This is a genomic window from Streptantibioticus rubrisoli (assembly GCF_024436055.1).
GTDB lineage: Bacteria > Actinomycetota > Actinomycetes > Streptomycetales > Streptomycetaceae > Streptantibioticus_A > Streptantibioticus_A rubrisoli.
Window position 1 is genome coordinate 167,538 of record NZ_JANFNH010000002.1, and the last position, 188,286, is coordinate 355,823.

The window sequence follows — 188,286 nt, forward strand, 5'->3', positions numbered from 1 at the left end:
TCCAGCCGGGCCAGACCGAGGGCGACGTTCGCCGGACTGCCGCCCGGTCGGGCGCCGCGGCTGCCGTCAGGGCCGCACAGGATGTCGGTGAGCGCCTCCCCGATGACGAGCACGGGCGGTTCTGGCCGGGTCATGGTGTGTTCCTTGGCGTCGGGTGCGGGCTCGGGACAGCTTAGGGGAGCTCACGGCAGCACCTGGATCTTGCGGCCCTTGCCCGCCTGGAAGCGCTCCAGCGCCTTGGCGTAGTCGTCCAGCGGCAGCCGGTCGCTGATGAAGACCTCCGGGTCGAGCACGCCCGCGCTGAACAGTTCGGCGGCCCGCTCGAAACTGTGCAGCACCGCCATGGAACCGGTGATGGTGATCTCCTGGTTGTAGATCCGGTACGGCTCGATGGCGGCCCGCGCCGCGTAGTCGGCGACTCCGAACTGCAGATACGTACCGCCCTTGCCGACCCGGCCGAGCGCGTCCTGGATCGCCTTCTCGTTGCCGGTGGCGTCGATCACCACGTCCCAGCCGCGCGGCCGTTCGATCTCGTCGGCGCAGGTGGCGGCCGCACTGCAGCCCAACCGCTCGGCGGTGGCCAGCCGTTCGCGGTTGACGTCCACCATGTCCACCGAGGCGGCTCCGGTGAGCTTGGCGAGTTGCAGCATCATCAGGCCCATGGTCCCGGAACCGTAGATCAGTACGTGGGCGGCCAACTCGCTGCGCAGGATGTCGTATCCGCGCACCGCGCAGGACAGCGGCTCGATCAGCGCCGCGTCCTCGGTGCGGATGTGGTCCGGCAGCTTCACGCAGTTGGCGGGGGGCGCCACCGCGTACTGCGCCGCGCCGCCCGCGGTGCTGACCCCGATCGCCGCCCAGCGCTCGCACAGGTTGTTGCGGCCGCGACGGCAGTAGTGGCATTCGTGGCAGTACAGCGACGGATCCACCGCGACCCGGTCCCCGTCGCGCACTTCGGTGACCTGCGAGCCGACCGCCACCACCCGCCCGGCGAACTCATGGCCGGGAACCACCGGCAGGGTCGGCGCGAACTCGCCTTGGAGGATGTGCAGATCGGTACCGCACAGCCCGCAGGCGGCGACCTCGACCACCACCTCGCGGGGACCGGGAGTGGGATCGGGAACCTCTGCGACCTCCACCGAACCGACGCCGGTGATGATGGCTGCCTTCATTTGACTGCTCCTAGCGACAGGCCCTGGACGAGCTTGTCCTGGGCGGCGAACCCGGCGATCAGCACGGGCAGGGAGATACAGGTGGCGGCCGCGCAGACCTTCGCCAGGAACAGGCCCTGACTGGTGACGAAGCTGGTCAGGAAGACCGGTGCGGTACCCGCCACCACCCCGGTCAGCACTCGCGCGAACAACAGCTCGTTCCAACTGAAGATGAAGGAGATCAACGCGGTCGCGGCGATCCCGGGCATCGCCACCGGAGCGACGATCCGCAGCAGCGTGGTCGGCAGCCGGGCGCCGTCTATCGCCGACGCCTCCAGGATCTCCACCGGCACTTCGGAGAGGAACGAGCGCATCATCCACACCGCGATCGGCAGGTTCATCGAGGTGTACAGGACGACCAGCAGCCAGACGTTGTCCAGCACCGCGAGGTGCTCGGCGATCAGATAGACCGGCAGCAGTCCCGCGACCGCGGGCAACATCTTGGTGGACAGGAAGAAGAACAGCACGTCGGACCACTTGCGCACCGGCTTGATGGACAGCGCGTACGCCGCCGGTACCGCCAGCGCCAGGACCAGCAGGGTGGACATCACGCTCGCGGTCAGGGAGTTGAGCAGCGGTGGCCAGGGGCTCAGCCCGCCGCCCGCGCCGAAGAACTCGCGGTAGCCCTGCAGGGTCAGCGCGGCCCCGGGACTCGGCGGGTTGGTCGCCGCGTCCTGCTCGCTGTGCAGTGAGGTCAACACCATCCACAGCACGGGCAGCACGAACAGCACACCCGCGGTCCAGGCCAGCATCGTCCACACCGCGCCGCGGCGGGACGCGGTACTCGGCGAAGCACTCATCGTGATGCCTCCTGGCTGAGCAGGGACGAGACGGTACGCAGCGCGAAGGTCGCCACGATGATCGAGCCGATGACCACCACCACGCCCTCGGCGGACGCCTGCCCGTAGTCATGGGCCTGGTAGAAGGTCTGGTAGATGCTGTACGGCAGGTTGGCGGTGCCCAGACCGCCGGAGGTGATGGTGAAGACCGCGTCGAAGTTCTGCACCACGTACACCGAACCGAGCAGCGCGGCCAGTTCCAGGTAGCGCCGTAGATGCGGAAGGGTCAGGTAACGGAATATCTGCCAGCCGCCCGCGCCGTCCACGGTGGCCGCCTCCACCGCGTCCAACTGCCTGCTCTGCAACCCGGCGAGCAGGATCAGCATCATGAACGGGGTCCACTGCCAGATCAGCGACACCTCCACCGCCAGCAGCGGGGTGTGCGAGATCCAGTCCGGCTGCGGTGCGTGGTGGCTGCCGAACAGCCGCCACACCCAGGTCAGCACCCCGTTGACGACACCGTACGAGGCGTTGTAGATCGCGTGCTTCCACAGCAGCGCGGAGGCGACGGGCACGATCAGGAACGGTGTGATCAGCAGGGTGCGTACGACGCCCCGGCCCCGGAAGCGCCGGTCGAGCAGCAGCGCGAGCCCCAGGCCGAGCAGCAGGCTCACCACCACGACGGTCGCGGTCAACGCGATGGTGGTGAGAACCGAGGAACGAAGCATCGGATCCTCGACCACCGTCTGGTAGTTGGTGAACCCGGTGAACCGGCGGTTCTGCGGCGCCAGGGCGTTCCACTGCATGAATGAGATCACCAGCGTTGCCACGAAGGGCAGTTGGGTCACCACGACCGTGAACACCAGCGCCGGAAGCAGCGGGGCGCGGCGCGCCCATGCCCTGGCCCGTTCTCCGGCCGACCGGGCTGTCCCGGCGCGGTCGAGGGGAGCGGTGGGGGTGAGAGGGTAGGTTGCGTTCGTACTCATGCCTGCTGTGCGCTTTCTACGAAGCGGAATGTCGCGGCGGTGTCACTTGGCATAGGTCGCGGCGACCCTCGCGGCGAGTTTCTGGCTGTCCCCCAGCGCCTGTGCGACGCTGGTCTGTCCGGCGATGGCCGAACTGAGGCTCTGTGAGACCCGGGTGCCCAGTGCGGAGAACTCCGGGATGCCGACGAACTGGATCCCGGGGGCCGGTCGAGGCTGTACGCCGGGGTGTTCGGGGTCGGCGCTGTCGATCGCGGCCCTGGTGGCGTTCGCGAACGCGGCGGAGGCGCGCAGGTAGTCGGGGTCGCTGTAGGTGGACGTCCGTTTACCGGCGGGCACTCGGGACCAGCCGAGTTCCTTGCCGACCAGCCGCTCGTACTGCTTGCTGGTGGCCCAGTCGACGAACTTCCAGGCGTCGTCCTGGTGCTTGCTGGCCTTCTGCAGCGCGAACGCCCAGGTGTAGAGCCAGCCGGAGTCACGCGTCAGCTCCACCGGCGCGGGCGCGTACCCGATCTTCCCGGCCACCGGGGAACCGGCGCCGTCCAGCGAACCGGCCGCCGCGGTGGAGTCGTACCACATGGCGACCTTGCCCTGCTGGAGGTCGTTGAGGCACTCGGTGTATCCGGACTGCGCGGCGCCCGCCTCACCGTGTGAACGCAGCAGGCCCACATAGAAGTTCGCCGCGCGGGTGAAGGCGGGGCTTTGCAACTGTGCCTTCCAGTCCTTGGTGAACCAGGTGCCGCCGAAGGTGTTCACCACCGTGGTGAACGGCGCGGCCATCTGCCCCCAACCAGGCTGGCCGCGCAGGCAGATGCCGCGCATTCCGGGCTGGGCGCCGTCCAGCTTGGCGGCGAGGGCGGCCACCTGGGTCCAGGTGGGCCGGGCGGGCATGGTGAGCCCCTTGGCGGCCAGCAGGTCCTTGCGGTACATCAGGAACGACGATTCGCCGTAGAACGGTTCGGCGTAGATCCGGCCGTCACCGGCGGTCAACGAACGCCGTATCGGGGCGAGTACGTCCTGCTGGTCGTACGACGGATCCTGTGCGGCGCGCCGGTCCAGCGGGGAGAGCCAGCCGTTCCTGGCGTAGAACGGCACCTCATAGTTGCTGATGGTGGCCACATCGTATTCCGCGGCCTGGCTGGAGAAGTCCTGGCTGATCTTGTCCCGGACATCGTCCTCGGGCAGCAGGGTGAAATTCACCTTGATACCGGTCTGTTGGGTGAAATGCTCGGCGGTCAGCTTCTGCAGATCCACCATCTGCGGATTGTTGACCATCAGCACGTTGATGGTGTGGCGGTGGGATCCGCCGCCGAGCTCGTCCCCGCCCGCGCCGGCGCAGCCGCTGAGCAGCAGCGTGGCGCAGGCACCCAGTACGCCCAGGCGGCGGGCGGGGGAGCGGGGTTTTTTCGGCATGCGGATGGTCATGGTGAAGTCCTTCGGGGAGGGAAGGGGTTGTCGGGGTCCCGCCCGACGAAGGCGGTGTGGGGCCTGGCCTCGGGCCTTGCGCGGCGGCGGCGTCAAAAGCGGGGTGCGGGGCTTGCCCTCACGAATTCAAACCCTCTGCACTTGGGGGCCGAGCAGCGAGTAGCGGTGCGCTTCGGTGGCGGACAGCCCGGTGTCGGTGACGATCGTCTCGAAGTCCCTGACATCCGCGAAACGGCAGAAGCTGTTGGCCCCGAACTTGCTGTGGAAGCCCAGGAACACCCGCCTGCGCGAGGACCGCACCGCCTGCGACTTGACCGCGGCCACCGCCGGATCGGGAGTGGTCAGGCCGAACTCGCGGGAGATGCCGTTGGCGCCGAGATAGGCCAGGTCGATCACGAAGGTGGAGAGCATGTCGGTGGCCCACGAGCCGACCGAGGCCAGCGTCCTGCCGCGGACCCGGCCACCGAGCAACAGCACGGTGATGTCGTTCGACTCCGCCACGGACGCCGCGGTGGACAGCGAGGCGGTCACGATGGTGAGCTTCCGCCCGGCTGGCAGCATCGAGGTGAGCAACTGCGGGGTGTACCCCTCGTCCACGAACACCGTTTCGGCGTCGCCGAGCAGCCGTACCGCCGCCGCGGCGATACGGCGTTTGTCCGCCACGTTCTGGTTCTCGCGGCGCGCCAGACTGGTTTCGAAGCCCGCGCTTTCCACCGGATAGGCGCCGCCATGGGTCCGGCGAACCAGTCCTCTGTGTTCCAGTTCCCGCAGATCGCGGCGGACGGTCTCCGGCGCCACGCCGAATTCCGCGGCGGCGGTCGTCACCTCGACCCGCCCTTCGTGCCGGGCGAGGGCGAGGATTCGATGTTGCCTTTCCTCGGCCGTCATGACACCACCCGCCTCCTTTCCGCGCGCCGTCCTCGGGACATTGCCTGATCGGGCATGTGCCGCCCGTTTCTGCCCGCCCGAGAGTTATACCAACGGGACACGCGCACGGTTTGGCCCGGAGCTGGGAAAGTTGTGCCCGGTTTTCTGCGCTCGTGATATCGAGTTTACGCAGGTGGAAAGTGGTGTGCCGGGGTGGAGCGAGTGGTTTTCCGCTCCCGGTGGTGTCTGTTCGGTGCCCGGTCCGTTCGGGCATGGCGTCCGTGCGGTTCGGCGGCGCCGGGTCGGTCCGGTCGCTCAGACCCTGGCGGCCGCCAGCCGACCGGGAGTACATCTGGACTCCTGGTACGCCGTCCCCTGATCCCCGTAAAACCAGGCCGGGTTGACCGGAAGCGATCGCCCGTGTTCGGCCAACTACACTGCTCGGCGGTGTTTTTAGGCCAGATCAACAGAGAACGGGGATTTACTGTTGAGTACGCCAACTAACGGGTCGCGATTGTCCGGTGGACCGACCGCCACCGGACATCGGACCTACAGCCGGGATGTCTCACCCCTTGAGTGGACTTTCTTGGGGATCGCACCCGACCGCGCTGTCATCAACCACCTTGTCGAAGGCGACGGCACCCTCAGGGCCGATGACCTGGCCCATGCCGTCGCCGTCGCATCTGAGGCCAACCCGGGCGCCCGGCTGGTGCTGCGGGACAAACGCTGGGTGGACAGCGGGAAGGCGCCCGAAGTCCGCGCGCTCACCGCGGAGTCGTTCGACCGCAAGCGTCTGGACTCGCCCGCACTGCGCATCGGGCTGACCGACCCGACCTGCGAGGTGCTGCTGGTCCTCGGAGATCCGACCACCGTGGTGTTCCGCGCGGCGCACGCCGTGATGGACGGCCGCGGCCTGCTGATGTGGGCGAGCGATGTGTTCCGCGTGCTGCGCGGTGAGCAGCCGCTGGGTGCCGACTCGCCGCTCAACAACGACGATCTGCTGCGGCGCGTCTGTACACCGGACGATCCACCGCCGCGCGCCGAGGACCCGGCGATGGAGTTCCCCTCGCCGCTCGGGCCGCGTCCCCACCCGGCCGCGGGCCCGCTGTGGCGGCGCCGGTCCGTCGACGGCACCCACCCCGCCGCCTCCGCCAAGGTGACCGCGGCGCTCGTGGCGGCGTACGGCCCGGGACGGTACTTCGTACCGGTCGACCTGCGCCGCCACGCCCCGGACGTCCGCTCCACCGCGTCGTTGTCACACCCGCTGCACCTGTCGGTGGGCGCCGACGACGGCTGGGAGGAGGTACAGCACAAGATGCTCACCGCCATGGCCGACCGGGAGGAGCTGGCCAACCGCGCCAACCCGGGCATCATGGACCTGCCGTTGCCCGTACTCCGAGCGGGCATAGCGGAGTTGGACGACAACGCGGCCCGCACCGACACCCACACCGGCCGGGCCTACGTCTCCCATCTGGGCGCCGTCAGCCTCGATGACTTCTCCACCGACGGCTTCCACGCCACGTCCCTCTACACACTGGGCGGGGTGAACCCCGGCAGTCCGCCGGAGATCAACCTGGTGGAGATGGCGGGCCGTACGGAGATCACGGTCGCCTGGTACGACGGCCCCGAAGTCGCCGCGCGTGCCGAGGCGTTGCTGGACGTGGCACAGGAGGCACTCTCCCCCCGGGAGCGTCGTGAGTGGGTGGGCAATCGCACCGAGCGGGCGTTGCCCAGTGCGCATTCGGTGGTGCGCCTCTTCCGCCAACAGGTCGAACGCACGCCGGAGCGAATCGCGCTCAGCGGTCCGGAAGGCGAGGTCAGCTATGCGGAGTTGAGCCGCCGCGCCGACGCCGTGGCGGGTGCGTTGCGCCGTCACGGAGTGGGCCGTGGCGCGGTGGTGGGGTTGTTGGCGGGGCGGTCGGTGGCCGCGGTCGCCGCGGTGTGGGGGGTGCTGCGCGCGGGCGCCTGCTACCTGCCGTTGGACGTGCGCCATCCGGATCTGCGGTTGTCCGAGTTGCTGACGGACGCGGGCAGCACCTTCTGCCTGGTGGAGCGGCCCTACGACGTACGTGACTGCGTCCCCGAGGGATGCCGTGCGCTGCTGTTGGACGACCTTGTCGAGGCCGAGCCCGACGGGGGCGTCGACGCGGAGATCGGTTGCGGCGATCTCGCTTACATCATTTACACCTCCGGGTCCACCGGGCGGCCGAAAGGTGTGCAGGTCGAACATGGCAATCTGGCCAACTATGTCCACTGGGCGACCCGTGTCTTCGAGGTGGACGAGGGGATCCGGCTGCCGCTGCTGACCTCGCCGTCGTTCGATGTGTCGGGCACGTCGGTGTTCCTGCCGCTGCTCGCCGGTGGTCAGGTGATCTTGATGCGCGAGGACCCCAACCACCTGTCCCTGCGGCGGCTGTTGGAGTTCTCCGGCGCCAACGCGCTGAACCTGACGCCTTCTCACCTGGACCTGATCGGCAGGCTCGACATCGCGCCGAAGGGCTTCCGTACGGTGATCGTGATCGGTGAGCAGCTGCGGGTCGAAGTGGCGGCGCGGGCGCAGGAGATGTTCGGGCCCGAGTGCCGGATCGTCAACGAGTACGGCCCGACCGAGGCCACCATCGGCTGCACCGCCCACACCTTCGACCCGGTGGCGGACGGGGACGGCGCGGTGGTGCCGATCGGGGTTCCGGCGGACAACACCACCGTGCACCTGCTCGACGCGCAGGGGAGGTTCGTCGCACCGGGCGAGGTCGGCGAGATGTATCTGGGTGGCGCCCAGCTCGCCCGCGGCTACCTCGGCCGCCCGGACCTCAACCGCGAGCGGTTCCCGGTGCTGGCGGACGGCACCCGGGTGTATCGCACCGGTGATCTGGCCCGTGTCCTGCCGTCGGGCGCGCTGGAGTTCATCGGGCGCGTCGACGACCAGGTCAAGGTCCGCGGCCACCGCGTCGAACCCGCGGAGGTCGCTCAGGTACTGGAGGGCCATCCGGCCGTGGACCGCGCCGTGGTGGTGGCCAAGTCCCGGCCGGGACAGTCCGGCAAGGCGCTGTACGGCTACGTACTGGCCAACAGGGAAGTCGCCGAAGAGGAGTTGGAGCAGCACCTCGCGGAGCGGTTGCCCGGCTACATGGTGCCCGCGGCGACGATGGTGCTGTCCCAGCTGCCGTACACCGTCAGCGGAAAGGTCGACGTCCGGGCCCTGCCCGACCCCCTCGGCGACCAGCCGCGTGCGCAGGCCGACCCGGCCGGGCCCGTGAACGACCCGGTACAGGACGCGGTCGCCCGGATCTGGGCGGAGATCCTCGGGGTGCCGCCGTCCCGGCTGCACGCCCTGGCCGACTTCCACCGCCTCGGCGGTGACTCGGTCTCCCTCCTGGCCATGCTCGCCGCCCTCGGCCGCGAGGTGCTCACCCCGGACGCGGAGGCCGCCTTGATGGCCAGGCTCCCGGAGATCCTGCGAGAGCCCACGCTGGAGCGGGTGACCGCGCTCGTCCGCCAGGCAGGCAGCGAACTGGCCGCCTGACGTCTGCCCCGACCTGCGACGCTCCGGTCGCCGTCGTACGCCCTGCGCTGGGCGGCCGGTGAGGACCACACTGGAGGGGAGCAGGTCGGGCGGGCACGTCGCTCACCTGGGCCGTCGCCAGCGCGCCGGGTCCGCCTTGGTCCTTGGGACCGGATCCGGCGTGCGAGGAGGTTGGACCGTGTACTTCTACGATCGGCTTGACGCGGGACGGCGACTGGCCGAGCGCCTGGCGCACCTGCGCGGAACGGATGTGGCGGTGCTCGGACTGCCCCGGGGCGGTGTGCCGGTCGCCGCCCAGGTCGCGGAGGCGCTGGGCGCACCGCTGGACGTCTGCGTGGTGCGCAAGCTGGGGGCACCGTTCCAGCCGGAGCTGGCCATGGGGGCGATCGGCGAGGGCGGTGTGCGCGTCATCAACGACGAGGTGGTCGGCCTGGAACGGATCTCCCAGGAGGAACTGGCCGAGGTCGAGGAACGCGAGCGCGCGGAGCTGGCCCGGCGCGCCGCGCGGTACCGGGGGGACCGGCCGCGGCTGGACATCACGGGGCGCACCGTGATCGTGATCGACGACGGAATCGCCACCGGCGCCACCGCCCGGGCGGCCTGCCGGATCGCCCGGGCACAGGGCGCGAAGCGGGTGATCCTCGCGGTGCCGGTGGCGCCGCCGGACCGGATCGTGCCGCTGGGACAGGACGTCGATGAACTGGTGTGCCTGGAGACGCCGCATGACTTCTTCGGCGTGGGCCAGTTCTACGCCGACTTCTCGCAGACCTCCGACGCGGAGGTGATGGCGTGCCTGGCCCGGTCCGCGCGGCGCGGTGCCGGTTCCGCCTCCGCGCCGTCCGCTGACCCCGGTCCGTACGACTACGAGGTCGAGGTGCGGGCCGGTTCCGTAAGCCTCGAAGGGCGGCTCACCGCGCCCGAGGGGGCGGCGGGCATGGTGGTGTTCGCCCACGGCAGCGGCAGCAGTCGGCACAGCCCGCGCAACCGTCTGGTAGCGGGGGAACTGAACAGGGCCGGGCTGGCGACGCTGCTGTTCGACCTGCTGACCCGGGACGAGGAGGTGGACCGGGCCAACGTCTTCGACACCGTGCTGCTCGCCCGACGGCTGACGGACACCACCAGGTGGCTGCGGGAGCGGCCGGAGGCACGCGGGCTGCCGGTGGGCTACTTCGGCGCCAGCACCGGGGCCGCCGCGGCGCTGTGGGCGGCGGCCGAGCCGGAGGCGCGGATCTGCGCGGTGGTCTCCCGCGGCGGGCGGCCGGACCTGGCGGGGCCCCGGCTGTCGGCGGTGACCTCGCCGACGTTGCTGATCGTCGGCGGGGCGGACCCCCAGGTGCTGGACCTCAACCGGCAGGCACAGGCCCGGATGCGCTGCGAGAGCCGTCTTGCCGTGGTGCCCGGCGCCACCCACCTGTTCGAGGAGGAAGGCACCCTGGAGCGGGCGGCGGAGCTGGCGAAGGACTGGTTCCTCGGTCACCTCGCCTCCGCCCCAGGCGCGGCGGCCGGTTGACCGGCGCCGCGGTCAGTGGCCGCGCGGCGCGTACATGATCACGGCGACGCCGAGCAGGCAGACGCATGCCCCGATGATGTCCGCCCGGTCCGGCCGGTAGCCGTCCAGGATCACGCCCCACGCCAGCGACCCGGCGACGAACACCCCGCCGTAGGCCGCCAGGATCCGCCCGAACGCCGCGTCCGGCTGGAACGTCGCCACGAAGCCGTAGATCCCCAGCGCCAGCACACCGGCACCCACCCAAGCCCAGCCCCGGTGCTCCCGCACCCCCTGCCACACCAGCCAGGCGCCGCCGATCTCGAAGAGGGCGGCCAGGACGAACAACACGACTGAGCGAAGGACGAGCATCCCGCGAGACTAACCCGAAAGATTTCTGCCGCGCGGTGTCGATTCCGCCGTCGGTCGTTCGACGCACTGATGGAGGCCGGATGTACCGGCCGGGCAAGGAGACGAAGACGATGCGGTTCATGATGATCGTCAAGGCCAGCGCCGACTCCGAGGCGGGCGTGCTGCCGAGCAAGGAGCTGGTCGCGGCCATGGGCAGGTACAACGAGGAACTGGCCAAGGCGGGGGTACTGCTGGCCGCCGACGGGTTGCATGCCAGTTCCAAGGGGGCGCGGGTGGCGTTCTCCGGAGGGAGGCCCACGGTGACCGACGGTCCGTTCGCGGAGACCAAGGAGCTGATCGCCGGTTTCTGGATCATCCAGGCGCAGTCGCTGGACGAGGCCGTCGAGTGGGCCTCGCGGGTGCCGTTCGAGGAGGGCGAGATCGAGGTGCGGCAGGTCTTCGAGCCCACCGACTTCCCGGCCGACGTCCTGCCGCCCGAGGACGCGGCGCGGGAGCAGGCCCTGCGGCAGACTCTGGGACGCTAGGCGGCCTCGGGGATACCGGGTGCGTTCGCGCGTAGTCCGGTGCGGTACTCGACACTCCCGAGTTGCGGAAGGGCGGTGTGCGCTGCTCTGATGGGGCGGCGTGACGGGTTCGGACATCCACGGCGCGATCGACGCGGTCTGGCGGATCGAGTCGGCGAGAGTGATCGCCGGTCTCACCCGTATCGTCCGCGATGTCGGACTCGCCGAGGAACTCGCACAGGACGCGCTGGTCGCCGCGCTCGAACAGTGGCCGGAGTCGGGCATCCCGCGCAACCCGGGCGCCTGGCTCATGGCCACGGCCAAGCACCGGGCGATCGATCTGGTGCGGCGCCAGCAGCGACTGGACGACAAGGTCCAGCAGCTCGGCCGGGAGCTGGAGACCGAACAGCGCATCGCGGAGCAGGACTTCGAGGCGGTGCTGGACACCGACTTCGGCGATGACCTGCTGCGGCTGATGTTCATCTCCTGTCATCCGGTGCTCTCCACCGAGGCCCGGGTCGCGCTGACGCTACGGCTGCTGGGCGGGCTGAGCACCGCGGAGATCGCCCGCGCCTTCCTGGTGACCGAGCCGACCGTCGCCCAGCGGATCGTGCGGGCGAAGCGCACCCTGGCCAAGGAGCACGTCCCCTTCGAGGTGCCCGAAGGCCCGGAACTCGCCGACCGGTTGTCCTCCGTGCTGGAGGTCATCTACCTGGTGTTCAACGAGGGTTACTCGGCGACCGCGGGCGATGACTGGATGCGGCCCGCGCTGTGCGAGGAGGCGCTGCGGCTCGGCCGTGTGCTGGCCGAACTGGTACCGCAGGAGCCGGAGGCGCACGGGCTGGTGGCGCTGATGGAGATCCAGGCGTCCAGATCGGCCGCCCGCACCGGCCCCGACGGTGAGCCCGTGCTACTGCTGGACCAGGACCGCTCCCGCTGGGACCAGTTGCTGATCCACCGCGGGCTGGCGGCCCTCGAGCGTGCCGAGAAGCTGGGCGGCGCCCTCGGGCCGTACGCGCTGCAGGCCGCGATCGCCGCCTGCCACGCCCAGGCCCGTACCGCGCAGGAGACCGACTGGCAGCGGATCGCCGCGCTGTACGAGGCGTTGGCGCACCTGGCGCCGTCGCCCGTCGTGGAGTTGAACCGGGCGGTCGCGCTGGCGATGGCGTACGGCCCGGCCGCAGGGCTGGAACTCGCCGACGAACTGGCCGCGGAACCGTCGCTGCGCGACTACCATCTGCTGCCCAGTGTGCGCGGTGATCTGCTGGCCAGGCTCGGCCGACTCGCCGAAGCGCGCGAGGAGTTCGAGCGCGCGGCGGCGCTCACCAGGAACGAACGTGAGCGCACTCTGCTCTTGGCACGCGCCGCCGAGTGCCGCCGTACTGGAGAGGGTGGCCCCACGCCGTACAGGAACGGGCACTAGCCTGTCCGCCGCGCGTGACCGGTCCGACCGGGCCGGCCGCCACCTAACGAATCGGTACGTACGGAACGAAGTCGGCGAAAGGGACCTGCTCACCATGCCGCTCAAGCGCCCGCACCACCACCGCGAAGCCAGCCCCCACCTCACGGTGAACCCGGTCTTCACCCGGGAGCCCATCAGCGTCCCCCGGTTCGAGCTGCCCGAGGAGGGGATCGACCCCGACACCGCGTACCAGATCGTGCACGACGAGTTGATGCTCGACGGCAACGCCCGGCTGAACCTGGCCACCTTCGTCAGCACCTGGGCCGAACCGCAGGCGCAGCGGTTGATGGCCGAGTGCGCCGAGAAGAACATGATCGACAAGGACGAGTACCCGCAGACCGCCGAGGTGGAGGCGCGCTGCGTCCACATGCTCGCCGACCTGTGGAACGCCCCCGACTCCCATGCGGCGGTGGGCTGTTCGACCACCGGCTCCAGCGAGGCCGCGATGCTGGCGGGCCTGGCCCTCAAGCGGCGCTGGCAGCACCGCCGCCGCGCCGAGGGCAAGCCGACCGAGCGGCCGAACATGGTCATGGGCATCAACGTGCAGGTCTGCTGGGAGAAGTTCGCCGACTACTTCGAGGTCGAACCCCGCTACGTGCCCATGGAGGGCAACCGCTTCACGTTGTCCGCCGACGCGGCCGCCGAGCTGTGCGACGAGAACACCATCGGTGTCGTCGCGGTGCTTGGCTCGACCTTCGACGGCGCGTACGAGCCGGTGGCCGAGATATGCGCGGCCCTCGACGCGCTCCAGGAGCGCACCGGCATCGACGTTCCGGTCCATGTGGACGGCGCCTCCGGTGCCATGATCGCCCCGTTCCTCGACCCCGACCTGGTATGGGACTTCCGGCTGCCGCGGGTAGCCTCCATCAACACCTCCGGGCACAAGTACGGCCTGGTCATGCCGGGTGTGGGCTGGGCGCTGTGGCGGGACGCGGAAGCGCTGCCGAAGGACCTGGTATTCCACGTCAACTACCTCGGCGGCGACATGCCGACCTTCGCGCTCAACTTCTCCCGGCCCGGCGCCCAGGTGATCGCGCAGTACTACAACTTCCTGCGGCTGGGCTTCGACGGCTACCGCCGCGTCCAGCAGCACTGCCGGGACGTGGCGACCCGACTCGCCGGCGGCATCGCCAAGTTGGGACCGTTCACCCTGATCACCGACGGCAGCGAGCTGCCCGTCTTCGCGTTCCGGGTGAACGAGGAGATCACCAACTTCACCGTCTTCGACGTCTCCGCCGCACTGCGCGAGCGCGGCTGGCTGGTCCCGGCGTACACCTTCCCGGCCAACCGCACCGACCTCGCGGCGCTGCGCGTCGTCATCCGCAACGGCTTCGGCCACGACCTGGCGGACCTCTTCCTTGAGGACCTGCGCCGGGTGCTGCCGCGACTCCAGTCGCAGGTCCGGCCCCACCGCGACGAGGAGAACGCGGGCGCCTTCGCACACGGCGCGGAGACCAAGTCCCGGTAGGCGGCCAGTGGTTGGGGTTGGTTCGGCATCGCCGGTTCACAACGGCTGAGCCCAGCGGTGCCGAGCCGACCGCGACCACGGCTCAGAACCGCACGGGCAACTCCCGTACCCCACGCAGCAGGCTGGGCCGCCAGTTGAGCGCGGACGGATCCGCGTCCAGGGCCAGCCGCGGGCACCGCTCGAACAGCGTCCGCAGCGCGATGGCCGCCTCCAGCCGGGCGAGCGGCGCCCCGAGGCAGTGGTGGATGCCGTGCCCGAACCCCAGATGGCCGCCGCGGTCGGCCCCGGCGCGGCGGATGTCGAAGCGGTCGGGGTCCGGGACCAGCCGGGGATCGCGCCCCACCGACGCGAGGACCGGCAGCACCGGCTCCCCGGCCGGAATGACGCTACCGCCGATCTCCACCGGTTCCGAGGTGAACCGGTAGGACGTGGACTGCGCCGGACCGTCGTACCGCAGCACCTCCTCCACCGCGTCGTCGACCAGGCTCAAGTCCGCGCGCAACGCCGCGAGTTGCCCGGGATGCCGGAGCAAGGTGAGTGCGGCCGTGGAGATCAGGTTGACCGTCGTCTCGTGCCCGGCGACGAGCAGCAGGAACGCCATGCCGAGCATCTCCTCGGTAGAGAGCTCCTCGGCCCGTACCAGGGCGCTGAGCAGGTCGCCACCGGGGGACCGGCGCTTGCCTTCGATGAGTTCGGCCAGATACCCGGTCATGGCCTGGGCGGCGGCGGTCGCCGCCTGGGGGCTGCTGGGATGGACCGTTTGCGTCGACCATCCGTGGAAGCTCTCCCGGTCCTCGACGGGTACCCCCATCAGTTCGCAGATGACCGACATCGGCAGTGGCAACGCGAACGACGCCACGAGATCGGCTCGGCCCAACGGCAGCACGGCGTCCAGGAGTTCGTCGGTGATCCGCTGGACGCGGGGTCGTAGCGCCTCGATCCGCCGGGAGGTGAACTCCTTGGCGACCAGCTTGCGTAGTCGGATGTGCCGCGGCGGGTCGGTCTGCAGCATGTTCAGGCCGACGGCATAGCCGCCGTCGTCCTCCCAGGCCGAGGAGTGCCGTACGTCGTTGCACAACCGCGGGTCGGTCAGCGCGGCCCGGACCTCCTCATGGCCGACGACCAGCCACACCCCCGTCCCGTCGGGGGCGGTCACCCGGTGCACCGCACCCGCTCCCGCAGATGCGCGTAGAGCGGGTAGGGGTCGGTGAAGAAGTCCACTCCGGGCGGGGTGAGTTGCTCAAGGGACGGCATGGTCATGGTGGGGACTCCCTTCATCGTTCCATGGCGTTGCGCGCGTCGCGTGACGCGTGCGGGAGGGACCGACACCTGACGCACCTGATGCCCAATCAACCGGGGAGCGCTCCCCGTTTCCCCCGCGTGGGGACCCTAACACCGAACCGGGGAGTGGTCCACGGTTCCCTTGTTAGGGTGCGGACCATGGGAGCGAGTGAGGACGGTACGGCGCCGCTGCGGCGGGACGCGCGACGCAACCGGGAGCTGCTGATCGCGGCTGCCCGGCAGATCTACGCCGAGCAGGGGCTGGACGCGCCGCTGGACGAGATCGCCCGCCGGGCGGGGGTGGGCAACGCCACCTTGTACCGGCGCTTCCCCGACCGGGCGGCGCTCATCGAGGCCGTCTTCCACGACTCGCTGGCCGCGACGCTGCGCGCGGGCGAGGAGGCCCGGTGCAGCGCGGACGCGTGGCGCGGGCTGACCGCCTACCTGGAGCACGTCTTCGCCGGGCTGGCCGCCGACCGGGGCGCCAACGACCTGATGACCACCGGGATTTCCGGGGTGCCGTCACTGGAGGCGCTGCACGAGCACAACCGGGAGACCATCGGCATCCTGATCGACCGCGCGCAGCGGCAGGGCACCATGCGCGGTGACATCGCCACCGAGGACCTGCTGTTCAGCCTGGCCGCACTCGGCAGGGTCGTGCCCGCCTCGGTCGCCGTCAACCCGCAGGCCTGGCGGCGATACCTCGCCCTGCTGCTCGACGGACTGCGTGCGCAGGCGGCGCGCCCGCTTCCGGCGCCGCCGCTCACCCTGGAGGAGCTCGGCGGCGTACTGCGCGAGCTCGGGCCGCACCGGGCGTCCCGTACGACTCAATGATGACAACCAGCCTCCGGTGGTACCGGAGTTTGATGTCACAACCCACGTACAGGTTGATCCGGTGAAGTGCCGTTCGCGCATAGGTTCTTGGTCGTAGACCGGTGTCGGCGACCAGGAAGACAGACACACATGTACAGCAAGGCGTTCGCTCCCGAGTACCAAGGCGTTCTGGGGTCCGCTCTGTCGGTGAACTCCTCGTACGAGGAGGTGCTGGCCAAGGCGACCGAGGAGCAGCGCCGCTCCACGCTGGGGTACGCGCGGGCCGGACTCGCGGTCGCCGAGGCGAACCGGCGTCTGGGCCGGGTGGCCGACGCCGAGCGGGCCTGGCGGGACAGCTACCGCGCCGCGCGGCGGGCCGGGGACAGCGCGGCGATGGCCTGGGCGCTGTGGAGCGGCGGCACGCTGGCCCGGCAGCGCGGGCGGCTCGCGCTGGCCAGGCGCTGGCTGACGGCCGCCGCCGAGTGCGCGCAGCGCGGTGGCGACCGGACCGCCCGCGGCTACGCGCTTGCCGGGCTGGCGGAGACCGGACGCATCCAGGGCGACTACGCGGCGGTCACCGAACTGCACGAGCAACTGCTGGCCGAGGCCCGGGCGCACGGCGAGGCCCGGCACACGGTGTGGGCGCTGGAGGGCATCGCGCAGATGCACCGCAACACCGGTTCGTACGACACCGCGTTGGCGATGTTCGAGGAGGCCGCCGAGATAGCCGCGGGCGCGGAGGACGCCCGTGGGCACGCGTGGGCGCTGCGCGGCATAGCCGATGTGGTCTCGGTACGGGGCGAGACCGAGCGGGCGCTGGAACTGCTCAGCGAGGCGGAGGCGATCTGCCGCGACATGCGGTTGGAGAGCGCGCTGGCGTACAACCACAAGATGCGGGGGAACGTGCTGTTCCGTGCCGGGCGGTACGGGGAGGCGCTCCGGGTGTACTCCGGCGCGCTGGAGGAGTTCCGGGCCATCGGTGAGCCGCGCGGCGAGGCGTTGTCCAGGCTGGGCCTGGTCAAGTCCCTTGCGCGGCTCGGCCGTTCGGTGCAGGAGACGGAGGCGGAGCTGGTGGAACTCGACGAGACGTTCCGCCGTATCGGCCTGGACCACGCCCGCTCGATGCTTCAGCGCTTCCGCGCGGAACTGGGCCCTCAGGCGGCTGCCTGAAGGGTCCCGCCGGGGCGAGCCCTGTCGGGGGCGCTGGTGGGTTCGGCGCCGCGACCCGTCAGTGCCGGTGCACCGCGTCCGGCAGGCTGGGGTCGCCCGGATGCTCGTAGCCGGGGGAGAGGTGGACGAGCGCCGCTCGACGGCTGGCCAGCCAGTCGTCGAAGGCCTGGCCGCGCGCGGCGGAGAGGAGGTCGGCGTGGATGGACTCGCGCACCGCCTCGTAAGGGAGCACCCCGCCCGGCTCGACGCGGTGGAGCACGGCCACGTGCCAGCCGAAGACCGTCCGGACCGGACCGATCCAGGCCCCCGGCGCGGCCGAGAACACCGCGTCCTCGAAGGGACCGGCGAGCTGGCCCCGGCAAAGCGTCTCCGCGGCGCCGAGGTCGTCCAGGCACACGGCCACGGCCGCCGCGGGGGAGGACCGGACCGCCTGGCGTACCGTACGCCGCTCGGGGCGGACCCACAGATCGAGGTTGTCCCGGTAGTACCGGAACAACTCCGCCTCGCTGACCGCGACATCCGCGGTGACCCTTTCGAACAGGGTTCGCGCGGCGTGGTCGAGGGACGGGGCGGACCGCCCCGTCTCGTGCCGCAACAGCGCCTCGGAGGCGAGCAGTTGGGCCACCCAACGCCGCAGCCGCACCCCCGCGGGCGTACCGTCCTTCGGCAGCCGCGGGCCGAGCGGCCCACTGCGCAGGTCCGCCAGCCGCTGGTCCAGCTCGACGGTGGTGATCACGCTCCCGCCCACCCGGGCGACCAGCTGCCCGTCGGCGCTCACGACCACCACCCCGCTGGGTGGTGGCCCTTGTCGCTGTCAACGTCCTGCCGGGGCACGGTAGTCTGCACGGAGGAGCCGATGATGACGGACGCGGTCGGGGTGTAGATCAGCCGCCCGAAGTACATCAGCTTCACCAGCGCCCACCAGTTGCCCGGCCGGGCTTCTCCCGGAGCGTTGATCGCGAAGCCGATCTCGCCCTCGCCGCTCGCCGGAACCCAGAACGGCTGGCTCCATGGTCCGCTGATCGGCCAGATCGCGTAGGGGGTGATCAGTTGCGCCTCGCCGTGGATGGGCGAGCGCGCGGTGTTGCGCAGGGCCACCGTGAGGCGCCCGGTCTGGCCGGGGGAGACCACGATGTCCTGGGCCGCGAGTGTCGCCTCCAACTCCGTTGACGGCGTCCACCGTTCGGTACGCTCCTGGATCACCAGCCGCGCCTTGCGGGTGATCTTGTCGATGGACAGCGCCAGCGCCCGCTCGAAGGCGGACTCATCGACCGGCTCGGTCGGGTCCGAGCCGGGCAGGATGTCGCGCGCCGATGCCCCGGCGGCCCGCGCGGCCGGTACGTGGTCCACGGTGATCACGTCCTCGTGGACCTGTCCGCGCCCGTCGGCGGTGCGCACCGCGACGAAGTACCGCCCGTTGGGCCCGGCTGGCTGGATGCGCACGGTGTAGCGCAGATGCGCGCCGGGAGACAGCGTGTACATCCGGGTCGGCGGACTGGCCGTCCAGCCGTCCGGGACGATCACCTCCACCGTCCCGGCGACCTGCTCGCGGGTGTGCGAGGAGGCGACAGTGACCGTGATCTCGTACGGCCCGTGCCCGGCGACGGCGGTCGGCTCGGCCTCGATGGAGGTCATCCGGTAGCCCATCGACGCCGCGCCCTTGTTGTGCCGCCAGTACCGCGCGAAGACCGGTTGCACGGGCTCCGCCCTCGGCGCCAGCTCCGGCCGTGGGCTACCCGGTACGCCGCGCGGGCGCCCGGCGGGCTCTCGCGGGGTGGCCACCATGGTGCGGATCTCGAACGCGCCGAGTTCGGTGGTGATGCCCTGCTCGGAGGAGGCGATCGAACGGGCCTGCTGCTCAAGGGGGTTGACGTTGGCCGGGAAGTCCAGCGGACGGAAGAACCGGAACCGGGCGGTGGTCGGCCGCCCGGTCGACTCGTAGGCCCGTAGCACCACTCCGGCGGACGGGTCCACATCCGTCCCGGCCATCGACGCCATCGGGTTGCCGTGCGGCTTGAGCGCGGTGACCACCACACCGTCGCCCTCCGCGGCCAGGAACTCGGCGGTGGCGCCCAGTTGGCCGTGGTGCACGCTCTCCTGCCGACTGCTGAACGGGTTGTTGTACGCGTGGCCGCGCCGGGCCAGACCGGCGTCCCGCCAGTCGCCGCGGTGCCCGATCAGCGCATACGAGAAGGTGTGGCTCCAGTGGTTGGTCTCGAAGTTGGCGCCGTCCGGCAGGGTGCGCCGCGGCGGGTCGATCCAGGTGCCCGACGGCCAGCCGGTGGAGGAGCGCAGGATGCCCAGGTAGATGTCGCCGGAGTTGTCGATGGTGAAGCCCGGCAGACCCCGGTTGAGCACGGCGAAGCCGTACGGCTCGACCTGCCCGGTGGTGCCGTCGAGTTCGGCGGGCTGCACCACCTCGATCCGCGGCGAGCGGCGCAGTTCGGCGGCGAGGCCGTGCAGGGCGGTGCGGGTGTCGTCCGGGGTGCGTCCGGCGACCACCAGGACCGGCAGGGTGCGCGGGCCGCGCAGGTCGGCGCGCGGCTGCCACGCTTCGGCCAGCGGCTTGTCGGCCGGTACCCACACCCGTGCGGTACGGCCTCGGGCGAGTTGGCGGTCGAGTTCGGCCCGGTACCCGGGTGGGGCCGCGGCCAGCACCGCGTCGGTGAAGTCGTTCTCCGCCGGTCCGCCGACGCTGATCCGGACATCGGGCAGGTTGGAGTCCACATCCAGGCTGCCGTAGCGGGAGCCGTCATGGGTGGAGGTGGTGGCGGTGACGCCGGTGGACACCAGCGCGGTGACCGCGTCCCGCGCCGCCGGTGCGTACCCGGTGATGTCGGGCACCACCACCTCGGCGACGCTCACCGCCCGTGCCGCCCGCACCGCGTCGCCGCCCTGGGTGTCCACCAGCGCGACCACCAGCGTCGCGCCCAACTCGACCCAGTTGTACGCGGGGTACTCCAGCGTCCACTTCGCGTCCGCGTAGTCGACGTTGGGGAATCCGAAACCGCGCCCCACCACCGCGTCGCCCACCTCGGAGACCGGCATACCGCCCTCGACGGCGGGCTGGAAGCGTACCCGCATGAGCCGGTTGGTGCCGGTGAAGCCGTCGACGCGGGTGGTCAGGTCGATCCGGTCGATGCCGTCCCACAGCATGATCTCCTGTGTGTAGCGGCACAGGTCGAAGTCGGCGGAGACGGTGATCCGCCGCCCGACGGGGGAGTGCTCCACGCTGACGGTCGCCTGGTTGGACGAACTCGCCGCGACCGGCCCGCCCTTGGGCACCGTCACCCACGGCCCGCCGGACGGGGCGCCGGGGCCGTCCTCGTACTCGTCGTACGCCAGCAGCTCGTTGGCGAGGCCACCGGGCCGCAGCATCTGCTTGTCCGCCTTCTTGTCGTACAACGAGCTGATGGCGCCGCCGCGTTCGGAGTCCACCGCCAGCCGGTAGAACTCGTTCTCGATCGCCGAGACGTCCAAGTCCGCCCAGGTCGGCCCGGACAGCGGGGTCTTGGAGTGGACGACGTGGTACGTGGCGTAGCCGGTGGCCGGAACGTCATGGGCGACGAACGCCAGCACCACCGAGGCGAGCGTGCCGTCGGGGTGCCGGGTGAGTTTGTCGACGTGCACGGGCACGCTCTTGCCGGTGGAGTCCAGCAGGGCGATGCCCATCGGGCCGGGCGCGGCGAACTCCACGGTGGCCCGGGCGGCGTCGGTGCGCGGCCAGGCCATCGCGTTGAACACCAGCACCGGCGTGCCGGGCCCGGAGGTGTCCGCGTGCGCGGCGATCAGCGCCTGCGCCCCGCCCAACGCGGTCCTGCCCAGCTCCAGCGCCTCCCGCCAGCCGCCCAGCAGGTCCAGATAGACCTGGTCGCACTCGGAACCGGTGATCGCGTCATGGTGGGCGCCGAAGCACAGCTGGCGCCAGGCCTTGTCCATCGCCTCCATGGGATAGCGGGCGCCGAGCAGTGCGGCGACGGTGGCGAACCGTTCCGCCGCCAGCAGGGTGTTCTCCGCCTGCCGCTGCGCCTGCTTGGTGTCGATAAACGAGATGTCCTTACCGGTGAAGATCGGGTTCATGTCCCGGGTCTGCGGCGACAGCGCCACCTTGTCCCGGGCCAGGTCCCGGCGCACCGCGTCGAAGAACTCGCTGGGCACCGCGGTGACGAACTTCGGCCAGACGTACTTGTTTGCCCAGGAGCGGTGGATGCGGGTCACCCAGCGGTTCGGCGGTGAGTAGTCGGTGCCCACCGGCAGCAGGCAGTTCTTGGTGGCCGCGACCGACTTCAGATCGCGGAACAGCTCGTACGTGGCCGCCTCGGCGGTCGGCAGGTCCTTGGCGGTGTCCATCCACCAACCCGCCGAGTAGTGGTTGGGCATGTAACTGGTGAGCAGCGCCCGGCCGCTGGGGGCGATCCAGTCGAACTCGCTGCGGAACTGCATCCGCCGGTTGTCTCCCACGCAGCTTTTGGGCCCCCACTCGTGGTGCGGGCCGCGCGCCCAGGAACTCGACGTCAGCCCGGCGTCGGCCATGATGCCGGGGAACTGCGGATCGTGCCCGAACACGTCCAACTGCCAGGTGCTGCGCGGCACTCCGCCCAGTACGTCGCGCTGGTACCCCACCCCGTACACCGCGCTGCGGATGGTCAGTTCCACGCTGGTGAGGTTGGTGTTCGGCTCGTTGTAAAGGCCGCCGACGAACTCCAGCCGCCCCTCGCGCAGGAGTTGCCGCACGTAGTCGCGGTCCTCCGGACAGCTGTCCCAGAACGGCTTGAGGTAGTCCAGTTCGGCCAGCACGAACTTGTAGTCCGGATCCCGCCGCGCCATGTCGAGATGTGCCCGCACCAGGGTCAGCCCGGGGCGCTGGAACCCGGAGTTCTCCCAGGACTCGGTGTACGCGCCCTGGGTGTTCCACCAGACCGGGTCGTAGTGGTAGTGCGAGACCATGTACATCGTCCAGCCCGGTTCGGCGGCGGTGATCCGCACCGACTGGGTGTCGCGCACATCCGCGGTACGCGCCTGGACAAGGGCCCGGTGCACCGTGCCCTCGGTCTGCGGGGACGCGTAGACGATGCCGACCTCGACGGCGTCCTGGTGGCCGGGCGGCAGGTCCATGACGGTGGCCGGTTCCGGGACGCTGATGCCGTCGCCGACCAGGGTGACGGTGGCCGGGGAGCGCGAAGTCAGCGGGCGGACGCCGATGTTGGCGACGGTGACGTGCACCAGTTGGCGGGGCGCCTTCTCGGTACCGGTGAACAGTTCGGTGGACGCCACCGAGGTGACCTTCACCGCGGCGGCGTCCACGGCTGGTTGTGCGCTGACCGCGATCAGCTTCAGCGCGGGCGCGTCCGGCAGCGTGAGGCTGACCGCCTGCCGGGCCGGGTCGAGTGGCACCACCTGGAGGAACAGCCGCACCCGTGGCCCGGCGTCGCCCGCGGGCCGGTGCCGGTGCGTGGTCTCCACGGCCACCGCCTCCAGGAACTGCGGCAGATGCGCCCAGTCGGTGAACCGCAGCGGTACCGACTCGCCGCCGTCCTCGTAGCGGACCAGCGCCTGCGTACTGGCCGGGCCGCCGGAGGCCGCGCCGATCAGGTACAGCAGCGAGTGGCGGCCCTCCGGCACGTCGAGCGTCTGCCCCGCGGCGGTCATGAAGCTCTTCTCGCCCGGCGCGTAGGTGGGGAACACGAACGGCACCCCGGCGATCCTGGTATGGCCCGAGGGCAGTTCCTCGGCCGGGAACGCCCAGCCGTGACCGTCGAAGTCGCCGGTCGAGCGGTCGGAGTCGTACGACGCGCCCTCCAGGTCGTAGGGCAGCGACAGCGGCACCGCTTCGGGCACCATCACCCCCGGCCGTGCCGCGGCGGTCCTGCCGCCGTCCACTCCCACCGCGGCCGCTGACGCCACCGCCAGCGACGCCAAGAACCTGCGGCGGCTCACCTTCGCCGCGCGCTCCTCAGGCAGCCCAGACACGGCACCTCTTCCACGGTCGACGTTCGGCCACGGCGGTCGGGACCGCCGGTCTACCGCAGCCAAAGATGCCAGGACAAACCTGTAAGGATCACCACAAACATGGACTTACCGATCAACTATGCAAATACGACTGGGGGCTGACCGTGCGGGGCGGACGCGGGCTCGGCGAATTGGTTTTCATTTTCATGAAGCGCTACGGTGGGGAGCCGGAAGACCTCCACCAGCGAAAGGGAGCCATGTCCGCGCACTGCCAACTCACCGGCCGTAAGCCGGGGTTCGGCCACAACATCTCGCACTCGCACCGGCGCACCAAGCGGCGCTTCGACCCCAACGTGCAGCACAAGCGGTACTGGCTGCCGAGCGAGCGGCGGTACGTGCGGCTGACGCTGAGCGCCAAGGGGATCAAGACCGTGGACGCCATCGGGATCGAGGCCGCGGTGGCCCGGATCCGGGCCACCGGAGGGAGGGTCTGATGGCGAAGAAGAGCAAGATCGCCAAGAACGAGAAGCGACGGGAGATCGTCGCGCGGTACGCGCGGCGGCGGGCCGAGCTGAAGCAGGTCATCGCCAGTGCGCGGTCGACGGACGAGGAACGGCTCGCCGCCCAGCGGGAGTTGCGCCGCCAGCCACGCGACGCGAGCGCCACGCGGGTGAGGAACCGGGACTCGGTCGACGGCCGCCCGCGCGGCCACTTCCGCGCGTTCGGGCTGTCCCGCATCCGGTTGCGGGAGATGGCCCACGCCGGAGAGCTGCCGGGGGTGACCAAGAGCAGTTGGTAGCCGCGCGGGTCGCGGGAGCGGGGCTGGGTTGCGGCTGGTCCGGCACCGCGGGGCCACGCCGCTGTCGTCGCACTCCGGTGCGCCGGGCCGAGGGCTCAACCCCCAACCCGGTACCGTGCACGGCCGGTTGACGGTCGGCATGCCGTGCGGCTCGCGCGGGGGCGGCAAGCGGCCCTCGCGGGCGCTGGTGGTCAGTGCTCCTGGGCCGTCGGGCGCATCATGATCTCGTTGACCGCCGCGTGCGGGGGCTGAGTGATCATGAACGTGATGGCACGGGCGATGTCCTCGGCGCGCAGCCAGGCGTTCTGCGGCAGGTCGCGAGCGGCGGCGCGCCCGGCGCCGGTCGCCATCTCCGTGATGGTCATGCCCGGCTCGACCAGCCCCACCCGGACCCCTCTTGCGGCCACCTCCTGGCGCATCGCCTCGCTGAACGCGCCCACCGCGTGCTTCGTCGCCGAATAGACGGGGTTGTTCCGCCGCACCACCCTGCCGCCGACCGAGCTGACGTTCACGAGGTCGGCGACCCCCCGCGGCCCTTCCGCCGCCGTGCGCAGCAGGTGCGGCAACGCGGTCTGCGACATGTGCAGCACGGCGTTGAGGTTGAGGTCGACCATCCGCTTCCAGTCGGCGGGGTCGCTGTGCTCCACGGTGCCCATCGCGACGTATCCGGCGTTGTTCACCAGCACGTCCAACCGCGCGAAGCGGCCAGCGGCGTCATCGACGGCCTGACGCGCCTGCACCGGGTCCGCCAGGTCGGCGGTGAGTACGGTGCACGAACCACCCTGTCCGCGGATCACCGCGGCCAGCTCCTCCAGCCGTTCGGTGCGCCGGGCGACCACCGCCACCTCGGCGCCCAGCCGGGCGAGCGCCAAGGCGGTGGCTGCCCCGATGCCACTGGACGCACCGGTCACCAGTGCCGCACACCCCGACAACGGCGCCACCGCGCCTGCGGCGGCGCCCCCCGTCGCTCCGGCGTTCGGATCCCTCACGCTCATGATCGCCCCTCACGGACGGTTCCGCCCCACGCGGCCGACGGTGGCGCCGTCACCACCCATGATCGGCGAAGACGCCGCCGACGGCTGGCCGTACGCGGCGGACGGGGCGACCCGCAGGCGCGGGCGAGGCATGCGGACCCGTCAGTGTTCCGCGCGGTGCCGCTCGACGATCGCGTTCGCCTCCTGCGGGTCCTCGGCGCGACGCGTGGTGGCGAACTGCTCGTTCAGTTTCAGCTGTACCTCGCGTGACTGCGACTCCAGCCATCGGCGGTTCTCCTGGGTCAGCAGATCCAGGAACCTGGCAAGGTCCACGTCGCTCATGGCCGGTCTCCTCCTGGTCCTCGTGGTCGGCGGCTTCGTCCACGACTCATCTGACCGCCGGTCACGCCAGCCGCGGCGGCCGTCGGCGTGCGCCGGGGGAGGGACCGGCGCAGGGTGAGGGTATGGAGGGTTCGGGTTCGCTGATCGTCGTGCACCCGCCGCAGGGCGGCGGGCGGCTGGTGACGGTCCTCGGAGAGCCGGTCGGCGTCGTGGAGACGCTCGGCGAGATCGAGCTGCTGCTGCGCCGCGCCGGACTGAACCCCGCCGAGGTTCTGGACGACCCGGATCTGATCGAGTGGTCCGGTGGCGGACCCGATGTGTGGCAGTAGATCCGTGCGCGGGTGCGCAGAACGTTCCATGATCCATTCCCTGATCGAGTGGGAGAGGCCCACCGGGCCCGGGGGCGTGGGGTCCCGGACGACCGCCGACGTGTTCGGCTCCGTCGGGGACGCGTCGCGACGGCGGTCGCGGTCGGCGTGCCGGGCGATCGCGGGGCTGTCCGGCCGTTGACCCGGCCGCACGGTGTCAGGCCCGGCGCAGCACGGATTCCAGTACCTTGATCAGGGTCGTCACCGGGTCGGCAGCGGTCGATGTCGCGCGCCAGGCGACGAAGCCGTCCGGACGCACCAGCACGGCGCCGTCCGGTGAAGTGCCGTGCGCCTGGGCCCAGTCGGCGTCCGGCTCCGGCACCAGGTCGAGGCCGGGGCCGACCCGGTGGCACTCCAGCGGCAGCCCCAGCCGTTCGCCGACCCGCCGCCCCGCCTCGTACCACCTGCCGCCGTGCGCGCCGCTGAGCAGCACCAGCGACCGCTCGTACAGGTCGAGCGAGGACAGCCGCACCCCGTCCCGGCGCAGCCACAGGTGCGGTGCCCGGCTGCCCGGGGCGCCGGTCAGCTCCAACTCGTCGGGTACCACAGCCGAGTCGGGGTCGGTGCCGACGACGGCGCCCCGGTGGTAGCGGTAGCCCAGGGCGGTGGCCAGCACGCCGCGCTGCGGGCCGGTGGTGGGTGCGGCGGCGTAGCCGGGGTGCCGGTGCTCGGAGGAGCGGGCCGAGGCGCGTTCGCTCGTCGCCCGCGCCACCGGCTGCCGCTCCGCGCCGTACGTCTCCAGCAGTGCGGGCCCGGCCCAGCCGCCCAGCACCGCGGCGAGCTTCCAGGCCAGGTTGTGCGCGTCCTGGATGCCGGTGTTCGAGCCGAACGCGCCGGTGGGCGACATCTCGTGCGCGGCGTCACCGGCCAGGAACACCCGCCCGGTGCCGTAGCTGCTCGCCACCCGCTCCGCGGCGTGCCAGGGCGCCTTGCCGGTGATCTCCACCTCCATGTCCGGTACGCCGGTGGCCTTGCGGATGTGCTCGGCGCACCGCTCGTCGGTGAAGCTGGCCAACTCCTCGCCGTGCTCGGGGTGCCACGGGATGTGGAACACCCACTGCTCCCGGTTGTCCACCGGCAGCAGGGTGCCGTCGGCCTCGGGGTTGCGCAGATAGCAGGCGATGAAGCGGCGGTCGCCCACCGCGTCCGCCAGCCGTTTGGCCCGGAACGTCACGCTGACGTTGTGGAACAGGTCGCCGCGCCCCATCTGGGCGATGCCGAGCCGCTCGCGGACCGGGCTACGTGGGCCGTCCGCCGCGATCAGGTACTGGGCGCGCACCGTGCGGCGCTCGTCGGTGCCCCTGCGGCCGATCACGGCGGTCACCCCGTCCGCGTCCTGTTCGAAGGAGCGCAACTCGGTGCCGTAGCGCAGATCGCCGCCCAACTCGCGGGCGCAGTCCAGCAGTACCGGTTCAAGGTCGTTCTGGCTGCACAGGCACCAGCTGGTGGGGCTGAAACGGGACAGCCGACCGCCCGGGTCCACCTCCTTGAACAGCCACTCCTGCTCGGTGCCGGTCAGTGTCTCGGCCTGCAGGATGCCGTGGTTGTCCGCCAGCACCGACGCGGCCACCTGGATGCGCGGCTCGATTCCCGCGGTGCGGAACAGTTCCATCGTGCGCACGTTGTTGCCGCGCCCGCGGGGGTGCCGGGAGGTTCCCGGATGCTTCTCCACAAGCGTGTGCGCGATGCCCAGGCGCCCCAGGAACAGCGAGGCGGACAGACCCACCAGGGAACCGCCCGCGATCAGTACCGGCACCCGCTCGTCGATCTTCGCGTTCATCCATGGCTCCAGCCGTTGCGGGGAGTCGCAGGTGCGGACTCCTGGGATGCGGGAGCGGTTCTGCCGACCACGGCGGCCCGCACCATCGATCCTCGCCCGGGTACCGGTGTTCCGCCCGACGGGTCACCCGAACGGCCTACACGCGTTGCGGCATCCGTGGTAGCCCATCACCATCGATTCACGGGCCTGCTTCCGGAATTGCGGATGGATTTTCCGGAAATGGGGTCCAGAACGGCGAAATGTTTGTTCGCCGATGTCGCGGAGAGAAAAAGCGCGGCCTGTCGGAAAAGCCTATCCGGCCGCCGCCCGCCCGGCATGCCAGTCCGGGCCAGGGCCCGTTGACGCCGAATCCCCTGCCCGCGAAGGAGCGGTGACATGACGGTGCTGTCCACAGCCGAAGCGCCCCGATCCAAAGCCGAATCACTTGCGTTCAGCCCCAGCGAGTCCAAGCTGCGGGTCATACTCGTGTTGCACGTCAAGGACGGCGCCGAAAAGCGCTTCATGGAAGTCTATTCCGCCCTGCGCGAGCAGGTGGCGGAGGTTCCGGGACACCTCAGCGACCAGCTGTGCCAGTCCATCCAGGACCCCACCCAGTGGATCATCACCAGTGAATGGGAGGGCGCGGAGCCCTATTTCGCCTGGGTGAACAGCGCCGAGCACGTGCGCATGGTGGAGCCGATGCACGAGTGCGTGCACAACACCCAGTCGCTGCGCTACGGCGTGGTCCGCGAGACCAAGCCCGCTTCCGCCGCCCCCGTCCCCCGGGCGCAGCGCCAGAGCGACCCGCCGTCCGACGGCGTGGTGCGACACGCCGTCACGTTCACCGTCAAGCCCGGCAGCGAGCAGGCCGCCGCGAAGATCCTCGCCGAGTACGCCTCGCCGTCCCCCGAGGTCGACGCGGTCACCAGGCTGCACCGCACCTCGCTGTTCATGCGGGGCAACCGGGTGGTACGGGCGATCGAGGTGATCGGCGACCTGGGCGCCGCGCTGCGCCATGTCGCCAGCCAACCGGGCGTCCGGGCCGCGGAGGAGGCGCTGAACCCGCATCTGGAAGAGGCTCGCGACCTGGACGACGCCAAGGCCGCGCGGGAGTTCTTCATGCGCGCCGCACTGCCCGCGGTGCACCGGCTGACCGTCGGTGACGTGGACGGCCCCGGTGTGCGGCGACGTGCCCTGAGCTACCCGGCCCGGCGCGGCTGCGGGTCCGCGGTGGCCCTGTTCCTGTCCCGCCAGGACCAACTTGCCGCCGCCCGGCACCCGTCGGCGCTGGTGAGCAGCACCATCTACCAGCGCGGCGACATCGTGGTGCGCGTGGTGGACCTGCGCGGCGAACCGGACCCCAGCGTCGTCCTCGGCGTCGAAGGACACCGCGCCCCCGCCGTGCTCAGCCGACTCGTGGACCTCGGCCCCAACGGTGATCTGAGCGACAGCGCGGGGATCCAACGCTTCGTCGCCGACTGCGCCATGGACCTGGTCACCGACCGCCGGGCCCAACAGACCTGACACCGGCCGGAAGTTGACGACCCAGGCACCGCCCACCCGACGCCTTCGGAGAACACCATGCCCACACAGACCGCACGCATCGTGCACATCGACCAGACCCAGCCCAACCGGCGACGCGGTGGCGACCTGCGCACCCTGCTCACCCCCACCACGGTCGGGGCGACGAGCGGATTCATGGGCATGGCCATCATCCGGCCCGGCGAGCGCATCGGGGAGCACTACCACCCGTACTCCGAGGAGTTCGTCTACGTCGTCCAGGGCCAGGTCGAGGTCGACCTGGACGGCGAGCCGCATTCGCTGGGACCCGACCACGCGTTGCTGATCCCGAAGGACGTGCGGCACCGGTTCCGCAACGTGGGCAACGTCGACGTACGGATGGTCTTCCACCTCGGACCGCTCGCCCCGCGGCCGGAGTTGGGGCACGTGGACACCGAGGAAGGCCCGCCCGAACCAGCGAAGGCGGTGTCCTGATGCGACGTGTGGCCGTCACCGGCGTCGGCGTGGTCGCGCCCGGCGGAGTGGGGGTGCCCGCGTTCTGGGACATGCTCACCGCCGGACGCACCGCGACCCGGGGGATCACGCTGTTCAACCCCGAGGGGTTCCGCTCGCGGATCGCCGCCGAGTGCGACTTCGACCCGTACCGGTGCGGTCTGAACGCCGACGAGTTGGCGCGCGCCGACCGGTACGTGCAGTTCGCGCTGGTGGCCGCCGACGAGGCGGTGCGCGACTCCGGGCTCGACCTGTCGGCCGAGGAGCCGTGGCGGATCGGGGTGTCGCTCGGCTCCGCCGTCGGCGGCACCACCCGGCTGGAGGCCGACTACGTGCGAGTCAGCGGTGCCGGTGAGCGCTGGGACGTGGACCACCGGCAGGCCCGGCCGCATCTGCACCGGGCCTTCTCACCCAGTGCGCTGTCCTCCGAGGTGGCGGAGCGCACCGGCGCGCACGGTCCCGTGCGGACCGTGTCCACCGGCTGCACCTCCGGCCTGGACGCCGTCGGATACGCCTTCCACGCCATCGAGGAGGGCGACGCCGACATCATCATCGCCGGCGCCTCGGACTCGCCTATCTCGCCCATCACGGTGGCGTGCTTCGACGCGATCCGGGCCACGTCCCCCAACAACGACGACCCGCAGCACGCCTCTCGGCCGTTCGACGCCCACCGGGACGGCTTCGTGATGGGCGAGGGCGGTGCGGTGCTGGTACTGGAGGAGGCGGAGCACGCCCGGCGGCGCGGGGCGCGCGTCTACTGCGAGATCGGCGGGTTCGCCACCTTCGGCAACGCCTACCACATGACCGGGCTGACCCGGGAGGGACTGGAGATGTCCCGGGCGATCGACCACGCCCTCGACCACGCGCGCGTCGACCCCCGCGACGTGGACTACGTCAACGCCCATGGCTCCGGCACCAAACAGAACGACCGGCACGAGACGGCGGCGGTGAAGCGGTCGCTGGGCGAGCACGCCTACTCGACGCCGATGAGCTCGATCAAGTCCATGGTGGGGCATTCGCTCGGCGCCATCGGCGCGATAGAGCTGGCCGCGTGCGCCCTCGCCCTGGCCGGCGGTGTCATACCGCCGACCGCCAACTACGAGACCCCCGACCCCGAGTGCGACCTGGACTACGTGCCGCGCACCGCGCGCACGGCGCCGCTGCGCACCGTCCTGTCGGTCGGCAGCGGATTCGGCGGATTCCAGTCCGCTGTCGTCCTCAACCGCAGGGAGAGGCGGACACGATGAGTCAGCGCAACACCCGCCGCGCGGTGGTGACCGGAATCGGGGTGATCGCCCCCAACGGGGTGGGCAAACGGGCGTTCTGGAAGGCCACCAAGGAAGGCGTCAGCGTCCTTGACACCCTCTCTCACGACGGCTGCGGCGACTACCCGCTGCGGATCGCCGGGGAGGTGAGGGGCTTCGACCCCGCGGACGCGATCGAGGGCCAGTACCTGGTGCAGACCGACCGGTTCACGCACTTCGCGATGGCCGCGGCCGACCTGGCGAAGGACGACGCCCGGCTCGACACCACCGGTCTTTCGCCCTACGCGGTGGGCGTCGCCACCGCCTCCGGTTCCGGCGGCGGCGAGTTCGGCCAAAGGGAACTGCAGCAACTGTGGGGCCGGGGGCCGAAGTTCGTCGGCCCATACCAGTCCATCGCCTGGTTCTACGCGGCGAGCACCGGCCAGATCTCGATCCGCGGCGACCACAAGGGGCCGTGCGCGGTGCTGGCCAACGACGAGGCCGGGGGGCTTGACGCGATCGCGCACGCCTGCCGGAACGTCAGACGCGGCGCCGACGTGATGCTCGTCGGATCCGCCGAGGCACCACTGGCGCCGTACTCGATCGTCTGCCAGCTCGGCTACCCGGAACTCAGCCGTGCGGAGGTGCCCGAGCGTGCCTATCTGCCGTTCACCGCTGACGCCTGCGGGTTCGTGCCCGCCGAGGGCGGGGCGATGCTGGTGGTCGAGGACGCCGAGGCGGCCCGGCGGCACGGTGCCACGGCCAGGGCGGAGGTCCGCGGCCACGCCGCCACGTTCACCGGCGCGTCCGCCTGGGAGCGCTCCCGGGAGGGGCTGGCGCACGCCATCCGCAGCGCCCTCGACCAGGCCCGGTGCGCCCCGGAGGAGGTCGACGTGGTGTTCGCCGACGCGCTCGGGGTGCCCGCCGCGGACCGTGCCGAGGCGCTGGCGATCAACGAGGCGCTGGGCGGGCACGCCGCCGACGTGCCGGTGACCGCGCCGAAGACCGGCATCGGCAGGGCGTACTGCGGGGGCCCGGTACTGGACGTGGCCACCGCGGTACTCGCCATGGAGCACGGTGTGGTGCCGCCCACCCCCAACGTGGCCGACGTCATCCATGACATCGACCTCGTCACCGGTCTGGCCCGCCCCGCCGAGGTGCGCACCGCACTGGTGCTCAGCCGCGGACTGATGGGGTGCAACGCCGCGCTCGTCCTGCGACGCGGCGCCGACCAGCCGTGATGGCGGCAGTGCCGCCAGCGGAACCGGAAGGAGAGTAGTGGTGAGTGATCGACTGACCTTCGACGAGCTGGCCTCGTTGATGAAGTCCAGTGCCGGAGTCACCGTGGACGCCGGGGAGTTGGAGAGCCACCCCGACGCGCCGTTCGCCGAGTTCGGTCTGGACTCGCTCGGCCTGCTCGGCATCGCGGAGAAGCTGGAGCACCGCTTCGGACAGCCCGTTGAGGCGGAGACCTGCAAGACCCCCGCCGAGTTGCTCGACCTGGTCAACTCGGCACGGACCACGGGAGCGTGACCATGGCCGGACACACCGAGAACGAGATCACCATCGCGGCCCCGTTCGACCTCGTCTGGGACGCCACCAACGATCTGGAGAACTGGCCGCAACTGTTCAGCGAGTACCGCAGCGTCGAAGTGCTCGGCCGGGAAGGCAACAAGACGACCTTCCGGCTGACCATGCACCCCGACGACAACGGCCAGGTGTGGAGCTGGGTCTCGGAACGCGAGACCCACCGCGCCGCCCGTACCGTACGGGCCCGCCGGGTCGAACCCGGACCGTTCGAGTTCATGGACATCAGATGGGAGTACGCGCCGACCCCGGACGGCGGCACCAGGATGCGCTGGATCCAGGACTTCGCCATGAAGCCCACCGCGCCGGTGGACGACGCCGGGATGACGGAACACCTCAACCGCAACACGCGGATCCAGATGGACCTCATCCGGGAGAAGCTCGAGCGCCGCGCCCGGGTACGCACCGAACACATCGAGTCGGCCGTCCCCAACTAGCCACCGCCTCCTGGCACCTGCCCCGGCCACGGACACCGGCCGGGGCAGGTGCCGGGACCACCGCGCACCCCCAAGCGACGAGCGAGAGGAAACCGCCCATGCACCGCGCCCTGATCGTGGCCCGGATGAAGCCCGGCTCCGCCCCCGGCATCGCCGAGGTCTTCGCCGACTCCGACCGCGGCGAACTGCCGCATCTGATAGGGGTCAGCGGCCGCAGCCTGTTCCAGTTCGGTGATGTGTACCTGCATCTGATCGAGGCCGACGAACCGCCCGGCCCCCGGGTGGCCCGTCTGACCAACCACCCGGAGTTCCGCAGCGTCAGCGAACGGCTCACCGCCTACGTCCAGGCCTACGATCCGGCGACCTGGCGGGAGCCCAAGGACGCCATGGCCCACGAGTTCTACCGCTGGGACCGGGACGGCTGACCTCACACCGGAACGTTCGCCTCGAACGCGTGCAGATACGCGTTGATCGGCTGGATGTCCCGCAGTTCGAGTCCGGCCGCCGTCATCGCGTTGACCAGGCTCTCCTTGGAGTGCTTGGCGCCGCCCACGTTCAGCAGCAAGAGCAGGTCCATGGCGGTGGTGAACCGCATCGAGGGGCTGTCGTCCACCAGGTTCTCCACGACGATCACCCGCGCGCCCGGACGCGCCACGGAGATCACGTTCCGCAGCGTCAGCCGGGTGCTCTCGTCGTCCCACTCCAGGATGTTCTTGATGATGTAGAGGTCCGCCCGCACCGGCACCTCCTGCCGGCAGTCGCCGGGCAGGAGTTGGGCGCGGTCGGCCAGCGCGCCGCCCGGGCGCAGCCGGGGATCGGCGTTGGCCACCACCTTCGGCAGGTCGAGCAGGGTGCCGCGCAGGTTCGGGTCCTTCTCCAGCAGGCTGGCGATCACATGGCCCTGCCCGCCGCCGATGTCCACCACGCTCGACACTCCGGCGAGGTCGACATAGGCGGCGAAGTCCTCGGCGGACTGCCTGCTGGACTGCGTCATGGCCTTGTCGAACACCTCGGCCGACGCGCCCGCGCCGTCGTGCAGGTAGTCGAAGAACTCCTTGCCGAAGACATCGGGGAAGACCTTCCGCCCGGACCGCACGGCCTCGTCAAGACGCGGCCACACCTGCCAGGTCCACGGCTCGGTGCACCACAGCGAGATGTAGCGCAGGCTGTTCGGGCTGTCCTCGCGCAGCAGCCGGGACATCTCGGTGTGCGTCCACCGGCCGTCGCCGGTCTCGGTGAAGATGTCGTAGCAGGACAGGGTGCGCAGCAGTCGGCGCAGCGGCCGCACCTCGGTCCTCAGCGCCGCCGCCAACTCCTCGGTGGTGGCCGGGGTGTCCTGCAGGGCGTCCGCCAGGCGCAGTTGGGCCGCCGCGCGGACGGCCGCGGCGCAGGCGGCACCGAACACCAGCTCCCGAAGCCGCATTCCCGCGTGCGCTGAGGTGGTTTGTGCGGTGGATCGTCCGGTGGGTTGTGCTGTGGACTGTGCGGTGGATTGTGCGGTGGTCATGAAGCCCGCCTTCCGGGTTGTGGAGCCGCCGTCAGCACGAACCGGAGGGCTCGGAGGTCCGGCAGTAGTTCCTGACGAAGGTGTTGTCCGTGCCGACGTCCCGGTTGGCCAGATCCGCCGGAGCGTTGTCGCGCAGCGTGTTGTCCCGGACGGTGATACGGGAGTTGGGCGCTCCGAACCTGCTGCGGAACAGCACGATCCCACCGGACATGGGCGTTCGGCCGCGGTTGCCGCGCACCAGGTTGTGCGCCACCAGCGTCTGCTCCGCGCCGGTGACCAGGATGCCCACGCCCTGTGTCTGCGCCATGTGGGCGCTCTTGGAACAGAACTTGTTGTTCAGCTCCACCCGGTTGTGGCGGATGGACAGGGCTCCGGCGCGCGGTACGTTCTCGTCGCCCACCACGAACACTCCGCCGCAGTTGCCGGTGATGGTGTTGTGCTTGACCACCAGGTTCCTGGCCCGCCGGATCACCACGCCGAAGTGGTTGCCCTGCACGAGGTTGCCGGAGATCACCGCGCCCCGTGTGTCGATGGCCGGGCCTTCCCGGCCGATGACGTTCGCCAGCAGGATGCCCGACTGGCCGTTGTCCCTGAGCACGTTGTTCTTGAACTCGCCCCGGGTGGACAGCTGTTGGCTGATGCCCTGCTGCCCGTTGTCGCGCACGAGCACATCGCGCACGCTCATCCGGTCCGTCCAGGAGGACGAGATGCCGTCATTCGGGAAACCGGAGACGGTCAGCGATCTGAGCCGTACGCCGGTGAGCGGCCGGTTGGCGGTGCCGGTGACGCAGATCCCGTGACCGGCCCGCGCGCAGGCGGTGCCGGATCTGGTGCGGCCGGGGGCGAGCACTGTGCCCGAGCCCATGCCGCGGATGGTCAGGCCGGGGACGGTGACCTCGATGCTCTCCCGGTAGGTGCCGGGGAGCAGCAGCAGGGTCTCGCCGGGGGTGGCGCGGTCGACGGCCTCCTGGATCGACTCACCCGGGCGGACGATGTGCCGATCCGCCGCGTGGGCGGGTGGCGTCGCCGCGAAGCCGACGACGAGGACGGTGGCGAGCGGCGCGAGGTAGCGGGAGCTGCGCTTTGGCATGGGCGGTTGTGCCTTCCTGGATGCCGGACGGCGGAGCACTCGCGGGTGCTCCGCCGTCCGGCGGTGCGGGGACATTGCGGGAAGCAGGACGCGGTGCCTGCCGCCTCGAAGCTATGAGGGCCCGTCAGCTCCCGCCACTCGTGCACCTCCGTCCGGCGCGGCCGATGCTCCGCACGGGGTACCCAGCGGTTCTCGCTGGTTCCCGCTCGTCGGCGGCCGCTACTCGGTGGCGCTGGTGATGACCGCGAAGGCGGCGCCGAACGGGTCGGCGAGGGAGGCCATCCGGCCCACACCCGGCACGGTCTGCGGCGGCACCACGACCGTCCCGCCGTTCTCCCCGGCCGCACCGACCGCGGCGTCGCAGTCGGCCACCTCGAAGTACGGCCGCCAGCGGGTCGTCCAACCACCCTGCCGCATCTCCTCGCTGAGCCCCATGATCCCGCCCTGACCGGCGTCCTCCCCGCCGGTGGCGGGAGAGACCACGGTGTAGGTGAAGTCGCCCATGGGCATGTCCTCGGTCCGCCAGTCGAAGACCGCGCGGTAGAACGCCTTCGCGCGCTCCGGGTCGGTGGTGTGCAACTCCGCCCAACACAGGGTGTTCGGGTCGTTGACCGCGTCCAGACCCCTGGTGTCCCCCGGCTGCCACACCGCGAACTCCGCACCGGTGGGATCGGTGAACCCGGCCAGCCGGCCAGCGGTGAAGACGTCCATGGGCGCCATCCGGACCGTGCCGCCCGCCTGCTCCACCGCCTTGGCGGTGGCGTCCGCGTCGGGAGTGTGGAAGTGCACCGTCCAGGCCGACGAGGCGCCCTGGGCCATCAGCGGACCGGCGGCGGCGACGGTCCTGCCACCGAGCGTGAACATGCCATAGCCGCCCGCCTCCGGCCCCTGGGAGTGGAACTCCCAGCCGAACAGGGCGGCGTAGAAGGCGGCGGAAGCCTTCACATCCGGGCTGCCGAGGTCGACCCAGAGCAGCGACCCGGGCACGTAGGGAGTGGTGATCACGACGGAGACCTCCGCGGTTCAGGCATGGCGGGACTGCCCGTTCGGGCGCTTCCCCTGGACGAGACTCAGCATCGCAGGGGGCACTGACAATCGGCCCGCGCGGCGCTTGGTGGCCCCGCCGTGCGTGAACCGTGCCGCTGGCACATAGTGGGGAGTACCCGGGGCCACGTCCCCCTGCGCCGGTGTGCGTCACCCCGTTCGCCAGGCAACGCCCAGACGTGCTCCCTCAACTACCCTGAAGGCCCGCCTTACTTGAAGGAGCGACAGATGCCTGCCAAAGCGCAGATCGGGGTGTCCGGGCTCGCGGTCATGGGCCGCAACCTCGCCCGTAACTTCGCTCGCAACGGTTACACCGTCGCCGTCCACAACCGCACCCCGGCCAGGACCCGCTCGCTGATCGACGAGTTCGGCCACGAGGGCGACTTCGTGCCCTCGCAGAGCGTCGAGGAGTTCGTGGCCTCGCTGGAGCGGCCACGGCGGCTGTTGGTGATGGTCAAGGCGGGCGAGCCCACGGACGAGGTCATCAAGGAGTTCGCGCCGTTGCTCGAACCGGGCGACATGATCATCGACGGTGGCAACGCCCACTTCGCGGACACCCGCCGCCGAGAGGCCGCGCTGCGCGAACGGGGCATCTACTTCGTGGGCACCGGCGTGTCGGGCGGCGAGGAGGGCGCACTGCACGGCCCGAGCATCATGCCCGGCGGTTCGGTTGAGTCGTACCGCACGCTCGGGCCGATGCTGGAGAAGATCAGCGCCAAGGTGGACGGCGCGCCGTGCTGCACGCACATCGGAGCCGACGGCGCCGGGCACTTCGTGAAGATGGTGCACAACGGCATCGAGTACGCCGACATGCAATTGATCGCCGAGGCGTACGACCTGCTGCGGGGAGTCGCGGGCCTGACACCGCCGCGGATCGCGGAGGTCTTCCGGCGCTGGAACACCGGACGGCTGGACTCGTACCTCATCGAGATCACCGCGGACGTGCTCACCCACACCGACGCCGCCACCGGCAAGCCCTTCGTGGACGTCGTCGCCGACCAGGCCGAGCAGAAGGGCACCGGCCGGTGGACCGTGCAGATCGCCCTTGACCTGGGTGTGCCGGTCCCGGGCATCGCGGAGGCGGTCTTCGCCCGCTCGCTGTCCGGGCACACCGACCTGCGCGCCGCCGCCCGTTCGCTGCCCGGCCCCAAGGGCGGCACGCTGGACGCCAAGAGCGCGGAGCACTTCGCCGACCAGGTCGAACACGCCCTGTACGCCTCGAAGATCGTCTCCTACGCACAGGGCTGGAACATGATCCAGGCCGGTGCCGAGGAGTACGGCTGGGACATCGACCTGGGCGCCGTCGCGTCGATCTGGCGTGGCGGATGCATCATCCGGGCCGCCTTCCTGGACCGCATCCGCGCCGCGTTCGACACCGACAGGACGCTGCCGAGCCTGCTGGCGGACGCCCAGTTCGCCAAGGAGATCGGCGAGGCGCAGGGCGCCTGGCGCACCGTGGTGGCGGCGGCCGGTGAGCACGGCATCCCGGCCCCCGGCTTCTCCGCCGCGCTCGCGTACTACGACGCGCTGCGCGCCCAGCGACTGCCCGCCGCGCTCACCCAGGCACAGCGCGACTACTTCGGCGCGCACACCTACCGTCGCGTCGACCGCGACGGCAGCTTCCACACCCGGTGGGCGCAGGACAAGTCCGAGGCCGGGGCGTAGGGCCGCGTCGCCCTTCCGGCGGTTTGCGGTGGGGTGCCGCGGGGCGCGGTTGTCGCGGAACGCCGGGCCGTGGAGTTGCTCGCCGCTGCGCCGGGATTCATTGGGTCAAGCGCCCAAGTTCCGGCGGCGTTCGGGGTTGGCTGCCGTTGGGGACACGCCGCGTCCTGGGTACGGGCGGCAGCGCCGCTGCGAGCCGCTGGGACTGTTCTTCCGTCAGATCGCCGTGGGACCGGGGCGTGTCGCCGACCGTTCACCAGCGAGTAACCCGATTCCTCCGCCAAGTTCCCGCGCGACGTGGCAACCTATGGCGCGCGCGACCGGGGGTGGCTGTCCGCTGCCTCCGTCCCGTCGTCTACGCGCGTCGCCACAACAGGGGCGACCGTGATCCGCGAAGGAGCAGGATGCGTAACGGAAAGGTGCTGGCCCTGGCGCTGGCAGCCGCACTCGGAGCCGGGGCGGTGGCGGCTTCCCCGGTGGCGGCGGCGCCCACGGGCTCGCGGCACGCTAGCGGCCAGTCGAGATGCTCGCTGAACTCCGGCGACCGCAAGGTCAGCCACGTGATCTACCTGCAGTTCGACAACGTGCACTTCACCCGGGACAACCCGAACGTGCCCTCGGACCTGGAGCAGATGCCCCACCTGCTCAACTTCCTCAGGGGCAACGGGGTGTTGGACACCAACCACCACACCCCGCTGATCGCCCACACCGGTGATGACATCCTCACCTCGATCACCGGCCTGTACGGCTCGCACCACGGCCAGGCGATCTCCAACTCCTACCGGTACTACACGCCTTCCGGTACCACCAGTTCCGCCAACAGCTTCGCGTACTGGACGGACGGAGTGGCCGACTCCTCCACGCCCACGCCAACCGACACCGCGCCGACGATGGTGGGCCAGGACGGGAAGATCGCACCGGCGCCCTGGGCCGCGTACACCAAGGCCGGGTGCGACTTCGGGTCGGTCTCCACGGCCAACACCGTGCTGGAGAACACCGGCGTCGACATCAACAAGGTCTTCGGCGCCAACTCGCCCGAGGCAGCCGAAGCCAAGGCCGACCCCTCGCTCGCCACCACCGACTACCTCGGTATCGGCATCCACTGCGCCAAGCACTCCGCACTGTGCGCCAAGGGCCACACCAACTCCGACCTGCTGCCGGACGAACCCGGTGGCTACCACGGCTACCAGGCCCTGTTCGGCGCCAAGAACGTCGACCCGGTGATCTCGGCCAACGGCAAGATCACCGCCACCGACGGCAGCACCATCACCGACCCCAAGGGCCGTCCCGGCTTCCCCGGCTTCGACGCGATGTCGGCCGCCAACTCCCTTGGCTACGTTGCCAAGATGCAGGAGTCCGGAGTCCCGGTCACCTACGCCTACATCTCCGACGCCCACGACCGGCACGCCGCCCCCTACGGCGCCTTCGGTCCCGGTGAGGCGGGCTACGTCGCCCAACTGAAGTCGTACGACAAGGCGTTCGCCGCGTTCTTCGCCAGGCTGGCCAAGGACGGCATCACCGCGGCCAACACGCAGTTCGTGGTGACCTCCGACGAGAACGACCACTTCGTGGGCGGCAAGCCGACCCCCGCCAACTGCGACGGCGTCACCGTGCCCTGCAGCTACGGCCAGGTCGGCGAGGTCAACGCCAACGCGCGCGGGCTGCTCGCCACCCAGCAAGGGGTCAGCACCCCCTTCCAGGTGCACGCCGACTCCGCGCCCAACTTCTACCTCGACGGCCACCCCGGCCCCGCCTCCGCCACCACGCGGGCGTTCGAACGCGCCTGGTCAAAGGTGACCGCTGTCAACCCGATCAGCGGCAGGACCGACACCATCTCCAAGTACCTCGCCGATCCGGCCGAGATGAAGATCCTGCACATGGTCACCGGCGATCCGCTGCGCACGCCGACCTTCACCTCGTTCGCCAACCCGGACTACTACGTCTACGCCGGCGCCGCGAACTGCGGCTCGCCCTGCGTGGCCCTGGGCCCCGCCTACGCCTGGAACCACGGCGACTTCTCCGCGGACATCGACACCACCTGGCTCGGCCTGGTCGGCCCCGGCGTCCGGCACCTGGGCACCACCCACGCGGTGTGGTCGGACCACACCGACATCCGCCCGACGATGCTCGCCCTGCTCGGCCTGGACGACCCGTACACCCACGACGGCCGGGTACTCAGCGAGTTCCTCGACACCTCGGCGCTGCCCCGCGGGCTGCGCTCCGACCGCGACGCGTACCAGCGGCTCGGCGCGGCGTTCAAGCAACTCAACGCCGGGGTCGGGCAGTTCGCCGCGGACACGCTGACCGCCTCGACCAAGGGCATCGTCTCCCGGACCCCGGGTGACAACCGGTACCTGAAGACCACCGCCGGGCTCAACCGCCTCGGCGCCGCACGCGACCGTCTCGCCGGGCGGATCGCGGTACTCCTCGACAACGCCGCCTTCCACGGCCACCGCCTCGACCAGGGGGCGGCCAACCGCCTCACCCAGCAGGCGCGGTCGCTCCTTCGGCAGGCTCACGACCTGGCCAAGAGCTGAGGCACCCGAGCGTAAGCGGTTGGCGCCCCGCATGGTTCGACCACGCGGGGCGCCGCCGCGCGGTGGATGGCGCGTCGACGGCATGTCGCCGCACTCCCAGCGGAGCGCTTAGTCGGTGTCCGTCGCCGCGAGAACAGCGATGCGGCGGCGGTCGGGAGACAGGGCGGCTATGCCGTAGTCCGAGCAGACCTCGTTGTGGAACCAGTCCGCGTCGGCCTCGAAATGGAACCATGTGCTCTGCCGGGCATGGTGCTCCACCTCCTCCGCGCTCGCGCCCGCGGGGGCGCCGCTCAGCCCCGCCATCGACTTCCATGCCCACAGCCGACCGTAGGCGCCGTGCGCTCCGGAGCTGTACATGCCGCCCTTCGACGCGGTGGTGAACAGCAGGTGCCAGATCTCGTCAACGGGGCGCGCGGCGACCTCGAAGCGATCCGTGGGGCCGAGCCCGTCGACACAGGACATGGGCAAGGTCGGCAGCACAGCGGGCACACGGTCGGCCGTGATGGGCTCGTCCAGCATGAAGACCCAGGCCCCGCAGGCACCCCAGCCGCCCGCCTCCACGGCGGCGACGATGGTCTCGTGCACGTCGGCGGTCGCGACGTCCCGAAGGGCCAACCGGTCGGCCGTACGTGGTGTCGGCGGATCCACCCGGCCCTTGTCCGGCAACACGGTTGACGATCCCGACCCAGCGGCGCCGTTTATCGAGCGGCTTGGGAAGTCGGCGTCGGCCTCAAGGTCGCGGCGGTGGCCCGGGAGCCAGGCCAGGGGATGATAGCCGGGCTGTACGATCAGCCAGTAGCGCAGTGGTGGGAACGCGTCGACATCCACGCCACGGAGCACCAACTCGTGGAACAGGCAGGCGCGTAGCTCGTCCAACCGCTTCCACTCGCCGCGGTCGAAGACGGTGGAGGCCAGATCGTTGACCTTGTGGTGCTCCGCCAGGAGCGAGGCGACGAACCGATCGGTGGCGGCGGCGAACGGGCCCTTTTCGAGAAGTTCGAGCAGTCGCACGAGGCTGTCACGGCCAGGAGTGACGGCGAGCACCCGTACCACATGGGCCAGTTGGTGTTCGTACTCCCGTGCCTGTGCGACAGCGGCCGCATGCCGGTCGGCCAGTCGCATCCCCAGGTCACGTACGTAGCGGACATCTCCACGCGCGGCGTGCTGTTCGGCCTGGTCCCATACGGAACGGCCGAGATCATCCTTGGCTTCTTGCACGTCAGCCACCCTATGCCGGGCGGATTCACGGGCGGAGCGGGGCCGGAGCAGGTATCAGTCCCAGCCCGGGAGGGAGCAACTCCGCCGGGGAGTCAGGTGTGTTCGGTGGCCGGTGTGGTGGCGTAGCGGCTCATCAAGTACCGATTGGCCTGCTCGGTCAGTTCCTGGCCGCTGGTGAGGGCATCCCGAATGTCCCGGAAGTACTGGACGAAGACATCCGGGCTGAAGGTGGTCAGCATGACGACCGGTTCGTCGCCGGGGTTGGCGAAGGTGTGCGGGACGCCCGGCGGTACGACGACCAACGTGCCCCGTGCCGCGTCGTACTCGCGTTCCTCGACGGTGAACCGGGCGGTGCCGGAGATGATGTAGAAGCCCTCGTCGTGCAGGGCGTGACGGTGCAGGGTCGGCCCCTTGCTGCGCGGGGCGAGCGTCACCTCGCCGATGGCCAGACGGTGCCCGGTCGTGCTGCCGTCCTCCAGGATGCGCATCCGGATCGGCCCGAGGTCGATGACCTCGCCATCGTGCGGTGTGACGATCGAGACATCGTGCACGTTCATATCGCTCACTCTAGGGTCCGAGGCGGCGGGCGGAAGTCCGACACGAGGCGCACGTCGTGACGTATCAGGGCGGCCCGGCGACCTGAGTGACGAGGAGTTCGAGCCGCCTCGGTGAGGTCGCGGGCGGCTGTGGTGATCAACCGGCGGCTTTCTGCCCGTTCGCGCTCTCGGCGCCGCTGTACTGCCAGGGGAACGCCAGCGGCTACTTCATCGTGAAGGGGGTGCGTGATGTAGCCGTGGCCTCAACGGTGTTCCTGCTGCTCGCGCTGGGGCAGCGCCGAACCCTCGGTTGAGTGGTGCTCATTGACGCCATCCTTCCGCTGGGCGACGCCACCGCGGTCGTCACCCATGGCGGCACGCTCGCCACCGCGCTTTCCGCCCATGTGTCGGCTGCGGCTATCACCCTCCTCACGGCCATCATGCTGCTGACCGAGGACCGCCGCGCGAAGACCTGATGAGACATTGGCCAAGTGGCCAGGCCCCGGCCAACCGTCAAGCCCCCGGCAGAGCAGGGCGATTGGTCAGGGTGCGGGCGATGTCCAGGGTCAGGCGGTGCCAGGGGCGGCGTGGGTCGCGGGTGGTGAGTCGGGCGATGCGGCGCAGCCGGTAGCGCATCGACTGCGGGTGGAGATGCAGGTCGCGGGCCGCTGCGGTGGCGGAGCCGGTGTCCAGGTAGGCGCAGAGCGCGGTCAGCAGGTGCCGTTGCGCGGGCTCGGTCAGCGGGCCGAGGACGATTCGGGCGATCTGGTCCGCGGTGGCGGTGGCGCGACCGGCGAGCAGGCTCAGTACGTGCGCGTCGGCGTCGGTGAGCAGCCGTCCGGGCTGGTGGGCGTGGCCGGGGGCGGTGTCCAGCGCGTCCGCGGCCAGCCGATAGGCGGCCGCGACGCGGTCGGAAGGCTCCCGGGTGATGGCGCAGCCCCGCCACGCCCGGGCCCGCAGCGCCGCCGCGGCCTCGTCCGCCACCGCCGCGGGCAGCAGCAGGACGACGCGCGGCCCACGCGTGGTGGCCAGCGGCGTCGCGGCGCCCGCGGACGGGGTGAGCGCCCCCAGCAGCTCGGCGGCGGTGGCCTCGGCCGCGAACGGCTCTGGCCCGCCGGGCTCGGCCAGCAACAGGCAGTAGGGATCGGGCAGTTGGACCTCCAGCCGCTGGGCGCGGTCGGCGATCGCACCGGCCGAGGCGTGCCGTCTGGCGATCAGGTCGTCCAGCAGATCGCGCAGCGCCCGCGTGCGGTCGCTGGCCAGGTACTCGGCGGTGGCGGCGTAGGCGGTGGACATCACCTCGGAGAGGGTGTCCAGGGTGGTCAGCAGCAGCCGGGTGAGGGCGAAGATGTCCGCGCCGTCGACCAGCCCGTCGGCGCGGGCCGCGATCAGCTCGGTGATGGTGGTCAGCGCCACCCGGTAGGCCCGCAGCACGGCCTGCACCGGGCGGCCGTCCGCGGCGCGGGCCGCCGCGATGCCGCGCAGCAGCCGCAGGTCGGCGGCCTGCAGCGTGCCGTCGGCGGCCCACAGGTACAGCAGGCGGTTCAGCGCCTTGCCGGTGATGGCCCTGACCTCCGCCATCCGGCCGTCGTCCAGCGCGGCGTAGGCGGGCACCCGCTCGTGCACCGCCGCGATGACCGCCTCGACGGTCCGCGGGTCGCCCAGCAACTCACGCCGGACCCGTTCGCGTTCCTGGTGCGCCACCGGCGGCCCCTCCCGACTTTGTCACAGGGTGATAGTCCTGGCGGTGCCAGGTGCGCACCGCCATGGACTCGCATTGTCACTCTGGCGAGGATCGGACGTGCACCAGACCCCCGACGAGAGGCAGGGCGCATGGCCGAGGAGTGGGCGGCGTTCCAGTACGAGATCTACCTGAACGGCATGACCGGCGCGGTGCCCCGGCTGCCCACCGATCTGACCCGGCTGGAGGAGGTCGCCGAGGCCCGGCTCGGCCCCGGCCCGGTCGGCTATGTGGCGGGCAGCGCGGGCAGCGGCCGTACCGCGCGGGCCAACCGGGACGCCCTGGACCGCTGGCAGATCGTGCCGCGCATGCTGCGCGACGTACAACACCGCGACCTGTCCGTCGAGTTGCTCGGCGCCCGGCTACCGGCGCCGCTGGCCCTCGCGCCGGTGGGCGTGCTGTCGATCCTGCACCCGGACGCCGAGAGCGGTGCCGCGCGGGCCGCCGCGGCGCAGGGCGTACCGTTCACCCTCTCCTCGGCCTCCAGCACGCCGATGGAGCAGGTCGCCGAGGCGATGGGGGAGGCGCAGCGCTGGTTCCAGCTGTACTGGCCGAAGGACCGCGAGGTCACCGAGAGCCTGCTGGCCCGGGCGAAGGCGGCCGGGTACACGGCGCTGATCGTCACGCTGGACACCTGGCTGCTGGCCTGGCGGCCGCGCGACCTGGACCAGGCTTACCTGCCGTTCCTGCACGGCGTGGGCACCGCCAACTACTTCACCGACCCCGCCTTCCAGGCCGGGCTGGCCAAGCCGGTGCACGAGGACCCCAACGCGGCCGTACTGCACTTCGTGAACATGTTCGCCGACCCCACGAAGACCTGGGACGACCTGGACTTCCTGCGTGAGCACTGGGACGGGCCCATCGTGCTCAAGGGCATCCTGCACCCCGACGACGCCCGCCGCGCCGCCGATGCCGGGATGGACGGCATCGTCGTCTCCAACCACGGCGGGCGCCAGGTCAACGGGGCGATCGGCGCCGCCGACGCGCTGCCCGGCGTGGTCCAGGCGGTCGGCGACCGGCTCACCGTGCTGTTCGACAGCGGGATCCGCACCGGCGACGACATCTTCAAGGCCCTCGCGCTGGGCGCCCGCGCCGTACTCCTCGGCCGCCCCTACGCGTACGGGCTCGGCCTGGACGGCCAGCCGGGCGTGGAGCACGTCATCCGCTCGGTGCTGGCCGAGTTCGACCTCACCCTGGCCCTGTCCGGGCACACCTCCCCGACCCAGCTCACCACCGACGCCCTCACCCGAACCAACGCCTAGGAGCCCTGAGTTGTCCAACGAGCGGAACGCACCGCGCAACGTGCTCGCCATCGTCTCCCCGCACGTCGGCGGCCGGGCCGCCGGAACCGCGCTGGCCGCGGTCTTCGCCGACCGCGCCCAGGTCACCGTGGTCGAAGCGGCCGACGAGGACCCGAAGGCGCTGCGCGAGGCCCATGTCATCATCACCGGCCTCGGTCCGGTGACCGAGGAGCACATCGCCGCCGCCCCCCAGCTGCGGCTGATCCAGTGCGCCAGCCACGGCTTCGACTACGTGGACGTGGCCGCCGCCCAGCGGCGCGGCGTTCCGGTGAGCACCATCGGCTCAAGCGGCGCGGAGCAGCAGAACGTCGCCGAGCAGACCTTCGCCCTGATGCTCGCCCTGGCCAAGCAGCTCATCCCCGCGCACAACGCCCTGGTCGAGGCGGACTGGGCGCTGCCGCGGCTGCAGCAGTCCATCACCGAGCTGTCCGGCAAGACCCTGGGCATCATCGGCTTCGGCCGCATCGGCCAGGAGGTGGCCCGCCGCGCCGCCGCCTTCGGGATGCGGGTGATCTACACCGACCGGTCGCGTACCGAGCACCAACTCGACGCGGTGCGGGTGGAGTTGGACGAGCTGCTGCGCGCCGCCGACTACGTCTCCCTGCACGCCCCGCTGACCGAACAGACCCGGCATCTGCTGGGCGCCGAGCGGCTGCGCATGCTCAAGCCCACCGCGTTCGTCATCAACACCGCACGCGGTGCGCTGATCGACCAGGACGCGCTGGCCGACGCCCTGGAGGCGGGCGCGCTCGCCGGTGCGGGACTGGACGTCTTCGACCCCGAGCCGCCCACCGCCGCACTGCGGCTGCTGCGCGCCCCCGGAGTGGTGCTGTCGCCGCACGTCGCCGGGGTGACCCGGGAGACCCTGGTGCGCATCGCGATGGCCGCGGTGCGGAACGTCTCCGACTACCTGGACGGCAAGGAACCGCGGGACGTCGTGGCGTGACGCTGAGCGCTCCGCTGGGAGTGCGGCGATGTGGGTCGATCGTCCGCGGCGCCGCGCCGGTCATACGACGGAGCGCTCCGGCATGGGCACCTCCTCGCCGTCCAACTGCAGCGTGACGCGGGGGATGGCGGAGCCGAACCGGGCCTGGTGCACATGTATGCGGAACGGCAGGGGCGGGTCGTCGGGCAGTTCACCGGTGAGCAGGCTGGTGCCGGAGCCGTGCACACGCTGGCAGAACACCTCCTTGCCGTCGACCAACAGCTCGATCTCGCTGGTCAGCCCGGACCGCACGGTCACCGTGATCGAATGCCCGCCGTGGTCGATGTGGAAGTGGTGCGGACGCCCCATGACGCACCTCCGTCGTGCTCAGGTGCCGTCCATCCAGCTGCCCATCCAGCTTAGGCCCGCTCCGCCGGGTTGTCCGCCGTGCCGGACAGCCACAGGTCCGGGCCGAACACCTCGCAGTGGATGTCCGCCGCGCGCACGCCCAGTTCCAGCAGCTGGGCGCGAACGGCGCGCATGAAGGGCAGCGGGCCGCACAGATAGGCGGTGGTGCCCGCCGGTACGGGGACGGTGCGCAGGTCGACCAGCCCGGTGCGGTCGGCGGGCCAGGGGCCTTCGGGGTCCTCGTACCACACATGCGCGGTGGCGTCGGGCAGCTTGGCCACGAGCTGGTCGAAGTCGTTGCGGAAGGCGTGGGTGCGCGGGCTGCGGTCGGCGTGTACGGCGATCACCTGCCGCTGTGCGCCGGTGTTGGCGAGCTGGCCGAGCATGGCGTTCATCGGCGTACAGCCGATTCCGGCGGAGGCGAGCAGCACGGGGTTGTCGCCCTCGTCCAGGGTGATGTCGCCGAACGGTGCGCTGACCCGCAGCACGTCGCCGTCGTGGACGTGCTGGTGCAGATGCCGGGAGACGGCGCCGTCGGCCTTGACGGTGAACTGCAGGGCCGCGGTGCGCACGCCGGAGAGGCTGTACTGGCGTATCTGCCGTGCCCCGTCCGGGAGTTGGACCTGCGCGGAGACGTACTGGCCCGGCCGGGACGGCGGCAGCGGGGCGTCATCCACGGGCCGCACGAGGAACGTGACGACATCGTCGGTCTCCTGGTACCGCGCCAGCACCCGGTAGTCGCGCCAGACGTCGCCGGATGCGGCGCCGACGCCCGTGTAGAGCCGTTCCTCGATGGCGATCAGGGCGTTGGCCATCAGCCAGTACACCTCGTCCCACGCCGCGGCGACCTCCTCGGTCACCGCGTCGCCGAGCACCTCGGCGATGGCGGCGAACAGATGGGTGTGGACGATCTCGTACTGGTCGCGGGTGATGCCGAGCGAGGCGTGCTTGTGGGCGATACGGGCGAGCATCGTGTCGGGACGTCGGTCGGGATGGCTGACCAGGGCGCTCGCGAAGGCGGCGATGGAGCCCGCCAGTGCCTGCTGCTGGGCGCCGTTGGCCTGGTTGCCGCGGTTGAACAGGTCGCGCTCCAGCTCCGGGTGCGCCGCGAACAGCCGGACGTAGAAGACGCTGGCGATCTCACCGATCGCCGCGCCCACGGCGGGCAGGGTGGCGCGGATGGTGTTGGCGGACTTCGGCGACAACATCAGGTCTCTCCAAAGCGGTATCTAAGATTCGTATTTTTGGGCGTGCGGTACCGGCCTGGCGCGCATCGGGCGCGCGACGGGTATGTGGTGGTTCAGCCGCGCAGCGGCAGCCCTATCAGCACCGGGCCGGTGGGGGAGGCGACCAGGTCCTCGATGGTGATCGGGTCGAGCGCGCCGTAGAAGGCGTCCTGCGCGGCTCGCAGTGCGCTGCGCAGCCGACAGGCGGCCCGCAGCGGACACGGCGGCTCGTCCTCGCAGCCGACCACGTCCCCCACCCCCTCCAGCTCCCGCACCAGGCGGCCCAGTGAGCCGGTGCGCCCAGTGTGGGTGAGGGACAGACCGCCGCCCCGGCCACGGCGAGCCTCGACGACGCCGAGGTGCTGGAGCCGGGTAACGACCTTCGCCGCGTGGGTGTAGGGCACGGCCATCGCGTCGGCCACCTCGCGGGTGGTCGGCGCGATGGCCTCGTCCGCCACCGCGAGACGCATCGCGATGCGCAGCGCCAGGTCGGTACTCTTGGTCAGTCGCACGAACAGCAGACTAACTAATGCGAATCGGGCACTCCTATTTGGGGGGTGCCATAGTGCGCCAACCCGCCCTTGAAAGGCGCCGGGGCGCGGCGAAGCTCCAGGTCATAGGGTTGAGCCTGCCGTTCGCCGGAGCGGCGTGGGAGCGGGTAAGAGGCGGAGGAACGGATGTCGGTCAGGCGCCGGGCGGTACTGGCGGTCATGGCGGGAGGCGTGCTGGCGGGCTGCGGCACGACGCGGAACACGGCCGCGGGCGCGTCACCGACCCCCACCGGCACCCCCTCGGCGAGCCCCACACCCTCGGCGGCGCAGCCGGTCGTCCCCACCCGCGCCGAGGAGGTCGCGCGCTACGGACACCTCGCCCCCACCAGGTGGGGCCTCGACGGCGTGCCCGGCATGGTCTCGCGGCTGCCCGCCGGACAGCAGGGCATCGCGCTGACCTTCGACGCGTGCGGCGGCCGGGGCGGCAGCGGGTACGACGCCGCCCTGATCGAGGTGCTGCGCGCCCACAAGGTGCCCGCCACCTTGTTCATCAACTCCCGCTGGATCGACGAGAATCGGCCAACCTTCGACCGGCTCGCCGCCGACCCGCTGTTCGAGATCGCCAACCACGGCACCAGACACCTGCCGCTGTCGGTGGCCGGACGCTCCGCGTACGGGATCCCCGGCACCCGTAACGCCGCGGAGGTGTACGACGAAGTGGCCGGGAACCGTGCGAAGCTCACCGGACTCCTCGGCCACCCGCCCCGGTACTTCCGCTCGGGCACCGCCTACTGCGACGACGTGGCCGCGCGCATCGTCGGCGACCTCGGCGAGCGGTTCATCAGCTTCGACGTCAACGGCGATGGCGGCGCCACCTTCACCCCCGAGCAGGTCCACCAGGCCGTGCTCACCGCGCGGCACGGCTCCATCGTCATCAGCCACATGAACCACCCCAGGGGCGGCACCGCGCGCGGATACGCCACCGCCCTACCGCGACTGCTGGAATCCGGCCACCACTTCGTACGGCTCTCCGACGCGCTGACATGAGCGATCCTTGGGGCATGCGCGACGATCCGTCCTACCCGGCGCACCGGGCGCCCCGGGCGGCATCGCTGCCGGAGCTGGACGCGGCGGTGCCCACCTGCCGGGCCTGCCCGCGGCTGGTGGAGTGGCGTGAGCACGCCGCGCGGGTCAAGCGCAGGGCCTTCCAGGACTGGGACTACTGGGCCCGGCCGGTGCCCGGCTTCGGGCCGCCGGACGCGGCACTGGCCGTGATCGGGCTGGCGCCCGCCGCGAACGGCGGCAACCGCACCGGCCGGATCTTCACCGGCGACCCGTCCGGTGACGTGCTGTACGCGGCGATGTACGAGGTGGGCCTCGCCTCCCAGCCGACGGCCACCCATCCCGGCGACGGGCTGGAACTGTACGGGGTGCGGATCGCCGTGCCGGTGCACTGCGCGCCGCCGCAGAACCGTCCCACCACGGCCGAGCGGGACACCTGCCGCCCGTGGCTGGCACGGGAGCTGGACCTGCTGCGGCCCACGCTGCGGGCCGCGCTCGCGCTCGGGTCGTTCGCCTGGCAGGCGTCGCTGCCGGTGCTGGCCAGCGCGGGATGGCGGCTGCCCAGGCCGCGCCCGGCCTTCGGGCACGGGGCGCACGTGCTGCTGGCGGACGAGCGCGGCGGCCCGGGACTGCATCTGCTCGGCTGCTACCACCCCAGCCAGCGCAACGTGTTCACCCGCCGCCTCACCCCCGCCATGCTCCGCGACACGCTGCGCGAGGCCGCCGAACTCGCCGGGCTGCCCCGGCCGCCGTCCACCGACCGCCGCTGATCCCCGCCCCCGCCCGACATGCGCGGTGCGCCGACCTGGCGGAAGGTGAGCATATGAACCAGCATCACCACCACCGCTCGCCCGCACGGGCCTTCGACATCGACACCCGCCTGGTCACCGCCGGAGCGATGCTCACGGTGTGCGGCTCGCTGGTGGCGTGCGCCGGTTTGGCACTCGCTGGTTTCGCGCTGGTCAACGCGGGACGGCAGTGGGTACGGCAGATGGAGGTGCCGCCCGGCGAACTGGCGGCGGCCAAGCTGCGCCAGGCCAAGCAGGCGTCGCTGGCGGGCATGCAGGCATGGCAGGCGGCCCAGGGCGACGGGGGCAGGACGAATCCCTGACGGCACCCTCCGGTCGCCCGGCGCGCGGCGGGTGCTTCAATCGCGGCATGGTTGATCATGTTGTGCTGCGCGTTTTCGTCGGCCCCGACGGGCGCGGCGGGAACCCGCTCGGCGTCGTCACCGACGGCGCCCAGGTGCCCGACGCGGACGAACGGCAGCGGCTGGCCGCCCAACTCGGCTACAGCGAGACGCTGTTCGTCGACGACGCCTCGCGTGGCGCGGTCGACATCTACACCCCCAGCGCCCGGTTGCCGTTCGCCGGGCACCCGCTGGTCGGCATCTCCTGGCTGCTGCGGGAGCGCGGCCAGGGAACCGAGGTGCTGCGTCCGCCCGCGGGGGACGTGCGGACGTGGGCGGACGGCGACATCACCTGGATCCGCGGCCGCGCCGAGTGGGCGTCCGGGCGGCGCACCCGTCAGTACGCCTCGGCGGCCGAGGTCGACGCCCTCCCCGCACCGCCGCCGGGCGAGGGCTGGCTGTACGCCTGGGCGTGGCTGGACGAGGCGGCCGGGCGCGTTCGGGCCAGGGCCTTTCCGCGGCGCGGCGACAACATCGTGGAGGACGAGGCGACGGGCGCCGCCGCGGTCATCCTGACCGCGGAACTCGGCCGCCCCCTGGACATCCGCCAGGGGGCGGCCTCGCAACTGCTCACCCGCCCGCACGGCACCGGCTGGATCGAGGTCGGCGGCCGCACGGCCTTCGCGTGACTGCTCGCGGCAGCCGGTGACCGCGACCCGCGCCAGCCCCTAATGCGTCGGGATGTGGTCACCGGGCGGAGTAGACGGCGTCGCAGAACTCGGCGATCTCGTGTTCCGGCAGGTTGCGGACGACATCCGCCTCGCTGATGACGCCGACCAGACGCTTCTTCTCCAGCACCGGAAGCCTGCGGATCCGGTGGTCCTCCATCATGTGCAGTGCCTCGCCGACGTCCGCGTCGGCGTCGATCCAGTGCAGCTCGCTGGCGAAGTCACGGGCCTTGACATTCGCCGGATCCTTTCCTTCCGCACAACACTTGATCACGATGTCGCGGTCGGTGATGATCCCGGTCAACCGGTCGTGGTCACAGATCGGCAGCGAACCCACGCCGAGGTCGCGCATCATCATCGCGGCGTCCTTGAGGCTCTTCTCCGCGTCGACGCACTGGGCGCCCTGGTGCATGATGTCGCGGGCCTTGCCTTGGAGTGCTGTCTTGCGCTTCGCCACTGTGGCTCACCTCCTCGGTGATTCCCGGCCATGCCGGTATTCCTCTGCCAGGGCGAACCCGTGCATACCGAGAAAAGTGCTGGACACCTCCATACTGACCACGCGCCGCGCATCACACCATCGGAGGCGCCCGAACGGGTGAACTTCGCGCGCTAAGCGCTTCGCCGGAAGTGCCGCGATGTGCCGTCGATCGGCTGCGGCACCGTCGTCCCACGGGTCGCTGCCGAACCGCAGCGGACTCCACCCCGACCTGCTTACTGGCCGACGACCCGGGCCCGCAGGTGGACCAGTCCCGCGACCCCGAACTGGAGGGTCAGGGGCAGTGTGCCGTTGGCGACGGCGCCGTTCACCTTGGGGAGTTGGACGTCGGGGCCGTTGTGGCCGCCGAAGGTGACGGTGGTGCCGGGGTCGAGCAGGACGCCCGAGGTGGACAGCGAACCGTTGCCGGTGCTGTTGCCGCGCAGCGCGGCGCGGCCCCCGTTCGGGGTGGCGACCATGGCCAGGTGCTCCGGAACGGTGCCGCCGTTGCGGATGGACATGGTGAGCTGGCCGGTGCTGATGTGCGCCACGGCGTTGTGGACCGCCAGGTTGGTGCCGGGCACCTGGATGGTGAGCTCGCCCGGGGTGGTGGCGGTGTCGCTCGGCGTGGCAGGGCCGGTGGGTCTGGTCTGACCGCCCGAACAAGCCGTTGTCAGAAGGAGGGCGGCGGCCGCCAGCACGGCCGCGCGGCGGGTTCGGGGGATGACGCCGCTGCGTGTCATCCCTGCATTATGCGCCTGCGGGCGGGGCGTCGAGGGCACGGGCCGGGGGCGCCGGGGGCTTGGTCCCCCCGGCACTCCTCCCCGCGCGATGGCGAGCCGCCACAACGGTGCGGCCCGGCGGTGCCGGACCGATCGGGGCCGACGCCCGTCAGCCCCGGAGGGTCAGCGGGCCGGGTAGCTGTACGTGTAGCCCTGGGCGTCCAGCTGGTCCAGCAGTGCCGCGAGGGCCGCGACCGACTGGGAGCGGTCGCCGCCGCCGTCGTGCATCAGGATGATGCCGCCGGGCCGCAGCTCCTGGTTGATGGTCTTCATGATCGCCGGGGCACCGGGCCGCTTCCAGTCGTTGGTGTCGACCGTCCAACCCAGCGGGCGCAGGCCGTGATCGGCCGCGATGTTGCGGATCGCCGGGCTGAAGTCACCGCCGGGCGCACGGTAGTACCACAGCTTCGCCCCGGGACCCGCGGCAGCGGCTATCTCCCGCTGGGCGTCGACTATCTCGTGTGTGTTGTAGTCCAGGGACTTCTTGCTCTGCTGCTCGTCGTGGTGCACCGAGTGGTCGCAGAGCCGGAACCCGTCCTCGGTGATCTGCTTGGTGAGGTAGGGGTAACGCTGGGCGTTCGGACCTATCTCGCAGAAGGTCGCCTTGGCGTGGTGCTGCTTGAGCAGCGCCAGCACCTGCGGCGTCCACCGCGGGTCGGGACCGTCGTCGAAGGTCAGCGCCACCGACTTGCCGCCGTCCTCCGTACCGTGCTGGATCGACGTGCTCACCAGCGGCGTACCGGACGGCGCGCCGGCGGACGGGCTGCCCGGCTGTGCGCCGCCGCTCTGCGCCGGAACCGGGGCGGAGGTCGGGGACGAAGCCTGTCCCGTCGGCGCCGAAGAAGCGGTCGGCGACGGCGAGAAGACGGAACCGGAGGCCGACGCGGCGGCGGAGGGGGCCCCGGAGGCCGACGGGGAACCGGTGGCGGTCCTGCCGGGGGAGGCGGCCGACGCCGAGTCGATCGACCGGGTGTGTGCGTGGACCTGTGGGCCGCACGCGGCCAGGGCGGCGCCGGAGAGCGTCACCATGAGGGCGGCTGTCGTCCTCTTCGCACTGGCGAATGCCACAGCTGTACCTCCAACGGCATCGTTGATGGGATGCCTGAATTGCACCTTCAGTAACTGTTCATGCGCAGGGAGTACGGATCGGATTGCGAGTCGGGATCAGCCGGTGAGGCTGTGGGAATCCGGCGCGACGGGCCGCACTGTATGGCCAACGGCGGCCGACTCGCTCATCTCCGGTTCACTTCATGCAGAGAATCGAATACGGAGAGTCCGATTTGCGCTTTATGTCGTCAACCGTAGGGGAAGGTGGGCGCTCAGCCTAGAGCGTTTGATGTGAGATATGTCCCTTATGCTCTACGGCCCTGGTGTGACGGGAGGGGAAACGGGCTGACGTGGCCCCTCGTTCGGCTGACGGTGGCCGCCTGGCCGTGACGGCGGCGTCCGTATCCCAACCCGCCCAGTATGGCGGGTGGTTGGGGGTTTGGGGACCGTGCCCGACGAAAAACGGCGGCGGACGACGGTCCCGCACCCCTCGATCGGAAAAGGCAGTTAGCTCGCGGACTGGTACCGCTCGATGACATCGCCCGGAATCCGGCCGCGCGGACTGACCTCGATGCCCTGCTCCTTGGCCCAGGCGCGCACCTTCACCGGGTCGGGGCCGGTGGCCGCGGAACCCCCGCTCGCCGACCGCTTGGCCGGGCCGCGGCGTGAACTTCCCGTTTTCCTGCCGTGCCGGATGAAAGGCGCAAGGGCCTCAAGGAGTTTGTCGTAGTTGTCGGCGCCGAGGTCGATCTCGTAGCCGATGCCGTCGACGCTGAAGGTGTGGGTGGCAATGTCGTCACCCTGTTCACCGCTGATGTCGTCGGTGAAAAGGGTGATCACGCGCTGAACCATTGTCTTGGATCCTTTCCAGGCAGGCCAGTGGATGCTACCGGTGTCTGCTCTTGGGACCCAAAGGCACCGGGAAATACCCGCTGTTCCACACCGTTCGGCCCGGCATACCGCTCAACTGGTGCGTGCGCGGCGACATCTGCGTCCTGGGGTCATTGCCGCCAGTGGGGGCGACGCAGAACCGAGCTTCGCGGAGTCGGTGCGCGGGACGCCGTACAACGTGCCGCATTCGCGGGGGCGTTGGCCCGGGGCGGCCCGCGGCGCGGGCGCACGGTTCATGGCGACGGGGGCGACCACTCGCCGATGCGCACCACGGCCAGCGTGATGTTGTCCGGGCCGCCCGCCTCGATCGCCGCCTTCCACAGCTCGAAGGCGGCGCGGCCGTCCTCGTACTCCTGCAGCAGGCCGTTCAACTCCTCGTCGGGCACCGGGTCGGTCAGACCGTCGGTGCACACCAGGAACCGGGCGTCCTCGGTGAGCGGATGGCGCAGTACGTGCGGTCGCACCTCGCTGAACTCGAGCCTGCCACCCAGGGTTTGCGTGACGACGTTGGTGGTGCGCTGTCCGGGCGCCAGCGGCGGGTTGTCGTCCACGCTGAGCTGACGCAGACCGTCCTGGCCGACGTCGAAGACCCGGCTGTCGCCGATGTTGAACGCGAGCGCCGACTCCGGCAGCAAGACGACGCCCGCGACCGTGGTGCCCATGGTCCGCAGATCGGGGTTGGCGTCGGCCGCCGCGTACACGTCGTGGTTGCACGCCTTCAGCGCGTCGCGGAGGTTGGACTCGGTGTCCAGTGCGCGGCCGACCCTGGACAGTCGGCGCACGGTCAGCGCGCTGGCCACCTCACCGCCCGGCTGCCCGCCGAGCCCGTCCGCGACCGCGACGACCAGCGGGGTGCCGAAGGGGAACAGCAGCGTCTGGGGATTGTCCGTCACGGTGCCGCACAGTGTCCACGGCCCGACCGCCAGGCTGTCCTCGTTGTGCTCCCGTACCAGCCCGACGTGGCTCAACGCGCTCACCGCGAGATAGGCCATGACGCCTCCCGTCACGGTCCATGGTAGAGCGCCTGGTCGTCGGCGACCGCTGGACGCGATCGCCCGGAATTCACTCCACGCCGACTCGCTCGGCGCTGTTGTGCCGCTGTGGCGCGCTGGTGCCGCGTGGGTCGATACGAGGCAGGACATAAGGCGCGCCAAGTCCGGGGAGGATGTGCTCCCACAAATCAGTCACGCGTTGCGGGAGATCCGCCCGGCCGTTGAGCGTCTCGGACAGCAGCTGAATACCGGTGAAGCAGCCGATGATGAGTTCGGCCGTTCTCCGCGGATTGATGTGCTTGAGGACGATTCCATCGCTCTGCGCCTTTTCCAGTAAAGAACAGGCGATGTCCGTCCACTCGCGGTAGGGCTGGGTGGCCGGTGCGGTGAAGGAGCCCTCGATGACCAGCCGAACACCGGCCTGCATCATCGGGTTGTTCTGAAGCTCGCGCGCCATGAAATGTGAGGCGTCGATCGCCGCCTGGAGGGGGCAATCGACGGCGTGCGGCGGCAGCAGACGGGTCTGTTCCTCGATCACCGCTTTGGCCAGGTCCTCCTTCGAGGCGAAGTGGAAGTACAGTGCGCCCCTGGTGGTGCCGGATTCCTTCAGGACGTCTTCCACGGCGGAGGCTGCGTAGCCGTTCTTGGCGAACACCACGGCGGCGGCGTTGAGGATGCGTCGGCGAGTTTCCCTGGCTCGCTCTTGCTTCGGTTCTCGCACTTTGAGTTCTCCAGGCGCGCCCGCACGCCATCAGGGTTCGGGTGAGCGTTTCGTCATCTTCGAACGCTAAACCAACTGACTTTCCGGTAGGTATCCTAGCAGCGCAAAAAAGGCAGCCCCCGACGAGGCGGAGTGGTGAACATGTCCATACCCGGGCTGATGGATCCATGGCAGCGCGAGTTCACCGGTACCGCTCCTCGGGAGTATGTGCACCGCCGAGCCATTGCCGAGGTCTTCCTTACCGACGCCTGGCGATGCGTCGGTAAAGACGCCTTCACGTTGATCACGCAGTGGCCGCGTGCTCACCTGCTCTACGCCCCCCTCCATGGCCGCTGGTACGACCCCATGGTTGCCGTGGAAACCATCCGGCAGGCCGGTTTGCTGGTCGCCCATGCCGAATACGGCGTCCCGCTAGGATATCAATTCATAGTGGAATCAATAGAGTTGACGACCCACAAGGCGGTCCCGGTCGGCCCCCTCCCCGCCGAACTCGATCTGCGGGTCGACGCCGACGACTTCAGATGGCGAGGTCAGCGCCTGTCCCACATGCGGTGCACGTTCCACTTCTGGCAGGGGTCCGAGAACGTCATGACCGGCAGCGGGACCTTCACCTGCGTCCCTCCCCGTCTGTACCGGCGGCTGCGCGGCTCCAGGGCCGCAGCCGTCCTGACGCCCCCGCAGCCGCCCGTGCCCGCCGCGGAAACCACCGGCGGACGCCACGAGCAGAACATCCTCCTGGCACCCGGCCGCGGACCGCGCTCATGGCAGCTGAGGGTCGATCCACTCCACCCCGTGCTCTTCGACCACCCCGTCGACCACATGCCGGGCATGGCCTTGCTGGAGGCGGCACGACAGGCCGCCGAAGCCGTCACGGACCCCGGCCTTCTGCCCACCCGGATACGGATCGCCTTCGAACGCTACGTAGAGTTCGGTTCCCCTTGCTGGATCGAGGCCGATCCGGAGCCATCAGGCGACGACGGAACCACCGAGGTGAACGTGATCGCCTGCCAGAGCGGCACTCCAGCATGTAGGGCCACCATCGTCATGAAACCCGGCGCATGAGGGACGGGGGAAGACAGTGCGCGTACTCATCACCGGTGCTTCCGGCTTCATCGGACGGCGGGTCGTCGGGGCCGTGGCGGCGGAAAGCGTCCATCTGCGTCTGCTGCGGCACAACAGCGGTCTCCAGGACACTCCGCGCGATGCGCAGCTCGCGCGCGCGGACCTGACCAACCCGGCATCGCTGCGCGGACTGTGCGACGGGGTGGACGTCCTGGTGCACTGCGCCTCACACATAGGCGATGCCCCCGAACTGTGCGAAGCCGTCAACACCGAGGGCACCAAGGCGCTGGTGGCGGAGGCGCACGGCGCCGGGGTACGGCGCATCGTGTACCTCAGCACCGCGGCCGTCTACGGCGAAGGGCCCTTCACCAACGTCAGGGAAGGGCAGTTCGCCCCCCGACCCGTATCCGTCACCAGCAGCACGCGGCTGGCCGCCGAGAAGGTGGTACTGGCGCACGGCGGAACCGTCCTGCGGCCGCACCTGGTGTACGGGGCGGGGGATCGGTGGGTGATCCCGGCGACCGTCTGGACGGCCTCCACCGTCAAGGCCACCGTCGACGGTGGCCGCGCCCTGCTGTCACTGATCGACGTGGACGACCTGGCCCGCGCCATCGCGGCCTGCGCCCTGAGCCCGAGGCCCCGCCCGGGCGTCTACCACGCCGCTCATCCGCAGCCGGTTCCGCTGAAGGAACTGCTCGATGTCGTCACGTCGCGACTCGGCCTTCCCCGAATCGAGGAAGACCTTCCCTATGACCTGGCCCTGGAGCGCTTCACGGCGCACGGTGGCCGTAAGCGCCATCTCGACATGATGGCGCGGGACCATTGGTTCGACAGCACAAGGCTCTGGTCCGACTTCGACTGCGTCCCCGGCGAGGGGTTCCGCGCACAGTTCGCCCGCCATGCGGACTGGTACCGCGACCACCTGAGGCTCTGAGCACATCAGGTGCCCTCCCGCGTGTGGGCACCTTCTGCGGCGGGCCCCCAGACCAAAGCGGCCTGGGGGCCCGTCAGTCGTTAGGAGCGCGGCTTGGCCAGCAGCAGTTCGGTGTTGTGGTCCGTCGCGGTGCCGAGCTTCTGTGCGGGGGTGGCGTACGGGTCGTTGTACGACAACTCCCGGTACAGCGCGGCCAGTCCGGCGTCGGAGGTGTCGCCGAAGTCCGTGCCGTAGCGGGCGGCCGACTCCACCACGGTGGTGAACAGCGACAGGGTGCCGTCGCCGTTGTCCGCGATCTCGATGATCCGCGCGTGCTGCGGATAGTCGATGTGCGAGGCGGTGTTGATCTCCCAGAACGCCCGCTCGGGCACCGCGTGGCCGTGCGGGATGATCTGGTTGGTGTGGGTGTGGCCGTTGACCCAGGCGACCACGTTCGGATAGCGCTGCAACAGCGCCACCAGGGTGTTGCCGTCGTGCCGGGCCTCGAACGGATGGTACGGATCGGGCAGCAGGTTGCCCATGGAAGCGCTGGTGTGGTGGCTGAAGATGACGACCAACTGGCTGGAGCCGCCGCCGCGCACCAGGTTGCCGTCCGTGTCGTACCAGTGGTCGCTGTGCTGCTTGAGCACCGACTCCAACCAGTCCAGCTGCGCGGTACCGATCGAACCGTCCGCGAAACCCGCCCGGTTGGTGGTGTCCAGGCTGATGCCCAGCACACCGTGCGAGACCGGGAAGGTGTAGTACAGGTGGCCGCTGCTGGCGGCGTCCGAGGTGAAGCCGTGCCCCACCGGTCCCGGGCCGGTGTAGGCCGGGTTGAGGTGGGCCTGGGCGAACTCCTTGGGGCTGAACGGCATTCGGCGCGGATCGGCCGTCACCTGGCGCACCGGCCCGCCGTCGGCCAGCAGCCGGGCCAGCATCGCCACCGCGCTCGCCGGATCGTTGCGCAGCGCGTCGGCCAGTTTGGCCGCGTCGGCGTCGTCGCACCCTTCGAGCTTGCGGTCTCCGGTGTAAAGGGAGTTGAGCAGCCCCAGATCGGGCAGCGAGCCCTCGATGCTGTCGTCGTGGTTGCCGACCGTGGTGTACCAGGGGGTGCGCAGTCCGGGCGCGGTGAACGCACCGCCCGCGGCGGACAGGAAACCGGGCACCTGCGGGAAGCCGTGCGCCTTGTAGTCGTCCTGGAAGGACGACTCCGGGTTCCAGTACAGCGCGCCGCCCGAGTCCTGCACGCCCTCGTAGCGCTTCGGGTCACCGCTGTTGGGGGTGATCCGGCCGCCGCTCATCACCGCCAGGTACCAGTCGAGTTCGATCCTCTCGTGGTTGTCGGTGTTGTCGCCGGTCGCCATGACGAGTGAGAACGGCATGCCCGTGAAGGGGCCGCCGGGCAGCGAGTTGATCCGCTCCACCAGCGAGGAGGCACCGCGCACGGTCAGCGCCTCGTGCGGGCGGTAGGCGCTGTCGAGGTAGCGGGCGAGGTACTCGAACCGCACCGGGGACTCGGTGTCCACCAGGTGCAGATCGGTGAACTGTACGAACGACGCCACGGCGGTGCGCCGGTCATCGCGGGTCGCCGCCGCGGAGGCCAGGTCGGTGCGCACCACCAGCGGCCAACCCGGGCCTGCCTGAAGCCTCTTGTACGCTCCACCGTCGCTCGGCGTCGCCACCTGCTCCAGCGTGGTGCCCGCGGTACGGACGGCCCGGGTGGCGGTGGTGGCCAAGGCGCGGTCGCGCGTCGCGGCGGAGGCGAACCCGCCGCCGACGGCGACGGCCGCGGCGGCTGCCGAGGCTCCGGTGATGAACTGGCGTCTGCTGTATGCGGGCATCCAGCGTTCTCCTGACGGTCGGTGGGGGGACGACTCAAGCGCGTCCGTCGCGGTACGCGCCCGAGGCCCCGACGCCGGGCTACCCGCAGGTAACGCGCCGTCCGCCAGAATGCCCGCAGACATTGGTCCTGCTGTGAACAAATGGCGAAGCAATGGTGAGGAATCGTTGTCGTGTTGGGCCGCCCGGCCGGGTCTCAGGAGATCTCGCCCGGCACCTCGTTCGCCGCGGCCGACGCGGTACCGCGGTCGTTCTGCAGCGACCACAGGTCACGGAACAGGCCCGGCACGGCGACGAGTTCGTCGAACGTGCCCTGTTGGACCACCCGGCCGCCTTGCAGCACCACGATGCGGTCCGCGATCGTCACATTGGTCAGCCGGTGGGTGACCAGCACCACGGCCCGGTCCGTCGCGATGGCCCGTAGCCCGGTGAACACCCGGTGCTCGGCGCGCGGGTCGAGCGCCGCCGTCGGCTCGTCCATCACCAGCAGCCCGGCGGGCCGGTGGAACGCCCGGGCCAGCGCGATGCGTTGCCACTGCCCGCCGGACAACTCCTCACCGCCCAGCCACTCGCGGGCCAGCAGGGTGCGCAGGCCCGAGCGCAGACCGCGCACCACCTCATGGGCGCCGCTCGCCTCGCACGCCTGCCACACCGCGGTGTCGCCCAACGGCACCGGCTGGCCGAGGGTGATGTTCTGCCGGGCGGACAGTGGCCAGCGGGCGTACTCCTGCGGCACCACCGCGACCCGTTGCCAGGCCGCCAGCGGATCCACCTCCCGGGTGTCCACCCCGTCCCAGCGCACCACACCCGAGGTGGGCAGGTAGAGCCGGGTGAGCAGCTTGGACAGGGTCGTCTTCCCCGAGCCGTTCTCCCCGACCAGCGCCAGCACCTCGCCCCGGCGCACCGTCAGCGTCACCCCGTCCACGGCGTTGCGCTCCGCGCCCTCGTACCGGTACACCAGGTTGTCCGCCCGTACCTCCCGTGGCGCCGAGGGCAGCGTGGACCCGCGGCGCAGCCGGTAGCCATCGGCCTCGTCCAGGAACCGCGACCAGTCGTCCAGGTACATCCCGGTACGGAACAACCGGGCGCCGCAGCCCACCAGGCTCTGCACCGACGCCGTGACGGTGCGCAGCGCGAACATCGCGGTACCGGCCGAGGCCACCGACATCCGGCCGGTGCCCAGCAGCAGCATCAGCGCCGCCCACACCAGGCTGGACGCCAGGCCGCCGACCGCCGCGCCGACGAGTGCGGTGCGCGCGCCCCGGCCGACGGCGCGGCGCTCGGCGGCGTTCACCCGGTCGGTAATCGTGCGGTACTTGCCGAGCAGAAAGCGCGCCATGGTGCCGGAGCGGATCTGGTCGGCGGCGTGGGTGTCCGCCATGTGCCAGCGCAGCACCGACAGCATCCGGCGGTGGCCCACCGTCCGCATCGCTGCCAGATGGCTGACCCGGGCCGCCCGCACCTGCGCCACCCCCTGCGGCAGCCCGGCGAGCACCAAGAGCGGTAGCAGCACCGGGTGCAGTGCGGTGAGCACTCCCGCCCCGGCGATCAGCGAGGCGGTCGCGGAGAGCAGGTCCTGGCCCTCCTGGATGAGGTCCTGCGACACCTGCGCGCCGTGCTCCGCGGCCTCCCTGCGGTCGTTGAAGCCAGGGCTGTCGTAGGCGGCCAGTTCCACGTTGATCGCCGCGTCAAGCAGCATCAACTCCGCTTCCTGGGACATCAGCGGAGCCAGCCGGGCCGACAGCCAGTTCACCGCGATGCCCAGCACCGCGCGCAGCCCGGCAGCGGCGGCCAGCACCGTCAGCGACGGCCAGGCCGCCCACAGCCGTTGCCCGACCCGCCCGGAGGAGATCAGCGCCGTGATCGTCCCGGTGGTGGCCAGCAGCCCGAAGGCCTGGGACAGTCCGGACAGCACCTGGCACAACAGCAGCCCGATGACCGACGGTTGGTCCGCGCGCCAGGCCAACGCCGTGGAACGGCACAGCAGTTGCGGCAGTCTGCGCGCCATCTGCCGGGTGGTGATGGACTTTCCGCACTCCCAGCGCGGGTCGTCGTCGAGTGGGACGTCCAGTTCGTCGTCGGACTCCGCCGGCACAGTGGCTTCGACCATGGCGCCCCCACTCGGATCGGGGTCCTCGACCCCACGCGATGGCCGGACGCTATTGGGGGCGAACCCCGCCGTGCCGGGCATTCGCCCGAAGAACGCCCGATCGAGTGGATGCCGCGGCTACAAGGAGCCGCGGCTAGAAGAAGCTGCGTCTACAAGAAGCCGTGGCTAGAAGAAGCCGCCGTCGTCGTCCACCACATCCTCGTAGACGTCGGTCTCCTCGTAGTAGTTGTTCTCGATGATGGTGCGCGGCCGCTCCTCCTCCAGCATCTCGCCGATCAGCGCTCCGCCCACCAGGCCAGCCACGCCCGCGCCCACCACGGCGGCGGTGCTGTGGCCCGGCCGCTGCTGCGGGTAGCCGGGCTGGGCGTACCCGGGCTGCGGGTAGCCCGACTGCTGGGGGTAACCGGCCTGCGGATACCCGGCCTGCGGCTGGTAGAACGGCGGCGACGTGGTCTGCACCCGCTGCGCGCACGGGCCGCAGGCCTGCACGGGGCGGGGCACTCCCCACTGCGGCGACCACATCACGCTCACACTGCCGGGCGCGTGCGCGGAGTCGAAGAAGCAAGTCATGTGTGCCCCCTTGGGGTCACCGGCGGCTTCCCGCCGGACGGACGTTCGGTACCGCACCCTGCCGATCCCGTCCGCGCAGGGTGCGGCCAGCGTACCCGCGCCCGTCACCGGGCCTCGCGTGGGCCGTTCAGGCTCTGCCTGACGGCCTGAACGGGCCTTACCCGGCATACCGGGTACACCCCACGCTGAGAAGCGGTATCAGCCGCATCCCGGGTACCGACGATTCGGAGGACGTCATGACCGACGCGCGGCCAGCCCCGTCCGGTTCCCTCACCGAGGAGGAACTGACCGGACTCGACGCCCACTGGCGGGCCGCCAACTACCTCGCGGCGGGCCAGATCTACCTGATGGCCAACCCCCTGCTCGCCGAGCCGCTGCGCCCGGAGCACATCAAGCCGCGGCTGCTGGGCCACTGGGGCACCTCGCCGGGGCTCGCCTTCGTCTACACGCATCTGAACCGGCTCATCAAGAACCGCGGGCTGGACGCGATGTGCGTCTGGGGGCCTGGACACGGCGGCCCCGCGGTGCTGGCGGGCTCCTGGCTGGACGGCAGTTACGCGCAGAGGTATCCGGACGTGAGCCGGGACGAGGCGGGCATGGCGCTGCTGTTCCGGCAGTTCTCCTTCCCCGGTGGGGTGCCCAGCCATGTCGCGCCGCAGACGCCCGGCTCCATCCACGAGGGCGGTGAACTCGGCTACTCGCTGGCGCACGCGTACGGGGCCGCGCTGGACAACCCCGATCTGCTGGTCGCCTGCGTGATCGGGGACGGTGAGGCGGAGACCGGGCCGCTGGCCGCGGCCTGGCACTCCACCACGTTCCTCGACCCGGTGCACGACGGCGCGGTGCTGCCGATCCTCCATCTGAACGGCTACAAGATCGCCAACCCCACGGTGCTGGCCCGCCTCCCGCAACAGCGACTGGACGCGCTGCTGCGCGGCTACGGACACGAACCGCTCCACGTCACCTGCGCGGACGGAGACGACCCGGGCACGGTCCACCAGGCCATGGCCGCGGCCCTGGACACCGCCGCCGACCGGATCGCCGAGATCCAGCGCGCCGCCCGCGACGACGGCCGCGCCGAGCCCCCGTGCTGGCCGCTCATCGTGCTGCGCACCCCGAAGGGCTGGACCGGCCCCGCCGAGGTCGACGGCCTCCCGGTGGCCGGCACCTGGCGGTCGCACCAGGTACCGCTGCCCTCGGTCCGGGAGAACCCCGAGCACCTGCGCCAACTGGAGTCCTGGCTGCGCTCGTACCGGCCCGAGGAGCTGTTCGACGAGCAGGGACGGCCGCGTCCGCCGGTGCTCGGCGCCGTACCCGACGGCGACCGGAGGCTGGGCGCCACCCCGCACGCCAACGGCGGGGTGCTGGTACGCGAGCTGCCGCTGCCGCCGCTGGAGCGGTTCGCGGTGCCGGTGGACAAGCCCGGCGGCACGCTGCACGAACCCACCCGGGTGCTGGGCGGGCTGCTGGAGGCGCTGATGGCGGCGACCGCGCAGCGCCGTGACTTCCGGGTGGTCGGACCGGACGAGACCGCCTCCAACCGGCTGCAGGACCTGTACCAGGCCACCGGCAAGGCATGGCAGGCCGAGGTACTGCCCACCGACGAGCATCTGAGCAGGCACGGCCGGGTGATGGAGATCCTCTCCGAACACACCTGCCAGGGCTGGCTGGAGGGCTATCTGCTCACCGGGCGGCACGGTCTGTTCTCCTGCTACGAGGCGTTCGCGCACATCGTGGACTCGATGGTCAACCAGCACATCAAGTGGCTGAAGTCGGCATCCGCGCTGCCCTGGCGGGCGCCGGTCGCCTCCCTCAACTACCTTCTGACGTCGCACGTCTGGCGGCAGGACCACAACGGCTTCTCCCATCAGGACCCCGGCTTCGTGGACAACGTGCTCAACAAGTCCCCGCGGACCGTGCGGGTTTACCTGCCGCCGGACACCAACTCCCTTCTGGTGGTGGCCGACCACGTACTGCGCACCCGGGACCGGGTCAACGTGGTGGTCGCGGGCAAGCAGCCGTGCTTCGACTGGCTCACCCTGGACCAGGCCAGGGCGCACTGCGCGCGCGGCGCCGGGATCTGGGAGTGGGCGGGCACCGAGACCGGGCACGGCGAGCAGCCCGATGTCGTACTGGCCTGCGCGGGCGACGTGCCGACCCAGGAGGTGCTGGCGGCGGCCAAGCTGTTGCGCGGTCAGCTGCCCGAGTTGGCGGTGCGGGTGGTGAACGTGGTGGACATGACGCGGCTGATGCCGGAGCGGGAGCATCCGCACGGGATGCCGGACGCGGAGTTCGACGCGCTGTTCCCGCCGGAGCGGCCGGTGATCTTCGCCTACCACGGCTATCCATGGCTGATCCACCGTCTGGCCTACCGCCGCGCGGTCCATCCGCGGTTGCACGTACGCGGCTACAAGGAGGAGGGGACCACCACCACACCGTTCGACATGGTGGTCCGCAACGACCTGGACCGCTACCGGCTGGTCATGGACGTCATCGACCGGGTACCGGGCCTGGCGGTGTCCGCCGCCGGGGTGCGCCAGGCGATGGCGGACGTCCGTACCCGCCACCACCGGTGGATCCGCGAGCACGGCGCCGACCTGCCCGAGGTCGCCGACTGGTCCTGGTCCGGCTGAGCAGCAGATGCCGTCAGGTCCACTGGCGGCCACCCTGGAGGGACGCGGCCGCGATCAGCGAGAGGCGGTGGACGGGCGCGATGCCGGAGGACTGGACGTGGGAGTACGAGGGCTGGCACCCGGCGGAGGAACGGCTGCGTGAATCACTGTGCACGCTCGGCAACGGCTACTTCGCCACCCGGGGCGCCGCCACCGAGGTCTTCGGCGGCCCCGCGCACTACCCCGGCACCTATGTGGCGGGCTGTTACAACCGCCTGGTGTCACATGTCGCCGGACGCCGGGTGGAGAACGAGGACCTGGTCAACCTGCCCAACTGGCTGCCGCTGCGCTACCGCGTCGCCGAGACCGAGGACCGGCCCGCCTCCGCCTGGCTCACCCCGGCCAACCGCAGCCTGCTGGGCTACCGCCAGACCCTCGACCTGCGGCGGGGCACCCTCACACGGCGACTGCGGTTCACCGACCGGCACCGCGCCGACCACCCCCACCTGAGCGTGGAGCAGGTCCGGCTGGTCCACATGGGCTCACCGCACCTGGCCGCGCTGCGCACCACGTTCACCGCCGAGGACTGGTCGGGCAGCCTGGACCTGGAGGCCGCCCTCGACGGCCGCACCACCAACGCCGGGGTGGAGCGCTACCGCCAGCTGAACGGCCACCACCTGGGCAGGGTGCGCACCGGCGCGGAGGGCCCGGACATCCTGCGGCTGAGCTGCGCCACCCGCACATCCGGCGTTCGCATCGCGCTGGCCGCCCGTACCGAGGCATGGCAGACCGCTGGCGACGGCGAGACACCCGTGGCCGTGGCGCCGTGGGCGCGGCTGGGCGAGCGCACCGCGAGCCACCTGCTGACCGTACCGATCGCACCCGGACAGCCGGTCGTGGTCGACAAGATCGTGGCGCTGCACACCTCGCGGGACCCGGCGGTCAGCGACCCGGAGGAGGCGGCGCTGTACGAGGTCTCGCACGCCCCGGCCTTCGCCGAACTGCTCGGTTCGCACGAGGCCGCCTGGGAGCGGATGTGGCGGCGGGCCGAGCTGGACGTCTCCGGGGAGCCGGGCCGCATCCTGCGGCTGCACCTGTTCCACGTGCTGCAGACGCTCTCCCCGCACACCGCGGGACTCGACGTCGGCGTGCCCGCCCGCGGACTGCACGGCGAGGCCTACCGGGGACATGTCTTCTGGGACGAGCTGTTCGTGCTGCAGTACCTCAACCTGCACTTCCCCGAGGTCTCCCGGGCGCTGCTCGACTACCGGTACCGACGGCTGCCGCGCGCCTGCCGGGCCGCCCGGCAGGCCGACCGGGCGGGCGCGATGTACCCGTGGCAGAGCGGCTCCGACGGGCGCGAGGAGGCCCAGACGCTGCACCTGAACCCGCGCTCAGGACGCTGGCTGCCCGACCACTCCCATCTGCAGCACCACGTCGGCTCGGCCATCGCCTACAACATCTGGCGGTACGGACAGGCCACCGCGGACACCGAGTTCATGTACACCAGGGGCGCCGAGATGATGCTGCAGATCGCCCGCTTCTGGGCCAGCGCCGCCGAGTACGACCCCGCGATGCGCCGGTACCGGTTCCGCGGCGTGGTCGGGCCCGACGAGTACCACGACGCGTATCCGGGCGCGCCGGAGCCGGGGGTGGACGACAACGCGTACACCAACGTGACGGCCGCCTGGGTGCTGGCCCGGGCGCTGGAGCTGGCCGAGGTGCTGCCCGGGCCGCCCCGGCGGGAGCTGTTCGAGCGGATCGGCCTCGCCGAGGACGAGCTGGCCGGGTGGGAGGACATCTCCCGGCGGGTGCGGGTGCCCTTCCACGCCGGTGTCATCAGCCAGTTCGAGGGGTACGGCGAGCTGGCCGAGCTGGACTGGGACGGCTACCGGGAGCGGTACGGCGACATCCGCCGTCTGGACCGGATCCTGGAGGCGGAGGGCGACACCACCAACCGCTACCAGGCGTCCAAGCAGGCCGACGTGCTGATGCTCGGCTACCTGTTCCCGCCCGCCGAACTCGCGGCCGTCTTCCAGCGGTTGGGATACGCCGTGGACGACGCGCTGTGGCGGGCGACCGTCGACTACTACCTGCGGCGCACCAGCCACGGGTCCACGCTCAGCGGCCTGGTGCACGGCTGGGTACTGGCCAGGGCCAGGCACGCCGACGCGTGGAAGTACTGCCTGGAGGCCCTCACCAGCGACGTGGCCGACCTGCAGGGTGGCACCACCGCCGAGGGCATCCACCTGGGCGCCATGGCCGGAACGCTGGACTTGGTGCAGCGCGGCCTGACCGGACTGGAGACCCGGGACGACACCCTGTGGCTGGATCCGGCACCGCTGCCGGAACTGTCGGAGTTCGACCTCACCCTGCGCTATCGCGGCCAGTGGGGGATCGGGCTGCGGATGAAGCCCGGACAGCTGCTGATCAGCGTCCCCGTCTCGAACGAGGCACCGGTGCGCTTCGCACTCGGCGACCGTGCCTGGAACGTCGCCCCGGGCAGCGAACGGGTGGTCGCGCTGCCGACAGGGGAATGAGTACCGGCCCATGTGCGTCCGGCCGGTGTGGGCGCGACGCTGGATAGCGGGGGAGCCTACGGCAACGGGAAGGGAGTAGGCGATGAACCACGTACTAGAGCGCCTTCACAAGCGGCCGTTCGCGCTGCAGGACGTGTTCGACTGGTTCGAGACGGGCCTGCCCGGACTCCACCCGCCGGGCCTGCACAGCATCCGCATCGAGGAGCGTTCCACCGATGTCGCGTATGTCGTGAGCGCCGAACTGCCGGGCATCGACCCGGCCAAGGACGTGGAGATCACGGTGGACGACGGAACGCTCACACTGCGCGCCGAGCGCGCGGAGCGCACCGAGGACGTACGCCACTCGGAGTTCCGGTACGGGGCGTTCTCGCGGTCCCTGCGGCTGCCGCCGGGGGCGCGCGCCGACGACGCGACGGCCGCCTACAAGGACGGCGTGCTGACCATCACGGTGCCCGTCTCCGAGCGGGAGACGGCCAGCAGGAAGATCACCGTCAGGCACGAGGGGAAGTGATCACCGCACCGCCGCGGGAAGGGGTCGGTACCGATGTCGACGGCGACCACCACGGACCTCTACGAGGTGACGATGGCGCTGTCGTACCTGGCCGAGGGCATGACCGAGCCCGCGACCTTCGACCTCTTCGTACGTGACCTGCCGGACGACCGCGGGTTCCTGGTCGCGGCGGGCCTGGAGCCCGCGCTTGACTATCTGTCCGGGTTCCGGGTCACCCGCGAGGACGTCGAGGCGTTCGCGGCGGTGCTGCACCGGCCCGCCGCGGAGCTCGAACCGCTGCTGGGGCTGGAGTTCACCGGCGAGGTCCGGGCGGTGCCCGAGGGCCGGATCGTGCTGGCGGGCGAGCCGCTGCTGGAGGTGACCGCGCCGCTGCCGCAGGCTCAGCTGGTGGAGACCTACCTGCTGAACCTGGTCAGTCATCAGACGATGATCGCCTCCAAGGCGGCCCGCTGTGTGCTGGCCGCCGACGGCCGACCGGTGGTGGACTTCTCGCTGCGGCGCACCCAGGGAACCCAGGCCGGGATGCAGGCGGCCCGGCTGGGCGCGCTGGTGGGCTTCGCCGGGACGAGCAACGTGGCGGCGGCCGTCGCCTACGGGCTCGCCGCCAGCGGCACCATGGCGCACTCGTACGTGGAGGTGTTCGCCAGCGAGGAGGCGGCCTTCAGGGCCTTCGCGCGCAGCCATCCGGGCCCGGTGACCTTGCTGGTCGACACCTACGACACCGAGCAGGGCCTGGCCACCGCCGCCCGGGTGCTGCGCGAGTTGGGCCTCGGCGAGGGCTGCGCGGTCCGGCTGGACAGCGGCGACCTCGCCGCGCTGGCCCGGCGCGCCCGGCGGATCCTGGACGACGCGGGGCTGCCGATGGTGCGGATCGTGGCCAGCGGCGGGCTGGACGAGTACGCGGTGGACGACCTGGTCGGTGCCCGGGCGCCGATCGACGTCTTCGCGGTCGGCACCCGGGTGGGCGTGTCGGCCGACGCGCCGTACCTGGACTCCGCGTACAAGCTGGTCGCCTACCGCGGCCAGCCGGTGATGAAGCTGTCGTCGGCGAAGGTGACGACCCCCGGCCCCAAACAGGTCTTCCGCCGCCCCGGATACGCCGACGTGATCGCCCTGCGCGACGAGCCGCCACCGCCGGACGGCGAGCCGCTGCTGCTGCCCGCCATGGTCGACGGGCGGCGCGTCGACGGGCCGTCCCCGGTGGCCGACGCCCGTGAGCGGTTCACCGCCGATCTGGCCGGACTGCCGCCCGCCGCCCGGCGGATCCACCACCCGGTGCCGCCGCACGCCGTCTTCTCCGAGGCGCTGACCGCACTGACCGGCAGGGTGCGGCACCACATCGAGGACGATGTCGTCGGCACCCACCGGCGGCCCGCGCCCGGGGAGTTCGTGCCCGGACCCCCGCGCGGTCGGCGGCCGGAAGGCGGCGCACCGTGACCGTGCTGTCCCGCGTGCTCGACCCTCTCTTCGCTCGCCCTCGCGGCCTGGCCGGGCGGCTGGGCGGCGCGCTGATGGCGCGCGGCAACGCCGGGCAGGAGCGGTGGGCCGTCCGGGCGGCCGGACTCCACCCCGAGGAGCACGTCCTGGTGGTGGGGCCGGGCCCCGGCGTCGGGCTCGATCTGGCGGCGGACGCGGTGGGGCCTGACGGGCTGGTCGTCGGGGTGGACCCGTCGGCCACCATGCGCCGCTTGGCCGAGGCACGCTGCGCCGTGGGCATCGCCGCCGGACACGTCCAGGTGCGGGCGGGCCGGGCCGAGCGGACCGGCTGCCAGGACGCGTCGATGGACGCGGTGATCTCGGTGAACAACGTGATGCTGTGGGACCGCCCGGCGGGCTTCCGTGAACTGCTGCGCGTCCTGCGCCCCGGCGGACGGCTGGTGATCACCGTGCACCGCCATGTGCTCGGCGTACCGCCCCAGCAGGTGGTCGGCGACGCCGTGGCGGCTGGTTTCACCGAACCGGAGCTGACCTTCCGCGAGCGCCGCGTCATAGGCGACGCCGTCCAACTGCTGCTGCGCCGCCCCGCCCCGTGACACCGCGCCCGGCCGATGGCCGCCCGCCGGTGCGTGGGGTCTACTTGGCGATGAGGGGACTGCCGTGAGCGCACAGCCGATGCGGGACCGGTGGCCGGTGGCGGCGGAAGGAGCCAGCGGAGCCGGACACGTGGCACGACCGCAACTGGACGAACCGCTCGAGGAGTTGCGGCTCCGGACCGACGCGGCTCGCGGCACCCGGGAGCGGGCGCACAGGCCGCTGGAGGCCGTGCCGTCGGTCAGCCGGGGGCCGGAGCTCCCGCAGGCGCCGCGGCCTGACCAGCCCGGCCGAACCAGCCACCGAGCACGGCGGTGCCCCGCTCCTCGGCGCTCCGGCGCCCGGCGGCACGCGGCTGACCCGGCGGGTACCGCTCAGCGCGGGACGGTGCGGCCACACGGCGGGGCCGAACGGCCCGTGCTCGGCGACGACCGGCCCTTTCCGTCCGTGCCGCAGCCGGAGGGACGCTGGATACAGGGACGTTTCCGTTCACAGACGACCCGGAGGTGCGCGTCATGGTCCGCCCCATCACCGTCGGAATGAACGGTTCCGCGGCGAGTCTCGCGGCCGCGCACTGGGCCGCGGATGAGGCGTACCTGCGCGACCTGCCGCTACGGCTGGTGTACGCCTGGGAGTGGCTGCCGTCCCAGCAGGGCGCGGGCGGACAGCAGACCTGGCCGGACCGGATCCTCAACGAGGCCGCGACGCGGATCCAGTCCCGCCACCCCGGCGTGCCGGTCGCGGTGGACGGGATCGAGAACCTGCCGGTCAAGGCCCTGGTGGCAGCCGCCCTCGAATCAGAGCTGCTGGTCCTCGGCTCCCGTGGGCTCGGTGGCGTGCACGGCTTCCTGACCGGCTCGGTCGCCCAGGGCGTGGTGGCGCGCGCGGAGCGTCCCGTCGTGCTGGTACGCGCCGGGGTGGAGCCGCCCGGCGGGGGAGCGCGCGATGACCGGCGCGCGGTCGTCGCGGGGATCGACCTCGACCACCTCTGTGAGCCGGTGGTCGCCTTCGCCGTCGACGCCGCGGCGGTGCACGCGACCGCGCTGCGGGCCATCCGGGTCTGGCACGCCCCGGCCCTGTACGACTACGCCGCGGGCGGGGTCGACGCCGAGGCCGCCGACACCGCCGAGCAGCAGGAGCGCCAGGAGTTGTCCGCGGTACTGCGGCCCTGGCGGGAGAAGTTCCCACGGCTGACGGTACGCGAGGAGGTCGTCGCCGGGACGCCCGTGGAACACCTGGTGGCCGCGGCCCGAGACGCCGCCCTGCTGGTCGTGGGACGCCGCACCCAGCGGGCGCCCATGGGCACCCGGCTCGGGGCGGTCGGTCACGCGGTACTGCACCACGCGCCCTGCCCGATCGCTGTCGTACCGCACGAATAGCGCGGGGCGGCGGGCGCGAACCGAAAGGAGAGCGGGTGAAGCCCGATGGGTGCCACGGTGAGGCTGTGGAGAGCGCGGCACAATCCGCTGGTGCGGCGGACCGATGTCGCCGAGGCATGGCTCGGTGTGGGCACGGCCGCGCTGATGACCGCGCTGGCCCCCCTGGCCGGAGCGACCCTCGCCGGAAACGTCGGCGCGCAACTGCTCCGTGACCAGCAGGGCTGGCACCGCACCACGGCGGTGCTCACCGAGAACGCGGCATACACCGAGACCGCTGTGGCAGCCGGGGACACCGGGCGGGCCGAGGCCATGGTGCGCTGGACCGCCCCCGACCACTCGGTGCGCACCGCGATGGCCCTGGTCCCCACCGGCACCAGGGCCGGTGCCACGACGGCGGTCTGGACCGATGCCGCCGGTCGGCTGCGGCACCAGCCGATGACCGCGCACCAGGCCGAGGTACTCGGCGACCTGGCGGGCGCGTGCGCGGCGGCCGGGGTGTGCCTGGTGCTGGTCGGTGGGCGCCGGGTCGTGGTGCGGGTGGTGCTGGACCGGTACCGCGCCCGGGCCTGGGAGCGCGCCTGGGCCGAGGTCGAACCCCGGTGGACGCACCGCCACGCGTGACGGCCCGCCGAAGCCTGCCGGTTGAGGCCAGCGGGGCGTTACCGGGGAGACCCAAGCGCTCCGCTGGGAGTGCGGCGATGTGCCGTCGATCGTCCGCGCACCATCGTGGCTGGTCGCGCAGTCGCCCCTTCGGGGCGATACCGAACCGCAGCGGACCTCGCCCGACCTGCTCAGCCCGGCTTCCTCGCCACCAAAGTGGGCTGCCCGGCCTGGATCTCCACCCGCAACTGGTTGAAGATGTCCGGCAGGGTGGACCCGGCGTACCCCGGCGGTACCTCGACCTCGGCCACTTCCTGGCCGACGTCGGTGGCGAGCAGTTGATGGGCGGGCTGGCCTTCCTCCACGGCCGTGCCCGACAGGGCGATGAGATTGCCTTCGGTGTCGTAGAGCACCTGGACCCTCATGCGTCTCCTTTTGTCTTTTTTCTTTTGTCCTTCACGCCGTGCGTGTGAACTTCGGACTTCAAGGCGTCACGACGGTCATGACCGCCTGGAATTCCTGTGCGTTGAAGTGAGCGTTGTGCCAGGTGACAAGGCTGTCGTAGCGTCGGCCGCCGGAGACCACGTCCCAGTCCTGGGCCTCTTTCTCGATTTCGATCGGAATTCCGTCGCTGCGCGGGGTGGGGGTGGCGGACATGCGTTGCCAGGTTTGCCAGTCCGCCACCCCCGGCCAGTAATACGCCACCGTCACGTGGGCGTCCGCGGCCAGCACCGAAAGGGGCAGGATCCCGCAGTGCACGGTTGCCATGGCTCTTGTCTTTCTGCTGTGCGATGGCTCATGACGTCTTTTGCTCGATGGGCCAGACGCGTTACTCCCTATTGTGCTCGGCGTCCAAATGCCCGATACATTCGCCGCCGATTGTTCACTCGGTTGGCCTACTCGAATTACTAATCTCCCGGAATCCGGCACTCCGCCCGGTGGCAGGAGCAGGATGGAAGGTGATGACCGTCAAGCTCGCACTGGCCGGTGACACGATGCTCGGCCGCGGGGTCGCGGAGTGGATCACGCGGTACGGGCCGGGGGCACTGTTCGCGCCCGAGCTGAAGCAGACCGCGGCGGAGGCGGACGCCTTCGTGCTCAACCTGGAGTGCTGCGTCTCCGACCGCGGCCGACCCGCCCCCGTACCGGGCAAGCCGTTCTACTTCCGGGCACCGCCCGCCGCCGTGCGGGCGCTGGCCGAACTGGGCGTGAACGCCGTCTCGCTGGCCAACAACCACGCCCTGGACTTCGGCCCCACCGCGCTCGCCGACACCCTGGAACTGCTGACCGCCGCAGGCATCCAGACCTTCGGCGCGGGCGCCACCGAGGAGCAGGCCCGCGCCCCTGTCGTACTGACCGTGCGCGGCCTGCGCATCGGGCTGATCGGCGTCGTGGACCACGCCGAGGAGTTCGCCGCCGGTCCCGACCGGCCCGGAACCGCCTACGCGGACCTCAGCAGCGCCGTACCGCCCTGGCTCACCGACGCGGTACACCAACTGCGCGAGCGCACCGACATCACCCTGGTCGCCACGCACTGGGGACCGAACATGGTCGGCCAGCCCGTGCGCCACGTCCGCCGGGCCGCGCCCGAGCTGACGGCGGCCGGTGCCACCCTGGTGGTGGGCCACTCGGCCCATGTCTTCCACGGCTTCACCCGTCAAGTCCTGTTCGACCTCGGGGACTTCATCGACGACTACGCCGTCCATCCGCAGCTCCGCAACGACCTGGGCCTGCTGTTCCTGGTGACGCTGGACGCCACCGGTGTACGGCGGGTCGAGGCCGTCCCGCTGACCCTGAAGTACTGTCACACCCGGCTGGCCGCCGGTGCCGACCACGCCTGGATCAGCGACCGGCTGCGCCGGGTGTGCGCCCCCTTCGGCACCGAACTCACCGAGCGGGACGGCCGACTGGCCGCCTCCTGGGTGGACGGTTCATGACCGGGCCGCGCGTGCCGCGGCGCCCGAGGGGTGGCCGTCGCCCGGCCGCTGCTCCTGGCGCAGCACCTCAAGCACCGCCGAGCCGTCCACCGTCTCCCGGGCGACCAGCAGATCGGCCAGCTGGTCCAGGGCCGCCCGGTGGTCCCGCAGCAGGCCGAGCGCGCGTACCTCCGCCTGCCGCAGCAGCCGGGCCACCTCCTGGTCCACCACGCGCTGGGTCTGCTCCGAGTACGGCGGCCGGGCCAACTCCTCGTTGTTCTGGCCGAGGTACTGCGGATTGGACGAGGCGTAGCCGATCGGCCCCAACTCCGGTGACAGGCCGAACTCCCGGACCATCCGGGTGGCGATCTGGGTGGCACCGGCGAGGTCGTTGGCGGCACCGGTGGACCCCTCGCCGAACACCACCAACTCCGCCGCCCGGCCGCCGAGTCGGACCGCCAGCAGATCGGTCAGATACCCCTCGCTGTACAAGTGCCGTTCGGCCTCCGGGAGTTGCTCGGTGACGCCCAGCGCGATCCCGGAGGGCAGGATGGTGACCTTGGCGACCGGGTCGGCGTGCTCGCACAGCGCCGCGACGAGCGCGTGCCCGGACTCATGGACGGCCACCGAGCGCCGCTCGTCCGGCAGCAGGGCGTTGGAGGTCTCCCGGCGGCCGAGCAGCACCCGGTCGCGGGCCGCGTCCAGGTCCTGGGCGATGATGATGGAGCGCTCCGCACGCACCGCGTTGATGGCCGCCTCGTTGACCAGGTTCGCCAGGTCGGCGCCGGAGAACCCCGGGGTGGCCCGGGCCACCGCGTCGAGGTCCACGTCGGGGGCGAGGACCTTGCCGCGGGCGTGCACCGCGAGGATGGCGGCCCGCTCGGACTGGTTGGGCAGCGGTACGGTCACCTGCCGGTCGAACCGGCCCGGGCGCAGCAGCGCGGGGTCCAGCGCCTCGGGCCGGTTGGTGGCGGCCAGCACGACGATGCCGGTGGCCTCGTCGAAGCCGTCCATCTCGGCCAGCAACTGGTTCAGGGTCTGCTCGCGCTCGTCGTTGCCGCCGAGCCGCACCCCGCTGCGCCGACTGCCCACCGCGTCGAGTTCGTCGATGAAGATGATCGACGGTGCCCGCTTGCGCGCGTCGTCGAACAGGTCGCGCACCCGGGAGGCGCCGACCCCGACGAACATCTCCACGAACGCCGAGCCGGTCACGGACAGGAACGGCACGTCCGCCTCCCCGGCCACCGCCCGGGCCAGCAGTGTCTTGCCGGTGCCCGGCGGCCCGACCATGATCACGCCACGGGGTCCCTTGGCGCCCGCCGCCGCGTAGCGGGCGGGGTTGCGCAGGTAGTCGACCACCTCGCTGATCTCCTGCTTGACCCCGCCGTATCCGGCGATGTCGTCGAACCGCGTGGTAGGACGCTCGGCCTCGATGATCTTCGCGCGGGACCGGCCGATGGCGCTCAGGCCGCCGGTCAAAGAGCTGGCCGTGCGCCGCGCGGTCCACAGGAAGAACCCGATGAGCAGCAGGAACGGCAGGAAGCCCAGCAGCACCGACAGCAGCGCGTTGCCGCCGCCGCTCTGGGTTGCGCTGACCTGGACGTGGTGGGACTGCAACTGCTGCTGGAGCTGGCCGGTGCCCAGCGCGGTCGGGATCCGGGTGGTGAACTTGGTGCCGTCCTTCAGCGTGCCGTCCACCGCGCCCTTGTCGTCGATGTCGACCGTCTGCACCTGGCTGGCGCCCACCTTGCTGACGAAGTCGCTGTAGGTCAGCTGGGTGTGCGGCGGCCCGGTCGGCGCACGGGCCAGCAGCACGATGATCGCCAGGGTCGCGAACACCAGCGGCAGCAGCCAGCGCCGCCATGGCGCGGGCGGCGGCTCCTGCGGGCGCTGCGGTGGCTCCTGCGGCGGCCCCGGCTTGGCCGGCGGGGTCAGATGCCGATGGGGCAGACGTACACGTGTGATCACGGGATGCCTCCACGGCCGCGGACATGACCGTCCACGGCCCTCTACCACCAGTGTCGCCCTGTCCGCGGGGGAGCGCGGCCACCGTCACACCGGTACGACCGCCACCGGGCACCGGGCGTGGTGCAGCGCCCGCCGCGTCACCCGCCCCAGCGGCAGCGCGAACCGGCCGCGGTGCCGACGCGCCCCCACCACCAGCAGCGACGTGTCCCACGAGGCGTCCACCAACGCGGCCTCCGGCTCCACGGGCCCCACCTCGATCCGTACCGCCACCGAGGGGAAGGCCTCGCGCACCGGCGCCAGTACCGTCGCCAGCTCCTCGCGCTCGGCACGATCGCGCTCCACGACCTCCGCCGGGGGCACGGTGTGGCCGGGCGGCGTCTGCGGGTCCAGCCAGCCGCGTACCGCCCGCACCGGCACGCCCCTCCGTTCGGCCTCGGCGAAGGCGAACTCCACCGGCTCCCGCCGCTCGTCCGGCGCCACCCCCACGACCACCGGCCCACTGCCGGATGCCGCGGTGCGCACCACGGCCACCGGGCAGGGCGAGTGCGCCGCCAGCGTCTCGCCCACCGAGCCCAGCAGCAGCTCCGGGAACCGGCTCAGTCCGCGCGCCCCCACCACCAGCAGATCGGCGCCTTCCGCCAGGCTCAGCAGGTTGACCGCCGGTTCGCCGGGCAGCAGTTCGGTGGTCAGCTCCAGTTCCGGGTGGCGGTCGCGCACCCGTCGCTCGGCCCGCGCCACCAGTTCCTCCGCGGCCTGGCGGGCGGCCTCCACCAGGCGGCCGCCGTCGGCGTCCGGCAGCTGACGGAGGGCTATCCGCCACGCGTGGCCGACGCGCAGTTGGTCATGGCGAGCGGCGGCGTCGTCGGCCGCCCAGTCCAACGCGGCCTGCGACGCGGCTGATTCGTCGATGCCGACGACGACGTACGGATCGCGGGAAGTGGTCATCGTTCACCCCGGCTGCACGGCGCGGCTGAGCGCGGTGAGGCGGTGTCCGTCGGCGGTGGCGCCATGCGCGGCCAGCGCCTCGTCCAGCCCGCCGTGCACGTCGAACGCCGTGGACAACCCGACGAGGTCGAGCACCCGCAGCACCCGCGGGTCGTGGATGACCAGCGCCAGTCGGCCGCCGCGGACGCGCACCCGGCGCCGCGCCCGGCACAGCACCGCGAGCCCGGCGCAGTCGATGAACGTCACCGGCCGCAGGTCAAGCACCAGCAGCGGGCGCCGCCGTGCGGTCAGCCGGTCCAGGCGGCCCGCCACCGCGGGCCCGGAGGCGAAGTCCACCTCGCCGTGCAGCTCCGCGACGAGGACGCGGCCGACCGACCACTGGCGTACCTGGGCCACTGGCTGGCCGTCGTGCGGCTGGATCTTCGGCATGGCTGCCTCTTGGTGCGTTGGCGGCGGTCCGTCGGCCGCCGGGTGGGACACCTCCAGCAAAGGCCGCGCGGGGCGGTGGCGTAAGTGCGGATGGTCACCGCCCGGTCGGGCCGATGGTCCCGGCCACGGCCCGGTGCCCGGTCACGCGTGGTCGTGCGGTGAGGTGAGGGTGTTCTCGCCGGTGCGCCCGGCCAGGTAGTCCTCGACGTTCCGCACGGTGGTGTCGATGATCTGGGCGACGGCGTCCTGGGTGAAGTACGCCTGGTGGGAGGTGACCAGCACGTTGCGGAAGCTCATCAGCCGGGCCAGGGTGTCATCGGTCATCACCTCCAGGGACCGGTCGAAGAAGAAGACCCCGGCCTCCTCCTCGTACACATCGAGCCCCACACCCTCCAGACCGCCCCGTCGCAGCGTCTCCACCAGCGCGGCCGCGTCGACCAGACCTCCCCGGCTGGTGTTGATCAGGATCGCGTCGCGCTTCATCCGGCCCAACGCCCGCGCGTCCACCAGGTGGTGGGTCTCGGGCGCCAGCGGAACGTGCAGGCTGATCAGGTCGGACTCGGCGAACAGGCGCTCCAGCTCCACGTACCGCATGCCCAGCGCCAGGCACCGCGCGTTCTGCGTGATGTCCCAGCCGAGCAGTCGCATGCCGAAGCCGCCCGCGATCCCGGCGAACGCGGTACCGATCCTGCCGGTGCCCAGGACGCCGGCGGTGCGGCCGTGGAAGTCCCGGCCCATCAGGCCGGTCAGCCGGAAGTCGAACTCCCGGGTCCGCCCGACCGCCCGTACCACCCGGCGGTTCACCGCGAGGGCCAGGGCCCAGGCGAACTCCGCGACGGCGTACGGGGAGTAGTGCGACACCCGGGCGACGGTCAGTCCGACCTTGCGGGCCTGTTCGAGGTCGATGTTGTGGTAGCCGGTGGACCGCTGGGTGACCAGCCGGGTGCCGCCCTGCGCCAGCGCCTTGAGCACGTCCGCGTCCAGCCGGTCGTTCATGCTGGTGATCACCGCCTCGTACCCGGCGGCCGTCGGCGCGGTGTCCCGGTTGAGCACGAAGTCCAGGCAGCGCAGGTCGTGCCGCCCCTGGAAGGCCTGCTCCAGCGCGGAACGCTCGTCCGCCAGCACCCCGTAGGCGATGATGTCCACGGTGCGGGCTGCCGGTCAGCGCTTGTGCTCGACGAGGTCCTTGAACTTTTCGAGATCGTGCTGGACCAGCTCCTGGATCGCGTCGGACTGGGCGAAGCCCTTGGGGCCGCCGAAGGCCTCCCGGGTCTTCTCCGGGTCGTACTCCACACGCACCTGCACCTGGGTGTGCTGGGCGTCGATGGACCGTACGGTGAACGCGCCCTTCAGCTCGGCGCTCTCGCCCTTGGCGGTGTGCCAGAGCATCACGTTGCCCTTCTCGCCGCCCTTGGCGCGGTCGCTGATCTCGGTGTCCACCCCGCTCAGCCGACCGCCGGGTTCCAGGTCCAGATGAGCTCGGCTCTTGCCCTGTGGTCGGGCCTCGCGGACGCCGTCCACGAACCGCGGGTAGCTCTCCACGCTGTGCAGGCAGTCCCAGGCGACCTCGGCGGGGACGTCGACGTCGATCTGCTTCTCGATCGTGCTCATCGCACACCTCCGTGATCATCCGTGCTTACGCGGCCGGACCCCACCTCCACGATGCGCCGTCCGGGGGATGGCCGCACCCTGAAGGTATGAAGGACACCGCGAGCGGGACCGGCCAGGACTACCCGGTCGAAGTGGCCCCGTACAAAAGCGACAGCCGCTACCGGCGTGTGCATCTGAGAGGTCGTGGATGGATGCCGCTGGAGCGGGAGGAGTTCGAACCGCGGGTGCACCAGGCGTTCCCCGGGCTCGATCTGAGCGACCCCAGCAAGGTGCACTGGGACGACCACCCGTGGGAGTGGCCGCCCTGGCACCCCGGAGAGGCATGAGGACCGGACCGTCGACCGGACGGCGCCGCCGCAACGGCCGGGGCACCGCCGAGCGGTGACGGCGGCGCCGTCGGCCAGCAGCGTCAACTGGCCGCCAGGCGCCGCTCGTTGACGGTACGCGCCGTCGGCGAGTGGCCCCGTTGTCCGCCACCCCGAGGGGGACCGCGTACGGGACACTGGTGTCATGACCGCGCCCGGCGCCAAGCGCCTCTACGTCCTGCGGCACGCGAAGTCCGCCTGGCCGCCGGGGGTGCCTGACCCCGACCGCCCGCTGGCCGGGCGCGGCCGACGGGACGCCACCGCCGCCGGGCACTGGCTGCGGGCCGCGGACCGCCCGCCCGAGCTGGTGGTCTGCTCCCCGGCCCGGCGCACCCGGCAGACCTGGGAGCTGGTCCACGCTGAGCTGGCCGCCGACCCGGAGGTCGTCCACGACGACCGGCTCTACGCGGCCGAACCGGCGGAACTGCTCCGCGTGCTACGGCAGACGCCCGAGCGGATGCGCACCGTACTGCTGATCGCCCACCAGCCCGGGACGCGGGCGCTGACGCTCGCGCTCGCCGCAGATGCCGAGGGCGACGCGCTGCGGCGGGTGGCGGAGAAGTTCCCGACCTCCGCGATCGCCGTGCTCGACGTGGACGGCCCCTGGTCGGCGCTGGCCGACGGGTGCGCCGTGCTGGCGGAGTTCGTCGTGCCGCGCGGCAAGAAGCAGCCGGGGTAGCGCGCGGTCGGCGCCGGGCCGACACTGGATGTGGTGCCCGCGCCGTGCGGGGGCGCCAACCGCCCTGCGAGCGGCGCCAGTTGCCGCGGCCCGAGTGGAGGACGACGTGCGCCTCACCGACGCTAGAACCGGGCAACGGGTCGAACTGCGCGTCGCCCGCCGCGGACTGCTGCGGGCGTGCGTTCACCTGTCGGCCGACGACCGCCCCGGGGGCCTGGACGATCTGCGGGCGCTGCTGGTGGCCGACGTGCTGTCCAGGACGGCGGAGGCCGAGGGCGCGCAGGTGCTGCTCGGGTACGCCGCGCCGGGCCTCACCGAGGAGCGGGCCAAGGCATGGGCGCGGCACGCCGGTCCGCTCGGCGTCCACCCGCCCGCCGGGCACACCGACGCGCCCGACCCACGGGCGGTCCTCGGCGGCCCCGTGGACCTCCACCTGGGCGCGGGGCCGCCCACGGTCGACGGCCCGTGGTTCCGCACCGGCCCCGTGCACGCCCCCGGTCTCGTCCGGTGGCCGGACGACCCCGAGCCGCTCGCCGTCCGCCTCGCACTGCTGGGTCAGCCGCACCGTCAGCCCGCCGACCTCGGCCCCGCGGTACTGGCCGACGCCCGGACCCGGCTGGAGGGCTGGCGCGGACTGGTCGCCGCTTGGGCCGACGCGCCCTCCCGGCCCCCGCACACCGAGGCCGTACGGCGGGCCTTCACCGGCTTCCACGACGACCTGGACACCACCACCGCGCTCACCGTGCTGCGCGACCTGGAGTCCGACGCGGATGTCCCGGACGGCGCCAGGTTCGAGAGCTACCTGCGGCTGGACCGGGTCCTCGGCCTGGAGCTTCCCCGTCAGATCGGCCGGCCGCGAATACGGTGAGCGGCCATCAGGTCGTAATTCCACCACGTCACGTGGGAACCCTGGCGCATCGGGGGAACCATGAGCCCAGGTGAACAGTCCCTGACTTCGAAGGCGTACGAACGCAAACCACAGCCCGAGTGTGGGGGGAGCCGAAAATGACACGAAGAGTCGTACAGCAGCGCACGGCGCGCAAGGCACACAAGGCGGCCGCCGGGTCGGCGGTGGCGCTGACCGCTGGGCTGGCCCTGGTGGTGGGAACCGCCGGGACCGGTCAGGCCGCCACCGCGGCCAGCGGTGCGCAGGCGGCGCCGAGCTGCGGCGCCGAGCAGGGGTCGGCGGCCGCGGCCGCAGACTCCGCGGTCCCGTCGCTGGCCGCGGTCGGCACCGCTGGTCAGAAGATCTCCTACGGCCTGGCCACGCAGGCGCCGATCGGGCTGTGGTCGTCCTCCAGCGTCACCCTGCGCACCCCCGTCTCCAAGGGCACGGTGCGGCTGGACGTCAGCAGCCGCGGCTTCAGCACCGACTCGCTTGAGGTGCAGCGGTACGTGCCGCGCAGCCACCGCTGGGTGGACCTCGACTCCACTCCGGGCACCGGCAGTTGGCCACGGCACGGGGTCTTCACCTTCCCGGTCAGCGCGGCCGCGAGCGCCGGTCATCCGTACACCGTGGCGCTGCGGGTGCAGGACCTCGACCGGCCCGGCAGCTTCACCGTCGCCGCCTCGGTCAACGACGGACACGGCCACACCTACCGGGCGGCGGCCCGTACCGCCGCCGCCACCCGTCCCACGGTGACGGTCAGCGGCTGGCAGTCCGGCACCACACTGGTGCGCGGCGGAGCGGCGCGAGACCTCAAGGTCACCGTGAAGAACACCACCGACCGGGCCTACCCCGCGCTGAACGCCAGCTACTACGCGTACGGGCAGGGCAGCAGGCACGCGTTGGTGCCCAAGGACCTGGTGCTCAAGGAGTACCAGCCCGGGCGCGGCTGGATCCGGGTCCCGCTGGTCCCCAACGGCTGCGACCCCGGCATGGCCGTCACCCTCCGCCCGACCGCCAAGGGTCCGCTCGCCCCCGGCGCGACCGCCGTCTACCGGCTGCGGGTGGCGGTCGCGAAGTCGGCGCCCAGCGATGTGGCACACGCCGACGCGGGCCTGTCCGTGGGCAACGGCGAGCTGCCGTTCGCCTCACAGGAACTCCCGTTCACCATCCACGGCTAGGCGGGGAGCGCGGGGTGCCCTTCCGGCGGATCCCGTGATCACGGGGTGCGGTGGCTGTTGACCGCCGGTCCACTTGTACGTGGTTGCTCGCCGTCGCGGCGGAGTCGGTTACCGCGGTCTCGCGGAAAGCTTTCACCGCCGCGGCGGCGGCTTTGGGTGTCGTGGTCTCGAGGAGAGCTTTCGTCGCCGCGGCGGAAACTTCCCACCGCCGCGACGGCGAGCACCTCCACGGTGGAGCCCGGCGGTTACGAACCCACCGCAACGCGCGGAGGCAGCGCACCGCACCGCTCAGCGGTCCAGCAAAGCGCAGCGCACCGCACCGCTCAGCGGTCCGGCGGAGCCGGTCGTATCGTGGCAAAAAGGCGCCAGCCAAAAGAGGCGCGCCAGCCAAAAGAGGCGCGCCAGCCGCGATGCCGCACCGTCGGAGGCCGTGATGGCCGATCCCAGAGCGTTTCTCACTACTCCCCGGCGTACCTGCGCCCGCCGCCCGGTCGAGGAGCGGGTGCGGGACTGGAACGAGGTCTACGACGGCCAGAGCCTGCTACCGATCATCAACGCGCAGGCGGGCCGCTGCATGGACTGCGGGATCCCGTTCTGCCACAGCAGCTGCCCCCTGGGAAACCTCATCCCGGAGTGGAACATGCTGGTCTCCCGGGACGACTGGGACACCGCGAGCCACCGGCTGCACGCCACCAACAACTTCCCCGAGTTCACCGGCCGACTCTGCCCGGCCCCCTGCGAGACGGGCTGTGTGCTGGCGATCAACGCGGACCCGGTGACGATCAAGAACGTCGAGATGGCGATCGCCGATCACGCCTGGGAGCACGGCCTGGTCCAGCCGCTGCCCCCGCAGCGGCTGTCCGGCAAGACGGTCGCGGTGATCGGCTCCGGCCCGGCGGGCCTCGCCGCCGCACAGCAGCTCACCCGCGCCGGGCACACCGTCGTGGTGTACGAGCGCGACGACCGGGTCGGTGGACTACTGCGGTACGGCATCCCCGAGTTCAAGATGGAGAAGCGGCACCTCGACCGCCGGATATCCCAAATGCGGGACGAGGGAACGAAGTTCCGCACCGGGACGGACATCGGCACCGACCTCGACGCCGCCGAGCTGCGGGCCCGCCATGACGCGCTGCTGATCGCGGTCGGTGCGACCGCCTGGCGTGAACTCCCCGTGGACGGGCGGGAGTTGTCGGGCATCCATCAGGCGATGGAGTACCTTCCGCTGGCCAACCGGGTCCAGGAGGGGGACTTCACCGAACCGCCGATCACCGCCGAGGGCAAGCACGTGGTGATCGTCGGCGGCGGTGACACCGGCGCCGACTGCCTCGGCACCGTGCTGCGGCAGCGCGCCGCCTCCGTCGTCCAGTTGGACATCAACCCGCGGCCGGGCGACCACCGCCGCGATGACGAGCCGTGGCCCACGTATCCGCGGGTGCACCGGGTCTCGCCCGCGCACGAGGAGGGGCATGTGCTCGCCCAGCGGTACGGCGAGACGGACACCGGCGGGCTCGCGCTGCCGCGGACCGACGCGGACGTGAGGCTGTTCTCCGCCTCCACCCTGCGCTTCGAGGGCGACGACACCGGGCACGTGACGGCGCTGCACCTGGCCGACACCGAGCCGGGGGAGCGCCGCCCGATCGCCGGTACCGAGCGGTCGATACCGGCCCAACTGGTGCTGCTCGCCCTGGGGTTCAGCGGCCCCGAGCCGGACAGCCGCATCATCGAGCAGCTCGGGCTGCGGCTCGACCCCCGCGGCCGCCTCGCCCGGGACGAGGGCTTCGGCACCGAGGCGCCCGGGGTGTACGTCGCCGGTGACGCGGGCCGTGGCCAGTCGCTGATCGTCTGGGCCATCGCGGAGGGCCGGGCCGCCGCCGCGGCGATCGACCGCTACCTGACCGGCCGCACCGAACTGCCCATGCCGGTACGCGCCACCGACCGCCCGCTGACCGCGTGACGGTTCACCCGTCCGCCATGGACTCCAGGGCGTACGGCTCCGTGGTGGCCAGCAGATAGCCGAGGTGCGTCCGGTTGCGGGCGCCCAGCCGTTTCATGATCTTGGCGATATGGGCGCGGCAGGTGCGTTCGCTGATGCCCAGACGCCGCGCTATGGCGCTGTCCTTGTCCTCGGAGAGCATCAGCCGGGCGATGGAGCGCTGCATGGCGGAGGAGACCGCCCGGTTCGCCCGGTTCTCGTACGCGGAGGTGAACGGCAGCGCCGAATCCCAGGCCCGCTGGAAGGAGTTGACCAGGAAGGCCACCACCGACGGCTGCCGGATGAGCACCGCCTTGGCGTCGTCCTCGGCGTCGGGGATGAACGCCGTCCGGCGGTCGAAGACCAGCAGCCTTCGGAAGAACTCGTCCAGGGTCCGCACCTCGCAGCCGAGGCTGGACACCCGCTCCACATACGCCTGGGTCGGCAGGCTGAACCGGGCACTGTGCTGGTACACGGTCCGCATCCGTACCCCGCGGGAGAGCATCTCGATGTCCCGGGGCAGTGCCTCCTCCAGCACCCGCTCGGAACGCGGGCCGCCCGGTTGCGCGGTGAGCACCTCGTGCTCGCAGGAGCGGGCGGCGGCCTCGATGGCGGAGGTGATCTCCGCGGGATCCTCCAGCGGGACCAGCGACTGGGCGTCGGCACGGGCGTTCCGCACCAGGTCGTGAACGGCCTGCAGCGGCTCCAGTTGGGCGTACAGCTGGCGCAGCCGGTGCTGTAGGGCGCTCACCTCGTCCTGCAGCGGTGCGATGACCCGCGACTCGGCGACCAGCGGACTGGCCGCGGCGAGCACGTCGGGTCTGCCCGGCAGGGGGTGCAGCAGGTGGAGCGCGCGCAACTGGTCCAACGCCGCCGCCCGCGCCCGGGCCGCGGCCGTTCCAGGGGGTCGCAGCAACTCCTCGGTGGACATCGGCCCGTTCAGCAGTACCGCCTTGTAGATGGCCGTCATCGCCTCATGGACCGCGGACAACTCAGGTGGCGCTTCTGTGGTTTGCCCCTCTATGGGGTGTTCCATAGCGTTCTGCTCCCTGTTCAGGATGCTGCACTGCACCATCCTGCCCCATGAAGATCAATGAGCGGCGGCCCGGTCGGCGGCAGACTCGCAAGCGGGCCGGCAGTCGTACGGCGGCAGTCCGCCGACGCTCGGCCCGGTTCACCACCCACCCCACCTGATGGAGACGGGCAACCATGACCAGATCCAAGCTGTGGCTGACGACCCTGCCCCTGCTGGCCGCTGTCGCGGGCGGTTTGACGGCCGCTGGCGGCCCGCTCGCCTCCGGACAGGCCGTGCGGCACGGGTCGTGCAGAACCCTCGCCGACACCGGCTGGGGCAAGGCGGTGCCCGCTGTGGCCTCCCACCAGGTGGCCGCCAAGGACACCGGCTGGGGCTAGTCCCCACAGGGCACCGGTCGGCAACGGAAACCCGTGAGGAGAGCGGAGCAACGCCATGAGCACCACCGTTGACGTACACAACAAGGAACTGGTCGAGCACGGCTACACCCTCCTGGACGGCATCGGCACCGACGAGCAGGCCGCCGAGGCGCTGAGCTGGCTCGGCGAGCTCATCCCGCAGTACGACGGGAACCTGCGCCACCAGGTGAAGGCCGCCCCCGGCTTCGAGGGGCGCAGGTACTCCAAGAGCACCAACACCATCTCGGTGCACACCGAGGCCCCCGGCTGGAACCCACCGCCCCGCTACCTGGCCCTGCACTGCCGGGTACAGGCGAAGTGCGGCAGCGGCCACACCGAACTCGCCGACGCCCGCGCCTTCGTGGCCGGTCTGGACGAGGCCGACCGCCGCCTGATGTACGAGCGCAGCGTCGACTGGGTGGGCCACAACACCGGCGGCACCGGCAGTTCCGGAGTGAGCCGCCCGGCCGTGGAACGCCTCGCGGACGGGCGCGAGATCGTGCGGTTCAGCTACAACCTGCTGACCGCCGGGCACTACGACCCGCCGGTGGACGCCGAAGTGCGCCCGGAGAACCTCCCGTTGGGCGCGCCGGGCATCGAACTCGCCCGCAAGGCGGAGGAGTTCTTCCGCGCGTACAAGGTGTCCGTCCTCATCCCCGAGGACTCCGTCCTGGTCTGGGACAACCAGCGGATGCTGCACGCCCGCTCGTCGTACACCGACGTACGGCGCCATCTCACCCGCTACTGGCTGGCGGACGGCGACTGAAGGCCCGCACCGCCGACCGACCACCCAGCTCCCCGTGAAGGAACGCAATGAACGGTGACCCCGTGACCGCCGACACCCTGTCGGAAGCGACGTACCCCCCCGGCGTGCCGCGCCATGACCCGAGCGACCCGGTAGAGCACGCCGTCATCACACGTCTGGTGGGCAACTGGCACCGCCGCGCCACGGTCAAGCGGGACGAGCCCGACCTGGACGAACTGTTCGACCCGGAGCGCCCCGACTACCCCGAGGGCATCCTGCCCTTCCACGACCACCCCACGTACCAGGCGCTCGACCCCGACAAGCGCTCGGAGCTGCTGAGTTGGGCGTGGATCGCCTACAACCGGCACACCGTGATGGCCGAGCAGAAGGTGGCCAACCCCGCCTTCGCCCTGGTCATGGAGGGCGAGTATCCGGCGCTCACCGGTGAGGCGCTCAACCTGTCCCTGGCGCAGGCCATGGTCGACGAGCAGTACCACACCCTGATGCACCTCAACGCCAGCGCGGTGACCCGCCGCCGACGCGGCCGGGCCATGCCGGACACCGACCTTCCGCTGTCCCACACCGCCCGTGTGCACCAGCGGCTCCGGGACGCGGCGGGGGAGCGCTGGCAACGGTCGCTGACCACCCTGGCGTTCGCGACCGTCTCCGAGATCTCCATCAACGCCTACCTGGACCTGCTCGCGGACGACACCGGGATCCAGTCGATCAACAGCACCACCGCCAAGCTGCACAACCGCGACGAGTACTGCCACGCCTCGATCTCCGCGGTCCTGGCGGAGATGGTCTACGACAAGCTGGACCAGACCCAGCGCAGGTACTTCCTGGACATGCTCATGGAAGGTCTCGACGCCTTCGTGACCAATGACTACACCACCTGGCACCGGATCATGGACCTCGCCGAAGTCACCGGCGGACACGAGATGCTGGCGGACTGCCAGGCCGAGTCGGGCCGCAAGCGGCTGGTCCGCGACTACACCGGCCTGCACCAACTGGTCGAACAGCTGGGTGTGACCGACCAGGTGGACTTCGACTGGTCCAGGTCCCAGGTCTCCGCCTGAGCACCGTCCCCCCACCGCCACGATGTGGCGCCTTCAACGATCTGAGGCGACTTCGGATGAAGACCTTCTCCCACGAACGCCTGGCCGCCCTGGCCCGCGAGCGCGGGATGCCCGACGAGTACCTCCGTGACCTCAGGATCGTGTCGTCCGTACTGCCGTTCAAGGTGAACGAGTACGTCGCCCACCAGCTCATCGACTGGTCGGCGGCGCCCGACGACCCGATCTTCCGACTCACCTTCCCGCACCGCGACATGCTGCCGCCGGAGGTTTTCGAGGGCATCGCCGCCCTGTACGACGGCGATGCCCCGCGCGAGGTGCTGCGCAAGGCCGCGGCCGAGGCCCAGGCCCTGCTCAACCCCCACCCGGGCGACCAGTTGGCGGCCAACGTGCCGACGCTGGACGGCCAGCGCCTCGACGGACTCCAGCACAAGTACGCCGAGACGGTGCTGGTCTTCCCCTCACAGGGACAGACCTGCCACGCCTACTGCGGATACTGCTTCCGCTGGGCGCAGTTCGTCGGCGTCGCCGAACTGCGCCAGGCGCTGCGCGACCCCGCGCTGCTCACCGCCTACCTGGCTGGTCACCGAGAAGTCACCGACGTCCTGTTCACGGGCGGCGATCCGCTGATCATGAAGACCCAGGTGCTGCGCCGCTGGGTCGAACCACTGCTGGACCCCGCCATGGAGTCGGTGCGCACGCTGCGCTTCGGCACCAAGGCGCTGTCCTACTGGCCCGCCCGCTTCACCACCGACCCCGACGCCGACGATCTGCTGCGGCTGTTCGAGCGGTGCGTCGCCGCGGGCCGCCATGTCGCGGTGATGGCGCACTTCTCCCACACCCGCGAGCTGGAAACCCCGCTGGTACGGGAGGCGATCGCCCGTATCCGGGCCACCGGTGCCGTCATCCGCGCGCAGGCGCCGCTCGTCGCCCACGTCAACGACGACGCCACCGTGTGGTCGCGGATGTGGCAACGCATGGTGGAGCTGGGCGTGTTGCCGTACTACATGTTCGTCGAACGCGACACCGGTGCCCGCAGCTACTTCGGCGTCCCGCTCGGCAGGGCGCACCAGATCTACACCGACGCCATACGCGGCGTCTCCGGACTCGCCCGCACCGCCCGCGGCCCGGTGATGTCCGCCGCGCCCGGCAAGGTGCTGGTCGACGGCGTCACCACCATCGCCGGGGAACGCGTCTTCACCTTGCGCATGTTGCAGGCCCGCGACCCGCGCCAGGTCGGACGGCAGTTCTTCGCCGCCTACGACCCGACCGCCGAGTGGTTCGACGACCTGCGGCCCGCGCTCGGCTCCTGGTTCCCCGGGCAACGCGCCGTGCGGGATGCCGAGTTGGCCGCGGCGGGCGCCCGATGAAGGCCACCGTCCACGAGGTCAGCCTCACCCAGCGCCATGTCTGGCGCTCCGCCCGCGAGGCGATACCCGTGCAGCCCGGCGTGGTGGTGGAGCTGGCGCAGGACGGAGCCAGCGGCTTCGGTGAGGCGTCGGCGTTCATGACGCACCGCTACAACTCCGACCTGGACCGCCTCCACGCCGACCTGCGCCGAATCGCCCCCGTACTGGCCGAGTTGGGCCCGGGCGACCCCTGGGCGGTGTGGCAGCTCCTCGCGGCCGAACTACCCGAATCGCCCTTCGTGCTCGCCGCGCTCGACTCCGCCGTGCACGACCTGCGCGCCCGGCTGCTGGGGGTACCGCTATGGCGCTCCCTCGGTCTCGCCGAACCGCGTGGTCTGCGCTCCAGCTACAGCATCGGACTGGACGAGCCCGCCGCGATGGCCCGCAAGCTCGGCGAACGACCGGGCTGGCACGCGTACAAGGTCAAGCTCGCCGACCCGGCGGACCTGACCATCCTCAAGGAACTGCGCCAGCACACCGACGCGCCGTTCTACGTCGACGGCAACTGCGGCTGGGAGCTGGACCGTACGCTGCCCGCGCTGGAGCACATGCGCGAACTCGGCGTCGAACTGGTCGAGCAGCCCTTCCCCCGGGAGGCCTGGGCGGACGCCCGCACCCTCAAGCGGCACAGCCCGCTGCCCGTACTGGCCGACGAGTCCATCACCTCACCCGCCGATCTCGACCCGTGCACCGAGGCCTTCCACGGCATCAACGTCAAGCCGATGAAGGCGGGCGGCATCACCCCCGCCCTGGCGATGCTGCGCACCGCCCGGGAGCGCGGCCTGATCACCATGTTGGGCTGCATGTACGAGTCCGCGGCGGGCGTGACGGCCACCGCGCACCTCGGCGGCCTGGCCGACCACCTCGACGTCGACGTGGTCGACCTGCTCGCGGTGGACACCGGCCGCGGACTGGCCCTCGACGGCGTCGGCCGGGTCAGCCTCCCGGACCGGCCCGGCTCCGGCTATCTGCCCGACCCCTCGGCGCACGGCTGGCGGGTGCGGGCGGTGCCGGTCGAGGAGGTCCGGCCGATCCGCCACCAGGTGCTGCGGCCGGGGCAACCCGCCAGCTCCTGCGCCTACCCGGAGGACGGCGACCCCGGCGTCCGGCACTTCGCGGCGCTGGCCGCGGGCGAGACGGTCGGCGCGGCCTCGCTCTACCCGCAGGACCCGCCCGCCCCGCACACCGTCGCGGGGCTGCCACCCGGCCGCGGCTGGCGGCTGCGCGGTATGGCCACCGTGGAGACGGTGCGCGGCACCGGCGCCGGTTCCGCGCTGCTGCGCACCGCGCTCACCCATGCGGCGCTGGCCGGTGCCGGCGCCGTGTGGTGCAACGCCCGCAGCTCGGCGGCGGATTTCTATCGACGGCACGGCTTCCAGGTCCTGGGCGAGGAGTTCGACATGCCGGGGATCGGGCCGCACTGGTTCATGTACTGGAGCCCGCGATGACCAGCACAACACAAGCCCCGCCCACTCAACTCCCCCTGATCGGCGAGGAGTCGGCGCGTTACCTCGCCCATGCGGCGCTCACCGACGCGGGGGTCCCGGAGGCTGACGCCCGGCAGGTGGCCGACGCTCTGGTGGACACCTCGCTGCGCGGCATCGACACCCACGGCCTGCGGCTGCTCCCGCAGTACCTGGACGAACTCGCCTCCGGCGTGGCCAGGTCCGCGGCCCGGACCACCGTCGTCCGGGACCGCGGCGCCGGTCTGCTGCTGGACGCCGACGGGTCGCTCGGGGTGCTCGCCGGACTGGTCGCCGCCCGGCTCGCCGCCGAGCGCGCCGCCCGGTTCGGTGTGGCAGCCGTGGGCGTACGCAACTCCAACCACTTCGGCGCCGCGTCCGTCTACACCCGTCAGCTGGCCCGACAGGGGCTGGTGGGAATCGCGGTCACCTCGGCGGCCTCCCGGGTCGCCCCGTACGGCGGGATCGAGCCGCTGTTCGGCACCAACCCCATCAGTGTGGCCGCGGGTTCGGACGGCACCGAGTTCGCCCTGGACATGGCCACCAGCCAGGTCTGCTTCGGTGAGATCAAGCAGCGCAGGGCCGACGGCCGCCGACTCGACCCCGGCTGGACCACCGACGCCGACGGCCAACCGACCCAGCAGCCGGACGAGGCGTACGCGCTCTCGCCGCTGGGCGGCTACAAGGGGCAGGGGCTCGCCATGGCGGTCACCCTGCTCGGCGCCGCCCTCACCGGCTCACCGCCGGACTGGCGGCTGACCCAGGTCGGCGCGGGCGAGCCAGGGCGCAGCCGTCAGGTGGGACACCTGGTACTCGCCCTGGACCCCGGCGCGTTCTGCGGCCGGGAGCGATTCGACGCGGGCCTGGCCGACCTGCTGGCCACCGTCCGCTCCGCCGCCCCCGCCGGGGACCGGCCCGTCCTCGCCCCCGGCGACCCCCAGCGGGACCACGAGCGCCAGCGCCGCGCCCGCGGCATCCCGCTCGACGCGCGCACCGCCGACGTGCTGGCGGAACTGGCCCGCCGCGTGGGCACCGAAGGCCCCACGGTCAGGGAGGCACAGGCGTGATCCTGATACTGATCAGCCCGCGCAACGCGGGCCTGCCGTTCGGCAGTTGGCTGGCGGAGAGCGCGGGCCGACTGCTGGCGGTCACCGCGGACGGCGTGGACATCGGAGCGGGCTTCGCCGAGACGGCGACCGTACCCGACTACACCGACGACGACGCGGTGCTGGCCGCCGCCCGGCGGCTCGCCGCGCGCCACCGGCCGACGGCGGTACTGGCACTCGCCGAGGTCGACGTGGAGCGAGCCGCCGTACTGCGCGGCGAGTTGGGGCTGCCCGGCCTGGACACCGCCGCCGCCCTGGCCTACCGCGACAAGGTGCTGATGAAGCGCTACGCCCGCGGTGCCGGGCTGAAGGTGCCGGACTTCGCCCCGGTGCGCGAGGTCGCCGACATCGTGTCCTTCATGGCCGGGCATGCCGGCCGGGTGGTGGTCAAACCGCGTTCGGGATCCGGCTCCACCGGTGTGCACGTGCTGGACCATCCGTCCCAGGCGGCCGGTCTCGCGGACACCATCGCGGCCGACGGCTACGAGGTCGAGGAGTTCGTGGACGGCGCGCTGCACCATGTGGACGCCTTCCGGGTGGACGGCGCCGCGGTGGTCGCGGTGCCGTCCCGCTACACCAGCGACGGATGTCTGGCGCACTGGACCGACACCCCCTTCGGCTCCACCACCCTGGCGCTCACCGATCCGCTGGGCGCCCGACTCGTCGCGGAGACCTGGCGGTTGATCGACGCGCTGCCGTCGCCGCCGACGGTCTGCGCGCACGCCGAGTTCTTCGTCACCGCCAGCGGCGAGATCGTGCTGTGCGAGGTGGCCGCCCGGATCGGCGGCGGCCCCATACCGACGATGCTGCGGCATGTCATCGGCACCGACCCGCGCCGGATGTGGTCCCGGGTGGAATGCGGCCTGCCGGTCGACTTCGCACCGGTACGCGAGCGGGCGGCGACGGCACCGCACGCGGCCTTCTGCGGCATACCGCCCCGGCGGGGCCGGGTGCTGCGGGTCCCCGAGGCACCGGCCGACGTCCATGACTTCACCCTCAACACCCACATCGGGGACGACTGGAGCGGGGAGCGCTACCAGCACCGCAAGTCGGCGGACTTCATGGCCAGTTGGGTGGTCACCGACCCGGATCCGGTGGCGCTGCGGGCGCGGCTGCGGGCCACCGTCGCCGAGGTCGCGGCGGGCTTCGACTGGGAGCTGGAAGCCGTGGCGGGAGGTGTCCGATGAGCTACACGGCACGCGTCCTACCCGCCGACCTGCGCCCGACCGCGCGGGACTTCCGCGGCCTCGGCAACCCCGACACCATCTGGGAGGACGCCCGTTGGTGCCGGTTCACCGAACGCACCGACCTGCACGAGGTGCGCTACCTGCGGATCGAGGAGTACGGCCACACGGTGGCCCTGGCCCCGCTGCTGCTCACCCGTGAGCCGGGCGGCCTGCTGTTCTACGATCCGCCCCGGCTGGCCACAACCGCCGGTGCGATGGCCGAACCCGAACTTCTCGATCCGGCGGACCGGGAACGTTGGACCAAGCTCACCGAGGCACTGGCTACCGACCGGGCGGACCACTACCCCACGGTGGCGCTGGCCACCTTCGGCTCTCACCACGGTGTGGCCCACGCCCCGGACCGCACCCCCGGCCAGCGGCTGGCCGTGATGGCCGCGCTCCCCGGCCTGCTCGCCGACGCGGCCGCCGAACTGGGCTGCCGCAGTAGCGCGTTGCTGTACGTACCGGAACCGGCGGCGGCCGAGGTCGACCGGGCGGCCACCGGCGCCGGATACACCGCCGCACTGCTCGGCGCCGAGGGCGTCGCCCAACTGACCGCGTCCAGTTGGGAGGAGTACCTGGCCGGGCTCAGCAGCCGCCGCCGCACCCGGCTGCGCAAGGAACTGAAGGAGTACGAGCGGTCCGGCTTCCGCACCGTGATCCGCCGCGGGCCGGAGGCGATCGACGACGAGGTGGTCGCACTCCAGGTCGCGCACCGGGCGAAGTACGGACTGCCCGGCGGAGACGAGCGGGTGCGCCGGGACTTCGACGGCATCCGCGCGGAACTCGGCGAAAGCTGCCTGGTGTTGGGCGCCGAGTGGGACGGTGAGCTGCTGGGCTTCGTGCTGTTCCTGCGCACCGACGAGGCACTGTTCGCCCGTACCGCGGGCTTCGCCCCGCAGGCGCAGGGGTGCTATCTGGCACTCACGTACCACGAGGCCGCCCGCTTCGCGGTGGAGGGCGGCATCCGCCGGATCCACTACGGAATGGCCGCCTACGAGGCCAAGTTCGCCCGCGGCTGCGAACTCCAGCCGCGCTGGGGCTGGTTCGCCTTCCACGGCCCGGACGCCGACGCCTACCGCGAGGCGCTGGCCCTGCAGTCACACAGCATCGAGCGCCGACTTGAGCGGGTCGGCGCCCCCGCGACTCCCGTCCCCTCCCGCAGGAGCTGACCGATGAAACTGCAACCCACCGGCACCATCTGGATGGACGGCGAGTTCGTCCCCTGGGACCAGGCACAGGTCCATGTACTGACCCCGAGCCTGCACTACGGATGGGGCGTCTACGAGGGCATCCGCGCCTACCCGACAGCCGAAGGACCCGCGGTCTTCCGGCTGCGCGAACACCTGGAGCGGCTGCACGACTCCGCCCGGGTCTACCTGATGGATCCCGGCTTCACGGTGGACCAACTCACCGAGGCGGCATTGGAGTTGCTGCGCCGCGTCGGCCTGGACTCCGCCTACCTGCGGCCCATCGTCTACCTCGGCTACGGCACCATGGGCGTCGCCCCCCAGCTGGACAGCGCCCGGGTGGCCATCGCCGCCTGGCCCTGGGGCTCGTACCTGGGCGAGAAGGCGGAGCAGGAGGGCTGCCGGCTCACCGTCAGCAGCTGGCAGCGCAACGGCATCCACTCGGTGCCCCCGCTCGCCAAGGCCACCGGCGCCTACGTCAACTCGGCGCTGGCGAAGGTCGCCGCCATCCGCGCGGGCTACGACGACGCGCTGCTGCTCACCCCGACCGGTCACGTGGCGGAGGCCTCCGCCGCGAACGTCTTCGCGGTGCGCGACTCGGTCCTGGTGACCCCGCCGGTCAGCGACAACATCCTGCCCGGGATCACCCGGCAGTCCCTCATCACCCTGGCCCGGGACTTCGGCCTCACCGTCGAGGAGCGCAGCCTGACCCGCGGCGAACTGTACGTCGCCGACGAGGCGTTCTTGACCGGCACCGCCACCGAGGTGGTACCGGTCGCCTCGGTCGACGACCGACCGATGGGCGCCGGAGGCTGCGGACCGGTCACCAAGCAACTGCGCGAGGCCTTCACCGACGTGGTCCACGGACGCAACCCCACCTACCGCCACTGGCTGGAGTACGCGTGAGTTCAGGCATCACCTCCGACACCGGGATCCGGCCCGCCGACGCCCGCGCGGACGGATCCCCCGGCAGCCTCGCGGCCCTGGAGGCCGCGGTCGCCAGGCTGACCGGCGCGGCACTGGCACTGCGCGACGACACCGGCCCCTGGGCGGTCTCGCGTCGGGAGGAAGCCGCCGACCGGGCCGTCGACCTGCTGGCCGCCCGCGCCTGGCGGGCGCTGCCCGCCGCCTCGCACGGCAACGCCGAGGTGGCCGCCCGGCGTTGTGTGTGCTACCTCCTCGCCCGCGACACCGCGCTGGCCGCCGGGTGCCGCGACACGGATCCGGCCAGAGCGCACCGGCTGGCCGCTCACGCGCTGCTGCTGCTCACCCTGGCCGAGCACTTCGACGCCGCCACGTTCAGGACCAGGGAACTCCTCGGCCCGGCCCCCGAGGGCCGGTTGCTGGCGGCCTGGCGCATGGTGGACGAGGCGCTGGAGCGGCTGTCCACCACCCGCCATGAGTGGGTGGGCGCCGAGCCGGGCGTGGTGGCGGCCGCCGGATGGGTACTGGTGGACCGCGTCGGCCGACTGCTCACCGGGGCCGCACTCGTCGCACAGGCCGCCGGGCGCAACCGCACCGCCGAACACCCGGACGCCACAGCCGAGTTGCTGGTCAACGCCGCACGCCGGTACGCCTGGAACCATCTGCGCGGCCCGGCGCCGGAAGCCGCGACACCGACGCATGTCCGCCGTTCGCTGGAGTTGCTGTGCGCGCTGGCACCCGGCGGCAAGGGGGCGCCGTGACCCGGGTGGCGCGGCGGCTCGCCGGACTGCTGCTGCCGGACGGTGCGGCGGGCCGGATGCTGGCCCTGGGCGCCTGCGTCGACTCACTGGGCACCGGCATGTTCTTCGCGTCGGCCACCTTGTACTTCGTCGGCATGGTCGGCATCCCCGCCACCAAGGTGGCGTTCGCGACCACGCTCGCCGGGGCGCTGGCACTGCTGGCCCCGGTGCCGCTGGGACGGCTCGCCGACCGGGCGGGCACCGGCACGTTCTACATGGTTCTGCTCCTGCTGCGCGGACTGGGCTACAGCGCCTACGCGTTCGTCACCGGCTACCCCGCCTATCTGGTACTGACCGTGCTGCTCACCGCGTTGGACCGGTCAAGCACCCCGATCCAGCAGGCCGTGGTGACCGCCGCGATCGGCGGCGGCGACCGCACCCGGACGATGGCCTCCATCCGTGCCGTGCGCAACATCGGCCTGACCGTCGGCTTCCTGCTGGCGGGCGCGGTCTTCGCGTCGAGCAGCAGGGGCGCGTTCACCGTCCTCTTCCTCGCCAACGGCGTCTCCTTCCTGGTCGTGGCGGGCACGGTACGGCTGGCGCTGGCCCGCACCGGGACGACCGTACGGCGCGAACCCGCCCCAGGCGGCGCCGCGCAGCGGCCCGAGGTGGTCCGATCGCCGTTGCGCGACTGGTGGTTCATGGTCTTCACGGTCGGCAACGGCGTACTGTCGCTCTACGACACCGTGCTGGTCGTGCTGCTGCCGGTGTGGGTGATCCAGCACACCTCGATCGCCTCCGCCTGGGTGCCGGTGCTGATGGCCGTCAACACCGTGCTCACCGTGGTGCTCCAGGTCTATGTCGCCCGGTTCGCCGAGACCGCGGCCGCCGCGGTCCGGCTGCTGGTGCTGGCCGGTGCGCTGATGATGGCGTGCTGCGGGTTCTTCGCGCTCGGCCAGGCGCAGTCCACCGGTGTGGCGGTGGCCGCGGCGCTGATGGCGGTGGTGATGCTCTCGGTCGCCGAGAACCTGCACTCGGTCGCCGCCTGGGAACTGTCCTCCGAGTTGGCGCCGCCCGCCGCCCGCGCCCGCTACCTCGGCGCCTTCAGCCTCTCCCTCACCGGGCAGAAGGTGGTCGGACCCACCCTGCTGGTCGTCGTCCTGCTCCCCACCGGGCTGATCGCCTGGCCGGTGCTGGCCGGTGCGTTCGGCTGCGCCGCACTGGTCTGCCGTACCGCGGCCCGCCGCAGCCTCGCCGAGCGGGCCGGGCACATCCAGGCCCTGCCCTCAACCCTCCCAACCACCGAGGTGACCCCATGAGTGAGCATGTTCTCGTCGTAGGCAGCGGCCGCGACCTGCCGACCCGGGTGCGAAGCGCCCTGCCCGGCACGCGCACCTCGGTGATCTGCCGACTGGAATACGTCTCCAAGCTAAGGGAGTTGACCGAGCACACCCGGGTGATCGCGGTACGCCATGACGCACCGGACGAGGAGTGGATCGAACTCGCCTCCGCCGCGCACGCCCGGCATCCGTTCACCCGGATCGCCACCTTCGGCGAGCGCGACCAGGACCGCTGCGCCGCGATCGGCGAGGCGCTCGGCATCCCGACGCATTCCCCGCGGACCGTGGCCCTGGTGCACGACAAGCACGCCATGCGCGCCCGGCTGCGGGAAGCCGGAGTCGACACCACCGCCTCCGCCCTGGTGGCCGACCCGGCCGAACTGCGGGACTTCGTGGCCGAACACGGACTGCCCTGCGTGGTGAAGCCGGTACGCGGCGCGGGCAGCGCCGGTGTCGCGGTGGTACGCGAGGAGGGCGCGCTGGCGGCGGCCTTCGCGCGGGCCAGCGACAGGTTCGACGGGCTGCCCGACGCCGGTGTGCTGGTCGAACAGTTCCATGAGGGACCGCAGTTCAGCGTGGAGGCGTTCTCGGAGGACGGTGAGCACCAGGTCGTCGCGATCACCCGGAAGTTCTCCGATCCGGTCACCTTCGTAGAACTCGGCCATGTCGCACCAGCCGAACTGACGGTCCTTCAGGAAAAGGAAGTGCACACCTACGTGGAGCGGTTGCTCGACACCCTCGGCGTGACGAGCGGCGCCACCCACACCGAGCTCGTACTGGGCGAGGCGGGGCCGAAGGTGATCGAGACCCATGTCCGGATGGGCGGCGACGAGATCCCGGCCCTGGCACTGGACGCCACCGGTGTCGACATCGCCGAGTGCGTGGTGCGGCAGACGGTGGGGGAGCGGGTGCTGCCCGGCATCAGGCAGACGCTCGCCGAGCAGCGGCCCGGCCGCAGCTCCGCGATCTGGTTCGCGGCATCACCCGCCGCCGGTGAACTGACCGAAGTCCACGGGCTTGAGGACGCCCGGCGGACGCACCGGGTCACCGAGGTCGAGCTGCTGGTCCGCCCCGGTGGCAGCTGCGGCACCCTGGAGTCCTCCGAGTCCCGGATCGCCTACGCGCGCGCCCTCGGGGACACGGCCGACGAGGCGGTGGCCGCCGCCCGGCAGGCCGTAGAGCGGCTGGAGTTCCAGCTGCGGCTGCGGGCGGCCGACGGGGAGACGGTGTGACCGGCACCACCGTCGCCAGCACCCCGCAGGCGGCCACCGACCGCCCGCGGGGCGCCGCCCCGCTGAACCTCGCCGACTACCGTGCGGCGGCCCTCAAGATCCTGCCCACGGCGGCCTTCGACTACCTGGAGGGCGGTGCGGCGGACGAGCACACCGTCCGCTGGAACCACGAGGCCTACCAGCGACTGGCCCTGCTGCCCCGGGTGCTGGCGGGCCACGTGGGCGCGCACACCGGCTGCTCGGTGTTCGGCACCGCCCTGGACTCGCCGATCCTGCTGGCCCCGGCCGCCTCGCACCGCCTGTTCCACCCCGGCGCCGAGGCCGCCACCGCCCACGGGGCCGCCGCGGCAGGGGCGTTGATGACCGTGAGCACCTTCTCCTCGCAGACGGTTGAGGAGATCGGCGCCACGGCCACCGGCCCCTGGTGGTTCCAGCTCTATGTGCAACGGGACCGCGCGCTCACCGCGGAACTGGTGCGCAGGGCGGCGGCCGCGGGCGCCCGGGCCTGTGTGGTCACCGTCGACACACCGGTCACCGGAGTGCGCGAGCGGGACCTGCGCAACGGCTTCGCACTGCCCTCCCACGGCACACCGGCCAACCTCGCCCATGTCCAGGGCAGTTCGACGCACGGCGCGATCCACGATCCGCGGATCGATCCCGCGGTGGGCTGGGACGACCTGGAACGGCTGCGCGCGGTCTGTGGACTGCCGGTGCTGGCCAAGGGCATCCTGCGGGCCGAGGACGCGCAGCGCGCGGCCGACGCCGGTTTCGGGGTGTGGGTCTCCAACCACGGTGGCCGCAACCTCGACACCGCCGCGGCCACGCTGTCCGCCCTGCCCGCCATCGCCGAGCGGGTGGCGGGTAGGGTGCCGGTCATCGTCGACGGGGGCATCCGCCGCGGAACCGACGTGGTCAAGGCGCTCGCCCTCGGCGCCGACGCGGTGGCCATCGGCCGTCCGTACGTGTGGGGCCTGGCCGTCGGCGGCGCGGACGGAGTACGGGACGTCGTCCAGACGCTGCGCAGGGAGACCGAGTTGGCGATGGCCCTGGTCGGCGCGGCGACCCTGGACGACCTGACGGCGGACCTGGTGGTGCCCGCCGGGGTTCACCGCCCGTAGAGCTCGGCGACGGCGTCCCGGATCCCGGCGCCGGGCTGGTCGACGACGCAGCGCCCGCCGAGTTCCACCCGGACGCCGTCCACCGGCCGGGTCATGATGACCGCCCGGTGCCTGCCGTGCACCACCCGCAGGGCACGGCCGAGCTTCAGCGTCAGCAGCATGGACGCGCTGCCGCACGCCTCGTCCTCGCCCTTGCCGATCCGCGGCGCCCACAGCCTGGCCCGCACCTGACCGGCCTCCCGGTCCAGCCATGACCACACCTGGGTGAAGTCCTCCCCCTCGGGCAGCCCGGTCAACGCGTCGATCTCCTGCGGGCTGGCCATCTCGTAGTGGCGCCACGGCTTGGACCAGGCGGCGGGCGCCGTCAGCCACACCGTGCCGTCGTCGTCACGTCGACAGGCGACGGCACCGGCCCGCGGCACCAGTTCCGTGACCGGTGTGCCCAGCCGGTGCAGCACTTCCACGGCGGCCAGCAGCGGGTGCCCGCCGAAGCGGATCAGCTGGCCGTACGAACTGTGGATGTCGACCAGACCGCGCTCGGCATCGCGCACGAACACGGTGGCCGGAATGCCGAGCCGGGTGGCCAGGGCCTGCCGCTCCTCGCTGGTGACGGGCGCGTCGGCCGGTTCGACCACGATCAGGGCGGGGTTGCCGTGTGCGCCGTCGGCGTTCACGAACGCCCGGGCGAGCATGCAAGTGATCACCAACTCACGCTACCAGCACACCAGTTGGTCAGACCGTGCGGAGCCCGTCGGCTTCCATCGCGCGCGGCGCCCGGCAGCCCTGTTCGACACCCCGTGGGATCTGGGCGTGGTGTGACGCATGGCGTGTGTGCCCCTCAACGGATCGGTCGTTCGGCTCCGTGGGCGAGGAACGCCAGCAAGGCGGTGTAGCAGGTTTCCAGCGCGTCGCGGCTGACGAACTCGCGTGGGGTGTGGGCGAGTTCGGGGTCCCCCGGGCCGAAGTTGATCGCCGGAATGCCATGGGCGGCGAACCTGCCCACGTCCGACCAGCCCAGCCTCGGCTTGATCTCGCCCCCCGCCGCCGCGCACGCCTGTGCCACCAGCGGATGGGCCAGAGCGGGCGGCGCGGGCGGCGACGAGAGCACCACCCGGACGCGGTCGGCCTCCGGGGCGAGCCCGGTGACGACATCCAGCGCCGCCGCACTGTCCAGGGTGGGCGCGTGCCGGTAGTTGACCCGCACCGAGCAGTGGTCGGGCACCACATCGCCCTGCACACCGCCGTCGACACCGACCACGCAGAGGGCCTGCCGGTAGACCAGTCCGTCGATGTCGACGGGCTCAGGGACGAAACCGCTGATCCTGGCCAGCGCGACCGCCGCACGGTGGATGGCGTTGACGCCCTGCCATGGGCGGGCGGTGTGCGCCCGCACGCCGTCGAAGCCGAGGTCCACCACCAGGTTGCCCTGACATCCGGCCTCGACGCGGCCGTTGGTCGGTTCCAGCAGGATCGCCAGATCGCCGCCCAGCAGATAGGGGTAGTCGGTGAGGAGCAGGTTGGTTTCGCTCCGGCGCGAGCCGATCTCCTCCTTGTCGTAGAACAGGAAGGTCAGGTCGAACCCGCTGTCCTTCGCCCGCTCGGCGAGCGCCAGCATGACGGCCACCCCGCCCTTCATGTCCACGGCGCCGAGGCCGCGGACCGTCTCGGGAGCGCCGTTCGTGGCGCGGCTGCCGGGCGGGAACTCCGGGACGGTGTCGAGGTGCCCGGCGAGAACGATGCGCTGCTGGGCGCCCTTGCCGGTGCGGGCGATGACGTTGTTGCCGATGCGCCGCACGGTCAGGTCGGGCGCGCGGTCCAGCAGGCGGCGTTCCACTAGGTCGGCCAGCTCCCGCTCGTTACCGCTCACGGAGCGGATGGCGACCAGGCCGTCGGTGAGTTCCAGCAGATCCGTGCTGTGCAGTACGCGATGGTGCTCGCGGGTCGTGGTCGCGGTACTGGTCACGAAACGGGGTTCCTCCTTCGGTTTCCTTGGTGCGCAGCGCCATCCGGTGGCCCCTCCAGGCTGGTTGGTCAAGCCACCCGAATGCCCACCGGACCTGATGTCGGTGCGGGCGTGGACTTGTCGCTGTCTCGCCGCATCCTGCCGGGCCGGTCTTCCCGGAGCATCCGGCAGCGGGCGTCAGGATCCTGCAAGAGGCGAACCTGAAGGGGGCCGAAACGCATAGCAAACCGGACATAGAGGCTGCTCGTGATGCGGCTCGTGTCAAGGGCGGGAAAGCCGCTCGGTCACCAGCCGGGCTTTTCACCCGCCCGGCCTTCGTGGTGACGCGATCAGGAACAGCCGAGGAAGACACAAGGACGGCAAGCGGGACGACAAGCTGTCCGCAAGCCGGATCCGGCACACTCCTTGGCGTCGGCTTCACCCGCACCGGCGGCCTGACAAGCCGCCGCCCAGAACCTGTGAAGGCCACCAGCCATGAGCCACCGCGTCCGCACGGAACACGCCACCATCCACGGCCTGTTCGACGAGCAGGCCGCCCGCACGCCCGACCGGACCGCACTGCGCGACGCGCGGGAGTCCCTGACGTACGCCGAGACCCGGCGTCGCGCCGACGCGCTCGCCGCCCGGCTGCACCAGCACTGTCCACGGCCGGGAGCGCGGATCGGGCTGCGGCTGGAGCGCGGTGTGCGGATGGTCGTCGCGATGCTGGCGGTTCTCAAGTGCGGCCACACCTATGTGCCGTTGGACCCGGCGTATCCCGCCGAGAGGCTGCGCCGCATGGCGCTGGACGCCGAACCGGCCCTGATCCTCACCGACCAGGACCTGGCCGACGACGTACCGCCAGCGGCCGAGGCACGGCCGCCGGAAGTGGCGGTCACCCCCGACGCACCCGCCTACGTCCTCTACACCTCGGGTGCGTCCGGCCCGCCCAACGCCGTGCCGGTACCGCACCGCAACGTGCTGGCGCTGGTGCGCGCCTGCGGCGAACGGTACGAACTCGGCGCCGAGGACGTGTGGACCTCGCTCCACTCCTTCGCCTTCCACCTGTCCGTCTGGGAGATCTGGGGCGCCCTGCTGCGCGGCGGAACGCTGGTGGTGGTGCCACGGGAGGTGGCGGCTTCCCCGCGGGCCACCCTCGACCTGCTGGCCCGCGAGCGGGTGACGGTCCTCACCGCGGTGCCCTCGGTCTTCCGCCACCTGGTCCGCGCCACGGCTGCCTGGGTCGGCGAAGTCCCGGTACCGCGCCATGTGTTCCTCGCCAGCGAGCCGATCGACATACGGGACATACGCTGCTGGCGGCGCGCCTTCGGAACGGCCAGCCGGTTCGTCAGCACCTACGCCCTCACCGAGGCGACCTGCTTCGCCGCCCACCGCCCGCTGACCGATGAGGAGTTGGACGGCACCCAACCGCCGGAGCCGCTCGCCGATCTCGGAGAACCGCTGGAGGGGGTGGAGTTGGCCGTGCTGGGGGAGGGCGGTCAGCCGATCCGTCCCGGAGAGATCGGCGAGATCCATCTGTCCGGTGCCGGGTTGGCCACCGGCCGCCCGACCGAGCGGTACCACCGCACCGGGGACCTCGCCCGTATGCGCGGCGACGGCAGGCTGTACTACGCCGGGCGGGTCGAGGACGAGGTGCGGACCAACGGACCGCGCTTCGGACTTGGCGAGGTGGAGACCGTGTTGCGGCAGGCACCGGGAGTGCGGGAACTCGTCGTGGTCACAACCAGCAGCGGCGTGGGCGAACCGATGATGACGGCCTTCTACACGGTGCGCACCTCGGCCCAGGTGGACCTGGGCACCCGGCTGTCCGCGCACGCCCGCGCCGAACTGCCCGTACACATGGCGCCGACCCGCTTCGTGCGGCTTCCGGAGTTGCCGATCAGCCCCTCGGGCAGGACCGATCGCGCGGCGTTGGCGGCCTGGCGGCCGCCTATCCAGACCGTGCTGCCCAGCACCCTCCGGGCGCCCCGCCTCCCGGACGCCTTGCCAGGTCACTCACCCATGAGCTCCTGGAGCAGGCGTGTCGCGGGCAGTTCGGGGCGCAGGTAGACATGCTCCCGGCGGTGTTCGATGACCGCGAGCATCCTGCGCAGGGTGTCCTCGGCCTCCTTGTGCCGCCCGGCGTGGTGCTGGGCCTGGGCGAGCAGGCCCAGATGCAGCGGCAGGCGCAACTTGGAGCGCGACCGGTGCAGTTCGGCCAGCGATGTGCGCATCAGCGCGATGCCGTCCGCCTGCCGCTCGCCGTGGGTGAGCGCCCATCCCTCGGGCACCTGCAGCATCGCCTTCCAGTAGACCAGCCCGTGTTCGCCCGCCACCCGCGCCCCCTCGGCGCTGGAGGTGCGCGCCGTGTGCACATCGCCCTCCCAGGCGGCCAGTACCGCGTCCACGTACAGGGCGAAGGCGCGGTCGGACGGTCTGCTCTCGTACTCGGTGAGGCTGAGCAGCTCACGGCGGCGCTCGGCGGCGGTGTCGTGGTCGCCCAGCAGCCAGTGGGTGAAGGCGTTGTAGGAGCGGCACGAGACCCGGGGATCGTGCTGGAACGTCCGGGCCATCGCGTGGCCTTGCCGGGTGGAACGATCCGCCGTGCGGACGGCCCGCTCGAGTTCGCCGAGCGCTTCGGGGAGTTGACCGCGCACGTGCAGCACGATGCCCTCGCCGTACGCGGCGCCCAACAGCGCCACCGGGTGCCGGGTGCGGTCGGCGATCTCCCGGAGCAGGCCGGAGTGCTCACGCGACTCGTCGTAGCGCCCGGTGACCAGCAGCGCCGCGCACAGCGCCCACAGCACCGACGGGTCCTCGGGCGTGCCGGTGACGGAGTTCAGCGCCCGGCCCCGGTCGAGTGCCGCCTCGGCCTCGGCGTCGCCGTAGCCGCGGACGGTGGCCAGCACCTGGCCGAGCTGGATGTGCAGCCGCTGTTCCAGATGCGCGGCCGAAGCGTCGTCCGGTGGCAGAGCGCCCACTAGTTGCACCGCGCGGCGCAGCCAGGTCTCGACCTGCTCGTACGCCAGGTGCTGCTCGGCGTGCTCCGCGGCGCGCAGCAGCCGGGGCAGCGCCCGACGTGCCGGTAGCGCGCCCTTGGCGTGCCAGCTGTGGTGGGCGACCCGCTCGATCTCCTCCCCGCCCACCTGTCCGCGCCCCCTGGCGTGCAGCGCCTCGGCGACCCGGGCGTGCAGTAGTTCGCGTTCCGCGCGGTCGAGTTCGTCGATCAGCGTCTCTCGCACCAGGGCGTGCGCGAAGTGCAGTCGGCCGGGGTGGTGCGGGTCCTCACCGAGCAGGTCGGCCCGGATCGCCGCCTCCAGGGCCGCGGTGACCGGCGCGTCCTCGGCCGCGGTGCGGTGCAGCAGATCCGTGTCGACCTCGGTGCCGATGACGGCGCACAGGTGGAGCACGTGCAGGACCGGTTCCTCAAGCGCGCTGAACCGCTGGTGTAAAACCTCGCGCACACCCGTGGGTATCCGGTCGAGCAGCACGCTCGCGGCGCCGGGCTCGTGCAGCCGCCGCACGTCACCGAGCAGGGAGAGGAACTGCGTCAGGAAGTACGGATTGCCCTTGCTGCGCTGGTGCAGCGCCTCCACGACCTCCGCCCGCACCCCCGGCCCTGCCTGCGCCTGCACCAGGGTCGCCACGGCGTCCCGGCACAGCCCGCGCAGCCGCAGTGTCTCGGTCCGCGGGCCCCTGAGGATCTCGGTCAGCATCCGGGACTTCGCGGCGTCGGACTCGATCTCGAAGTCCCGGGCGGTCAGTACGACGCTCAGCGGATGACCCTGGCGGCGGGTGCTGAGCACCCTGAGCAGGTCCAGCGAGGCGGTGTCGGCCCAGTGCAGATCCTCCAGGAGCAGTAGCAGCGGGCGCTTCGCGGCGAGCGTGAGCAGCACCTCGCAGACCGCGTAGTGGGTGAGGAACCGGGCCTGCGCCCAGTCGACTTCGGGATCCTGCGCCTCCACGGTTCGGGCCCACCGCTCGGGCAGCAGTGGTGCCAGCAGCGCGTCGAAGGGGGCTGTCGCGGTACGGAAGGCGTCCGGTCGGCTGGCCGAAAGCTGGCGCAGCACCTGGGTCCACAGCCAGTAGGGCGGAACGCCCTCACCGGGGAAGCAGTGGCTCCAGACCACTTCCACGTCCCGCGCCGCGGTCCGCAGCCGGGGAGCCAACTCCATCAGCAACCGGGTCTTGCCGACCCCGGCGGGGCCGAGCACCGCGGCCACATGCCCGTGCCCGGTGATCGCACCGGCCGCCGCGGTCACCAGGCGGTGCAACTCCTGGTCCCGGCCGGTGAACGGGGACCGGGCCGCGGGCTCCAGGGGTGCGGGTGCGGTGCGTTCGGCCGGTGGGGGCGGGGTGTTGTCGGCCCCGGCGGGCTCGGCTGGCGGGTCCTCCGGCTCGTGCTCCTGGCGCAGGATGGCGATGCGCACCCGTTGGAGTTCCGCCGCGGTGTCCACCCCGAACTCCTCGACCAGGTGGGTGCGGGTCCGCTCGTACACCTCCAGCGCTTCGGCCTGGCGCCCCAGGCGGGACAGCGCGGTCATCAGATGGCCGACGAGTCGTTCGCGCGCCGGATGCCGTCGAACCTCCCGGTCGAGGTCGGCCGCCACCTCGTCGGCCGCGCCGAGGGCGAGCCTGGCCTCGGCGTACGACTCCACCGCGGTGAGCCGGAGTTGCTCAAGGCGGGTGCACTCATCCGCCAGCGGTGGGTGGGCGGTGAACTCGGTGTAGGGGGAGCCCCGCCACAACCGCAGCGCCTCGGCGAGCCGTTCGCGTGCGGCGAGCGGCTCCCGTCGGCCGAGCAACTGCCGTCCGGCGTGGACCAGTTGCTCGAAGCGGCAGACGTCGACCTGTTCCGGTTCGAGGTGCAGCAGGTATCCGGGTGCCTGGTAGCGCAGCGGCGAGGGGCTGCCCTGCTCGGCGGCCGGGTCGAGTACCCGGCGCAGTCGGGAGACATGGCTCTGCAGCGTGGCGACGGGATGCCGCGGGGGCTCGTCGCCCCACAGCTCCTCGACCAGCAGCTCGGTGGGTACGACCCGGCCGAGCCGTATCACCAGCAGGGCGAGCAGTGCCCGGCGCCGCGGTGGGCCGAGCGGGAGGTCGTGCCCGTCGTACTGGACGGACATCGGCCCCAGGACGCGCAGCAACGGCCCGGGCCGTTCGGGTCGTCCCGGAGGGGGCGGCGGGATCGGCGTCTGCACGGACATGTCGGTCCCTATCGGTCTGAGGCCTGCGGCGGTGCTGGGACGAGGCCTGAAGCGCCCGGATCGCCCAGAACGTGATCTTGGCATACGGAACGGGACACTCCAAGATCGCTATTCAGCCACTGAGCAGCGTCCGCAAGCCAAATGACGGCGACCCGGCGACGACGGCACGTCTCCGGCAGGCCCGACCGGCACGGCGCCCTCAGGGTGCGCGCCGACCCAGTGGCGCCCGCGCGGCGCACCCACTCCGGGCGCTAAGGGAAAGTCGGTGCGGTTCGGTAGCGCCTTGAAGGGGCGCGGGGCTGTGTTCATGTGCGGCTCCGCCGCGTGGGCGCGACCTGCCAGGACGGCTGCCGACGATCGACGGCATTTCGTGGCAACCCCCAGCGGAGCGCCTAGGCCGTGCGCCGGTCAACCACCCGCCGTATCTTGCCCATTGACCGCTCCAGCGTTCCGGGGTCCACCACCGTGACCTCCACCGTCACACCCACGCCGTCCTTGACGGCCTGGGCGATGGCCGTCGCCGCGGTGGCGCGAAGCAGCGGAGCGGTGTCCGGGCGGGCCTCGACGCGCAGCGTCATGTGGTCCATCCGGCCGCGGCGGCTGAGCTCCACCTGGAAGTGCGGGGCGACACCGGGCGTGGTCAGCACGATCTCCTCGATCTGGCTCGGGAAGACATTGACCCCACGCAGAATGATCATGTCGTCGCAGCGCCCGGTGATCTTCTCGATCCGGCGGAACGCCGGACGCGCCGTGCCCGGCAGCAGCCGGGTCAGGTCCCTGGTGCGGTAGCGGATGACCGGCACCGCCTCCTTGGTGAGCGAGGTGAACACCAGCTCGCCGCTCTGCCCGGCGGGCATCACCTCGTCGGTGATCGGGTCGACCACCTCCGGGTAGAAGTGGTCCTCCCAGACGTGCAGCCCGTCCTTGGTCTCCACACATTCCTGGGCCACCCCGGGACCCATCACCTCGGACAATCCGTAGATGTCGACCGCGTGCAGGTCCAGCCGCTCCTCCAACTCCCGCCGCATCTCCTCCGTCCACGGCTCCGCGCCGAATATCCCGACCCGCAGCGACGTGCCGCACGGGTCGACGCCCTGGCGTTCGAACTCGTCGAGCAGGGTGAGCATGTAGGAGGGGGTGACCATGATGATCTCGGGCTGGAGGTCCGAGATGAGCTGCACCTGACGCGCCGTCATGCCGCCGGAGGCCGGGATGACCGTGCACCCCGCCCGCTCGGCGCCGTAGTGGGCGCCCAGCCCGCCGGTGAACAGGCCGTAGCCGTAGGCGATGTGCACCTTGTGGCCCGGGCGGCCTCCGGCGGCCCGGATCGAGCGGGCGACGACATCGGCCCAGACCGACAGATCGCGCTCGGTGTAGCCGACCACGGTGGGGCGGCCGGTGGTCCCCGACGAGGCGTGGATGCGGCGCACCTCGGCCATCGGGACGGCGAACGTGCCGAACGGGTAGTGCTCACGCAGATCGGCCTTGGTGGTGAACGGGAACCGGGCAAGGTCCGCCAGCGTACGGCAGTCCTCGGGCGTCACCCCGGCCGCGTCGAACTTGCGCCGGTACATCTCGACATGGTCGTAGGCGTGCCGCAACGTGGCCTGGAGCCTGGTGAGTTGCAGACGCGCCAGCTCGTTGCTGCTCAACCGCTCACCGTCGTCCAGCAGTTCCGGCGGCGGCGCCTCGCCCACGCGCCGCCGCGGACCCGCGGCAGCGGTCAGGTCGCTGCTCATCCCTGCCTCCCGCACTTCCGTAGCCACGGCTGCCTACCGAACATTCGGTCAGCTTTGTGCACGGTCATGTAACCCAGCGTGCACATCACCTGTCAAGACCTGTGGACGGGAAACCGGACCACCGTATGGACCGCTGACCGGGTGATCCGCCGGGCGGGGCGGACCGGACGATGGCGGGCGGGGCGTCATGATCGCCATGGCCGGCCAGGATCTAGCGCTACGTCACGCGGCGGGCGCATGGGAGGTTGCGGTGCACATCCTGCTCATCGCGAGCGCGTTCAACAGCCTGACGCAGCGGGTGTTCGGGGAACTCGGCGACCGCGGCCACACGGTCGCGGTGGAACTCGCGCTGGGCGACGAGTCGCTACGGGAGGCGGTGCGGCGGCACACCCCGGACCTGGTGATCGCCCCGCTGCTGAAGTCCGCGATCCCACGCGACATCTGGTCGGCGCACACCTGCCTGGTCGTGCACCCGGGACCGGTCGGCGACCGCGGCCCCTCGTCGCTGGACTGGGCGGTGCACGAGGGCGCCGAAACCTGGGGCGTGACGGTGCTGCGCGCGGACGCGGAGATGGACGCCGGGGACGTCTGGGCCTCGGTGCCCTGCCCGATGCCGCCGGTGGCCAAGAGCGACCTGTACCGCAACGAGATCGGCGACGCGGCGCTGGAAGCGGTGCTGCTGGCCGTGCACCGCTTCGCCTTGGGCACCTACACGCCGCGAGCGCAGCGCGCCGAGGAGGCCCGGGTCCGGCCGTACTTCGACCAGAGCCTGCGCCGCATCGACTGGCAGACCACCCCGACCACCGCCGTCCTGCGCCGACTGCGCGCCGCCGACTCGCAGCCCGGTGTGCTGGACGAACTGCTCGGCGAGGAGTGGTACCTGCACGGCGGCTGCCCGGAGGACACCCTGCGCGGCCGCCCAGGCCAGTTGCTGGCCACCCGGGCGGGCGCGATCTGCCGGGCCACCGTGGACGGCGCGGTGTGGATCCCGCAACTGCGCCCGCGGCGGCGGCCGGGCGGCCCCGCGACCTTCAAACTGCCCGCCACCCTCGCGCTGGGCGACCGGCTGCCCGCCCTGCCCGACATCCCCGCCCCGGTCTGGCTGCCCGAACACCGTGAGACCTGGACCGACCTGCGGTACCACGAGGACGGTCCGGTCGGCTTCCTGCGGTTCTCCTTCCCCGGCGGTGCGATGAGCACGGACCAGTGCCGACGCCTGCTCGCCGCCTACCGCTTCGCCTGCTCCCGGCCGACCTCCGTGGTGGTGCTGGGCGGTCCCCGGGACTTCTTCAGCAACGGCATCCACCTGAACGTCATCGAGGCCGCCGACGACCCGGCCGAGGAGTCGTGGGCCAATATCAACGCGATCGACGACCTGGTGGAGGCGGTGCTGACCACCACCGACCGCCTGGTGGTCGCCGCGCTCGGCGGCAACGCCGGAGCGGGCGGCGCGATGCTGGCGCTGGCGGCCGACCAGGTGTGGTGCCGGCACGGCGTGGTGCTCAACCCGCACTACCGGCTGATGGGCCTGTACGGCTCCGAGTACTGGACGTACACCCTGCCCCGCAGGGTCGGTCAGGCCATGGCCGAGCGGCTGACCCAGCGGGCGCTGCCGGTCACCGCGGCGGCGGCGCACCGCCTGGGCCTGGTGGACCGTGTGCTGCGCAAGGCGCCCGGTGAGTACGCCGCCGAGGTGGCCCGGCTCGCCGCGCAACTGGCCTCGATGCCGCGCACCCAGCGGTACATCGCCGAGAAGAAGGCGGTGCGCGAGCGCGAGGACGACGTCAAGCCGCTGGGCGCCTACCGGGAGGAGGAGCTGAGCCGGATGCGCCGTGACTTCTTCGATCCGGCGTCCCCCTACCACGCCCTGCGGCGGGCCTTCGTCCGCAAGGAGCCACCTGAGGACACCCCGCCGCACCTGCGCGCCGCCGCAGCGCGGGCCATCGGCGGTCGTCCCTGGACCGGTCCCGCTCGGAGCGTGGGACGACCGCCCGTTTGGTAGGCGGAGCGGAGGTCGAATTGCGTTACATGCCTGCTTTCGCGGGTGTTGGTGCCGTTGACTCCCAGGAGGCCATCCAGATGGCTGCGTCGCAGATGAACGAGCAGCACCCACCGGGCTGCGGCTGGACCCGGCTGCCCCACGAGAACACGCACCCCCTTCCGCGCCACCGGACAGAGGCGGTCACGGCATGACCGCGCCCACCCTCACCGCGGGGCGGGACCCCCGCTTCGACCACGCCCGGCGGGTCGCCGACGCCGTGCTGTACGAGGGCTGTGCGCTCTCCCCGTGCCGTGCCTGGCCGGCGCGGGACCAACGGCACTGGCAGTTCGGAGCGCTGGTGCCCCCGGCCTGCGGGACGAGGGGTGCCGAGCACACGTACCAGCGCACCGAGTGCCTTCTCGAGCCGCGCCGTGGCGCCACCCTCTCGCTTGAGCTGCGCTTCCTGCACGCCCAGCGCGGAACCGTCCAACGACTCGCCGCCGACGGGCAGTTCGAGGCCACGGGTTCGCTGGACGCCGGGGACCGGGTGTACGTCCCCTGGGACGAGGGCGTCGAGGAGCGCGTGGAACTGACCCTTCCGGTGGCCGAGTTGGCCGGAGACGGTGTCAGTCTGCCGTTCACCCGGCCCGCGCAGCAGCAGACCGAGACGGTGTCCGTCGAGGGCCGGACCGTCGGCCGCCTGGTGCGCAACCGGGAGCGGGTGGACGGGGTGCTGCGGCTGTCCACCGCCGAACTCGACGGCCCGTACGCCGTGTCGCGGCTGACCGCGGTGGTGGAGAACACCACCGACTGGCCATCGGACGGCACGGCGGCACAACACGCCGACGCACTGCCGCGCTCGCTGGTCTCGGCCCATCTGCTGTTGGGGCTCAGCGGCGGGTCCTTCCTGTCGATGACCGATCCGCCCGAGTGGGCCAGGACCGCCGCGGCGTCCTGCCACAACGAGCACACCTGGCCGGTACTGGCCGGGGAGCACGGACGCGCCGATGTGCTGCTGTCCGCGCCGATCGTCCTGGAGGACCATCCGCGCATCGCGCCCGACAGCCCCGGCACGCCCCACGACGGCACCGGGACCGACGAGACCGCGACCCCACGCGCCGCCGCGCCGAACGACCAGCACCAGCGCGAGGCGCGCGGCACCGACGAGCGGGCCGGGCCGGTACGCGCCCTGCGCGAGGGCACCGGCACCGCGGCCCAACCCGACACGCCCTGGTGGGATCCGGCCGGTGATACCACTGTCGACCCCGACCACGACCGGATCGTGGTGGACGGCCGCGAAGTGGGCGCGGGCAGCCGGGTACGGCTGCGCCCCGGGCGGCGCCGCACCGACGCCCAGGACGTGTTCGTGCTCGGCCGCACCGCACGGGTGGAGGCGGTACTGCACGACGTGGACGGCCTGGTGCACCTGGCGGTCACCGTGGACGGCGACCCCGGCGCGGACCTGCGCCGCGAGGAGGGGCGCTTCTGGTACTTCCAGCCCGACGAGGTCGAACCCCTGGGGGAGCCATGACCGGCCCGGTGAAACGCGTACTGGTCGCGGGGGTCGGCAACGTCTTCCTCGGCGACGACGGTTTTGGCGTCGAGGTGGTGCGGCGGCTGGCCGAGCACCAACTCCCGCCGCACGTCGAGGTGGTGGACAGCGGTGTGCGCGGGGTGCACCTGGCGTACCAGCTCCTGGACGGCTACCGCACCGTGCTGCTGGTCGACGCCGCACCGCGCGGCGCGCCACCCGGAACGGTCCATCTGATCGACGCCACGCGACCGGGGGCGGCGGTGCCGCGCCAGCCCCAACTCGACGGTCACCACATGTCCCCCGACGCTGTGCTGGCGCTGCTGGAGACGTTGCGGCAGAGCATCGGCGGCAGTGCGCCCGAGCGCGTCCTGGTCGTCGGCTGCGAACCGGCCAGTGTGGCCGAGGGCATGGGGCTGAGCGCACCGGTGGCCGCGGCGGTGGACGAGGCGGTGGACCTGGTCCTGCGCCTGGTGCGGGACGAGCAGGAGCGCACGGCGACCATCTCGGACGGCAACCACCCGCAGCGCGACCCCCAGCCGTGAAGAAGACCGCCCTCGGCGCCGCGTCGACGGTCGTGCTCGCCGTGCTCGCGACCCGCGACCTGCCGGACTTCAGACACTGTCCGCGCGTCCGCGCCGGGTGAGCGCCCGGTCCGGGGGGCTGCGGCGAACGGCGTACAGCCTGCCGCCCGGGCGGCGCGTCGGGGCCGCCGCACGAGGGCGGCCGCCTGTAATGGAGCACGCCGGAGGGGCGGCGCAGCCAGGCCGGACGACCCAGATCGAGACGGCGGCGGAAAGGGACCGATGCACGAGATGTCCATCGCCACGGCAGTCGTGGAACAGGTGGCCGCCGCCGCTGCCGACGCCGGTGCCCACTCGGTCCAGCAGGTGCGGCTGGAGGTCGGCGAACTCTCCGGTGTGGTACCGGACGCGCTGGCCTTCTCCTTCGAACTCGCCCGTGCGGAGACCGCGTTGGAGGACGCCGAGCTGGTCGCCGAGACCGTTGCGGGCCGCGCCCGATGCGAGGACTGCGGCGCCGAGTGGCCGACCGGAATGCCGCCGAAACTGTGGTGTCCGTCCTGCTCGGCGTCGTCGGTGCGGTTGCTGTCCGGCCGGGAACTGCGGATCGTCAGCGTGCGCTGGACCGAGGAGCCCGAGCCCGTACGCGTCCTTGAGGAGTGCTGAGGCCATGTGCCGTGTCGTTGATCTCCAGCAGGCGGTGCTCGCCAGGAACGACGAGCACGCGGACCGGTTGCGCGCCGAACTGGCGGCGCGCGGCACCACGGTCGTCAACCTGCTGTCCAGCCCGGGCAGCGGCAAGACCGAACTGCTGGAGCTTGAACTGGCCACGGCCCGGCAGCGCGGCGTGCCGGTGGCGGCGCTCACCGCGGACCTGGCCACCGAGAACGACGCGGTACGGCTGGCCCGCTCCGGGGCGCCGGTCAAACAGGTACTCACCGACGGCCTGTGCCATCTGGAGGCCCGGATGCTCTGCGGCCACCTGGACGGCTGGCTGCCGGAGCCGACCCGGCTGCTGTTCGTGGAGAACGTGGGCAACCTGGTCTGCCCGGCCTCCTACGACCTGGGCGAATCCCTGCGCGTGGTGCTCGCTTCCGTCACCGAGGGCGAGGACAAGCCGCTGAAGTACCCCACCGCGTTCGGCCTCGCCCACCTCGTCGTGGTGACCAAGACCGACATCGCCCGGGCCGTCGACTTCGACGAGGGCGCCTTCCGCGCCAATGTCGCCCAGGTCAACCCCGGTGTCGAGGTGCTGCTCACCTCGGCGCGCACCGGGCAGGGCATCGGCACCCTGCTCGACCGGGCGCTGGCCGCCGGGGACGGCGCGCCGGTCCACCGCCCCGTGATGGCCGCCTCCAGCGCCCACCACCACTCGTGACCCCGCGGCACCAGACGGCACCGAGCGCCGCACCGGTACAGCGCCGCCGGATCATCGTGCGGGGAGTGGTGCAGGGCGTGGGGTTCCGGCCCTTCGTCTACACCCTCGCCAACGAGTTGGGCCTGGCCGGGCACGTGACCAACACCTCCGACGGGGTGCTGGCCGAGGTCCAGGGCGACCCACGACTGCTGTCGGCGTTCTGCGACCGGCTCACCGCGGACGCCCCACCGCTGTCCGTGGTGGAGTCGGTGGCCCACGAGGCCGTACCGCCGACCACCGCCTCGGGCTTCGCCATCCTGCCGTCCAGCACCGGCGGACCAGCGCGCACCCTGGTGTCACCGGACACCGCCACCTGCCGTGACTGCCTCGCCGAGCTGGCCGATCCGGGCGACCGCCGGCACCGCCACCCGTTCATCACCTGCACCCACTGCGGGCCGCGCTTCACCATCGTCACCGGCCTGCCCTACGACCGCGCCAACACCACCATGGCCCGGTTCGCGATGTGCCCGGACTGCGCCCGGGAGTACGCCGACCCCGCCGACCGCCGCTTCCACGCACAACCGGTCGCCTGCCACAGCTGCGGCCCCCGGCTGATGCTGCTGGAGCCCCCGGACAGGCGCCCGGTGAACGGCGCGCGGGCCCTGGAGCGGGCCAGACGGCTGCTGGCCACCGGTGCGATCCTCGCGGTCAAGGGACTCGGCGGATACCACCTGGCCTGCGACGCCGCCGACGAGGAGGCGGTCAGCACGCTGCGCCGCCGCAAGGGGCGCGGCGACAAGCCGTTCGCGCTGATGGCCCGGGACGTCGCCGACGTCGAGCGGCTGACCCATCTGGGGCCGAGGGAACGGGAGTTGCTCACCGGAACCGTCCGGCCCATCGTCCTGCTGCGCCGCCGGCAGGGCGCGGGACGCCCCTGGGACGCCCCGCCGTTGGCCGACTCCGTGGCGCCGGGCAGCCCAGACCTGGGCGTCATGCTGCCGTACACCCCGCTGCACCATCTGCTGCTCGGTCTGCCCGGCGACCCGCACGGCCCCCGGCTGCTCGTGATGACCAGCGGGAACCTGGCGGGCGAGCCCATCGTCACCGACGACCACGAGGCCCGGCAGCGGCTGGCCGCCCTCGCCGACGCCTGGCTGTACCACAACCGCCCGATCCATGTGCCGTGCGACGACTCGGTCGTCCGGGTCTGCGACGGCGAGGAACTGCCGGTACGCCGCTCCCGTGGTTACGCGCCGATGCCGCTGACGCTGCCGGTACCGGTGCGGGCGGCGCTGGCCGTCGGCGGGGACCTGAAGAACACCTTCTGCGTGGCCGAGGGGCGGCACGCCTGGCTGTCGGCGCACATCGGCGACATGGACGACCTGGCCACCCAGACCGCCTTCAGCCGCGCGGTACGGCAGTTGACGGCGATCAGCGGAGTGGCCCCGCGGCAACTGGCCGCCGACCGGCACCCCGGCTACCGCGCCACCCAGTGGGCCCGGCGGCACGCCGACGGCCGACCGGTGGCCCACGTCCAGCACCATCACGCGCATATCGCGTCGGCCATGGCGGACGGCGGGCTGGACGGCACCCGCCGGGTCATCGGGGTCGCCTTCGACGGCACCGGGTACGGCGACGACGGCGCGGTGTGGGGCGGTGAGGTGCTGCTCGCCGACTACACCGGCTTCCACCGCTTCGCCCAGCTCGCCTATGTGCCGCTGCCCGGCGGGGACGCCGCGGTGCGCCGCCCGTACCGGATGGCGCTGGCCCATCTGCGGGCCGCGGGGCTCGACTGGGCGCCCGACCTGCCGTGCGTCGCCGCCTGCCCGCCCGACGAACTGCGGGTGCTGGACGCCCAGTTGGCGCGCGGTATCGGCTGTGTGCCCACCTCCAGCATGGGGCGGCTGTTCGACGCGGTCTCCTCGCTGGCCGGGGTCTGCCACCACTCCCGGTACGAGGCCCAGGCGGCCATCGAACTGGAGGGCGCCGCGCTGGCCGGGGACGTCCTGGCGCCCGGCTACGGCTTCGCGCTGCGCCCCGGCAAGACCGCGGGGGCCGAGCTGGTCGCGGACCCGGCGCCGGTGCTGGCCGCGGTCACGGCGGACCTGCGGGCGGGGGCCAACGCCGGGCTGATCGCGGCGCGCTTCCACCGAGCGGTCACCGATGTGGTGCACCGGCTGTGCGTGCGGGCTCGGGAGCGGTACGAGCTGGAGACGGTGGCCCTCAGCGGTGGGGTGTTCGCCAACACCGTGCTGCTTTCGGCCTGTTGCCGCGTGCTGCGCCGGGACGGCTTCACCGTGCTGCGGCACCGGCGCGTACCGCCGAACGACGGGGGCCTGGCGCTGGGCCAGTTGATGGTGGCCGCGCCCCGTACCACCTGACCACCGACCGTACCAACGAGCGAGGAGAACGCCATGTGCCTGGCGGTACCGGGCAAGGTCCTGGACATCGAGGACCGGGACGGCACCCGGATGGCCACCGTCGACTTCGGCGGTGTGCTCAAGGAGGTGTGCCTCGAATACCTGCCGGACCTGCGGGTCGGCGAGTACGCCATCGTCCATGTGGGGTTCGCCCTGCAACGCCTTGACGAGGAGTCCGCCCAGCGGACCCTGCGTCTGTTCGAGAACCTCGGAATGCTGGAAGAGGAGTTCGGCGATCCGTGGGCAGCGGCCGCCGCGACACCGGAGGTGGGTCGGTGAAGTACATCGAGGAGTTCCAGGACCCGCGGCTGGCCCAGCGCCTGCTCGACGAGATCCACGCCACGGTGACCCGGCCGTGGGCGATGATGGAGGTCTGCGGCGGTCAGACGCACAGCATCATCCGGCACGGCATCGACCAACTCCTTCCGGACCAGGTCGAGTTGATCCACGGGCCGGGCTGCCCGGTGTGCGTGACCCCGCTGGAGGTCATCGACAAGGCGCTGGAGATCGCCTCCCGGCCGGACGTCGTCTTCTGCTCGTTCGGCGACATGCTGCGGGTACCCGGCACCGGACGCGACCTATTCCAGGTCAAGGGCGAGGGCGGTGACGTACGGGTGGTGTACTCACCGCTGGACGCGCTGCGGATCGCCCAGCAGAACCCGGACAAGCAGGTGGTGTTCTTCGGCATCGGCTTCGAGACCACCGCACCGCCCAACGCCATGACGGTGTACCAGGCCCGTAAACTCGGCATCCGCAACTTCAGCCTGCTGGTCTCGCACGTACGGGTACCACCCGCCATCGAGGCGATCATGCGGTCGCCCAGCTGCCGGGTACAGGCGTTCCTGGCCGCGGGACACGTGTGCAGTGTGATGGGCACCGCCGAATACCCCGAGCTGGCCGAGCGGTTCAAGGTGCCGATCGTGGTCACCGGCTTCGAACCGCTGGACATCCTGGAGGGCGTGCGCCGCACCGTAGGCCAACTGGAACGCGGCGAGCACACCGTGGACAACGCCTATCCGCGGGCGGTGCGCCCGGAGGGCAACCCGGCGGCCAAGGCCATGCTTCAGGACGTCTTCGAGGTCACCGACCGCGCCTGGCGCGGCATCGGCACCATCCCGGACAGCGGCTGGCGGCTGTCCGAACGCTACCGGGAGTACGACGCGGAACACCGCTTCGCCGTGGGGTCCATCACCACCGAGGAACCGGCCGCCTGCCGCAGCGGCGAGGTGCTCCAGGGCCTGATCAAACCGCATGAGTGCGAGGCGTTCGGCACCGTGTGCACCCCGCGCAACCCGCTGGGGGCCACCATGGTCTCCAACGAGGGCGCGTGCGCCGCCTACTACCTGTACCGCCGACTCGGCGGCCCCACCGCGCACAAGGAGACGAGCCCCGTTGGCTGAGACCATCCAAGCAGCACCGGACCTGACCGCCTGGACGTGTCCCGCGCCGCTTCGTGACCAGCCCAAGGTGGTGATGGGCCACGGCGGCGGTGGGGTGATGTCGGCGGAACTCGTGCGGGAGGTGTTCGCCCCCGCCTTCGGCGGGCGGATCCTGTCCCAGCTGGGCGACTCGGCGGCGCTGACCCTCGGCGGGGTGCGACTGGCGTTCTCCACCGACTCCTTCGTGGTGCGCCCGCTGTTCTTCCCCGGCGGCAGCATCGGCGACCTGGCGGTCAACGGGACCGTCAACGACCTGGTGATGAGCGGGGCCAAGGCGGCCTATCTGTCCTGCGGGTTCATCCTGGAGGAGGGCGTGGAGACGCGGGTCGTCGCCAAGGTGGCGGACGCGCTGGGCGCCGCGGCCCGGGCGGCGGACGTGGAGGTGGTCACCGGCGACACCAAGGTCGTCGAGGCGGGCCACGGCGACGGCGTCTACCTCAACACCGCCGGAATCGGCCTGATCCCCGAGGGAGTTGACATCGCGCCGCAGCGCGCGGTCCCCGGGGACGTGGTGATCGTCAGCGGGGCGATCGGCGTCCACGGGGTGGCGATCATGAGCGTCCGCGAAGGGCTGGAGTTCGGCGTGGAGATCGTGAGCGACTGCGCGCCGCTCGGCGGCCTGGTCGCCACCATGCTGGAGGCCACCTCGGACCTGCACGTACTGCGCGACCCCACCCGTGGCGGGCTGGCCGCCGCGCTCAACGAGATCGCGGCCGCCGCCGGGGTCGGCGTGGAGATCCAGGAGAGCGCCGTGCCGGTGCCGCCCGAGGTGGACGGCGCCTGCGCGATGCTCGGCCTGGATCCGCTGTACGTGGCCAACGAGGGCAAGCTGGTCGCCTTCGTTCCCCGGCAGCACGCCGACGCGGTGCTCGCCGCGATGCGGTCGCATCCGCTGGGCGCGGGGGCGGCGGTGATCGGCGAGTGCGTCGAGGCCCACCCGGCGATGGTCGTCGCCCGCACCGGGCTTGGCGGCACGCGGGTGGTGGACCTGCCCATCGGGGAGCAACTGCCGCGCATCTGCTGACCTGTTGCATGAGTTCGGCCCCGCCGCTGGGACGCGGCGGGGCCGAACGGCGTGCAGGTCAGTGGTGGTGGGTGCTCTCCTCGAACTCCTTCGTGGTGGGCTTGGCCACCTGGCTGTGCTCGCCGTAGTACGCCGCGGAGAGCCTGGCGCGCAGCTTCTCGCCGAACGTCACCTTGCGCTCGACACCGGCCTCGTCCACCGCGGGCGGCAGTTCCAGCGGTTTGAGCTGGTCGTGTGCGGTCAGCTCGTGCAGCCGCTCCTGCGACAGCCGCTCATGGACCTCGATGAACTCACCGTGCGGCAACCGCTTGATGACCCCGGTCTCCCGGCCGTGCAGCACCTTGTCCCGGTCGCGGCGCTGCAACCCCAGGCACCACCGCTTGACCACGATGAAGACGACCACCGGCAGCACGAAAAAGCCGATCCGCACGAACCAGGTGATGGCGTTGATGGACAGGTTGAAGTGGGTGGCGAACAGGTCGTTGCCGCCACCGAGCAGCAGGACCAGGTACAGGGCCAGCCACGCGGTGGCCAGCGCGGTGCGTACCGGCGCGTTGCGGGGGCGGTCCAGCAGGTGGTGTTCGCGTTTGGCGCCGGTGATCCAGGACTCGATGAACGGGTAGACCGCGATGGCCACCAGCACCAGGATGAAGACCACCAGCGGAATGAAGACCCCCAATTCCAGTGTGTGGCCCAGGAAGTGGATCTCCCACCCGGGCATGATGCGGATCAGACCCTCGGAGAAGCCCATGTACCAGTCGGGTTGGGCGTCGGTGGTCACCTGGTCGGGGCGGTAGGGCCCGTACGCCCAGATGGGGTTGACCTGGGCGAACGCGGAGATCAGCGAAAGGGCGCCGAAGACGAGGAAGAAGAAGCCGCCCGCCTTGGCCATGTAGACCGGCATCAGCGGCATCCCGACGACGTTCCTCTCGCTGCGGCCGGGACCCGCGAACTGGGTGTGCTTGTGGTAGAAGACCAGGATCAGATGGGCCACCACCAGCCCGGCCATGATGCCGGGGATCACCAGGATGTGGATGGTGAACAGCCGCGGGATGAACGCCGTGCCGGGGAACTGCCCGCCGAAGAAGAACAACGTCAGATAGGTGCCGACGATCGGCACCGACAGCACCGCGCCCTCCAGGAACCGGATGCCCGTGCCGGACAGCAGGTCGTCCGGGAGCGAGTAGCCCATGAACCCGTCGAACTGGCCTAGGAACAGCAGCAGGAACCCGAACAGCCAGTTCACTTCCCGGGGCTTGCGGAACGCGCCGGTGTAGAGGATGCGCATCATGTGCACGAACATGGCCGCCACGAACACGATCGCCGACCAGTGGTGGATCTGCCGCATCAACAGACCCGCGCGCACGTCGAAGGTGATGTCCAGCGTCGTCTTGAACGCCTCCGACATCCGGACGCCGGTCATCGGCTTGTACGAGCCGTGGTAGACGACCTCGTTCAGGCTCGGGGTGAAGAACAGCGTCAGATAGACACCGGTCAGGACGATGATGATGAAGGTGTAAAGGCAGATCTCGCCCAGCATGAACGACCAGTGGTCGGGGAAGATCTTGCGCAGGTTGGCCTTGGCCAGGGTGTAGACGCCGAGCCGGCCGTCCGCCCAGTCCGCCAACCGCTCGCCTGCCTTGGGCCGTTGGGGGCGGCTCGTCGAAGGGGTGGTGCTCATGCGCTGCGCTCCCAGTATCCGGGGCCGACGGGCTTGTCGAAGTCACCGAGAGCCGACAGATAGCCCTGGCCGTTCACGGCGATCCGCAGTTGCGGCAGCGGGTGCCCGGCCGGGCCGAAGATGACCCGCCCGCCGTCCGCCAGGTCGAACGTCGACTGGTGGCAGGGGCAGAGCACATGGTGCGTCTGCTGTTCGTACAGGCTGATCGGGCAGCCGACGTGGGTGCAGATCTTGGAGTACGCCAGGATGCCCTGATGGCCCCAGTCCGCCGACTGCTTGTCCTTGATGTTGTTCGGCATGATCCGCACGATCATCAGTGCCGCTTTGGCCATCACCTCCTGGAAGTTCGCGTCGCTCTCCTGTACCCCTTCGGGCTTGGCGAACGTGAGGGACCCCACGGCGATGTCCTCGGGCCGCAGCGGCTGGTCGTTGTTCATGTTGATCAGGCGCTTGCCGTTGGCCCACGCGGTGCTCTCCAGCTTCCTCTCCGGCAGCGGCCCGAGGTCCCGGAACAGCACGATCGCCGAGAGCGGGACGATGGTCAGCGCGCCCAGCATGGCGTTGCGCAGCATCTTGCGGCGGCCGATGCCGCTCTCGTACGCGCCCTGCCGGAAGTCGTCGAACACCTGCTGGCGGACGGCGGGCGGGGCCTCGATCGGATGCCGCTCGGCGGGCAGTTCCACGTCGGACATCAGGGTGCGGGCCCAGTGGATCGCGGCGACGCCGATGCACAGCAGTGCGATGCCCAGCGTTCCGCCCAGCCCGAAGTTCTGCGCCATGACGTGCCCCCAGGGGAAGATGAAGACCACCTTCGACTTGGGGATCAGCACGTAGCACGCGATGAAGGCGAACGCGGCGACCACGGCGAGGAGGAAGAACATCGTGACGACACGTTCGGAGTGCCTCGCGGCCAGTTCGTCGATGTCCTGACGGCGGGGTTCGTGCGCGGGCAGGCCCGGGTCCGCGAAGGGGTCGACGGCCTTGCCGGGCTTGCCGGACTCCGGCAGGTGGTCGGCTGCGTTGCGGTCCTGATGGGTCATTTCTTCCTGGCCTTTGCGGTCCGGGCGGCGATCCAGATGGAGGCGGCGATCAGCACGCCCAGTCCGAAGATCCAGCCGAAGAGCCCCTCGGGAACGGGACCCAGCCATCCCAGGCTCAGGCCGCCGTAGCTGGGGAAGGTGGCGGGGTCCGTGGCGCTTGTGACGTAGGCGATGATGTCGCGCTTCTGCGGCTCGGGCATCGTGGTGTCCGGGAAGGACGGCATGTTCTGCGGCCCGGTCAGCATGGCCTCGTAGATGTGCTTGGGGCTCACGCCGCGCAGTTCGGGTGCGAACTTGCCCTCGCTCAGGGCGCCGCCCGAGCCCGCGAAGTTGTGGCACTGCGCGCAGTTGGTACGGAACAACTGGCCGCCGTTGGCCATGTCGCCGGGCGTGTACTGCGAGGGGTTCGGGATGGCGGGGCCGGGGCCGAGCGAGGCCACGTAGGCGGCGATCTGGTCGATCTGCGGCTGCGGGTAGACGGGCCGCTTCTTCGGCACCTGGGCGCCGGGCTGCTGGGCGGGCATCCGGCCGGTGCCCATCTGGAAGTCCACCGCGGCGGCGCCCACGCCGACCAGGCTCGGCCCGTTGTGGCTGCCCTGCCCTGAGGGGCCGTGGCAGGAGGCGCAGCCGACGTCGTACAGCCGTTTGCCCTGGTCGATCGCGAGCGACTGGGCGGGGTTGGCCTGTGCCCGCTGCGTCGGTGCCAACGCGGCGTACAGCCCGCCGGTGGCCGCGAGCGCGATGAGCAGGGCGACGAGCGCCGCCAGCGGATGGCGGCGTCGTGCGGAGAGGTATTCCACGGACAACCCCGGTGTGCTGAGCGTGATGTGTCGGCTGGGTGGCCGTTCGCTCGACGCACAGGTGCTGGCGACGAAAGCCCCTATTCGTGACAAATCGAGCAGAACGGCCAGCCCCTAGGACATCACACCCGTGTTCGTGATCCGTGGCTCTCGGTGATCGTGTCTCGTTGCCACCGCCGGTTCCCCCTCGCCCGACACGCCGGGTCGGCGGGAGAATCGCACCATGACCGAACGCAAACCGCCCGGTGTCACCTTCGAGTCCTGGGTGGACCGGCAGATCCGCGAAGCGGCGGAGCGCGGGGAGTTCGACAACCTGCCGGGGGCCGGGAAGCCGCTGCCCGACCTGGACCAGCCCTATGACGAGTTGTGGTGGGTCAAGCGGAAAATGCGCCGTGAAGGCGTGAGCTGTCTGCCGCCGGTGCTCGCCCTGCGCAAGGAAGCGGAAGACGCGCTGGCCGCCGCCTCGCGGGCCCGGACGGAGGCGCAGGTGCGGCAGATCGTGGCGGAGCTGAACGAGCGGATCCGCGAGGCGCTCAAGAGCCCCCCGCCGGGGCCGCCGCTGCGGCTCACCCCCTTCGACGTCGAGCGCGTCGTCCGCGACTGGCGTACGCGGCGTTCCGGATAGCCCCGACCACCGCCTCGCCATCGGCTCCTTCGGCGTACAGGATCGGCTCAACCCGCACTATGCGTGGCAGTAGGCCGGTGGTGACATGTACCCACCAACCCGCCCCTGGCGGGTTCCGTTCAGTGACCGAGGGGAAACCATGCTCAAACCGATGCTCGTCGGCGGTGCCGCCGCCGCGCTGCTCGCCATGCCGTTATCGCCGTCGGCGGCGGCTCACGGCTTCGACTCGCCCCCGCCCGGAAAGATCGTCATCGACCTGGTGAACGTCAACGGCTCCGGCTGCCCCGCCGGAACCGCCGCCGTGTCGGTGGCCCCCGACAACACCGCGTTCACCGTCACGTACAGCAGCTACATGGCCCAGGTGGGCGTCGGAGCCAGACCCACTGACTTCCGCAAGAACTGCCAACTCGACCTGGACGTGCACGTTCCGCAGGGCTTCACCTACGCCGTCGCCGAGGCCGACTACCGGGGCTTCGGGCACCTGGAGAACGGCGCGAGCGGCCTGGAGCGGGCCAACTACTACTTCCAGGGCATGCAGCCCACCGCGTACTCCCAGCACCCGTTCGGCGGTCCGATGGACGACGACTGGCAGACCACCGACACCACGGACGTCGGCTCGCTGGTCTTCGCGCCCTGCGGAGAGGAACGCAACTTCAACATCAACACCGAACTGCGGGTCAGCGCCGGTAGCTCCGACCCCACCACGACCACCAGCTTCCTGTCGATGGACTCCACCGACGGCAGCATCAACACCATCTACCACTTCGCCTGGAAGCAGTGCCCCGCACAGTAGGCGAACCGGCGGCCCGGATCGCCCTCCGGGCCGCCGCACACCTACGACACGTGCGCCCCCACCAGGTGGCCGACCAGGAATGTCATACCGGTCGCCAGCGCGCCCGCCACGAACTGCCGCACCCCGCCGACCAGCACCGGACGCCCGGTGAGCCGGGCCACCGCACCGCCGCCGAGGAGCGCCGCGAGCCCCGCGAGCACCAGGGCCAGCACGAAGGACGGCAGGCCGAGGAAGTAGGGCAGCAGCGGAACCAGCGCACCGACCGTGAACGAGGCGAACGACGCCCCCGCCGCCGTCCACGGGGACGGCAGGTCGTCCGGGTCGATGCCCAACTCCTCGCGGACGTGCACCGCGATGGCCTGCTCCGGGTCGGCGGAGATCTGCCGGGCCACCACGTCCGCCAGATGGGGGTCGACACCGCGCTTGACGAACACCTCGGCCAGCTCGCGCTGTTCGGCCTCGGGGTTGCGCGAGTGCTGGAGCTGCTCGACGGCCACCTCGGCCTGGGTCAGCTCGTTCTGCGAACAGATCGAGATGTACTCGCCGGTGGCCATCGAGAAGGCACCGGCTATCAGCCCGGCGAGACCGGTGAGCACGATGGTGCGGTTGGCGGCACCACCACCGCCGACACCGGCGATCAGCGAGGCGTTGGTGACCAGCCCGTCCATCGCCCCGAACACCGCCGGCCGCAGCCAGCCGCCGGAAACGTCACGGTGCCGCAGCGCCCGGTGCCGCCCGCGCGACTGCCGCCGGGGCGGGACGAGCGGCACCACAGGGGGTACGGTCGGCGGCGGGGGAACGGGCATAGTGAACTGCTCGGTGGCGTACGCACCGGCGGGCTGCGGGTCCGTGCCGGGAGGGTACGGCTCGGGGGGCGAACCGGGGGAGCGGAGCCACTGCGTGTTGACCGACACGTCTACCCTCCATCAGCGCGAACACTTCGCTTTGGGTGGGGTAACGGAAGCGTCCGCTCCGAGGTTCACCGGTGGCGGTCCGCCGGTGTGCGCCGCCGTACGATCAGCGGCAGCGCGCCGGGCATCGACATCAGCCGGGTCACCGGACGTGATCCGCCCGGTCCGGGGCGGACGGTGCACCGGCTGAAGATCACGCTCAGGAAGGCGGCCATCTCCGCCCGGGCGAACTGCTCCCCGGCGCATCCGCGCACACCGCTGCCGAACGGGATGTACGCGTCCCGTGGAATCCCCGGAGTCGACTCGGGCAGCCAGCGGTCGGGGTCGAACTGCTCGGGGTGGGCGAAGAGTTCGGGGTCACGCTGGAGCGCGTAGATGGAGAACAGCACGGTGGACCCGGCCGGAATCAGGTAACCGCCCAACTCCACCGGGCTGTTGGGCCGCCGGGTCAGCATCCAGGTGGACGGATACAGCCGCAGCGTCTCGGCGATCACCCGTTGCTGGAAGGCGAGTTCCCGCAGCGTCTCATGGGAGACCTGCCGAACCTCGCGCCGCCCGAGCGCCTCGTCCAGTTCGCGCTGGAACCGCCGCTGGGCGCCGTCGTCACGGCTGAGCAGATAGCAGGCCCAGCTCAGGGCGCTGGCGGTGGTCTCGGTACCGGCGACCAGCATCGCGACCAGCTCGTCGTAGACCTGCTCGTCGGTCAGGGCGGCTCCGGTCTCCTCGTCGCGCCTGGTGAGCAGCGTCGACAGCAGATCACCGTTGCCCAGCCCGTCGGCCCGGTACTCCGCGATGGCCCGGCGCACCGCCTCCTGAAGGGTGCGCAACGCCCGCCGGAAGCGCAGGTTCACCGGGGTGGGCAGCCTGTCCAGCGCCCCGACCGGGGCAAGGGCCCGCCTGCCGAGCTGCTCTATCAGCACCGGTACCGTACCGCGCACGTCCTCGGCGAGGCGCTTTCCGGCCGGGCCGCAGAACAGCACCCGGCTGACCGTCGCCACGGTGAGCGAGAACAGCTCCTGGTCCAGTAGGACCAGCGCGCCGTGCCGCCACGAGTCGACCCTGGCCTCCGCGAGTTCGCACATGGTCGCCGCGTACCGCCGGATCCGGGACGGATGCAGCACGAGCCCGGTGGGCCTGCGCCGTCGGACCGGGGCGGACCCCTCCGCGTCGGCCACCAGCATCTGCCGGATGAGCGCGGGCGAGTTGACCGCGTAGGCCGCCCGTGGGCCGAGCCGGAACCGCACGACATCACCTCGTGCCCGCAGCGCCCGGACGAACTCCAGTGGCTGGCCGCGCAGTTGGGGGAGGTGCCCGAGGAGCGGCAGTGCGCCGGGCAGCGACGGAATCCTCACGCGATGGACGGTGCTGGCACGCATGCGGCTCACACTTTCCCGGGCACTCCACGCGAAACGTCCGGTGGCCATGCCACCGGACGCGAAGGGAGCGCGATGGCGCGTGGGGGTGGCACCGTGCCGCGCCTTATGGGGCGTTGTGCCGACGCGGTCGCAACCGCGTAATCTGTGCCGTCCGGACGGGCCGTCCGGAGGGACCCAAGCGAGGAGGGACGAAAATGCCCCCGCACCGCGCGGCCGCGCGAGAGCACGCGTCCGGGCCGGATCCCGTGGATCCGGCCCGGTTCGCGACGGAGGAGTTCCGTATCCTCGCGCCGATACGGCCGACCATCTCCAAGGTGAGCTGCCCGCACTGCCCGGGCGCCGCGTTCTTCGACGGCACGTCGGGGTGGGTGTGCATGAAGTGCGGGCCGGTGTTCGGGGCGACGCTGCACGGTCGCGATGCGTCCTCGGGTGAGGACGGGGAGTAGCGCGGCGGCTCTTGGGGGGCGCCGATCGGGGGCGTGGAGGTACTTCTGCGATCCCGCTGCCGGTGGCCTGCTAGGCGCTGCGCTGGATTCGCTGGGAGTGCCGCGATGTGCCGTGGATCGGCTGCGGCGCGGTCGTGGCTGGTCGCGCCCACGCGGCGGAGGCGGAGATGAGCACAGCCCCGCGCCCCTTCGGGGGCTGCCGGACGGCCGCGGTCTTCAGTCGCCGCAGGGGTCAGCCCCACGGCGTGGACCGGCGGGTGAGCGGGGCCGGTGTGGGCCGTGGGGCTGGGGGCTGGGAGGCTTACTTGAGGCCGCCTGCCTTGGCGCACTGCCAGGCGCCGGGGCCCTGCATGGCCAGCAGCTTGTTGGCGACGGTGATCTGCTGGTCCTTGGTGGCGTAGTCGGCGCGCGGGGCGTACTTCAGGCCGCCTGCGGCGGCCCAGCTGGACGGCGAGAACTGCAGGCCGCCGTAGTGGCCGTTGCCGCCGGTGTTGTGGTTGGACCAGTTGCCGCTGGACTCGCACTGGGCAACCCGGTCCCAGGTGGCGGAGGAGGCGGCCGAGGCGGTGGTCGATGCGAGGACCGGCAGGCAGATCGCGGTGGTGGCGACACCGGCGAGTGCGGTGAGCCGGGTGGTCTTGGAGGCGCGGCGCAGCTTGAGCATGGGTGGGTTCCTCACCGACGCCTGCGAGGTCAGCTGTCGGGTTCGGGCCAGTGAGTGCCCGGTCGCGGCCGTGAAGGCGCACGACTTCACCCCGAGCCGGTCCCGGTTCCCCTCAGGTGGGGTGCGGATCCGGCAGCGAACCTTGGGTCCCCCGCTCCTGCCTTCGGCGCTGTTCGCGTCGACTGTTCCCGTCGGTCGGCGGCAGGACTCGGCGTTCCAACCGGCGGGGCCCGCGGAAGCGGGCGATGTCGACAGAAACATGCGCTTCCGGAAGACGGCAAGAGCCCATCAATCGAGCAAAACGGACTATTGGCGATCTTGAAGCTCGCATATCCGCAGGTCGGCGGGGGTAAAGTCCTAAAACTGACCGATTCGTCCACTTTTTTGGAGAGAGGTACATCACATCCCGGGCCGTCCCGGTCGCAGACCACCGCCCCGCCGTCCGCCCAGCTCGCAGCGCGTACCATCGCCGCATGCGACCGGCCAAATACCGCGACGAGGACCTGGAACAGCACGCACTGCGCCGCAGGGTGTCCGACGACGGGCAGCGTTCGGGGTTCGAGCACGACGTCGACCGGATCCTCTACTCCATCCAGTGGCGGGCACTGGCGGGCAAGAGCCAGGTCGTGGCGAGCGGCGAACTCGGCGCGTACCACACCCGGTTGACACACTCCATGAAGGTCGCCCAGCTCGGCCGCCGCATGGCCGAACGCCTCGAACGCCGCTACGGCGGCCCCAACCCGGCGCTCGTGGAAGCCGCCTGCATGGCACACGACATCGGCCATCCGCCCTTCGGGCACGCGGGCGAGACGGCGTTGCGCGCCACCATGGACGAGTTGCGGGACGCCGACCGCGCGCTCGACAGCTTCGAGGGCAACGCCCAGACGCTGCGCGTACTGACCTTCCTGGCCGCCCACAAGTACCCGGGCCACCGCGGACTGCACCTCACCCGGGCCTGCCTCGACGCGTCCACCAAGTACCCGTGGGAACGCGCCCCGTTGGCCGTGGACCCGGCCCGGCACGCCAAGTGGGGTGTGTACGTGGCGGATCGGGAGGCGTTCGCCTGGGTGCGGGCGGGCCGGACCGGAACCGAGGTGCCGGTCGAGGAGCAGGTGATGGACTGGGCCGACGACGTCACGTACGCCTGCCACGACGTGGAGGACTTCTACCGCACCGGCCTGATCCCGCTGGCGGCCCTGTTCCCGCCCGACGGACGCGCGGGCGGCGACACCGAGCGCGAGACCGCGCGCTTCCTGGACTACGTGGCGGCCAAGCGGGCCCGCACCCAGCAGCCGTTCGACCGCGCCGAGGCCCGGCAGTTGATGGCGGACATCGGCAAACGGCTCCAGGTCCCGGCGCCCTACAGCGGCAGCCATGAGGACGCCGTCGCGGTCAACCGGCGCACCGCCGACCTGATCGCCTACTTCACCCGGGACATCCACCTCGAAGTCGGCGACGCGGCCGCCATCCGCTACGGCGCGCGCCTGGTCATCCCCCAAGAGCGCCGCGCGGCCTGCGACCTGCTCAAGGAGCTGGTGTGGTGCTACGTGATCGACCGCCCCGCGCTCGCCACACAGCAGCACGGAAAGCGGCGCATCGTCAGCGAGTTGCTGCGGTGGAGCCATCAAGCCCCCGAACTGCTGCCGCCCGAGCGCGCCCAGGAACTGGAGCTGCACGGTGACCCACTGCGGGCCGCGGCCGACCATGTCGCCTCGCTCACCGAGGACCAGGCCATCGCCCTGCACCAGCGCCTGTCCGGCGTCGGCCTCGGCTCCATGAACGACAACATGTGGCTGTGACCGGGAAAGGACCGCCTCGCCGGTCGGCTTTTCTTGATCCCGCCTGTGCGCGGATCCAGGCTGCTGGCGTCCGTGCGGCGAAGGACGCTGACGCGCGACATCGACCCCGGACCCGGCACCGTGCCCAGCGAGTTCCGGTGCAGGTTCGGGGCTGTCGTCGGCCCGCGTGCGGAGTGGGCGAGAGGCGCCCTGGTCGGGGAGAACGGCCCGCACCGCAGCGAGGCCCCGCGCAACGGCCTGCCCGGCGCCGCAGTCGGCCGCACACCGGGCGACCACCTCGCCTTCGGCCACGGTCCGCGCTTCTGCCTCGGCGCCCAACCGGCCCGGTTGCGGATGCGGGAGATGGTCGCCGCCGTCCTGGACCGGCTCGGCGAGGTCCAACTGCCCGGAGAACCACGGCGGTCGCGCTCCGACCTGGAAAACGGCCTCAGGCACCTGCCGATCCGCTGGCGGCCGCTGGGCCGTTGACGGTGCGCGCGCCGCGCAGCAGCAGGGCGGCCAGCGCCAGTGCCGTGCCGCGCGGTGCGGACAGGTCGAGGCCGGTGAGCTCGGCGATCCGGGCCAGCCGGTTGTCCACCGTGTTGGGGTGCAGACCCAGTTGGCGCGCGGTGCCGCGGCGGTCGCGCTGGCTCTCCAGATAGGTGCCCAACGTCGCGAGCAGTTCCGGCCGGTCGGCTATCGGGTCCAGCAGTGCGGCGATCGGCCCGCTGCTCTCGCTGTTCCGGGACAGATGGAACTCCAGCAGCACATCGTCCAACCGGTGCAGCCCCGGCGGCCGTCCACAGGCCCGGGCCACCCGGATCACCTCGGCCGCGGTACGGGCGGCCTCGGCGAAGTCCACCGCAGTCGCGGCGGGCACGGCGGCCAGCCGCACCTCGACCCCGCAGTCCCTGCGCAGCAGTTCCACGAGACCCTCGGGGACCTCCGGCGCCCCCTGGCCGTCCCGCCCCGGCACGACCGCGTGCCCGCCGTCGTCGGTGAGGACGGTGAGCACCTCGCCACCGAAACCGCCCTCCAGCGCCGTGCGCAGCCGGCGTCTGCGCCGCCGCTCGGCCATCACCCGCCCGGTGGCCGACGCCGCCGACTCGACCCGCAGGCACAGCACAAGGCCGCCGTGCTCGACCCCCAGCGCCCGCACCGCCTCGTCGTCCGCCGCCCGGGTGCCGTCGAGCAGTCCGCGCAGCACCGAGCGGCGCCGCTCGTAGCGCTCGGCGTCCAGCGCCGCCCGCTCGTCAAGGTAGGTTTCGGCGACCGCGCCCATGATGCCCTCCTGGGTGCGCAGCAGCAGTCCGGCCAGCTCGCTCAGCGCGGCCTCCTCGCCGGGCCCGGCGCTGTCGTGCAGCGCCTGCCACAGCACGTACACACCGAGGGCGTGGCTGCGCAGCAACTGCCGTAGCGGTACGCCCTGCTCGGCGCGTTGGGCGGCGCGCTCGCGGAACATCCGGTAGTCGTCGGCGCGGCAGACCGGGTCGAGGGGCCGACGGGCGAACAGCCGCAGACCGTATCGGGCGGTGGCGGCGATCTCGGCGTCCTCAGCGTCCTCAGGGGCGTTTGATGCCCGCTCGGCGCGGTCCCGTGAGATCCGCCGGGCCAGCTCGTCTATCCGGGGCTCGCAACGGGCCGCGAGGGCACGGGCGTTGCGGGACACCTCGTACCGGCCCGGCGAACGGGTCGTTCGCGGACGTGCGGTCATCGCGGTCCTCCGAGCACTCGAATGTCGCCTCCCGGGCTGTGACGCATCACAGTATGAACGGCTACCGGCTCCGTAACCTGGTGGGGCCGTCGGCGTTCTCACAGTGGCTGCCTCATGCAATGACCTCGCGGTCGAGGCAGTGGTGCCGCGAGGACCCGCCGGTCGAAAGGCTGCCGCAGTGCTGCGCATCTCAGCCACGCCCCCGATGCCGGTCCGCGTCCTCGACCCCGCGGGCGCGGACTACCACCGTGCCTTGACGACGTTCCTGGCCAGCACCGACCAGGGGCAGGTCGCCGTGGAGCAGTTGGCCGCCGTGATCCGGCGGTTGCCGCACCGCGGGCTGTTCGTGGACGCGGGCGCGGGCGACGGCGCCACCACCAGCCGCCTCGCCCGGCACTTCCAGCGGACGGTCGCCATCGAGCCCCACGCCCTGCTGCGCGAGGCGTGCCCGCAGGCCGAACTGCTGCCCGGCGCCATCGCCGCCGTGCGCCCCGACGAGCCCGCCGACCTGGTGCTGTGCTCGCACGTGCTGTACCAGGTACCGCGCCGTTCCTGGGCGGAAACGGTTCGCCGGATGCTCGGCTGGCTGGCGGAGGAGGGTGAACTCGTCGTGGTGCTGCGGAACCCGGACAGTGACTGCCAGCGTTTGGTGCGCCACTTCACCGGCGTACACCTCGATCTCACCGAGCTGCGCGATGAGTTGGCGCACGACGGCGTCGAGGCGCGCATCGAGACGCTCACCTCCCACGTCCACACCGACACCATGGCGGACGCGGTCACCGTCGCCGAGTTCCTGCTCAACACCGCACCGCTGAAGGAACTGGGCGCGCCCGACCGCAGGGACCTGGAGGTGTACCTGCGACGGGCGTTCGCCGACTACTCGGGAGGTTTCACGTTGACATCCACCCAGGACTTCCTCCACGTCCGGCGGGCACGCTGATGTTCCGCCCTGGAACACCGGCCCGGCTGCTGCTCGTTGGCGTCCTCCCCGGGCTGCTGTGCGGCTGTATGGCGATGCCCTCGCATGCGCGGTCCACCGATGCCGCGCAGCGGTTCGGCCCGTCGGCCACACCGGGGACGCGGCGGTCGCCAAGCGCGTTGCCGTTGGTGACGATCACCGCGCCCGCCGCGCCGTCCGCCGGTCGGCCCGCCCCGGTCCAGCGACCGGACGCTCCCGACGATCCGCCCGTGGCACCCGTCAGGCCCCAGAGCCCCCGGCAGCCCGCGGCGCATCGCGCGCGGCAGAACCGCGCGCCGGTGCGGGCCCGGCCGCCGGTGGACATCGCAGCCGGGCTGTGCGAGCAGGCGGAGTGGTCCGGCCAGCTTCCGTCCGGACTCGGGGCGTCCTGCCGCCAGATGCTCGGCCGCTGAGGACTCACAGCGCGCGCAGCCGGTCGATCACCTCCCGCAGCAGTTCGGGATCCGGCTGGTCCGCGGCGGCGCGGGCCGGGGCGATGGTGACCAGCTCGGCGTCCAGCAGATCACCGAGCAGTACCCGCAGCGCGCCGACCGGCAGATCGGCGTCGGCGGCGAGTTCGGCGACCGGGCGGGCGGCGTCCCCGAGCAGTTCGAGCAGCGCGGCGCGGGCGTGGTCCAGGCCGGTCGGCGGCGGCCCCTCGGACACTGCGGCGACCACCGACATCAGGTCGAAGGCATGCTGACGGACCGGCCGGGTCCGCCCCCGGGTCACAGTGTACGGGCGGACCAGCGGCCCCGACTCGTCCTCGTACCAGTGGCCGTCGGCGTCGTTCATACCGGCCGTCACCCGGCGGCGTCTGATCTCGGCGGGGTGCCGAGATGCCGTCCGGCGCGCTTGACCAACAGCGACATCTCGTAGCCGAGTTGGCCGACATCGGTCCCCGCGTCGCACAGCACGGCCAGACAACTGCCCGCTCCCGCCGGGGTGACGAAGAGGTAGGCGTCCTCCAGCATGACCATGGTCTGCCGCATCCCACCCGCGCGGAACTGCTCACCAACCGCCTTGGCCAGGCTGTTGAAGCCGGAGCACAGCGCCGCCAGATGCTCGATGTCCGCCCGCGCCAGGCCCTGCGACGACGCGGTGGGCAGCCCGTCGGAGGAGAGCAGTACGGCCTGCCGCACCTCGCTGGTGCGGGCCACCAGGTCCTCCAGCAGCCAGTCGAGACCGCGGTTGTGGTCGGTCGCGGTCATCGGGCGTTCCCTTCCTCGGTTTCGGTGGCGTCGGGTGCCGCGCGACCCGGCGGTTCGTCGGTGCCAGCCGCTCGGCCCCTGGCGAGTCCACGCTGGAACGAGCCGAAGATCGCGCCGAGTTGCTCGGGGCTGACCTCATCGCCGGTGTCCACCGCGGCCGTTGGCGGCTGGCCGCTCAACTGCGCGGTGAGGCTGGCCTGGCGGACCCGACGGGGGAGGCCGGAGGAGGACTGCGCGGCGGTGACGGGAGCCTGGGCCGCTGGGGCGGTGGCGGGGACCTGGCGGTCACGGGCGGGCAAGGCCGCCGCGGAGGCGGCCGCTGCGCCGCCGCCCTGCTCAGGCTCGGCGAGAACGGCCGTGGGCAGCAGTACCACGGCCGTGCAGCCGCCGTACGGCGAGCGGCACAGCGTCACCTCGATGCCGTGCCGTCGCGCCAGCCGACTGACCACGAACAGTCCCAGCCGCTCGGTCTGGGCGAGATCGAAGTCCTGCGTTCCGCTCAACGTGCGGTTCGCCTCGGCGAGTTCCTCCGCCTCCATGCCCAGGCCGCAGTCGTCGATCTCCAGCACGAAGCCGTGTGCGGCGTGGCTGGCCCGCATGGTGACCTCGGTGTGCGGGGGCGAGAACGAGGTGGCGTTCTCCACGAGTTCGGCCACCAGGTGGATGACGTCCGCCACCGCCTCGGCGGCGATGCCGACCTTGGCCATCGGCGGCACCACGACCCGCTCGTACTCCTCGACCTCGCCGACCGCCGCGCCGACCACCTCCACCACCGGGACCGGTTTGCGCCACATCCGGCCGGGCGCCGCGCCGGAGAGGATGATCAGGCCCTCCGCGTGGCGCCGCATCCGGGTGGTGAGATGGTCGACGCGGAACAGGTCCGCCAGCTCGTCGGGGTCGGTGGTGCGCCGTTCCATGGCGTCGACCAGCTTCAACTGCCGGTGTACCAGGGCCTGGCTGCGCCGGGCGATGTTCAGGAACACCGCGGAGACCCCGCGGCGCATCCGGGCCTGCTCGACCGCCGCCTCGATCGCCGCCCGGCGCGCCTCGTTGAACGCCCGCCCGACCTGGCCGATCTCGTCCCGGCCGAAGGACAGCTCGGGCGCCTCGGCCATGGCGTCGACCGGCTCACCGGTGCCCAGGCGGCGCACCACGTCCGGCAGTTGGCGGGACGCCAGCCGGTCGGCGGCGTCCCGCAGGCTCACCAGACGGCCGGAGATCCGGCGGCCGGTGCGCACGGAGAACCACACCGAGCCCCCCACGGCCAGCAGCCCGACCCCACCGGCGATCCCGGCCCGTACCAACTGGCTCTCGGCGAAACTCCGGCCGTGGGCCGCCGAGTTACGGGCGGCGTCGGAGCAGGTGAGCATGTAGCCGTGCACCGCGTCGTCCATGGTCGCCCGCCAACCGGCCACGCGTGGCAGCCCGTGCGGGCCACCGCGCAGCACCGCGTCCTCGGCGCCGACCAGCGCGGTGTACGCGCGGCTGCGCGCGAAACCCTCGAACAACGCCTGGGAGTCGGAGGGCAGCGCCGCCACATAGGTCTGGAAGAACACCCGGCGGGCCGCCACGGTGTCCGCGAAGGCACGGTACTGGTCGGCGGTGAAACCGCCTGCGGCGCGGGCCGCCGTGCCCATCGCGTCCTCGCGGGAGACGAACTCGCGGTCCCGTACGAGTTCGATGACCGTCTGCGCCTCCCGGGCCAACTGCCCGGCCTGTAGCGCGGTGAGCGCGGACTCCACCTGGAAGGACGGCTCGACCATCGCGGTGTACGCGTCGATCGCCTGGCTCCAGGACAGTTGGCGGGCGGCGACCCGGCGGCGCAGCGGGTCGAGCTGGTCGGTGGCCCGCAGCATGTCCGCCAGCCGGTCGCGCTGCGCGACGGTGAGGTCGCCCCGTCTGCCGGGATCGGTGATGGCGGTGCGCATGGCGCGTACGGCTTCGTCGGTGGCGTGCTGCTGGGCGGTGAGCGCGGCCAGGGTCCCTCCGGCGCCGCGGGACGCCAGGTACTCGGCGGCGTCCCGGCGCTCGATCTGTATCTGGCCGGTGGCGGTGTCCACCGGGGTGCCGAAGTGGTCGTAGACGCCCTCCAGCCGGATCAGGGCGCGCAGGTCGCTGGTCATGGACAGCATCGCGAAGGACCACAGCCCCATCAGGCTGATGACCGGAACCAGGGCCAGACCGATCATCCTCGTGCGAATCGTGGGACCGCCGAGGCGCAGTCGCATGGTCATTCCTCTGGGACGCTGAGTTGCACATGGCCGGGCAGTTGCCCGCCGAGGCCCCGAACGCGCTGGCCCGAGACTCGACCGGCAGAACCGTACCGGGCGGCAGGCCGGAAATTGCCCGTCGTTGACCGAAACTTTGTGCCGATCAGGTCACATGCCAACGCTTTCTGACGTCCGGGTACGGCTGAGGGCGAGCACCGCCATGTCGTCGGCGTGCCGCTCGCCGGTCCACGCGTCGACGTCCCGTACCAGCACGTCGATGGTCCGCCGTGGCTCCTCGAACGGGCCGAGACCGGCCAGGCGCAGCGCCGGGTCGTAGAAGCTCCCGGCCCGGTCCCGGGCCTCGGTCACCCCGTCGGTGACCAGCAGCAGCGTCGCATCGGCCGGGAAGGGGAAGGTGTCCGCGGCCGATCGACGCGCGTCCAACGCGCCCATGCGCAGCGGGAGATCGGGTTCGGTCGCCTCCAACGTGCGTACCGCGCCGTCCTCGTGCAGCAGGTACGGAGAGGGATGGCCGCGGTTGAGCAGCCGTACCGCGCCGCCTTCCAGGTCGAGTTCGCCGACCAGCGCGGTGGCGAAGCCCTCCACCCGCTCCTCCCCCTCGTGCCGCCGCGCCTCCCTGAGCAGGGCGTGCTCCAGCCGCCCGGCCAGCTCCACCAGGTCGGCCGCCTGCTCGGCGGCCTCCCGGAACGCGCCCAGCAGCACCGAGACGGCGCGCACCGCCTCCAGGCCCTTGCCGCGCACGTCCGCGATCAACAGCCGGATCCCGTACGGCGTTTCCTCCACGGCGTAGGCGTCGCCGCCGATCCGGGCCTCGCTCTGCGCCGCCCGGTACCGAGCGGCCACCGACAACGGCCCGAGCCGGGACGGCGGATCGGGCAGCAGCGCGCGCTGGGCGGCCTCGGCCACCGTGCTCACCACCGCAAGTCGTTGCCCGTAGCGGGAGATCATTCGGTTCACCTCAAGGCCGACCAGGGCCCCGATGATGACGTTCCCGGCCTCCACCCCACCGTGCAGCGGACCGAACGTGCCCTGCCGGAAGGTCCACCACAAGATGGCCACCACCATGGCCGCCGCCACCGCCACCGTGCGCCGCAGCGGAAGCGTGGCCCCAGCCGCCACACACGCCACCGCCACCAGCGGCCCGCCCGAGTACTGGATCGGCGTCACCAGGTCGAAGACGACCCCCACGCCGATCAGTGCGGTGGGCGCCCACCGCACCAGGCCCAGCCATGTGTCGACGGTGGGGTCCATCAGCCGCTCAGAGCACGGTCGGGTCGGTGGCGTCAGACGGTGCGCAGCAGGCCTCGCGGCGCAGTTGGGTGCTGACCGCCAGCCAGGCCGACTCGTCCACGCGGTGCGGCTCGGAGTGGTCCGCGTTGTGGTCCGCGCTGAACGCGTTCACCAGGTCCGCCTGCCGGTGCACCACACCGTCGCGCAACACCATGGTGGTGCGTACCAGATGGGCGAAGTCCTGGAACGGGTTGCCGTCGATCACCGTCAGGTCGGCGAGCTTGCCCGGCTCCACCGTGCCGAGGTCGTCGCTGACCCCGAACATCCGCGCGGGGGCCGCGGTGGCGGTGCGCAGCGTCTGCGCCACGGTCAGCCCGCCGAAGCGGTGCAGCGCGCGCAGCGCCAGGTGCAGATGGATCCCGTACGGGACGAGCCCGGCGTCGGTGCCGACCGCGAGGTTGGCGTGCTCGGCGACGAGCCGTTGATAGATCTCCATCTCCCGCCGCAGCGCGATCAGTTGGTCGTCGTGGGGCGGTTTGTCGGCGGTGTTGCGGACCAACGCCGCGTCCCAGCGTGGCATCAGCGTGCTCACCCGCGGGTCGTCGGCCAGGTACGGGTCGGCGCCGAGCAGCGGGGACGCGGTGAACGGGGTGACGATGATATGGAACTCGGCGTCCCGGTAGACCTCGTCGATGTCCTGGTAGCAGCGCCGGGTGGGGGAGAGCGCGTGCCCGTACTCCAGCCGCTGGGTGGCGTGCAGATGGGTGGTGAGGTCGTGGCCGAGCCCCAGCCCGGGTGAGCACAGGTGGCCGCCGGTGCGCACGCCCAGGACCTCGTGGGCGGTACGGGCCGCCTCCGCCATGATCCAGGCGGACGCCCTGACGTACGTCTTGACGAAGTCGTAGTCCAGCGCGACGGCACGTTGCAGACTGCGCCGCACCCCGTCGGCGGTGCGGTGCGCCCGGTCGTGGTTGGACGCCACCCGGCTGCCGTCGATCAACTCGCCGGTGGCGAACTGGCGCGGCCCGTTCATCGTACCGGCCGCCACCGACTCGCGCACCCGCACCGACTCGTAGGCCAGGCCGCCCATGAAGACGCAACTGGTGATGCCGTAGGCGAGCATCAGATGGTTCTGCCGCCCCCCGTAGCAGAACTGCCACGGGTGGATGTGGGCGTCCCACAGTCCGGGGATCACGGTGCTGTCGGAGGCGTCGACGTGGTGTTCCCCGCGGCCTGCGGCGCCCCGGCGGTGGGGTTCGATCGCGCTGATCCGGTTGCCGGTGATGACGATGTCCATGTCCTTGCGGACGCGCTCGCCGGTGCCGTCCCACAACCGTCCGGCGTGCACCCGGGTCACCAGGGTGCGTGGCGGCAGTCGTCGACCCCACTGCAGTGGAACGGGAACGGTGCGCCGCCCGGTGCCGTCCCGGCGGATCAGCCGCAGCTTGCCGTTGGACAGGTACAGCAGCGTCTTGGAGTCGCCCGCCCAGGAGGGGTGGTCGGCAGGCTCGTCGGTCAGCCGCCTCGGCGGGCCGCTGGGCTCGCCGTTCGACCTGACGGGCACCACCCACAGCGCGGACTCCATGATGACCGCCATCCAGGCGCCGTCCGGTGACCAGACCGGTCCGCTGTCACCGCGGTCGGACAGCGAGGAGTGCGGCAGCGGCAGATGCGAAGTGCAGTCGCCGGTACGGGTGTCGAGGACACGGATGTGGTTGTAGCCCTCGCGGAAGCGGTAGTTGAGCCGGTTGCGGTCGCAGAACGCGAGGTACCGCCCGTCCGGGGACCAACTGGGCCGCCCGGGCAGGCCGCCGCCGTGCAGCGAGGAGGCCAGGGCGCGCTCGACGCCGCTGCGCAGGTCGCGGACGATGAGCTTGCCGGTGACGTCCTGGCAGGCCAGCTGGGTGCCGTCGGGGGAGAGCGCGGGGTTGAGCCGTCCGCCGGTGGCCAGCACGGAGTCGCTCCGGTCGGCCAGCGATCTGCGGTGCACGGCGAAGTGCCCGTCGCCGTCGTACGCGTACAGGACGCTGCCGCCGTCCCTGGACCAGGACGGCATCTGCAGATAGCGGGACGGCTCGGCCTGGGCGAGCTTGCGGGGGCGCCCGCCGATCGGCATCAGCCACAGGGCGTTGAGCGCCACGAAGACCACCGACCGCCCGTCCGGGGACAGCGCCGGTAGGTGGATGCCGCGCACCGGGGACAAGGCGGTGGAGTCGAAGTCGTACCGCTTGGGGCGGTAGCGCGGTCGGGGCACGTCCAGGCGCGCGGTGAACGGGATCTCCTCGGCGGTGTCGGACCGCGATCCGGTGGAGCGCACCTTGACCCGGCCGTCGGCCACGTAGAACAACTCGCCGTCGGCCGACCAGCAGGCGGGCTGCGGGGAGACGTCCTCACCGTCGCTGACCGTGAGGCCGTCCACCTTCAGCGTCGAGGTGCGCGAACCGGTGGGCAGCGGACCGGGGTCGAGGTAGGCGTACGCGACCCGGCCGTCGGCGGACACCGCAGGGCCGCAGACCGCGCCGTCGCGGACCCTGTGCACCACGGTGACCTTGCCGCCACCGGCGGGCACCGAGGCGATGATCCGGCCGTTCTCCTTGGTGCCGCCGTTCGAGTGCTCGGCGCGCACGAAGACCACCTTGCTGCCGTCGGGGTGCCAGGCCGGGTCGTAGTCCTCGTGCGATCCGTGGGTGAGCCGGTGGAGTTCACCGGTGTCCGCGTCGACCAACCAGATGCTGTACGAGCTGCCGACGACGTCGTCTCCGCCGCGCTCCGAGGAGAACGCGATCCACCGGCTGTCCGGCGACCAGGACACCCCCCGGTCGTCCCAGGGCCCGTCGGTGAGCTGGCGCAGCCCGGAGCCGTCCGGCGCCATGGTCCACACATGGAAGCCGCCGCCCCGGTAGGCGCAGAACGCGATCCGCGACCCGTCCGGCGACCACGCCGGACGGGTGGGCTCCAGGTCGACCGGCGTCAGCGGCTTCGCCGTACCGCCCTGCCGGGGCAGCGACCACAGCACCCCCTGGACCTCGAGTACCAGTTGCTCCCCGTCGGGGGAGACGGTCACGCAGGCGTTGGTGCCGCCGGTGAAGGTGACCGTCCTGGTGGTGGCCGTCCCCGGTGCCGCCTCGGGGGCGGCGGCCGTCGTCGGGGCGAGAGCGGCGACGCCCGCTCCGGTACTCGTCAGGGCTGCCGCTCTTACGAAACCTCGTCGGGTCAGGTGGTCCACAAGGGTTCCTTCCGATGTCCCGGTAACAGGCGTTGGCGGCGGTCCACATGACGTATGAAACTGGACGGAAAACCCGATCCCTCCGTTTGAGGACGTGTCAGACGGCACAGACAGCCCGAAAGCAGTAGGCGACCCCTCCAACCCCGGTCAGCAGTGCGAATCGCCGATCCGGTGTGCGGGCCACCCGGCCGGTTGGAAGGCCAGCACCGTGTTGTGGCCGCCGAAACCGCGGGAGTTGCTCAGCGCCAGCCCGATCCGCTGCGCGCTGGCGGTGTCCACCACCAGGTCGAGCACGCCGGTGCCCGGCTCGGCGCGGCTGAAGTTGGCGATGGGCGGGGCGACTTGGTGCTCCACCGTCAACACGGTCAACGCCGCCTCGATCGCCCCGGCCGCGCCCATGGTGTGCCCCAGGACGCACTTGCGGACAGCAGGGCACGCAGGCGCTCGTTGGGCTGGCGGCGTGGCGGCATCGGGTCTTCCCGGCGGGGCGGAGGCGGCGACACCAGTCGAGCGGCCTGGCCGGTCCATTACGGAGCGCCTTCGAGGGGGCACTTGTGGTGAGCGGCGCGCGTCGCGGCCCCGACCGCCCAGCGGGCACCCGGCCCCGCCGGGCGACCGGTGGGGCCGGGCGACCGGTGGGGCCGGGGCGGGCGCCGCTACGCGACGTGGATAGAGCGCGTGAAGGCCGTCACCGACAAGTCACCGTTGGTGACGGTGTAGTTGAACGGAATGGTCAGATGGCTGCGGGCGGCGGGCGGCGTCACCTCCAGATAACTGGCGTGCGCCATGCGCGGGGCGCTGGCGTCCGACCACGCAAGGTCGGCCTCGGCGCTCTGGCCGGGGCGCAGCACGATCGTCCTGGTGCCGGGGTCGGGCACGAAGTAGGTGGCGCCCCGGTGGGTGCGGGTGGGTACCGGCTCGTGGCGGGCGTTCTCCAGGCCCAGCCCCGGGTACCCGCGCAGCGCGCAGGTGCGGCCCGAGGTGTTCTTCAGCACCAGCACCTTTCCCACGTGCGACATACCGACCTGGCTGCCCCGGTCGACGAGCGAGGCGCGCAGGCCGGAGGTGGTGCAGGTGGCGGTGCGCGCGGGCGGCGCCGCGGAGGCGACGCCGCAGGTGGCCAGGACGGTCCCGGCGGCGAGTGCGATCCCCGCGGTGACCGCGGCCGTCTTGCGAGCGCTGTTCCGCGTCATCGGATGGCTCCTTACGGTGTGTTTCGGGTACGGTCGCCGAAGGGGCACCGGGCGCGCGATGCGCCCTGCGGTGCGCGGGCGGCCTCGTCCGTCACTTTGCGGATGGATCTCGCGGCTGCGACACATGCTGGTAACCGCTGCTCGCCATTGTTCCGGACCGCGCTGAAACGGCGTCAAGCAACGTACTGGCCAAGGCGGTTACCCACGTCCGGTGCGCGGCGGGCTTGGCGTACGGTGCACGGACCGTCTCCGTACCGCCCGCTGGGTGGTACCGCGTCTTCGATGGTAGGACGTCCGGCCCGGATCGGCGCCCGCAGCGCGAAGGACCAGCCCGTATCCTTTCCGACGTGCACATTTGCTTCGTATGCACCGGGAACATCTGCCGCTCGCCGTCCGCCGCGCTGGTCTTCGCCGAGCACCTGCGCCGGGCGGGGCTGGCCGACGCCGTGCGGATCAGCAGCGCGGGCACCGGTCCCTGGCACGCCGGTGAGCCGATCGACGCGCGGGCCGGTGCGGCGCTGGCCCGGCGCGGCTATGCCGTCGACCATGTGGCGGCGCAGATCAGCGAGGAGCAGTTGGCCGCCGATCTGCTGCTGGCGCTGGACACCGGGCATGAGAAGGCGCTGCGGCGACTTGTCGACAAGCCGGAGCGGGTGCGGCTGTTGCGCTGCTTCGACCCGGCCGCCGGTGCGGAGTTGGACGTGCCCGACCCGTACTACGGCGGCCCCGAGGGATTCGACGAGGTGCTGGACATGATCGAGGCGGCGATGCCCGGACTGCTCGCCTGGGTGCGCGACCGACTCGGCGCATGACCGGCCGCCGCCCCGCCGAGCGGCCGGAGGCGGCCGCGGCCCGGCTGACCGGCTGCCGTACCGCCGTGCTGCGCCGCCAGTTCGGCGCGATGGCCGAGGTCGTGCTGGACGGCGGGGACATCGTCGTGGTCAAGCCCGGCAACGGACCGGAGGCGATCCGCGCGGAGGCGGCCGGACTGCGCTGGCTGGCCGAGGCGGGCGCGGTCCGGGTACCGGCGGTGCGCGGCCACGACGAGGACTGGCTGGTCCTCGACCGCGTCGAGGCCGGGCAACCGACCCCGGCGGCCGCCGAACGGCTGGGCCGCGAACTGGCCGCCCTGCACGACCGCGGTGCGCCCGCGTTCGGGGCGCCACCGCCCGCGGGCCCGGCGGACGCCTGGATCGGCCTGGCGCCGATGGCCAACGTCCCCGGCTCAAGCTGGCCGCAGTGGTACGCCGAGTGGCGTGTGCTGCCGTATCTGCGGCGGGCCGTGGACGACGGGATCCTCGACCGTGCGGATGCCGCCCTCGTGGAGCGGGTCTGCCGACGACTGCCCGAACTGGCCGGACCCGACGAACCCCCGGCGCGGCTGCACGGCGACCTGTGGAACGGCAATGTGCTGTGGGGGAGCGACCAGAGCGCCTGGTTGATCGACCCGGCGGCGCACGGCGGCCATCGGGAGACCGACCTCGCCATGCTCCAGCTCTTCGGCTGCCCGCACCTCGACCGGGTGCTCGCCGGTTACCAGCAGGTGCGCCCGCTCGCCGACGACTGGACCGATCGGATCGGCCTGCACCAGCTCTTTCCGCTGCTGGTGCACACCGTGCTGTTCGGCGGCGGCTACGCCGGGCAGGCGCTGGCGGTGGCGCGGCGCCTGGGCTGAGGCGTTCTGCGGCTCTTGGCCGGTCGCGGTGGGGTTCGCGGCCGCCGGACGGGCCTCAGTACCAGATGGCCACCGGCAGGCCGCTGGCCGTGCGTTCGGGCGGGGCGGGCAGCGATACGGCGGTGCGGTCGCTGATGCGGGCGGCGCTCCACGCCGCCGCGCAGGCGTCCAGCACGTCATCGGGGGGTACGGCGCCCGCCTCCCCGTCGAAGTGCCCCGGCAGCGCGATGCCATGGGCGTCCAGCAGGCGCCGCCTGGCCATCTGGCCGTTCCAGCTACGTTTGCTCCAGGCGACCGGCTGGCCGTCGTTCATGGCGGCGAAGGAGATCTCCGGGTGCACCTCGTACAGCCGTCGATCGCCTTGCTCCCGGCGGGAGTTGGCCTCGCGGAGCTTGACCTTCAGCGCCCAGCTCTGGCGGCTCAGTCCGGCGCCGGTGAGTTCCCGGCAGCGCAGGTTCGCGGTGGCGTAGTCGGCCTCGTCCCAGACCGGGCGCGGCGCCACCCGGAAGACCCGGGCACGCTGCCGCCCGAGCCGGGCGGCCGCCAGCAGATCGGCGCGCCGCCAGGCCGCCGCCTCCAGCAGCCCCAACGGCATGTCGATCCCGACCACCGTCGCCTCCGGCACCCCGGCGAGCAAGGCGGCCAAGTCGCCTGCGGCGCAGGCCCGTTGGAACGCACCGTCCCGCAGTTCGACACCGACCCAGCCGGACGCGCAGGCATCCACCCCTAGCACCGTCATGACAGCAATCCTGGCAGCGCGCCGGGCGCCGGGCCTGCCCATGGCCCGGATATTCGCCGGATGTGAACCACGCGATATGGCCTGCATCACAATTTCGGGGCCGCGGTGTGACCTTCGCGATATGGCGCAGGTCACTACGAGGGGCAATAGTGTGTGAAAAGGGACTTTAGTCCCGTACTCCGCTTGATAGGGCGCTAGTCGGCCTAAAACCGGCATACGACCATTCATAGTAGCAAACCACCATTGACGCGGATTTCCGCGGCATTAACACTTCCGGTACCCGCTGGGCATTCCCGGGTCTCCGAATCGTTGAGGTGGTCCTCGCATGCAGTTCTCCGTGATGTCGAAGTTCGGCCGACTGGCCAAGGCCGCGAAGTACTCCGTTGGCGCCACGGTCGCCGGTGTCGCCGTCACCGCCGGTGCGCTCGCCGCCGCTCCGGGCGCGTCCGCCGCCCCGGCCTACCAGAACAACCTCAACGGCTGGATCAACCAGGCGCTGACGATCATGCACTCCCAGGGCATCCCGGGCAGCTACAACGGCATCTACCGCAACGTGATGCGCGAGTCCTCCGGCAACCCGAACGCCATCAACAACTGGGACTCCAACGCGGCGATGGGCATCCCCTCCAAGGGGCTGCTCCAGGTCATCGACCCGACGTTCAAGGCGTACCACGTCCAGGGCACGTCCTGGAACATCTACGACCCGGTCGCGAACATCACCGCCGCCGCCAACTACGCGGCGCACCGCTACGGTTCGATCGACAACGTCAACTCCGCCTACTGACCGGTCCGTTCCGCCCGAGCGGGACCACCGAAGCGCCCTGCGTGCGAGGACAGCGCCGTCCTCGCGTGCAGGGCGCTTTCGTATGTCCGCCACTGTTCGGGCGGTTTGAACCGGCGCGCAGGAGCCGAGCGGCGCGGGCGCGCGGTGGGCGCCGGGCTGGAGGAGTGGGGCTGGTGGGGCGGCAGTTACAGTCGTCGCATGATGACGACGCTCGCGGTGGAGAACTACCGGTCGCTGCGGCAGCTTGTCGTCCCGTTGGGGCCGCTCAACGTGGTGACCGGTGCCAACGGGAGCGGTAAGTCCAGCCTGTACCGGGCACTGCGGCTGCTGGCCGACGCCGCGCGGGGCGGTGCCGTGGCGGCGCTGGCCCGTGAGGGCGGGCTGGGCTCGACGCTGTGGGCCGGGCCGGAGAAGCCCGGCGGTCGCCAGGTGGCCCGCGTCGAGCCGGTCAGCCTGCGGCTGGGCTTCTCCGGCGGGCGCGACGACTTCGGCTACGCCCTGGACCTCGGCCTGCCCTCGCCCACCGAACCGACGATGTTCGGCTCCGACCCCGACATCAAACGCGAGTCCGTGTGGAGCGGCCCGGTGCTGCGCCCCGCCGCACTGCTCGCCGAACGGCACAACGGCGCCGTCCGCATCCGCGACACCGACGGCACCTGGTCCCACCAGCGGCATCCCATCCGCCCGTACGACAGCATGCTCAGCGAGTTCGCCGACCCGCGCAACGCCCCCGAGGTGCTCAGGCTGCGCGACCGCATCCGCTCCTGGCGGTTCTACGACCACTTCCGCACCGACGCCGCCGCCCCGGCCCGCGGCAGCCACGTCGGCACCCGCACCCCGGTCCTCAGCCACGACGGGGCGGACCTGGCGGCGGCGGTGCAGACGATCCGGGAGATCGGTGACCGGGAGGCGCTGGAAGCCGCCGTCGACCTGGCCTTCCCCGGCAGTCGGCTCACCGTCGCCGACCACGCCGGGCGCTTCGACCTCGAACTGCGTCAGCCCGGGTTGCTGCGTCCGCTGCGGGCCGCGGAGCTGTCCGACGGGACGTTGCGCTATCTGCTGCTCGTCGCCGCGCTGCTCACGCCCCGGCCGCCGGAGCTGCTGGTGCTCAACGAGCCGGAGACCAGCCTGCACCCGGATCTGCTGTCCCCGTTGGCCCAGCTGATCGCGATGGCCGCGGCGCGTTCGCAGATCATCGTGGTCTCCCACTCCCGGCCGCTGACCCATGCCGTGGAGCGGCTGGCCGCCGAGCACGCGCCGGAGGTCAGGACCGTCGAGCTGACCAAGGAGCACGGCCAGACGCGGATCGTCGGCCAGGGGCTGCTGGACGAACCCGCCTGGCACTGGCCCAAGCGCTGAGCGACCGCTCGCGGGCATACGACAGCCCCCGGTGCTTCATGTCGATGTCGTGAATCTCGGTCGTCGCCGACGATTCCAACACCGGCACGTGCTCCTACCGGGGGCCTAGCCAGATGGCCACGATGGGGGTCACTCAGGTCAACAGACGTCTCTGTCGACGGGTGCGGCTCTCTCTGGTCTTCTGGTGTATTGAATATTTTCGTCACTATTTGTCCGAAGTCAAGAGTCGGCCCGAAGAATTCACCCTCCGATCCGGCTACGTGGAGTGCCGGGCGTTTAACTAAAGGATCACCTCGGCGTAGCCTGGGGCTGGGACTTTTGGGGGGCCAAGGGCAACCCCGGAGGCGCACTATGGCTGAAGCCGCTGAAGCTATGGACTCGTGGCCGTGTCGGAACTGCGGTGAGACGGATCCGGAGAAGGTGCGCTGGAGCGAGCCGGAGTTCGCGGTGAGGTCCGACGCCGAAGGCCACCAGACGATGTACATCCACGCCGCGCTGATGGAGTGCGCCACCTGCGGCACCAAGCGCCGCGAGATCCTGGAAAACGGCTGACGCCCGTCAACTCCGCTCGCCCCGTACCGCCGTGTCCACCGCGTCGGGCGGCAGCGCCAGCCGCACCGCGCAGTAGTGCACGGCCAGGCTGAACGCGATCACGATCAGCAGGTCCCACCAGGCGGGCAGGGCGTGGCTGCCGCCGTACCGGCCGAAGCGGCAGATCACCAACAGCCCGACCAGCCACGGCCACACCCAGGCCGCCGACCGCCAGCGCAGCGCGCCGCGGTCGCCCACCGGGATCCCGCGGCGGGTGGCCGCCAGTACGCCGAGCCCGAACAGGACGGTGACGGCCAGCTTCCAGTCCGCCTGGTACCCGGACCAGTAGAAGATCAGGTTGGCGAAGACGAACCCGGCCGGGGCCAGCACCGACCCGGCAGGCAGCCGGTACGGGCGCGGACGGCCGCTGTCCCGCACCCGGAGCGCGTGCAGCGCCACCGGCGCGAACGCGTACATCACCGCCGCCGCCGAAGTCACCACACTGACCAGCGCCTGCCAGCTGGGGAACGGCAGGAAGGCCAGCTCACCGACGACGAACGCGAGCAGCACCGACAGCACCGGCACTCCCCGGCGGCCCACCCCGGCCAGCGGCCGCGGCAGCACCCGCTGCCGCCCCATCGCGTAGGACAGCCGCGCGGCCCCGGCCATGTAGACCAGCCCGGTACCCGCGGGGGAGATCACCGCGTCGGCGTACAGCACGATCGCCAGCCAGGCGGCACCGAGCGCGGTCGCCAAAGTGGCGTACGGCCCGAAGTTGCCCTTGCCCACCGGGCTGGCCCAGCCGTGGCTGACCGCCGACGGCTGCAGCGCGGCGATGAAGGCGACCTGCAGCAGCAGATAGACCGCGGTGCCGATGGCCATGGCGACGATCACCGCCCGCGAGACGTCGCGCTGCGGGTCACGCGCCTCACCGGCCAGTTGGATGGCCTGCTCGAAGCCCAGGAAGGCGAACACCACCCCGGCGGGCAGCGCCGCGAACACACCGTGCGCCCCGTACGGGGCGAAGCCGCCGCCCGCGGTGAAGTTCGCGCCGTGGAAGGCCAGCGACATCAGCACCGCCGCGGTCAGCAGCGGCACCGCCGTCTTCAGGACCACGGTGACCGAGTTGGTGGAGGACAGCAGCCGTACCCCGAGGACGTTGATGATCGTGAACAGCAGCATGAAGCAGGTGGCGATCACCAGCCCGGCCGGGGTGAGGGTGCCGTTCGGGTGCAGGATGTGCACCCGGTCGTGGACCCAGCCGATGCGGTCCGAGTAGGAGAGGGTGGCCTCCACCTCGATCGGCGAGATCATCACCGACCGCAGCCAGGACATCCACCCCGCGGTGAAGCCCACCAGCGGGCCGAAGGCGAAGTAGGGGAACCGCGCGGTGCCGCCCGCGATCGGATACGCCGCCCCCAACTCGGCGTGCACCAGCGCCAGCACGCCGAGCATCACCGACGCCAGCACCCAGGACAGCAGCGACGCCGGACCGGCGATGACGGCGGTGGTCAGCGCGCCCAGCAGCCACCCGGAGCCGATGATCGACCCGAGCGAGAGGAACATCAGTCCCCAGAACCCGACCGCCCGGTGCAGCCTTCCGCCCGTGGCGGCGTTGGAGTTCGCCACATGTGCATCCTGGTACGGGGCGGCGCGAGCCGCATGTCAGCTTGGGCCCGTCGGCCACTTCTCCGGCGTGTCGCTGGTGGTCACCTGGCAGACCGCGGGCTTGCCGGGGGCCGGGGAGCTGCCTTCGGCGACCGGCCGGACGCCGTCCAGCAGGATCCGGCAGGCGACCTCCCCGTCCCCGGAAGGGGTGACCTCCAGCCGGGCCACCGCCCCCGTGTTGACGATGACCTCGGTGCGCCACGGCAGCGTGGTGGCCCCCAGCCGCTCGTCGCGGGACTCCTTCTTGAACGAGTCGGGATTGTGCCGGTACACCACCCCGGTGGCGCGCGGGTCACCACTGACCGCGGTGGCCTGGTAGGTCAGGCTCCAGGCGTTTCCACCGCGCCACTTCTTGATCGTCGTGATGTTGTACTTCGCCCAGAACAGCCCGCCGACCAGCAGCAGCGCCAGCAGGATGCCACCGGTGACGAAACAGGAGTCGGCACGGGAACGGCGTGACGAGGGTGACTGGTCCGGCATGCTGGCTCGGCTCCTCCGTGCTGGTGGGCTCTCACCTCACCGTACGCACGCCGGACCGGCGGTACTCGCGCCCTGGGGCGGAGCTCGGCGTCAGCCTGTGGTCGTACGCCCGGCCGTCAGCTCGGTCATCGGGCTGACGGCCGGCGGTGTCACGGGCACTGCTCCTTGTTCTTGACGACCCGCAGTTCGGGTCGCTGGCCGCCAAGCCGCCCGCCCGGTGCGGGACGCTGCGAGCAGACCTTCCAGTTCGCCGGCCAGAACACATGCCGCCCGGCGCCGCGCGCGTCCACCAGCGTGACCCGCACACCATGCGGCAGCGCCCGCTCGGCGGCGATCAGGCCCTTGCCGGTGACGTTAGGCATCGCGCCCGCACTGGGAGCGTCGGCCTGGGCGGGGACGGAGAGAGCACCGAGGAGCGCTACGGCTCCCACGGCGGCGGCGGTTGTACGGCGCATCGGTCACACCTTCCGTGCGGGGAATCGGGACGTGTAGTGACCTGCCCGCGACATCCCGAAACCGGCACCGCGGCACGGAAGTTCACCCGTCTGCGACACCCGAGCCGTCTCACCGGATGACATGCGGTGCGAACCGTGCGTACCCGTCGGTGACCAGGCCGCCGGACTCCCGGATGCCCAGGCCCGCGGGCTCGCCGTCGACCACCCAGGCGCCCAGCACAGTGCGGTTGCCGTCGAACTGCGGCAGCGGGGCCAGCGCCTGGTAGCACAGCGCGTCGTCCGCCGCAGGTCCCGGTGGCGTGGCACCCGGCGGGTGCACGCTGACCCCGGCGCCCTCCCGGCCGAGCAGCGGCTTGGCGACGAATCCGGTGGTCCCGGCGAGTTCGCGGGGGCCGTCGAGATAGGCGGGCAGCAGGTTTGGATGGCCCGGATAGAGCTCCCACAGGACGGCCAGCATCAGCCATCTCTACCAGGCCGCGTACCTGGAGATGTCCACCATCCCCATGTACCTGTACGCGTCGTTCTCCATCGCCTCGCGCGGCTACTCGCAGTGGGACCCGGGGATGGGTGCGTTCCGACTGATCCGCAGCATCGTGGTCGAGGAGATGCTCCATCTGTCCCTGGTCAGCAACCTGCTGGTGGCGCTCGGCGACGAGGACATCCGGTTCTACGACGAGGACTTCGTTCCGAGGTATCCGTCGCGCATGCTGCACCGCCATCCCGAGCTCGTCCTCCATCTTGAGCCCTGCGGCAAGGAGGTGGTGCGCGACGTCTTCATGGAGTTCGAGCGGCCCGAGCCGAAGAAGGGCGAGGGAAGGCCGCCCAAGGGCCAGTACGCCACCATCGGCGAGTTCTACCGGGCCGTCGGCAAGGGCCTGGAGGCGCTCGACAAGAAGATGGGCCCCGCGCTGTGGAAGCACAACCGGCTGGCGGTCCAGTACACGGGCGCGTACTGGAACCACGACGGTGGCGGTGACACGGTGCTGGTCCGCGATCTGAAGTCGGCCCAGAACGCCCTGAAGATCATCATCGAGCAGGGTGGGTCATGCCCGCTGACCCGACGGCCGCGCTGTACGAGCACCACGCCGCTGCCCGGAGCACCAACACCCTGTTCAACGCGGTGTACTGCTACGTACTTCACATGCTGGACGTCATGTACCGCACGCCGTGGGACAAGATGCAGCACGGCAAGGAGAACGACCGGTACGGGCTGGAGCGTACGTTCATCGCGGCGATGCAGGGCGTGCTGGTGACGGTGGCGGACATCATGGTCTCCACCGACTTCGCGCCCACGGAGCTGCACTCCAACGTGGGACCGACCTTCGAGTTCTACGACTTCACCATGGAGAAGGCCTCGAAGCTGCACCAGCTCATCGGCCTGTGCGAGGACGCCATGGTGTACTTCCCGCAGCTCGGCGGGGACAACAGCGTGTACTGGCTGCTCAAGAAGATGCCGGACGTGTGAGCTGACCAGCGGCGAGCCCGCACCTGGTGGGCTCGCCGCCGGTCGGCCCGGTCAGATCCAGTCCTTGCGCTTGAAGCTGACGTAGAGGATGACAGAGAGGATCACGATGGCGCTGGTGGACGCCAGGAAGCCCCAATGGGTGCTGAATCCCGGGAAGGGCACGTTCTGCCCGTAGAAGCCGGTCACCGCGGTGGGCACCGCGATGATCGACGCCCAACTCGTCACCTTCTTCATGATGAGGTTCATGCGGTTGCCCTGGACAGTCAGGTTCGTCTCCATGATGGTGGTGACCATGTCCCGCAGGGACTCGGTCCACTCGGTGGCCCGCAGCACATGGTCGTAGACGTCCTGGTAGTAGGGCATCAGCGGTTCGCCGACGATGTGCAGGTCCCGGCGCAGCAGGCTGTTGACCACCTCGCGCATCGGAATGACCACCCGGCGCAGTCTGGTCAGGCTCTTGCGCAGTTCGTACGAGCGGCGCTGTACGGACTCGATCTGTGCGCGGTTGTCCTCGAACAGCAGGTCCTCGACCTCTTCGATGCGGTCGTCGAGGTTCTGCACCGCCGCGAAGTGCCCGTCGACGATGACGTCGAGCAGCCCGTACAGCAGGAAGCCCACACCGTGCTTGGCCAGGTCGGGGTTGTTGTCCCAGCGGGCGACGACCTGGTCGATGTCGAAACTGTCGTCGTTGCGGATGGTGATCAGGGCGGTCTTGGTGACGAAGACCGATATCTCACTGGTGGCCAGCAGCCCGGTGTCCGCATCGGCACTGACCGAGTAGGCGCTGATGAAGGCGTGGGTGCGGTAGTGGTCCAGCTTCGGGCGCTGGTGGTCGTGCCGGGCGTCCTCCACCGCGAGCTCGTGCAGCCCGAACTCCTCGCTGATCATCTCGAAGTCGGCGTGCTCGGGGGCACACAGGTCGAGCCACACCGCCGCGTCGGGGTCGGTGACGTAGTCGGATATGTCCTCGACGGGGAAGTTCTCCAACGTCAGGGTGCCGTTGCGGTAGAGCCGGGTGCGTGCCATGCCGCCAGAGCCTAGGGGGCCCGCCTGTGCTCCCGGCAAGGGGGTCGGCCGCGCTCAGCCGAACCGCAGGGAGCCCGGGGTGGTGAGCTTCTCGCCGGTCTCCAGCCAGGTCTTCAGACCCGAGAGGATCATCGGCCAGCCGCCGTACAGCTCGTTGTGGGCGCCCTGGCGCAACCGGTCGTGGATCAGGGTGAGTTGACAGGAGTCCTCGGCGACGCGGTCGATCTGCCAGGTGATCCGTGACGGGCCCTCGCGCCGCACCTGGTCGCTCCACAGCGCGACCATACTCTGCACCAGGCGGTGCGGCGGGTCCACCTCCAGGTTCTCGCCCTCGCCGAGCGGTCCCGGGGCGCCCGGCGCGATCACCTGGAACCGCGAGCCGGGGGTCCAGTCGGAGATGACCCGGGCGCCGAAGTTGTACGTGCTGCGGATGTCCGGGTCGGTGATCGCCTGCCAGAGGCGCTCGGGGGTGGTGCGGATGTAGATCTCGTAGACCTTCTGCATGGCACCCTCCAGTCGGCTCGGCCCGCGAGGCCCTGTCGCCTGGTTACCACGCCACACGCCCGCTGTCGCCCCGGCGCCCGTCAGGCGCGGCGCTCCCGGAGCAGCGAGTGCAGCCCGAGACCGGCGACCAGGCCCCAGAACGCCGAGCCGATGCCCAGCACGTTGATGCCCGACGCGGTGACGGCGAACGCGGTCACGGCCGCCTCGCGGGCCTCGGCATCGGCGACGGCAGCGGCCAGCGCGGAACCGAGGGTGCCGAGCAGGGCAAGGCCCGCGACCGCATCGATGAGCAGTGGGGGCGCCGCCGTGAGCAGCGCGGTGGAGACGCCCGCGGTGAGCCCGAGCCCCAGATAGGTGATGCCCGCCGTGGCGGCGGCGATCCATCGGCGCTTCGGGTCGGGCCCGGCGTCCGGCCCGGCCGCGAGCGCGGCACTGATCGCGGCCAGGTTGAGCGCGTAGCCGCCGAAGGGGGCGCACAGCGTGGTGGCCGCGCCGGTGCTGACCAGGATCGACCGGGTGGGCGGACGGTAGCCGAACTGGCCCAGCACCGCGATCCCGGGGACGTTCTGGGCGGCCATGGTGACCACGTACAGTGGTAGCGCGATGCCGATCAACGCGCCGGTGCTGAGCGTCGGGCGGACCGCCGTCACGGTGGGTAGGAGCCGCGCGAACGAACCCAGCTGGGGATGGCGCAGCACCACGAGCGAGCCGACCGCCACCACCAACGCGGCCGGGGTGGCCCAGCGACGGGCGAATGGCGTCAGCACCGCCCAGGTCACGATGGCGGGCAGGGCCAGGGACGGCACCGTCACGGCGGCCCGTACCGGTGCCAGGCACACCGGCAGCAGCACCCCGGCCAGCATGGCGGAGGCGAGCGGTGCCGGAATGCCGGTGACCCAGCGGCCGAGCCGTCCCCACATGCCGGTGACGGCGAGCAGGATCCCGGTGACGGCGAAGGCGCCGACGGCGTGGGGGTAACCGCCTGGTTGGCGGCCGGTGGCGACCAGGAGGGCGGCTCCCGGAGTCGACCAGGCGATGCTGATCGGCTGCCGGTGGCGCATCGACAGTCCGACGGCCAGCAGGCCCATCGCGGTGCACAGCGCCAGGAGGCCGGAGACCGCCTGGCGTTGGTCCGCGCCGACCGCCCGCAGCCCGGAGACGACCACGGCGAAGGAACCGGAGAAGCCGACGACGGCGGTGACCACTCCGGCGGTCAGGGGTTGCGCGAGTCCGTGCGCTGTAGGGGACGCGGGTATTCGGCTGGTCCGTTTGCCGTCTTCCGTGCGGAGCCGCTGCTGTTCCATATATGGAACGCTAGCTCATGAGGGGCGCTCGGCGCTCCCGGGATACTGAATGTCATGGTGCAGGCATGGACCCCCGAATCCGCGGTCGCGATGGGGCGGCGGATCCAGCGGCTACGACAGGAACGAGGGCTCAGCCTCTCGGAGTTGGCCCGCAGCGCGGGCATCGGCAAGGCGACCCTCTCCGGGCTTGAGGGGGGCACCCGCAATCCGACGCTGGAGACGCTCTACGCCATCACCGGTCAACTGGGTGTCCCGCTGGCCTCGTTGCTGACCGAAGCGGCGGGCGAGGTGCGAGGTGCGGCGGTCACGGCGCGGCTGCTGGAGGTCTTCGAGGACGCCACGGCGACCACCGAGCTGTACTGGCTGACGATCAGGCCCGGCCGGGTCCAGCACTCACCGGCCCATCCGGCAGGCGTGGTCGAGCAGTTGACGATGATCGCCGGAGCCGCCCGGGTCGGTCCGCGGGGGGCGGAACGGCTCGTACGGGCGGGGGAACATGTCTCGTGGGCCGCGGACGTCCCGCACACCTACGCCGCGGTGAGCGACCAGGAGGCCCAGGCCAGCCTGCTGATCCGGCAACCACACGGCGAGGCCGACGCGACGACCTGACGCGGCAGCCCGGGCTCAAACGGAACATTCGAAGCGGCCCCGAACCGAAGCGGCGACACCGTTGCTCAGTGGTGTGGACGTCGCGACCGGCCCCTGGGTGCCAGCGGTGTTGGGGACGGCGGGCGGCGAGGCGTCGACCAGCGGCCGGGTGGCGGTCGCCCCGTCCGCCAGGTGCGCTACCCCGCTGCACCCCACGACTGGAATTCCGGGCCGCCGCGGCGGTGCGCGCCCGCTCCAGCACGTGTCCGGCGGCACGGTGAGGACAGACCGCATCGCGCCGGACGAAGGGACGCACGCCGTGAGGAACCCCAGTCGTCACATCCTGCAGGCCCTCGTGGCCGCGGCCCTCGCGGTGGGCGGCTGCTCCTGCGGCCACGACACCCCGGCCCGGGGCTCCGGTTCCGCCGCAGGGCACTCCACCGCCGCGCCCCCCGACGTACGCATCACCGACCACACCTACCAGGTGCCGCGCCCGCTGCCCGAGGCCGCCCCCGGCACCCTGATCGCCGCCACCGACCACGGCCCGGACCGGAAGACCGGCGCCGCGCGCCGCTGGACCGTGCTGTACCACTCGGTCAACGCCCACCACGAGGACATCCCCGTCAGCGGCACCGTGCTCGTCCCCCAGGGCGCGCCGCCGCCCGGCGGCTGGCCCGTGGTGTCCTGGGGGCACGGCACCACCGGCGTGGCGGACCGCTGTGCGCCGTCACAGGCACCGAACCTGGGGTTCAACGAGTACGCGCAGGAGTTGCGCACCCTGCTACGCGCCGGTTACGCGGTCACCGCCACCGACTACCCGGGCCTGGGCACGCCCGGAATGCACACGTACCTGGTCGGCCCCGACGAGGGCAACGCCGTGGTGGACATCGTCACCGCCGCCCGCCGCCTGGACACCAGGCTGGCGCCGACCTGGTTCGCCGTCGGCCACTCCCAGGGCGGTCAGGCCGCCCTTTTCGCGGCCAACGCGGCGCGCCGGGTGCCCGGACTGCGGCTACGGGGCACGGTCGCCATCGCACCGGCCAGCCATCTGGAGGTGATGCTGCCGGGCGTCATCGCCGCACACCAGCCGTCCGAACTGGGCTTCGCCCTGTACTCCCTCGCCGGGCTGAGCGCCACCGACCGTTCGGTCAACCTCCGCTCGCTGCTGGGGCCTTCGGCCGCCAGGACCGCCGCCGAGGTCCTCGGCCAGTGCCTCACCGCGGGGCACAACACGCTGACCGACGTCGGCACCGAGCAGGCGCTTCCGCTCAGCACCGCACAGCTCAGCCGGATCGACGCCGAGATGGGCGCGTACGGTGACCCGGACCGCGCCGCGATCCACGGGCCGGTACTGGTCATCCAGGGCGCGGCCGACCAGGACGTACCGCCGCGGTGGTCCGACGCGGTGGTGGGCAACCTGCGGTCGCTGGGGTCGCGCGGGGTCGTGGAGCGCGTGTATCCGGGCCTGGACCATGACCAGGTGCTCGGCCAGTCCGTCTGCGACCTCCTGGCGTTCCTCGGCGCCCACGGTGGACGCCCCTCGGCCGACTGCGTCCCCTACCAGACCGACGTCAGCTGAACTCCAACCCGCCGCCCCGCCAAGGCCGTTGGGCTGGCGCTCACCCCGTGGCGGGGCGCGGACGCGGCAGCGGGGCGTGCTTCGGGCGGTGCGCCTTCGCCCGGTGCCTGGCCTCGCGCAACGCGGTCCGAAGGCCCTCCTCCACCAGCTTGACCTGCTCCAGCATCGCCCAGGCCCAGTCCCGCTCATGGGTGTAGAGCTCGCAGGCCTGCGGCACCCGCGCGTCGCACCCGGACAGCGACTCGCCCAGATCGCGCAGTCCCGCCTGCATGGCGTGGACGTCCGCCTCCAGCCACCGTCGCACCATCGACGCCAGCTCCACCGGGTGGCGATGCAGCAGTTCCTCGTGCCACCAACGGGCCGGGGCCAGGTCGAACAGCCAGTTCTTGGCCGACTGCTCGAACTCCGGGGAGTCCGGCGGACGGACCGAGCCCGGCCAGTTCACCGGTGGTCGCTCGTGCTGGTAGGGGGACGGGTCCGGCTGCGGTGTACGTGCCATGTTGTGCTCCCTGGAAGATCACCTCGTTGGTGAGGCGGTGTGTGCTGGTGACGAGGGGGGACGAGGAGCGGCGGGCGCGCTCCTCGCACACGGAGACCAGGATCTGTAGCAGCAGATTTTGAGCGAACGATATCTACTCACTGGTATGCGCACAAGGTTCCGAATTGCGGCAATCGCCATCAACCCGGTCCTCGCACTGCGGGCGGGCGGGTTGGTGTCTGGGTGCGTCATGGGGGGAGTGGCGCTCAGTGGGTCTCGCGGAACCGCTTTGGGTGAGGTGTCGAATCTGGCGGATGTGGGGCGTCGTTCACGGGCGAAGTCGTGTCTTTAGGGTGTAAACCTGCGGTTTTCTAACGACGATGGGGTGAAAGCTGTCGTATTGCCTTCCTTCCGAAGGTAAGCGGGTCGGTGGGTGGCGGGCCTGCTGGCGGCGGTTCGGCAAGGCGGTCAACGGCGCCGGGACCTCTCTCGTCAACGGTGGACAGTCGGGTCCGGCCCGGCGCCGGTCAACCGGATGGCCGACAATGAGACGCAGATCACACATCGGTCGCTCGGTCTGTGTGCCTCTGGCTGGCAGAACGACGGGCGGCTTCCCGCTCCGGAATCCGCCAGTGCGTGCCTTCGTGTGCCCGTCCAAGTCGGCGGAACCCGCCGTCGGCTGGGCGGGGAACGGTGGGTGGAATCGGACGAACGGGGAGCGTGGGGCGGTGGGTGGCAGGCCTTGGCCCGGGGTCGCGGGACTCGCTGGTCCGGTCCTGTGTGCGGGCGGCGCGCGGTCCTTCCGGCGGCTGCCGCATATGCGTGTGGCACTGGCAGGAAATTGCCGCCCGCTGCGCAGTGATCACGCCAGTCTCAATTTCCCACTGTAGTCGGTGACTTGCACAGCGTTACCGTTGCGGTGTTCGTTTCCACCGCTTCGATCCGAAAGATCCGAAAGATCCAAAGGAGACGTATGCGCACGTTAGCGCCCTTAGGGCGGATGGTAACCGTCGTCGCGTCGGGGCTCGCCCTCGCCGCGCTGCCCCTGCTCGCCGCACCGGCGCAGGCTGCCCCGGCGCCGACCGCCGGTCACCAGATCACCGTCAAGCGGCCGATGGACGACAGCTTCTTCCTGGCTGGCTCGGCGCTCCGCCGCAACCAGGCGTGGACATCGGGCAACGGCCGTGCGGTGCTGCGGCTGCAGCAGGACGGCAACCTGGTGCTCTACAAGGACGGCCACCCCGCGTGGCAGGCCGTCGGCGCGTGGCCGAGCGGCTCAAGCGCCGTGATGCAGGCCGACGGCAACTTCGTGGTCTACGACTCGAACGGCATCCCGCTGTGGGCCTCCGGCACATGGGGCTACCCGGGCGCCTACCTGGCCGTACAGGATGACGGCAACGTCGTCATCTACACCGCCGACCGCACCCCGGTCTGGGCCACCAACACCGGCGACTGACACACCGTCGGCTCCCCGTGGCGACCGCACCCGGCCGCCACGGGGAGCCCGCGCGTCAACCGCCGTCCGGCCCCAGCGCCGTGCGTACCCGGGCCGCCACCTCCGCCGCCTCCCGGTCCGAGGCGTAGCGGTGCCGGGGCCAGAAGAAGCCGCGCAGCCCGTCCTTGGGATTGCGCGGCACCACATGCACATGGAAGTGCGGAACCGACTGGCTGATCCGGTTGTTGGCGGCGACGAACGAGCCCGCGGCGGCCATGGCGCGTTCCACCGCCGCAGTGATCAACCGGACCCGGGTGAAGAACGGCCCAACGTCCGCCTCGGGCAGGTCGGTCAGGGTGTGGGCATGCCGTCTCGGCACCACCAGCACGTGCCCGGGGAACAGCGGTCGGGCGTCCAGGAAGGCCACCGTCACCTCGTCCTCGAAGACCCGGTGGGCACGGGCCTCACCAGCCGCGATCGCACAGAAGATGCAGTCCACGGCGAACAGTCAACTACTCGCGCGAGCGATCGGTGTGCTCCGGTCGCCGACGCGACGGATGTGCGCTGTCATGGACAGGTGGCCTGCGCACGCGAGGTGGCAGGACATGTCAGCGCACGGCCGCATCCCCGCACTCCCTCCCCGTTGGAGGATGCCATGGACTCCATGCGCGTCGCCCAGGCCGCCGCCAAGGGCGGAAGGCTGGAGATCGTCGAGCGGGAAGTGCCGCAGCCCGGACCGGGGCACGTACGGATCGCGATCGAGGCCTGCGGTGTCTGCCACAGTGACGCCGGGTTCGTCGACGCCGTCTTCCCGGGCGTGCGGTTTCCGGTGGTGCCGGGGCACGAGATCGCCGGGCGGATCGACGCGGTGGGCGACGGTGTGGCGCAGTGGCAGGTGGGCGACCGGGTCGGGGTGGGCTGGTTCGGCGGCTCCTGCTTTCACTGCACGCCGTGCCGGGAGGGCGACTTCATCGCCTGCGAGAACCTCAAGGTGCCCGGCTGGGCGTATCCCGGCGGTTACGCGGACGCCATGGTCGCCCCGGTCGACGCGCTGGCCCGGATCCCGGACGGGCTGACCGCCGTCGAGGCGGCGCCGTTGGGGTGCGCGGGCGTGACCACGTACAACGCGCTGCGGCGCAGCGGTGCGCGAGGTGGGGACCTGGTGGCCGTGCTCGGCGTGGGCGGTCTTGGGCATCTGGGCATCCAGTTCGCCGCCCGGCTCGGGTTCGAGACGGTGGCCATCGCGCGCGGCACGGCGAAGGAGGAACTCGCTCGCGAGTTGGGCGCGCACCACTACATCGACAGCCAGGTCGGCGACGTGGCCGAGGCGCTGCGGGGTCTGGGCGGGGCCCGGGTGGTGTTGGCCACCGCCGCCAACTCCGCCGCGATGGCGGCGACCGTCGACGGGCTCGCCCACCGCGGGCGGCTGCTGGTGATCGGGGCCACCCCGGAACCGCTGGAGATCAGCCCGTTCCAGCTCATCATGGGCGGACGCAGCGTGCAGGGCCATCCTTCGGGGACCGCCCAGGACGTGGCGGACACCATGTCCTTCGCCGCGCTCACCGGTGTGCGGCCGATGGTGGAGACCATGCCGTTGGGCGACGCGGAGGCGGCGTACCAGCGGATGCTCAGCGGCCAGGCGCGGTTCCGGATGGTGCTGACGACCGGCGACTGAGCGCTTCACTGGAGGTGCCGCGATGTGCCGTCGATCGGCTGCGGCACCGTCGTGGCCGGTCCGCAGTTCCCCGCGCTCCTTCAAGTGGAGCCGCAAAGCTCCCCCGAGGGGCGAAACTTGAAGGCGGGGGTGTGGCGCCTGCCTGGAGGAGCGGGATGAACGGCTCCGTACCGATCGGGAAGATCTTCGGAATACCGCTGCGGATCCACTGGAGCGTGCTGGTGCTGGTGGTGCTGCTGGGGTACGGCCTGGGGCGCGGCACGATTCCGGCGCTGGCTCCCGGCCGGGGTGCGGGCGTCTACACGGTGGCCGGGCTGCTCGGCGCGCTGGCCCTGCTGGCGAGCCTGCTGCTGCACGAGTCGGCCCACGCGGTGATGGCCCGCAGGCGTGGCGTGACGGTGGAGGACATGACGCTGTGGGCGCTCGGCGGTGTCACCCGGATCGGCCGGGCCGAGACCCCGAAGGCGATGCTGGTGATCTCCGGCTGCGGCCCGCTGGCCAGTCTGCTGCTGGCCGGGGTCGGGATCGGCGGCGCGCTGGCGGTACGGGCGGGGCTCGGCTGGAACGTGGCGGCGGCCGTGCTGTTCTGGTTGGGCTGGGCCAACGCGCTGCTCGCCGGGTTCAATCTGCTGCCCGCCGCCCCGCTGGACGGTGGGCGGATCGTTCAGGCCGTGCTGTGGGGGCGCACCGGGGACCGGGAGCGTGCGGAGCGGGCGGCCGGGCGCAGCGGGCAGGTGGTGGGCACGCTGCTGGTGGCGCTCGGCGTCATCAGCTTCCTGTACGGCTCGACCGGCGGGTTGTGGCTGGCGCTCATCGGGTTCTTCCTGTCCGGCACCGCCGGGGCGGAGGCCCAGCGCGCCGGGCTGAGCGCCGCGCTGCACGGGGTGCCGGTGGCCCGTGCCATGTCGGCGCCCGTGGTGACCAGCCCGGAGTGGCTGACGGTCAGCCGGTTCCTGGACGAGATGGAGTCCCAGCGGCGGCACTCGGCGATACCGCTGCTCGACTTCGACGGGCGCCCGTCCGGAGTGGTGACGATGCGTCAGCTCGCTGCGGTGCCGGGCCCGGCGCGGGGCGAGGTGCGCCTGCGTGACGTGGCGACCCCGCTGTCCCGCTGCACGGTCGCCACCCCGGACGAGGACCTGCTGGAGGTGCTGGGCCGGGCGTCCGCCTCGCCGCGGATCCTGGTCGTGGACGGCGGCCGTCTCGTCGGCATCGTCACCACGCACGACATCACGCGCCTCGTCCAGTTGCTGAAGGACCGGCGCGACGCCCCGCGGTGAAGGATCGCGTTGTGCGGTCCGGCGGCCTAGGCGATTCGGGCGGAGTCCGCTGCGGCTCGGCAGCGCCCGAAGGGGCGCGGGCAACCGCGACCAGCCACGATGGTGCCGCGGCCGATCGACGGCACATCGCGGCACTTCCGGCGAAGCGCCTAGGCTCTTGGCCACCGGCCGCTGACGAGTACAGGGACGATCATGGATGGCTCGCCGCAACTGCCCGGCGTACTGGCCGACTTGGCCCCGCTGCTGGACCACTGGGGGTATCTGGCGGTCGGCGGCCTGGTGTTCCTGGAGGACTTCGGTGTTCCGGTGCCGGGCGAGACGCTGCTGATCGCCGCCTCGGTGTACGCGGGCGCGGGGCGGTTGAACATCCTGGTCGTCGCCGTGGTCGCCTTCGTCGCCGCGGTCTGCGGCGACAACGTCGGCTACGTCATCGGCCGGTTCGGCGGGCACCGGCTCGTCACCCGCTTCGGGCGGTACGTCATGCTGACGCCCGAACGGATCGCCAAGGCCGAGGAGTTCTTCGTCCGGCACGGCGGGAAGATCGTCACCGTCGCCCGCTTCATCGAGGGTCTACGGCAGGCGAACGGCATCATCGCCGGTCTGGCCGAGATGTACTGGTGGCGGTTCCTGGCCTTCAACGCGCTGGGCGCGGCGCTGTGGGTCGCCCTGTGGGTGACCGTCGGCGGCCTCGCGGGCCAGCACATCAACACCCTCTATCCGGCGATCCAGCGCTACGAGCTGTACTTGGTGGCCGTCCTGGCGGTACTGGTCGTCTTCCTTGCCGCACGCCGGTGGCACCGCCGCCGGTCCACCAGGAACAGCGATGGCGGACGGAAGATGGGGCAATGATCCGTAAGCGAGTGATCGTCTCCGGTGACGTGCAGGGCGTCTTCTTCCGCGACACCTGCCGCCGCACCGCACTGGAACTCGGCGTGGCGGGCTGGGTACGGAACCTGCCGGACCAAACCGTCGAAGCCGTCTTCGAGGGCGCGCCCGATACCGTGGACCAACTGGTCGCCTGGGCGCACCACGGCCCACCACTGGCGATCGTGGACCGGGTGCTGGTCTACGACGACGTCCCCGAGGGCCTCCACGGCTTCGAGATCCGCCCGACGCCCCTGGGGTAGACGCTCCGCTGGGAGTGCGGCGAGGTGCTGTGTGTCGATCGTCCGCAGCGCCGTCGTGGCTGGTCGCGCCCACGCGGCGGAGCCGCACATGAACACAGCCCCGCGCCCCTTCAGGGAGCGGCCCGGCCGCCGAGGCCGCCGAAGACACCGGCGCCGCTGATCGACGCCTGCGGCGGCGGGCCGCGGGGACATGGATGCAAGCTGGGTACATGCCCCTTCGGCCACGCAGCGGTCGCCTTCGCTCCTGGCAGCCCGGACACAACCCGGCGCTGGTCGTGATCCCGTTGGCGCTCATCGTCGCGGTCATCCTCACCGATGTGCTCTTGCCGCCGCGCATCCATCTGGGTCCGCTGCTAGTGGCCGCCCCCGCGGTCTCGGTGGCGTTCGCCGGTGCCCGGCTCACCGCGCTGATCGGGCTGCTCGCGGTCGGGGCGCAGATGCTGATCGGGGTGTACCGGGAGTCGCTGACCTCGGCCAACATCGATGCCCAGATCGCCGCGCTGGTGGTGGTCTCCGGTCTGCTGGTGGTCTTCTGTCTGGTGCGCGACCGGCGTGAGCGGCAGTTGCACCGGGTGCGGTCGGTGGCCGAGGCGGCCCAGCACGTGCTGCTGCGGCCGCTGCCCCGGCGCAGCGGCCCGCTGCAGATCGGCTGCCTCTACCTGCCCGCCGAGGAGGAGGCCGAGATGGGCGGCGACCTGTACGCCGCCGCCCGCACCCCCACCAGCACCCGCCTGCTGATCGGCGATGTGCGCGGCAAGGGCCTGGCCGCGATCAGTCACGCCGCCCTGCTGCTCGGCGCCTTCCGTGCCGCCGCCCACCGGCTGGCCACCCTGCCCAGGCTGGCCGTCCACCTCGACGGCGCCACCCGCTGGGACTCCAGCCAATGGCGTTCGGCATCCTGCGAGGACGTCGACGAGTTCGACGTCGACGAGTTCTTCGCCACCGCCACCTTCCTGGACCTGCCCGACGACGAGCCGGTGGTCCACATGATCGTCTGCGGCCATCCGCCGCCGCTGCTGTTCCGCGACGACCAGGTGACCACGCTGCGTCCCCGGGCCAGCCATCTGCCCATCGGCCTGGGCGGACTGGTCGACTCCATCAGCTACGAGGTGGAGACGTTCGCGTTCGAAAGCGGCGACCTGCTGCTGTTCTACACCGACGGGGTGATCGAGGCTCGCGATGCCGACGGCCGCTTCTACCCGCTCGCCGAACGGGCGGCGGCCTGGGCCAAGGACACCCCCGACGACGTGGTCCGCCACCTCCGCGACGACCTGCTCGACCACGCCCACGGCCACCTCGGCGACGACGCCGCCGTCGTCGCCATCCGCCGTACCCCGCCCAACTGACCATCGCGGTGAGGAAGTCGCCGCCCCACCGCTCAGCCGCCCCACCGCTCAGCCGCCCCACCGCTCAGCCGCCCCACCGCTCAGCTTCCGGGCAGCGGAGGCAGCCGCAGATGCGCCAGGTCCGCGGGCACCGGCGCGGCCGGGCGGACGAAGGCCGGGGCCTGGTCCGCCGAGGCGGGCGCGTCGGCCAGCTGGAACCGCTCCCGTAGCCGCCGGTAGAAGTCGGCCGGCGCCAGCCGCACCAGCCGCAGCCGGGTCGGAGCCTTGTAGGCGGCCACCCAGTCACCGGGGTCCAGCACCCCGCGCAGTTGCCCGTCGATGCTGACCGCCACCTGACCGGACTGCGGCAGCACCCGTACCGCGACGGCCTCGTCCGCGGAGGCCACCACGGTGCGGTCGAACGCCATGTGCGCGGCCACCGGGGTGAACACCACGGCGTCCGTGTACGGCGAGACGACGGGTCCCCCGGCGGCGAAGCTGTACGCCGTGGAGCCGGTGGGGGTGGCCACGATGACCGCGTCGGCGGAGTAGGCGGCGAGCAGTTGCCCGGTGATGTAGACGCCCACGCTCGCCTGCCGGTCCCGGGCGAGCTTCTCCAGCACCACGTCGTTGACGGCGATCACATCCAGCGCGACGCCCCAGCCGACCTCCCGGTCACCGCCCGACCGGGCCTTCGGCGGCGGCAGCGCGGGGCCGCGGCCGTAGCACAGCAGCGCCTCCATGCCCACCGGCATCTCCAGCGGCCGGGACGCCCGCAGCGTGAGCATCATGCGCTCCTCGACGGTCGCCCGCCCCGCGTGCACCGTCTCCAGGGCGTCCAGCACCCCGTCCGCGGTGGTCTCGGTGAGGAAGCCGAGCCGGCCCACGTTCACCCCCAGCACCGCGGCGCCGTTCTTGGCCGCGATGCGCGCCCCCCGCAGGAACGTGCCGTCGCCGCCGAAGGTGACGATCAGGTCGGGGTGTCCGGCCGCCGCCGCCTCCTCCTGGCCGCTGCGGCGCGGGACGTCGCCGCGCCACACGTCGATCTCGGTGCAGGCGATGCCCCGGTCCGCACCCCAGTCGCGCACGGTACGGGCCGCCGCGACCGCCACGGGGCGGCCCTGGTGGACCACTAGGCCAATGCGTTGGACAGCCATCGTCGTCTCCACGGTAGAGCGGACCGCCCCACCCGGCGCGCCGGGCCGGGCCGCACCTCACTCCCGGCGCCTCGGTCGGCGGCCGGGCGGCTGCTGCGGTGCCGGGCGGGTGGTGACGGGTGAGAGCGGACGGGTCTGCGGGCCCTTGTCGGAGACCGTCACCGACTGGCCGCAGTGCTGGATCTCCAGCGGTCCGCCCTCCAGCAGGCTGTAGGTGGCGGACGATCCGGTGATCTCGACCCGCAGCAGTTGCCCGCGCACGTGCACGGTGAAGGCGAGCCGCCGCAGCCGGTCCGGCAACCGCGGCGTGAAGCAGAGCGTCCCGTCGCGGTGCCGCATGCCGCCGAAGCCCGCGACGAGGGTGAGCCAGGTACCGGCGAGCGAGGCGATGTGCAGCCCGTCGCGGGTGTTGTTCTCCAGGTCGTACAGATCCATCAGGGCCGCCTCCGACAGGTAGTCGTAGGCGAGCTTGAGATGGCCGACCTCGGCCGCGATCACTCCCTGCACGCACGCCGACAAGGAGGAGTCCCGTACTGTCAACGGCTCGTAGTATTCGAAGTTGCGCGCCTTCTGCTCCTCGTCGAAGGCGTCACCGCGCAGGAACATCGCGAACACCAGGTCCGCCTGTTTGACCACCTGCTTGCGGTAGAGGTCGAAGTACGGGAAGTGCAGCATCAACGGGTACTGGTCGGCCCGGGTCCGGGCGAAGTCCCACATCTGGTGGCGGGTGAACCCGGCCGACTGCTCGTGCACGTGCAGCGTGCTGTTGTACGGCAGTGTTATGGCCTCGGCGGCGTCCCGCCAGGCCGCGGTCTCCTCCTCGTCCACGCCCAGGGCGGCGCCCTGCTTCTCGTGGCGCTCCACGGCGTTGGCGGCGGCCCGCAGGTTCAACTGGGCCAGCAGGTTGGTGTACAGGTTGTCGTTCGCGATGGCGCTGTACTCGTCGGGGCCGGTCACCCCGTCGATGTGGAAGCGGCCGTGCGTGTCGTGGTGGCCCAGCGAGTGCCACAACCGTGCGGTCTCCACCAGCAGTTCGACCCCGGTCTCCCGCTCGAACTCCTCGTCGTCGGTGACCGCCACATAGCGTGTGACGGCGTACGCGATGTCCGCGTTGACGTGGAAGGCCGCGGTTCCGGCGGGCCAGTAGCCGGAGCACTCCGACCCGTCGATGGTGCGCCACGGGAAGGCCGCGCCCTTCAGGCCCAGTTGGCGGGCGCGGTCCCGGGCGGCGGGCAGGGTGGACTGCCGCCAGCGCAGCGCGTCGGCCACCGCGTGCGGCGCGTTGTGGGTGAGCAGCGGCAGCACGAAACCCTCGGTGTCCCAGAACGAGTGCCCGTCGTAACCGGAACCGGTCAGGCCCTTCGACGGGATCGCCCGCTGCTCGGCGCGCGCACCGGCCTGCAGTACGTGGAACAGTGCGAAGCGGACGGCCTGTTGGATCTCCTCGTCGCCGTCGATCTCGACGTCCGCGCGCGCCCAGAACTCGTCGAGGTAACCGCGCTGCTCGTCCAGCAGCCCCTGCCAGCCCGTGCTGCGGGCCCCGGCCAGCGCCGCCTCCGCCTGGTCGCGTACCGCTGGGCGGGAGCGGACTCCGGACCAGCCGTAGGCGACGAACTTCTCCAGCCGCAGCGTCTCACCCGGCTCCAGCTCGGAGGTGACGGTGAGTCGGCCGATGTGCGCGCTGCTCTCGCTGGCGCACTGGGTGGACGACGGCCCCTGCACGATGTGGTCGGCGGCCACCCCGACCCGCAGGCCGCTGTGCCGGGTGCAGTGCAGCAGCCGCATCCGCATGCCGTGGGCGTAGTGCTCCTCCGGCAGCAACGGGGACTCCAGAACAGCGGAGACCCGGGGGTCACCGGTGGTCTCCGGCAACTGCTCGTTGGCCACGAGTTCGGACTGGACGACTATCCTGACCTTGGCGTCCAGCGGCTCCACCTCGTAGGCGACGGCCGCCACGGAGCGCTGGGTGAGGGAGATCAGCCGGGTGGAGCGCACCCTGACAGTGGTTCCGGCGGGCGAGGTCCACTCGCAGGTGCGCCGCAGGAACCCCCCACGCAGATCCAGGACGCGCTCATGGGACCGCAGCCGCCCGTAGCGCACGTCGAAGGGTTCGTCATCCACGAACAGCCGGATGATCTTCCCGTTGGTCACGTTGATCACGGTCTGGCCGGACTCCGGAAAACCGTAACCGGCCTCGGCGTACGGCAGCGGATGCACCTCGTGCACCCCGTTGAGGTAGGAGCCGGGCAGGCCGTGCGGCTCACCCTCGTCCAGGTTGCCGCGCCAGCCGACATGGCCGTTGGACAGCGCGAACACCGACTCGCTCTGCTCCAGCACATCGAGGTGCAGGCTGGACTCGCGCAGGCACCAGGGCTCGACCTCGAACGACGGATGGCTGATCATGAGCGGTCCTCCAGCAGCTCCGCGAGGTCACGCACCACGATGTCGGCTCCGTGCGCCCGCAGGGCGTCCGCCTGGCCGACCCGGTCCACGCCCACGACGTAGCCGAAGTGCCCGCTGTGGCCCGCGTCCATCCCCGCCAGGGCGTCCTCGAACACGGCCGCCGACGCTGGCTCCACGCCCAGGTCGTGCGCGGCTTCCAGATAGGTGTCCGGACGCGGCTTCCCCGGAAGCTTGCGCTCAGCCGCGACGATGCCGTCGATCCGTACGTCGAAGCACTTGTCCAACCCCACCGAGACCAGTACGTCACGGCAGTTGGCGCTGGAGGAGACCACCGCCGTGCTCAGCCCGGCGGCGCGCACCGCGTCGAGATAGCGGACCGAACCGGGGTACGCCTCGACGCCGTCGGTGCGGATCTTCTCCAGCAGCAGGTCGTTCTTCCGGTTGCCCAAGCCGTGGACGGTGTCCCGGTCGGGCGGATCGTCATCGTCGCCGTCCGGCAACTCGATGCCGCGCGAGGCGAGGAACGACCGTACGCCGTCGGCGCGTGGGCGCCCGTCGACATACTCGTCGTAGTCGGCGACCGCGTCGAACGGACGGAAGCCAGCCCCCTCACGTCGCCGCAGGAACTCGTCGAACGTCGCCTTCCACGCCGCGGCGTGCACGAGGGCGGTCTTCGTCAGCACACCGTCGAGATCGAACAGGCACGCCCTGATGCCTTTCGGGAGACCGATCTGTTTCATGGAACGCGCGTCCCCACACCCGGTCACCGGCATGCCTGTGTTACGCCACCTGGTGGCCCACGGCAGTCGGCGCGGCCCATCGGCCGAGGTCGCGGCGCCACCCCGGTTCGCGGACGGGAGGCGCTCGGGCTACCGGCTCAGCCGGTGAGGCGCTCGACCAGCCAGTCGGCGGTGGACGGCAGCCAGTCCGCGCGGGCGTTGCCGAGCAGATGGTCGCCGTGCGGCACCAGCAGGTACTCGCCCCCGGGGGCCTGCCGGGCCAGGAGCTCACCGTTGGTCACACCGGGAATGGTGTCCTGCCCGCCGTCGACGACCCGCAACGGGCTGACGATGCGCTCGGCCACCCCGCGCAGATCGAGCCGGGCGCTGAACTCCCGTGCCGCGTCCAGTCCTCCGCAACGCTGCGCCAGGGTCTGGCTGACATACGCGTTCAACTCGTCCCAGACGAGCCAGTACGGTCCGCTGACCGTCGCCGTGGCGCGGATCCGCGGCTCGTACGCGGCGCCGAGCGCGGCGTAGAACCCGCCCATGCTCAGCCCGATCACCCCGGTCCTGGCGGCGTCGACGCCGGGACGCTCCTCCAGCGCGTCGACAACTCGGCCCAGCACCCGGTGGTAGTCAGCCTGCACGGTGGTCGTCGCGGCCAGTACGCCCTGGCCGGGGCCGTCCATGGTGAACGTGGCGAGGCCCCGGCGCAGCAGCGCCTCGGTCACCGCGTGGAACTCCTCCTTGCTGGAGTCGAGTCCGGGCACCACGACCACCACCGGCGGCCGGTCCGCTCCCTCCGGGGCGCGCAGCCATCCCGCGAACCGGCCGGGCTCCTCGACCCGTTCGGCCTTCGGGTCCAGCAGGGTCAGCGCCCTGCGCATCGCCTCGTCGGACTCGCTGGCGGCCAGCGCGGCGGTGGCACGGTCGGGGTGCGGCAGCAGTACGGAGTAGTGGAACCAGCGGGCGGCGGTCCGGTACGCATCGCCCGCCGACACCAGACGCCCCTCGGCCTCGCCGCGTTCACCCGCGGCGAGATGGCCGCGCCCGGCCGCACGGAAGGCGTCGGGCCAGTCGTGGAGCGAGGCCAGGCCAGCCGTCACCCGCTCGTACTCGAACGGATCGAGCCCGGCGCCGGTGGCCCGTGACCGGTTGATCGTTATGAACTGGGCGAGGATGCCGGGGAGTTGGAGAAAGGACGTCACGGTTTCGCTCACGTTCTCGGTTTCCTGGGGTTACTGGTGGTCGGGGAAGAGCACGGTGGCGGCGTGCCGGGTGTCGGTGTACTCGCGTACGGAGGCGATCCGGCCGTCGCGCACGGTGAACACCCCGATGCAGCGGTTGTGGTACTCGGCGCCGCGCACGGAGACGGCGTCCGAGGTCCACTCGGCCACCACCCGGTCGCCTTCGGCGATGACCTCGGCCAGCCGGATGACCACGGTCTCCGGCCGGAGCAGGGCACCGGCCGCGCCGAGGAAGTCGTCGACGATGGTGTCGCGGCCCCGCCATGTGCCGGACGGCGGTAGATCACCGGGATAGTGCCAGGTGGCGTCGTCGGCGAAACTGTCACGGATCACCGGCAGATCACCCGCGGCGACCGCCTCCACGTAGCGGATCACAACGGACTTGGGGTCGCTGTCCGCGGCCATGGTCGAACTCCTTGGGATTCGGAAGGGGTTGGGATGTCACGCGACGGTGAGCACGGCCTTGCCGCGCACCCGGCGGTCACGCAGGTCGGTGAGAGTGCCAGCGGTTTCCGCCCAGTCGGCGACCCGGCCGATCTGCGGATGCAGCCTGCCCGTGGCGACCAGGCGGACCAGCACGGCCAGGTCGGTGCCGTACGGGGTGTCGCTGTCGGCATAGTGGAAGTGCCGCAGGGTGGCCGACTCGGGGCCGGTGAAGAAGTCGAAGAAGTCCAGCGTCACCGGCCGGCGGCTGGCCTGGCCGAACCAGACCAGCGTGCCGCGCCGAGCCAACCGGGAGAGCGCCAGCGTGAGTTGGTCGCCGCCGGTCGACTCCAGCACCAGGTCGAAGTCGCCCTGGGCGTCGTTGATGTCCTGGACGACCTCGGTGGCGCCCAGCTCCGACAACCGTCGGCCGCGCTCCGGCGAGCCGGTGACCGCGGTGACCTCGGCGCCGCCGCCCGCGGCGAGTTCGGTCAGGTAGTGGCCGACCCCGTCGGAGGCGCCGGTGAGCAGCAGCCGCTTCCCGGCCACCGGTCCGGCGGCCCGCAGCAGCCGCAGTGCGGTCAGCCCGGCCAGTGGGAGCCCGGCGGCCTGCACGGTGGTCACCGCGTCGGGCAGCTCGGCCAGCGAGTCGGTCGGTACGGCGACGTACTCGGCCCAGCCACCGGCTGGCGGATGGCCCACGACCCGGCGGCAGTTGGCGGGTCCCGACCCGTCCGCCGCCGCCTGGACCACCATGCCCGCGATGTCCTTGCCCGGCCGCCAGTCGGGCCTCGGGCGCTCCAACTGGAAGGTCTCGCCGCGGTCCACCGAGAACGCCTCGACCTTGACCAGTGCCTCGTTCGCCCGGGGCCGCGGCTCGGGGACATCCGCCAGGGCGACCGGAGTGTCGGCCCGCCCGGTCGGCACGAACGCCTTCATCGCACGTCCGCCTTTCGCTGAGTGCTTGGGTTGGTGCGTCCAGCACACCCCGCGGCGCACCCATCGGTCCAACAACCGTTCGACCGTGCTGACAACCGTTGGTTGTCGACCAGCGCGGGCTACGACCTTGCGCCCGGGTGCGTGTTCCGACGGGCCAGCCGGGCGTTGTCGACGCGGCGTCAATCACACTGCTAACAAGGGAAGTTGGGCGGAATGCCCCTGTGTCCGCGGGTAACTGTGGGAGATCTTGCGGAGACTTCGCGCCGCCGTCATCAGAATCAGCCGGTGCCCTATGCAGCCAGCGATCCGGCCGGTAGTTTTCGCTGCCTCCTCTCCGTCAACGGGGGTCGAGCCCTGGCTCAAGAAGGGGGCGCCATGCGCGAATTCAGTCTCCCTCTCCTCGTGGAACCGCTGCGTTCGGGCGGTTTGGCGGACTCGTTGTACGAGGTGGCCGCCCGCGAACCCGGTAGGGTCCTGTTGGCCCGACGCAGCCCCGTCCGACCCGACGAGTGGACCTCGGTGACCGCCGCCGCCTTCCGTGACGAGGTCGTGGCACTGGCCAAGGGCCTGCTGGCCCAAGGCATCGGCTTCGGGGACCGGGTGGCCATCATGGCGCGGACACGGTACGAGTGGACGCTCTTCAGCTACGCGCTGTGGTCGATCGGAGTCCAACTGGTCCCCATCTACCCCACGTCCTCGGCTGAGCAGGTCTGCTGGATGCTGTCGCATACCCAGGCGGTGGCCGTGGTCGTCGAGGGAGAGGACCACGCGATGACGGTCGGAGCCGTGTGCGACCGGCTTCCGGCGCTTCGCTGGATCTGGCAGATGGACAGGAACTGCGTACCCGAGCTGTGCGCCCAGGGCCGAGACGTGCCCGATGACCTGGTGGACCAGTTGCGCTGGTCGGTGGAACCCCACTTCCCCGCGGTCATCGCCTACACCTCCGGCACCACCGGCAGGCCCATGGGATGTCTGATCTCCCATCTCAATCTGGCGGCCCAGTGCGACACCCTGATCGCGGGCTGGAGTTCGCTGCTCGCCGCACCCGGCGAGCAGCCGTCGATCCTCACGTTCCTGCCGCTGTCGCACGTCTACGGGTTGGTGGTGCAGGTCGCCTGCCTGCGCGGCGGCATCGTGCTGGGCCATGAGCCAGCCCTCACGGCGGATGCGCTGCTGTCCGCGTTCGCCTCGTTCAAGCCGACGTTCGTCTTCGCGGTACCGTACGTCTTCGAACGGATCCTGCGCTGTGCGCGCGACGCCGCGCAGCGGTCGGGACGGGCGCAGCTGTTCGACAAGGCCCTGGACGTGGCCGTGCGCCACGCCGAGGCGACCGAGCGGCTGGCCTGGGGCACCGGCCGGGGGCCGTCCCCCGGTCTGAAGGCGGCGCACGCGGTCTTCGACCACATGGTGTACAAGAAGCTCCGGTCCGTCTTCGGCGGCCGGGTGCGGTACGCGGTCACCGGCGGTTCGCCGTTCAGCCGGGAACTGGGCCTGCTGTTCGCGGGCGCGGGCATCACGGTCTACGACGGCTACGGACTCACCGAGACGACCGGCGCGGTCACCACCCAGCCGCTCGGCCGGGTGCGGTTCGGTACGGTGGGCCGCCCGACGCCGGGGCACTCGGTGCGCATCGCCCACGACGGCGAGGTGTGGGTGCGCGGCAGCACGGTCTTCTCGGGGTACCTGGGAGACCCGGCCGCCACCGAGGCGGCACTGCACGAGGGCTGGCTGCGCACCGGTGACCTCGGATACCTGGACGGCGACGGCTATCTGACCATCACCGGCCGCAAGAAGGACGTCATCATCACCAGCGGCGGCAAGAGCGTCTGCCCCCTGCTGCTGGAGGAACGGCTGCGCCAGCATCCGCTGATCTCCCAGTGCGTCGTGGTGGGCGACAACCGGCCGTACATCGGGGCGTTGATCACGCTGGAACCCACGGAGCTGGCGCGCTGGCAGCGGATGGTCGGCGGATCGACGTCACCCGGCCGTGCGGTGGTGTCGGCGAACCAGGCACTGCACGCGGAGATCCAGCAGGCGGTGTCCATGGCCAACACCGCGGTCTCACGCGCGGAGTCGATCAGGGCCTTCAGGATCCTGCCGAACGAATTCAGTGTGGCGGACGGCCTTTTGACGCCCACCCTCAAGCTCCGCCGCGGCGCGATCGTCAAGGCTTACGCGGCGGAGATCGAGCAACTCTACGCCGGTTAGGGGGCGCCGCGAGGACAGCCGCCCGGTCAGCACCGGCGGTGTGATTCCACCGCCAGCCGCGCGGTTAGGGTGAGCCGTGTGGATCTCGACCTCGCGCAGGTGCGTGCGTTCGCCACGGCCGCCGAACTGCTGCACTTCGGCCGGGCCGCGGAACAGCTGTCGATCAGCCAGCAGGCACTGTCCAAGCGCGTCGCACGGCTGGAGACGGCGCTCGGCGTCAGGCTGTTCGACCGCGGCACCGGGCTGCGGCTGACCGAGGCGGGGGAGCGGTTCCTGGAACCGGCCCGCAGTGCCCTGGTCGCTGGCAGGCACGCGGTAGCGGCGGCACGCGGCACCCGGCAGACGCCGCGCCTCGACGTCTGGGGGCACCTGTACCTGCCGATGCGGACCGTCGCGCGGGTGCTGGACGCGTTGCCGGATCTCGACGTGGAGCCGGGCGCCGGACGGGATCTGCCCTCGGTGGCCGCCGCGTTGCTGCGCGGCGAGATCGACGTGGGCTTCGGCCGCGTCCACCGCCTGCCCGAGCACCTGGACACCGGCCTGACGCACCGCCTGGTGCGGCTGGAGCCCGTGGACGTGCTCGTCGGCGCCGACCACCCGCTGGCCGACGCCACCGAACTGCGCCCCGCCGACCTGCGGGACAGCGTGCTGTGGTGCCCGGCGGAAGTGGCACGCCTGGACTTCCTACGGCAGTTCGCCGATGACTTCGGTATCACCGAACGGGTCGGCGGGCCGAACCTCGGCCTGCCGCACTTCCTGTCCCGGCTGCGCACCGAGCCGCGCGCCTTCTCGCTGTTCCCCGCCGACTGCCCGCCCCTGGACGACCCCGGCGTCCGCGCCATCCCGCTGGTCGCCCCCACGCCGCTCTACGCCTGGTCCCTGATCTGGCGCGACGACCAGCGGCACCCCCAACTCGACGCGCTGCTGCGGGCGTTCACCGAGATCGCGAGCGGCAGCAGATGGCTGGAGTACGACCCGGAACACGACTGGCTGCCGGAGGCGGCCGCCCTCACCCCGCTCGCCTCACCTGTGCGCCGTCCGCCGGAGCACCGGCGCTGACCGTTGTGCGCTCAGCCGATCTTCCCGCTGATGTAGTCCTCCGTGGTCTGCCGCCGCGGGGAGCTGAAGATCCTTTCCGTGGGCCCGACTTCGACCAGTCGTCCCGGCTCGCCCACCGCCGACATGGTCAAGAACGCGGTGGTGTCGGCGACACGGGCCGCCTGCTGCATGTTGTGGGTGACGATGACGACGGTGTACGTCTCCTTGATCTCCCTGATCAGGTCCTCGATGGTGAGCGTGGAGATCGGGTCCAGGTGCGCACAGGGCTCGTCCATCAACAGGACTTCCGGCTCCACCGCCAACGCCCTGGCGATGCACATCCGTTGCTGCTGGCCGCCGGACAGGCTCGCGGCGGGCGCCTTGAGCCGGTCCTTGACCTCCTGCCACAACCCGGCCTTCGTCAGCGCCTGTTCGGCGACATCGTCGTGCGGGCCGCGGCCGAGGCGTCGGCCAAGGTGCAGCCCGGCCAGCACGTTGTCGCGGACGGACATGGTGGGGAACGGTGTCGCTCGCTGGAAGACCATGCCGACCCGTTGCCGTATCTCCACCGGGTTGCTGCCCTTGGCGTAGATGTCGGCGTCGTCCAGCAGCACCTGGCCGGTCAGGCTGGCGTCCGGCACGGTCAGGTGCAGCCCGTTCATACAGCGCAGCAAAGTGGACTTGCCGCTGCCGGAGGGGCCGATCAGCGCGGTGACCTGACGCGGCTCGATGACCAGGTCCACGTCCGCCACCGCGGGTTGGCCGTGGTAGAAGGCGGTCAGGTTGACCACGTCGATCCGGGCGGCAGCGGTGGTGTCAGGGGTCATCGGGCACTCCTGACGATGCCGCGGCGGCTGATCAGCCGGGCGCCGACGCTGAGCACCAGCACGATGACGACCAGGGTGAGCGTCCCGGCCCAGGCCCGGGCCTGCGCGGTGGCGAACCCCGTGATGGCGTTGCTGAAGATCTGCAGCGACAGGGTGGACATCCGACGGGTCGGATTGGTCTCCAGGAAGAGGTCGTTGCCCAGTGCGGTCAGCAGCAGCGGCGCGGTCTCGCCCATCGCGCGGGCCACCGCCAGCATGACCCCGGTGACGATCCCGGAGCGGGCGGTCGGCAGCACGATGGACATGACGGTGCGGGCCCGGCTCACCCCGAGCGCCAAACTGGCCTCGCGCAGTTCGACCGGCACCAGCCGCAGCACCTCCGCGGTGGCCCGGATGACCAGCGGCAGCATGATCAGGCCGAGCGCCACCGCCCCGGCCAGCCCGGAGAACCCGAAGTGCGCGACCCACAGCGCGTAGACGAACGCACCAGTGACGATGGACGGCAGACCGATCAGTACGTCGGTGAGGAAACCGCACGCCCTCGCCAGCCGCCCCCGGTACTCCACCATGTGCACCGCGGCGGCGATGCCGACCGGCACCGACAGCCCGGTGGCGATGCCGACGATCACCAGCGAGCCGACGATCCCGTTGGCGAAGCCGCCGCCCGCCTGCGAGGGATCCCCCGGCGGAGTGTGCGTCAGGAACATCGGTCCGAGGTACTTAAGCCCCTGACCGGCCACATAGCCGAGGATCCACAGCAGCAGCGCCACCACGCCCGCGGTGACCAGGCACAGCACCACCGTCATCGCGGTGTTGACCGACAACCGGCGCGGCAGACCGCGGCGGGCGGCGGACGCGGACGTGGACGCGGGGGCGGCCATCACGCGATGTCCTCTCGGGTGCGCCGGACGATCAGCTTGCCGACGGTGTTCACAGCCAGCGCGATGACCAGCAGCCAGGCGCCCACCACCATCAGCGACTGCAGGTGGAACGGCTCGGTGGACTCGGTGAACTCGTTGGCGATCACCGAGGCCATGGTCGCCCCGGGGCCGAGAAGGCTCGTGGTGATCGACAGGGCGTTGTTGCCGATCACCATGGTGACCGCGATGGTCTCCCCGACCGCCCGGCCGAGGCCGAGTACCGCGGCCCCGGCGATCCCCGAGCGGGACCGCGGCAGCACGGCCATCCGCACCATCTCCCAGCGCGTCGCGCCCAACGCCAGTGCCGACTCCTTGTCCTCGGTGGGAACGGTGGCGAAGACCTCGCGGCAGATCGCCGTGATGATCGGCAGGATCATGATCGCCAGCACCAGACCGGCCACCAGATAGGAGACGCCGAAGAACGGACCGGCGAACAGCGGCCCGATCACCGGCGCGGTACCGAGGGTCCGCGACACCCATACACCCGCCGGGCGCACTGCGGGGATCAGCGCGAAGATCCCCCAGAACCCGTACACCACCGACGGGATCGCGGCCAGCAGGTCCACCAGACCCGACAGCCACCGGCGAAGCCAGCGCGGCGCGATCTCGGTCAGGTACAGCGAGACGGCCACCGCGACCGGCACCGCCAGCACCATCGCGATCAGCGAGGTCACCGCCGTGCCGTAGGCGAACTGCGCGATGCCGTACGGGTTCGGATGCCGCCCGGTGGCGGTGGCCTCGGACGGCGCCCACCGGTCGGAGAGCAGATAGCTGAGGATCCCGTACTGGCGCAGCGCGGGCCACGCCTGCTGCACCAGGAACACCGCGGTGGCCACCAGCACCACGATCACCAGTGCGGCGGCCGCCCGGACGGCGTACTGGAAGACGGTGTCGGTGCCGTGCCATCGGCCGCGCACCCGCCGCCGCGGGGTGGGGGAGCCGGGCAGGGGGGTCATCTGTCGTTCCGGGGTCGGGCTGCGCCGGTGGCGGGAAGACCCGGCAGGCGGCTCTCCCACCGCTCGGCGGTGGCTAGGTGACGGCGGGTCTGCCGTTGACGGTGACCTGCTTGAGCTGGTCCACGGCCAGCCTTTGCAGGTCTTTGCTGAGGGGCGAGTAGTTCAGGTTGGCGTTGAGGTCCTGTCCCTTGGACAGCACCCAGGAGAAGAAGTTGACCAGCGCCGCGGCCTTCGCCGGATCCGTCTGGTTGCGGTACAGCAGCGCATAGCTGGTGCCGCTGATCGGGTAGGCGTCGGGGTCGGTGCCCTTGATCACCGCGTGGTGGAGGATGGCGGGGAAGGCGGCCCCGTTCGCCGCCTTGGTCACGGTGGCGACGCACGGCTGGACGAACCGGCCCGCGCTGTTGCGTACCTGGCCGTACGTGCTGTTCTGCGCCAGTACGTAGTGCAGCTCCAGGAAGCCCAGCGCGCCCTCGGTCTGGCTGACCTGTCCGGAGACGCCCTCGTTGCCCTTGCCGCCGATGCCGACCGGCCAGGCCACCGTTTTTCCCGCGCTGCGGCTGGGGCCGCCGAGCGCGTGCACCCAGGTGGGGGACTGCTCGCTGAGGAAGTCGGTCCAGATGTTGGTGGTGCCGGAGCCGTCGGAGCGGTGCACCACCGCGATGGGCTCCTTCGGCAGCTTCTTCCCGGGATTCAGTTCGGTCAGCGCCGGGTCGTTCCACGCCTTGATCTTCCCGGCGTAGATCCTGCCGAGCACGTCGCCGGTGAACTTCAGCCCCGATTTCACACCCGAAAGGTGGTACGCGGGCACCACCGCGCCCAGCAGCAGCGGGATCTGCAGCACCGGACCCTGGGCCTTGGCCTGCTCGGCCGGGGTCATCGCGGTGTCGCTGTCGCCAAAGTCCACCGTGCGGGCCTGGATCTGCGCCACACCGCCACCGGAGCCGATCGACTGGTAGGCCACCTGGACACCGGTGGACTGGCTGTAGGTCTTCGTCCAGTCCGACATCATCGGCGCCACGAACGTCGACCCGGCCCCCGACAGCGCCCTGGCGCCGCCGGGCAACTCGCCGAACGGCACCGGGAAGCGGGGCTGGTGCTGGGGGGACCCGCAGATCTGGGCGCCGAAGTCCGCTCCGGCCGCGGACCGCGAGCCACCGCTGGGGCCGCCGCCGACGTTGCTGGTGCTACCGCAACCGGTGGCGACCAGCGCCAGGGCGACCAGCGGAACGAGCCCGGCCAGGGCCTTGCGCGCCATGGCACCCATTCTAGGAACGGCCCGCGCCCTTGGCGTGCGGCGCGCGCTCGCGCGTCGGGCCCCGGAACCACCTGCCGTCGGGAGACGGTGCCTCACCTCTCGCTGGGCTCGGTAGGCTCGCGGGTGAAGTGGCGGTGGGTGGTGCGAGCGATCTCGTGCCAGAACGGCGCCGCCGTCAGATACGCGCCGAGCAGGGACAGCACGCCCAGCGAGACATCGACGCTCACCCGCCCTTGCCTGGCCCAGTACACGTCCTTCAGGTCCAGCAGCAGTGCGAACTCGTCGGCGATCAACGCACACCCGGCGCCGTAGACGGCGGCCACCGCGGGATGCCCGACGGTCCGCTCGTCGCCGCGTACCGCGACCAGGCCGACGCCGGTGAGGGCGGCGATGCCGAAGTTGTAGTGGTGCACGTGCTCTCCGCCCGTGGAGATGTTTCCCCAGGGCAGCCAACCGCCGTGGATGCCATGAGTGATCAGCCGCGCGGTACCGAAAGTCGTCCCGAACGAGACCCAGGTGACCAGCAGGGATCTCTTGGTGCGGGAGAGGTGTGAGTCCACCACCGCTCTCCACCGATCGGTCAAACCTGGCCGGACGGAACCGTTCTGCCGTGCTGCGCCATGTGCCATGGGGCATAGCCGATCAGAAGCGGTCGAAAACGCTCACTCGGACACGCCGTGCGGTGCGGCGAGCCACCTCAGCGCCCCCGGCGCCCCAATTCCGGCTCGCCCACCGCATCATGGACGGATGAGCGAACGTGGGGAACTGCCAGCGGCGGTGGATGCCGAAGCGCTGCTTGCCCTGGCCGAAGACCATCACACCCGCACCACAAGGCCGTTGGGCGTACGGGAAGCGGGCGGTCACCTGGTGAAGGCGTACGCCCTGGAGGCGCCGGGCCGTACGGTGACGGAACGGGACGAGGCGGCGGCGCTGCGGATCGCCGAGGCGCACCTGGCGCTCGGCCGTGCCCGGGGATCCCTCGGGCTCGCCGTGCTGATCGCCCACGCGGGCGGCGACGGTGACTACGTCCTGGTGCACAGTTGGATCGAGGGACACATGTCCGACCTCGCCGTCTACACCGGCCCGGCCGGACGACCCGACCAGCTCCGCCCGGGACGGGTTGGCCTGGCGCCCTGCGTCTGGGAGGCCGCCGTCCTGGCCCATGAGCGCGACGCGTTCACCCGGCACGTCCTGGACGGCGACGGCCCGCTCGCCGACCGGCTCACCGCATGGGGCGCGGACGTCATGCGGGGCGGTGCCCGATGACCGGCGCGGCGCGGGCGGTCGGCTGACACCTGCGGCCAGCGGAACGGACCGAACGTGCTCTCAACTGCCGGTCCACGCTGGTGCGGCCGGGGGGGGGAACGTCCCCACGGCCTTGGTGTTCTCCGGACCCGATCTGAAGTCGATCTTCAACCTGCCGTCAATCCCACGGCAACCGATCGACAACCTCGCGGCCATCAGCCAGGGCGACCGTACGCCTGTCGGTGCCCGCCGACTCCCCGTACATCCGCACCGCTGAAGGACCCAGTGCCCGTACCCGTATTCCTCCATGGCCGCAGTGTGCGCCTGGAGCCGCTCGCCGAGCACCACGTCGAGGCCCTGGCAGTGGCCGCTGGCGAGGATCGCGGCGACTACTCCTTCATACCGGTACCCAGCGGGGTGGTGGCGGCCGAACGTTACGTCGCCGACGCGCTGGCGGCCCAGGCGGCGGGCCTGGCGCTGCCCTTCGCCACGGTGCGGGTGGCGGACGGCCTGGTGGTGGGCGCGACCCGGTTCTGCGAGCTGGACTACTGGCAGGGCCCGGTGATCTGGCCGCCCGCACCGCGCGGCCCGCTGGGCGATCCGCTCACCGCGGTCCCCGACGCCGCCGAGATCGGCGGCACTTGGCTGTCCGCGGGTGCCCAGGGCACCGGGATCAACACCGAGGCCAAGCTGCTGATGCTGCGGCACGCCTTCGAGACGTGGGGCGTGCGGCGTGTCTCGATCCGTGCGGACGCGCGCAACACCCGGTCCCGCGCGGCGATCGAGCGCCTCGGCGCGGTCCTCGACGGGGTCCACCGGGCGCACACCCGCGGGCTGGACGGCGCCGTGCGGGGAACGGCGTTCTACTCGATCCTGGACGACGAGTGGCCGCAGGTGCGGGCCCGGCTCGAACAGCGGGTAGCGGCGGACTCCGTGGCGGACGGCGAGCGCCCACTGGTCTCCGCGTAGTGCCGGAAGATTTCCCCGCCCGGTCATGTTGAACATTAAACAAAGCCGACCTATGCTGGGTCGCGAAAAGTTAAAGCTTCAACTATCTCTCCGTGGGAGTCACCATGGGCCTCTTCAGCCGCAAGTCCGACACCGCCACCATCACCGCCACCGCGCCCACCGCCCAGGACCTGTCGCACCTCACCGGCGCCTACACCATCGACCCGGCGCACAGCGAGATCGGCTTCGCCGTCCGGCACGCCATGGTCACCACCGTGCGCGGCCAGTTCTCCGAGTACGAGGGCAAGCTTCACCTGGACGGCAGCGACCCGTCCCGTTCCACCGCCGAGGTGGTGATCAAGGTCGCCAGTATCGACACCGGCCAGGAGCAGCGTGACGGTCACCTGCGCACCGGTGACTTCTTCGAGGCCGAGACCTACCCCGAGATCACCTTCCGCAGCACCTCCGCGCGGCAACTCGACGCCGAGACGTACCAGCTCACCGGCGACCTCACCATCAAGGGCACCAGCAAGCCGGTCTCGATCGACCTCACGTTCAACGGCAGCGCCAAGGACCCGTACGGCACCCAGCGCGTCGGCTTCGAAGGCACCACCACCATCAACCGCACGGACTGGGGCCTGAACTACAACGCCGCCCTGGAGACCGGTGGCGTCCTCATCGGCGAGAAGGTCAAGCTCACCTTCGACATCTCCGCCATCAAGTCCGCCTGACGCAGGGCTCGTTGCCGCCGCCCGGAACCCCCGGGCGGCGCGGACCGGGAGGCGTCATCGCGGCCCGGCCCATTGGAGGGAGCCGGGCGCGCGATGCCGTAGACACTGGGAGCATCCACGCACCACGCGTAGCAGTTCGGCGCGGGGAACAGCTCCTGCCCGGGCGCGGAGCTAGGCGATCACCACCCCGCTGGGCTCGGTCGAGATGCCCAGCTCAGTGCTGGCGACGACCTCCAGCGTCCTCGCGTCGATCACATCCACCGTGCTGGAGGCATTGGTGGACACCCACACCGCGCTGTGCGTCGCGGTGAGCCCGGTCGGCACGTGGTGCACGCGCACCGTGCCCACCACGGTGTGGCGGGCGGCGTCGAGCACCGTGACGGTGTCGTCTCCGGCGCCGGTGACGTAGACCCGGGTGCCGTCCGGGCTCACCGCGATCTGCCAGGGCGTCCTGCCGACGCGGACCCGGGCGGTGACCCGGTGGCTGCGGGTGTCAATCACCGACACGGTGCCCTGCCAGGTGTTGGCGACGTACACCCGCTTGCCGTCCGGATGCACCGCCACGCCGTTGGCCCGTGCCTGGCCGGTGAGGTGGGTGCGCGTCGTGCCGTGGCCGGTGTCCACCACGGCCAGCCCATCGGCGCAGGTGACGTACAGGTGCCTGCCGTCCGGGCTGACCGCGATGGCGTGCGGGGCGAGTCCCGCCCGCCAAGTCGCCGCCACCTTGTCGGAGTTGGTGTCGATCACCGAGATCGTCCGCGACCCGCCGGGACCGGTGTCCGGGCCGGTGTTGGCCACGTAGACGCTCCTGCCGTCCGGCGCCGCCGCCACACCGTGCGGATAGAGGCCGACGGTGACGCTCGTGGTGAACCTGCCCTTCCTGGTGTCCAGTACGGAGACGGCGCTGCCCCCGGACTCGGTGACGTAGAGCTTGCCGCCGCCCGGCGTCCTGGCGATCCCGTACGGGTTCGGGCCGCACGGGATGCTGGCGACCAGCTTGTGGGTCGAGGTGTCGATGGCCGCGATCGAGTAACAGACGATGCCCGCCACATAGGCGTGCACCCCGCTGGTCGGGCCGGTCTTGGGCACCGAGTCCTGGATGCCGGGGAAGTTGGTGCCGCTGGTGCCGTGCGGGAAGTCGGCGCTGTGCGTGGTGGCGTCCTCGGTGACCCGGCTGGTGGCGTACTGGCGAGTGCCGCTGAGCGCGCTCGGGCTGGCCACCGACGCCGCGACCGGCTTGACGGCGGGGCCCCCGTGCTGGTGCGGGGGAGTCTGGTCCTTGCCCGGAACCGGCGGTGCGGGCAGCGTGGCGACCTCGTGCTCGGCTGCCCACAACTGGTGTTTCGTCGGCGGCAGTTGGGGGAACGGCCGGTTCTGCTTGAAGCCGAACGCCGAGGTCAGATCGCCGAAGGTGCGCCGCCGCCACTCGCTGATGTTGCTCTCCCGTACCCCGGTGAGCCGCTCGAGGAAACGCAGCACCGAGGTGTGGTCGAAGGGCTCACTGCACACCCAGCCGCCCTGCGTCCACGGCGAGACGATGATGCACGGCACCCGGATCCCGGCGCCGATCGGCAGGCCGTCCACGAACTCGTCGGGGGTACCCGCGGTCGGAGTCGGTGGGATGACGTGGTCGAACAGCCCGTCGTTCTCGTCGTAGTTGATGATGAAGACCGTCTTGCGCCACACCTCGGGGTTGGCTGCGACCGCGTCGAGCTGCCGGGCCAGGAAGTCCGCGCCGGACGCCGGAAGGTAGTCCGGGTGCTCGCACTGCGGCGAGGTGGGGATGATCCAGGACACTGTGGGCAGCCGGTCGTTGAGAGCGTCCTGGGCGAACTGGTCGGCGGGGCCGATGGTCAGGCCGTGCTCGTAGAGCGGCTCGCCCGGAGCGGAGTCCTGGAAGGCCTTGAAGAACTCCAGCGGGTTGCAGCCGTAGTCGTCCTCCTCCTGGTACACGTGCCAGGAGATCCCCGCCTTGGTGAGCCGCTCCGGGTAGGTGGTCCAGCGGAACGGCTTCGGTATCACGTTGCTGATCACCGGCCCGCCGAAGGCACCGCTCGGGTCGATGGTGCCGGTCCAGTGGTAGAGCCGGTTCGGCCAGGTGGGGCCGAGCACCGAGCAGTGGTAGGCGTCGCAGATGGTGAAGGACTCGGCGAGCGCGAAGTGGAACGGGATGTCGGCGCGCTCGTAGTAGCCCATGGTGTACGGGCCGTGCGCCTCGCCGTCGGCCTTGCGGTGCGCGGGAACCCAGTTGTCCATCGCGCCGCCGTTCCACGCCTCGTGCTGCACGGACCACGCGTGGCTCGTCGACGGGATCGCCTGGGCGCTGCTGGTTCTGGTGTCGAGGTGGAACGGCAGCAGATAACCGTCCGGGTTGGCCGGATCCGGCTGGTAGAAGATCGAACGGCCGTTGGGCAGCTTCGCGGCGTCGGGATCGTCGAAGCCCCGTACCCCGCGCATCGTGCCGAAGTAGTGGTCGAACGAGCGGTTCTCCTGCATGAGGATCACGACGTGTTCGACGTCGTCCAACGAGCCGGGGCGCCGCGGCGTTTCGGCCATGGCGCGCCGCAGGTTCGGGGGCAGGAGCGATGCCGCGGCGGCGGCGCCACCGACGCCCAGTGCGGACTTGAGTATGTGCCGACGCGAGAACTCGGACATGACCACCTCAATGCCAAGATCGGGAAACCGCGCCCCAGCACACAGCAACTGCCCCAGTCGCACAAGACGTTGAGCTGGCCGGAATGTGAACTCACGGTGGCACAAGGCCGAATGCGGCCATGCTCCGGCCCTCGTCCGTCACCCGTGGGAAGCGGTCGACGTACGAGGGCCGGGCGTCAGGCGGAACGGTTCGGTGGTCAGAACACGAACGGGCCGGGGTCCTGCGCCGAAGTGGCGTTGCAGGTCGCCGTGATGCCGAAGACGGTGACCTGGAGCGAACTGGCCTGCAGGCCGTCACCTGTGGGGACGGTACCGGTGAGTGGTCCGGTGGACACCGCGCTTCCGGCGGAGATGTCCGGGTTGGAGCTGCCGGTCAGCGTGACGGTCTGGGAGTTGCTGTCGGTCAGGGTGAGGGTGGAGCTCACCGAACCGGCGGAGATGTCGATGGGCGCGGTGATCGCTGAGGTGGAGACGGTGATGGTGGCCGTGCTGCCGTCCTGGGAGGCGGTGAGCGTCGCGGTACCCGAACCGTAGGAGCCGCAGTCGAACGAGAGCGTGGCGGTGTCGGGCGAGACCGCCCCAGCCAAGGGCGCCGCCACCAGGCTGGCCGCGACGATCACACCGGAGCCGAGCACCGCACCGAGCCCGAGCCTTCTATGCCGCATGATCTTTCCCTTCCGGATGCACAACTGTGGGGGGAACCGGCGTCGGCGGACGCGGGGTGCTGATCAGCGATGAACCGGAATTCGTGCGAGACAGCGGTTCGATGCCCGCTGGCCGCTTCCTATCTGACGTGAAGTCAGGTCGCCGGTGCCACGGCCCATTGATGCACGGCGGGGGTGAGACAACAAGGCTCAACGCCAAAGTTTTTTGGCGTGTTCAGGTCACGTTTGCCGTTGCTGGACGCGGTCGGTGAGGCGGCGCAGCAGGTCCCGGGCGGCGGCGATCTCGCCCGGAGGGAAGTCGGCGGCCAGTGCGCGGTGGGCCTCGGTGGCCTGGGCCGTGATCTGGTGCAGGACGTGGCGTCCGGCTGGCGTGAGTTCCAGCAGGGGCGAGCTGCGGTGATCGGGGTTCGGCCGGAAGACGGCGAGTTCCTCGCCGACCAGGTCGTTGGCGACGCGCTGCACTCCCTGACGGGAGATGCCGAGGCGGCGGGCTGCCTGGGCCACGGTTCGCGGGCTGTCGGAGACGACGCTGAGCAGCTGCCATCGGGCCTGGGTCTGGCCCATGGTCGCGGCGATCGCCTCGCCGGACCTGCGCAGCGCTCCTGCCGCCTCGAAGACATCCGCGACCAGCAAGGCCATCTCGTCGGCCATGTCACAACCCCTCGATTGACAACATGTTGTCACATTGGAACTATGTTGCCATCATAGCCCGCCCGCCACGTCCGGGTGTCGCCTCCCCAGCTATTCGGAGGACACGATGAGTACTGCGACCACGAAACTGCGAGCCGCCCTGGAGCGCGCTGCCGCCATCCGACCCAAGGTCGGCGGGTTCCCCTACCTGGCCGAGGTGCTGCGCCAGGCCGGGGTCACCCGTTGCCGGATGGCCGTACCGTCCAACGCGATGCTCTATCTCACCGACACCGGGCACCTGGTCGACCAGGGCGAGCCGCTGGTCACCGGCATGGTCGACGCGGCGGTGTTCGACCGGGAGGCGCTCATCGCGGTACTGCGCGCGGACCAGGCGGGGGAGACCACCTTCGACGAGTTCGTCCAGGGCTGCTGGAAGGCGGGTGTGATCTGGTACGACGTCGACCTGATCGCCCGTACCTGCACCTACTACGGCGCCGCAGGTGACAGCTACGTCGAGACCTACCCCGCGGTGGAGCTCTGACAGTTCATGGCTGGCGCCATCCCGCTGGGCCCGGGCCGGACGCGAACGCCCGCGCGGGGTGGGAGTCTCGCCTGAGGGCTGGAGCCTTTGGGTTTGGGCTCAGTAGGCGGAGTTGACCTTGTCGATCGAGCCGTAGCGGTGTGCCGCGTAGTTGGCGGAGGCGACGATGTTGGCGACCGGGTCGTAGATGTTCGAGGACGTGCCAGCCACGTGGTAGGCCTTGAACGTCGGGTCGATCACCTGCATGAGCCCCTTCGAAGGGGTGCCGATCTTGGCGTTGGAGTCCCAGTTGTTGATGGCGTTGGGGTTGCCAGCGGACTCGCGCATCAGGTTGCGGTGGATGCCGTCGTAGCTGCCGGGGATGCCCTTTTCGTGCATGACGACCAGGGCCTGCTTGATCCAGCCGTCGACGTTGCCGCCCGGGGTGGCCGCGGAGGCGCTGGGGGCGCCGGCGGTCGCGGCGAGTACCGACAGGCCGGTGGCGGCGAGGCCGCTCAGGGCGAAGGTACGGGCCTTGGTCAGACGGCGGGTCGAAGACTTGGGGAAGCGCAGCATGCGAGGGTTACCTCTTTCGTCGGGGACCCCAGAAGCATTAACCAGGCATTCCGGGCAAAACAAGACATAGGAATCGGCGCATACTCCGAAGCCGCTTAGTGCAAGCGCGTCCGCCCGCGACCGAAGTCCCGTCAGTCCAGGCCCGTCGGGGCCAGAGACGTACTACGAAGCCTCGTATGTGACGCACCTCATATAGGGGGCATCACAGCGAACCCCGGTAAATGTGACCGGGGTCATATTGCGGCCGTCACATAATTCGGCCCGTTGACCGGAAAGCCGGTGTGAGTAATAGGAATGGCCCGGGAAATTCCCGGGAGCCCAGGCGCGCGGCGCCCCGAGCGGCCGTGCCGTCATGGCCAGCACTGCGGCGCCGCCGAGGTGCCATACACGGCCGGTCGGCCGGGTCGGAGAGGTGGCGGAGGTCGCCCGGGCGTACCTGTTCCGCGTGACCCAGACCTTCGCCACGGGCGACGTCCAGGCGGTCGGCGGCGGCGCCGTCCTCGTCGGACGGGTCACCGCGCGGGGCGGGCTGGGCCAACGTCGCTGGCCAGGCGATCAGTTGACGAAAACGGCGAACCGCCGCGGGTGACGTACGGACCATCAGGTCCGGGTCACTCCGCGGCGGTTCGGTGTGTCGCTGAGGGTGCGATCAGTACGCGCTGTTGACGTTGTCGATCGAACCGTAGCGGTGCGCCGCGTAGTTGCAGGCGGCGGTGATGTTGGCGACCGGGTCGTAGATGTTCCACGACGTACCGGCCACGTGGTAGGTGTTGAACGTCGGCTGGATCACCTGGAGCAGACCGATGGAGGGGTGACCGGCGGCGGCGTTGGAGTCCCAGTTGTTGATGGCGTTCGGGTTGCCGGAGGACTCGCGCATGATGTTGCGGTGGATGCCGTTGTAGCTGCCGGGGATCCCGTGCTGCTTCATGATCGCCAGCGCGTGGTTGATCCAGCCGTTCAGGTTGTTCGGGTACGACTGCGTGCTCGTCGTCGCCGATGCCGGGGTGGCGCTCGCCTTGGAGGCCGTGGCCGTGCTGGAGACCTTGGGCGCGGTCGATCCGCCGGGGAGGGCCAGCTGCTGCCCGGGCTGCAGGATGTACGGGCTCACGATGCCGTTGGCCTGGGCCAGGGCCTGCCAGCCGCCGGGCACGTGCTCGGCCTGGGCGATCTTCGTCAGGTAGTCACCGGACTGGACGGTGTACGTCGCGGGCGCGGAGCTCGCGGTGGCGGCCGCGGCGGAGCCCGGTGCGGCCAGGCAGGTGAGCGCGAAGGTGCCGGCGATGACGGCGCCACTGGCGAAACCCAGGCGGGTACGGCGGTTGAATGCAGGAATGGGCATAGGAGCAGACCTCTTCCGGGGGGCTTGTCCGCAGTTGCCGGTCCCCTCGGCAATAAGCCCGCATTTCGTTTAGCGGTGCGCTGCGGCGGGGACATTCTTAGCTGCTCGGAAATAGGTCCACAATTGCTCTTTTTACTAACTTGGTTAGTGGATAGCCCCCCTGACCGGGACCTTAGGCCCGTTCCATTGGTCCTGTAAGGACGGTGTAAGCCACTAGGTGGCTTCGTAAGTGATTTGCGCCCTATGCTGCGCATCACATGCCAGCGGGCGGGAACGGACGCAAGGTAACGCCGCCGGTGCGGGTTGTGTGGATCGCGCGCCAGGTGTCCTCGACACCATCCGTAAATGAACGTAGTCGCGCTTTCGTTGCAAAAGGGCCTAATGGGCGCAAAAGGCTTTTATTCACTAACTAGGCAAAACGGACATAAGGTGCCTGGATTGCTGTCGCCCGCTCGTACCAGACGGTCTTGCCCTCCCGGGCGTGCCCGGTACCTCAGCGCTGGGCGAGCTGGGGTACCGGCAGGAGCCCGCGTCCGCCCTCGTCGAAGACCCGTGTGCGGCTGTGGCGCGGCTGGCGCCGACGCGGGCGCTGGCCTCGTCGAGCAGGCGAGCCGCTTTACGGGGCGGTGCTGGTCGGTGATGTCGGCCACCGTGGACCAGGCGCCGAAGACCTGGCCGTGCTGGCCGTGCTAGTAGTGCAGCGGCGCGGCGGTGATGGCGAAGATCCGGTCAGCCGGTGGAGCGCCCGATGGCGCGGGTCATGGCGGCGTTCTGCTCAGAACAAGGACGCCCCGCAAGCGCTGATGTCGCCCGGCGAAACTACCGCCGTTGGGTGCTCCTTATTTTTGAGCGTGGTCATCACTTATAGGCGTGGTCATCTGGCCTCCTCATGCTGGGTGAGTGCGCCGTACAAGAAGAGGGTGACCAGTTCGCGGTCGGTGAGCGGGTCGGGGGCGCCTGGGCGTCCGGCGGACATCAGCAGTAGCTGGAAGGCGTCCGCGAGTCGTTCCGGAGCGAGTCGCAGGCTGCCCCGGTCGGGTTCGAACAGGGCGGCCAGGGCCGCGCGCGGAGTGGCGAGAGCCGCCTCGCGGTCCGGCAGGCGGGTGTCCTCGCTCGACTGACCGGCGGCCGGACGCTCCAGCCGTCCGGCGGCGGCCAGGGCACCAGCGACCGCGCCTATCCGACTCATGTAGCCGCGCATCACCTCGGCGGCCTCGGTAAGGCGCGCCGGGAGCGGCTGGTCGAGGGAGATCGACTCCAGGTGGGCCACGGTGTCCTCGGAGCGCAGGACCTCCGTCATGCAGGCTGCGAGCAGCGCGTCCTTGTCCGGGAAGACGCGGAATATCGTGCCTTCCCCGATGCCCGCGGCGCGGGCGATCTTCGCCGTGGTCACGGCGGAGCCGTACTCGATGACGAGAGGGAGGGCGGCGGTCACGATCATTGCGCGGCGCCGGTCGGGATCCATGGCCGGTGCGCGCCGACGAGCGGGTGCGGCGGGAGTGGTGTTCTCTGTCATGCCTCAAGAGTACGGAGTGAGTGCTCACTCCGTCAAGGGGGAATGTTCGTCCTCTCCGAGCACATGTCTCAACGGCCAGTCGATCAGCGTCCGTTCACCTCCGGCCAGCAGCGGTCCGGGGAGCCGAACGGTTCGGCAGCCTGCCGTGCTCAACGCCCGTAAACCAGTTGAAGATGGACAGTTACTTGCGTGACGATGCGAAGGCTCGGCGGGGTTTTTGATGCTTCGGTGGTTGTCGATCAACGGCACGTCAGGAGTTGTGCAACCAGGGAACTGAAGCAGCGAGTTACCGCGTCGCTCCAGGTAAGAGGTCAGCGGAGTGACAGCACGACCACCGGAGGAAGTCCATGGGGGAACCTTCTGCGTATAGCCCTTCACAGGGCCCGCTTTCCAGTAGCCCCGGCCACCTGTTGGAGGAGGACCGGGGCGAATTCGACCAGGTGCTGCGAGAGGCGCTGGAAGCTCCGGGGATCCGGCGGGCACTGCGCGGTGCCGCTCAAGTGGTCACCGCCGAGCAGTTGCGCGCCCGGGCGTTCGGCGCGAGTGCGCTCATCGCCGCCGCCGCGCACGCGGAGTACCAGGAGTATGTGCGGATCCGCGAGGCCGCCCGCCTCCTGGACGGAGGGCGCGGTGACCGGAGGTCGAGTGCTGATCCGGCGCTGGGCGGACGCGGGCAGCTCGGGGCCGCGCTGGCCGTACTCGTTCCGGTGCTGGGCGGCGTGGCGGCCGCCGTCTTCCTGCTGATCGGCTACGGTCTGCGGCTGTTCGGAGCCTGGCCGCAGTTCGCCGGGACGCTGGTGGCCACCGGCTGGGCGACGGCCGGAATCGCCGCGGTGGTCGCGCTGTCCGACGCGGTCGGCCTGCTGGCCGCCGCCGCGCGCAACGGTGCCGAGGTGAGCGCGGAGCGGACCCCGGACGTCGAACGCGTCCGCGTCGCGTGGCGGGCGGCACTACTGGAACGCGGCATGTTGCCCTATCTGCACGGCCAGTTGCCGCAGAAGCGGTCCGCGCGCGTCGAGGCGTAACGCGACCCGCCGACCGTCGCATGCACCGACGCGCACGCCGACCCGTCGACCGCCGCGCACATGGACGCGACACCGCCGCTCGCCCGGCGCGTCAACCGCCCACACAGGCGCGCCCACCGCCGCTCGCCCGGCGCATGAACCACCGCCAACACCGGCGCCCCAACCACCGCCAACACCGGCGCCCCAACCGCCGCCAAAGAACGGAACCCCGGGGCGAGGCCCCGGGGCTCTGTCGATCACCTTGAAACCGGCGTCAGTTGACGCAGGGGATGCCGCCCTCCTTCACCGAGTCGCCCGCGAAGGCGCTGTCCGGCGGCGCCGACGCGGCGCTCGCCGGGGACGCGGACTGAGCCGTGCTGGAGGAACCGCCCGAGGC

Annotated in this window: 176 protein-coding genes, 4 pseudogenes and 1 riboswitch (1 of these 181 cut by a window edge); of the genes and pseudogenes, 95 read left to right on the plus strand and 85 right to left on the minus strand. The window is 71.4% G+C overall.

Annotated features, from left to right (window positions below; all coding sequences use genetic code 11):
- The 6 genes from NON19_RS04065 to NON19_RS04090 form a co-directional block, all read right to left on the minus strand.
- Positions 1 to 134: the 5' end (the start) of a PfkB family carbohydrate kinase gene (locus NON19_RS04065; RefSeq protein WP_255925180.1), read on the minus strand. Its footprint begins 847 nt before the window's first position; the window shows 134 of its 981 coding nt (coding positions 1-134); the start codon lies at positions 132 to 134; its stop codon lies beyond the left edge, outside the window.
- A gap of 48 nt (positions 135 to 182) precedes the next feature.
- The gene (locus tag NON19_RS04070) at positions 183 to 1,172 is read right to left on the minus strand and encodes a zinc-dependent alcohol dehydrogenase family protein (RefSeq protein ID WP_255925181.1); all 990 of its coding nucleotides are present in this window, start codon (positions 1,170 to 1,172) and stop codon (positions 183 to 185) included.
- Positions 1,169 to 2,011, minus strand: coding sequence for a carbohydrate ABC transporter permease (locus tag NON19_RS04075; RefSeq protein ID WP_255925182.1), 843 nt, complete (start codon positions 2,009 to 2,011; stop codon positions 1,169 to 1,171). The genes NON19_RS04070 and NON19_RS04075 overlap by 4 nt, the downstream gene beginning before the upstream one ends.
- Entirely contained in the window at positions 2,008 to 2,976 is a 969-nt protein-coding gene (locus NON19_RS04080) for a carbohydrate ABC transporter permease (protein WP_255925183.1), read from the minus strand. The genes NON19_RS04075 and NON19_RS04080 overlap by 4 nt, the downstream gene beginning before the upstream one ends.
- A gap of 42 nt (positions 2,977 to 3,018) precedes the next feature.
- Positions 3,019 to 4,398 carry an ABC transporter substrate-binding protein gene (locus NON19_RS04085; RefSeq protein ID WP_443729331.1) on the minus strand — a complete coding sequence of 460 codons (1,380 nt, stop codon included), beginning with the start codon at positions 4,396 to 4,398 and terminating at the stop codon, positions 3,019 to 3,021.
- 126 nt (positions 4,399 to 4,524) lie between these two features.
- Positions 4,525 to 5,286, minus strand: a complete 762-nt coding sequence (locus NON19_RS04090; protein WP_255925184.1) for a DeoR/GlpR family DNA-binding transcription regulator — start codon at positions 5,284 to 5,286, stop codon at positions 4,525 to 4,527.
- A 565-nt stretch (positions 5,287 to 5,851) separates the two neighbouring features.
- On the opposite strand from NON19_RS04090, the gene NON19_RS04095 reads away from it, so the two are divergent.
- Together NON19_RS04095 and NON19_RS04100 are read left to right on the plus strand one after the other, a co-directional pair.
- Positions 5,852 to 8,788, plus strand: coding sequence for a non-ribosomal peptide synthetase (locus NON19_RS04095; RefSeq protein ID WP_255925185.1), 2,937 nt, complete (start codon positions 5,852 to 5,854; stop codon positions 8,786 to 8,788).
- A gap of 178 nt (positions 8,789 to 8,966) precedes the next feature.
- Positions 8,967 to 10,298: a phosphoribosyltransferase family protein gene (locus tag NON19_RS04100; RefSeq protein ID WP_255925186.1), complete on the plus strand. Its 1,332-nt coding sequence runs from the start codon at positions 8,967 to 8,969 to the stop codon at positions 10,296 to 10,298.
- 12 nt (positions 10,299 to 10,310) lie between these two features.
- Here the strand turns inward: NON19_RS04100 and NON19_RS04105 are convergent, their stop codons facing one another.
- A complete protein-coding gene (locus NON19_RS04105; protein WP_255925187.1) occupies positions 10,311 to 10,646 on the minus strand; it encodes a YnfA family protein in 336 nt (111 codons plus the stop codon).
- Positions 10,647 to 10,726: 80 nt separating this feature from the next.
- Here NON19_RS04105 and NON19_RS04110 point away from each other — a divergent pair, with 80 nt between their 5' ends.
- From NON19_RS04110 to gad, 3 genes are all read left to right on the plus strand, one after another.
- Positions 10,727 to 11,170, plus strand: coding sequence for a YciI family protein (locus tag NON19_RS04110; protein WP_255925188.1), 444 nt, complete (start codon positions 10,727 to 10,729; stop codon positions 11,168 to 11,170).
- Between the two features lie 100 nt (positions 11,171 to 11,270).
- Positions 11,271 to 12,572 carry an RNA polymerase sigma factor gene (locus tag NON19_RS04115; protein ID WP_255925189.1) on the plus strand — a complete coding sequence of 434 codons (1,302 nt, stop codon included), beginning with the start codon at positions 11,271 to 11,273 and terminating at the stop codon, positions 12,570 to 12,572.
- Positions 12,573 to 12,666: 94 nt separating this feature from the next.
- Positions 12,667 to 14,079, plus strand: coding sequence for a glutamate decarboxylase (gene gad / locus NON19_RS04120; RefSeq protein WP_255925190.1), 1,413 nt, complete (start codon positions 12,667 to 12,669; stop codon positions 14,077 to 14,079).
- 82 nt (positions 14,080 to 14,161) lie between these two features.
- On the opposite strand, the gene NON19_RS04125 is transcribed toward gad, so the two are convergent.
- Positions 14,162 to 15,235: a cytochrome P450 family protein gene (locus NON19_RS04125; protein ID WP_308213648.1), complete on the minus strand. Its 1,074-nt coding sequence runs from the start codon at positions 15,233 to 15,235 to the stop codon at positions 14,162 to 14,164.
- A gap of 284 nt (positions 15,236 to 15,519) precedes the next feature.
- Here NON19_RS04125 and NON19_RS04130 point away from each other — a divergent pair, with 284 nt between their 5' ends.
- The gene (locus NON19_RS04130) at positions 15,520 to 16,194 is read left to right on the plus strand and encodes a TetR/AcrR family transcriptional regulator (RefSeq protein WP_255925191.1); all 675 of its coding nucleotides are present in this window, start codon (positions 15,520 to 15,522) and stop codon (positions 16,192 to 16,194) included.
- A 129-nt stretch (positions 16,195 to 16,323) separates the two neighbouring features.
- The gene (locus tag NON19_RS04135) at positions 16,324 to 17,343 is read left to right on the plus strand and encodes a tetratricopeptide repeat protein (protein ID WP_255925192.1); all 1,020 of its coding nucleotides are present in this window, start codon (positions 16,324 to 16,326) and stop codon (positions 17,341 to 17,343) included.
- A 58-nt stretch (positions 17,344 to 17,401) separates the two neighbouring features.
- Here NON19_RS04135 and NON19_RS04140 read toward each other — a convergent pair whose 3' ends face one another.
- On the minus strand, positions 17,402 to 18,121 hold the full coding sequence (locus NON19_RS04140) for a peptidylprolyl isomerase (protein ID WP_255925193.1): 720 nt from the start codon (positions 18,119 to 18,121) through the stop codon (positions 17,402 to 17,404).
- A complete protein-coding gene (locus NON19_RS04145; protein ID WP_255925194.1) occupies positions 18,118 to 23,313 on the minus strand; it encodes a glycoside hydrolase family 38 N-terminal domain-containing protein in 5,196 nt (1,731 codons plus the stop codon). Before NON19_RS04145 ends, NON19_RS04140 begins: the two co-directional genes overlap by 4 nt.
- 236 nt (positions 23,314 to 23,549) lie before the next feature.
- On the opposite strand from NON19_RS04145, the gene rpmB reads away from it, so the two are divergent.
- Together rpmB and rpsN are read left to right on the plus strand one after the other, a co-directional pair.
- Positions 23,550 to 23,786, plus strand: a complete 237-nt coding sequence (gene rpmB, locus NON19_RS04150) for a 50S ribosomal protein L28 (protein ID WP_255925195.1) — start codon at positions 23,550 to 23,552, stop codon at positions 23,784 to 23,786.
- On the plus strand, positions 23,786 to 24,091 hold the full coding sequence (gene rpsN / locus NON19_RS04155) for a 30S ribosomal protein S14 (RefSeq protein WP_255925196.1): 306 nt from the start codon (positions 23,786 to 23,788) through the stop codon (positions 24,089 to 24,091). The genes rpmB and rpsN overlap by 1 nt, the downstream gene beginning before the upstream one ends.
- Before the next feature lie 191 nt (positions 24,092 to 24,282).
- On the opposite strand, the gene NON19_RS04160 is transcribed toward rpsN, so the two are convergent.
- Both NON19_RS04160 and NON19_RS04165 read right to left on the minus strand, forming a co-directional pair.
- Positions 24,283 to 25,086 (minus strand): SDR family NAD(P)-dependent oxidoreductase, encoded by an 804-nt coding sequence (locus NON19_RS04160; RefSeq protein WP_255925197.1) that lies wholly within the window; start codon positions 25,084 to 25,086, stop codon positions 24,283 to 24,285.
- Between the two features lie 141 nt (positions 25,087 to 25,227).
- On the minus strand, positions 25,228 to 25,407 hold the full coding sequence (locus NON19_RS04165) for a hypothetical protein (RefSeq protein ID WP_255925198.1): 180 nt from the start codon (positions 25,405 to 25,407) through the stop codon (positions 25,228 to 25,230).
- Positions 25,408 to 25,529: 122 nt separating this feature from the next.
- Between NON19_RS04165 and NON19_RS04170 the strand changes: the two genes are divergently transcribed.
- A complete protein-coding gene (locus NON19_RS04170; RefSeq protein ID WP_255925199.1) occupies positions 25,530 to 25,736 on the plus strand; it encodes a hypothetical protein in 207 nt (68 codons plus the stop codon).
- A gap of 196 nt (positions 25,737 to 25,932) precedes the next feature.
- Here the strand turns inward: NON19_RS04170 and NON19_RS04175 are convergent, their stop codons facing one another.
- Complete coding sequence (locus NON19_RS04175; RefSeq protein WP_255925200.1) at positions 25,933 to 27,555, minus strand: FAD-dependent oxidoreductase; 1,623 nt, start codon at positions 27,553 to 27,555, stop codon at positions 25,933 to 25,935.
- Positions 27,556 to 27,930: 375 nt separating this feature from the next.
- On the opposite strand from NON19_RS04175, the gene NON19_RS04180 reads away from it, so the two are divergent.
- The 7 genes from NON19_RS04180 (at position 27,931) to NON19_RS04210 (ending at position 33,240) form a co-directional block, all read left to right on the plus strand.
- Positions 27,931 to 29,058 carry a SchA/CurD-like domain-containing protein gene (locus tag NON19_RS04180; RefSeq protein ID WP_255925201.1) on the plus strand — a complete coding sequence of 376 codons (1,128 nt, stop codon included), beginning with the start codon at positions 27,931 to 27,933 and terminating at the stop codon, positions 29,056 to 29,058.
- A gap of 57 nt (positions 29,059 to 29,115) precedes the next feature.
- A complete protein-coding gene (locus NON19_RS04185) occupies positions 29,116 to 29,529 on the plus strand; it encodes a cupin domain-containing protein (RefSeq protein ID WP_255925202.1) in 414 nt (137 codons plus the stop codon).
- Positions 29,526 to 30,794 carry a beta-ketoacyl-[acyl-carrier-protein] synthase family protein gene (locus tag NON19_RS04190; protein WP_303653334.1) on the plus strand — a complete coding sequence of 423 codons (1,269 nt, stop codon included), beginning with the start codon at positions 29,526 to 29,528 and terminating at the stop codon, positions 30,792 to 30,794. The genes NON19_RS04185 and NON19_RS04190 overlap by 4 nt, the downstream gene beginning before the upstream one ends.
- Positions 30,791 to 32,032: a ketosynthase chain-length factor gene (locus NON19_RS04195; RefSeq protein WP_255925204.1), complete on the plus strand. Its 1,242-nt coding sequence runs from the start codon at positions 30,791 to 30,793 to the stop codon at positions 32,030 to 32,032. The genes NON19_RS04190 and NON19_RS04195 overlap by 4 nt, the downstream gene beginning before the upstream one ends.
- A 40-nt stretch (positions 32,033 to 32,072) precedes the next feature.
- A complete protein-coding gene (locus NON19_RS04200; protein ID WP_255925205.1) occupies positions 32,073 to 32,324 on the plus strand; it encodes an acyl carrier protein in 252 nt (83 codons plus the stop codon).
- Between the two features lie 2 nt (positions 32,325 to 32,326).
- The gene (locus tag NON19_RS04205; RefSeq protein ID WP_255925206.1) at positions 32,327 to 32,815 is read left to right on the plus strand and encodes an SRPBCC family protein; all 489 of its coding nucleotides are present in this window, start codon (positions 32,327 to 32,329) and stop codon (positions 32,813 to 32,815) included.
- Positions 32,816 to 32,913: 98 nt separating this feature from the next.
- Complete coding sequence (locus tag NON19_RS04210) at positions 32,914 to 33,240, plus strand: TcmI family type II polyketide cyclase (protein ID WP_255925207.1); 327 nt, start codon at positions 32,914 to 32,916, stop codon at positions 33,238 to 33,240.
- A 2-nt stretch (positions 33,241 to 33,242) separates the two neighbouring features.
- Here NON19_RS04210 and NON19_RS04215 read toward each other — a convergent pair whose 3' ends face one another.
- From NON19_RS04215 to NON19_RS04225, 3 genes are all read right to left on the minus strand, one after another.
- The gene (locus NON19_RS04215) at positions 33,243 to 34,322 is read right to left on the minus strand and encodes a methyltransferase (protein WP_372513989.1); all 1,080 of its coding nucleotides are present in this window, start codon (positions 34,320 to 34,322) and stop codon (positions 33,243 to 33,245) included.
- Between the two features lie 31 nt (positions 34,323 to 34,353).
- Positions 34,354 to 35,412 (minus strand): right-handed parallel beta-helix repeat-containing protein, encoded by a 1,059-nt coding sequence (locus NON19_RS04220; protein WP_255925208.1) that lies wholly within the window; start codon positions 35,410 to 35,412, stop codon positions 34,354 to 34,356.
- 219 nt (positions 35,413 to 35,631) lie between these two features.
- Positions 35,632 to 36,417 (minus strand): VOC family protein, encoded by a 786-nt coding sequence (locus NON19_RS04225; RefSeq protein ID WP_255925209.1) that lies wholly within the window; start codon positions 36,415 to 36,417, stop codon positions 35,632 to 35,634.
- A gap of 267 nt (positions 36,418 to 36,684) precedes the next feature.
- Between NON19_RS04225 and gnd the strand changes: the two genes are divergently transcribed.
- The gene (gene gnd, locus NON19_RS04230) at positions 36,685 to 38,121 is read left to right on the plus strand and encodes an NADP-dependent phosphogluconate dehydrogenase (protein WP_255925210.1); all 1,437 of its coding nucleotides are present in this window, start codon (positions 36,685 to 36,687) and stop codon (positions 38,119 to 38,121) included.
- 401 nt (positions 38,122 to 38,522) lie between these two features.
- A complete protein-coding gene (locus tag NON19_RS04235) occupies positions 38,523 to 40,655 on the plus strand; it encodes a hypothetical protein (protein WP_255925211.1) in 2,133 nt (710 codons plus the stop codon).
- Between the two features lie 108 nt (positions 40,656 to 40,763).
- Here NON19_RS04235 and NON19_RS04240 read toward each other — a convergent pair whose 3' ends face one another.
- Both NON19_RS04240 and NON19_RS04245 read right to left on the minus strand, forming a co-directional pair.
- Entirely contained in the window at positions 40,764 to 41,873 is a 1,110-nt protein-coding gene (locus NON19_RS04240) for a DUF6183 family protein (RefSeq protein ID WP_255925213.1), read from the minus strand.
- Between the two features lie 92 nt (positions 41,874 to 41,965).
- Positions 41,966 to 42,430, minus strand: a complete 465-nt coding sequence (locus NON19_RS04245; RefSeq protein WP_255925214.1) for a cupin domain-containing protein — start codon at positions 42,428 to 42,430, stop codon at positions 41,966 to 41,968.
- 86 nt (positions 42,431 to 42,516) lie between these two features.
- On the opposite strand from NON19_RS04245, the gene NON19_RS04250 reads away from it, so the two are divergent.
- Positions 42,517 to 42,723: a DUF4267 domain-containing protein gene (locus NON19_RS04250; protein WP_255925215.1), complete on the plus strand. Its 207-nt coding sequence runs from the start codon at positions 42,517 to 42,519 to the stop codon at positions 42,721 to 42,723.
- Positions 42,724 to 42,885 (plus strand): hypothetical protein, encoded by a 162-nt coding sequence (locus NON19_RS04255; protein ID WP_255925216.1) that lies wholly within the window; start codon positions 42,724 to 42,726, stop codon positions 42,883 to 42,885.
- Between the two features lie 37 nt (positions 42,886 to 42,922).
- Here NON19_RS04255 and NON19_RS04260 read toward each other — a convergent pair whose 3' ends face one another.
- Positions 42,923 to 44,113 (minus strand): PucR family transcriptional regulator, encoded by a 1,191-nt coding sequence (locus NON19_RS04260; protein WP_255925217.1) that lies wholly within the window; start codon positions 44,111 to 44,113, stop codon positions 42,923 to 42,925.
- A gap of 129 nt (positions 44,114 to 44,242) precedes the next feature.
- Here NON19_RS04260 and NON19_RS04265 point away from each other — a divergent pair, with 129 nt between their 5' ends.
- Both NON19_RS04265 and NON19_RS04270 read left to right on the plus strand, forming a co-directional pair.
- Positions 44,243 to 45,412, plus strand: a complete 1,170-nt coding sequence (locus NON19_RS04265; protein WP_255925218.1) for a lactate 2-monooxygenase — start codon at positions 44,243 to 44,245, stop codon at positions 45,410 to 45,412.
- 10 nt (positions 45,413 to 45,422) lie between these two features.
- Positions 45,423 to 46,397, plus strand: coding sequence for a 2-hydroxyacid dehydrogenase (locus tag NON19_RS04270; RefSeq protein ID WP_255925219.1), 975 nt, complete (start codon positions 45,423 to 45,425; stop codon positions 46,395 to 46,397).
- Between the two features lie 60 nt (positions 46,398 to 46,457).
- On the opposite strand, the gene NON19_RS04275 is transcribed toward NON19_RS04270, so the two are convergent.
- The 3 genes from NON19_RS04275 to NON19_RS04285 form a co-directional block, all read right to left on the minus strand.
- A complete protein-coding gene (locus tag NON19_RS04275; RefSeq protein WP_255925220.1) occupies positions 46,458 to 46,745 on the minus strand; it encodes a hypothetical protein in 288 nt (95 codons plus the stop codon).
- A 50-nt stretch (positions 46,746 to 46,795) separates the two neighbouring features.
- The gene (locus NON19_RS04280; protein WP_255925221.1) at positions 46,796 to 47,992 is read right to left on the minus strand and encodes a globin domain-containing protein; all 1,197 of its coding nucleotides are present in this window, start codon (positions 47,990 to 47,992) and stop codon (positions 46,796 to 46,798) included.
- Positions 47,993 to 48,084: 92 nt separating this feature from the next.
- Positions 48,085 to 48,522: an RrF2 family transcriptional regulator gene (locus NON19_RS04285; protein ID WP_255925222.1), complete on the minus strand. Its 438-nt coding sequence runs from the start codon at positions 48,520 to 48,522 to the stop codon at positions 48,085 to 48,087.
- A gap of 165 nt (positions 48,523 to 48,687) precedes the next feature.
- On the opposite strand from NON19_RS04285, the gene NON19_RS04290 reads away from it, so the two are divergent.
- From NON19_RS04290 to NON19_RS04305, 4 genes are read left to right on the plus strand one after another with little or no spacing between them, the layout of a single operon-like run.
- Positions 48,688 to 49,548: a polysaccharide deacetylase family protein gene (locus NON19_RS04290; RefSeq protein ID WP_255925223.1), complete on the plus strand. Its 861-nt coding sequence runs from the start codon at positions 48,688 to 48,690 to the stop codon at positions 49,546 to 49,548.
- Positions 49,549 to 49,562: 14 nt separating this feature from the next.
- Positions 49,563 to 50,333 (plus strand): uracil-DNA glycosylase, encoded by a 771-nt coding sequence (locus NON19_RS04295; RefSeq protein ID WP_255925224.1) that lies wholly within the window; start codon positions 49,563 to 49,565, stop codon positions 50,331 to 50,333.
- Positions 50,334 to 50,386: 53 nt separating this feature from the next.
- Positions 50,387 to 50,674 (plus strand): hypothetical protein, encoded by a 288-nt coding sequence (locus tag NON19_RS04300; protein WP_255925225.1) that lies wholly within the window; start codon positions 50,387 to 50,389, stop codon positions 50,672 to 50,674.
- A gap of 47 nt (positions 50,675 to 50,721) precedes the next feature.
- Positions 50,722 to 51,381: a PhzF family phenazine biosynthesis protein gene (locus NON19_RS04305; RefSeq protein ID WP_255925226.1), complete on the plus strand. Its 660-nt coding sequence runs from the start codon at positions 50,722 to 50,724 to the stop codon at positions 51,379 to 51,381.
- A gap of 58 nt (positions 51,382 to 51,439) precedes the next feature.
- Here the strand turns inward: NON19_RS04305 and NON19_RS04310 are convergent, their stop codons facing one another.
- The 6 genes from NON19_RS04310 to NON19_RS04335 all read right to left on the minus strand — a co-directional run bounded on the left by NON19_RS04310 (position 51,440) and on the right by NON19_RS04335 (position 56,328).
- Entirely contained in the window at positions 51,440 to 51,832 is a 393-nt protein-coding gene (locus NON19_RS04310) for a CBS domain-containing protein (RefSeq protein WP_255925371.1), read from the minus strand.
- Positions 51,833 to 52,131: 299 nt separating this feature from the next.
- Positions 52,132 to 52,638, minus strand: a complete 507-nt coding sequence (locus tag NON19_RS33070) for a hypothetical protein (protein ID WP_303653306.1) — start codon at positions 52,636 to 52,638, stop codon at positions 52,132 to 52,134.
- Positions 52,639 to 52,800: 162 nt separating this feature from the next.
- On the minus strand, positions 52,801 to 53,745 hold the full coding sequence (locus NON19_RS04320; RefSeq protein WP_255925227.1) for a polysaccharide deacetylase family protein: 945 nt from the start codon (positions 53,743 to 53,745) through the stop codon (positions 52,801 to 52,803).
- 486 nt (positions 53,746 to 54,231) lie between these two features.
- The gene (locus tag NON19_RS04325; RefSeq protein ID WP_255925228.1) at positions 54,232 to 54,576 is read right to left on the minus strand and encodes a histone-like nucleoid-structuring protein Lsr2; all 345 of its coding nucleotides are present in this window, start codon (positions 54,574 to 54,576) and stop codon (positions 54,232 to 54,234) included.
- Between the two features lie 272 nt (positions 54,577 to 54,848).
- Positions 54,849 to 55,607, minus strand: coding sequence for a PP2C family protein-serine/threonine phosphatase (locus NON19_RS04330; RefSeq protein WP_255925229.1), 759 nt, complete (start codon positions 55,605 to 55,607; stop codon positions 54,849 to 54,851).
- 70 nt (positions 55,608 to 55,677) lie between these two features.
- Positions 55,678 to 56,328, minus strand: coding sequence for a ScbR family autoregulator-binding transcription factor (locus NON19_RS04335; protein ID WP_255925230.1), 651 nt, complete (start codon positions 56,326 to 56,328; stop codon positions 55,678 to 55,680).
- Positions 56,329 to 56,469: 141 nt separating this feature from the next.
- Between NON19_RS04335 and NON19_RS04340 the strand changes: the two genes are divergently transcribed.
- Together NON19_RS04340 and NON19_RS04345 are read left to right on the plus strand one after the other, a co-directional pair.
- A complete protein-coding gene (locus tag NON19_RS04340; protein ID WP_255925373.1) occupies positions 56,470 to 57,390 on the plus strand; it encodes a ScbA/BarX family gamma-butyrolactone biosynthesis protein in 921 nt (306 codons plus the stop codon).
- Positions 57,391 to 57,406: 16 nt separating this feature from the next.
- Positions 57,407 to 58,324, plus strand: a complete 918-nt coding sequence (locus NON19_RS04345; protein ID WP_255925231.1) for an NAD-dependent epimerase/dehydratase family protein — start codon at positions 57,407 to 57,409, stop codon at positions 58,322 to 58,324.
- Positions 58,325 to 58,404: 80 nt separating this feature from the next.
- On the opposite strand, the gene NON19_RS04350 is transcribed toward NON19_RS04345, so the two are convergent.
- From NON19_RS04350 to NON19_RS04360, 3 genes are all read right to left on the minus strand, one after another.
- A complete protein-coding gene (locus tag NON19_RS04350) occupies positions 58,405 to 60,144 on the minus strand; it encodes a TIGR03767 family metallophosphoesterase (protein ID WP_255925232.1) in 1,740 nt (579 codons plus the stop codon).
- A 194-nt stretch (positions 60,145 to 60,338) separates the two neighbouring features.
- Positions 60,339 to 62,252 carry an ABC transporter ATP-binding protein gene (locus NON19_RS04355; protein ID WP_255925233.1) on the minus strand — a complete coding sequence of 638 codons (1,914 nt, stop codon included), beginning with the start codon at positions 62,250 to 62,252 and terminating at the stop codon, positions 60,339 to 60,341.
- Between the two features lie 165 nt (positions 62,253 to 62,417).
- Complete coding sequence (locus NON19_RS04360) at positions 62,418 to 62,822, minus strand: DUF2076 domain-containing protein (protein WP_255925234.1); 405 nt, start codon at positions 62,820 to 62,822, stop codon at positions 62,418 to 62,420.
- Positions 62,823 to 63,058: 236 nt separating this feature from the next.
- On the opposite strand from NON19_RS04360, the gene NON19_RS04365 reads away from it, so the two are divergent.
- From NON19_RS04365 to NON19_RS04400, 7 genes are all read left to right on the plus strand, one after another.
- The gene (locus NON19_RS04365; RefSeq protein ID WP_255925235.1) at positions 63,059 to 65,455 is read left to right on the plus strand and encodes a phosphoketolase family protein; all 2,397 of its coding nucleotides are present in this window, start codon (positions 63,059 to 63,061) and stop codon (positions 65,453 to 65,455) included.
- A gap of 80 nt (positions 65,456 to 65,535) precedes the next feature.
- Entirely contained in the window at positions 65,536 to 67,974 is a 2,439-nt protein-coding gene (locus NON19_RS04370) for a glycoside hydrolase family 65 protein (RefSeq protein ID WP_255925236.1), read from the plus strand.
- An 82-nt stretch (positions 67,975 to 68,056) separates the two neighbouring features.
- A complete protein-coding gene (locus tag NON19_RS04375; RefSeq protein WP_255925237.1) occupies positions 68,057 to 68,485 on the plus strand; it encodes an Hsp20/alpha crystallin family protein in 429 nt (142 codons plus the stop codon).
- Positions 68,486 to 68,518: 33 nt separating this feature from the next.
- Positions 68,519 to 69,922: a nicotinate phosphoribosyltransferase gene (locus NON19_RS04380; protein WP_255925238.1), complete on the plus strand. Its 1,404-nt coding sequence runs from the start codon at positions 68,519 to 68,521 to the stop codon at positions 69,920 to 69,922.
- Entirely contained in the window at positions 69,919 to 70,518 is a 600-nt protein-coding gene (locus NON19_RS04385; RefSeq protein WP_255925239.1) for a class I SAM-dependent methyltransferase, read from the plus strand. The genes NON19_RS04380 and NON19_RS04385 overlap by 4 nt, the downstream gene beginning before the upstream one ends.
- Positions 70,519 to 71,031: 513 nt before the next feature.
- Positions 71,032 to 71,895 carry a universal stress protein gene (locus tag NON19_RS04395; protein WP_255925240.1) on the plus strand — a complete coding sequence of 288 codons (864 nt, stop codon included), beginning with the start codon at positions 71,032 to 71,034 and terminating at the stop codon, positions 71,893 to 71,895.
- A 45-nt stretch (positions 71,896 to 71,940) separates the two neighbouring features.
- Positions 71,941 to 72,516 (plus strand): Rv1733c family protein, encoded by a 576-nt coding sequence (locus NON19_RS04400; RefSeq protein ID WP_443729332.1) that lies wholly within the window; start codon positions 71,941 to 71,943, stop codon positions 72,514 to 72,516.
- A gap of 170 nt (positions 72,517 to 72,686) precedes the next feature.
- Here the strand turns inward: NON19_RS04400 and NON19_RS04405 are convergent, their stop codons facing one another.
- Positions 72,687 to 72,920, minus strand: coding sequence for a hypothetical protein (locus NON19_RS04405; RefSeq protein WP_255925242.1), 234 nt, complete (start codon positions 72,918 to 72,920; stop codon positions 72,687 to 72,689).
- A gap of 58 nt (positions 72,921 to 72,978) precedes the next feature.
- Positions 72,979 to 73,263, minus strand: a complete 285-nt coding sequence (locus tag NON19_RS04410; protein ID WP_255925243.1) for a hypothetical protein — start codon at positions 73,261 to 73,263, stop codon at positions 72,979 to 72,981.
- 194 nt (positions 73,264 to 73,457) lie between these two features.
- On the opposite strand from NON19_RS04410, the gene NON19_RS04415 reads away from it, so the two are divergent.
- Positions 73,458 to 74,432 carry a CapA family protein gene (locus tag NON19_RS04415; protein WP_255925244.1) on the plus strand — a complete coding sequence of 325 codons (975 nt, stop codon included), beginning with the start codon at positions 73,458 to 73,460 and terminating at the stop codon, positions 74,430 to 74,432.
- On the opposite strand, the gene ftsH is transcribed toward NON19_RS04415, so the two are convergent.
- The 5 genes from ftsH to NON19_RS04440 form a co-directional block, all read right to left on the minus strand.
- Positions 74,427 to 76,379: an ATP-dependent zinc metalloprotease FtsH gene (gene ftsH / locus NON19_RS04420; protein WP_255925247.1), complete on the minus strand. Its 1,953-nt coding sequence runs from the start codon at positions 76,377 to 76,379 to the stop codon at positions 74,427 to 74,429. The genes NON19_RS04415 and ftsH overlap by 6 nt on opposite strands.
- A gap of 84 nt (positions 76,380 to 76,463) precedes the next feature.
- Entirely contained in the window at positions 76,464 to 77,324 is an 861-nt protein-coding gene (locus tag NON19_RS04425; protein ID WP_255925248.1) for a universal stress protein, read from the minus strand.
- Positions 77,325 to 77,327: 3 nt separating this feature from the next.
- Positions 77,328 to 77,753 (minus strand): STAS domain-containing protein, encoded by a 426-nt coding sequence (locus tag NON19_RS04430; protein ID WP_255925249.1) that lies wholly within the window; start codon positions 77,751 to 77,753, stop codon positions 77,328 to 77,330.
- Between the two features lie 141 nt (positions 77,754 to 77,894).
- The gene (locus NON19_RS04435; RefSeq protein WP_255925250.1) at positions 77,895 to 78,899 is read right to left on the minus strand and encodes a 2-hydroxyacid dehydrogenase; all 1,005 of its coding nucleotides are present in this window, start codon (positions 78,897 to 78,899) and stop codon (positions 77,895 to 77,897) included.
- Between the two features lie 15 nt (positions 78,900 to 78,914).
- On the minus strand, positions 78,915 to 79,364 hold the full coding sequence (locus NON19_RS04440; RefSeq protein ID WP_255925251.1) for an SRPBCC family protein: 450 nt from the start codon (positions 79,362 to 79,364) through the stop codon (positions 78,915 to 78,917).
- Positions 79,365 to 79,450: 86 nt separating this feature from the next.
- Here NON19_RS04440 and NON19_RS04445 point away from each other — a divergent pair, with 86 nt between their 5' ends.
- From NON19_RS04445 to NON19_RS04465, 5 genes are all read left to right on the plus strand, one after another.
- On the plus strand, positions 79,451 to 79,690 hold the full coding sequence (locus NON19_RS04445) for a hypothetical protein (protein ID WP_255925252.1): 240 nt from the start codon (positions 79,451 to 79,453) through the stop codon (positions 79,688 to 79,690).
- Between the two features lie 184 nt (positions 79,691 to 79,874).
- Positions 79,875 to 80,408 (plus strand): SixA phosphatase family protein, encoded by a 534-nt coding sequence (locus NON19_RS04450; RefSeq protein WP_255925253.1) that lies wholly within the window; start codon positions 79,875 to 79,877, stop codon positions 80,406 to 80,408.
- Positions 80,409 to 80,514: 106 nt separating this feature from the next.
- On the plus strand, positions 80,515 to 81,276 hold the full coding sequence (locus tag NON19_RS04455) for a cysteine--tRNA ligase (protein WP_255925254.1): 762 nt from the start codon (positions 80,515 to 80,517) through the stop codon (positions 81,274 to 81,276).
- 137 nt (positions 81,277 to 81,413) lie between these two features.
- Positions 81,414 to 82,475, plus strand: a complete 1,062-nt coding sequence (locus NON19_RS04460; protein WP_255925255.1) for a hypothetical protein — start codon at positions 81,414 to 81,416, stop codon at positions 82,473 to 82,475.
- A gap of 433 nt (positions 82,476 to 82,908) precedes the next feature.
- Positions 82,909 to 84,429: a glutamate synthase subunit beta gene (locus tag NON19_RS04465; RefSeq protein ID WP_255925256.1), complete on the plus strand. Its 1,521-nt coding sequence runs from the start codon at positions 82,909 to 82,911 to the stop codon at positions 84,427 to 84,429.
- A 4-nt stretch (positions 84,430 to 84,433) separates the two neighbouring features.
- Here NON19_RS04465 and NON19_RS04470 read toward each other — a convergent pair whose 3' ends face one another.
- Positions 84,434 to 85,438, minus strand: coding sequence for a helix-turn-helix transcriptional regulator (locus NON19_RS04470; RefSeq protein WP_255925257.1), 1,005 nt, complete (start codon positions 85,436 to 85,438; stop codon positions 84,434 to 84,436).
- 218 nt (positions 85,439 to 85,656) lie between these two features.
- Here NON19_RS04470 and NON19_RS04475 point away from each other — a divergent pair, with 218 nt between their 5' ends.
- Genes NON19_RS04475 through NON19_RS04535 form a run of 13 tightly spaced genes read left to right on the plus strand, consistent with a single transcriptional unit; the run spans position 85,657 to position 99,447 of the window.
- A complete protein-coding gene (locus NON19_RS04475) occupies positions 85,657 to 85,860 on the plus strand; it encodes a hypothetical protein (RefSeq protein WP_255925258.1) in 204 nt (67 codons plus the stop codon).
- Between the two features lie 55 nt (positions 85,861 to 85,915).
- On the plus strand, positions 85,916 to 86,644 hold the full coding sequence (locus tag NON19_RS04480) for a TauD/TfdA family dioxygenase (protein ID WP_255925259.1): 729 nt from the start codon (positions 85,916 to 85,918) through the stop codon (positions 86,642 to 86,644).
- 47 nt (positions 86,645 to 86,691) lie between these two features.
- The gene (locus tag NON19_RS04485; RefSeq protein WP_255925260.1) at positions 86,692 to 87,702 is read left to right on the plus strand and encodes an AurF N-oxygenase family protein; all 1,011 of its coding nucleotides are present in this window, start codon (positions 86,692 to 86,694) and stop codon (positions 87,700 to 87,702) included.
- 56 nt (positions 87,703 to 87,758) lie between these two features.
- Positions 87,759 to 89,069: a KamA family radical SAM protein gene (locus NON19_RS04490; protein ID WP_255925261.1), complete on the plus strand. Its 1,311-nt coding sequence runs from the start codon at positions 87,759 to 87,761 to the stop codon at positions 89,067 to 89,069.
- The gene (locus tag NON19_RS04495) at positions 89,066 to 90,556 is read left to right on the plus strand and encodes a GNAT family N-acetyltransferase (protein WP_255925263.1); all 1,491 of its coding nucleotides are present in this window, start codon (positions 89,066 to 89,068) and stop codon (positions 90,554 to 90,556) included. The genes NON19_RS04490 and NON19_RS04495 overlap by 4 nt, the downstream gene beginning before the upstream one ends.
- Positions 90,553 to 91,638 carry an Ldh family oxidoreductase gene (locus NON19_RS04500; protein WP_255925264.1) on the plus strand — a complete coding sequence of 362 codons (1,086 nt, stop codon included), beginning with the start codon at positions 90,553 to 90,555 and terminating at the stop codon, positions 91,636 to 91,638. Before NON19_RS04495 ends, NON19_RS04500 begins: the two co-directional genes overlap by 4 nt.
- Positions 91,635 to 92,864: an ATP-grasp domain-containing protein gene (locus tag NON19_RS04505; protein ID WP_255925265.1), complete on the plus strand. Its 1,230-nt coding sequence runs from the start codon at positions 91,635 to 91,637 to the stop codon at positions 92,862 to 92,864. Before NON19_RS04500 ends, NON19_RS04505 begins: the two co-directional genes overlap by 4 nt.
- Entirely contained in the window at positions 92,861 to 94,075 is a 1,215-nt protein-coding gene (locus NON19_RS04510) for a GNAT family N-acetyltransferase (RefSeq protein WP_255925266.1), read from the plus strand. The genes NON19_RS04505 and NON19_RS04510 overlap by 4 nt, the downstream gene beginning before the upstream one ends.
- A 3-nt stretch (positions 94,076 to 94,078) precedes the next feature.
- Positions 94,079 to 94,999, plus strand: coding sequence for a branched-chain amino acid transaminase (locus NON19_RS04515; RefSeq protein WP_255925267.1), 921 nt, complete (start codon positions 94,079 to 94,081; stop codon positions 94,997 to 94,999).
- Positions 94,996 to 95,778: a hypothetical protein gene (locus NON19_RS04520; RefSeq protein ID WP_255925268.1), complete on the plus strand. Its 783-nt coding sequence runs from the start codon at positions 94,996 to 94,998 to the stop codon at positions 95,776 to 95,778. The genes NON19_RS04515 and NON19_RS04520 overlap by 4 nt, the downstream gene beginning before the upstream one ends.
- A complete protein-coding gene (locus NON19_RS04525) occupies positions 95,775 to 97,076 on the plus strand; it encodes an MFS transporter (RefSeq protein ID WP_255925269.1) in 1,302 nt (433 codons plus the stop codon). Before NON19_RS04520 ends, NON19_RS04525 begins: the two co-directional genes overlap by 4 nt.
- Positions 97,073 to 98,329, plus strand: coding sequence for an ATP-grasp domain-containing protein (locus NON19_RS04530; protein ID WP_255925270.1), 1,257 nt, complete (start codon positions 97,073 to 97,075; stop codon positions 98,327 to 98,329). Before NON19_RS04525 ends, NON19_RS04530 begins: the two co-directional genes overlap by 4 nt.
- Positions 98,326 to 99,447: an alpha-hydroxy acid oxidase gene (locus NON19_RS04535; RefSeq protein ID WP_255925271.1), complete on the plus strand. Its 1,122-nt coding sequence runs from the start codon at positions 98,326 to 98,328 to the stop codon at positions 99,445 to 99,447. The genes NON19_RS04530 and NON19_RS04535 overlap by 4 nt, the downstream gene beginning before the upstream one ends.
- On the opposite strand, the gene NON19_RS04540 is transcribed toward NON19_RS04535, so the two are convergent.
- On the minus strand, positions 99,435 to 100,151 hold the full coding sequence (locus NON19_RS04540) for a PhzF family phenazine biosynthesis protein (protein ID WP_255925272.1): 717 nt from the start codon (positions 100,149 to 100,151) through the stop codon (positions 99,435 to 99,437). The two genes, NON19_RS04535 and NON19_RS04540, sit on opposite strands and share 13 nt — an antisense overlap.
- A 134-nt stretch (positions 100,152 to 100,285) precedes the next feature.
- Positions 100,286 to 101,410 carry a succinyl-diaminopimelate desuccinylase gene (dapE, locus tag NON19_RS04545; RefSeq protein ID WP_255925273.1) on the minus strand — a complete coding sequence of 375 codons (1,125 nt, stop codon included), beginning with the start codon at positions 101,408 to 101,410 and terminating at the stop codon, positions 100,286 to 100,288.
- A 474-nt stretch (positions 101,411 to 101,884) separates the two neighbouring features.
- On the opposite strand from dapE, the gene NON19_RS04550 reads away from it, so the two are divergent.
- Positions 101,885 to 103,459, plus strand: a complete 1,575-nt coding sequence (locus tag NON19_RS04550) for an AMP-binding protein (protein ID WP_255925275.1) — start codon at positions 101,885 to 101,887, stop codon at positions 103,457 to 103,459.
- On the opposite strand, the gene NON19_RS04555 is transcribed toward NON19_RS04550, so the two are convergent.
- Entirely contained in the window at positions 103,402 to 106,596 is a 3,195-nt protein-coding gene (locus NON19_RS04555; protein WP_255925276.1) for an ATP-binding protein, read from the minus strand. The two genes, NON19_RS04550 and NON19_RS04555, sit on opposite strands and share 58 nt — an antisense overlap.
- Positions 106,597 to 106,988: 392 nt before the next feature.
- On the minus strand, positions 106,989 to 108,335 hold the full coding sequence (gene paaK / locus NON19_RS04560) for a phenylacetate--CoA ligase PaaK (RefSeq protein ID WP_255925277.1): 1,347 nt from the start codon (positions 108,333 to 108,335) through the stop codon (positions 106,989 to 106,991).
- 250 nt (positions 108,336 to 108,585) lie between these two features.
- Between paaK and NON19_RS04565 the strand changes: the two genes are divergently transcribed.
- The 9 genes from NON19_RS04565 (at position 108,586) to hypE (ending at position 118,608) form a co-directional block, all read left to right on the plus strand.
- Positions 108,586 to 110,337, plus strand: coding sequence for an enoyl-CoA hydratase-related protein (locus NON19_RS04565; protein WP_255925278.1), 1,752 nt, complete (start codon positions 108,586 to 108,588; stop codon positions 110,335 to 110,337).
- Positions 110,338 to 110,524: 187 nt separating this feature from the next.
- Positions 110,525 to 111,847: a hypothetical protein gene (locus tag NON19_RS04570; protein ID WP_255925279.1), complete on the plus strand. Its 1,323-nt coding sequence runs from the start codon at positions 110,525 to 110,527 to the stop codon at positions 111,845 to 111,847.
- On the plus strand, positions 111,844 to 112,392 hold the full coding sequence (locus tag NON19_RS04575; protein WP_255925280.1) for a hydrogenase maturation protease: 549 nt from the start codon (positions 111,844 to 111,846) through the stop codon (positions 112,390 to 112,392). The genes NON19_RS04570 and NON19_RS04575 overlap by 4 nt, the downstream gene beginning before the upstream one ends.
- A 261-nt stretch (positions 112,393 to 112,653) precedes the next feature.
- Positions 112,654 to 113,034 (plus strand): hydrogenase maturation nickel metallochaperone HypA, encoded by a 381-nt coding sequence (gene hypA, locus NON19_RS04580; RefSeq protein WP_255925281.1) that lies wholly within the window; start codon positions 112,654 to 112,656, stop codon positions 113,032 to 113,034.
- 4 nt (positions 113,035 to 113,038) lie between these two features.
- Positions 113,039 to 113,746, plus strand: a complete 708-nt coding sequence (gene hypB, locus NON19_RS04585) for a hydrogenase nickel incorporation protein HypB (protein ID WP_255925282.1) — start codon at positions 113,039 to 113,041, stop codon at positions 113,744 to 113,746.
- Complete coding sequence (hypF, locus tag NON19_RS04590) at positions 113,743 to 116,106, plus strand: carbamoyltransferase HypF (RefSeq protein ID WP_255925283.1); 2,364 nt, start codon at positions 113,743 to 113,745, stop codon at positions 116,104 to 116,106. The genes hypB and hypF overlap by 4 nt, the downstream gene beginning before the upstream one ends.
- Before the next feature lie 33 nt (positions 116,107 to 116,139).
- Positions 116,140 to 116,424, plus strand: a complete 285-nt coding sequence (locus NON19_RS04595; protein ID WP_255925284.1) for a HypC/HybG/HupF family hydrogenase formation chaperone — start codon at positions 116,140 to 116,142, stop codon at positions 116,422 to 116,424.
- Positions 116,421 to 117,545: a hydrogenase formation protein HypD gene (gene hypD, locus NON19_RS04600; protein ID WP_255925285.1), complete on the plus strand. Its 1,125-nt coding sequence runs from the start codon at positions 116,421 to 116,423 to the stop codon at positions 117,543 to 117,545. The genes NON19_RS04595 and hypD overlap by 4 nt, the downstream gene beginning before the upstream one ends.
- Complete coding sequence (gene hypE / locus NON19_RS04605) at positions 117,538 to 118,608, plus strand: hydrogenase expression/formation protein HypE (RefSeq protein ID WP_303653307.1); 1,071 nt, start codon at positions 117,538 to 117,540, stop codon at positions 118,606 to 118,608. The genes hypD and hypE overlap by 8 nt, the downstream gene beginning before the upstream one ends.
- A 58-nt stretch (positions 118,609 to 118,666) precedes the next feature.
- On the opposite strand, the gene qcrB is transcribed toward hypE, so the two are convergent.
- The 3 genes from qcrB to qcrC are packed head-to-tail and all read right to left on the minus strand — an operon-like array spanning position 118,667 to position 122,129.
- Positions 118,667 to 120,289 (minus strand): cytochrome bc1 complex cytochrome b subunit, encoded by a 1,623-nt coding sequence (gene qcrB / locus NON19_RS04610; protein ID WP_255925286.1) that lies wholly within the window; start codon positions 120,287 to 120,289, stop codon positions 118,667 to 118,669.
- Positions 120,286 to 121,329 (minus strand): cytochrome bc1 complex Rieske iron-sulfur subunit, encoded by a 1,044-nt coding sequence (qcrA, locus tag NON19_RS04615; protein WP_255925287.1) that lies wholly within the window; start codon positions 121,327 to 121,329, stop codon positions 120,286 to 120,288. Before qcrA ends, qcrB begins: the two co-directional genes overlap by 4 nt.
- Positions 121,326 to 122,129, minus strand: a complete 804-nt coding sequence (gene qcrC / locus NON19_RS04620; protein ID WP_255925289.1) for a cytochrome bc1 complex diheme cytochrome c subunit — start codon at positions 122,127 to 122,129, stop codon at positions 121,326 to 121,328. Before qcrC ends, qcrA begins: the two co-directional genes overlap by 4 nt.
- A gap of 223 nt (positions 122,130 to 122,352) precedes the next feature.
- Here qcrC and NON19_RS04625 point away from each other — a divergent pair, with 223 nt between their 5' ends.
- Together NON19_RS04625 and NON19_RS04630 are read left to right on the plus strand one after the other, a co-directional pair.
- Positions 122,353 to 122,754, plus strand: a complete 402-nt coding sequence (locus NON19_RS04625) for a DnaJ family domain-containing protein (RefSeq protein ID WP_255925290.1) — start codon at positions 122,353 to 122,355, stop codon at positions 122,752 to 122,754.
- Positions 122,755 to 122,893: 139 nt separating this feature from the next.
- Positions 122,894 to 123,547, plus strand: a complete 654-nt coding sequence (locus tag NON19_RS04630; protein WP_255925291.1) for a DUF4360 domain-containing protein — start codon at positions 122,894 to 122,896, stop codon at positions 123,545 to 123,547.
- A gap of 41 nt (positions 123,548 to 123,588) precedes the next feature.
- Here the strand turns inward: NON19_RS04630 and NON19_RS04635 are convergent, their stop codons facing one another.
- Together NON19_RS04635 and NON19_RS04640 are read right to left on the minus strand one after the other, a co-directional pair.
- Complete coding sequence (locus NON19_RS04635; RefSeq protein ID WP_255925292.1) at positions 123,589 to 124,461, minus strand: VIT1/CCC1 transporter family protein; 873 nt, start codon at positions 124,459 to 124,461, stop codon at positions 123,589 to 123,591.
- Between the two features lie 65 nt (positions 124,462 to 124,526).
- A complete protein-coding gene (locus NON19_RS04640; RefSeq protein ID WP_255925293.1) occupies positions 124,527 to 125,810 on the minus strand; it encodes a cytochrome P450 in 1,284 nt (427 codons plus the stop codon).
- A gap of 218 nt (positions 125,811 to 126,028) precedes the next feature.
- Between NON19_RS04640 and NON19_RS04645 the strand changes: the two genes are divergently transcribed.
- Positions 126,029 to 126,280, plus strand: coding sequence for a hypothetical protein (locus NON19_RS04645; protein WP_255925294.1), 252 nt, complete (start codon positions 126,029 to 126,031; stop codon positions 126,278 to 126,280).
- A 307-nt stretch (positions 126,281 to 126,587) separates the two neighbouring features.
- On the opposite strand, the pseudogene NON19_RS04650 reads toward NON19_RS04645, so the two are convergent.
- Positions 126,588 to 126,944: pseudogene (locus NON19_RS04650) on the minus strand (transglycosylase family protein); the annotation flags it as partial.
- A 3-nt stretch (positions 126,945 to 126,947) separates the two neighbouring features.
- Positions 126,948 to 127,123: riboswitch (cyclic di-AMP (ydaO/yuaA leader) on the minus strand.
- Between the two features lie 294 nt (positions 127,124 to 127,417).
- On the opposite strand from NON19_RS04650, the gene dgt reads away from it, so the two are divergent.
- Complete coding sequence (gene dgt, locus NON19_RS04655; protein WP_255925296.1) at positions 127,418 to 128,743, plus strand: dGTP triphosphohydrolase; 1,326 nt, start codon at positions 127,418 to 127,420, stop codon at positions 128,741 to 128,743.
- Positions 128,744 to 128,788: 45 nt separating this feature from the next.
- On the plus strand, positions 128,789 to 129,211 hold the full coding sequence (locus tag NON19_RS04660; protein WP_255925297.1) for a cytochrome P450: 423 nt from the start codon (positions 128,789 to 128,791) through the stop codon (positions 129,209 to 129,211).
- On the opposite strand, the gene NON19_RS04665 is transcribed toward NON19_RS04660, so the two are convergent.
- Positions 129,171 to 130,436, minus strand: a complete 1,266-nt coding sequence (locus NON19_RS04665; protein WP_255925298.1) for a PucR family transcriptional regulator — start codon at positions 130,434 to 130,436, stop codon at positions 129,171 to 129,173. The two genes, NON19_RS04660 and NON19_RS04665, sit on opposite strands and share 41 nt — an antisense overlap.
- A 178-nt stretch (positions 130,437 to 130,614) precedes the next feature.
- Between NON19_RS04665 and NON19_RS04670 the strand changes: the two genes are divergently transcribed.
- Entirely contained in the window at positions 130,615 to 131,376 is a 762-nt protein-coding gene (locus NON19_RS04670; RefSeq protein WP_255925299.1) for a class I SAM-dependent methyltransferase, read from the plus strand.
- Complete coding sequence (locus NON19_RS04675) at positions 131,376 to 131,807, plus strand: hypothetical protein (RefSeq protein ID WP_255925300.1); 432 nt, start codon at positions 131,376 to 131,378, stop codon at positions 131,805 to 131,807. Before NON19_RS04670 ends, NON19_RS04675 begins: the two co-directional genes overlap by 1 nt.
- Positions 131,808 to 131,811: 4 nt before the next feature.
- Here NON19_RS04675 and NON19_RS04680 read toward each other — a convergent pair whose 3' ends face one another.
- From NON19_RS04680 to NON19_RS04710, 7 genes are all read right to left on the minus strand, one after another.
- Positions 131,812 to 132,189: a DUF742 domain-containing protein gene (locus NON19_RS04680; protein ID WP_255925301.1), complete on the minus strand. Its 378-nt coding sequence runs from the start codon at positions 132,187 to 132,189 to the stop codon at positions 131,812 to 131,814.
- 8 nt (positions 132,190 to 132,197) lie between these two features.
- Entirely contained in the window at positions 132,198 to 132,605 is a 408-nt protein-coding gene (locus NON19_RS04685) for a roadblock/LC7 domain-containing protein (protein ID WP_255925302.1), read from the minus strand.
- The gene (locus tag NON19_RS04690; protein WP_255925303.1) at positions 132,602 to 134,833 is read right to left on the minus strand and encodes a sensor histidine kinase; all 2,232 of its coding nucleotides are present in this window, start codon (positions 134,831 to 134,833) and stop codon (positions 132,602 to 132,604) included. The genes NON19_RS04685 and NON19_RS04690 overlap by 4 nt, the downstream gene beginning before the upstream one ends.
- Positions 134,834 to 134,983: 150 nt before the next feature.
- Positions 134,984 to 136,087, minus strand: coding sequence for a PP2C family protein-serine/threonine phosphatase (locus NON19_RS04695; RefSeq protein WP_255925304.1), 1,104 nt, complete (start codon positions 136,085 to 136,087; stop codon positions 134,984 to 134,986).
- Between the two features lie 7 nt (positions 136,088 to 136,094).
- Entirely contained in the window at positions 136,095 to 139,292 is a 3,198-nt protein-coding gene (locus tag NON19_RS04700) for an LpqB family beta-propeller domain-containing protein (RefSeq protein ID WP_255925305.1), read from the minus strand.
- 147 nt (positions 139,293 to 139,439) lie between these two features.
- Positions 139,440 to 139,820 (minus strand): hypothetical protein, encoded by a 381-nt coding sequence (locus NON19_RS04705; protein ID WP_308213649.1) that lies wholly within the window; start codon positions 139,818 to 139,820, stop codon positions 139,440 to 139,442.
- A 128-nt stretch (positions 139,821 to 139,948) separates the two neighbouring features.
- Complete coding sequence (locus NON19_RS04710) at positions 139,949 to 140,485, minus strand: DUF4232 domain-containing protein (RefSeq protein ID WP_255925306.1); 537 nt, start codon at positions 140,483 to 140,485, stop codon at positions 139,949 to 139,951.
- A gap of 347 nt (positions 140,486 to 140,832) precedes the next feature.
- Here NON19_RS04710 and NON19_RS04715 point away from each other — a divergent pair, with 347 nt between their 5' ends.
- Together NON19_RS04715 and NON19_RS04720 are read left to right on the plus strand one after the other, a co-directional pair.
- A complete protein-coding gene (locus NON19_RS04715) occupies positions 140,833 to 141,297 on the plus strand; it encodes an arsenate reductase/protein-tyrosine-phosphatase family protein (RefSeq protein ID WP_255925307.1) in 465 nt (154 codons plus the stop codon).
- Entirely contained in the window at positions 141,294 to 142,160 is an 867-nt protein-coding gene (locus NON19_RS04720; RefSeq protein ID WP_255925308.1) for a fructosamine kinase family protein, read from the plus strand. Before NON19_RS04715 ends, NON19_RS04720 begins: the two co-directional genes overlap by 4 nt.
- 55 nt (positions 142,161 to 142,215) lie before the next feature.
- Here the strand turns inward: NON19_RS04720 and NON19_RS04725 are convergent, their stop codons facing one another.
- On the minus strand, positions 142,216 to 142,899 hold the full coding sequence (locus NON19_RS04725) for a DUF429 domain-containing protein (protein WP_255925309.1): 684 nt from the start codon (positions 142,897 to 142,899) through the stop codon (positions 142,216 to 142,218).
- 460 nt (positions 142,900 to 143,359) lie between these two features.
- On the opposite strand from NON19_RS04725, the pseudogene NON19_RS04730 reads away from it, so the two are divergent.
- From NON19_RS04730 to NON19_RS04740, 3 genes and pseudogenes are all read left to right on the plus strand, one after another.
- Positions 143,360 to 143,683 (plus strand): annotated as a pseudogene (locus NON19_RS04730) (transglycosylase SLT domain-containing protein); the annotation flags it as partial.
- A gap of 198 nt (positions 143,684 to 143,881) precedes the next feature.
- A complete protein-coding gene (locus NON19_RS04735; RefSeq protein WP_255925310.1) occupies positions 143,882 to 145,042 on the plus strand; it encodes an AAA family ATPase in 1,161 nt (386 codons plus the stop codon).
- Between the two features lie 351 nt (positions 145,043 to 145,393).
- Positions 145,394 to 145,594: a hypothetical protein gene (locus tag NON19_RS04740; protein ID WP_255925311.1), complete on the plus strand. Its 201-nt coding sequence runs from the start codon at positions 145,394 to 145,396 to the stop codon at positions 145,592 to 145,594.
- 6 nt (positions 145,595 to 145,600) lie between these two features.
- Here NON19_RS04740 and NON19_RS04745 read toward each other — a convergent pair whose 3' ends face one another.
- The 4 genes and pseudogenes from NON19_RS04745 to NON19_RS04760 all read right to left on the minus strand — a co-directional run.
- Positions 145,601 to 147,202, minus strand: coding sequence for an APC family permease (locus NON19_RS04745; protein WP_255925312.1), 1,602 nt, complete (start codon positions 147,200 to 147,202; stop codon positions 145,601 to 145,603).
- 36 nt (positions 147,203 to 147,238) lie between these two features.
- A complete protein-coding gene (locus tag NON19_RS04750; protein ID WP_255925313.1) occupies positions 147,239 to 147,721 on the minus strand; it encodes a hypothetical protein in 483 nt (160 codons plus the stop codon).
- A 149-nt stretch (positions 147,722 to 147,870) separates the two neighbouring features.
- On the minus strand, positions 147,871 to 148,176 hold the full coding sequence (locus tag NON19_RS04755) for a hypothetical protein (protein WP_255925314.1): 306 nt from the start codon (positions 148,174 to 148,176) through the stop codon (positions 147,871 to 147,873).
- 109 nt (positions 148,177 to 148,285) lie between these two features.
- Positions 148,286 to 148,633, minus strand: a pseudogene (locus NON19_RS04760) (glutathionylspermidine synthase family protein); the annotation flags it as partial.
- Between NON19_RS04760 and NON19_RS04765 the strand changes: the two are divergent.
- Complete coding sequence (locus NON19_RS04765) at positions 148,632 to 149,429, plus strand: ferritin-like domain-containing protein (protein WP_255925375.1); 798 nt, start codon at positions 148,632 to 148,634, stop codon at positions 149,427 to 149,429. The pseudogene NON19_RS04760 and the gene NON19_RS04765 overlap by 2 nt on opposite strands.
- Entirely contained in the window at positions 149,354 to 149,641 is a 288-nt protein-coding gene (locus NON19_RS04770; protein ID WP_255925315.1) for a hypothetical protein, read from the plus strand. The genes NON19_RS04765 and NON19_RS04770 overlap by 76 nt, the downstream gene beginning before the upstream one ends.
- 51 nt (positions 149,642 to 149,692) lie before the next feature.
- Here the strand turns inward: NON19_RS04770 and NON19_RS04775 are convergent, their stop codons facing one another.
- The 3 genes from NON19_RS04775 to NON19_RS04785 form a co-directional block, all read right to left on the minus strand.
- Entirely contained in the window at positions 149,693 to 150,667 is a 975-nt protein-coding gene (locus NON19_RS04775; RefSeq protein WP_255925316.1) for a magnesium transporter CorA family protein, read from the minus strand.
- Between the two features lie 54 nt (positions 150,668 to 150,721).
- A complete protein-coding gene (locus NON19_RS04780; protein WP_255925317.1) occupies positions 150,722 to 151,171 on the minus strand; it encodes an SRPBCC family protein in 450 nt (149 codons plus the stop codon).
- A gap of 80 nt (positions 151,172 to 151,251) precedes the next feature.
- Entirely contained in the window at positions 151,252 to 152,475 is a 1,224-nt protein-coding gene (locus NON19_RS04785; RefSeq protein ID WP_255925319.1) for a benzoate/H(+) symporter BenE family transporter, read from the minus strand.
- A gap of 54 nt (positions 152,476 to 152,529) precedes the next feature.
- On the opposite strand from NON19_RS04785, the gene NON19_RS04790 reads away from it, so the two are divergent.
- Entirely contained in the window at positions 152,530 to 153,084 is a 555-nt protein-coding gene (locus NON19_RS04790; protein WP_255925320.1) for a helix-turn-helix domain-containing protein, read from the plus strand.
- A 298-nt stretch (positions 153,085 to 153,382) separates the two neighbouring features.
- Positions 153,383 to 154,642: an alpha/beta hydrolase family protein gene (locus NON19_RS04795; RefSeq protein ID WP_255925321.1), complete on the plus strand. Its 1,260-nt coding sequence runs from the start codon at positions 153,383 to 153,385 to the stop codon at positions 154,640 to 154,642.
- A gap of 40 nt (positions 154,643 to 154,682) precedes the next feature.
- Here the strand turns inward: NON19_RS04795 and NON19_RS04800 are convergent, their stop codons facing one another.
- The gene (locus NON19_RS04800) at positions 154,683 to 155,141 is read right to left on the minus strand and encodes a hypothetical protein (RefSeq protein ID WP_255925322.1); all 459 of its coding nucleotides are present in this window, start codon (positions 155,139 to 155,141) and stop codon (positions 154,683 to 154,685) included.
- 979 nt (positions 155,142 to 156,120) lie between these two features.
- Between NON19_RS04800 and NON19_RS04805 the strand changes: the two genes are divergently transcribed.
- Positions 156,121 to 156,576 (plus strand): hypothetical protein, encoded by a 456-nt coding sequence (locus tag NON19_RS04805; RefSeq protein WP_255925323.1) that lies wholly within the window; start codon positions 156,121 to 156,123, stop codon positions 156,574 to 156,576.
- A gap of 55 nt (positions 156,577 to 156,631) precedes the next feature.
- Here NON19_RS04805 and NON19_RS04810 read toward each other — a convergent pair whose 3' ends face one another.
- Positions 156,632 to 157,054, minus strand: coding sequence for an HIT family protein (locus NON19_RS04810; protein ID WP_255925324.1), 423 nt, complete (start codon positions 157,052 to 157,054; stop codon positions 156,632 to 156,634).
- A 156-nt stretch (positions 157,055 to 157,210) separates the two neighbouring features.
- Here NON19_RS04810 and NON19_RS04815 point away from each other — a divergent pair, with 156 nt between their 5' ends.
- The 5 genes from NON19_RS04815 (at position 157,211) to NON19_RS04835 (ending at position 161,983) form a co-directional block, all read left to right on the plus strand.
- Positions 157,211 to 158,230, plus strand: a complete 1,020-nt coding sequence (locus NON19_RS04815; RefSeq protein ID WP_255925325.1) for an alcohol dehydrogenase — start codon at positions 157,211 to 157,213, stop codon at positions 158,228 to 158,230.
- A gap of 155 nt (positions 158,231 to 158,385) precedes the next feature.
- Positions 158,386 to 159,510, plus strand: a complete 1,125-nt coding sequence (locus tag NON19_RS04820) for a site-2 protease family protein (RefSeq protein ID WP_255925326.1) — start codon at positions 158,386 to 158,388, stop codon at positions 159,508 to 159,510.
- A gap of 192 nt (positions 159,511 to 159,702) precedes the next feature.
- Positions 159,703 to 160,359 (plus strand): DedA family protein, encoded by a 657-nt coding sequence (locus NON19_RS04825; RefSeq protein ID WP_255925327.1) that lies wholly within the window; start codon positions 159,703 to 159,705, stop codon positions 160,357 to 160,359.
- On the plus strand, positions 160,356 to 160,637 hold the full coding sequence (locus tag NON19_RS04830) for an acylphosphatase (protein WP_255925328.1): 282 nt from the start codon (positions 160,356 to 160,358) through the stop codon (positions 160,635 to 160,637). Before NON19_RS04825 ends, NON19_RS04830 begins: the two co-directional genes overlap by 4 nt.
- Positions 160,638 to 160,846: 209 nt before the next feature.
- Entirely contained in the window at positions 160,847 to 161,983 is a 1,137-nt protein-coding gene (locus tag NON19_RS04835; protein ID WP_255925329.1) for a PP2C family protein-serine/threonine phosphatase, read from the plus strand.
- A gap of 80 nt (positions 161,984 to 162,063) precedes the next feature.
- Here the strand turns inward: NON19_RS04835 and NON19_RS04840 are convergent, their stop codons facing one another.
- From NON19_RS04840 to NON19_RS04865, 6 genes are all read right to left on the minus strand, one after another.
- Positions 162,064 to 163,119, minus strand: a complete 1,056-nt coding sequence (locus NON19_RS04840; RefSeq protein ID WP_255925330.1) for an NAD(+)/NADH kinase — start codon at positions 163,117 to 163,119, stop codon at positions 162,064 to 162,066.
- A 57-nt stretch (positions 163,120 to 163,176) separates the two neighbouring features.
- Positions 163,177 to 165,522, minus strand: a complete 2,346-nt coding sequence (locus tag NON19_RS04845; protein WP_255925331.1) for a glycoside hydrolase family 65 protein — start codon at positions 165,520 to 165,522, stop codon at positions 163,177 to 163,179.
- Complete coding sequence (locus NON19_RS04850; RefSeq protein ID WP_255925332.1) at positions 165,519 to 166,262, minus strand: beta-phosphoglucomutase family hydrolase; 744 nt, start codon at positions 166,260 to 166,262, stop codon at positions 165,519 to 165,521. The genes NON19_RS04845 and NON19_RS04850 overlap by 4 nt, the downstream gene beginning before the upstream one ends.
- Before the next feature lie 137 nt (positions 166,263 to 166,399).
- On the minus strand, positions 166,400 to 167,464 hold the full coding sequence (locus NON19_RS04855) for an alpha/beta hydrolase family protein (RefSeq protein ID WP_255925334.1): 1,065 nt from the start codon (positions 167,462 to 167,464) through the stop codon (positions 166,400 to 166,402).
- Positions 167,465 to 167,482: 18 nt separating this feature from the next.
- A complete protein-coding gene (locus tag NON19_RS04860) occupies positions 167,483 to 167,896 on the minus strand; it encodes a nuclear transport factor 2 family protein (protein ID WP_255925335.1) in 414 nt (137 codons plus the stop codon).
- 36 nt (positions 167,897 to 167,932) lie between these two features.
- A complete protein-coding gene (locus tag NON19_RS04865) occupies positions 167,933 to 168,853 on the minus strand; it encodes a zinc-binding dehydrogenase (RefSeq protein WP_255925336.1) in 921 nt (306 codons plus the stop codon).
- A 375-nt stretch (positions 168,854 to 169,228) separates the two neighbouring features.
- Between NON19_RS04865 and NON19_RS04870 the strand changes: the two genes are divergently transcribed.
- Positions 169,229 to 171,061, plus strand: coding sequence for an AMP-dependent synthetase/ligase (locus NON19_RS04870; RefSeq protein WP_255925337.1), 1,833 nt, complete (start codon positions 169,229 to 169,231; stop codon positions 171,059 to 171,061).
- Between the two features lie 78 nt (positions 171,062 to 171,139).
- Positions 171,140 to 172,120 carry a LysR family transcriptional regulator gene (locus NON19_RS04875; protein ID WP_255925338.1) on the plus strand — a complete coding sequence of 327 codons (981 nt, stop codon included), beginning with the start codon at positions 171,140 to 171,142 and terminating at the stop codon, positions 172,118 to 172,120.
- 11 nt (positions 172,121 to 172,131) lie between these two features.
- Here NON19_RS04875 and NON19_RS04880 read toward each other — a convergent pair whose 3' ends face one another.
- The 5 genes from NON19_RS04880 to NON19_RS04900 form a co-directional block, all read right to left on the minus strand.
- Complete coding sequence (locus NON19_RS04880) at positions 172,132 to 172,926, minus strand: phosphate ABC transporter ATP-binding protein (protein WP_255925339.1); 795 nt, start codon at positions 172,924 to 172,926, stop codon at positions 172,132 to 172,134.
- The gene (gene pstA, locus NON19_RS04885; RefSeq protein ID WP_255925340.1) at positions 172,923 to 173,807 is read right to left on the minus strand and encodes a phosphate ABC transporter permease PstA; all 885 of its coding nucleotides are present in this window, start codon (positions 173,805 to 173,807) and stop codon (positions 172,923 to 172,925) included. Before pstA ends, NON19_RS04880 begins: the two co-directional genes overlap by 4 nt.
- A complete protein-coding gene (pstC, locus tag NON19_RS04890; RefSeq protein WP_255925341.1) occupies positions 173,807 to 174,802 on the minus strand; it encodes a phosphate ABC transporter permease subunit PstC in 996 nt (331 codons plus the stop codon). Before pstC ends, pstA begins: the two co-directional genes overlap by 1 nt.
- Before the next feature lie 73 nt (positions 174,803 to 174,875).
- Positions 174,876 to 176,060: a phosphate ABC transporter substrate-binding protein PstS gene (gene pstS / locus NON19_RS04895; RefSeq protein ID WP_255925342.1), complete on the minus strand. Its 1,185-nt coding sequence runs from the start codon at positions 176,058 to 176,060 to the stop codon at positions 174,876 to 174,878.
- A gap of 92 nt (positions 176,061 to 176,152) precedes the next feature.
- The gene (locus NON19_RS04900; protein WP_255925343.1) at positions 176,153 to 176,620 is read right to left on the minus strand and encodes a hypothetical protein; all 468 of its coding nucleotides are present in this window, start codon (positions 176,618 to 176,620) and stop codon (positions 176,153 to 176,155) included.
- A gap of 187 nt (positions 176,621 to 176,807) precedes the next feature.
- On the opposite strand from NON19_RS04900, the gene NON19_RS04905 reads away from it, so the two are divergent.
- The 3 genes from NON19_RS04905 to NON19_RS04915 all read left to right on the plus strand — a co-directional run bounded on the left by NON19_RS04905 (position 176,808) and on the right by NON19_RS04915 (position 178,984).
- Entirely contained in the window at positions 176,808 to 177,326 is a 519-nt protein-coding gene (locus tag NON19_RS04905; protein ID WP_255925344.1) for a hypothetical protein, read from the plus strand.
- A gap of 264 nt (positions 177,327 to 177,590) precedes the next feature.
- Positions 177,591 to 178,274 carry a GNAT family N-acetyltransferase gene (locus NON19_RS04910; RefSeq protein ID WP_255925345.1) on the plus strand — a complete coding sequence of 228 codons (684 nt, stop codon included), beginning with the start codon at positions 177,591 to 177,593 and terminating at the stop codon, positions 178,272 to 178,274.
- 104 nt (positions 178,275 to 178,378) lie between these two features.
- Complete coding sequence (locus NON19_RS04915; protein WP_255925346.1) at positions 178,379 to 178,984, plus strand: YceI family protein; 606 nt, start codon at positions 178,379 to 178,381, stop codon at positions 178,982 to 178,984.
- 171 nt (positions 178,985 to 179,155) lie between these two features.
- On the opposite strand, the gene NON19_RS04920 is transcribed toward NON19_RS04915, so the two are convergent.
- The 4 genes and pseudogenes from NON19_RS04920 to NON19_RS04935 form a co-directional block, all read right to left on the minus strand.
- Positions 179,156 to 180,205: a YncE family protein gene (locus NON19_RS04920; protein ID WP_255925376.1), complete on the minus strand. Its 1,050-nt coding sequence runs from the start codon at positions 180,203 to 180,205 to the stop codon at positions 179,156 to 179,158.
- A 27-nt stretch (positions 180,206 to 180,232) separates the two neighbouring features.
- Positions 180,233 to 181,639 (minus strand): annotated as a pseudogene (locus tag NON19_RS04925) (alkaline phosphatase family protein); the annotation flags it as partial.
- A 197-nt stretch (positions 181,640 to 181,836) separates the two neighbouring features.
- Entirely contained in the window at positions 181,837 to 182,304 is a 468-nt protein-coding gene (locus NON19_RS04930) for a hypothetical protein (RefSeq protein WP_255925347.1), read from the minus strand.
- A gap of 219 nt (positions 182,305 to 182,523) precedes the next feature.
- Positions 182,524 to 182,955: a MarR family winged helix-turn-helix transcriptional regulator gene (locus NON19_RS04935; RefSeq protein ID WP_255925348.1), complete on the minus strand. Its 432-nt coding sequence runs from the start codon at positions 182,953 to 182,955 to the stop codon at positions 182,524 to 182,526.
- A gap of 106 nt (positions 182,956 to 183,061) precedes the next feature.
- Between NON19_RS04935 and NON19_RS04940 the strand changes: the two genes are divergently transcribed.
- Complete coding sequence (locus NON19_RS04940) at positions 183,062 to 183,475, plus strand: DUF1398 family protein (protein ID WP_255925349.1); 414 nt, start codon at positions 183,062 to 183,064, stop codon at positions 183,473 to 183,475.
- Between the two features lie 99 nt (positions 183,476 to 183,574).
- Here NON19_RS04940 and NON19_RS04945 read toward each other — a convergent pair whose 3' ends face one another.
- Entirely contained in the window at positions 183,575 to 184,030 is a 456-nt protein-coding gene (locus NON19_RS04945; RefSeq protein ID WP_255924431.1) for a transglycosylase SLT domain-containing protein, read from the minus strand.
- Positions 184,031 to 184,442: 412 nt separating this feature from the next.
- On the opposite strand from NON19_RS04945, the gene NON19_RS04950 reads away from it, so the two are divergent.
- Positions 184,443 to 184,619 carry a hypothetical protein gene (locus NON19_RS04950; protein ID WP_255925350.1) on the plus strand — a complete coding sequence of 59 codons (177 nt, stop codon included), beginning with the start codon at positions 184,443 to 184,445 and terminating at the stop codon, positions 184,617 to 184,619.
- Positions 184,620 to 184,679: 60 nt separating this feature from the next.
- Here NON19_RS04950 and NON19_RS04955 read toward each other — a convergent pair whose 3' ends face one another.
- Complete coding sequence (locus tag NON19_RS04955) at positions 184,680 to 185,369, minus strand: transglycosylase SLT domain-containing protein (protein WP_255925351.1); 690 nt, start codon at positions 185,367 to 185,369, stop codon at positions 184,680 to 184,682.
- Positions 185,370 to 186,243: 874 nt separating this feature from the next.
- Positions 186,244 to 186,885, minus strand: coding sequence for a TetR/AcrR family transcriptional regulator (locus NON19_RS04960; RefSeq protein WP_255925352.1), 642 nt, complete (start codon positions 186,883 to 186,885; stop codon positions 186,244 to 186,246).
- Positions 186,886 to 187,295: 410 nt separating this feature from the next.
- On the opposite strand from NON19_RS04960, the gene NON19_RS04965 reads away from it, so the two are divergent.
- Positions 187,296 to 187,910 (plus strand): hypothetical protein, encoded by a 615-nt coding sequence (locus NON19_RS04965; protein ID WP_255925353.1) that lies wholly within the window; start codon positions 187,296 to 187,298, stop codon positions 187,908 to 187,910.
- Positions 187,911 to 188,286 lie beyond the last annotated feature (376 nt).

Excerpts from the sequence above, each read along its gene's own strand:
- NON19_RS04800 (WP_255925322.1), bottom strand. The coding sequence starts at position 155,141 with ATGGCACGTACACCGCAGCCGGACCCGTCCCCCTACCAGCACGAGCGA.
- NON19_RS04210 (WP_255925207.1), top strand. The coding sequence starts at position 32,914 with ATGCACCGCGCCCTGATCGTGGCCCGGATGAAGCCCGGCTCCGCCCCC.
- NON19_RS04330 (WP_255925229.1), bottom strand. The coding sequence starts at position 55,607 with ATGGCCTATCTCGCGGTGAGCGCGTTGAGCCACGTCGGGCTGGTACGG.
- NON19_RS04685 (WP_255925302.1), bottom strand. The coding sequence starts at position 132,605 with ATGACCGCGACCGACCACAACCGCGGTCTCGACTGGCTGCTGGAGGAC.
- NON19_RS04740 (WP_255925311.1), top strand. The coding sequence starts at position 145,394 with ATGGCTGAAGCCGCTGAAGCTATGGACTCGTGGCCGTGTCGGAACTGC.
- NON19_RS04940 (WP_255925349.1), top strand. The coding sequence starts at position 183,062 with ATGAGTACTGCGACCACGAAACTGCGAGCCGCCCTGGAGCGCGCTGCC.
- NON19_RS04075 (WP_255925182.1), bottom strand. The coding sequence starts at position 2,011 with ATGAGTGCTTCGCCGAGTACCGCGTCCCGCCGCGGCGCGGTGTGGACG.
- NON19_RS04870 (WP_255925337.1), top strand. The coding sequence starts at position 169,229 with ATGCGCGAATTCAGTCTCCCTCTCCTCGTGGAACCGCTGCGTTCGGGC.
- NON19_RS04085 (WP_443729331.1), bottom strand. The coding sequence starts at position 4,398 with ATGACCATCCGCATGCCGAAAAAACCCCGCTCCCCCGCCCGCCGCCTG.
- qcrA (WP_255925287.1), bottom strand. The coding sequence starts at position 121,329 with ATGACCCATCAGGACCGCAACGCAGCCGACCACCTGCCGGAGTCCGGC.
- NON19_RS04280 (WP_255925221.1), bottom strand. The coding sequence starts at position 47,992 with ATGTTGTCGCCGAAGTCCGCCAACACCATCCGCGCCACCCTGCCCGCC.
- NON19_RS04135 (WP_255925192.1), top strand. The coding sequence starts at position 16,324 with ATGTACAGCAAGGCGTTCGCTCCCGAGTACCAAGGCGTTCTGGGGTCC.
- NON19_RS04665 (WP_255925298.1), bottom strand. The coding sequence starts at position 130,436 with ATGACCGCACGTCCGCGAACGACCCGTTCGCCGGGCCGGTACGAGGTG.
- NON19_RS04425 (WP_255925248.1), bottom strand. The coding sequence starts at position 77,324 with ATGACCACTTCCCGCGATCCGTACGTCGTCGTCGGCATCGACGAATCA.
- NON19_RS04830 (WP_255925328.1), top strand. The coding sequence starts at position 160,356 with ATGATCCGTAAGCGAGTGATCGTCTCCGGTGACGTGCAGGGCGTCTTC.
- NON19_RS04915 (WP_255925346.1), top strand. The coding sequence starts at position 178,379 with ATGGGCCTCTTCAGCCGCAAGTCCGACACCGCCACCATCACCGCCACC.
- NON19_RS04245 (WP_255925214.1), bottom strand. The coding sequence starts at position 42,430 with ATGAACGTGCACGATGTCTCGATCGTCACACCGCACGATGGCGAGGTC.
- NON19_RS04290 (WP_255925223.1), top strand. The coding sequence starts at position 48,688 with ATGTCGGTCAGGCGCCGGGCGGTACTGGCGGTCATGGCGGGAGGCGTG.
- pstS (WP_255925342.1), bottom strand. The coding sequence starts at position 176,060 with ATGGCGCGCAAGGCCCTGGCCGGGCTCGTTCCGCTGGTCGCCCTGGCG.
- NON19_RS04755 (WP_255925314.1), bottom strand. The coding sequence starts at position 148,176 with ATGCGCCGTACAACCGCCGCCGCCGTGGGAGCCGTAGCGCTCCTCGGT.
- NON19_RS04445 (WP_255925252.1), top strand. The coding sequence starts at position 79,451 with ATGAAGGACACCGCGAGCGGGACCGGCCAGGACTACCCGGTCGAAGTG.
- pstA (WP_255925340.1), bottom strand. The coding sequence starts at position 173,807 with ATGGCCGCCCCCGCGTCCACGTCCGCGTCCGCCGCCCGCCGCGGTCTG.
- NON19_RS04355 (WP_255925233.1), bottom strand. The coding sequence starts at position 62,252 with ATGGTCGAAGCCACTGTGCCGGCGGAGTCCGACGACGAACTGGACGTC.
- NON19_RS04630 (WP_255925291.1), top strand. The coding sequence starts at position 122,894 with ATGCTCAAACCGATGCTCGTCGGCGGTGCCGCCGCCGCGCTGCTCGCC.
- rpsN (WP_255925196.1), top strand. The coding sequence starts at position 23,786 with ATGGCGAAGAAGAGCAAGATCGCCAAGAACGAGAAGCGACGGGAGATC.
- NON19_RS04405 (WP_255925242.1), bottom strand. The coding sequence starts at position 72,920 with ATGAGGGTCCAGGTGCTCTACGACACCGAAGGCAATCTCATCGCCCTG.
- NON19_RS04775 (WP_255925316.1), bottom strand. The coding sequence starts at position 150,667 with ATGGCACGCACCCGGCTCTACCGCAACGGCACCCTGACGTTGGAGAAC.
- NON19_RS04705 (WP_308213649.1), bottom strand. The coding sequence starts at position 139,820 with ATGGACCGGCCAGGCCGCTCGACTGGTGTCGCCGCCTCCGCCCCGCCG.
- NON19_RS04935 (WP_255925348.1), bottom strand. The coding sequence starts at position 182,955 with ATGGCCGACGAGATGGCCTTGCTGGTCGCGGATGTCTTCGAGGCGGCA.
- NON19_RS04720 (WP_255925308.1), top strand. The coding sequence starts at position 141,294 with ATGACCGGCCGCCGCCCCGCCGAGCGGCCGGAGGCGGCCGCGGCCCGG.
- NON19_RS04205 (WP_255925206.1), top strand. The coding sequence starts at position 32,327 with ATGGCCGGACACACCGAGAACGAGATCACCATCGCGGCCCCGTTCGAC.
- NON19_RS04725 (WP_255925309.1), bottom strand. The coding sequence starts at position 142,899 with ATGACGGTGCTAGGGGTGGATGCCTGCGCGTCCGGCTGGGTCGGTGTC.
- NON19_RS04340 (WP_255925373.1), top strand. The coding sequence starts at position 56,470 with ATGTCCATACCCGGGCTGATGGATCCATGGCAGCGCGAGTTCACCGGT.
- NON19_RS04835 (WP_255925329.1), top strand. The coding sequence starts at position 160,847 with ATGCCCCTTCGGCCACGCAGCGGTCGCCTTCGCTCCTGGCAGCCCGGA.
- dgt (WP_255925296.1), top strand. The coding sequence starts at position 127,418 with ATGCGACCGGCCAAATACCGCGACGAGGACCTGGAACAGCACGCACTG.
- NON19_RS04300 (WP_255925225.1), top strand. The coding sequence starts at position 50,387 with ATGAACCAGCATCACCACCACCGCTCGCCCGCACGGGCCTTCGACATC.
- NON19_RS04575 (WP_255925280.1), top strand. The coding sequence starts at position 111,844 with ATGACCGGCCCGGTGAAACGCGTACTGGTCGCGGGGGTCGGCAACGTC.
- NON19_RS04165 (WP_255925198.1), bottom strand. The coding sequence starts at position 25,407 with ATGAGCGACGTGGACCTTGCCAGGTTCCTGGATCTGCTGACCCAGGAG.
- NON19_RS04555 (WP_255925276.1), bottom strand. The coding sequence starts at position 106,596 with ATGTCCGTGCAGACGCCGATCCCGCCGCCCCCTCCGGGACGACCCGAA.
- NON19_RS04510 (WP_255925266.1), top strand. The coding sequence starts at position 92,861 with ATGAGCTACACGGCACGCGTCCTACCCGCCGACCTGCGCCCGACCGCG.
- NON19_RS04820 (WP_255925326.1), top strand. The coding sequence starts at position 158,386 with ATGAACGGCTCCGTACCGATCGGGAAGATCTTCGGAATACCGCTGCGG.
- NON19_RS04515 (WP_255925267.1), top strand. The coding sequence starts at position 94,079 with ATGAAACTGCAACCCACCGGCACCATCTGGATGGACGGCGAGTTCGTC.
- NON19_RS04530 (WP_255925270.1), top strand. The coding sequence starts at position 97,073 with ATGAGTGAGCATGTTCTCGTCGTAGGCAGCGGCCGCGACCTGCCGACC.
- NON19_RS04235 (WP_255925211.1), top strand. The coding sequence starts at position 38,523 with ATGCGTAACGGAAAGGTGCTGGCCCTGGCGCTGGCAGCCGCACTCGGA.
- gad (WP_255925190.1), top strand. The coding sequence starts at position 12,667 with ATGCCGCTCAAGCGCCCGCACCACCACCGCGAAGCCAGCCCCCACCTC.
- NON19_RS04450 (WP_255925253.1), top strand. The coding sequence starts at position 79,875 with ATGACCGCGCCCGGCGCCAAGCGCCTCTACGTCCTGCGGCACGCGAAG.
- NON19_RS04070 (WP_255925181.1), bottom strand. The coding sequence starts at position 1,172 with ATGAAGGCAGCCATCATCACCGGCGTCGGTTCGGTGGAGGTCGCAGAG.
- NON19_RS04170 (WP_255925199.1), top strand. The coding sequence starts at position 25,530 with ATGGAGGGTTCGGGTTCGCTGATCGTCGTGCACCCGCCGCAGGGCGGC.
- NON19_RS04815 (WP_255925325.1), top strand. The coding sequence starts at position 157,211 with ATGGACTCCATGCGCGTCGCCCAGGCCGCCGCCAAGGGCGGAAGGCTG.
- NON19_RS04180 (WP_255925201.1), top strand. The coding sequence starts at position 27,931 with ATGACGGTGCTGTCCACAGCCGAAGCGCCCCGATCCAAAGCCGAATCA.
- NON19_RS04500 (WP_255925264.1), top strand. The coding sequence starts at position 90,553 with ATGACCAGCACAACACAAGCCCCGCCCACTCAACTCCCCCTGATCGGC.
- NON19_RS04380 (WP_255925238.1), top strand. The coding sequence starts at position 68,519 with ATGTCGACGGCGACCACCACGGACCTCTACGAGGTGACGATGGCGCTG.
- NON19_RS04850 (WP_255925332.1), bottom strand. The coding sequence starts at position 166,262 with ATGAAACAGATCGGTCTCCCGAAAGGCATCAGGGCGTGCCTGTTCGAT.
- NON19_RS04495 (WP_255925263.1), top strand. The coding sequence starts at position 89,066 with ATGAAGGCCACCGTCCACGAGGTCAGCCTCACCCAGCGCCATGTCTGG.
- NON19_RS04865 (WP_255925336.1), bottom strand. The coding sequence starts at position 168,853 with ATGAAGGCGTTCGTGCCGACCGGGCGGGCCGACACTCCGGTCGCCCTG.
- paaK (WP_255925277.1), bottom strand. The coding sequence starts at position 108,335 with ATGAGCAGCGACCTGACCGCTGCCGCGGGTCCGCGGCGGCGCGTGGGC.
- NON19_RS04825 (WP_255925327.1), top strand. The coding sequence starts at position 159,703 with ATGGATGGCTCGCCGCAACTGCCCGGCGTACTGGCCGACTTGGCCCCG.
- NON19_RS04960 (WP_255925352.1), bottom strand. The coding sequence starts at position 186,885 with ATGACAGAGAACACCACTCCCGCCGCACCCGCTCGTCGGCGCGCACCG.
- NON19_RS04465 (WP_255925256.1), top strand. The coding sequence starts at position 82,909 with ATGGCCGATCCCAGAGCGTTTCTCACTACTCCCCGGCGTACCTGCGCC.
- NON19_RS04480 (WP_255925259.1), top strand. The coding sequence starts at position 85,916 with ATGAGCACCACCGTTGACGTACACAACAAGGAACTGGTCGAGCACGGC.
- NON19_RS04840 (WP_255925330.1), bottom strand. The coding sequence starts at position 163,119 with ATGGCTGTCCAACGCATTGGCCTAGTGGTCCACCAGGGCCGCCCCGTG.
- NON19_RS04175 (WP_255925200.1), bottom strand. The coding sequence starts at position 27,555 with ATGAACGCGAAGATCGACGAGCGGGTGCCGGTACTGATCGCGGGCGGT.
- NON19_RS04430 (WP_255925249.1), bottom strand. The coding sequence starts at position 77,753 with ATGCCGAAGATCCAGCCGCACGACGGCCAGCCAGTGGCCCAGGTACGC.
- NON19_RS04415 (WP_255925244.1), top strand. The coding sequence starts at position 73,458 with ATGACCGTCAAGCTCGCACTGGCCGGTGACACGATGCTCGGCCGCGGG.
- NON19_RS04275 (WP_255925220.1), bottom strand. The coding sequence starts at position 46,745 with ATGGGGCGTCCGCACCACTTCCACATCGACCACGGCGGGCATTCGATC.
- qcrB (WP_255925286.1), bottom strand. The coding sequence starts at position 120,289 with ATGAGCACCACCCCTTCGACGAGCCGCCCCCAACGGCCCAAGGCAGGC.
- NON19_RS04690 (WP_255925303.1), bottom strand. The coding sequence starts at position 134,833 with ATGCGACTGCGCCTCGGCGGTCCCACGATTCGCACGAGGATGATCGGT.
- NON19_RS04400 (WP_443729332.1), top strand. The coding sequence starts at position 71,941 with ATGGGTGCCACGGTGAGGCTGTGGAGAGCGCGGCACAATCCGCTGGTG.
- pstC (WP_255925341.1), bottom strand. The coding sequence starts at position 174,802 with ATGACCCCCCTGCCCGGCTCCCCCACCCCGCGGCGGCGGGTGCGCGGC.
- NON19_RS04805 (WP_255925323.1), top strand. The coding sequence starts at position 156,121 with ATGGTAACCGTCGTCGCGTCGGGGCTCGCCCTCGCCGCGCTGCCCCTG.
- NON19_RS04160 (WP_255925197.1), bottom strand. The coding sequence starts at position 25,086 with ATGAGCGTGAGGGATCCGAACGCCGGAGCGACGGGGGGCGCCGCCGCA.
- NON19_RS04310 (WP_255925371.1), bottom strand. The coding sequence starts at position 51,832 with ATGCACCAGGGCGCCCAGTGCGTCGACGCGGAGAAGAGCCTCAAGGAC.
- NON19_RS04955 (WP_255925351.1), bottom strand. The coding sequence starts at position 185,369 with ATGCCCATTCCTGCATTCAACCGCCGTACCCGCCTGGGTTTCGCCAGT.
- NON19_RS04930 (WP_255925347.1), bottom strand. The coding sequence starts at position 182,304 with ATGCGGCATAGAAGGCTCGGGCTCGGTGCGGTGCTCGGCTCCGGTGTG.
- NON19_RS04090 (WP_255925184.1), bottom strand. The coding sequence starts at position 5,286 with ATGACGGCCGAGGAAAGGCAACATCGAATCCTCGCCCTCGCCCGGCAC.
- NON19_RS04785 (WP_255925319.1), bottom strand. The coding sequence starts at position 152,475 with ATGGAACAGCAGCGGCTCCGCACGGAAGACGGCAAACGGACCAGCCGA.
- NON19_RS04130 (WP_255925191.1), top strand. The coding sequence starts at position 15,520 with ATGGGAGCGAGTGAGGACGGTACGGCGCCGCTGCGGCGGGACGCGCGA.
- NON19_RS04905 (WP_255925344.1), top strand. The coding sequence starts at position 176,808 with ATGAGCGAACGTGGGGAACTGCCAGCGGCGGTGGATGCCGAAGCGCTG.
- NON19_RS04550 (WP_255925275.1), top strand. The coding sequence starts at position 101,885 with ATGAGCCACCGCGTCCGCACGGAACACGCCACCATCCACGGCCTGTTC.
- NON19_RS04485 (WP_255925260.1), top strand. The coding sequence starts at position 86,692 with ATGAACGGTGACCCCGTGACCGCCGACACCCTGTCGGAAGCGACGTAC.
- NON19_RS04105 (WP_255925187.1), bottom strand. The coding sequence starts at position 10,646 with ATGCTCGTCCTTCGCTCAGTCGTGTTGTTCGTCCTGGCCGCCCTCTTC.
- NON19_RS04945 (WP_255924431.1), bottom strand. The coding sequence starts at position 184,030 with ATGCTGCGCTTCCCCAAGTCTTCGACCCGCCGTCTGACCAAGGCCCGT.
- NON19_RS04735 (WP_255925310.1), top strand. The coding sequence starts at position 143,882 with ATGATGACGACGCTCGCGGTGGAGAACTACCGGTCGCTGCGGCAGCTT.
- hypB (WP_255925282.1), top strand. The coding sequence starts at position 113,039 with ATGTGCCGTGTCGTTGATCTCCAGCAGGCGGTGCTCGCCAGGAACGAC.
- NON19_RS04295 (WP_255925224.1), top strand. The coding sequence starts at position 49,563 with ATGCGCGACGATCCGTCCTACCCGGCGCACCGGGCGCCCCGGGCGGCA.
- NON19_RS04460 (WP_255925255.1), top strand. The coding sequence starts at position 81,414 with ATGACACGAAGAGTCGTACAGCAGCGCACGGCGCGCAAGGCACACAAG.
- NON19_RS04625 (WP_255925290.1), top strand. The coding sequence starts at position 122,353 with ATGACCGAACGCAAACCGCCCGGTGTCACCTTCGAGTCCTGGGTGGAC.
- NON19_RS04220 (WP_255925208.1), bottom strand. The coding sequence starts at position 35,412 with ATGCCAAAGCGCAGCTCCCGCTACCTCGCGCCGCTCGCCACCGTCCTC.
- NON19_RS04645 (WP_255925294.1), top strand. The coding sequence starts at position 126,029 with ATGCCCCCGCACCGCGCGGCCGCGCGAGAGCACGCGTCCGGGCCGGAT.
- NON19_RS04770 (WP_255925315.1), top strand. The coding sequence starts at position 149,354 with ATGCAGCACGGCAAGGAGAACGACCGGTACGGGCTGGAGCGTACGTTC.
- NON19_RS04475 (WP_255925258.1), top strand. The coding sequence starts at position 85,657 with ATGACCAGATCCAAGCTGTGGCTGACGACCCTGCCCCTGCTGGCCGCT.
- NON19_RS04305 (WP_255925226.1), top strand. The coding sequence starts at position 50,722 with ATGGTTGATCATGTTGTGCTGCGCGTTTTCGTCGGCCCCGACGGGCGC.
- NON19_RS04185 (WP_255925202.1), top strand. The coding sequence starts at position 29,116 with ATGCCCACACAGACCGCACGCATCGTGCACATCGACCAGACCCAGCCC.
- NON19_RS04440 (WP_255925251.1), bottom strand. The coding sequence starts at position 79,364 with ATGAGCACGATCGAGAAGCAGATCGACGTCGACGTCCCCGCCGAGGTC.
- NON19_RS04395 (WP_255925240.1), top strand. The coding sequence starts at position 71,032 with ATGGTCCGCCCCATCACCGTCGGAATGAACGGTTCCGCGGCGAGTCTC.
- NON19_RS04750 (WP_255925313.1), bottom strand. The coding sequence starts at position 147,721 with ATGCCGGACCAGTCACCCTCGTCACGCCGTTCCCGTGCCGACTCCTGT.
- NON19_RS04365 (WP_255925235.1), top strand. The coding sequence starts at position 63,059 with ATGACCGACGCGCGGCCAGCCCCGTCCGGTTCCCTCACCGAGGAGGAA.
- NON19_RS04215 (WP_372513989.1), bottom strand. The coding sequence starts at position 34,322 with ATGACCACCGCACAATCCACCGCACAGTCCACAGCACAACCCACCGGA.
- NON19_RS04370 (WP_255925236.1), top strand. The coding sequence starts at position 65,536 with ATGCCGGAGGACTGGACGTGGGAGTACGAGGGCTGGCACCCGGCGGAG.
- NON19_RS04375 (WP_255925237.1), top strand. The coding sequence starts at position 68,057 with ATGAACCACGTACTAGAGCGCCTTCACAAGCGGCCGTTCGCGCTGCAG.
- NON19_RS04675 (WP_255925300.1), top strand. The coding sequence starts at position 131,376 with ATGTTCCGCCCTGGAACACCGGCCCGGCTGCTGCTCGTTGGCGTCCTC.
- NON19_RS04110 (WP_255925188.1), top strand. The coding sequence starts at position 10,727 with ATGTACCGGCCGGGCAAGGAGACGAAGACGATGCGGTTCATGATGATC.
- NON19_RS04490 (WP_255925261.1), top strand. The coding sequence starts at position 87,759 with ATGAAGACCTTCTCCCACGAACGCCTGGCCGCCCTGGCCCGCGAGCGC.
- rpmB (WP_255925195.1), top strand. The coding sequence starts at position 23,550 with ATGTCCGCGCACTGCCAACTCACCGGCCGTAAGCCGGGGTTCGGCCAC.
- NON19_RS04860 (WP_255925335.1), bottom strand. The coding sequence starts at position 167,896 with ATGGCCGCGGACAGCGACCCCAAGTCCGTTGTGATCCGCTACGTGGAG.
- hypA (WP_255925281.1), top strand. The coding sequence starts at position 112,654 with ATGCACGAGATGTCCATCGCCACGGCAGTCGTGGAACAGGTGGCCGCC.
- NON19_RS04080 (WP_255925183.1), bottom strand. The coding sequence starts at position 2,976 with ATGAGTACGAACGCAACCTACCCTCTCACCCCCACCGCTCCCCTCGAC.
- NON19_RS33070 (WP_303653306.1), bottom strand. The coding sequence starts at position 52,638 with ATGACACGCAGCGGCGTCATCCCCCGAACCCGCCGCGCGGCCGTGCTG.
- NON19_RS04595 (WP_255925284.1), top strand. The coding sequence starts at position 116,140 with ATGTGCCTGGCGGTACCGGGCAAGGTCCTGGACATCGAGGACCGGGAC.
- NON19_RS04360 (WP_255925234.1), bottom strand. The coding sequence starts at position 62,822 with ATGACTTGCTTCTTCGACTCCGCGCACGCGCCCGGCAGTGTGAGCGTG.
- NON19_RS04570 (WP_255925279.1), top strand. The coding sequence starts at position 110,525 with ATGACCGCGCCCACCCTCACCGCGGGGCGGGACCCCCGCTTCGACCAC.
- NON19_RS04350 (WP_255925232.1), bottom strand. The coding sequence starts at position 60,144 with ATGCCCGCATACAGCAGACGCCAGTTCATCACCGGAGCCTCGGCAGCC.
- NON19_RS04325 (WP_255925228.1), bottom strand. The coding sequence starts at position 54,576 with ATGGTTCAGCGCGTGATCACCCTTTTCACCGACGACATCAGCGGTGAA.
- NON19_RS04195 (WP_255925204.1), top strand. The coding sequence starts at position 30,791 with ATGAGTCAGCGCAACACCCGCCGCGCGGTGGTGACCGGAATCGGGGTG.
- NON19_RS04790 (WP_255925320.1), top strand. The coding sequence starts at position 152,530 with ATGGTGCAGGCATGGACCCCCGAATCCGCGGTCGCGATGGGGCGGCGG.
- NON19_RS04880 (WP_255925339.1), bottom strand. The coding sequence starts at position 172,926 with ATGACCCCTGACACCACCGCTGCCGCCCGGATCGACGTGGTCAACCTG.
- gnd (WP_255925210.1), top strand. The coding sequence starts at position 36,685 with ATGCCTGCCAAAGCGCAGATCGGGGTGTCCGGGCTCGCGGTCATGGGC.
- NON19_RS04695 (WP_255925304.1), bottom strand. The coding sequence starts at position 136,087 with ATGGACCCCACCGTCGACACATGGCTGGGCCTGGTGCGGTGGGCGCCC.
- NON19_RS04410 (WP_255925243.1), bottom strand. The coding sequence starts at position 73,263 with ATGGCAACCGTGCACTGCGGGATCCTGCCCCTTTCGGTGCTGGCCGCG.
- NON19_RS04265 (WP_255925218.1), top strand. The coding sequence starts at position 44,243 with ATGGCCGAGGAGTGGGCGGCGTTCCAGTACGAGATCTACCTGAACGGC.
- NON19_RS04845 (WP_255925331.1), bottom strand. The coding sequence starts at position 165,522 with ATGATCAGCCATCCGTCGTTCGAGGTCGAGCCCTGGTGCCTGCGCGAG.
- NON19_RS04680 (WP_255925301.1), bottom strand. The coding sequence starts at position 132,189 with ATGAACGACGCCGACGGCCACTGGTACGAGGACGAGTCGGGGCCGCTG.
- NON19_RS04780 (WP_255925317.1), bottom strand. The coding sequence starts at position 151,171 with ATGCAGAAGGTCTACGAGATCTACATCCGCACCACCCCCGAGCGCCTC.
- NON19_RS04710 (WP_255925306.1), bottom strand. The coding sequence starts at position 140,485 with ATGACGCGGAACAGCGCTCGCAAGACGGCCGCGGTCACCGCGGGGATC.